This window comes from Aggregatibacter sp. oral taxon 458 str. W10330 (assembly GCF_000466335.1).
In the GTDB taxonomy this organism is placed as follows: domain Bacteria; phylum Pseudomonadota; class Gammaproteobacteria; order Enterobacterales; family Pasteurellaceae; genus Aggregatibacter.
Window position 1 is genome coordinate 1 of sequence record NZ_KE952603.1, and the last position, 187,105, is coordinate 187,105.

The 187,105-nt window shown below is 43.2% G+C and carries 181 protein-coding genes, 1 tRNA gene and 1 pseudogene; 101 read left to right on the forward strand and 82 right to left on the reverse strand.

What is annotated here, in order from left to right; genetic code table 11:
• Positions 1–201: 201 nt before the first annotated feature.
• Together HMPREF9065_RS07035 and fumC are read right to left on the reverse strand one after the other, a co-directional pair.
• Positions 202–801, reverse strand: a complete 600-nt coding sequence (locus tag HMPREF9065_RS07035) for a hypothetical protein (protein ID WP_021615608.1) — start codon at positions 799–801, stop codon at positions 202–204.
• 98 nt (positions 802–899) lie between these two features.
• Positions 900–2,294: a class II fumarate hydratase gene (fumC, locus tag HMPREF9065_RS07030; protein ID WP_021615609.1), complete on the reverse strand. Its 1,395-nt coding sequence runs from the start codon at positions 2,292–2,294 to the stop codon at positions 900–902.
• Between the two features lie 211 nt (positions 2,295–2,505).
• Here fumC and HMPREF9065_RS07025 point away from each other — a divergent pair, with 211 nt between their 5' ends.
• The 7 genes from HMPREF9065_RS07025 (at position 2,506) to HMPREF9065_RS07010 (ending at position 8,124) form a co-directional block, all read left to right on the forward strand.
• Entirely contained in the window at positions 2,506–2,952 is a 447-nt protein-coding gene (locus tag HMPREF9065_RS07025; RefSeq protein WP_021615610.1) for a DNA polymerase III subunit chi, read from the forward strand.
• Positions 2,953–2,985: 33 nt separating this feature from the next.
• Complete coding sequence (locus tag HMPREF9065_RS09770; RefSeq protein WP_021615611.1) at positions 2,986–3,546, forward strand: hypothetical protein; 561 nt, start codon at positions 2,986–2,988, stop codon at positions 3,544–3,546.
• Positions 3,547–3,644: 98 nt separating this feature from the next.
• A complete protein-coding gene (gene yqfB, locus HMPREF9065_RS07020; RefSeq protein ID WP_021615612.1) occupies positions 3,645–3,956 on the forward strand; it encodes a N(4)-acetylcytidine aminohydrolase in 312 nt (103 codons plus the stop codon).
• A gap of 16 nt (positions 3,957–3,972) precedes the next feature.
• Positions 3,973–4,143, forward strand: coding sequence for a hypothetical protein (locus HMPREF9065_RS10195; protein WP_021615613.1), 171 nt, complete (start codon positions 3,973–3,975; stop codon positions 4,141–4,143).
• The gene (locus HMPREF9065_RS07015; protein ID WP_021615614.1) at positions 4,133–4,726 is read left to right on the forward strand and encodes a zeta toxin family protein; all 594 of its coding nucleotides are present in this window, start codon (positions 4,133–4,135) and stop codon (positions 4,724–4,726) included. Before HMPREF9065_RS10195 ends, HMPREF9065_RS07015 begins: the two co-directional genes overlap by 11 nt.
• A gap of 40 nt (positions 4,727–4,766) precedes the next feature.
• A complete protein-coding gene (locus HMPREF9065_RS09775) occupies positions 4,767–5,237 on the forward strand; it encodes a hypothetical protein (protein WP_021615615.1) in 471 nt (156 codons plus the stop codon).
• 22 nt (positions 5,238–5,259) lie between these two features.
• Positions 5,260–8,124, forward strand: a complete 2,865-nt coding sequence (locus HMPREF9065_RS07010) for a valine--tRNA ligase (protein WP_021615616.1) — start codon at positions 5,260–5,262, stop codon at positions 8,122–8,124.
• Between the two features lie 142 nt (positions 8,125–8,266).
• On the opposite strand, the gene HMPREF9065_RS07005 is transcribed toward HMPREF9065_RS07010, so the two are convergent.
• Genes HMPREF9065_RS07005 through HMPREF9065_RS06995 form a run of 3 tightly spaced genes read right to left on the reverse strand, consistent with a single transcriptional unit; the run spans position 8,267 to position 10,454 of the window.
• Positions 8,267–8,947 (reverse strand): M15 family metallopeptidase, encoded by a 681-nt coding sequence (locus HMPREF9065_RS07005; RefSeq protein WP_021615617.1) that lies wholly within the window; start codon positions 8,945–8,947, stop codon positions 8,267–8,269.
• Between the two features lies 1 nt (position 8,948).
• Positions 8,949–10,082, reverse strand: a complete 1,134-nt coding sequence (dapE, locus tag HMPREF9065_RS07000; RefSeq protein WP_021615618.1) for a succinyl-diaminopimelate desuccinylase — start codon at positions 10,080–10,082, stop codon at positions 8,949–8,951.
• A gap of 27 nt (positions 10,083–10,109) precedes the next feature.
• Positions 10,110–10,454: an ArsC family reductase gene (locus HMPREF9065_RS06995; protein WP_021615619.1), complete on the reverse strand. Its 345-nt coding sequence runs from the start codon at positions 10,452–10,454 to the stop codon at positions 10,110–10,112.
• A gap of 134 nt (positions 10,455–10,588) precedes the next feature.
• On the opposite strand from HMPREF9065_RS06995, the gene HMPREF9065_RS10200 reads away from it, so the two are divergent.
• Together HMPREF9065_RS10200 and HMPREF9065_RS06990 are read left to right on the forward strand one after the other, a co-directional pair.
• On the forward strand, positions 10,589–10,756 hold the full coding sequence (locus HMPREF9065_RS10200) for a hypothetical protein (RefSeq protein ID WP_021615620.1): 168 nt from the start codon (positions 10,589–10,591) through the stop codon (positions 10,754–10,756).
• 8 nt (positions 10,757–10,764) lie between these two features.
• Entirely contained in the window at positions 10,765–11,121 is a 357-nt protein-coding gene (locus tag HMPREF9065_RS06990) for a hypothetical protein (RefSeq protein WP_021615621.1), read from the forward strand.
• A 34-nt stretch (positions 11,122–11,155) separates the two neighbouring features.
• On the opposite strand, the gene htpG is transcribed toward HMPREF9065_RS06990, so the two are convergent.
• The 6 genes from htpG to thrA form a co-directional block, all read right to left on the reverse strand.
• Complete coding sequence (htpG, locus tag HMPREF9065_RS06985; protein WP_021615622.1) at positions 11,156–13,039, reverse strand: molecular chaperone HtpG; 1,884 nt, start codon at positions 13,037–13,039, stop codon at positions 11,156–11,158.
• A gap of 146 nt (positions 13,040–13,185) precedes the next feature.
• Complete coding sequence (gene dprA, locus HMPREF9065_RS06980) at positions 13,186–14,310, reverse strand: DNA-processing protein DprA (protein ID WP_021615623.1); 1,125 nt, start codon at positions 14,308–14,310, stop codon at positions 13,186–13,188.
• Positions 14,311–14,366: 56 nt separating this feature from the next.
• A complete protein-coding gene (locus HMPREF9065_RS06975; RefSeq protein WP_021615624.1) occupies positions 14,367–15,134 on the reverse strand; it encodes a 4'-phosphopantetheinyl transferase family protein in 768 nt (255 codons plus the stop codon).
• 58 nt (positions 15,135–15,192) lie between these two features.
• Positions 15,193–16,467 carry a threonine synthase gene (gene thrC / locus HMPREF9065_RS06970; protein ID WP_021615625.1) on the reverse strand — a complete coding sequence of 425 codons (1,275 nt, stop codon included), beginning with the start codon at positions 16,465–16,467 and terminating at the stop codon, positions 15,193–15,195.
• A 62-nt stretch (positions 16,468–16,529) separates the two neighbouring features.
• Positions 16,530–17,474, reverse strand: coding sequence for a homoserine kinase (thrB, locus tag HMPREF9065_RS06965; RefSeq protein WP_021615626.1), 945 nt, complete (start codon positions 17,472–17,474; stop codon positions 16,530–16,532).
• Between the two features lie 12 nt (positions 17,475–17,486).
• Entirely contained in the window at positions 17,487–19,934 is a 2,448-nt protein-coding gene (thrA, locus tag HMPREF9065_RS06960; protein WP_021615627.1) for a bifunctional aspartate kinase/homoserine dehydrogenase I, read from the reverse strand.
• A 311-nt stretch (positions 19,935–20,245) separates the two neighbouring features.
• On the opposite strand from thrA, the gene HMPREF9065_RS06955 reads away from it, so the two are divergent.
• A complete protein-coding gene (locus tag HMPREF9065_RS06955; RefSeq protein ID WP_021615628.1) occupies positions 20,246–20,938 on the forward strand; it encodes a YggS family pyridoxal phosphate-dependent enzyme in 693 nt (230 codons plus the stop codon).
• A gap of 205 nt (positions 20,939–21,143) precedes the next feature.
• Here HMPREF9065_RS06955 and gap read toward each other — a convergent pair whose 3' ends face one another.
• Positions 21,144–22,148: a type I glyceraldehyde-3-phosphate dehydrogenase gene (gap, locus tag HMPREF9065_RS06950; RefSeq protein ID WP_021615630.1), complete on the reverse strand. Its 1,005-nt coding sequence runs from the start codon at positions 22,146–22,148 to the stop codon at positions 21,144–21,146.
• Positions 22,149–22,382: 234 nt separating this feature from the next.
• Between gap and gmk the strand changes: the two genes are divergently transcribed.
• From gmk to murI, 5 genes are all read left to right on the forward strand, one after another.
• Entirely contained in the window at positions 22,383–23,009 is a 627-nt protein-coding gene (gene gmk, locus HMPREF9065_RS06945) for a guanylate kinase (protein WP_021615631.1), read from the forward strand.
• Between the two features lie 62 nt (positions 23,010–23,071).
• The gene (gene rpoZ, locus HMPREF9065_RS06940) at positions 23,072–23,338 is read left to right on the forward strand and encodes a DNA-directed RNA polymerase subunit omega (RefSeq protein WP_021615632.1); all 267 of its coding nucleotides are present in this window, start codon (positions 23,072–23,074) and stop codon (positions 23,336–23,338) included.
• A 44-nt stretch (positions 23,339–23,382) separates the two neighbouring features.
• Positions 23,383–25,506, forward strand: a complete 2,124-nt coding sequence (gene spoT / locus HMPREF9065_RS06935) for a bifunctional GTP diphosphokinase/guanosine-3',5'-bis pyrophosphate 3'-pyrophosphohydrolase (protein WP_021615633.1) — start codon at positions 23,383–23,385, stop codon at positions 25,504–25,506.
• On the forward strand, positions 25,506–27,587 hold the full coding sequence (recG, locus tag HMPREF9065_RS06930; protein ID WP_021615634.1) for an ATP-dependent DNA helicase RecG: 2,082 nt from the start codon (positions 25,506–25,508) through the stop codon (positions 27,585–27,587). The genes spoT and recG overlap by 1 nt, the downstream gene beginning before the upstream one ends.
• 67 nt (positions 27,588–27,654) lie before the next feature.
• On the forward strand, positions 27,655–28,464 hold the full coding sequence (gene murI, locus HMPREF9065_RS06925) for a glutamate racemase (RefSeq protein WP_021615635.1): 810 nt from the start codon (positions 27,655–27,657) through the stop codon (positions 28,462–28,464).
• Positions 28,465–28,502: 38 nt separating this feature from the next.
• Here murI and pheA read toward each other — a convergent pair whose 3' ends face one another.
• From pheA to HMPREF9065_RS06860, 14 genes are all read right to left on the reverse strand, one after another.
• The gene (pheA, locus tag HMPREF9065_RS06920) at positions 28,503–29,675 is read right to left on the reverse strand and encodes a prephenate dehydratase (RefSeq protein WP_021615636.1); all 1,173 of its coding nucleotides are present in this window, start codon (positions 29,673–29,675) and stop codon (positions 28,503–28,505) included.
• Between the two features lie 217 nt (positions 29,676–29,892).
• Positions 29,893–30,513 (reverse strand): tight adherence pilus pseudopilin TadF, encoded by a 621-nt coding sequence (tadF, locus tag HMPREF9065_RS06915; RefSeq protein WP_033002440.1) that lies wholly within the window; start codon positions 30,511–30,513, stop codon positions 29,893–29,895.
• Positions 30,514–30,564: 51 nt separating this feature from the next.
• A complete protein-coding gene (locus tag HMPREF9065_RS06910; RefSeq protein WP_021615638.1) occupies positions 30,565–31,134 on the reverse strand; it encodes a TadE family protein in 570 nt (189 codons plus the stop codon).
• A 17-nt stretch (positions 31,135–31,151) separates the two neighbouring features.
• Positions 31,152–31,934, reverse strand: coding sequence for a tetratricopeptide repeat protein (locus tag HMPREF9065_RS06905; protein ID WP_033002441.1), 783 nt, complete (start codon positions 31,932–31,934; stop codon positions 31,152–31,154).
• Positions 31,924–32,784: a type II secretion system F family protein gene (locus HMPREF9065_RS06900; protein ID WP_021615640.1), complete on the reverse strand. Its 861-nt coding sequence runs from the start codon at positions 32,782–32,784 to the stop codon at positions 31,924–31,926. The genes HMPREF9065_RS06905 and HMPREF9065_RS06900 overlap by 11 nt, the downstream gene beginning before the upstream one ends.
• Positions 32,781–33,665 carry a type II secretion system F family protein gene (locus tag HMPREF9065_RS06895; RefSeq protein WP_021615641.1) on the reverse strand — a complete coding sequence of 295 codons (885 nt, stop codon included), beginning with the start codon at positions 33,663–33,665 and terminating at the stop codon, positions 32,781–32,783. The genes HMPREF9065_RS06900 and HMPREF9065_RS06895 overlap by 4 nt, the downstream gene beginning before the upstream one ends.
• Positions 33,665–34,945: a CpaF family protein gene (locus tag HMPREF9065_RS06890; RefSeq protein WP_021615642.1), complete on the reverse strand. Its 1,281-nt coding sequence runs from the start codon at positions 34,943–34,945 to the stop codon at positions 33,665–33,667. Before HMPREF9065_RS06890 ends, HMPREF9065_RS06895 begins: the two co-directional genes overlap by 1 nt.
• An 11-nt stretch (positions 34,946–34,956) precedes the next feature.
• Positions 34,957–36,087: a hypothetical protein gene (locus HMPREF9065_RS06885; RefSeq protein ID WP_021615643.1), complete on the reverse strand. Its 1,131-nt coding sequence runs from the start codon at positions 36,085–36,087 to the stop codon at positions 34,957–34,959.
• A gap of 13 nt (positions 36,088–36,100) precedes the next feature.
• Entirely contained in the window at positions 36,101–36,604 is a 504-nt protein-coding gene (locus HMPREF9065_RS06880) for a hypothetical protein (RefSeq protein ID WP_021615644.1), read from the reverse strand.
• Positions 36,601–38,004, reverse strand: coding sequence for a type II and III secretion system protein family protein (locus tag HMPREF9065_RS06875; protein WP_021615645.1), 1,404 nt, complete (start codon positions 38,002–38,004; stop codon positions 36,601–36,603). Before HMPREF9065_RS06875 ends, HMPREF9065_RS06880 begins: the two co-directional genes overlap by 4 nt.
• A gap of 1 nt (position 38,005) precedes the next feature.
• Positions 38,006–38,809 (reverse strand): hypothetical protein, encoded by an 804-nt coding sequence (locus tag HMPREF9065_RS06870; RefSeq protein WP_021615646.1) that lies wholly within the window; start codon positions 38,807–38,809, stop codon positions 38,006–38,008.
• Positions 38,810–38,843: 34 nt separating this feature from the next.
• Entirely contained in the window at positions 38,844–39,284 is a 441-nt protein-coding gene (locus HMPREF9065_RS06865; protein WP_021615647.1) for an A24 family peptidase, read from the reverse strand.
• Between the two features lie 61 nt (positions 39,285–39,345).
• Positions 39,346–39,570: a Flp family type IVb pilin gene (locus HMPREF9065_RS09890; RefSeq protein ID WP_021615648.1), complete on the reverse strand. Its 225-nt coding sequence runs from the start codon at positions 39,568–39,570 to the stop codon at positions 39,346–39,348.
• Between the two features lie 70 nt (positions 39,571–39,640).
• Positions 39,641–39,865 carry a Flp family type IVb pilin gene (locus HMPREF9065_RS06860; RefSeq protein ID WP_021615649.1) on the reverse strand — a complete coding sequence of 75 codons (225 nt, stop codon included), beginning with the start codon at positions 39,863–39,865 and terminating at the stop codon, positions 39,641–39,643.
• Positions 39,866–40,337: 472 nt separating this feature from the next.
• Between HMPREF9065_RS06860 and ybeY the strand changes: the two genes are divergently transcribed.
• Genes ybeY through HMPREF9065_RS06845 form a run of 3 tightly spaced genes read left to right on the forward strand, consistent with a single transcriptional unit; the run spans position 40,338 to position 42,968 of the window.
• A complete protein-coding gene (ybeY, locus tag HMPREF9065_RS06855) occupies positions 40,338–40,802 on the forward strand; it encodes an rRNA maturation RNase YbeY (RefSeq protein ID WP_021615650.1) in 465 nt (154 codons plus the stop codon).
• On the forward strand, positions 40,799–42,733 hold the full coding sequence (locus tag HMPREF9065_RS06850; protein ID WP_021615651.1) for a tRNA(Met) cytidine acetyltransferase TmcA: 1,935 nt from the start codon (positions 40,799–40,801) through the stop codon (positions 42,731–42,733). Before ybeY ends, HMPREF9065_RS06850 begins: the two co-directional genes overlap by 4 nt.
• Positions 42,734–42,782: 49 nt before the next feature.
• Complete coding sequence (locus HMPREF9065_RS06845) at positions 42,783–42,968, forward strand: DUF5363 domain-containing protein (protein WP_021615652.1); 186 nt, start codon at positions 42,783–42,785, stop codon at positions 42,966–42,968.
• A gap of 35 nt (positions 42,969–43,003) precedes the next feature.
• Here HMPREF9065_RS06845 and HMPREF9065_RS06840 read toward each other — a convergent pair whose 3' ends face one another.
• On the reverse strand, positions 43,004–43,420 hold the full coding sequence (locus HMPREF9065_RS06840) for an EamA family transporter (protein ID WP_021615653.1): 417 nt from the start codon (positions 43,418–43,420) through the stop codon (positions 43,004–43,006).
• A gap of 172 nt (positions 43,421–43,592) precedes the next feature.
• On the opposite strand from HMPREF9065_RS06840, the gene HMPREF9065_RS06835 reads away from it, so the two are divergent.
• The 5 genes from HMPREF9065_RS06835 to lipA all read left to right on the forward strand — a co-directional run bounded on the left by HMPREF9065_RS06835 (position 43,593) and on the right by lipA (position 48,426).
• Entirely contained in the window at positions 43,593–43,895 is a 303-nt protein-coding gene (locus HMPREF9065_RS06835; RefSeq protein WP_021615654.1) for an RnfH family protein, read from the forward strand.
• Between the two features lie 221 nt (positions 43,896–44,116).
• Positions 44,117–45,304 carry a ribosomal protein uL16 3-hydroxylase gene (locus tag HMPREF9065_RS06830; protein ID WP_021615655.1) on the forward strand — a complete coding sequence of 396 codons (1,188 nt, stop codon included), beginning with the start codon at positions 44,117–44,119 and terminating at the stop codon, positions 45,302–45,304.
• A gap of 6 nt (positions 45,305–45,310) precedes the next feature.
• Positions 45,311–46,648: an exodeoxyribonuclease VII large subunit gene (gene xseA / locus HMPREF9065_RS06825; RefSeq protein ID WP_021615656.1), complete on the forward strand. Its 1,338-nt coding sequence runs from the start codon at positions 45,311–45,313 to the stop codon at positions 46,646–46,648.
• Positions 46,649–46,758: 110 nt separating this feature from the next.
• Positions 46,759–47,397, forward strand: a complete 639-nt coding sequence (gene lipB, locus HMPREF9065_RS06820) for a lipoyl(octanoyl) transferase LipB (protein WP_021615657.1) — start codon at positions 46,759–46,761, stop codon at positions 47,395–47,397.
• A gap of 66 nt (positions 47,398–47,463) precedes the next feature.
• Positions 47,464–48,426 carry a lipoyl synthase gene (gene lipA / locus HMPREF9065_RS06815; protein WP_021615658.1) on the forward strand — a complete coding sequence of 321 codons (963 nt, stop codon included), beginning with the start codon at positions 47,464–47,466 and terminating at the stop codon, positions 48,424–48,426.
• 478 nt (positions 48,427–48,904) lie between these two features.
• On the opposite strand, the gene HMPREF9065_RS06810 is transcribed toward lipA, so the two are convergent.
• The 5 genes from HMPREF9065_RS06810 to HMPREF9065_RS06790 all read right to left on the reverse strand — a co-directional run bounded on the left by HMPREF9065_RS06810 (position 48,905) and on the right by HMPREF9065_RS06790 (position 52,475).
• A tRNA-Leu gene (locus tag HMPREF9065_RS06810) sits at positions 48,905–48,990 on the reverse strand.
• 18 nt (positions 48,991–49,008) lie between these two features.
• On the reverse strand, positions 49,009–49,356 hold the full coding sequence (gene secG / locus HMPREF9065_RS06805) for a preprotein translocase subunit SecG (RefSeq protein ID WP_021615660.1): 348 nt from the start codon (positions 49,354–49,356) through the stop codon (positions 49,009–49,011).
• Between the two features lie 156 nt (positions 49,357–49,512).
• Positions 49,513–51,438 carry a DNA topoisomerase III gene (locus tag HMPREF9065_RS06800; protein ID WP_021615661.1) on the reverse strand — a complete coding sequence of 642 codons (1,926 nt, stop codon included), beginning with the start codon at positions 51,436–51,438 and terminating at the stop codon, positions 49,513–49,515.
• A gap of 29 nt (positions 51,439–51,467) precedes the next feature.
• Positions 51,468–52,070 carry a recombination mediator RecR gene (gene recR / locus HMPREF9065_RS06795; RefSeq protein ID WP_021615662.1) on the reverse strand — a complete coding sequence of 201 codons (603 nt, stop codon included), beginning with the start codon at positions 52,068–52,070 and terminating at the stop codon, positions 51,468–51,470.
• A 75-nt stretch (positions 52,071–52,145) separates the two neighbouring features.
• Positions 52,146–52,475 carry a YbaB/EbfC family nucleoid-associated protein gene (locus tag HMPREF9065_RS06790; RefSeq protein WP_021615663.1) on the reverse strand — a complete coding sequence of 110 codons (330 nt, stop codon included), beginning with the start codon at positions 52,473–52,475 and terminating at the stop codon, positions 52,146–52,148.
• A 180-nt stretch (positions 52,476–52,655) separates the two neighbouring features.
• Between HMPREF9065_RS06790 and HMPREF9065_RS06785 the strand changes: the two genes are divergently transcribed.
• The 9 genes from HMPREF9065_RS06785 to HMPREF9065_RS06745 all read left to right on the forward strand — a co-directional run bounded on the left by HMPREF9065_RS06785 (position 52,656) and on the right by HMPREF9065_RS06745 (position 61,270).
• Positions 52,656–53,726: a metallophosphoesterase gene (locus tag HMPREF9065_RS06785; RefSeq protein ID WP_021615664.1), complete on the forward strand. Its 1,071-nt coding sequence runs from the start codon at positions 52,656–52,658 to the stop codon at positions 53,724–53,726.
• Positions 53,727–53,809: 83 nt separating this feature from the next.
• Entirely contained in the window at positions 53,810–54,703 is an 894-nt protein-coding gene (locus HMPREF9065_RS06780) for a Fe(3+) dicitrate ABC transporter substrate-binding protein FecB (protein WP_033002442.1), read from the forward strand.
• Positions 54,703–55,692, forward strand: coding sequence for an iron-dicitrate ABC transporter permease FecC (gene fecC / locus HMPREF9065_RS06775; protein ID WP_021615666.1), 990 nt, complete (start codon positions 54,703–54,705; stop codon positions 55,690–55,692). Before HMPREF9065_RS06780 ends, fecC begins: the two co-directional genes overlap by 1 nt.
• Positions 55,692–56,675, forward strand: a complete 984-nt coding sequence (gene fecD / locus HMPREF9065_RS06770; protein WP_021615667.1) for a Fe(3+) dicitrate ABC transporter permease subunit FecD — start codon at positions 55,692–55,694, stop codon at positions 56,673–56,675. Before fecC ends, fecD begins: the two co-directional genes overlap by 1 nt.
• Entirely contained in the window at positions 56,675–57,442 is a 768-nt protein-coding gene (gene fecE / locus HMPREF9065_RS06765) for a Fe(3+) dicitrate ABC transporter ATP-binding protein FecE (RefSeq protein ID WP_021615668.1), read from the forward strand. Before fecD ends, fecE begins: the two co-directional genes overlap by 1 nt.
• 185 nt (positions 57,443–57,627) lie before the next feature.
• Entirely contained in the window at positions 57,628–58,527 is a 900-nt protein-coding gene (locus HMPREF9065_RS06760; protein ID WP_033002443.1) for a siderophore ABC transporter substrate-binding protein, read from the forward strand.
• Between the two features lie 76 nt (positions 58,528–58,603).
• Positions 58,604–59,569, forward strand: a complete 966-nt coding sequence (locus HMPREF9065_RS06755) for an ABC transporter permease (RefSeq protein ID WP_021615670.1) — start codon at positions 58,604–58,606, stop codon at positions 59,567–59,569.
• Entirely contained in the window at positions 59,559–60,500 is a 942-nt protein-coding gene (locus HMPREF9065_RS06750; protein WP_021615671.1) for an iron chelate uptake ABC transporter family permease subunit, read from the forward strand. Before HMPREF9065_RS06755 ends, HMPREF9065_RS06750 begins: the two co-directional genes overlap by 11 nt.
• Before the next feature lie 11 nt (positions 60,501–60,511).
• Positions 60,512–61,270 (forward strand): iron ABC transporter ATP-binding protein, encoded by a 759-nt coding sequence (locus HMPREF9065_RS06745; protein WP_021615672.1) that lies wholly within the window; start codon positions 60,512–60,514, stop codon positions 61,268–61,270.
• Between the two features lie 81 nt (positions 61,271–61,351).
• Here the strand turns inward: HMPREF9065_RS06745 and HMPREF9065_RS06740 are convergent, their stop codons facing one another.
• Together HMPREF9065_RS06740 and HMPREF9065_RS06735 are read right to left on the reverse strand one after the other, a co-directional pair.
• Positions 61,352–61,759 (reverse strand): YhcB family protein, encoded by a 408-nt coding sequence (locus HMPREF9065_RS06740; protein WP_021615673.1) that lies wholly within the window; start codon positions 61,757–61,759, stop codon positions 61,352–61,354.
• A 94-nt stretch (positions 61,760–61,853) separates the two neighbouring features.
• A complete protein-coding gene (locus HMPREF9065_RS06735; RefSeq protein WP_033002444.1) occupies positions 61,854–63,713 on the reverse strand; it encodes an ATP-binding protein in 1,860 nt (619 codons plus the stop codon).
• A 208-nt stretch (positions 63,714–63,921) separates the two neighbouring features.
• Here HMPREF9065_RS06735 and xseB point away from each other — a divergent pair, with 208 nt between their 5' ends.
• The 3 genes from xseB (at position 63,922) to dxs (ending at position 67,008) form a co-directional block, all read left to right on the forward strand.
• Positions 63,922–64,167 carry an exodeoxyribonuclease VII small subunit gene (gene xseB, locus HMPREF9065_RS06730; protein ID WP_021615675.1) on the forward strand — a complete coding sequence of 82 codons (246 nt, stop codon included), beginning with the start codon at positions 63,922–63,924 and terminating at the stop codon, positions 64,165–64,167.
• Positions 64,168–64,177: 10 nt separating this feature from the next.
• The gene (gene ispA / locus HMPREF9065_RS06725) at positions 64,178–65,068 is read left to right on the forward strand and encodes a (2E,6E)-farnesyl diphosphate synthase (protein WP_021615676.1); all 891 of its coding nucleotides are present in this window, start codon (positions 64,178–64,180) and stop codon (positions 65,066–65,068) included.
• An 83-nt stretch (positions 65,069–65,151) separates the two neighbouring features.
• Positions 65,152–67,008, forward strand: a complete 1,857-nt coding sequence (dxs, locus tag HMPREF9065_RS06720) for a 1-deoxy-D-xylulose-5-phosphate synthase (protein ID WP_021615677.1) — start codon at positions 65,152–65,154, stop codon at positions 67,006–67,008.
• Positions 67,009–67,615: 607 nt separating this feature from the next.
• Here dxs and ytfE read toward each other — a convergent pair.
• A complete protein-coding gene (ytfE, locus tag HMPREF9065_RS06715) occupies positions 67,616–68,293 on the reverse strand; it encodes an iron-sulfur cluster repair protein YtfE (protein ID WP_033002445.1) in 678 nt (225 codons plus the stop codon).
• Positions 68,294–68,483: 190 nt separating this feature from the next.
• Between ytfE and HMPREF9065_RS06710 the strand changes: the two genes are divergently transcribed.
• On the forward strand, positions 68,484–69,665 hold the full coding sequence (locus HMPREF9065_RS06710) for a cytochrome-c peroxidase (protein ID WP_033002446.1): 1,182 nt from the start codon (positions 68,484–68,486) through the stop codon (positions 69,663–69,665).
• Positions 69,666–69,769: 104 nt separating this feature from the next.
• Here HMPREF9065_RS06710 and rlmB read toward each other — a convergent pair whose 3' ends face one another.
• Positions 69,770–70,510, reverse strand: a complete 741-nt coding sequence (rlmB, locus tag HMPREF9065_RS06705; RefSeq protein WP_021615682.1) for a 23S rRNA (guanosine(2251)-2'-O)-methyltransferase RlmB — start codon at positions 70,508–70,510, stop codon at positions 69,770–69,772.
• A complete protein-coding gene (gene rnr, locus HMPREF9065_RS06700; protein ID WP_021615683.1) occupies positions 70,503–72,881 on the reverse strand; it encodes a ribonuclease R in 2,379 nt (792 codons plus the stop codon). The genes rlmB and rnr overlap by 8 nt, the downstream gene beginning before the upstream one ends.
• Positions 72,882–73,042: 161 nt before the next feature.
• On the opposite strand from rnr, the gene HMPREF9065_RS06695 reads away from it, so the two are divergent.
• The 19 genes from HMPREF9065_RS06695 to rfaD all read left to right on the forward strand — a co-directional run bounded on the left by HMPREF9065_RS06695 (position 73,043) and on the right by rfaD (position 93,173).
• Positions 73,043–74,701, forward strand: a complete 1,659-nt coding sequence (locus tag HMPREF9065_RS06695; RefSeq protein ID WP_021615684.1) for a putative transporter — start codon at positions 73,043–73,045, stop codon at positions 74,699–74,701.
• Positions 74,702–74,859: 158 nt separating this feature from the next.
• Positions 74,860–75,582, forward strand: coding sequence for a UMP kinase (pyrH, locus tag HMPREF9065_RS06690; RefSeq protein WP_021615685.1), 723 nt, complete (start codon positions 74,860–74,862; stop codon positions 75,580–75,582).
• Between the two features lie 38 nt (positions 75,583–75,620).
• Positions 75,621–76,178 (forward strand): ribosome recycling factor, encoded by a 558-nt coding sequence (frr, locus tag HMPREF9065_RS06685; protein ID WP_006716863.1) that lies wholly within the window; start codon positions 75,621–75,623, stop codon positions 76,176–76,178.
• Between the two features lie 110 nt (positions 76,179–76,288).
• Positions 76,289–77,494 (forward strand): 1-deoxy-D-xylulose-5-phosphate reductoisomerase, encoded by a 1,206-nt coding sequence (ispC, locus tag HMPREF9065_RS06680; RefSeq protein WP_021615687.1) that lies wholly within the window; start codon positions 76,289–76,291, stop codon positions 77,492–77,494.
• A 22-nt stretch (positions 77,495–77,516) separates the two neighbouring features.
• Positions 77,517–78,236: a polyprenyl diphosphate synthase gene (gene uppS / locus HMPREF9065_RS06675; RefSeq protein WP_021615688.1), complete on the forward strand. Its 720-nt coding sequence runs from the start codon at positions 77,517–77,519 to the stop codon at positions 78,234–78,236.
• A gap of 14 nt (positions 78,237–78,250) precedes the next feature.
• A complete protein-coding gene (locus HMPREF9065_RS06670) occupies positions 78,251–79,120 on the forward strand; it encodes a phosphatidate cytidylyltransferase (RefSeq protein ID WP_021615689.1) in 870 nt (289 codons plus the stop codon).
• 10 nt (positions 79,121–79,130) lie between these two features.
• Positions 79,131–80,462, forward strand: coding sequence for a sigma E protease regulator RseP (gene rseP / locus HMPREF9065_RS06665; RefSeq protein ID WP_021615690.1), 1,332 nt, complete (start codon positions 79,131–79,133; stop codon positions 80,460–80,462).
• Between the two features lie 34 nt (positions 80,463–80,496).
• Positions 80,497–82,902 (forward strand): outer membrane protein assembly factor BamA, encoded by a 2,406-nt coding sequence (gene bamA / locus HMPREF9065_RS06660; RefSeq protein WP_021615691.1) that lies wholly within the window; start codon positions 80,497–80,499, stop codon positions 82,900–82,902.
• A 103-nt stretch (positions 82,903–83,005) separates the two neighbouring features.
• Complete coding sequence (locus HMPREF9065_RS06655; protein ID WP_033002447.1) at positions 83,006–83,593, forward strand: OmpH family outer membrane protein; 588 nt, start codon at positions 83,006–83,008, stop codon at positions 83,591–83,593.
• Positions 83,593–84,624 (forward strand): UDP-3-O-(3-hydroxymyristoyl)glucosamine N-acyltransferase, encoded by a 1,032-nt coding sequence (lpxD, locus tag HMPREF9065_RS06650; protein WP_021615693.1) that lies wholly within the window; start codon positions 83,593–83,595, stop codon positions 84,622–84,624. Before HMPREF9065_RS06655 ends, lpxD begins: the two co-directional genes overlap by 1 nt.
• A gap of 130 nt (positions 84,625–84,754) precedes the next feature.
• Positions 84,755–85,165 (forward strand): 3-hydroxyacyl-ACP dehydratase FabZ, encoded by a 411-nt coding sequence (gene fabZ / locus HMPREF9065_RS06645; RefSeq protein ID WP_021615694.1) that lies wholly within the window; start codon positions 84,755–84,757, stop codon positions 85,163–85,165.
• Between the two features lie 19 nt (positions 85,166–85,184).
• Positions 85,185–85,973, forward strand: a complete 789-nt coding sequence (gene lpxA, locus HMPREF9065_RS06640) for an acyl-ACP--UDP-N-acetylglucosamine O-acyltransferase (protein ID WP_006716881.1) — start codon at positions 85,185–85,187, stop codon at positions 85,971–85,973.
• Positions 85,974–86,052: 79 nt separating this feature from the next.
• Positions 86,053–87,237, forward strand: a complete 1,185-nt coding sequence (gene lpxB / locus HMPREF9065_RS06635; protein ID WP_033002449.1) for a lipid-A-disaccharide synthase — start codon at positions 86,053–86,055, stop codon at positions 87,235–87,237.
• Positions 87,230–87,829: a ribonuclease HII gene (rnhB, locus tag HMPREF9065_RS06630; RefSeq protein ID WP_021615696.1), complete on the forward strand. Its 600-nt coding sequence runs from the start codon at positions 87,230–87,232 to the stop codon at positions 87,827–87,829. The genes lpxB and rnhB overlap by 8 nt, the downstream gene beginning before the upstream one ends.
• A 39-nt stretch (positions 87,830–87,868) precedes the next feature.
• A complete protein-coding gene (locus HMPREF9065_RS06625) occupies positions 87,869–89,731 on the forward strand; it encodes an SLC13 family permease (protein WP_021615697.1) in 1,863 nt (620 codons plus the stop codon).
• Between the two features lie 17 nt (positions 89,732–89,748).
• Positions 89,749–90,357, forward strand: coding sequence for a CDP-alcohol phosphatidyltransferase family protein (locus HMPREF9065_RS06620; protein ID WP_021615698.1), 609 nt, complete (start codon positions 89,749–89,751; stop codon positions 90,355–90,357).
• A 10-nt stretch (positions 90,358–90,367) separates the two neighbouring features.
• A complete protein-coding gene (locus tag HMPREF9065_RS06615; RefSeq protein ID WP_033002450.1) occupies positions 90,368–91,000 on the forward strand; it encodes a lysophospholipid acyltransferase family protein in 633 nt (210 codons plus the stop codon).
• Positions 91,000–91,929 carry a phosphatidate cytidylyltransferase gene (locus HMPREF9065_RS06610; RefSeq protein ID WP_021615700.1) on the forward strand — a complete coding sequence of 310 codons (930 nt, stop codon included), beginning with the start codon at positions 91,000–91,002 and terminating at the stop codon, positions 91,927–91,929. The genes HMPREF9065_RS06615 and HMPREF9065_RS06610 overlap by 1 nt, the downstream gene beginning before the upstream one ends.
• 317 nt (positions 91,930–92,246) lie before the next feature.
• Positions 92,247–93,173, forward strand: a complete 927-nt coding sequence (gene rfaD / locus HMPREF9065_RS06605; RefSeq protein WP_021615701.1) for an ADP-glyceromanno-heptose 6-epimerase — start codon at positions 92,247–92,249, stop codon at positions 93,171–93,173.
• Positions 93,174–93,287: 114 nt separating this feature from the next.
• On the opposite strand, the gene HMPREF9065_RS06600 is transcribed toward rfaD, so the two are convergent.
• Entirely contained in the window at positions 93,288–93,734 is a 447-nt protein-coding gene (locus tag HMPREF9065_RS06600; protein ID WP_033002467.1) for a GNAT family N-acetyltransferase, read from the reverse strand.
• A gap of 174 nt (positions 93,735–93,908) precedes the next feature.
• Here HMPREF9065_RS06600 and tpiA point away from each other — a divergent pair, with 174 nt between their 5' ends.
• The 3 genes from tpiA (at position 93,909) to glpE (ending at position 95,798) form a co-directional block, all read left to right on the forward strand.
• Positions 93,909–94,700, forward strand: a complete 792-nt coding sequence (gene tpiA, locus HMPREF9065_RS06595; protein WP_021615703.1) for a triose-phosphate isomerase — start codon at positions 93,909–93,911, stop codon at positions 94,698–94,700.
• A 162-nt stretch (positions 94,701–94,862) separates the two neighbouring features.
• Positions 94,863–95,423, forward strand: coding sequence for a TIGR00645 family protein (locus tag HMPREF9065_RS06590; RefSeq protein ID WP_021615704.1), 561 nt, complete (start codon positions 94,863–94,865; stop codon positions 95,421–95,423).
• Between the two features lie 24 nt (positions 95,424–95,447).
• Positions 95,448–95,798 carry a thiosulfate sulfurtransferase GlpE gene (gene glpE / locus HMPREF9065_RS06585; protein WP_033002451.1) on the forward strand — a complete coding sequence of 117 codons (351 nt, stop codon included), beginning with the start codon at positions 95,448–95,450 and terminating at the stop codon, positions 95,796–95,798.
• Here glpE and HMPREF9065_RS0109435 read toward each other — a convergent pair.
• Positions 95,768–96,085 (reverse strand): DUF5389 domain-containing protein, encoded by a 318-nt coding sequence (locus HMPREF9065_RS0109435; protein WP_033002452.1) that lies wholly within the window; start codon positions 96,083–96,085, stop codon positions 95,768–95,770. The genes glpE and HMPREF9065_RS0109435 overlap by 31 nt on opposite strands.
• 41 nt (positions 96,086–96,126) lie before the next feature.
• Between HMPREF9065_RS0109435 and HMPREF9065_RS06580 the strand changes: the two genes are divergently transcribed.
• Positions 96,127–96,996: a rhomboid family intramembrane serine protease gene (locus HMPREF9065_RS06580; RefSeq protein WP_021615707.1), complete on the forward strand. Its 870-nt coding sequence runs from the start codon at positions 96,127–96,129 to the stop codon at positions 96,994–96,996.
• Between the two features lie 61 nt (positions 96,997–97,057).
• Positions 97,058–97,813 carry a DeoR/GlpR family transcriptional regulator gene (locus tag HMPREF9065_RS06575; protein WP_021615708.1) on the forward strand — a complete coding sequence of 252 codons (756 nt, stop codon included), beginning with the start codon at positions 97,058–97,060 and terminating at the stop codon, positions 97,811–97,813.
• 110 nt (positions 97,814–97,923) lie between these two features.
• On the opposite strand, the gene ftsX is transcribed toward HMPREF9065_RS06575, so the two are convergent.
• The 3 genes from ftsX to ftsY are packed head-to-tail and all read right to left on the reverse strand — an operon-like array spanning position 97,924 to position 101,042.
• Entirely contained in the window at positions 97,924–98,859 is a 936-nt protein-coding gene (gene ftsX / locus HMPREF9065_RS06570) for a permease-like cell division protein FtsX (RefSeq protein WP_021615709.1), read from the reverse strand.
• An 8-nt stretch (positions 98,860–98,867) separates the two neighbouring features.
• Positions 98,868–99,518 (reverse strand): cell division ATP-binding protein FtsE, encoded by a 651-nt coding sequence (gene ftsE / locus HMPREF9065_RS06565; protein ID WP_021615710.1) that lies wholly within the window; start codon positions 99,516–99,518, stop codon positions 98,868–98,870.
• Between the two features lie 39 nt (positions 99,519–99,557).
• A complete protein-coding gene (gene ftsY / locus HMPREF9065_RS06560) occupies positions 99,558–101,042 on the reverse strand; it encodes a signal recognition particle-docking protein FtsY (RefSeq protein ID WP_033002468.1) in 1,485 nt (494 codons plus the stop codon).
• A 79-nt stretch (positions 101,043–101,121) separates the two neighbouring features.
• Here ftsY and rsmD point away from each other — a divergent pair, with 79 nt between their 5' ends.
• Positions 101,122–101,718, forward strand: a complete 597-nt coding sequence (rsmD, locus tag HMPREF9065_RS06555) for a 16S rRNA (guanine(966)-N(2))-methyltransferase RsmD (RefSeq protein WP_033002469.1) — start codon at positions 101,122–101,124, stop codon at positions 101,716–101,718.
• 98 nt (positions 101,719–101,816) lie between these two features.
• Here the strand turns inward: rsmD and znuA are convergent, their stop codons facing one another.
• From znuA to HMPREF9065_RS06525, 6 genes are all read right to left on the reverse strand, one after another.
• Positions 101,817–102,854 carry a zinc ABC transporter substrate-binding protein ZnuA gene (gene znuA, locus HMPREF9065_RS06550; RefSeq protein WP_021615713.1) on the reverse strand — a complete coding sequence of 346 codons (1,038 nt, stop codon included), beginning with the start codon at positions 102,852–102,854 and terminating at the stop codon, positions 101,817–101,819.
• A gap of 100 nt (positions 102,855–102,954) precedes the next feature.
• Positions 102,955–103,725 (reverse strand): tRNA cyclic N6-threonylcarbamoyladenosine(37) synthase TcdA, encoded by a 771-nt coding sequence (gene tcdA, locus HMPREF9065_RS06545; protein WP_021615714.1) that lies wholly within the window; start codon positions 103,723–103,725, stop codon positions 102,955–102,957.
• Positions 103,725–104,843 carry a murein transglycosylase A gene (mltA, locus tag HMPREF9065_RS06540; RefSeq protein ID WP_021615715.1) on the reverse strand — a complete coding sequence of 373 codons (1,119 nt, stop codon included), beginning with the start codon at positions 104,841–104,843 and terminating at the stop codon, positions 103,725–103,727. The genes tcdA and mltA overlap by 1 nt, the downstream gene beginning before the upstream one ends.
• Before the next feature lie 146 nt (positions 104,844–104,989).
• Positions 104,990–106,381, reverse strand: a complete 1,392-nt coding sequence (locus HMPREF9065_RS06535) for a DASS family sodium-coupled anion symporter (RefSeq protein WP_021615716.1) — start codon at positions 106,379–106,381, stop codon at positions 104,990–104,992.
• Between the two features lie 189 nt (positions 106,382–106,570).
• Complete coding sequence (rraA, locus tag HMPREF9065_RS06530; RefSeq protein ID WP_021615717.1) at positions 106,571–107,071, reverse strand: ribonuclease E activity regulator RraA; 501 nt, start codon at positions 107,069–107,071, stop codon at positions 106,571–106,573.
• Between the two features lie 48 nt (positions 107,072–107,119).
• The gene (locus HMPREF9065_RS06525; protein WP_021615718.1) at positions 107,120–108,025 is read right to left on the reverse strand and encodes a 1,4-dihydroxy-2-naphthoate polyprenyltransferase; all 906 of its coding nucleotides are present in this window, start codon (positions 108,023–108,025) and stop codon (positions 107,120–107,122) included.
• 110 nt (positions 108,026–108,135) lie between these two features.
• Between HMPREF9065_RS06525 and tsaA the strand changes: the two genes are divergently transcribed.
• The 3 genes from tsaA to HMPREF9065_RS06510 all read left to right on the forward strand — a co-directional run bounded on the left by tsaA (position 108,136) and on the right by HMPREF9065_RS06510 (position 109,439).
• Complete coding sequence (gene tsaA / locus HMPREF9065_RS06520) at positions 108,136–108,852, forward strand: tRNA (N6-threonylcarbamoyladenosine(37)-N6)-methyltransferase TrmO (RefSeq protein WP_021615719.1); 717 nt, start codon at positions 108,136–108,138, stop codon at positions 108,850–108,852.
• 70 nt (positions 108,853–108,922) lie between these two features.
• Positions 108,923–109,165, forward strand: a complete 243-nt coding sequence (locus tag HMPREF9065_RS06515) for a type II toxin-antitoxin system RelB/DinJ family antitoxin (RefSeq protein WP_021615720.1) — start codon at positions 108,923–108,925, stop codon at positions 109,163–109,165.
• A complete protein-coding gene (locus tag HMPREF9065_RS06510; protein WP_021615721.1) occupies positions 109,155–109,439 on the forward strand; it encodes a type II toxin-antitoxin system RelE family toxin in 285 nt (94 codons plus the stop codon). Before HMPREF9065_RS06515 ends, HMPREF9065_RS06510 begins: the two co-directional genes overlap by 11 nt.
• A 76-nt stretch (positions 109,440–109,515) precedes the next feature.
• Here the strand turns inward: HMPREF9065_RS06510 and HMPREF9065_RS06505 are convergent, their stop codons facing one another.
• The gene (locus tag HMPREF9065_RS06505) at positions 109,516–109,902 is read right to left on the reverse strand and encodes a MerR family transcriptional regulator (RefSeq protein ID WP_021615722.1); all 387 of its coding nucleotides are present in this window, start codon (positions 109,900–109,902) and stop codon (positions 109,516–109,518) included.
• A 90-nt stretch (positions 109,903–109,992) separates the two neighbouring features.
• On the opposite strand from HMPREF9065_RS06505, the gene HMPREF9065_RS06500 reads away from it, so the two are divergent.
• From HMPREF9065_RS06500 to ndk, 4 genes are all read left to right on the forward strand, one after another.
• Entirely contained in the window at positions 109,993–110,205 is a 213-nt protein-coding gene (locus HMPREF9065_RS06500; protein WP_021615723.1) for a heavy-metal-associated domain-containing protein, read from the forward strand.
• Positions 110,206–110,429: 224 nt separating this feature from the next.
• Positions 110,430–112,589 (forward strand): heavy metal translocating P-type ATPase, encoded by a 2,160-nt coding sequence (locus HMPREF9065_RS06495; RefSeq protein WP_021615725.1) that lies wholly within the window; start codon positions 110,430–110,432, stop codon positions 112,587–112,589.
• 90 nt (positions 112,590–112,679) lie between these two features.
• The gene (gene pepB, locus HMPREF9065_RS06490) at positions 112,680–113,987 is read left to right on the forward strand and encodes an aminopeptidase PepB (RefSeq protein ID WP_033002453.1); all 1,308 of its coding nucleotides are present in this window, start codon (positions 112,680–112,682) and stop codon (positions 113,985–113,987) included.
• A gap of 11 nt (positions 113,988–113,998) precedes the next feature.
• Positions 113,999–114,418 carry a nucleoside-diphosphate kinase gene (gene ndk / locus HMPREF9065_RS06485; RefSeq protein WP_021615727.1) on the forward strand — a complete coding sequence of 140 codons (420 nt, stop codon included), beginning with the start codon at positions 113,999–114,001 and terminating at the stop codon, positions 114,416–114,418.
• 81 nt (positions 114,419–114,499) lie between these two features.
• Here the strand turns inward: ndk and HMPREF9065_RS06480 are convergent, their stop codons facing one another.
• A complete protein-coding gene (locus HMPREF9065_RS06480) occupies positions 114,500–114,760 on the reverse strand; it encodes a GrxA family glutaredoxin (RefSeq protein WP_021615728.1) in 261 nt (86 codons plus the stop codon).
• A gap of 200 nt (positions 114,761–114,960) precedes the next feature.
• Between HMPREF9065_RS06480 and HMPREF9065_RS06475 the strand changes: the two genes are divergently transcribed.
• Together HMPREF9065_RS06475 and ycfP are read left to right on the forward strand one after the other, a co-directional pair.
• Positions 114,961–115,878: an ATP-grasp domain-containing protein gene (locus tag HMPREF9065_RS06475; protein WP_021615729.1), complete on the forward strand. Its 918-nt coding sequence runs from the start codon at positions 114,961–114,963 to the stop codon at positions 115,876–115,878.
• On the forward strand, positions 115,875–116,414 hold the full coding sequence (gene ycfP / locus HMPREF9065_RS06470; RefSeq protein ID WP_021615730.1) for an alpha/beta hydrolase YcfP: 540 nt from the start codon (positions 115,875–115,877) through the stop codon (positions 116,412–116,414). Before HMPREF9065_RS06475 ends, ycfP begins: the two co-directional genes overlap by 4 nt.
• A 95-nt stretch (positions 116,415–116,509) precedes the next feature.
• Here ycfP and mreD read toward each other — a convergent pair whose 3' ends face one another.
• The 3 genes from mreD to HMPREF9065_RS06455 all read right to left on the reverse strand — a co-directional run bounded on the left by mreD (position 116,510) and on the right by HMPREF9065_RS06455 (position 119,285).
• Complete coding sequence (gene mreD, locus HMPREF9065_RS06465) at positions 116,510–116,998, reverse strand: rod shape-determining protein MreD (RefSeq protein ID WP_021615731.1); 489 nt, start codon at positions 116,996–116,998, stop codon at positions 116,510–116,512.
• Positions 116,998–118,053 carry a rod shape-determining protein MreC gene (mreC, locus tag HMPREF9065_RS06460; RefSeq protein WP_021615732.1) on the reverse strand — a complete coding sequence of 352 codons (1,056 nt, stop codon included), beginning with the start codon at positions 118,051–118,053 and terminating at the stop codon, positions 116,998–117,000. The genes mreD and mreC overlap by 1 nt, the downstream gene beginning before the upstream one ends.
• 176 nt (positions 118,054–118,229) lie before the next feature.
• A complete protein-coding gene (locus HMPREF9065_RS06455; RefSeq protein WP_021615733.1) occupies positions 118,230–119,285 on the reverse strand; it encodes a rod shape-determining protein in 1,056 nt (351 codons plus the stop codon).
• A gap of 225 nt (positions 119,286–119,510) precedes the next feature.
• Between HMPREF9065_RS06455 and HMPREF9065_RS06450 the strand changes: the two genes are divergently transcribed.
• The 5 genes from HMPREF9065_RS06450 to leuD all read left to right on the forward strand — a co-directional run bounded on the left by HMPREF9065_RS06450 (position 119,511) and on the right by leuD (position 126,725).
• A complete protein-coding gene (locus HMPREF9065_RS06450) occupies positions 119,511–121,295 on the forward strand; it encodes an ABC transporter ATP-binding protein/permease (RefSeq protein WP_021615734.1) in 1,785 nt (594 codons plus the stop codon).
• 515 nt (positions 121,296–121,810) lie between these two features.
• Complete coding sequence (gene leuA, locus HMPREF9065_RS06445; protein WP_021615736.1) at positions 121,811–123,358, forward strand: 2-isopropylmalate synthase; 1,548 nt, start codon at positions 121,811–121,813, stop codon at positions 123,356–123,358.
• 179 nt (positions 123,359–123,537) lie between these two features.
• Positions 123,538–124,614, forward strand: a complete 1,077-nt coding sequence (leuB, locus tag HMPREF9065_RS06440; RefSeq protein ID WP_021615738.1) for a 3-isopropylmalate dehydrogenase — start codon at positions 123,538–123,540, stop codon at positions 124,612–124,614.
• 88 nt (positions 124,615–124,702) lie between these two features.
• Positions 124,703–126,112 (forward strand): 3-isopropylmalate dehydratase large subunit, encoded by a 1,410-nt coding sequence (gene leuC / locus HMPREF9065_RS06435; protein WP_021615739.1) that lies wholly within the window; start codon positions 124,703–124,705, stop codon positions 126,110–126,112.
• A 10-nt stretch (positions 126,113–126,122) separates the two neighbouring features.
• Positions 126,123–126,725 (forward strand): 3-isopropylmalate dehydratase small subunit, encoded by a 603-nt coding sequence (leuD, locus tag HMPREF9065_RS06430; RefSeq protein WP_021615740.1) that lies wholly within the window; start codon positions 126,123–126,125, stop codon positions 126,723–126,725.
• A 96-nt stretch (positions 126,726–126,821) separates the two neighbouring features.
• Here the strand turns inward: leuD and HMPREF9065_RS06425 are convergent, their stop codons facing one another.
• Positions 126,822–127,574, reverse strand: coding sequence for a class I SAM-dependent methyltransferase (locus HMPREF9065_RS06425; RefSeq protein WP_021615741.1), 753 nt, complete (start codon positions 127,572–127,574; stop codon positions 126,822–126,824).
• 1 nt (position 127,575) lies between these two features.
• The gene (gene mtr, locus HMPREF9065_RS06420) at positions 127,576–128,820 is read right to left on the reverse strand and encodes a tryptophan permease (protein ID WP_021615742.1); all 1,245 of its coding nucleotides are present in this window, start codon (positions 128,818–128,820) and stop codon (positions 127,576–127,578) included.
• Positions 128,821–128,974: 154 nt separating this feature from the next.
• Between mtr and ppa the strand changes: the two genes are divergently transcribed.
• The 6 genes from ppa (at position 128,975) to mog (ending at position 133,328) form a co-directional block, all read left to right on the forward strand.
• Positions 128,975–129,502 carry an inorganic diphosphatase gene (gene ppa, locus HMPREF9065_RS06415; protein ID WP_006716839.1) on the forward strand — a complete coding sequence of 176 codons (528 nt, stop codon included), beginning with the start codon at positions 128,975–128,977 and terminating at the stop codon, positions 129,500–129,502.
• A 69-nt stretch (positions 129,503–129,571) separates the two neighbouring features.
• The gene (locus HMPREF9065_RS06410; protein ID WP_021615743.1) at positions 129,572–130,342 is read left to right on the forward strand and encodes a M48 family metallopeptidase; all 771 of its coding nucleotides are present in this window, start codon (positions 129,572–129,574) and stop codon (positions 130,340–130,342) included.
• A gap of 16 nt (positions 130,343–130,358) precedes the next feature.
• Complete coding sequence (locus HMPREF9065_RS06405; RefSeq protein WP_021615744.1) at positions 130,359–131,210, forward strand: thymidylate synthase; 852 nt, start codon at positions 130,359–130,361, stop codon at positions 131,208–131,210.
• 63 nt (positions 131,211–131,273) lie between these two features.
• A complete protein-coding gene (gene tadA / locus HMPREF9065_RS06400; RefSeq protein ID WP_021615745.1) occupies positions 131,274–131,810 on the forward strand; it encodes a tRNA adenosine(34) deaminase TadA in 537 nt (178 codons plus the stop codon).
• A gap of 193 nt (positions 131,811–132,003) precedes the next feature.
• Positions 132,004–132,669 (forward strand): hypothetical protein, encoded by a 666-nt coding sequence (locus tag HMPREF9065_RS0109440; protein WP_051264475.1) that lies wholly within the window; start codon positions 132,004–132,006, stop codon positions 132,667–132,669.
• A gap of 77 nt (positions 132,670–132,746) precedes the next feature.
• Positions 132,747–133,328 carry a molybdopterin adenylyltransferase gene (gene mog / locus HMPREF9065_RS06395; RefSeq protein WP_021615747.1) on the forward strand — a complete coding sequence of 194 codons (582 nt, stop codon included), beginning with the start codon at positions 132,747–132,749 and terminating at the stop codon, positions 133,326–133,328.
• Between the two features lie 176 nt (positions 133,329–133,504).
• On the opposite strand, the gene hemB is transcribed toward mog, so the two are convergent.
• The 8 genes from hemB to yedE form a co-directional block, all read right to left on the reverse strand.
• Positions 133,505–134,527: a porphobilinogen synthase gene (gene hemB / locus HMPREF9065_RS06390; protein WP_033002454.1), complete on the reverse strand. Its 1,023-nt coding sequence runs from the start codon at positions 134,525–134,527 to the stop codon at positions 133,505–133,507.
• A gap of 18 nt (positions 134,528–134,545) precedes the next feature.
• Positions 134,546–135,313 carry a Sec-independent protein translocase subunit TatC gene (gene tatC, locus HMPREF9065_RS06385; protein ID WP_021615749.1) on the reverse strand — a complete coding sequence of 256 codons (768 nt, stop codon included), beginning with the start codon at positions 135,311–135,313 and terminating at the stop codon, positions 134,546–134,548.
• Positions 135,314–135,339: 26 nt separating this feature from the next.
• Complete coding sequence (gene tatB, locus HMPREF9065_RS06380) at positions 135,340–135,993, reverse strand: Sec-independent protein translocase protein TatB (RefSeq protein WP_021615750.1); 654 nt, start codon at positions 135,991–135,993, stop codon at positions 135,340–135,342.
• A 3-nt stretch (positions 135,994–135,996) separates the two neighbouring features.
• The gene (tatA, locus tag HMPREF9065_RS06375) at positions 135,997–136,227 is read right to left on the reverse strand and encodes a Sec-independent protein translocase subunit TatA (RefSeq protein ID WP_021615751.1); all 231 of its coding nucleotides are present in this window, start codon (positions 136,225–136,227) and stop codon (positions 135,997–135,999) included.
• A 289-nt stretch (positions 136,228–136,516) separates the two neighbouring features.
• A complete protein-coding gene (deoD, locus tag HMPREF9065_RS06370; RefSeq protein ID WP_021615752.1) occupies positions 136,517–137,236 on the reverse strand; it encodes a purine-nucleoside phosphorylase in 720 nt (239 codons plus the stop codon).
• Between the two features lie 126 nt (positions 137,237–137,362).
• The gene (locus HMPREF9065_RS06365; RefSeq protein ID WP_033002455.1) at positions 137,363–138,613 is read right to left on the reverse strand and encodes a NupC/NupG family nucleoside CNT transporter; all 1,251 of its coding nucleotides are present in this window, start codon (positions 138,611–138,613) and stop codon (positions 137,363–137,365) included.
• A gap of 413 nt (positions 138,614–139,026) precedes the next feature.
• Entirely contained in the window at positions 139,027–139,296 is a 270-nt protein-coding gene (yedF, locus tag HMPREF9065_RS06360; RefSeq protein ID WP_021615754.1) for a sulfurtransferase-like selenium metabolism protein YedF, read from the reverse strand.
• 51 nt (positions 139,297–139,347) lie between these two features.
• A complete protein-coding gene (gene yedE / locus HMPREF9065_RS06355) occupies positions 139,348–140,559 on the reverse strand; it encodes a selenium metabolism membrane protein YedE/FdhT (protein WP_021615755.1) in 1,212 nt (403 codons plus the stop codon).
• A 303-nt stretch (positions 140,560–140,862) separates the two neighbouring features.
• On the opposite strand from yedE, the pseudogene HMPREF9065_RS06350 reads away from it, so the two are divergent.
• Positions 140,863–141,270 (forward strand): annotated as a pseudogene (locus HMPREF9065_RS06350) (metallophosphoesterase); the annotation flags it as partial.
• Between the two features lie 141 nt (positions 141,271–141,411).
• On the opposite strand, the gene purB reads toward HMPREF9065_RS06350, so the two are convergent.
• Both purB and hflD read right to left on the reverse strand, forming a co-directional pair.
• Positions 141,412–142,779, reverse strand: a complete 1,368-nt coding sequence (purB, locus tag HMPREF9065_RS06345; RefSeq protein WP_033002456.1) for an adenylosuccinate lyase — start codon at positions 142,777–142,779, stop codon at positions 141,412–141,414.
• 27 nt (positions 142,780–142,806) lie between these two features.
• Entirely contained in the window at positions 142,807–143,418 is a 612-nt protein-coding gene (hflD, locus tag HMPREF9065_RS06340; RefSeq protein WP_021615758.1) for a high frequency lysogenization protein HflD, read from the reverse strand.
• A gap of 127 nt (positions 143,419–143,545) precedes the next feature.
• On the opposite strand from hflD, the gene HMPREF9065_RS06335 reads away from it, so the two are divergent.
• The gene (locus HMPREF9065_RS06335; RefSeq protein ID WP_033002457.1) at positions 143,546–143,956 is read left to right on the forward strand and encodes a copper chaperone PCu(A)C; all 411 of its coding nucleotides are present in this window, start codon (positions 143,546–143,548) and stop codon (positions 143,954–143,956) included.
• A 99-nt stretch (positions 143,957–144,055) separates the two neighbouring features.
• Here HMPREF9065_RS06335 and HMPREF9065_RS06330 read toward each other — a convergent pair whose 3' ends face one another.
• Positions 144,056–145,483, reverse strand: a complete 1,428-nt coding sequence (locus tag HMPREF9065_RS06330) for a YdgA family protein (RefSeq protein ID WP_021615761.1) — start codon at positions 145,481–145,483, stop codon at positions 144,056–144,058.
• Positions 145,484–145,818: 335 nt separating this feature from the next.
• Between HMPREF9065_RS06330 and dnaK the strand changes: the two genes are divergently transcribed.
• From dnaK to HMPREF9065_RS06290, 8 genes are all read left to right on the forward strand, one after another.
• Positions 145,819–147,720 carry a molecular chaperone DnaK gene (gene dnaK / locus HMPREF9065_RS06325; RefSeq protein ID WP_021615763.1) on the forward strand — a complete coding sequence of 634 codons (1,902 nt, stop codon included), beginning with the start codon at positions 145,819–145,821 and terminating at the stop codon, positions 147,718–147,720.
• 120 nt (positions 147,721–147,840) lie between these two features.
• Positions 147,841–148,239, forward strand: coding sequence for a GyrI-like domain-containing protein (locus HMPREF9065_RS06320; RefSeq protein WP_021615764.1), 399 nt, complete (start codon positions 147,841–147,843; stop codon positions 148,237–148,239).
• 77 nt (positions 148,240–148,316) lie between these two features.
• Entirely contained in the window at positions 148,317–149,585 is a 1,269-nt protein-coding gene (locus HMPREF9065_RS06315; RefSeq protein ID WP_021615765.1) for an O-acetylhomoserine aminocarboxypropyltransferase/cysteine synthase family protein, read from the forward strand.
• Positions 149,586–149,855: 270 nt separating this feature from the next.
• Positions 149,856–150,980, forward strand: a complete 1,125-nt coding sequence (gene dnaJ, locus HMPREF9065_RS06310; protein ID WP_021615766.1) for a molecular chaperone DnaJ — start codon at positions 149,856–149,858, stop codon at positions 150,978–150,980.
• 295 nt (positions 150,981–151,275) lie between these two features.
• Positions 151,276–153,546: a class 1a ribonucleoside-diphosphate reductase subunit alpha gene (gene nrdA / locus HMPREF9065_RS06305; protein ID WP_021615767.1), complete on the forward strand. Its 2,271-nt coding sequence runs from the start codon at positions 151,276–151,278 to the stop codon at positions 153,544–153,546.
• 15 nt (positions 153,547–153,561) lie between these two features.
• Positions 153,562–154,473: an AbiTii domain-containing protein gene (locus HMPREF9065_RS06300; protein WP_021615768.1), complete on the forward strand. Its 912-nt coding sequence runs from the start codon at positions 153,562–153,564 to the stop codon at positions 154,471–154,473.
• Positions 154,473–155,603 (forward strand): class Ia ribonucleoside-diphosphate reductase subunit beta, encoded by a 1,131-nt coding sequence (gene nrdB / locus HMPREF9065_RS06295; protein ID WP_005700384.1) that lies wholly within the window; start codon positions 154,473–154,475, stop codon positions 155,601–155,603. Before HMPREF9065_RS06300 ends, nrdB begins: the two co-directional genes overlap by 1 nt.
• A 182-nt stretch (positions 155,604–155,785) precedes the next feature.
• On the forward strand, positions 155,786–157,171 hold the full coding sequence (locus HMPREF9065_RS06290) for a Do family serine endopeptidase (RefSeq protein WP_021615770.1): 1,386 nt from the start codon (positions 155,786–155,788) through the stop codon (positions 157,169–157,171).
• Between the two features lie 105 nt (positions 157,172–157,276).
• Here HMPREF9065_RS06290 and ycaO read toward each other — a convergent pair whose 3' ends face one another.
• Positions 157,277–159,040, reverse strand: a complete 1,764-nt coding sequence (ycaO, locus tag HMPREF9065_RS06285) for a 30S ribosomal protein S12 methylthiotransferase accessory factor YcaO (protein ID WP_021615771.1) — start codon at positions 159,038–159,040, stop codon at positions 157,277–157,279.
• Between the two features lie 73 nt (positions 159,041–159,113).
• Complete coding sequence (gene manA, locus HMPREF9065_RS06280; RefSeq protein ID WP_033002471.1) at positions 159,114–160,316, reverse strand: mannose-6-phosphate isomerase, class I; 1,203 nt, start codon at positions 160,314–160,316, stop codon at positions 159,114–159,116.
• A gap of 196 nt (positions 160,317–160,512) precedes the next feature.
• On the opposite strand from manA, the gene HMPREF9065_RS06275 reads away from it, so the two are divergent.
• Positions 160,513–160,845 (forward strand): YegP family protein, encoded by a 333-nt coding sequence (locus HMPREF9065_RS06275; RefSeq protein WP_021615773.1) that lies wholly within the window; start codon positions 160,513–160,515, stop codon positions 160,843–160,845.
• 172 nt (positions 160,846–161,017) lie between these two features.
• Here HMPREF9065_RS06275 and tsf read toward each other — a convergent pair whose 3' ends face one another.
• From tsf to ompA, 7 genes are all read right to left on the reverse strand, one after another.
• Positions 161,018–161,866 carry a translation elongation factor Ts gene (tsf, locus tag HMPREF9065_RS06270; protein WP_021615774.1) on the reverse strand — a complete coding sequence of 283 codons (849 nt, stop codon included), beginning with the start codon at positions 161,864–161,866 and terminating at the stop codon, positions 161,018–161,020.
• Positions 161,867–162,008: 142 nt separating this feature from the next.
• Positions 162,009–162,731 (reverse strand): 30S ribosomal protein S2, encoded by a 723-nt coding sequence (gene rpsB, locus HMPREF9065_RS06265; protein WP_021615775.1) that lies wholly within the window; start codon positions 162,729–162,731, stop codon positions 162,009–162,011.
• A 283-nt stretch (positions 162,732–163,014) separates the two neighbouring features.
• A complete protein-coding gene (gene grxD, locus HMPREF9065_RS06260) occupies positions 163,015–163,344 on the reverse strand; it encodes a Grx4 family monothiol glutaredoxin (RefSeq protein WP_033002458.1) in 330 nt (109 codons plus the stop codon).
• Between the two features lie 81 nt (positions 163,345–163,425).
• Positions 163,426–164,229, reverse strand: a complete 804-nt coding sequence (locus HMPREF9065_RS06255) for a TPM domain-containing protein (protein ID WP_021615777.1) — start codon at positions 164,227–164,229, stop codon at positions 163,426–163,428.
• A complete protein-coding gene (locus tag HMPREF9065_RS06250) occupies positions 164,222–164,671 on the reverse strand; it encodes a TPM domain-containing protein (RefSeq protein WP_021615778.1) in 450 nt (149 codons plus the stop codon). The genes HMPREF9065_RS06255 and HMPREF9065_RS06250 overlap by 8 nt, the downstream gene beginning before the upstream one ends.
• A 21-nt stretch (positions 164,672–164,692) precedes the next feature.
• Positions 164,693–165,274 (reverse strand): LemA family protein, encoded by a 582-nt coding sequence (locus HMPREF9065_RS06245; RefSeq protein WP_021615779.1) that lies wholly within the window; start codon positions 165,272–165,274, stop codon positions 164,693–164,695.
• Between the two features lie 102 nt (positions 165,275–165,376).
• The gene (gene ompA / locus HMPREF9065_RS06240; protein WP_033002459.1) at positions 165,377–166,435 is read right to left on the reverse strand and encodes a porin OmpA; all 1,059 of its coding nucleotides are present in this window, start codon (positions 166,433–166,435) and stop codon (positions 165,377–165,379) included.
• A 421-nt stretch (positions 166,436–166,856) separates the two neighbouring features.
• On the opposite strand from ompA, the gene HMPREF9065_RS06235 reads away from it, so the two are divergent.
• The 3 genes from HMPREF9065_RS06235 to hemH are packed head-to-tail and all read left to right on the forward strand — an operon-like array spanning position 166,857 to position 171,430.
• Positions 166,857–169,946, forward strand: coding sequence for a D-2-hydroxyglutarate dehydrogenase YdiJ (locus HMPREF9065_RS06235; RefSeq protein WP_021615781.1), 3,090 nt, complete (start codon positions 166,857–166,859; stop codon positions 169,944–169,946).
• A 7-nt stretch (positions 169,947–169,953) separates the two neighbouring features.
• A complete protein-coding gene (locus HMPREF9065_RS06230; RefSeq protein ID WP_021615782.1) occupies positions 169,954–170,376 on the forward strand; it encodes a hotdog fold thioesterase in 423 nt (140 codons plus the stop codon).
• Positions 170,369–171,430 (forward strand): ferrochelatase, encoded by a 1,062-nt coding sequence (gene hemH / locus HMPREF9065_RS06225; RefSeq protein WP_021615783.1) that lies wholly within the window; start codon positions 170,369–170,371, stop codon positions 171,428–171,430. The genes HMPREF9065_RS06230 and hemH overlap by 8 nt, the downstream gene beginning before the upstream one ends.
• A 653-nt stretch (positions 171,431–172,083) precedes the next feature.
• Here hemH and nagA read toward each other — a convergent pair.
• From nagA to HMPREF9065_RS06195, 6 genes are all read right to left on the reverse strand, one after another.
• A complete protein-coding gene (nagA, locus tag HMPREF9065_RS06220; RefSeq protein WP_021615787.1) occupies positions 172,084–173,229 on the reverse strand; it encodes an N-acetylglucosamine-6-phosphate deacetylase in 1,146 nt (381 codons plus the stop codon).
• A 50-nt stretch (positions 173,230–173,279) separates the two neighbouring features.
• Positions 173,280–174,083 (reverse strand): glucosamine-6-phosphate deaminase, encoded by an 804-nt coding sequence (gene nagB / locus HMPREF9065_RS06215; RefSeq protein ID WP_021615788.1) that lies wholly within the window; start codon positions 174,081–174,083, stop codon positions 173,280–173,282.
• A gap of 151 nt (positions 174,084–174,234) precedes the next feature.
• Positions 174,235–175,113, reverse strand: coding sequence for an N-acetylneuraminate lyase (gene nanA, locus HMPREF9065_RS06210; protein ID WP_021615789.1), 879 nt, complete (start codon positions 175,111–175,113; stop codon positions 174,235–174,237).
• Positions 175,114–175,126: 13 nt separating this feature from the next.
• Positions 175,127–175,999, reverse strand: coding sequence for a MurR/RpiR family transcriptional regulator (locus HMPREF9065_RS06205; protein ID WP_021615790.1), 873 nt, complete (start codon positions 175,997–175,999; stop codon positions 175,127–175,129).
• A 21-nt stretch (positions 176,000–176,020) separates the two neighbouring features.
• On the reverse strand, positions 176,021–176,899 hold the full coding sequence (locus tag HMPREF9065_RS06200; protein ID WP_033002460.1) for an N-acetylmannosamine kinase: 879 nt from the start codon (positions 176,897–176,899) through the stop codon (positions 176,021–176,023).
• Positions 176,900–176,916: 17 nt separating this feature from the next.
• A complete protein-coding gene (locus HMPREF9065_RS06195) occupies positions 176,917–177,618 on the reverse strand; it encodes an N-acetylmannosamine-6-phosphate 2-epimerase (RefSeq protein WP_033002461.1) in 702 nt (233 codons plus the stop codon).
• A 249-nt stretch (positions 177,619–177,867) separates the two neighbouring features.
• Between HMPREF9065_RS06195 and HMPREF9065_RS06190 the strand changes: the two genes are divergently transcribed.
• The 4 genes from HMPREF9065_RS06190 (at position 177,868) to nagE (ending at position 183,687) form a co-directional block, all read left to right on the forward strand.
• A complete protein-coding gene (locus HMPREF9065_RS06190) occupies positions 177,868–178,854 on the forward strand; it encodes a sialic acid TRAP transporter substrate-binding protein SiaP (RefSeq protein ID WP_021615793.1) in 987 nt (328 codons plus the stop codon).
• Between the two features lie 68 nt (positions 178,855–178,922).
• Positions 178,923–180,773: a TRAP transporter large permease subunit gene (locus HMPREF9065_RS06185; RefSeq protein WP_021615794.1), complete on the forward strand. Its 1,851-nt coding sequence runs from the start codon at positions 178,923–178,925 to the stop codon at positions 180,771–180,773.
• A 118-nt stretch (positions 180,774–180,891) separates the two neighbouring features.
• Complete coding sequence (locus tag HMPREF9065_RS06180) at positions 180,892–182,025, forward strand: N-acetylneuraminate epimerase (protein WP_021615795.1); 1,134 nt, start codon at positions 180,892–180,894, stop codon at positions 182,023–182,025.
• Between the two features lie 195 nt (positions 182,026–182,220).
• Complete coding sequence (gene nagE / locus HMPREF9065_RS06175) at positions 182,221–183,687, forward strand: N-acetylglucosamine-specific PTS transporter subunit IIBC (RefSeq protein WP_033002462.1); 1,467 nt, start codon at positions 182,221–182,223, stop codon at positions 183,685–183,687.
• A gap of 155 nt (positions 183,688–183,842) precedes the next feature.
• Here the strand turns inward: nagE and HMPREF9065_RS06170 are convergent, their stop codons facing one another.
• Positions 183,843–184,184, reverse strand: a complete 342-nt coding sequence (locus HMPREF9065_RS06170) for a carboxymuconolactone decarboxylase family protein (protein ID WP_033002463.1) — start codon at positions 184,182–184,184, stop codon at positions 183,843–183,845.
• A 113-nt stretch (positions 184,185–184,297) separates the two neighbouring features.
• Here HMPREF9065_RS06170 and HMPREF9065_RS06165 point away from each other — a divergent pair, with 113 nt between their 5' ends.
• Together HMPREF9065_RS06165 and HMPREF9065_RS06160 are read left to right on the forward strand one after the other, a co-directional pair.
• Positions 184,298–185,206, forward strand: a complete 909-nt coding sequence (locus HMPREF9065_RS06165) for an AraC family transcriptional regulator (protein WP_021615798.1) — start codon at positions 184,298–184,300, stop codon at positions 185,204–185,206.
• Positions 185,207–185,285: 79 nt separating this feature from the next.
• On the forward strand, positions 185,286–187,105 hold a 1,820-nt coding region (locus HMPREF9065_RS06160), incomplete at its 3' end, for an ABC transporter ATP-binding protein (RefSeq protein WP_021615799.1).

Genomic DNA, 187,105 nt, shown 5'->3' on the forward strand with positions numbered 1-187,105 from the left:
AATTTGGTCGTGCATCAAGATGCACGCTACGAACTGTTGGTGATCGATGTGGAAACCGAAGATTCCGCACCATTGCTCGATAAATTACGCCATATTGACGGCACAATTCGCACGCGGATATTGTTCTAACGCATAATAAAAGCCTTTCATCTGAAAGGCTTTTATATTAAGAAAAATGAATAAAGTCGGTTGGTTTATAGATCATTCCGACTCTATCGCATTCAGCGGAAAGTTTGGTGGCAGTTGTGGACTGGCCTCATCCTCCCCCATGGGATCGATTTCCGGCTGGGTTTTAAATTCTTCCGATGAGACTTTTCCCTTCTCTTTACCCAATAATTGGGGCTGCAATTTGACGAAATTACTCTGTGGTGACAACCAAATATTAATCAGCATTTGGCTGAATTCCGGTTCAAACTCATGATCTAAAACGGAGTCATTTAAAATGAAATAGCCTTTATTCGGTAATGCGATATAACGCAATATTGCATTGGGTGAGAAATCCGGAAAAATAGCCTGCATATCTTTTAACCACAAATCCGTTTTGGTTTTATCTGCTTTTAGATATTCCATTTCTTTAATTAAGCTAATGGCAAAATTTTTGCCTTCAACCGGTTTTTCATATTTAAAAGAAAGCATCACCGGCAACTGGTTTTCTTTGTATTCGCCATTTTCTGTTGCCAAATCAATGGAATAAACCAAGAACGGCCCCCAATTATAGTCGGCAGTGCCCACATTGACCCAATGGGCAGAAAGTGCGGTAGGAAATAAGCTCAAAATAAACAGCAGCGATTTTAATTTCATAAACAATCCGTCATAAAAATTTATGTGGGCGATTATAGCAAAAAAGACGGGAAATTGATCCCGTCTTCTTTACTCATAACTTAATTTAACGCATCACGTTATTTTAAGCTACCGACCATATCTTCCGGACGCACCCATTTATCGAAGTCTTCCGCAGAAACTAAGCCAAGATTAATGGCTTCTTCGCGTAAGGTTGTGCCGTTTTTGTGTGCGGTTTTCGCAATTTTCGCCGCATTTTCATAACCGATATGGGTATTAAGCGCGGTGACCAACATCAATGAATTTTCAAGTTGCTGTTTAATGCGTGGGTAGTTCGGTTCAATACCGGTTGCGCAGTGTTCGTCGAAAGAAACACAGGCATCTGCCAATAATTGGGCAGATTGTAAGAAGTTCGCAATCATTACCGGATTGAATACGTTCAATTGGAAGTGACCTTGAGAGCCGACGAACGCGATAGTGGTGTCGTTACCAAACACTTGTGCACACACCATAGTCATGGCTTCACATTGGGTTGGGTTAACTTTACCCGGCATAATGGAAGAACCCGGTTCATTTTCCGGAATTAAGATTTCGCCGATACCGGAACGCGGACCGGATGCCAATAAACGAATGTCGTTGGCAATTTTGAATAAGCTCATAGCAAGTTGACGCAATGCACCGTGTGTTTCCACGATAGCATCATGCGCTGCCAAGGCTTCAAATTTGTTTTCTGCGGTGATGAACGGAAGACCGGTGAATTTAGCAATGTATTCAGCCACTTTCACATCATAGCCTTTTGGCGTGTTCAAACCGGTACCCACAGCCGTGCCACCAAGAGCTAATTGGCGTAAGTGCGGTAGGGTATTTTTCAATGCAAGTAAACCAAAGTGTAATTGCGCCGCATAGGCAGAGAATTCTTGACCTAATGTTAATGGGGTTGCATCCATTAAGTGCGTACGACCGATTTTCACCACATCTTTAAAGGCTTCAGATTTTGCTGCAAAGGTTTTTTGTAAACGTTCTACGGCAGGAATGGTGGTTTCAACAACTTTTTTGTATGCGGCAATGTGCATTGCGGTTGGGAAGGTATCGTTGGAAGATTGGGATTTGTTCACATCATCATTCGGGTGAATAATGGATTTTTCGCCCAATTTGCCACCGTGTAAAACGTGAGCACGGTTTGCCACCACTTCGTTCACGTTCATGTTGGATTGCGTACCGGAACCGGTTTGCCAAATCACCAACGGGAATTGATCGTCTAATTTATTTGCTAAAATTTCATCGCAAGCTTGTGCGATTAAATCACGTTTTTCCGCAGGCAACACGCCTAAATCATGGTTGGCGAATGCAGCCGCTTTTTTCAAATAACCAAAGGCTTCGATGACTTCATGTGGCATAGATGCCGCAGGACCGATTTTGAAATTGTTGCGGGAACGTTCGGTTTGCGCAGCCCAGTATTTGTCTACCGGCACTTGAACTTCGCCCATGGTGTCTTTTTCAATACGAAATTCCATTTTGATTACCTCATAATGATTATTAACAGGAACAAGAGGATTCTAACATTGACAATCTCTTCAATGAACTGAAATTACAAACAGAAAATCGGTTTTGTGACCTAGATCATAAAGTGCGGTGAGTTTGTAAAACGTTTTGAAAATTAACATTTTCTATTTAAGCTGATTTCCGCTAAAATCTCAGCTTGCATCTCTCTTGAGGTATGTTTTTATGGCGCAATCAGCACAATTTTATTTACTCCATGATATGGCGTCCCCAAATGGGCTGTCTGCTCAAGAACAGTTGGCGTGCAATCTTGCCGCGGCGGCATGGCGTTTGGGGAAACGGGTGCTCATTAGCTGTGAAACACAGGAACAGGCATTGCTATTAGATGAAGCCTTATGGCAGCGAGATCCTGATGAATTTGTCCCGCATAATCTCTTTGGTGAAATAACAACCTACGTAACACCCATTGAAATTAGCTGGTCATCAAAGCGTAACGCTCAACGAAGAGATTTACTGATTAATTTGCAACAAGTACTGCCTGAATTTTTTGGCACCTTTAATCAAATTATTGATTTTGTGCCCGCAGAAGAACAAGCCAAAAAACTTGCTCGGGAGCGTTATAAATTCTTGCGAACCCAAGGTTGGCAGCTTTCGACAGAAAACGCTGCCTAATCTTGACTCATTATTTTATATGGAGCCTAAAACATGAAAAAATCAATTCTCGCTTTATTTATTGCCTGCTCAACGTTCTTATTCACCGCCTGTGATGATCCTAAGCCACAGGTCGTACAGGAAGAAACCAAAGCCTCAGAACCTGCCGAACCAACAAAAGAAATGCCGGCACAAAGCCCTGAGGCAACATCTCCTACCGCAATAGAAACCGCACCTGCCACTGCCACAGCAATGCCGGCACAGCCTAATACAAATATGGCTGAACCTGCACCACAAGAAAATGCAACAGCAACAGCCCCTGCGACAACAGAAGAGCCTGCGCCAGCGAATACGGCAGCACAAGCTACCCAACCGGCACAACCTAAAAATGCGACTGCCGCACCGGTAAGCGTTAAACCAACGAACAAACAAGCCGCACACAAACAAGAATTAGCACGCGTATTAAGTATGTTAGAAAAACAATACACGCAAGTTCGCTGTGTAAACGACATTAAAGATGACAGCGGAAAGATTAAAATGGATTCCTATTGCCGCCAAGAAGAAGAACGTCTGATTCGAGAAATGCAACGCGTAAAACGCGAATTGGCAAAATAAAAGATTGCCGGCATTAATCTATAGCACAAACCTCATCTTAAAAGATGGGGTTTTGTTGCAAAAATACCTAAAAATCCGACCGCACTTTCAGAAATAAAATGCAACCGAACGACATCACTTTTTACCAGCGCTTCGAAGCCGATATTCTCTCCGGGTGGAAAACCATCACTATTCGGGATAAATCCGAAAGCCATTTTAAAGCGGGCGATATTTTGCGCGTTGGGCGCTTTGAAGATAACCAATATTTCTGCACCATTGAAGTGTTAAGCGTGTCGCCGATTACTCTTGATGAACTGACGGAACAACATGCGAAGCAGGAAAATATGGGATTGGCGGAGTTGAAAGAGGTGATTCGGGGGGTTTATCCCAGTGAATATCTATTTTGGATAATTGAGTTTACCTTAGCTTAGCGTAAGGAGATAATTAATGACCGAACGTGAAAAGATTATTCAACAGCAAAAACAACTTAAAGTACTATTTTCAGCTTGGATGAAAGAAAAAATGAACCACGAAGTCATTACGTTTCAAAAACGTGATGGACGTATTGTCGAACATTATCCAGATGGTACGGAAAAAATTGTGGCTTATGCAAAATAAAGCGATTTTTTATTGTGGAACAAATGGCGCAGGTAAAAGTACATTACGTTCTTTTAATCAAGATCCTGTACAAATTGTGATTGATTCTGATCATATTGCAATGCAAATTAATCCGCAGAATCCTCGATTAGCAGATATTGAAGCAGGTAGAAAAGCAATCGAATTATTCCGTTTTGCTATTCAGCATAAAATTGATTTTTCAATGGAATCTACCTTATCAGGTCATTCTATTTTACAAAGAATGAAAAAAGCCAAAGAGAATGGTTTCTATGTACATCTGAATTATATTGGAGTGAATAGCGTTAAGATAAATCTTGCTCGGGTTAAAGCAAGAGTGAAAGCTGGCGGGCATTTTATTGCTGAAGATATTGTAAAAAATCGTTATCAAATGAGTTTTGATAATTTATTCCTTGTATTGCCATATTGTGATGAAGTTTTTATTTATGATAATTCAAGCATTGCACCTGAATTGATCTTTCAACTAAAGGATAACAATATTGTTCAATTCTGTAGTTTTTTACCCAATTGGTGTAGGAATATTTTAGATAGGTTATTAACTTTGGGATTTATCCAAGGGAAATAGGATTTTATTTAATTGAATTTAAATTATTGAAGGAAATGTTATGAATAAGCCATCATGGTTGTCTAGGATTAATTTTTTTATTCTATCATTTTTGCTTTGCGCTTATTTAGGTTTTATAGATCCTAAAAATTTAGTTGATAATATACGTAGCAAATTAGGAATAGAGGTTATTACCCCAATTCAAGCATTAGAAAAAAAAGTTACAGAACTCCAAAAAACAGTTGAGACTAGTAATGTTTTTTGGGGAAACGAATATCATAACTTAATTACTAAAGAAGAGTTCAATAAGTACCAACATCTGTCAAAAAGTAATGTCGATTGGATTGTAACCTCAATAAAAAACTTACAGGGAATAGAGAATTTAAGTAATCAAGTTAATTATTGGAAAAATGAGATTAGTAATATAAAAGCTAGACATTGTTACGATCAAGAATGTGAACATAAAAAAGATTTTGAATTGCAGGCGGCTAGAGAAAGCCTTTTAAAAGTACAACTACAATTATCTAAATAATCATTAATTAGAGAAAATATAAATGACACAAAAATTCGAAATGGCAGACCGTTTTAATCCGTCTGCGGTAGAACAAGCCCTTTATCAACATTGGGAAGAGAGCGGTTATTTTAAACCGTCTGAAAATGAAAATGCACCGAGCTATTGCATTGCGATTCCGCCGCCGAACGTCACAGGTTCCCTACACATGGGGCACGCTTTCCAACAAACCTTAATGGATACCTTAATCCGTTTTAACCGTATGGAAGGGCATAACACCTTATGGCAAGCGGGGACAGACCACGCCGGTATCGCCACCCAAATGGTGGTGGAGCGTAAAATTGCTGCAGAAGAAGGCAAAACCCGCCACGATTATGGTCGTGAAGCGTTTATCAACAAAATTTGGGATTGGAAAGCCTATTCAGGCGGCACAATCAGCCAACAAATGCGCCGTTTAGGCAACTCTATCGACTGGGAGCGTGAGCGTTTCACCATGGATGAGGGGTTATCCAATGCGGTAAAAGAAGTGTTTGTTCGCTTGCACGAAGAAGGGTTGATTTACCGTGGCAAACGCTTGGTGAACTGGGATCCAAAACTTCACACTGCGATTTCTGATTTAGAAGTAGAAAACAAAGAGAGCAAAGGTTCCCTTTGGCATTTCCGCTATCCGTTAGCCAACGGTGCGAAAACGGCGGATGGCAAAGATTATTTAGTGGTGGCAACCACGCGTCCGGAAACCATGTTGGGCGATACGGCGGTGGCGGTGCATCCGGAAGATGAACGTTATCAATCTTTAATTGGTAAAACGGTCGTTCTGCCATTGGCTAACCGTGAAATTCCGATTATTGCCGATGAATATGTGGATCGTGAATTCGGTACCGGCGTAGTGAAAATCACCCCTGCGCACGACTTTAACGACTACGAAGTGGGCAAACGCCACAGCTTGCCGATGGTCAACATGTTAACCTTAAATGCAGATATTCGCGATGAAGCGGAAATTATCGGTACTGATGGTAAACCGCTTGCCGGCTATGAAGCGATGATTCCTGAAGATTACCGTGGTTTAGAGCGTTTTGCGGCACGTAAGAAAATCGTGGCAGATTTTGAAGCGTTGGGTTTATTAGATGAAATCAAACCGCATGATTTGAAAGTGCCTTATGGCGACCGTGGCGGTGTGCCGATTGAGCCGATGTTAACCGACCAATGGTATGTGAGCGTGAAACCGCTTGCTGATGTGGCAATTAAAGCGGTGGAAGACGGCGAAATCCAATTCGTGCCGAAACAATACGAAAACCTTTATTTTTCTTGGATGCGCGATATTCAAGATTGGTGTATTTCTCGCCAACTTTGGTGGGGGCACCGCATTCCGGCGTGGTATGACGCGGAAGGCAACGTTTATGTCGCGCGCAACGAAGCCGAAGTGCGGTCAAAATATGGCTTAGATTCTGCGCTTGAGTTAAAACAAGATGAAGATGTGTTGGATACTTGGTTCTCTTCCGGTTTGTGGACGTTCTCCACCCTCGGTTGGCCGGAGCAAACCAAAGAACTCAAAATGTTCCACCCAACGGATGTGTTAATCACAGGCTTTGATATTATCTTCTTCTGGGTTGCGCGTATGATTATGTTTACGATGCACTTTGTGAAAGATGAAAACGGCAAACCGCAAGTGCCATTCAAAACCGTGTACGTGACGGGCTTAATCCGTGATGAGCAAGGTCAAAAAATGTCGAAATCAAAAGGTAATGTGCTTGATCCAATCGATATGATTGACGGCATCAGCCTTGAAGATTTACTTGAAAAACGCACCGGCAACATGATGCAACCGCAATTAGCAGAGAAAATTGCCAAAGCAACTCGCAAAGAATTTGTGGACGGCATTGCCGCTCACGGTACAGATGCATTGCGTTTCACATTAGCCGCATTGGCTTCAAACGGTCGTGATATCAACTGGGATATGAAACGTTTAGAAGGCTACCGTAACTTCTGTAATAAATTATGGAATGCAAGCCGTTTCGTATTAACGAATGAAAAATTGGATTTAAGCGAAGGCGAGATCGAATTCTCATTAGCCGATCGTTGGATTCAATCTGAATTCAATCGCACAGTAGAAACTTTTCGCAGCGCATTAAGCCAATACCGTTTCGACCTTTGCGCGAATGCGATTTATGAATTCACTTGGAACCAATTCTGCGACTGGTATTTGGAACTCACCAAACCGGTATTTGCCAACGGCAGCGCCGCGCAAATTCGTGCAGCAAGCCAAACTTTGGTTCATGTGTTGGAAAAATTGTTGCGTTTAGCACACCCGCTCATGCCATTTATTACTGAAGAAATTTGGCAAAAAGTGAAAGGTTTCATGGGCATCACCGCAGATAGCATCATGTTGCAACCTTTCCCACGTGTGGAAGAAAACGCGTTTGATGCCGAGGCGGAAACAGAGATTAATTGGCTCAAAGAAGTGATTGTTGCCGTGCGTAACATCCGTGCAGAGAGCAACATTGCACCAAGCAAAGGACTCGATCTGTTATTCCGTAATATTCCGGCTGATGAGCAAAAAATACTGGAAAAACAGACCGCACTTTTACAAGCCATGGCGAAGTTAGACAACGTCAGCGTGCTTAAAGAGGACGAACAAGCGCCGTTAGCCGTAGCGAAGTTAGTCGGTAACACCGAAATCCTCGTGCCGATGGCAGGTTTCATCAACAAAGAAGCCGAGCTTGCCCGTTTAACCAAAGAGATTAAAAAATATCAAAACGAAGTTAAACGTATTGAAAGCAAACTCAGCAACGAAGCCTTCGTCGCCAAAGCCCCGGAAGCGGTTATCGCCAAAGAGCGCGAAAAACAAGCCGAATACCAATCCGGATTAGAAAAAATTCGTGAACAGTATAAGGCGATTGAGGCGTTGTAATTAAATATAAAAAGTAGGCACTATGCCTACTTTTTTTCAATAAAAACAAAAAGAGAAGAATGGACTGTTACCACTTAGCTACATTGTTTTCATTTTCTCAAGCTTAATGAGGTATCAAAATAATGAATACCGGCTTTTATTGCTAAATAAAAAATTGTGCAAAAATCTCTGGTAAATGTGCTGTTAACGCATTTTTCCCCGCAATCTCTTCCTTTTCCCATGCCTGCAACAATACCTCAGCGGAAAAAAGTTGTTTTGCTTTCTCTGCCAAGGGCATGTAACTAATATGCCAAGGCTCACGCCCGATTTTTTTCTCTGCCGGCATTTGCATAAAAGGCAAACTAAAATCAAAGTGCGGTAGGTTTTCGGTGAGAAATTCACTCAGTTTAAAGAAATAACCGCCTTTTTCATATTCCCAAGGCTCAAGCTGTAAGGATTGGCCTTGAGGCAAAAGATCAGGATCGAAAATGTCAACTTCCGTGCCCCAATGGTGACGGCTTGCCCCCGGTAGCGCTGACCAGCGTAAAATCGCTTGCGATTTTTGCCAATCATCCAATCGGCTCAAATCTAGCGCATTGCCTGCATCATCATGCACTTTACGTTCACCGTTAAATTTGCCGTTCCAAATAAGTTGTTGGCGCGCAAAATCACGAAAACTGCTGGCGGGTTGTAAATTAAAGCCATTTTTGACCGCACTTTGTTGCAAGCCTTGAAAGGCTTTTGCCGCTTCCGCCTGCAAAAAATGGTTCGGCGAATGCGGTGTTGGCAAATTCACCAAATGTTCCCGCGATTTGCCGATCAACATGTCAGGGGTTAATTTCATTTTATTTATCCAATAAATTGACTAACATTTGGTGATAAATCTGACCGCACTTGGCCAGATCCTCTACGCTCACACACTCATTGACTTTATGAATAGTCGTATTAAGCGGCCCAAATTCCACCACTTCAGCTCCCATTAGCGCAATAAAACGACCGTCAGAGGTGCCACCACCGGTTTCCGCTTGTGGCGTAATGCCTGTGGTTCGTTCGATAGCAGCAGTTAGCGCATCTAATAATTTACCCGGTTTGGTTAAAAACGGTTTGCCGGAAAGATTCCACTCAATGCGGTATTTCAATCCATGCTTTTCCAGCATTTCAGCGACTTTTTGCTTGATGATTTCATCAGTCACTTCCGTGCAATAACGCAAATTAAATTGCACGTAAAGCTCGCCCGGAATCACATTATTGCTGCCCGTACCGGCATGAATATTGGCGATTTGCAAACTGGTCGGTGGGAAAAATTCATTGCCGTTATCCCATTGATAGGTTGTCAGTTCTTGTAGGAAGGGAGCCGCTTTGTGAATCGGATTTTCTGCTAAATGTGGATATGCCACATGGCCTTGAACGCCTTGAATATAGAGGTTGCCTGTAATCGAACCGCGACGACCATTTTTGACCACATCGCCCAAGGTTTTCGAACTGGACGGCTCGCCCACCATGCAATACGTGATTTTCTCACCGCGCGCCATTAAGGTTTCTACCACACGTACCGTGCCATCTTTTGCTGCAGCTTCCTCATCGGAGGTAATCAATAAGGCAATCGTACCGTCGTGATTTGGGTTGGCTTTCACATATTCTTCCGCCGCCACGATCATCGCAGCTAATGAGCCTTTCATATCGGCAGCGCCACGTCCATAAAGCATGCCATCGACAATCTCGGCAGAAAACGGCGGATAAGTCCATTGGCTTTCGTCGCCCGTCGGCACCACATCCGTATGCCCGGCAAAGGCAATTACAGGCTCACCAACACCATGCTTTGCCCATAAATTTAAAGTGTCGTTAAAAGGCATCCATTCAATTTGAAAGCCTAATTTTTCTAAACGTTCGGCAATGAGTTGCTGACAGCCTTCGTCGTTCGGGCTAATGGATGGGCGGCGGATTAAATCTTGCGCCAGAGAAACCACTTTTTCTTGCATAAAAACTCCTGAAAAAATCACCGCACTTTAGGCAAAAACAGCTTGGTATTCTTTTTCGTCAAAACCAATCAACGCCTTATCATCTTGCAAAATAATCGGGCGTTTAATCAACGTTGGATTCTCGGCAAACACGGAAAGTGCGGTGGCTTTTGACAACGTTTTTTTCACGCTCTCGTCAAGATTGCGCCAAGTTGTGCTACGTTTATTGACCAAATTTTCCCAACCGAATTTCGCTTCGGCTTGCTGTAAAAAAGCCGTATCTAAACCGTCCACTCGATAATCATGGAGTTTATGTTCGATGTTGTGATCCATAAGCCATTTCAATGCTTTTTTCACGGTGTCGCAGTTTTTAATGCCGTAAACGGTGATCATGTTTTTCTCTCCTTATTCTCTATGGATGGGGTATTATTATACCGAAAAAATGACCATAATTTGAGAAAATAACAGGTGAAAAAAACAGCATAATCAGGCATAATGCAGAAGGTATTTATAAAAAGGAGCATAAAGTGAAACTCACCTTTGAACAAATTTCAAATTTACTCAATTCACAAAAAAACGAAAAAGAAGAATATGCTTTTAGTTTAGAAGAACGACAATTAGCCGCCAAAGCAAGTTCGGATACTTGGCAAGCGATTTTGAATAATGAAATAAAATCGTTTGATTTTAAAAAATAAGGTAAACAATGTTTTCTACTTTCGATGTTTATATTGCGGAAGCGTCGGATGAAAATCTTGAAAGAGATCTGCTCAAGCGGTTTATCGTGACTTATCTAACTCAAGATGATCTTGATAAACTAAAAATGATTTTAACGAATATCCCGCAACTTAGACCATTCTGGGGAAAGACAGGCTATAAATACATTACAATAAATAATATCTATTTTTTATATGAAGTGGCCGAAGACGAAAGAAAAGTCATTATTTTAGGGGCTAAATTTAATAATAAACAAAAAACATTTAATTTTGCGAATACACTCAAGCAACAAAAAACAATGAAAAAATGGATTGAAAATTATCCTAAATACTACCCAAATAAATAAAGCCCGAAATATTCGGGCTTTATTGCATTTTATTTTATCCTAACAACTTATTAACGCGCTTAATGAACGCCGCCGGATTTTCTAATGAACCGCGCTCTGCAAGCATGGCTTGCTCTAGCAACAATTCCACCCAATCGGCAAATTCCGCTTCATCGGCAATGTCAGCCACTTTTTTCACCAAGTGATGTTCCGGGTTAAGTTCAAACGTGTATTTCACTTCCGGCACAGGCTGACCTGCGGCGGCAAAAAGTTTTGCCATTTGCGTGGTCATTTGGTCATTACCGGTAGAAACTACTGCCGGTGTATCCGTTAAACGGTGAGTTAAACGCACTTCTTTCACGCGTTCGCCCAGCAAGGTTTTTACGCGTTCAATAAAGCTATCAAAGGCTTTATCTTGTTCTTTTTGCGCTTCGGTTTCTTCTTTGTCCGCCAAATCACCTAAATCCAAATCCGCTTTTGTGATGGTTTGAAGCGGTTTGCCGTCAAACTCGGTTAAGTAACTTAACATCCATTCGTCAATACGATCGGAAAGCAATAAGACTTCAATGCCTTTTTTATTGAACAATTCCAAGTGCGGGCTATTTTTCGCCGCCACATAGCTGTCTGCCGTAATGTAATAGATGGCTTTTTGCCCTTCTTTCATGCGGGCAACATAGTCTTCTAATGACACGGTTTGTTCACTGCTGTCGTTGTAGGTAGAAGCAAAGCGCAATAATTTTGCAATGGCTTCTTTATTGCCAAAATCTTCTGCCGGCCCTTCTTTCAAGACTAAACCAAACTCTTTCCAGAATTGTTGGTATTTTTCTGCATCCTCTTTTGCCAATTTTTCTAGCATTTGCAACGAACGTTTGGTTAAGGCCTTACGTAACGCCGCCGTGGTTTTGTTGTCCTGCAGAATTTCACGGGATACATTTAACGGCAAGTCATTGCTGTCGATTAAACCACGCATGAACCGCAGATAATTCGGCATGAACTGCTCCGCATCATCCATGATAAACACGCGTTGCACATAGAGTTTCAAGCCGTGTTTGTGTTCACGATTAAATAAATCCCAAGGCGCTTTAGACGGCACATAAAGTAAACTGGTGTACTCTTGGTTACCTTCCACTTTGTTGTGCGCCCACAATAACGGATCCGCAAAATCATGGCTTAAATGCTTATAAAACTCTTTGTATTCCTCATCGGAAATGTCGTTTTTAGAACGTGTCCAAAGGGCATCAGATTTATTGATTTTTTCCCATTTTTCACCAGTTTCTTTGCCTTCGTCATCATATTCTTTGGTGAGCATTTCCACCGGTAAACCGATATGATCGGAATATTTACCAATAATTTCACGCAAACGCCATTCGTTTAAGAATTCTTTTTCGTCCTCACGCAAATGTAAAATCACGTCAGTGCCACGGGATTTTTTCTCAATATCCGCCACGGAATACTCTCCTTCCCCGGCTGATTCCCAAAGCACGCCTTTATCCGTTGCCTCACCTGCCGCACGGGTTTTCACCGTCACTTTATCGGCAACGATAAACGCCGAATAGAAACCCACACCGAATTGACCGATAAGCTGACTGTCTTTCGCTTGATCTTGCCCAAGTGCGGTCAAAAATTCTTTTGTTCCGGATTTGGCAATCGTACCTAAATGATCGATCACTTGTTCACGGGTCATCCCAATCCCGTTATCGCTGATGGTGAGCGTGCCTTTATCCGCATCAAAACTAACGCGCACACACAATTCGCCGTCACCTTCATATAAAGCTGGATTGGAAAGCGCTTTAAAACGTAACTTATCCGCCGCATCGGAGGCATTTGAAATCAGCTCACGCAAGAAAATTTCTTTATTGGAATATAAAGAATGAATCATTAATTGGAGAAGTTGTTTGACTTCCGATTGGAAGCCACGGGTTTCTTGATTTGTACTCATATTCTTCCTACTTATGTTGAATAAATTGAAAACGTTATGGATATAAGTGCGGAAGGTGAAATTTCAAGAGTAAGAAAGAAGAAAAGTGCGGTGGAAAATGATGCTATTTTTAACGAACATCTTAATCCGAACCGTGATCTTCTCTTTTAATTGCGCTGATATAACCCGTTGTTTTGAGAAATTAAATCCTGTAATTCCAGTTCCATCAGCTGAATCAACACCTGCTCTATCGGCATCTTTAAGTTTGTGGCGAGATCATCGGCGCTCATCGGTGTATGCCCAATCGCTTGGTACAACGCAGGGTGTGCAGGAGGTTCCGCTGGAGGCGCGTATGTGTCAAACGGCGCTTTTGGTTTGTCTATCTCGTGAGTAAATAGCGCTGCCTGTTGGTAAGGTGTCGGAGAATGCAAAGGCAAATTGTCTAAAATATCATGAATATTTTCTACCAGCATGGCGCCTTGTTTGATGAGCTTGTGGCAACCGTGGCTAAATTCATTTTGAATATTGCCGGGGAGCGCAAAAATCTCTCTATTTTGTTCCAACGCATAACGGGCTGTAATTAAGGAACCGCTTTTTTCCGTGGCTTCAATAATTAATGTGGCAATCGATAATCCACTAATAATGCGGTTTCTTCGTGGAAAATTTTCCGCAATCGGCGGTTGTGATGGCAGAAATTCGGAAACTAATGCGCCCTGATATTCCAAAATTTGTTGCGCCAGTGTTCGATGTCGGGTCGGGTAAATTTTATCTAATCCGCTGCCTAATACGGCAATGGTCGGGCGTTTTAAGGTTACTGCCGCTTGATGGCAGATGCCGTCAATCCCAAGTGCTAAACCACTGGTGATGGTTAAACCGTTGAGGGTTAGTTCCGTTGCAAAATAGTTAGCCCAATACTCGCCATAGTGCGAACATTGGCGACTACCGACCATGGCGATTTGCGGTTGTGAAAGGCTATCGACATTGCCTTTAACAAATAATATCGGTGGTGCGCTTTCGATTTGTTTTAGGAGATAAGGATAATCCGGTTCGAGGCAGTTTAACAGTCTGTTGCCCTCAGCTTCCGCCCATTGTAATGCCGGTTCAATATAGCGTTGTTGCGGTTGAAACCAAGCGCGAATTTGTGCAGGCGACCAGCCAATTTGTGTGAAAGCGACTTCATCGTAATCCAGTAAATCCGTTATATCGATTTGACTAATGATTTTATTCACCGCTGACGGGCCGAATTTGGGGATCTGTAATAAACGTAATAATAATGCCGAAGGTGTTGTCATTTTTTTATCCTGTGACAGAAAATGACATCGTTAAAGAAAGGCAAGGTCGTTGCTATTTATACCTTTGAAATATGCGATCTTGATCGAATTTTTTCTATTTTGTTTGATGAATTTACCTCGTAGCAAACGCCATCCGGCATCTGTTGAGAAACAAGCGCATGATCAGACCACACAAAACATTGAGGCAATGTCAAGCTTTCTTGGTTAACAAAAAAGGCAAGATAAAAAGGCAGTTCATCCGTAAAAAACAATTGGCCACGGGGGCAATGGGCAGAGAAAATGTGTAAGGTTTCGGGATGATGTGTCACTTCTGATAATTTTGCGATGCCCACGCCTTGGGATTTCAACACAGCTTCGCGTAAACACCAAATACGATAAAAAGCGGATTGGGATTCAGTTTGTTGTTGAAACCAGTCGATTTCTTCTGCGCTTGCAAAGTGTTCCAATAGGGCTAAATAAGGACGTTCTTTGCAGGGAAATTCAATATCAATTCCTACCGCACTTTTTTCGCCTGGCGGACTGATATGTAAAATCACTGCCACCCAATCACCGGAATGGCTGATATTAAAATCAAGCTCAGAAGGGGGAAATTGCGGACGGTCAGTTTCTGTACGTGAAATTTGAGCTAAAAGTGCGGTCGGTTTTTCCGCTGTTTTGAGTAATTGCCATAGCAGGAAATGCGCTAAACGGCGACATTGCCAACGTTGTTTTACACGCGGGTTATCGTGGTTTAATGTCAGCAAGTTTGCCGGAACAAGTTCTGCTGGAATGTCGTGAAAAGGGAAGGGCGTATGAACGTTTCCCCAGGCAATGAGTGTTGTCATGGTGAATGAGAAAAGTGCGGTCAAAATTCATCGAATTTTAGCACCGCACTTTTTCTTATTATTTCAATAAATAAGCTCTTAACTGTGCGAAATCGTTTTCCATTTCATCGGATAATAACGGCAGTTTATTGTGTTTATCCAAGGCTTCCGGTAACGGCAACGTTAAATTCAGAATGCGTTCAACGGATTCTTTAAATTTTGCCGGATGTGCAGTGCACAGGAATAAGCCGGTTTCGCCTGGTTGTAAATCCTGTTTTAACACTTCATAAGCCACCGCACCGTGTGGTTCGCATAAATAACCCAGTTGGTTCATGGCGCGTAAGGTATCTTCTGTTTGTGCATCGGAAATTGCAGCCGAATGTAACTCGGTCAATGCCCAACCGTTGCGTTTGAACAATTCTTCCACGCGTGGCCAGTTGTTCGGGCGGGAAACGTCCATCGCGTTAGAAAGCGTAGCAACAGTCGCATTCGGTGACCAGTTTCCGCTGTGTAAATAACGCGGCACAGTATCGTTGGCGTTGGTGGCAGCGATAAAACGTTTAATTGGTAAACCGAGGGTTTTGGCGATTAATCCGGCAGTAAGGTTGCCGAAGTTACCGCTTGGCACAGAAACCACCAAGTTTTCACGTTGTTCTTTTGGTAATTGTGCTGCCGCTTCAAAGTAATAGCACACTTGCGCCAATAAACGGCTGATATTGATGGAGTTTGCCGAGTTTAAGCCGATGGCTTGGCGTAGTTCTGCATCATCAAAGGCTTGTTTGACTAAGGCTTGGCAGGCATCGAAATCGGCATTGATTGCGATGGTGCGAATATTGCCGCCGAGGGTACAGAATAATTTTTCTTGTAACGGGCTGATTTTACCTTTCGGGTATAAAATCACCACATCGATATTTTCTAAGCCATAGAATGCATGGGCGACCGCCGCACCGGTGTCACCGGAAGTTGCTGTTAAAATCGTGATTTTGCCGTCACCGCGTACGGTGGCTAAGGCTTGCGCCATGAAGCGCCCGCCGAAGTCTTTAAAGGCAAGGGTCGGACCATGGAACAATTCTAATGCATAAATATTGTCTTCTACTTTGACAACCGGTGCCGGGAAAGTGAAGGCGTTGCGCACCATTTGTTCAAGCTGCGCTTGAGGGATTTCCTCACCGATTAAGGCACCAAGAATTTTTTGGCTGCGTTCAACCAGTGGCAATGCCAACAGTTCATCGATATTGCTTAAGTGCGGTATGTTTTCAGGGAAAAATAAGCCCTGATCTTTGCCTAATCCTTGGCGTACGGCTTGGGCAAAATTGACCTGTTCTTCGGGGTGTTTGATGTTGTATAAATTCATGTGAAACCTGTTTTTTCGTTTGGCACCTTTAAGACAAAAGTGCGGTGATTTTTTCCGGTGTTTTAATCAAGCTCTCTTGCGCCGGCATTATCGACTTTGCAAATGTGCACAAAGCCTTCGTTGTTTTGTAAATAATGATTTTCAAGGTAAGTGGCAAGTTTGCCGGCAATATGCAAGTCCGGTGCGATGGAAAAGATCGTCGGGCCGGAGCCTGAAATCCCGGTAGCTAACGCACCTAAATCGCGTGTCGCTTGTTTGACTTCGGCAAAGTTAGGCAACAAGGCCTCGCGATAAGGTTCGGCAATGACATCTTTCATCATCATGGCGGCTAAATTTTCCTGCTGCGTGTGGCAAGCGTGCACGAAACCACCCAGATGGCGACCATGTGCAATCACATCTTGACGTGTATAACTTTTCGGTAAAATCGCACGGGCTTCCGCGGTGGATACTTCAATCCCCGGATACGCCAAGACCCAATACCAATGGTCAAAAAACGGTAAGGTTTGGCAAATGTTGCCGAGTGATTGCACCATAAATTGCACGCCACCCAAGTAGCAAGGCGCCACATTATCGTAGTGAATAGAGCCGGAAATGCGGCCTTCCAACTCGCCCATCATTTCTAACAATTCCATTTTAGAAAATGGTTCGTCATGGTATTTATTCAGCGCAACCAAGGCGGCAACGATAGAGCAGGCACTAGAGCCCAAGCCTGAACCGATAGGCATATTTTTTTCTAAGGTTAAGCGCAAGGGTTTGACTTTTGCGTTACGAAGTTTGAGCTGCTCGCTAAATAACACATAGGCTTGATAAACGATGTTTTTTTGCGGCTCTTTTGGTAATTTACGCACAAAATAACCCGTACTTTCTAACTCGAAGCCGGCGGCGATAGGTTCGATTTGCACCACATCACCTAATAATGAACCGTTAATCGGGGAAATTGCCGCACCTAAGGTATCAAAACCGACGCTGATATTGGCACTGGAGGCCGGCGCATAGACTCTTAGCATAACATTCTCCGTTTAGTGCTTTAAGGTTCTTAAAATATCGGCAAAAATGCCGGCAGCAGTGACAGCATTGCCTGCACCGTAACCGCGTAATAATAGCGGAATCGGTTGGTAATAACGGGTGTAAAACGCCAGGGCATTCTCACCGTTTTTGACCTTGTATAGCGGATCATCTTTGCCCACGGCAACAATAGAGACTTTGCATTTGCCATTTTCAATTTGCCCAACGTAACGTAAGACTTTTTCTTCCGCTTTGGCATTTTCAACCCGAGCTGCAAAGTCATTATCAAGTTGTGGCAACATCGCCATGAATTCTTCGGTAGATTTGCCATCGGCAAAACCTTTCGGCAACACGCCTTCCACTTCCACATCAGACAATTCCAGCTCTAAACCACTTTCACGAGCAAGAATTAACAATTTGCGGGCAACATCTTGACCGGATAAGTCATCACGTGGATCCGGTTCGGTGAAGCCTTTTTCGCGGGCAAGTGCGGTCGCTTGGGAAAGCGTTAAATCTTCTTCCAATTTGCCGAAAATAAAAGAAAGGGAACCGGATAAAATCCCGTCAAAACGCTCCACTTCATCACCGGCGGCTAATAAGTTTTGTAAGTTCTCAATAACCGGTAAACCTGCACCTACGTTGGTTTCGTATAAAAACTTACGCTGGTTTTTATGGGCTAAATCGCGCAGTTTGTGATAATAATCCAAGGCGCGAGTATTCGCTTTTTTGTTTGGCGTAACCACATGGAAACCTTCCGCCAAGGCACGTTCATATAAACTCGCCAAGGATTCTGCCGATGTGCAATCCACAAAGACCGGATTCACAACATGATGTAATTTAATGAAAGACAACAACACGTCAAAATCAGACGGTTGGGTGGCATTTTCCAAATCTTTTTGCCAATTGTCTAGGTTTAAGCCATTTTCGTTTAATAACATTTTATTGGAATTGGCTAAGGCGCAGACACGAATTTCAATGTCTTTTTTGGCTAAATACTCTTTCTGATGTTTGATTTGCTCGATTAATTCACCACCAACACCGCCAACGCCCACGAGAAAGACTTCCACGATTTTTTTGTTATTAAATAAAGCTTGATGCGTTGCTTTTACCGCTTCAATCGCTTTATTTTGAGCAACCACAGCAGAAATAGAACGCTCGGAAGAGCCTTGTGCAATGGCATTAATACTGATATTGGCTTGGGCTAAGGCAGAGAAGAAACGTGCGGCAATGCCTTTGGCTTTTCGCATACCGTCCCCAACCACAGAAATAATGGAAAGATCTTTAATCACATCAATTTTATCTAATTGGTGTGCCGCTAATTCTTGTGCAAATTCATTTTCTAATACTTTCAATGCTACATCCACCGATTTAATCGGCACACAGAAACTGATGCTGTATTCGGAAGAAGATTGAGTGATTAAAATAACCGATACATTGGCATTAGACATGGCAGAGAATACGCGTGATGCCATGCCAACCATGCCTTGCATCCCCGGACCGGAAACGTTGAACATGGCAACGTTATCTAAGTTCGTAATGCCTTTGACCTGTAAGCCTTCGGATTTAATATCACCGGCAATAACAGAACCGGGGGCGCTTGGATTGCCGGTATTTTTAATTAAACATGGAATATTCGGACGTACCAACGGACCGATAGTGCGTGGATGAATCACTTTTGCACCAAAGTAGGAAAGCTCCATGGCTTCGCGATAAGACAGGCTTGGCAACAAACGCGCATCCAATACTAAACGAGGGTCGCAAGTATAAACGCCGTCAACATCTGTCCAAATTTCACAGACGCTGGCGCCTAAACAGGCTGCTAAACAGGCCGCGGAGTAGTCGGAACCATTACGGCCTAACAAGACTAATTCACCTTTATCATTGCCGGCAGTAAAGCCTGCCATTAACACAACTTTCTCTTTGGCGATGGCGCCTGCATTCACGCGTTTGGTGGACGCTTCAATATCCACAGAAGATTCCAAATAACTGCCTTGAGCCAATAATTGTTTAACTGGGTCAACAACGTGTACGCTATATCCATTGGCTTCAAACCAAGCTTTCATCATTGCAATAGAGAGTTTTTCGCCGCGGCAATCAATGGTCGCTTTCACCGCATCATCTACTTTACCGGCTTGACGAATTTGTGCTAATAAAGAGGCGATTTGTTGGAATTCTTGATCAATAATTTGTTTGGTACCGGCAAGGTCAAAGTTATTATTTTTGGCATGTAGGCCATTGATGATGGTATAGAAAATATCTAATGCTTCGTTGAAATGGGAATCGGTAGGTTGATTTAAGCTGGCTTTTTCGGAAAGGGCAACAAGATGATTGGTGATTTTGGCCGGTGCCGATAGCACGCCTGCCGCTTGCTCCTCTAAATGGGCTTTCTCGATAAGCTCGGCAGCCTGCAAAAACCGTTCCGGATTGGCGAGTGATGTGCCGCCAAATTTTAATACGCGCATGATATTCTCCTGAGTATGATATATAAAAATGTTTGCATAAAAAAACCCGCTTTATAGAAGAAGCGGGTTGATGAATCTTATTCTTAACGCACTAGCCCGCCCCATTAATCATCGTAATGGTAATCATGGTGGTTGACATAATAATAGTGCGGTTAAGTTGACACATAATTTATTTTGCATGGTGAAAAATTGGATATAGAAATACCGAAATTTCATATCCTTGTCAAACGGAATTCAGAAAATTTTGCATTATTTTCTAACTTTTTTAGTTGGTGTAAAATAAATCACCATTTTTATTATAAGGATACCTTATGATTGCGCAAAATCTTGCTCATATTCGGGAGCAAATACAACAATGCGAATGCCAGTTCAAAACGCAAAGTGCGGTCAAATTACTTGCCGTTTCTAAAACGAAACCGATTGAGGCTATTTTAGCCGCATACGAAGCAGGACAAACGGTCTTTGGAGAAAACTATGTGCAAGAGGGCGTTGAAAAGATTCAATTTTGCCAACAACATCAAATTGAATTGGAATGGCATTTTATCGGGCCCTTACAATCGAACAAAACCCGCTTGGTGGCGGAATATTTTGATTGGATGCAAACCCTTGAACGCGCCAAAATTGCCGATCGTTTAAATGAACAACGCTCGCCGCACAAGGCACCATTAAATGTGTTAATTCAAGTGAATATCAGCAATGAAGCCAGTAAATCCGGTGTACAACCCGATGATATTTTGCCTTTAGCAAAACACGTGGAAAATCTACCGCACTTACGTTTGCGCGGTTTAATGGCGATTCCTGAACCTACCGATGATGTGGTGCAACAGGAACAAACGTTTCGTCAAATGCGAACCTTGTTTGAAAGCTTGCAACAGGCTTTGCCTCATGCCCAAATTGATACTTTATCCATAGGTATGACCGATGATATGCAAACCGCCATTAAATGCGGTTCTACGATGGTACGCGTCGGCACAGCGATTTTTGGCAAGCGAGTTTACAAATAAGATTATCGGCAGCGCAGTCGTAAATCAGATTCTCAGATTCATTGTTGCAACCACGCTTAACGACGACGGTTCATTAAGCGTTGGAGTGGTTTTCTCTCGCGTATTTGGTTTTGCAAAAAACACATAGAAAAACGACCGCACTTTTAGCATGATTCATAAAAAAATAGCTCCCATTGGGAGCTATTTTTATGTTGAGGATAAAGAATTAGCCTTTGTAGTTGTGAACGTGCGCAACTAAGTCTAATACTTTGTGAGAATAACCGGTTTCGTTGTCATACCAAGAAACAAGTTTCACGAAGGTGTCGGTTAATGCGATACCTGCAGCGGCGTCAAACACAGAAGTGAGTGAACAACCATTGAAGTCAGTAGAAACTACGGCATCTTCAGTATAGCCTAAAACGCCTTTCATTTCGTTCTCTGAAGCACGTTTTAATTCCGCACAGATTTCTGCGTAAGTTGCCGGTTTTTCAAGGTTAACGGTTAAGTCAACAACAGATACGTTTGGTGTAGGAACACGGAACGCCATACCGGTTAATTTGCCGTTTAATGCAGGGATAACTTTACCTACGGCTTTTGCTGCACCGGTAGAAGATGGGATGATATTTTGGGAAGCACCACGACCACCGCGCCAGTCTTTTGCAGATGGACCATCAACGGTTTTTTGTGTTGCTGTGGTTGCGTGAACAGTGGTCATTAAACCATCTTTGATACCGAATTTATCGTTGATCACTTTGGCTAATGGCGCTAAACAGTTCGTTGTACAAGACGCGTTAGAAACGATGTCTTGACCTTTATACGCATCAAAGTTTACACCACGTACAAACATTGGTGTGCTGTCTTTAGATGGACCGGTTAAAACTACTTTTTTCGCACCGGCAGTGATGTGTTTACGAGCAGTCTCATCGGTTAAGAATAAACCGGTGGCTTCAACAGCAACATCAACACCGATAGCGCCCCAATTAAGATTTGCTGGATCACGTTCAGATGTCACACGGATAGTTTTGCCGTTGACCACGAGGTTGCCGTCTTTTACTTCAACAGTGCCATCAAAGCGACCGTGAGTTGAATCATATTTTAACATGTAAGCCATGTATTCAACGTCGATTAAGTCGTTGATACCCACCACTTCAATGTCATCACGATGTTGTGCTGCACGGAACACGATGCGGCCGATACGACCGAAACCATTGATACCAATTTTAATAGCCATAAGTTTTCACCTTATATTTTTAAGTTAAACAAAAAGGTTAAATAGGCATGGAGGTTTGTTTTCTCTCTACCAATTTTGAGGGGGATTATAACATACTTTCTTGAATTTGAGAATGTACCTCTCAAAAACACACAAGACTGCCGTCTCAAAAATTTTGTTAAAAACGACCGCACTTTTGCTGATTTTTTATTGGGTTAGAGGCATAATAAGCTAAATTATCGATGAGAGAATAATATGTTACAAGGCAATTTATACATTATTTCTGCACCGAGTGGTGCCGGCAAATCTTCATTAATTAGCGCATTATTGAAACGTGTCAACAGCCATAAAATGATGGTTTCCGTATCACATACTACTCGACTCCCCCGCCCGGGTGAGCAAGAAGGCGTGCATTATTATTTTGTTTCACATAATGAGTTCGAAAATTTAATCGAACAAAACGCATTCTTAGAATATGCCAAAGTGTTTGGGGGCAATTATTACGGCACCTCTTTGTTTGCCATTGAAGAAAATTTAGCGAAAGGCATTGATGTGTTTCTCGATATTGATTGGCAAGGGGCACAACAAATCCGTGAAAAAGTTCCTCACGTAAAAAGCATTTTTATTTTACCGCCCTCATTAAGCGAACTCGAAAAACGCTTAATCGGACGTGGACAAGACTCTGCCGAAGTCATTGCCGGCCGCATGGAAAAAGCCATGAGCGAAATCTCTCATTATGACGAATATGACTATATCATTGTAAACGATGATTTCGAACAAGCACTTGTTGATTTACAAGCTATTTTGCGCGCAGAGCGTTTAACAACACGTCATCAACAACAAGAAAACAAAGCCTTAATTGAACAATTACTGGCAAACTAAAGGCAGTTTTAGTATCATATTGCCCCTTTAGATTCATTAGATTTAGCAAACTGGAGTAATTTATGGCTCGTGTCACCGTGCAAGATGCAGTAGAAAAAATTGGTAACCGTTTTGATTTGATTTTAACTGCGGCTCGTCGTGCAAGACAATTGCAGTTACATACCCGCGAACCCTTGGTGCCGGAAGATAACGATAAGCCGACAGTTATCGCCTTGCGTGAAATTGAAAAAGGTCTCATTAACAATGAAATTTTAGACGCGCAGGAACGCCAAGATCATTTGGCACATGAACGTGTTGAAGTGAGCGCTGTGTCTTTGTTATCTGAATAAAGTGCGGTTAATATTTACAACGTTTTTCATCGGTTGGGTGTGTTTTGTATCTATTCGAAGGGTTAAATCATATTATTCAGGAATACTTACCGCCTGAACAAATTGAATTAGTTAAACGTGCATTTGTGATTGCTCGCGATGCGCACGAAGGACAGTCTCGCTCAAGCGGCGAACCTTATATCACCCACCCTGTTGCTGTCGCCTCTATTATTGCCGAAATGCGTTTGGATCATGAGGCGGTTATGGCAGCTTTATTACACGATGTCATTGAAGATACGCCTTATACCGAAGAACAGTTAAAAGAGGAATTCGGCGCCAGTGTCGCGGAAATCGTGGAAGGCGTCTCTAAGTTAGACAAACTCAAATTCAGAACACGTCAAGAAGCGGAAGTGGCGAACTTCCGTAAAATGATCTTGGCAATGACCAAGGACATTCGCGTTGTTCTTATTAAACTCGCCGACCGTACCCATAATATGCGCACACTTAGCGCATTACGTCCTGATAAACGTCGTCGTATCGCCAAAGAAACCCTTGAAATTTACGCTCCGCTTGCTCATCGTTTAGGCATCGAACATATCAAAAATGAACTGGAAGATCTTGGCTTTGAAGCCATGCATCCGCAACGTTATGCCGTGCTGCAAAAGGTTGTGCAAATCGCACGCGGCAATCGTAAAGATATGATTGAGCGTATTTCTGCCGAAATTAAAGGTCGATTAGACGATGTGGGCATTCAAGCGCGCGTATTTGGACGTGAGAAACATCTCTATGCCATCTACCAAAAAATGCGCTTAAAAGATCAGCAGTTTCATTCCATTATGGATATTTATGCATTCCGCACCGTTGTAGAGAACGTGGATACCTGCTATCGCGTATTGGGGCAGATGCATAGTCTTTATAAACCGCGTCCTGGTCGGGTAAAAGACTACATTGCCGTGCCAAAAGCCAATGGCTATCAGTCTTTACATACATCGATGATCGGTCCACATGGTGTGCCTGTTGAAGTGCAGATTCGCACAGAAGAAATGGATCAAATGGCAGAAATGGGCGTGGCAGCACATTGGGCGTATAAACAAGGCGGAAGAAATGACAGTACGCCAGCGCAAATTCGCGCACAACGTTGGCTGCAAAGTTTGGTGGAACTGCAACAAAGTGCGGGGAACTCGTTTGAATTTATTGAAAGTGTAAAATCCGAATTCTTCCCGAAAGAAATTTATGTTTTTACACCGAAAGGGCGGATTGTTGAATTGCCGAAAGGAGCAACACCGGTCGATTTTGCCTACGCAGTACACACGGATATAGGTAAAAATTGTGTAGCTGCAAACGTGGATCGCAAGCCGTATCCATTATCCCAACCTTTAGAGTCCGGACAGACCATTGATATTTTAACCTCACCAAATGCACGTCCAAATGTGGCTTGGTTAAATTTTGTCGTTACCGCTAAAGCCCGTTCCAGTATCCGCCATGCCTTAAAAGATTTACGCCGTGATGAAGCAATTGAGTCGGGCAAGCGTCAATTAGCACACGCCTTAAGTCCGTTAAAACTGGAAGAACTTAATCCAGAATTTATTCAACAGGTATTAGCGGATCTCAAACTCACCAGCCTGAATGATGTCTTTATGGAAATCGGTTTGGGCAATCAAATGAGTACGGTGATTGCCCATCGTTTGTTGGGAGAATCGATCGAAATTGATACGGATGGTAATCCGGATAATAATGCGACGCCATTAGAAATTACTGCCAATGGTGGTTTATTGACTACTTTTGCGCAGTGTTGTCATCCGGTCCCGGGTGATCCGATTATTGCTTATGCGAGTCCGGGGAAGGGCTTGGTGATTCATCATGAAGCTTGCTCAAATCTCAAAGATCGTAAAGACAATCCTAAACATTATATGCCTGTGGATTGGGAGAAAAGTGATACTCAAATTGAATTTGAGACGGAACTACGTATTGAGATGATCAATCAGCAAGGCACTTTACCGCATTTGATGTCCACGATTTCCTCCATGGACAGCAATATCCAAAGCATTTGGACAGAAGAGCAAGAAGGGCGTTTATATCAAATCATCGTCTTATTAACGGTAAAAGATAATAAACATTTGGCAAATATTATCCGTAAAATCAAGCAAATGCCTGAACTGATTCACATTGAACGTAATATCAACCAATAATGCACGCCCAATTATTAGATGCCATTCCACTCACCGCCATCTCCGGTGTCGGCGCTGCAATTGCAGAAAAATTAGGTAAGTTGGGCATTTTCAATCTGCAAGATCTTCTCTTTCATCTCCCTCTACGTTATGAAGATCGTACCCGAATTACGCCTATTGTTGATCTTCGTCCCGAGCAATATGCTACCATCGAGGGCGTAGTCCAAAGCGCAGAAGTGCAATTTGGGCGTCGCCCCATGCTGATAGTTTACCTCTCCGATGGTACATCCAAGTTAGCATTACGTTTTTTCAATTTTAATGCCGGCATGAAAAATAGCTTACAGCCAGGTGCTCGCGTGAAAGCCTTTGGCGAAATACGCCGTGGGCGTTTTATGGCGGAGATTCATCATCCGGAATATCAAATTATTCATGACAATAAACCCCTCATTTTGGCGGAAACGCTGACGCCCATTTATCCGGCTACAGAAGGATTAAAACAAACGTCGTTGCGTAAATTAATTACGCAAGCTTTGTTGGTCTTAGAGAAAACGCCTTTGGCTGAGTTGTTGCCTGCTGAGTTTAATCCGCATCCTTTTGGTTTGAAGTCAGCAATTCAATTTTTGCACAATCCGCCGCCGGATGTTTCGTTAGCCACCTTAGAAGAAGGCAAACACCCTGCACAACAGCGCCTGATTTTTGAAGAATTATTGGCATACAATCTCGCGATGCAAAAAGTGCGGTCAGGAATTCAGGAGAATTTTGCGGAACCCTTGTGTGCACAATCAGATTTAAAACAACGCTTTTTAGCACAATTACCTTTCACACCGACCCATGCGCAATTACGTGTTACCCAAGAGATTGAACAGGATTTACAACAAAATTATCCGATGATGCGCTTGGTGCAAGGTGATGTGGGCTCCGGTAAAACCTTGGTGGCAGCACTGGCAGCGTTGACGGCCATTGATAATGGCAAACAAGTGGCGTTAATGGCACCAACGGAGATTTTGGCGGAACAGCATGCCACAAATTTCCGCCGTTGGTTTGAGCCGCTTGGTATTCAAGTCGGTTGGTTGGCAGGAAAAGTCAAAGGGAAGCAGCGTATTGCCGAGCTGGAAAAAATAAAAAACGGTGAAGTTCAAATGGTGGTCGGGACACACGCCCTATTCCAAGATGAAGTTGCATTTCATCATCTGAGTTTGGTGATTGTGGATGAGCAACATCGTTTTGGCGTACACCAACGTTTAATGTTGCGTGAAAAAGGCAACCAAGCAGGCGTTTATCCTCATCAACTTATTATGACTGCCACACCGATTCCTCGCACATTAGCCATGACCGTATATGCCGACTTAGATACCTCAATTATTGACGAACTGCCGCCAGGGCGTACACCGATTACGACTATTGCTATCTCTGAAGAGCGTCGTGCAGAAATTATCGAGCGGGTCAATGTGGCCTGCACTCAGGAAAAGCGGCAGGCTTATTGGGTTTGTACCCTGATTGATGAATCGGAAGTGCTGGAAGCTCAGGCTGCGGAGGCAGTAGCAGAAGATCTTCATAAAATCTTACCGCACTTGCGTATTGGCTTAGTACATGGGCGAATGAAACCCAGTGAAAAACAAGCCGTCATGGCACAATTCAAGCTTGCCGAGCTAGATTTGTTAGTTGCCACCACAGTAATTGAAGTGGGCGTGGATGTGCCAAATGCCAGTTTAATGATCATTGAAAATGCGGAGCGTTTAGGACTCTCCCAGCTTCATCAGCTTCGCGGACGTGTGGGGCGAGGAAGCACTGCCTCTTTTTGTGTCTTGATGTATAAACCGCCACTGGGTAAAATTTCGCAGAAACGCCTGCAAGTCATGCGGGATACGCAAGATGGCTTTGTGATTTCGGAAAAAGATCTCGAAATTCGCGGTCCGGGTGAAATGCTTGGTACGAAACAAACCGGCATAACCGAATTCAAAGTGGCAAACCTCATGCGTGATCGTAAAATGCTCCCAACCGTCCAATTTTACGCTAAGCAGCTCAGCCAAAAATATCCGCAGCAGGCAGACTTGCTCATTCGCCGCTGGCTGAATAATCGAGAGATTTACGGTAATGTTTAATGCTGAGATGATGGACATATTTTGAAACAACGTATTAAGAGACAAAAGCTGATTTGACAGGTGAATTATGACAGCGTTATCCAAACCTAGAATCCTCTTTTTTGATTCCGGCGTCGGAGGGTTAAGTGTTTACCAAGAAGTCCAAAAACGACTCCCAGATTGTCATTATCTCTATTGTTTTGATAATGCATTTTTCCCCTATTCTGAAAAATCGGAAGCTCTCATTATTGAGCGTGTGAATAAAATTTGCACGCACCTTGATCGCTTATATGCCTTAGATCTCATTGTTATTGCTTGTAATACGGCCAGTACCATCGTATTACCCTCATTACGCCAACATTTCTCTATTCCCATTGTTGGCACGGTTCCCGCCATTAAGCCAGCAGCAGAATACTCTTCGACAAAGCATATCGGTTTATTAGCCACAAAAGGAACTATTAAACGAGAATATATCGATCATTTAATTGAAAAATATGCACAATCTTGTCGAGTTGAAAAAATCGGCAGCACCAAACTTGTCGAACTGGCAGAACGTAAATTACGTGGTTATCCTGTTGATTTAAATGAAATAAGAACGGAGTTAAGCGAATGGATAATGATGCCCGATTTAGACGCGATTGTGCTGGGTTGTACACATTTTCCGCTCATAAAATCGGAAATTCAGCAATGCTTACCACAAGTGAGCCATTTCATTGATTCAGGGGAAGCAATCGCTAAACGAATAGCCTTTTTACTAAATGAAGTCAAAGTGCGGTCAAAAAATCATATGATTTCTCAAGTGTTTTATACAAAGCCATTTATCATTGAGGACGACTTATCAGAATGCCTTCATGCGCTTGGCTTTGAACAATTCAGCTTAATTCATATAAACAGCTAAAATTTCGACCGCACTTTTGATTGTGTTATGCCATCACATTATTGGGAGTCAGGTAAAATTTTAGTGGGTGTGACAATTTCACTTGGATAACATCCTAAAATTTTCAACTGGTGGCTAACTTGTTTTAATTCTTCCAATGCAGCCTGCGTGTCAGGATGATGAATATTCGCCTCAATTTCCAAATAAAACATTTCCTGCCATGGTTTCCCATAAATCGGACGGGAAGCTAATTTTGTCATGTTGATATTGTGTTTTTTAAACACCCACAACGCCTCCACCAAAGCACCGGCCTGTTGCCCCGTACTCATTAACAAGAGTGTTTTTGTATGAATTTGTGGCGAAACATTATGCGATTCTTTCGCGATAACAATAAAGCGAGTGATATTGTTTTCTTGGTTGGCAATATTGCGTTTCAGCACAGTCAAACCGTATAACTTTCCCCCTTCTTCGCTGCCCAAGGCGGCAATATTGGGTTTGTTCAATCCGGCAACCAACTGCATAGCATGAGAACTGCTTTCACAATATTCAATATGCACGCGATCTAAACCATGGATAAATTGACTACATTGCTGAATCACCTGAGGATGGCTATATAGGGTATCAATTTGACTTAACTCATGCTGCCCATTGACTAAAACGCAGTGCTGAATAGGATAAGCCAATTCCCCCACCAAAGACAAATCAGTGTGTTGCAACAGATCATAAACTTCGTTAATCGTGCCGGATGTGGTATTTTCCAATGGGAGAACACCATAATCTGCTTCACCGTTTTGCACTTTAGCAAAAACCTGATCAAAACTGGCACAACTTATTTCCACCAATTCTTCTTGGTATCGAGCGGCATAATTTCGTGCTGCCAAATGAGAATAAGATCCTCGCTTGCCGAGAAAGGCAATGTGGATGTTCTCCTCGCGTTGTGAATTTAACTTTTTCTGTAAATAAACTTGTTGCGTCAGCACCGAATCTTCAATAATTTTTTGGAAAATTGCAGTAATATATTGTGACTCAAGTTGATAATTTTCATTTTCAGAAAATTGCACTAACTCTTGTAACAGCTGTTCTTCACGCACCACATCACGTAATGGCTTCTGTGTCATTTCTTTACTACGCGCCACATCAAACGCAAGACGATGACGCTCGGAAAGTAACTTTAATAAACTGCGGTCAATTTGGGTAATCTGCTGTCGAATTTCACTTAAATCCAATGACATAATTTTTCCTTTATTTGAATACTATTGCGTTTTTCAGCTCAAATTTTTTGGTATCGACGAGGAATTATCAGAAATTTCCTTAACGAATCAGCAACAATAAAACATTTGCCGGTGCTAAGTTACCATAAAGAAACTGCACCATACTAGGACAATATGCCTAATCTTGGTGCAGTATATAAGACAAGTGGTTTATCAAGCCGGGATTATACTCTAACAACTATTTCGCCCGAGCCGGTGCAAATGTTGAAGAACGTAGAAAACCGTTAGAAACCGTTCCCTTCTGCGCAATCATGCTCTGAAAAAAGCTATTCACTTCTACGCACAATGTAACTTGGTAAAGAGGGATCTTCCGTAAATTATTCGTTTCTGAACGAGGAGAAAGATGCTCCAATGTATTCAATGGTTTATATGGCTCACAAGCGGACGAATTACTCACTTTATCATATTGCTTTGAATCGGGAGAGAAACGTTCCAAAGTTACTTTTACTTTATTCGCATTTCGATCACCAAACAACATCAAGTTCGCTAACTGAATATATTGGTTCAAATCACCATCACTGCTACCAACAACGCTAAAACCGCCGGCAGCACCTTTTGTACCATCCGTTAATACTGCGTTACCGTTGTCACTATACAATTGAACCCTTTCACGTAATATACTCACTAAAGACAGAGAAGTATTATCTAACTTTGCTTGGGTCGAACGCTGAACGACTAAATCGGCTAGGAACGCAAAAACAATAACTAAAATCATCAGCGTAAGCGCAAATTCAATCGTCACTGAGCCTTTTTTACTTTGTCTAAAAGAACTCACTCGATTTAAAAAATTATTATTCATACCGTCTACCATAATTTTGTCGCAAACAAACCTACCCAACTCTCTGGATGATTAAGGCGTAACAGGAAATTGAGAACGTTGCCATTCCTGCACCATAACAAATTCTCTGGTTAAAACATGTTGAACTAAAGAATTCGGAACAAAGGGCACCGGAACCAAAAACTTATACTTATACACGACCGTATAATAAGCTAATGTCGAACCTTTCCCATCTGTATCATATTGTGTTGCTCCACTCGATGATGGAATTTTTTTGAAGTCTTTATTTAGCAACGCATTGATACAAGATTTCCCTTGAGAACAATTAACATATTTGACATCAACATCATAACCGTTATTTTTATCTAACTGAAGGAAATTTCCTAATGTTGACTTCTCTTGTGCGTTAAGTTGCTTCTGAAGATTATTTTTAAAGACATTCAGATAACTGCCTTTACCATCATATTCATTCTTTGAAATTCTAACACTTTCAGTCACTGCTAAATCCCAATAGCTTGTTGTAATAGCAATCCGACAGAACTCTAGAATCAAACATACGGCAAGGAAATAAAAAGCAATTGTTAACACGAACTCAACAGGGGCTGCACCTCTATTACCTAATATAAACTTCTTTAGTTTCATATCAATGTTCCTGAAAATTATTTTGCAATATAATCTGAAATGCGTTCTGTTTTTCTAAGTGCATCAATTAACGAATCTGGTGAGGTATTCAAATTTTCTTTCAGGATAATATCTTTCGCATAATCAAGTTCATTATTCTTCACTAAAGCAAAAACTAAATTATGAACCAAACGTTGCTCTCTAATACCATTCAAATATTGCGGCAATAATAAAGAAATTGCATTACGATAATCACCATTAATAATGCTTAACATTGCTAGGTTATTAATTGCAATAACATCATTCAGAAAATACTCGCGAGCTTTATCAAAATTCTCTCTTGCGCTATTTAAATCATTTAAATGCGCATAAGTCACACCGCGTAAATTATAAACTTCACCATTCGTTGGAGAGGATGATAACACCGCATTTTCAACATCCAATGCTTCTCTATATCGTTTTAGCATATTGAGATTCTTAGCCTGCAAAATCTTTGCCTTTTCAGCCAAAGAACCGCCGGAACTTAAGATAGGCTGCAAATACAATAAAGATGAACTACTATCTCCTTTCTTGTAGTAAGCTTCAGATAATTTATAACGTGTTAATAAATCATCTTCATTTTTTAGAATACTACGATACATTGAAATCAACGCATCATAATTTCGCGTATTTTGATACAAGGTTTCTTTAGTTGTAATGCTTTCATCATCTGCATAAACTCCAGCATCATCGGTGGAACCACCCTCAAACATAGATGAACAAGCACTAATAGACAATAAAACGCTACAAAATAAAGTTTTTTTGATAAGTTTAAAAGACATTTGGAAATACCCTCAATACGCCAGGAGCTAAAATTAATATAATAATCGGGAACATGATAAAAAGAATCAACGGAACGCTCATTTTAGCAGAAAGAGTCCCTAGTTTTTCTTCTATCGTTAATAACTGTAACTCTCGAATATCACTAGAAAGCTGGATGAGCTGATCATAGATAGACGAACCAAAATTTAAACTTTGTTGCATTACTGTACAAAACATTCTGATTTCAGTAGACGGTAATGAAATTGCCAAATCTTGTAGTGCCTGCGACATACCTGTCAGCTCAGATTTTCGAATGACTCTCAACATAACATAAGATAAATCCGGATTTAGCTTTTTAAAATCTGTTGCAACCTGTTTTAATGCCGCTTCAATACTCACCCCTGTTTGCACATTAACTGCAACAAGATCAATAAAACTGGTTAAATCATTCATTATTTTTTTAGTTTTGGATTTTAAGACAAAACCGGTAAGAAATCCAGGAACAATGATAATGCCAATAAAAATCAATAAACAACTAATAATTAGGGAAAAACCCTCAGCATCTCGACCCAAAAACAAGTAATATACAAAGAATACTAAAGTCATAATCGCTAATTTTAGCTTAATATTCTTATCAATAATTCCCAAAGCCTTTAATAAAGGATTATTATTAATTAATAACAATTCAAGTTCAATTTGCTGTTTTGTCTTATTTTTATTCGCTGCATCAGACTCATTAACCTCAGAGAATCTACCGGCCAGAATATCTTCATTACGACGAAGGTTCTTACCACCCGAAATTGATATAAATAGTAGAACAAGAGAAAACGCAATAACTAATAGGTAAATTAGAAGTAATTTTACTGTCATGTTGACTTCCTCATTAATCCCCAAATAATCAACATACCAAACGCAACACTACCAAACACATAATATAATACATATCGCCCTGTAGGATCAGTGGTAATAAACTCAAAATTCTCCGGCATTGTAAACTTCATGAAAATAAAGAACCCAATAGGAAAACAAGCCACAATCATTGCTGACATTCTTGCTTCCGATGTCATTGCTTTTTTCTTTTTTTCCATCTTAGTACTATCTGCAATAACGCGCCCTAGTCTTGATATAACTTCTTTTATCTGTCCACCTTTACTCAGATTAGTGCGAACAATCGTAATAAAAAAGTAGAATTCTTTATATGGATAACGTGTATAGCTCTCATCAAAAACGGCTATTGGATCTTCACCGATAGCTAAACGCCTATGAATATTTCTAAACTCAGCCCCCAACTGCCCAGTTAATTCTTGCCCACAACGCTCCAATCCTTGTAATAACCCGGCGCCAGAAGAAGAGGCTGCTATTAAGATCTGAATTACCTCAGGGAATACATTATTAAATATTTTTCTATTACGTCTCTGCCCTAACTTCCATATCAACATGACAAAAACAAAAACAAAAATAATACTGAAGGTTAGTCTATCAATATGAATATAACTCACATTAATTGCAAAAAAAGCTAAGAATGATAAGATGCTAATTACACTATTCTGCAGAATATTCTTTCGTTGCCCACCTGAAAAATAGAATACCCATAGCGACAACTTAGACTTAATACCTTGAGCAAAGGTTTCTAATTTGTTCTCTGTACTATTATATTCATTAATTTTTTTCTTAGTCACAAACCAACTGGTCAATACATAAATGACTAACAATCCACCGAAGGCTAAAAGAATATAATAAAGTAAAGACATTAATTCACATCTCCAAAAATACTTTGCAATTCATTGCTAAGATTAAACACCTGTGCATTTTGGAAAACAACAGAGCGACTTAATAATCCATGATTAATAAACTCACCCATAATTTTCCCATTCGCATCACGGTATCTACTTGCCTTATAACTAAAAATATCCTGTAGAACAACCTGTCCATTTTCCATTCCCATCACTTCTGTGATGTTCATAATTTTTCTTGAACCATCATTGAGTCGGGAAGCTTGCACAATAACATTTACCGCAGATGAAATATTTCTCCGAATAGCCTCTAAAGGTAATGCCGCACTCGACATCATTACCATACTTTCTAGACGTGATATTGCGTCTCTCGGGCTATTCGCATGCAGAGTAGACATTGAGCCATCATGACCGGTATTCATTGCTTGCAACATTTGGAACGCTTCTCCACCACGACATTCCCCTACAATGATACGTTCAGGCCGCATACGCAAAGCATTAATCACCAAATCCTGCATACTCACCTCACCGGTATGCTCCACCCCGGCTAAACGTGTTTCTAGACGTACAACATGAGGTTGCTCTAAACGTAACTCCGCTGTATCCTCAAGGGTAATAACGCGCTCCGTATGCGAAATATAGTTAGATAACGCATTTAATAACGTTGTTTTACCTGAACCTGTCCCCCCCGATACAATGATATTGACACGAGATCTTGCTGCTATAATTAAAAAGTTCGCCATATCACGCGTCATGGAACCAAAGCTTACCAACTCCTGTAAACTCTTTTTATTCTTACTGAATTTACGAATAGAAATAGATGTACCATCTAATGCAATAGGTGCAATAACGACATTTAAACGGCTACCGTCCGGTAAGCGAGAGTCTACCAGAGGGCTACTATCATCAATACGACGACCTACTCGCGCAACCAAACGTTTTGCAATATCTGTCAACTGCTCATTATTGATAAATGTTTTATCTGTTTTTTCAAGAATACCTGCACGTTCCACCCAGATATCATTAGGACCGTTAACTAAAATATCATTTACCGTATCATCTGACATTAATTCTCGTAGTGGACCATAGCCACCGATTTCATCCGCCACCATTTCTGCCATGGCAAGTGCATCAGCAGACGAAATATACACGGAACTTTTATTAGCAACCCGGTTAACAATTTGAATTAACTCATTTACTAATAAGTTTCTGTCAGTTTGAAGCTGATCAATCTTTTCAATATCAAGATTACTTAAAACTTCACTTCTAAAAAATATCTGTTGCTCTTTAGTTAACATTTTTGACTATTCTACTTGTTAATGAGTTTTTCAAGGATTTGAGAAAATAGACTTTTCTTTTCTTTCTCACCTAATTTACTATTACGTGAAACGGCACCTATAATTTTCATGGCTAAAGAGTTCATTTCTTTTTTCCCCTCTTTACCAAGATTAATATTTAATACTGTTTTTGTATTGGTATTTTTAATAAACGGTATTACACCATCAATTTGCGTTCCTAATAACACTTGAATATCACTTTTCGCCATTAACTTAGAGGTTTCAAGGCGGCTATCTGATATACAGACAAATGTTCTAATAGGTTTTCCTTGTGAACTACGGATACGCTCGCACTCATCTAAAAACTGTTTGGCTACTCTCAAAGAACTAATTTTTCGTTCTACAACTAATACAACATTGCTGTACTCATTTAAAAAATGAGAAAAATCATCCTTATGCACGTTATAAAGTGCCTGATCGTAAATAATAAAGTTATATTTATCTAACACCGCTTTAGAGAGTTGCTCTAGATTACCATCAAATAAATCAAGATGAGGGACACCCTCAGTAATACTATTAGACAAACGTTTATCAAATAAAAGGTCAAGATCGTGAGATCCATTTAGCCCTTGAGCTAACAAGGTTGGAACCGCTTTATTTCGTGCGATTTCACTTGCAATATGCGCACTAACTAAGCTTGTACCGATTCCGCCTTTACAACCTAAAATAGCAATTTTTACAGTATCTCTTACTCTCGGAATATTGACGCCAGAGACAATTTTATCAGCCATCTGGATTAATTGCGTGTGAGAGTTAAAGTATAAGACACCTTCTCCTAATAATTTTTGAGACAGCGAAATAGAATCACTATCACCAATAACACAACACCAAACATTTTGGGGAACAATACTAAAAACGTGATTAATAATTGTTTTATTATTTGATTCATTCCCAGTATCAATAATAACACCTACATAATTTTCTGCAGAAAAAGACAAGCCTTCAGAAGAAACAAAAACATCCCGTTTAACAATTTCAATATTTTCCAAGCCTCTTGTACGTAGTACTTGAGCAACTTCACTTAAAATATTTTCACGCTGAGAAACGACAGCAATAATTCTTGCGTTATCAAACGAAACTGTTTCTTGATCCAGTAATAACATATAAATACCTACTTTAATACTTTAATTGAATACGTTCATTGCTTTTTAATGCACAAGACGTTTCATTCGGATTCCAAAATACAGACTCTCCATAGCGAGCGCGACAAGTTGCTTTCTTCGCAGCATACTGGCTCACTTCAACATAAAGAGGATAAGTTGTATTTTTATACTTTCCACCCACAATCTGAATAGCATTCTTAGAAATACCGGCTTTAACTAAATCAGTATGTAGTGCTTCCGCTTTCGTTTTAGCAGGGGAAGTGTGCCAAATAATTTTTACCTTCTTCTTTTTATTACTACCAATATCACGAATAATGGTATCTAAGAGAATCGTATAATCACGCTCGGTAATCGTTGCTAAAGGATATCGATTAATCAACTCAACCCGATTAAACTCACTATTTTGCGTTGCTTGTGCAACGGAAGCATCTTGAACTAATTCGCTTGATGCAAAAGTATGTAGCGATACAGAAACACCAATCAATGCTAAAAATGTATTAAAAGCTAACTTACTCATTGGATAAACCCACTATTCTTTAAGAAATTGGTTGTTAACGTATTATGGTAGCCATCTTTTAATGGCGTTGTATGGAAATAGCGCTCCATTGTGCCGGTTTGTTCGAATGTCGGATATACGACATCTTTTCCATCAACCGGTCTTACTGAATTCACTGTCGCCACAATAATCAATTCTTTCTTATCTCGACTTGTTGTTGCACTGCGGAAGAACGAACCCAGAATTGGAATATCACCTAATACAGGTATTTTATTAATCCCCTCAATGTCTGTAGCGCTAAACAGTCCTCCAATGATGAAACTTTCTCCATCAGCTACCTCAAACAAAGATTTTGACCTTCTCGTATTGAAGTAAGGAATACTACCATCGTTACCAAAATTGTAATTGCCGGCAATAGCGCTTACGCTTTGATTGAGGACCAACCGAATTCGATTATTTTTCTGTACCTTAGCCGCCACTAATAATTTAACGCCAAATTCTTTGTATATGACTGTTGCATTGCCGTTATTATCACGCTGTACAAATGGCACTTCACCACCAATCAAAATATCCGCAGTCTCACCTGAAAGCATAGAAATATTTGGCTCAGCCAAAATTTTACCGTTTGATTGGTCATCTAAGGCGTTAATGAAAGCCGCAAGCCCTGGTGCAGTAATAGTCAATCCGCCTTGCGCGCCATTATATCCACCGCCAAAACCGAAACTTCCGCCAAAAACCGCACTTCCGTTACCACTTAGAGGCCCACGTCCTTGAGCATGGCTCCAATTGATCCCCAATGCTTCAGATATTTTTTTATTTACTTCAACAACCGTGAGTTTCACATTAATTTGTGTTGCATCACCAACATTAGAATTATCAACCACATTGTCATAGCTGTATTTATCTAAAAATGGGAACGTTTCATTACCTAACGTAGTCTCGGTGACTTTTCTTTTTCCTCCCATCGCCTCACCAACAATGCGGTGAACCTCATCACTTTCTTCCTGTGTTTTTGCTTTACCTTCAATCACATAGGCCTTACCAACCTTCTTAACAGAAAGATTAGAGTTCGGGAAACGGGCCTTAAGTTGGTTATTTGTATCAGTGATACTACTTACAACCGAATCCACATTCACAGTGTCTGATGTCAAAGGACGACCATCTTCACCAAAAGACGTCACTTCAGCGCGTCCTTCATCTTTGGCATAAATAATAAAGGTGTTATCGTCTAAAATTTCATAATCTGCCACATTAGGAGAAGAAACAAAAATGGTGTCTATTTTTTCTTTAGTTTGAACAAGATGCGTTGCACCTTTTTCCATAGGAAACGTTTGCGCAGAAACTTGAAAAGAAGCAAAAGCACAAAAGATCAACCCTGAAATGATGTGTTTTTTTCTAAAAATAGAATTCAAAGTCGGCATTTTATAGACCTCTTAATTTTCTGATGAATGTGCCACGGGAATCAATATACTGAGACGTATTCTCAGCAGGTAAGACGACGAGTTTAGAGTCTTTGTCTAGAGAATAAAAATTCTTTGCTTGTGCACCTGTAACTTTTAGCGCAATAAATCCAACATACTCCTGATTGGAAGAAAAACCATCATCTGGATTTCTCACATTTCCTTCATCGTCTTTTGGTAATGGGAATGTTTTTGACTGTAACACTAAAACTCTTGGAGCCACCTTAATAAGATTTTTTCGTTCGTTTGAATTTCGAGAATCACTTGCAATCTGCTGGTTAAATACAGACACATAATCCCCACCACTTACCGTGGTAAGAATATAAGCATCTTCAGGTCGAATATAAACGCGATAGGCCACTTCCTGATTCGGATTTAAAGTTGCCGTATAAAAACCGGGATCATTTGGTGAAAGAAGGGTCTTCGGCGATAGGAAAGAGCCGGAAACCAAGTTCTCAGCAACTAAAAATCCTTGCAGACTATTATTAATCGCTAAATCACGCACATCATTACTGACTAATGGGCTATCAACAGTAACTGTCATTTCGTTGAGTGCATAATCATCTGCTTGTAACAAGCGACCTTTGTTCACATCGCTTTTCAACTGAGCAACTAAAATTAGCTTTTCTTCAACTTTCTTTTCTGGCTCTACTTGCTCTGCAACTTGCTGAGCCGGTGTTTCATCGCCACTAGGCAAAAACATAATACCTGCTATACCCACAAACAGTATGAGCAATGAAATAATTAAGAGAGTTCTATAGTTCATTTTTTTACCCTTTTTGTTTTAATAAAAAGCATTATCAAGCACTAGGCACGCTCGATAATGCCAAATTCGTTAGAAATCCCAGACTAATCGCCACCCCATAAGGCAATCCACGCGCTTTTATTGATTTACGGTAAAAAAGCCAGCCGATAATAATAAGAAGTAATCCGGCAATGGCTGTAAAGAAGAAGAAGAAAATTATCTGCTCATAAGGAATCATAAGCATCAGTACAGATATGAGTTTTATATCACCAGCACCAATAATATGCAATATAAAAAGGACAAAACCAATAAAAAGAGTGCAAAGTGCAGGAATGAAAAAGATGGATTGGTATCTTAATAAACTGAGAGGAACAACAACAAAAAGCAACGCCATAACAACACGATTACTAATAATACGATTATAAACATCTGTATAACATAATCTGAGAAGAAGAAAAAGTAGAACAATGTGTAAACTATCAATAAAATAATTCATTATTATATGACTCTAAAACACTTATGGATATTTATCTCAAAACTCTGAGAGATACTCAAAGCTACTGTAATACAATACTCTTTACTATTGTTGCTACAAGTATTAACTCATTTCTTATTGTAGAAACTACATTTGGAAAAGTATAAAAAACTGTTACTATCATCGCAGCGACGGCAACCGCAATAAGACCATACTCAGTCGAAGTTACCCCTGTTTCTGAGGACTTAAATTCGCGAAATGTATTTTTTAATTTTAGAAAAAAAAGGTTCACGTTAAAATATCCCATCACTAAGTCAAGTTAATAAAAAGGCCTCTATTTAGGAGGCCTATTAGATACAAATATTAACTTAAGTTAATTAGTTAACAGAAGTACCTGTAATTTTAGTTGTCAATTCAGCAAATTTAGATTTTAATCCATCAATGAAACCACCTTGGTTGTAAAATACAACCACGATCATTGCTGCTACAGCTACTGCGATTAAACCATATTCGATTGCAGTTACACCATTTTGGTTTTCTTTGAAAGAACGGATTGCTTCGGTAACTTTAACGAATGCTTTAGTAGTTAATGCGTTTAACATTTTTAATACTCCTAATGTGAGATTTTAGATTTAAAATGAACAAGTCTGTTTGAATTATTAATCAATTCCAGTTCACTTAACCAGCCTACCTAATTAACTGAACGAGGCCTATTATAGTGACTCAAAAATAAAATGCAAACGTTATCGTTAAACCGTAAAATCACTAAAATGCATAACAAAATCAAATGGTTAAATGAAATTTAACACACATCAAAACATAACATTTGCCATTTTTTACATAAAATTTACAATTCTAATATTTCATTACGTTTATAGATAAAAAATGATGTTTTTGTGCATAAAAAATCAGCAACTTAAACATAAAAACTCACTGAGTTTTGTTCGCATTCATGCTATATTGGCGCAGCTTTAGGTGGCACGCTGCGCTTGAATCAAGCTGAACAATCCATATTGCGCCAAAATGCAGAAAGAAAAGAGCGGTCAGAAATCACAATGAATTTAGGAGAGTAGAATGGGTAAGATGATCATTGATTTACAAATGGCTTGCGAACAAGAAAGCGGCTTGCCAACCGCAGAACAAATCGAACAATGGGCAACAGCCGCGGTGCAACCGCAGAGTGATGAAGTGGAAATGACCGTGCGCATTGTGGATGAAGCGGAAAGCCATGCCTTGAATTTGAATTATCGCGGCAAAGATCGCCCGACCAATGTGTTGTCTTTCCCTTTTGAATGCCCTGATGAAGTGGAGCTGCCGTTACTCGGCGATTTGGTGATTTGCCGCCAAGTGGTAGAGCGTGAAGCGCAGGAACAAGACAAACCCGTCATGGCGCATTGGGCGCACATGGTGGTGCACGGCAGCTTGCATTTGCTTGGTTATGATCACATTGAAGATGACGAAGCGGAAGAAATGGAAAGCCTAGAAACCCAAATCATGACAGGGCTGGGCTTTGCAGATCCGTATTTGAGCGAGAAATGAGCCGAGAACTCCTCATTTTAGTGGGCGAGGATGACTTCCTTGCCCACCAATTAAATCACAACCTTTCACTTAAAAGTGCGGTCTGGATTGGCGATGTTTCGCCGCACTTTGCCACCCAATCCTCTTTTCCTTTTAGCAAAACGAAAAATCTGCTCGGCAGTGAATTTCCTGCCATCATTTATGATGCAAGACAAGGCATTCACTTGGATGCCCTCGCCATTGCGGCAGGTACGTTGCAGGACGGTGGTCAGCTGTTATTGTTGTTGAATCATTGGGCAGATTTGGCCAACCGGCCGGACTGCGACAGTCTGCGTTGGTCGGGCGAAAAATACGCCATAAACACACCGCACTTTATCGCCTTTTTACAGGAAAAAATCGCGAAATACGGTTTTCCTGTTTATCAAAGTACGCCCTTAACGCTTGCCTCGCCGATGCCTCAAAAAGACCGTTCAATCCATTGTCAGCCAACCTTAGAACAAGCCCGTTTATTGCAACAAATGGCAGAGGCCGAGGACGCGATTTTGATCGTCACGGCAAAACGTGGGCGTGGAAAATCGGCGTTGGCGGGACTCTTTGCCAAACAGCAACTGGCACAAAACCAACCAGTGATTCTCACTGCGCCGAATAAAAGTGCGGTCAATATTTTTAATGAATTTGCCGGGGTGGACATCACCTTTATGTCGCCTGATGAACTTAGCCAAAACCTCAGCGACGCGCCACAACAATTTGCCAACCATTGGTTGTTTGTGGACGAAGCGGCGATGATTCCGCTAGACATCTTATTTCGTCTAACTAAGGCCTTTAAACGGGTTGTGTTGACGACCACCATTCACAGCTATGAAGGTACGGGCAGAGGCTTCTTATTAAAATTCATGGCGAAAACCGACCGCACTTTGCGTCATTTTGAACTGTTTACGCCGTTACGTTGGCAGGCAGATGACAAACTGGAAGCGTTTATTGACGACCTGTTGCTGTGCGATTGCGAAGATCGTCTGCCACAGCCGCCTTATGATGGGGCGCTTACTGAGCAGATCCAAATTTCTCATTGTGAACGGATTCCTCGTGATCAAATTGAATCTGTTTACGGCTTGCTGACCTTGGCGCATTATCGAACTTCACCTTTGGATTTACGCCGTTTATTGGATGCGCCACAGCAGCAATTTTACCTTGCTCACGCGCAGGATGCCTTGCTTGGTTGCGTATGGGCGGTGCCGGAAGGCGGGTTGGCGGATAAAACGTTAATTCGCCAAATTCGACGTGGCGAGCGTCGCCCGCGTGGCAATTTAGTGGCGCAAATGCTGTGTTTCCAAGCCGGGTTGGAAGAGGCGTGTGAATTGCGCTCTCTGCGCATTTCCCGTATCGCCGTGCAACCCAACTGGCAACAACAGGGGCTTGGGCAACGTTTAATTGCCCAGATGAAACAACAGATAAAACAACAGAATGTGGTGGATTTTCTTTCCGTCAGTTTTGGTTACACACCAGAACTGTTGGCATTCTGGCAAAAGTGCGGTTTTATTCTGGTACATTTTAGCGAAAGCAAAGAAGCCAGCAGCGGCTGTTATTCGGTGGTGGCGTTGTGTCCTTTGAGTGAGGAAGGGCGGGTATTCGTGCAACGGGCAGAAAAACAATTTCAACGTAATTTGCCCCTTTCTTTCCATCCGCTGGCGACACAGTTTACTCGAACAGAAATAGCTTGGACGCTGGATAGCTCAGATTGGCAATCGTTAACCGATTTTGCCAATTTTTTCCTGCCGTTATCTTCTGCCTTGCCGTCCATTCGGCGTTTAATCACATCGGCAGGTGAAGCGCCTTTCCCCTTGTTGGCAGATTATTGCAAACAGCCGGAAAAAAGACCGAATAAGAAAATATGGTTAGAAAATTGTCGTTTGGAAGTGAAGAAATGGTTGCAAAAAAATGCTGTCCTTTTATGATAACAATCCCTTAACAATTTAAAAAAAATAAAAAACGAAGGAGACAAAAATGAGCGAAGAAGGCAAAAAAAGTTGGGTGAAACGCGCATGGGAAGCCTATTCTGATTTCTGTAAAGAAGCCGGTATCGATCAAGGCACTTGCCGTGGCTGTGTGCCTGTGGTGAAGTTTGATGAAGATCCCGAGAAACCAGAAAAGAAGCCGGAAAAGAAACCGCATGATATTCAACATTCGTAATGGGTAGGTTGCGCAAAACGCAGCCTATGGCAATATTATAGGGCTAAAACAAGGACTCCCGATAAAATTAACCCTGCGCCTAGAATTAATTTCATACTGATAGGTTCGCCTAAAACAACCACTCCAAGAATAATCGCAATCACCACACTGAGCTTATCAATCGGCGCCACCCAAGAAGCAGGTGCTAATTGTAAGGCGCGGTAGTAACATAACCATGAAAGCCCTGTTGCCACACCGGACAGAACCAAAAAAACGACCGGTTTGGCGGCAATATGCTGCGGCAGTTGCCATTCATTTCGCATTGTAATAATCGCTATCACAACAAATAAAATGACGATAGTGCGGATAAATGTTGCAAGATTACTGTTTAACCCTTCTACGCCTAACTTGCCTAAAATTGCCGTTAAACCGGCAAAAAATGCGGAACCGATCGCAAACCCTACCCAATTCATGTTTTTCCTCTAAAGTTTCTGCCTATTTTCCAGTATAATGTGCCCGCCTTTTTAACCAGGCTTTTAACCTATAGCCTAGGCATTTTATCACACAATGTTGTACGGCATTGATCCTTTCTTGTGATGTAAACAGGAATTGATCACGCCGTATTCACCACGGATAAACGGATTCATGAATCACAAAATTAAAATTCAAATTGCTTATGCCCTGCCAAATCATTATTATTTAAAAGCCTTTACGGTAGATGACGGCACAATGGTTCAAACAGCAATTTTGCAATCGGGAATCCTAACACAATTCACCGACATTGATTTACGCAACAATAAGGTGGGTATTTTTAGTCGCCCCGTGAAATTGACGGATTTGCTCAAAGAAGGCGATCGTATTGAGATTTATCGCCCACTCCTTGCCGATCCGAAAGAAATTCGGCGTAAACGCGCTGAAGAACAAGGAAAGAAAAATAAATCATCCTGATTGGGAAAGATCGCAAATCTCCCCCAATTTTAAGCGAGTTATTTGGGTGCCATCCTATAAGGTTCAAGTCGCAAGCCCAACCCATAATTATTCGGGCAAACGATTTGACCGCAACCTTGATTCAATTCTTGCTTATCCACGCTTGTCAACGATTCGCCGATGATTAGCCGATGAGCCAGTGAATCAAACCTGTTATTTCACAGCTTAATAAGGGATTCAAAATGAACAAGAACTGCCTTCCATTCGATATTACGCCAGAAATCTTTTTACGTGATTACTGGCAAAAAAAACCGCTCTTAATTCGTAACGGACTACCGGAAATTATCGGTCAACTTCTGCCCGATGATATTTTGGAACTTGCCCAAACAGATGAAGTTGTTGCGCGTTTAGTAAAACAACACGCTGAAGATCACTGGGAACTGCATAAAGCCCCATTATCCGCACAAGATTTTGAAAATTTGCCTGAGAAATGGTCTGTTTTAGTGCAAAATTTAGAACAATGGTCGCCAACTTTAGGTGGTCTTTGGAATAAATTTAGCTTTATTCCACAATGGCAACGTGATGATATTATGGTGTCTTTCGCGCCACAAGGCGGTTCTGTTGGAAAACACTATGACGAATATGATGTTTTCCTCGTTCAGGCCTATGGTCACCGACGCTGGCAGTTAGGTAAATGGTGTGACCCAACTACCGAATTCAAAGCCGATCAACCGATCCGTATTTTCGATGATATGGGCGATATCATTTTTGATGAAGTTTTAGCACCGGGTGATGTGCTTTATGTGCCTTCTCGCTTATCTCATTATGGCGTTGCACAAGATGACTGCTTAACCGTTTCTTTTGGTTTACGCTATCCGAATAGTGCCGATTTATTTGACAACCTTGAACAAAGCCTTTGCCATACAGATTTGGATGTCAGCGAATTAGCCATTCCGTTCCGACTTGCGCCACCTGTGCAAAACACCGGCGAATTAACCGCTGATTCCGTAAAAGAATTAAAACAGCAATTCTTGCAACAACTTGCACAGTCAACACAATTCGATCACTTATTCCAACACGCCTTGGCGACCACCGTCAGCCGCAGACGTTATGAATTGCTTGCCACGGAAGACATTGCCGATCTTGATGATGTTCGAGAAACCTTTGAGCAAGGCGGAAAATTGCTGCAAGACAATAACTGTAAGTTAGTTTATACCACAAGCCCTCTTCGTCTTTATGCCAATGGCGAATGGTTAGATGAATTAAGCCCTGCCGAAGCGGCAATTTTAAAACATCTCGCCGATGGTAAAGCCGTTGATTATGCTTTCTTGTGTCAATTAACCGACGCCGATAATGCTGTGTCGCTTGACGTATTATTTGACAGCATCTGCAACTGGTTGGATGACGGCTGGGCGTTGTTATACGAATAATCACTTATGGCCGATAACATTTATTCTGTCAGCCAACTCAATCAATCTGTGCGATTGATGTTGGAAAATCAGCTGGGTACCGTTTGGCTTACCGGTGAAATTTCTAACTTTAGCCAACCGGTTTCCGGTCACTGGTATTTAAGTTTGAAAGACGAAAACGCTCAGGTGCGTTGCGCGATGTTCCGCATGAAAAATCTGCGTGTAAGCTTTCGTCCGACCAATGGAATGCAAGTGTTGGTGCGTGCTAATGTGAGTTTGTATGAGCCTCGTGGCGATTATCAACTCATTATTGAAAGCATGCATTTAGCCGGTGAAGGGTTATTAATGCAGCAATTTGAAGCATTAAAACTGAAGTTAGCGGCAGAAGGGTTATTTGCCCAACATCTCAAAAAAAACCTACCGCACTTTAGCAAGGCGGTAGGGATTATCACGTCAAAAACCGGCGCGGCATTGCAGGATATATTACACATTTTGCAACGCCGCGATCCCAGCTTAAAAATCATCATTTATCCGACCGCCGTTCAAGGCAAAGATGCCGCCACTGACATTGCACAAATGATTGAACTGGCGAATCGACGGCAAGAAGTGGATGTCCTAATTGTCGGCCGTGGTGGCGGTTCCTTAGAAGATTTATGGTGTTTTAACGAAGAAATTGTGGCGCGTGCCATTTTTCATTCTCATCTTCCGGTGATTAGTGCGGTAGGGCATGAAACCGATGTCACTATTGCGGATTTTGTCGCTGATGTCCGCGCACCAACGCCTTCTGCCGCCGCAGAATTGGTCAGTCGAAATCAAACGGAATTATTACAACAACTTCAATATCGCCGGCAGCGTCTTGAAATTGCCCTAGATCGCCTCTTTGCAGAAAAGCAACAAAAGCTAAAACATCTGTCTTTGCGATTACATAATCAACATCCTCAGACGCAACTGCGTATTCAACAACAGCTCATCACGCAGTTAAGCCATCGATTACAACAAAGCTTACATCATCGTTGGCAAAAAAAGGCGGAAAATTTGACCGCACTTTCGATACGATTATATAAAAATCCGCTTCCATTACGCCTACAACAATACGAACAGCAACTTGCGCAGCTAAAAGTGCGGTTAAATTCTCACATGAATTTAACACTCAGTCTTCAGCAAAAACAGTTAGCACATTTGTGTGGCAAGCTGGATAGTTTAAGTCCGTTAAAAGTGTTGGCACGCGGCTACTCTATTACACAAAATCAACAAAATTTAACGATTCGTTCGCTAAAAGACGTGAATGTCGGCGAACACATAAAAACCCGATTAACCGATGGAAACATCATCAGCCAAGTCATCCGACGAGAAGAAAAAGAATGATATTTTTACTTGTCAGCTTGCCAACACCGTCAAAGAGAGGCATAAAGCACGTTTCAAAATGAATAAATCGGATTTTTATTTACCTTCATTCCTCACGCAAAGGAAAAATTATGCAACCTACTTTAATTGTAAGAAATCTCGGTATCCAAGATTATCAACATGTATGGCATAACATGCAGACGTTTACCGATAATCGCACGGCAGATACGCCTGACGAAATTTGGTTAGTGCAACATCCCTCAGTCTTTACTCAAGGTCAAGCCGGCAAACCGGAGCATTTATTGCAACGTACGGAAATTCCGGTGGTACAATCAGATCGTGGAGGACAAATCACTTATCATGGCTTAGGGCAACAAATTATGTATGTGCTGATTGATATTAAGCGCCATGAGAATTTAAATGTGCGTCAATTAGTGACCGCACTTGAACAATCGGTGGTGAAAACATTGGCAGATTATGGCATTGAAGGCTATCCGAAACCAGATGCACCCGGTGTGTATATTGATGGTAAGAAAATTTGTTCTCTCGGTTTGCGCATTCGCCATGGTTGTTCTTTTCACGGCTTAGCGTTTAATATCAATATGGATTTAACGCCTTTCCATCAAATTAATCCTTGTGGCTATGCAGGACTAGAAATGTGTCAACTGGCGGATTTCATTGGCAGTGAGCGGGCGGATTGCCACCAAGTTTCCCTCCAATTAGTTAAGCATTTTTCCACGCTGTTAGGGTATAATGTAACAAATCATTAACAGTCTTAGTGAATTACCGTTTAATCTCGTTACCCTTGCCATTTACTCGCAATATAAGGAATTTCAATGGGAACACCTTTTAAGATGGAGCGCGGCGTTAAATATCGTGATGCCGCCAAAACCTCTATTATTCCGGTAAAAAATATCGATCCTAATCAGGAATTACTGAAAAAACCGGAATGGATGAAAATCAAAATTCCCGCCAATGGCGCGCGAATTCAAAGTATTAAATCCGGTATGCGCCGCCACGGATTGCATTCTGTCTGTGAAGAGGCCTCTTGCCCGAACCTGCATGAATGTTTTAATCACGGTACAGCAACCTTTATGATTCTTGGGGCGATTTGTACCCGCCGTTGTCCGTTCTGTGACGTCGCACACGGCAAACCGCTTGCACCGGTTCCCGATGAGCCGCGTCAATTAGCGGAAACCATTCAAGATATGAAATTGCGTTATGTGGTGATCACTTCCGTTGACCGTGACGACTTACCTGATCGCGGTGCCGGTCACTTTGCCGATTGCGTACGCGAGATTCGTGCTTTAAATCCGAACATTAAAATTGAGATTTTGGTGCCGGATTTCCGTGGGCGCATTGAATTGGCATTGGAAAAATTAAAAGACAATCCGCCGGATGTGTTTAACCACAATTTGGAAAATGTACCACGTTTATATCGTGAAATTCGTCCGGGTGCGGATTATCAATGGTCGTTGCGCCTACTGAAAGAATTTAAAGCCATGTTCCCACATATTCCAACCAAGTCTGGATTAATGGTGGGTTTAGGCGAAACCAACGAAGAAATTTTAGAAGTTATGCAGGATTTACGTGATCATGGCGTGACCATGCTCACGATCGGTCAATATTTACAACCAAGCCGACACCATTTACCGGTTGCCCGTTATGTGCCTCCAGCAGAATTTGATATGTTCCGCGAAAAAGCACAAGCCATGGGCTTTGAACATGCGGCTTGTGGCCCGTTCGTCCGATCTTCCTACCATGCCGACTTGCAAGCCAGTGGCGGATTGGTGAAGTAACGTCCCCATTTAAGAAATAAAATAAATCTGCGCATTAATTCACTCGTCTTAATGCGCAGATTTTTTTATCTATTCTCTATGCGTAACAATATAACTCACTGTGTTGGCAAAAAATTCTTCCGTCCGGAAATGTCTATTTTCATATTTTTATTTTAGGTTTGGTCGTGCATCAAGATGCACGCTACGTACGAAATCGTGAATGTCTGAAAGGGGTAAATAACGTTCTGTGCATGGTCTGGTCGTGCATCAAGATGCACGCTACACATGAAATCGTGAATATCCGAAAGAGTTAAATAACGTTCCGTGGGCGGTTTGGTCGTGCATCAAGATGCACGCTACGTACTAAATTGTGAATGTCTGAAAGGGGTAAATAACTTTCCGTGCATGGTCTGGTCGCGCATCAAGATACACGCTACGTACGAAATCGTTACGGATCGAAGTTAATAAAAAAGACCGCAAAATTGCGGTCTTTCTAAGTTGGTGCTCTGGGCGAGACTTGAACTCGCACGACCTACGGTCACTACCCCCTCAAGATAGCGTGTCTACCAATTCCACCACCAGAGCTTAATTTGATAAGTTTTATTATTGAGGAATATCGCTATTTTTTGTATCTAACACAGCCGGTGCTTTTTTCTGTTGTTGCTGAATTTGTTCAGCTGTGCCGGATAAATCATCAAATGCACCTTGCTTCACATTATTTTTGTGTGAGTTGATGTTACCAATAACAATACTAATAATAAAGAAAATCGTTGCTAAAACTGCCGTTGTTCTAGAAAGGAAGTTACCTGCACCGGCTGCACCGAACACGGTACCGGATGCGCCACCACCAAAAGATGCACCGGCATCCGCACCTTTACCTTGTTGTAACAGGATAAAAGCGATAAGGGCAATGGAAACAACCAAATAAAGGATTAACAACGCTGAATACATTTTATCTTCTCTGATTTAGCAAATTCTAATGAAAAATAACGGCGCAGATATTAGCGAATATCTTAGTACTTCGCAAGTTATTTTATGTATTTTTACGCTATTTGGTGCAAATTCACTCAGTAAAAACATTTTGAAAAACGACCGCACTTTTAACCCTCATTCACTTTTCTTTGTTCTCGGCGCAGCCTTTTTCACGCTTTGATTATGCCGGCTTAACTCGCGTAAAGCGGAAAAATTAATGTAGTGCAATAATTCAGGCAAAAGCAGGGTGAGGTTTTGCATAAATTGCTGATAACTCGCCTGTTTACGGCTAATGCCATCAAGCTGTGACTCCCAATGTGCCGTCATGTCAGGCTGTGTTGCCACATCCGGCAAAGCGTTAATTAAGATTCGCCCCGCCTCGGTGCTGTGAATATTACGCCCTTTTTTATAGAGAAAACCACGTTTAAACAACAATTCAATAATGCCCGCACGCGTCGCTTCCGTGCCTAACCCATCAGTTTCACGCAAAATTTTTTTCAATTCTTTGTCTTGCACGAAACGAGCAATGCCTGTCATCGCAGAAAGCAAGGTCGCATCTGTAAAAGGTTTCGGCGGTTGCGTTTTTTTACTGACGATTTCACCTTTTTCGCAATGCAACATTTGCCCTTTTTTGACGACTGGCAGCAACGCATCTTGATGTTCATCGTCGTTGTCTTCTTTCCCCCAAAGCTGTTTCCAACCGGCAATTTGCAAATTACGCGCCTGCGCAATAAAAGTCCCGCCGGCAATATTCAAGGTGATTTTACATTTACGATATTCCGCGTCAGGACAGAACTGCATGAGGTATTGGCGGGCAATCAGAAAATAAATATGTTGTTCCGCCGGATTCAAACTCACCGGGCGGTTCTTTGCTGTCGGGATAATAGCATGGTGTGCTTCGACTTTTTTATCATTCCAACAACGATTTTTTTGTTCAGGATCGATAATTTCAGGCAAGGGCTGAAATGGAGTTAAATGGGTAGAAATGGCGTTCATCACCGCCATGCGATCCGCAAAATGTTCTTTTGGCAAATAACGGCAATCGGAACGCGGGTAAGTAATCAATTTATGGGTTTCATACAAACGTTGACAGGTATCCAGCACTTCCTGCGCGGACATCCCAAACCGCTTGGCTGCATCAATTTGCAACGCTGACAAAGAATAGGGCAACGGTGCCGTTTCTTTTTCCCGTTTATCCGAATAATCGGTCACTTCCGCCGGTTGGTCGGTAATGCGCTTCACCACATTTTCCGCCAACGCATGAGATAATACGCGCCCATCCTCGTCTTGATAATCTTCACAGGCTTTGCTCGGCTGCCACAACGCAGAAAAAAGTGCGGTAGCTTTCTTCGGTGTTTCTTCCTCTTTTGGGTCACGCACCCAAGCCAACACTTCAAAGAAATCCTTCGGTTGGAAATGCTCGATTTCTAAGTCACGGCGTACGATAAGGCCAAGTACGGGCGTTTGTACTCGCCCAACAGAAAGCACACCATTATAACCTGCCTGTCTGCCTCGAATGGTATAAGCCCGTGTCATGTTAATGCCATAGAGCCAATCGGCGCGCGCACGTGCCAACGCGGAGGTGGCAAGGGGCACAAAATCACGATTCGGTTGTAATTTTTTAATGGCTTTTTCTACCGCACTTGGGTTCAAGTCGCTGATTAAACAACGCTGAATGGCATTGCGTTTTTCAGGCGGTAAATTGAGATAACTGAACACTTCGTCCACCAGTAATTGCCCTTCACGATCTGGGTCACCAGCGTTGACGAGGATGTCCGCTTGCTGCACCAACTTTTCAACGGTCTTTAGCTGCTTATAGGTTTCTTTTTTCGGAATTAACTGCCACTTTTGCGGCACAATCGGCAAATCTTCTAAGCGCCATTGTTTGAAACGCGCATCATAGGCATCGGGTTCTGCTTGTTCCAGCAAATGCCCCACGCACCATGTCACACAATCGTTATCACCACATTTGATAAAGCCGTCACCGCGTTGATGCGGTTTCGGCAAAACATCCGCAATCGCGCGTCCAAGGCTCGGTTTTTCTGCTATAAAAAGTCGCATAAACAAGAAAACGCAGAGGAGAAAAAAGATTAGCCGATTTCGCGGCGGCCTAAGAAAGAATGGGTCAGCGTGGTGCCATCCACCATTTCCAATTCACCGCCCACCGGAATACCGTGGGCAATGCGACTGACTTTGACGTTTTGTTGCAAACACAATTCTGCAATGTAATTCGCCGTAGCATCGCCTTCGACAGTGGGATTTGTCGCCAAAATCACTTCCTTGAAGGATTCTGTTTGTAAGCGTTTCTGCAATAAATCCAAGCCGATCTCTCGTGGGCCAATGCCGTCCAATGGCGACAAATGCCCCATAAGCACAAAATAACGCCCGGAAAATTGCCCGGTTTGCTCAATGGCAAGAATATCTGCCGGCATTTCCACTACACAAAGCAACCCCGAATTTTGACGGCGAGGATTATTGCAAATATGACAAACCTCCTCTTCCGTGAAAGTACGGCAATGCTCACAATGCCCAATTTTTGACATAGCTTCCGTCAGCCCTTGTGCCAAACGCATACCGCCACTACGGTTACGTTGCAATAAATGATACGCCATACGTTGTGCAGATTTCGGGCCAACGCCCGGTAATACACGTAAGCTTTCGATCAAATTTTCTAACAAGGGACTGGTTTGCATAAGGTTCTCGGTGAATTGACTGAAAAAATAAACCGCACTTTAATCATAAAGTGCGGTAAGTTTTACGGACGTTTTTTAGAATGGCATTTTAAAGCCCGGCGGCAATGGCATACCGGCGGTAACAGACGCCATTTTTTCTTTTTGTAATTCTTCAGCACGGCGTACTGCATCATTAAATGCCGCAGCGATTAAGTCTTCCAGCATTTCTTTGTCGTCTTCCATTAAAGAAGGATCAATGTCAATACGACGGCAGTTATGCGCACCGTTAATCGTGATTTTCACCAGCCCTGCGCCTGACTCGCCAGTCACTTCTAATTGTGCAATTTCTTCTTGCATTTTTTGCATTTTTTCTTGCATTTGTTGAGCTTGTTTCATTAAACCGCCCAAACCGCCTTTTCCGAACATAGATTTTCTTCCCTTATTTACACAAAAAAGTGGTCGCATTTTAACGAAAAATTTCTGACTTGAAAACGATCAATTTCGGATTAAATTGCGCCCCACGGTGATTCATATTATTATCCGTTGCCTTAAAAATACACAGAAAAATAACCGCACTTTCCACTCTCAAGGAACATAAGGAAAATTATGGAAATCCGACACTACATCACCACGGCTGTCGCCATACTGGTCTTACAATTCATGCTGTTCGGTTTTAGCCGTACCCTCGGCTGGCTGTTTAATCTCAACCCAAAAACACGCACCAAGCTGACTATCATCCTCTTTTTGCTCTTTAATGCTCTGATTGCAACCGCCCCCTTGCGTCTGTATGCCGAAAGTTTTCGCGTCAGTGCCTTGCTTCTCACTTTATTGCTCTTTTCCACGTTTAGCAGTGCCATCGTAGGCATACTGCATCGCTTTTTTAAACCGTGGGATAACGCGCTAAAATTACTCTATCCGATACTCTTTTTAGGATTTATTGGACTGGGTTTATATAACGCTTACACACCAGTGATACGTCATTATCAAGTCAAGCTGGATAAACCCATGCAACCTTTACGCATTGGTATGGCAAGCGATTTGCATTTAGGGCATTTGTTTGGTTCAACACAGTTAGATACGTTGGCTGGCATCATGCGGCAGGAAAAAGTAGATATTATTTTGCTCCCCGGCGACATTATGGATGATAACGTCAACGCCTATTTAGCAGAAAAAATGCAACCGCATTTTGCCAAACTGCAAGCTCCGCTTGGCGTGCATGCTACATTGGGAAACCATGATTTCTTTGGCGATCAACAACGCATTGAAGCAGAAATGCGCAAAGCAGGGATCATTCCCGTGATGGATGAAAGTGTCGTGATTGATGGACGTTTTACCCTCATTGGGCGCAATGACGACCTTGTAAAAAACCGACCAACGACGGCGCAATTACTGAAAGGCGTCAACACGGCATTACCGGTGATTCTAATGGATCATCGTCCAACAGAGATTGAACAACACGCCAATTTACCGATTGATATTCAGCTTTCCGGCCACGCTCATAATGGACAAATTTTCCCGGCAAATTTTATTGTTAAACTGATTTATCGCTTAAGTTACGGCTATGAAAAAATCAATCAAGGGCACTTTTTTGTCACGTCAGGTTATGGCTTTTGGGGCGTACCGATGCGATTAGGGTCGCAATCAGAAGTGATGATTATCGACCTGGTCGGACATTAAAAAAAGAACTATTCTCAATACCGAGCCCTGTGTATAATTTACCCCATTACACTTATGTTTTTATAATGACAGAGGACTCGGAAATGAAAAAATTCGTCAAAGCAACCCTTACTTCTCTTTTTCTTATGGCTTCTGTGACGGCAAATGCAGTGACCGTCACCGATGCTAAAGGTGAATTCACTATAGATAAAACCCCAAGTCGCATTGTCGCGTTAGAATATTCTTTCGTTGATGCCCTTGCTCAAGTTGGTGTTAGCCCGGTCGGCGTTGCCGATGACAACGATAAAACCCGCATTTTGCAGGAAGTGCGCGATAAGATTCAACCTTGGCAATCTGTCGGTACCCGTTCACAACCAAGTCTTGAAGCCATTGCCGCATTAAAACCCGATTTAATTATCGCTGATCCTTCCCGTCATACAGCAGTTTATGAAGAATTAAAAAAAATTGCCCCGACCATGATGTTTGACTCCCGCCATGAAAGCTATCAGGAGAATCTTGATACGGCACAAAAAATCGGTGATATTGTCGGTAAAGGCAGTGAAATGAAATTGCAAATTGATAAACACAATAAAATTGTCGAAAGCATTGCGCAAAATATCAATGTGAAAGGCAAAAAAGCAATTTTCGGCACCTCCCGCGAAGACAAATTCAATTTACAAAATGACAGTGGTTATGTCGCTAGCTTCCTTGGTGTTCTAGGTTTTAACTCACCAAAATTACCAAACGCCACTCAAGCCTTTGCTGAAATCAATCTTGAGCAATTAGTGATGGAAAAACCGGACTATATGTTTATCGCCCACTATCGCCAAGAAAGTATCGCCCGCAAATGGGAAGCTGAACCTTTATGGCAAGCCATTCCTGCCGTAAAAGCCAAACATGTATTTAGCGTCAATGCCGATATGTGGGCGCGCGGACGCGGCATTACAGCCAGTGAGATCATGGCAAAACAAGTTGAACAATTCGTTAATCAAAAATAATGTTTGGTACGGCTTTTCGTTGGGGCTTTCCCCTGCTAGGACTGGCTTTCCTGTTATGGGGAAGCCTGTTTTTATACTACCCTATTGAAATTTCACCATTAGATGCGCTAAACGCCTTTTTCCCCAATGGCGATGAATTGGCCAAGATCACCGTGGTCGATTTACGTTTCCCGCGGGCGTTAGTGGCAATCGCATTAGGCGCCAATTTGGCGGTAGCCGGGGCATTATTACAAACCATCACCCGCAACCCACTGGCCTCACCAACGCTACTAAGCGTCAACTCCGGCGCAAGTTTGGCCATGGTAACGGCGAGTGCCATTAGCCCGGCCTTATTATCAGGCTACAGCATTGCCTTGGTGGCAAGTATCGGCGGTGGAATCAGTTGGTTGGTTGTAATGTTGATCAGCAATGCGTGGAAAGACAGTAGTGGCGATCGCAGTCGCGTGATTTTGGCGGGGATTGCCGTGTCGTTATTGTGTACTGCTCTCACCAAATTAGTCTTAATTATGTCGGAAGATCATGCCTTTGGCGTAATGAGTTGGCTTGCCGGCGGCATTTCTCACGCCCGTTGGAACGAATGGCACGCTATTTGGCCGTTTCTGCTATCGAGCGCTCTCTTTTGCCTCTTCTTTGCCAGCCGCTTAAATTTACTCAATTTAAGCGACGAATCCGCTCAATCCTTGGGAATTAACCTGTTCCGTCTGCGTTGGTATGCCAATATCATGGCATTATTAATTGTGGGTTCAGCCGTTAGCGTAGCCGGCCCGGTCGCCTTTATCGGTTTGTTAATTCCACACTTAGCACGTTATTGGATCGGCTATGATCTACGAAAATCATTACCCATGTCCATGTTATTAGGCGCCATTTTAATGTTGGCGGCTGATACCGTTGCCCGTGCTGTTGATTTCCCAAGTGAGGTGCCTGCCGGCGCCATTTTGGCCTTAATCGGTGCACCAATCTTTGTCTTATTTGCCAGAGGAAAACACTAATGCGCTGTTCTCATTCAGGATTCCGTGCAATCGGCTTTTACTTATCGGCACTCTGTACGGTCGTGCTATTATTTGTATTAAGCATTCGTTACGGCACTTACACGCTATCCTTTGATGAAATTAGCCAGGCTTTTCACCCTGACGATAAAAACTATTTCACTTTAATGGAATACCGTCTGCCACGCGCGCTACTCGCCATTATTATCGGCGGCGCATTGGCCATTTCCGGGGGATTGGTGCAAAGTGTCGTGCGTAATCCGTTGGCCTCTCCTGATATTTTAGGAATCAATAACGCTGCCGGTTTGGTCGCCGTTACCGTATTAATCTTCCTACCGAATTTAGCCTTTTACTGGCTACCGATTTTCGCCTTTATCGGCGGTGTCCTGTCTTTCATTTTGTTATGGATGATATGTGGTTTTAACTTCCGCCCGATCAAAATGGCCATTATCGGCGTAGCACTTTCTGCCCTATGGGCGGCAATCAGCCATTATTTAATGCTAACTAATCCGGTAGAAATCAACACGGCTATGCTTTGGCTAACCGGAAGTTTGTGGGGCAGAAGTTGGGCTTATGTCAATGTCGTTTTGCCTTGGTTGTTGGTGTTATTGCCGTTACCATTTATTTTCTGTCGAGATTTGGACACCTTAGGTTTAGGTGAAAACAAAGCGGCCACCTTGGGAGTAAGCGTAAATAAAACGCAAATCTTGGTATTAGTGCTGGCTGTTGCGCTTTCCACCACAGCCGTCGCCATTTGCGGCCCCATCGCATTTCTCGGCTTAGTTGCACCGCACTTAGCACGCAAATTGGTCGGTGGACGCCACCGCACATTATTGCCGGCGTCCATGCTAATCGGCACGTTGTTGTTACAAATTTCCGATATTTTAGCGCGGGTTATCGATCCGCCAACAGAACTGCCCGCCGGTATTCTCACCGCCATTATCGGCGCCCCTTACTTCTTCTATTTATTGATGAGAACGAAATAATGAGCATTGAGATCAATAAGTTACAATTAGGCTATCAAGATAAAACTATCGTACGGGATTTATCTCTCAGATTTCCGAGCAACCAAATCATTGCCTTAATTGGCCCGAACGGGTGCGGCAAATCCACAACACTAAAAGCGGTGGCCCGTTTACTCAAGCCACGTCTAGGCACAATTACTCACAAAGGCAAAGATATTTGGCAAAGCACACCGAAAGAATATGCCAAACAATTAGCGTTCTTGCCACAACAACATTTGGTGCCGGAAGGCATTAAAGTACGTGAATTAATTGCTTACGGCCGTTCGCCTTATTTGAATTTATGGGGCAAATTGAGTGATAAAGATGAGCAATTAGTGGCTTGGGCTATGGAGCAAACCCACACTACAGAATTGGCGGAACATTTGGTATCGGATTTATCCGGCGGGCAACAACAACGGGTTTTCTTAGCCATGACATTAGCGCAAGATGCAGAGCTTGTTCTGTTGGATGAACCCACCACTTATTTGGATCTCAACCGCCAGGCAGAACTCATGGGCATGATGCGTCAAATGCAACAAAACGGCAAAACCGTCATTACGGTACTCCACGATTTAAATCAGGCTTGTCGTTATTGTGATTATTTAATCGTTCTCAAAGACGGCAACCTTATGGCCCAAGGGACGCCTGACGAAGTGATGACAGAGGGGCTGTTAAAAGAGGTGTTTGATTTAGAAGTAGTGATTCACCGCGATCCAATTAGCCAAACACCCATGTTTATTTTGAAGTAAACAAAAGTGCGGTCATAATCTGGGGGCAAGTATGATAAGTTGCCCCTATTCGCACTTTCTAAAATCATATTCTGTAATCACATTCTATTATGTCATTTCGCTATAAAACCCCATTCATTTTTTGTCTCACTTCCGTTAAAATAGTTGAGAATTGTTTTCAATCACATATACCAAGGAGGCTTATGATGTTAAAAAAAGCATTGTTAACACTCACCTGTATTGCGATGGCAACGTCCGCATTGGCAAAAGAGGTTACGATTCCCACGGCACGCGGTGATGTCACGTTAAGTGCGCCGCCCGCCAAAATAGCAGTGTTTGATACCGGCAGTTTGGATACATTGCAAGCCTTAGGTGTGAAAGTGGATGGCGCAGCAGATGTGGCAAAACTCCTTCCGTATCTGAAACCAACCTTAGATTCGGCAAAAAATGTCGGTACTATTTTTGAGCCCAATTTAGAGGCTTTAAATGAATTAAAACCAGACTTAATTATTGTCGGCACCCGCACGGCGAAAAAATTTGATGATGTCAGCGCTATTGCAAAAACGATCGATTTAACCGATAACGGCGATAAATTAGTGGAAAGCGGCATTCAACGCATTGACAGTTTCGGTCGTTTATTTGATAAACAAGCGGCAGCAGACAAGTTAAAAGGTGAATTGGAAACCTTATTAAAAGACACTAAAGCCGCCGTGAAAGACAAAGGCAACGGTTTAATTATTTTAGTCAACGGTGGCAAAATTTCCGCATTCGGTAGCGGTTATCGTTTAAGTTTTATTCATGATGAACTTGGCGTACCAATGGCGGATCCGAGCATTAAAGGTACCGGTCATGGCCAACCGGCGAGCTTTGAGTTTATTGAAAAAACCAATCCTGACTGGTTGTTTGTGTTAGATCGCATTTCTGCTATTGGCGAAGAAGGTAAAACCGCCAAAGAAGTATTGGATAATGAATTGGTTCGTCGCACTAAAGCCTGGAAAAACGGTAATGTCATTTATCTCAGTAGCGCTTCCTACTTAGCGCCGGGCGGTGCGGAACAATTAAAAACGGACTTAAACGCGATTAAAACCGCTTTCGAGAAAAAATAATCATGCTTATCGTTCTCTTCATTGTGTCAAACTAAGACAATAATGAAGAGAACTTTTTATTGCCTAAAAAAACGCTATGTCGAATATTTTTACCCTAAATCGGATAAATTTTTTCATTCTTGTATTACTCGCCGCATTAAGCATTACCGTGGGCGTAGCCGATTTCCATTGGTCTCAATTTTTTTCTCAGCCGGAACAAATGCAAGTCCTGTTAGTCAGTCGATTGCCTCGTACCTTCGCCGTGATTTTAGTGGGAGCGACTCTTGGCGTGGCAGGCATGGTATTACAAATTGTCTTAAAAAATCGCTTTATTGAGCCGGGCATGATCGGCGCCAGTCAAAGCGCAGCATTGGGGATTTTATTAACCAGCCTGTTATTTCCAAGCGCCGCCTTGCTTATCAAAATGTCCTTCGCCACCGTCTCCGCACTCATTGGCATGGGCATTTTCACCTTATTGTTACAGCAATTGCCGCCACATCAACGTCTCATGGTGCCGTTGGTGGGGATTGTGTTCGGCAATATTATTGAGGCGATGACCACCTTTCTTGCCTACGAAACAGACAGCTTACAAACCTTGTCCATTTGGTTTTCCGGCGATTTTTCCGGCATCTTGGCAGGACGTTATGAATTATTATGGCTTACCGCCGCCCTTGCTGTGGTGGTTTATATTATGGCCGATCGTCTGAGCATTACCGGACTGGGGAAAAATATCAGTACCGGCTTAGGGATTAATTATCGTCAAATGACGTGGTTTGCGTTAATTGTGGTGGCGATGATTACTGCGGTAGTCGTAGTCACCGTTGGGCAAATTCCCTTTATCGGCCTGGTTGTACCGAATATTATTTCCCGCTTAGCCGGTGACCGATTACGCCAAAATCTGCCTTCGGTTGTATTGCTCGGCGCCAATTTGGTCTTGATTTGCGACATTATAGGTCGAGTCATTAACGCACCTTATGAAGTACCAATTTCGACCATTTTCGGCATTGTCGGCACATTGATTTTCCTCTATTTGTTATTTAAGGGGAAACCCAATGCAAAATAATCGTGTCATGTTATTACTCGGTGCCTTACTCACGCTTGCCTGCGCCTTTTTTATGACCTATCACGCCAATGGTAACTGGGATTTCATTTTGCCGTTTCGTGGAAAGAAACTGTTGTTATTGCTGATAATGGCTTACACCATTGGCATATCTACATTACTGTTCCAAACCCTAACCAATAACCCGATTCTAACCCCCAGCATTTTAGGCTTTGATTCCTTATATTTATTGGTACAAAGCATTTTAGTGTTTCTCTTCGGCGGGATTGGATTTACACAACTCAATGTGGCCGGCAAATTTGCTTTTGAAACTTTGCTTATGTTGCTTGGCGCACTCCTGTTATTCCGTACACTCAGCAAAAACAATAGCGATCTCGCCCGCATGATTTTGGTGGGGATTATTTTCGGGGTGCTTTTCCGCAGTGTAAATAACCTGCTACAGCGCATGATCGATCCTAATGAATTCGCCGTTGCACAAGGATCTTCCTTTGCCAGTTTTAACACGGTGAACCCAACCTTATTATGGATTGGTACTGTCATTACATTGGTCAGCGCCCTGTGGATTTGGCAACAACGTTTTAAATTAGATGTACTCCTACTGGGGCGTGAACGCGCTATCGGATTAGGCTTGGAATATCATCAATTCAGCCGCCAATTACTCATTTGCTGCGCATTTTTAGTGTCAATTTCCACCGCACTTGTGGGACCGATTCTGTTTTTAGGCTTATTGGTTTGCGCCATCGTCAATGCCATCAGCCCGACCATGCACCACAGCATTCGCATCCCAATGACGTTTATGGTGTCGACCATCACGCTAGTGAGCGGTCAAGCCGTATTTGAACAGGTAATGAAGATGCAGGGTGTGCTTAGCGTAGTTATCGAATTTGTCGGTGGATTGGTGTTTATTTATTTGATGTTAAGACGGGCAAAATAAAGGAATGTCTTGTGATAAAAATTGAAAATATAACCTATAAAATTAATCAAGCGACGATTTTAAATAACATTAATCTCACCATCCCAAACGGTGGCATTACCGCATTGATCGGCGCTAATGGTGCCGGTAAATCCACGCTACTCTCTTTGGTTGCGCGCTTAAATCCGATTCAACAAGGGCAAATTTGGCTAAATGATATGGATATTGGCACCACGCCATCACGCACAATTGCGCAAAACCTGGCAATTCTGACCCAAGATAACGTGATTCATAGTCGCATTACGGTAAAAGATCTGTTGATTTTCGGCCGTTACCCACACCATCAAGGGCGTCCAACGGAAGAAGACAATGCCATCATCCGCGATGCCTTACAACGTTTTGAATTAGCCCCCTTAGCTAATCGTTTTCTTAGCGAACTTTCCGGCGGTCAACGTCAACGCGCCTTAATTGCCATGACGTTCTGTCAAAAAACCGATCATGTGCTACTTGATGAGCCGTTAAATAATCTGGATATGTTCCACGCCCGCGAGCTGATGCGCTTGCTACGCCAACTGACCGATGAACTGGCACTGACTACCGTTATGGTGGTGCATGACATCAATATGGCAGCCGCCTATGCCGACACCATTGTTGCCATGAAAAACGGTGAAATTGCCATGATTGGTACACCGGAAGAAATCATTACCCAAGAAAATTTAAAAACGGTTTTTAATTTGGAAGCGGAAGTGTTAAGCCATCAGAGCAAAAGACTGGTCGTACATCATATGTAGTAGATTAGTTGAAAAGTGCGGTAGATTTTCATCCTGTTTTAAAACAGCCCAAAAATTCACCGCACTTTAAGGGAGAAGTCTTTATCTTTCTGCCTTTAATAATCCGGAAGAACCTTCCGAATAATCTTTCGGCTGATCATCCGATACGGCTGTCGAAGTCTCATCTGCGCCACCCACATTCTGCGCTTGGAACAACGCCTTCTCATCTAATTCAGGCAATAATTGAACAGAAGCGCCGGCAAAATGCTGATATAAATGTTGATAATCCTGCGCTAACGTTTTTAAGAGATTTGCGCTTTCTGCAAAATGTTTTTCAAGTTGCTGCTTTTGATTCTCTAATTGTGCTTTTAATTGGCGTAATTCCGTTTCGGTTTTCACCTGTTTTTTCACAGAACCTTTGGTAAAACGCAATAAAAAATACCCTATCGCGAATCCCACAACCAAACCAAGTAACGCGGCTCGCCACATCTCCGGTGTCCAAGATTGCATACATCACTCCTTTATCATTGAATAGAAAAAAATCGCTATTATCATAGCTTGAACGTTTTTATATTTCTATGGGCAAGATCACATAACGATAATATTATGCATACTGTTTTAGCCACGCTCTCAGTTTTTCCACATCCTCTTGCCATTCTTCGCTCAGTTGTTGGCACCAAAGGGCAATATTCTCCTCCCATTGTGCCGTCTCGGCATTTTGTGAGAGTGATGCAATTTCCTGCAAGCGTTTTAAACCAACAGAAGCCAACGCACCTTTAATTTTATGCGCCGAGGAAAGCACATTGACTTTCAATGCCGGATCCTGCAAATAGGCTTGATAGGCCTGCTGTAATTCAATGGCGTATCCTGCCATGGTTTGTTCAAATAAGGTGAGATTATCTTGCACAAATTTCACCCCCAGCATTTCCACCAATTCGCCCAACATTTTCGTATCAAAATCGGCAGAGGCTTGGGGTTGCTTGGTGTCGGTGAGTTCAAATTGCGTGATTTCTTCGCCGAAATAATCGAACAGACACTGATTCAACTCATCCAACGACAGCGGTTTGTGAATGACATCATCCATGCCTTGCGCGACATATTCTTCTTTTTTCTGCACCACATTTGCCGTCAAGGCAATGAGCGGTGGCAGGAAATCATAAGTGCCATTTTCATAGTTTTGACGTAAGTGATGGGCAATATCAAAGCCTGACATATCCGGCAACTGAATATCCAAAAACACCAAATCATAATAATTTTGCTCAAATTTTTCGATCGCCTGCGCACCGGTCATCGCAACATCAATTTGGTAACCCAATTTTTCCAGCAAGGATTTCGCGACCACCACATTCACTTCAATATCTTCCACCAACAAGATATTAAGCTTTAATGGCAACTTGCTGTCGTTTTCTGACGGACGAAAAGCCTCTTCTGCCTTAAACGTTAACAAAAAGGTGGAACCCTGCCCCATTTTGCTGGTAACGGTTAAATCACCTCCCATTAATTTAGCTATAGCTTTGGACACCGATAACCCAATGCCGCTCCCCAAGGATTTATTACGGTTAGAACTCACTTGATAATATAGCTCAAAGATTTTTTCTAAATCGGCTTCACCAATGCCAATGCCCGTATCCGTCACGCGAATCGCAAATTCATTATTAGCGATTTGCTCAACCGATAAGGTTACACTGCCTTGTTGGGTAAATTTCACTGCATTGGTAATCAAGTTCCATAAAATTTGATTTAACCGCACGCCATCCAACATCAGCCAGTTTGGCAAGGTTGGCGGGCAATCTAAGTGAAATTCAAGACGTTTTTCTTCCGCCATTAATACAGCGAAATTGCTAATGTCATTGAGCAAGGCATAAAAATCCGTTTCTTTGCAATGCAATTCAATACGGCGGGCATCAATTTTTTCTAAATCAATAATATCGCTGAAAATATGCGACAAAGAAATCGCACTGCTATTGATGGTTTTTAAATAATTGCGTTGGCGTTCGGTGGGGTGCTCTTCCAACAAAATGCGGCTTAATCCGATAATGCCGTTTAACGGGGTGCGCAACTCGTGGCTGATCGTTGTCATTAAGGTGGTTTTGTCTCGGCTAATTTTCTCCACTTTGTCTAACGCTGCCGACAAACGACTTTCGACTAAAAGTCGCTCTTTTACTTCGCTTTTCAGTTCTGAAACAGAATGGGAAAGTGCCTGGCGAGAATATTCCAGCTTTTCCACCAATAACGTAAAAAAATAAATCACAAAAGGTGCCGAAATCATCCCAAATACAATAGAGCGAAGTAAATCTTGCCAGTAAATTTTTCCGACAAAAATCAGGCTGAGCACCATTTGGGTACACAACGCCAAAATCGCCAAAATCATCACGCCTAACAACGAGAAACGGATTTTCCCTAAACGAACGACCCATTCCACATAGCGATGGGCAAAACTGCCAAAATGTTTGATTTTTTTCATAAGAATCCATAACAAAAAATAATGTGCATTGTACCTGAATTGCGCCATTTACGCGGAAAAGTTTTCTTACTGCACGAAAGTGCGGTCAACAAACACCTGAAATATTGACCGCACTTTTGCGCCCACTTCACGCAATTCTTCCTAACAATAGCGATAAAAATCAAGTACAATACGGCAATTCTATTTTGCTGCAAAAAAGGATAAGACCATGGCGCGCAAACCGGCTGAAAAAAACGAACCGGATTTTGAAAATACCTTAAAACAACTGGAAGAAATCGTCTCCCGTTTGGAAAATAACGACCTTTCTCTTGAAGAGGCATTAAAAGATTTTGAACAAGGCATCAAGCTGGCTCAGTTAGGTCAAGAACGCTTACAGCAAGCGGAACAGCACATCCAAATTTTGTTACAAAAAAACGAAAGTGCCAAACTCAGCGATTATCAAGCGGAAGAATAACGGGGCGGCAATGTATCAGTTCTCAGAAGATTTACAGCAAGTTCAGCAGCGAATTAATCACTTTTTAGCAGAGCAATTTGCCCACCTCGATAGCGCGCCCGCGCCTTTAGCTGACGCCATGAAATATGGCTTATTGTTGGGCGGAAAACGCATTCGCCCCTTTTTAGTTTATGCCACCGGCAGAATGCTCGGTGCCGATTTAGCGCAGCTTGATTATGCAGCAGCCGCCATTGAAGCCATTCATGCTTATTCATTGATTCATGATGATTTGCCTGCCATGGACGACGACGAATTACGTCGTGGCCACAAAACTTGTCACATTGCGTTTGACGAAGCCACCGCGATTTTAGCCGGTGATGCGTTGCAAGCCTTTGCCTTTGAAATCTTAACGGAGATTCCAGCGCTATCGGCGGAACAAAAGCTGGCGCTCATTAAAACCTTAAGTGCCGCCTCCGGTGTCAAAGGCATGTGCTTAGGGCAAAGTCTGGATTTAATATCAGAACACAAAATCATCAGCCTGCAAGAATTAGAACACATCCATTTAAATAAAACTGGTGCCTTGCTCACTGCAGCCCTCACTATGGGCTTTATTTGCTCGCCTCATTTTGCAGACAAGGCTTTAGCACAACCGCTGGAACGCTACACCACGGCAATTGGGCTCGCCTTCCAAGTACAAGATGATATTTTAGACATTGAAGGCGATAGCGAAACCATTGGCAAAACGGTCGGCTCCGACTTGACGGCAGATAAAAGCACTTATCCGAAATTATTGGGGCTGGAAGGTGCCAAACAAAAAGCACAAGAACTTTACGAAATGGCATTAGCCGAACTGAGAGATTTACCTTTTGATACCACCGCACTTTATGCGTTGGCGGAATTTATCATTAAACGAAAAAGCTAATCCGCCCTCAAAAGTGCGGTGGAAATTAACGCTGTTTTTAGCGTGCTGAGATAGAAATTTAACGTTGGAATTGATTACCCTTTATGCAAAATTACCCCCTTTTATCCTTAATTAATTCACCTGATGATTTGCGCTTGTTAAACAAAGAACAACTCCCTCAAGTGTGTCGAGAGCTACGCGAATATTTGTTGGAATCGGTGAGTCAAAGTAGCGGACATTTAGCGTCCGGTTTAGGCACGGTGGAACTGACCGTTGCGCTGCATTATGTCTTTAAAACGCCTTTCGATCAGTTAATTTGGGATGTGGGCCATCAAGCCTATCCTCATAAAATCTTAACCGGTCGTCGTGACCAAATGTCGACGATTCGACAAAAAGGCGGGTTACATCCCTTCCCTTGGCGTGGTGAAAGCGAATTTGACGTGTTAAGCGTAGGACACTCTTCCACCTCGATCAGTGCAGGATTAGGTATTGCCATTGCTGCAGAACGAGAAAATGCCGGAAGACAAACGGTTTGTGTCATCGGTGACGGCGCCATTACGGCAGGTATGGCATTTGAGGCATTAAATCACGCCGGCGCGTTGCACACCAATATGTTGGTGATTTTAAATGATAACGAAATGTCTATTTCGGAAAATGTCGGTGCATTAAACAACCATCTTGCCCGAATTTTCTCCGGTTCGTTCTACTCTACCGTGCGCGACGGTAGCAAAAAAATTCTCGACAAAGTGCCAACGGTGAAAAACTTTATGAAAAAAACCGAAGAACATATGAAAGGCGTGATGTTCTCACCGGAAAGTACCTTATTTGAAGAATTGGGTTTCAACTATATCGGCCCTATCGACGGACACAATATTGATGAATTAATCGCGACATTGAGCAATATGCGCGATCTAAAAGGCCCTCAATTACTCCACATAAAAACCAAGAAAGGCAAAGGCTATACCCCGGCAGAAAACGACCCTATCGGTTTCCATGGCGTGCCAAAATTCGACCATTTAAGCGGTCAGTTACCAAAATCCAATGCCACCCCAACCTATTCCAAAATTTTCGGCGATTGGTTGTGTGAAATGGCAGAACGAGATCCAAAACTTATCGGGATCACCCCGGCAATGCGCGAAGGTTCCGGCATGGTGGAGTTTTCTCAACGTTTCCCACAACAGTATTTTGATGTGGCGATTGCTGAACAACACGCAGTGACCTTTGCAGCCGGTTTGGCGATTGGTGGATACAAGCCTGTGGTCGCGATTTATTCAACTTTCTTGCAACGCGCTTATGACCAACTGATTCATGATGTCGCCATTCAAGATCTGCCGGTTCTCTTTGCTATTGACCGTGCAGGCATTGTCGGTGCCGATGGTCAAACTCACCAAGGTGCATTTGATATCAGTTTCATGCGCTGTATTCCAAATCTTATCATCATGACACCAAGCGATGAAAATGAATGCCGCCAAATGCTTTATACCGGTTACCATTACGGTAAGCCTGCCGCCGTGCGTTATCCACGCGGAAATGCCGTAGGCGTTACCCTAGAACCGTTACACCCCTTGGAATTGGGGAAATCAAAGCCTGTTCGTGAAGGTAAAAAAATCGCCATTTTAAATTTTGGTACGCTTTTACCAAATGCCTTGGTTGCCGCGGAAAAACTGGATGCCACCGTGATTGATATGCGGTTTGTCAAACCGTTGGATATCGCCCGTATTAACGAGATTGCCAACAGCCATGAACTCATGGTGACATTAGAAGAAAATGCGATTCAAGGCGGTGCCGGAAGTGCGGTGGCGGAAGTATTAAATCAGCAGCAACACCAAGTGAAATTATTGCAATTAGGCTTACCAGATTTCTTTATTCCGCAAGGATCGCAAGCAGAAACGCTCACTGATTTAAAATTGGATGCTGCTGGCATTGAACAGCAAATCGTAGATTTTCTGGCTGGGAAATAACTCTTCCAATCAAAAACGACAGAGAATTCAATCTCTGTCGTTTTTCTTTTGGGTCGCTATTGAAAAAAACAAAGAAATTTTCGCTTTTCGTTGAACTATTTTTCAGATGTTCAGTCTTAACAAATGCTAGTGCGCTGCAAATGCAGTCGTCTTTTAACGTTTTCTTATATTTAAGACCTCCCCGCTATTCAGAAATTGGATAGCGGTTTTTTCTTTTTTGGGAAAAAGGAAACGAGGAAAAGGAAAAAGTGCAGTCGATCTCTGACAGATTTTAAGTCAAGGAACAATAACAATCCGCACGTAAAACGTGCGTTTTTTAGGCTCCCCTATAAGGATCTATACTTCACAAGCCTCTCAAGGGGCTTGTGAAAACTGACAACCGTGTTTATTTTCATATCACTATTTTAGTGAATCGTAGCGTGCAACTTGTTGCACGAAATCATGAATGCCCGAAAGAGTTAAATAACGTTCCGTGCGTAATTTGGTCGTGCATCAAGATGCACGCTACGCATGAAATCGTGAATTACACATCGAGGTTAATCTTTTAATAAAAAAGCCATTAATACTGTATTAATGGCTTATTAATGTTGAATTTTGGAGTTTGCGCTTATCGGCTGCCTTCTTCAATCACACGTGGAAACAGAATATTATTTTCCGTATGAATGTGCATCATTAAATCATCCATAAATTCTTTAATGCCGCTATAGAGTGCACGCCAAGTATTGCAAGCATCTGCCGGTGGCGTTAAGTTATTGGTCAAGGCTTTTAGCACCTCTAAATGTTCGCCATGTTCGGCGTGTTCATGTTCCATCACCTGAATCGGCATTCTTGCCATGGCGTAATTGCCCATCTTGATCATTGGAAATAAAATTTGCTCTTCTTTCATCATATGGCTGCTTAAATCAGCATAAACATTGTGTAATTCAGCTGCCACACCGACCGGGCAATCATCACGATCACCATGTACAGATTCTACGCGTTCAGCCAACACAATAAGTTCTTGTAGCTGAGCACGATGACGCTCATGATAACGATGAATAATATGATCGATGATTTCGGCATAAGGTGCAGTCAACCAACGTTGCTCATCGTCTTGCTGTTTACTCTCTTGTAGTTCGGTTAAACGCGCTTCGATTTCCGCTAAATTTAAATTTCTCTCTGCTACTGCAGCACCTAATGTATCGGCACCACCACAACAAAAATCTAAATCATACTCACGTAAAAGTGCGGTAGATCCTGGAATTGAAATCGCAATTTCACTTAATTTCTTATCGGCAAAAGACATTCTAATTTCCCCCATAATGTGTTAATAACAAAAACCTAGCAAAATAGTAAACTATTCTCTAAAAAGATAAAGGGCTTTTTTAAAAAAATTTGTTTTATATGATTCAGGTCAAAGGTCATACCTTAAAATGGGAAGACGGAAAAAGTCGAAAAGCGGTATCCTAAATAGCACCACTTTACAAGGACACACCATGAACCGTTTATTGACCACGCTATTTGCCGTATGGCTACCTCTTTCAACCCTTGCCTTAGAAAAAGAAGCCCGTGAAATGCCGAAAGGCGGAATTGATAAAGCTCTATTGGGACAAATTTTATTTTTTGACAATAACCTTTCTTTTCATGGCAATCAAAGCTGCTCCAGTTGTCACAGCCCGGATACCGCCTTTGTTGACTTACGGGAAAACAGTGCAGACAAAATGGTCTCGCAAGGCGATGATCCAAAACTGTTCGGCACACGCAATGCACCAACCATGCTTTATGCCAGCTACGCACCTGAATTTCATTATGATGAAAAAATTCAAGATTATGTAGGCGGTCAATTCTGGGACGGGCGAGCCAAGAACTTAGCTGAACAAGCGGGCGGGCCACCAATCAATCCGGTGGAAATGGGGATGCCAGACAAACTTTCTGTCGCTAAACGGATCTACAATACGCCGATGTATTTCATGCTCTTAACCCAACATTATGGCGAAGCCACATGGGACAGCGTAGATAGCGTTTATGCCGCGATGGAAAATGCCCTTGCCGTATTCCAAAAAGAAAAACGCTTATTACATCCTTTTGATAGCAAATACGACAAATCGTTGCAGGGTAAATATGCGATGACTGCGCAAGAAAAGCGCGGCCGGCAGTTATTCTTTGATAACACCAAAACCAACTGCAGCAACTGCCACCAAGCGCAACATGCCGAACATAAAGAAGAAACCTTCACGAATTATCGCTATTACAACATGGGTGTGCCGAAAAATCAGCGTTTAATCGCGCATAATCAGCTCAGCCAGGATTTTATCGATAACGGTTTGTTGGATAACCCAATGGTCAACGGCGATCAACGCCAAAAGGGCAAATTCAAAGTGCCAACTCTGCGCAACATTGCCGTCACCGCACCTTATATGCATAACGGTGTGTTTAAACATTTACGTACTGCGTTGGAATATTTCGATCATTTCAACAACCCGGCACGTAAACTCAACCCCGAAACCCAACAACCTTGGGACGCACCGGAATATGCTACGACAATAAATCAGGACGATCTTAAGGCGCCAGCGTTAAGCGATGAACAACTGGACGACCTTGAAGCCTTTTTGAAAACCTTAACAGATGAACGCTACGAAACGTTGCTGAGACAATCTGAAAAACGCCCGTCAAAATGACCGCACTTTTCGCGCTTTACCTTGACAGGCACTTAGTCGGCATGAAACGCCTCGATACTGGGAAAACTAACCCAAAATCGAGGCAATTAATCTCTTCCGCTTGTTCACACTGCTAACCGTTGGCGGACGATTTCAAACAAACAAACACCGGTTGCCACGGAGACATTGAGGGAAGAAACCGAACCTGCCATTGGAATGCTGATGAGTTGATCACAATGCTCTCGAGTTAAGCGGCGCATGCCTTCGCCTTCTGCTCCCATGACCAATGCCAGGGCACCGGTGAGCTTGGTTTGATAGAGAGTTTCGGTGGCTTCACCGGCGGTGCCAACAATCCATACATTGTGTCGCTCTTGTAGATCACGCAGGGTGCGGGCAAGGTTAGTCACTCGAATAAGCGGGACATTTTCTGCTGCGCCACACGCCACTTTTCGCGTGGTCGAATTGAGTTGGGCAGATTTATCTTTTGGCACAATCACTGCAGTTACGCCTGCTGCATCTGCCGTTCGCAAACAAGCACCAAGGTTATGTGGATCGGTGACGCCATCTAAAACCAATAATAAAGGCGCGTTGCGTATTTCGAGTAAACGATCCAAATCATGCTCATTTAATTCCGGTAACGGGTGCACTCGCGCAATAATGCCTTGGTGCACTTCGCCTTCCGCTTTTTTATCCAAGGTTTGGCGATTTAAAAATTGAACGGAAATGCCAAGTCGTTGAATTTCATTAATCAAAGGCTGTAAACGTTGGTCGTCTCGGCCTTTTAACGCTAACACTTCAATTAAACGTTCCGGGTGATTAGAGACAAACGCTTTTACTGCGTGGATACCATAAATTGTTTCACTCATGTTTTTTCTTTACCTTCTTCGTTTTGGCGGCTTTGGGTTTCATTTTAGAAACGTGACTTTTTTTGACCGCACTTTTGTTTATTTTTGCCTTTTGGTTTGTTGTTTTCTTAGGCGCTTTGACTTCCGCTTTCTTGGCTTTCGTTCGTGCCGTTTTACCACTACGTTTCGGCTTGCGTTCACTTGAAATTAAGGAAAAATCAATTTGTTTTTGCTCTAAACTCACGGCTTCTACACGCACTTTCACCGCATCACCGAGACGGAAAATCATGCCGCTGTTTTCACCGATCAGACGTTGTTTCGGCATATCGAATAAGTAGTAGTCATTCGCCAAACCGGAAATGTGCACTAAGCCATCGATAAACAGATCATTCAAACGAACAAAGAAGCCGAAACCGGTCACGGAAGAAATGACGCCATCAAATTCTTCGCCCACATGATCTTGCATGTATTCGCATTTTAGCCAATCAGCAACTTCACGGGTGGCATCATCGGCACGACGTTCTGTGGAGGAACAATGCGCGCCAAAGAGATCCATTTCATCAAGTTGATAATGATATCCGCCGGTGTCGGTCGTTTTACGTTTAGAACCCTTTTGTTTCGCCAATAAGTATTTGATGCCACGATGTAACGTCAAATCCGGATAACGACGAATCGGCGAGGTGAAATGGGCATATTCTTCTAATGCCAAACCGAAGTGACCGATGTTGTCGGCGCTATAAACCGCTTGGCTCATAGAACGTAGCAACATGGTTTGGATCAATTCGTGATCCGGGCGTGGTTTAATCTGTTCAAGTAGCTGTGCATAATCCGTCGGTGTCGGTTTATTCCCACCGGATAGACTCAAGCCACATTCCGCCAAGAAACTGCGAAATGCCGTAAGTTTTTCTTCACCGGGCACGGCATGAATACGGTAAAGCGCCGGTTCTTGATGTTTCGCCATTAAGTTGGCAGACGCAATATTTGCCAAAATCATACATTCTTCAATGATTTTATGGGCATCGTTACGCACGACCGGCTCAATACGTTCAATACGTCCCAACGCATTGAAAATAAATTTACTTTCAATAGTTTCAAATTCGATGGCGCCGCGTTGTTGGCGAGCTTTTACCAATGCCCGATACATTTCATGCAGGTCTTGTAAGTGAGGGACTAAGGATGCATAACGTTCACAAAGTGCGGTGTCTTTTTCCAGTATTTTTGCCACTTTGTTATAAGTTAAACGGGCATGGGAATTCATCACCGCTTCGTAAAATCGATAATCCGTCATTTTGCCTTTGGCAGAGATCGTCATTTCACACACCATACACAGGCGATCCACTTGTGGATTTAACGAACATAAGCCGTTGGAGAGTTTCTCCGGCAACATCGGCACGACGCGATTTGGGAAATAGACAGAATTGCCTCGATTATAGGCTTCCGTGTCCAATGCGCTTTTCGGTCGAACGTAATAGCTCACATCAGCAATGGCGACCCAAAGTTTCCAGCCTTTGCCTTGTTTTTGGCAAAATACCGCATCGTCAAAATCGAGTGCATCTTCGCCGTCAATGGTCACTAACGGCAAGTCACGCAAATCTACACGGCCACGTTTAGCCTCTTCAGGCACGTCTTCAGCCCATTTTTTAAGTTGTTTTTCCACCGCACTTGGGAAACTGTGGGGAATATCATGTTTACGAATGGCAATTTCCACTTCCATGCCCTTCGCCATATTGTCACCCAGTACTTCGGTAATTTTGCCGATAGGTTGGAAAAAGGGCGCTGTGCGCGGATGGAGTTCTACCACAACGACTTGCCCCATGCGGGCACCAAGACGGGCGTTATCAGGAATTAAAATATCGCGTGTAATACGGCTGTCGTCGGGCACCACATAACCGATGCCTTGTTCAAGGAAAAAACGACCGACAATTTGTTTTTTGTTCGCTTCCAACACCCGCACAATGCGCACTTCTGGACGACCTTTGCGGTCAAATCCGTTAGGTTGCGCCAACACATAATCGCCGTGCATGACTTTCTGCATTTGCACGTTGGGAATAAAAAAGTCGTCTTTTTTGCCTTCCACTTGTAAAAAACCGAAGCCTTCTCGATGTCCAATCACCATGCCTTTAATCAAATCCAGTTTTTCCGGTAAGGCATAGCATTTGCGTTTGGTGAATATCAACTGACCGTCATTTTCCATGGCGCGTAAACGACGGCGCATGGCTTCTTGTCGTGTTTCATCCGTGATGCCCAACGCGACAAAAATTTCTTCTTTCGTCATGGGCGCATTATGCGTACGGATAATCTGCAAAATAAATTCCCGACTGGGAATGGGGTTGTCGTATTTGGCTAATTCTTTTGCATAATTCGGATCTTGAGGAGGGGATTTTTTGGCCATGGTATTTAAATTTATCGAAATGAAAGTGCGGTTCATTTTAAAAAGATTTTCTTATTAGGCAAGGAAAAATGTGATTGAGGCGACATTTTTTCGCTTTTTCTCAGCAACCCGAAAACTGACTTGCTATAATCCTTTTTAGTTAATATTACATTGAGGTCGTTATGAGCGATATTGCGATTACCATTAGCCTACTCGCCTTGGTTGCCGTGATCGGTTTATGGATAGGCCATTGGAAGATCAGAGGCGTCGGTTTCGGGGTCGGCGGCGTGTTATTCGGCGGCATTATTGTGGCGCATTTTACCCAACAATACGGCTTAGCGTTGGATACGCACACATTGCATTTCGTGCAAGAATTCGGCTTGATCCTGTTTGTTTACACCATCGGGATTCAAGTCGGCCCCGGATTTTTTTCCTCGTTGCGCCGTTCAGGGTTAAAACTGAACGGTTTTGCATTTTTGATTGTCTTGCTGGGTGGGCTGACCGTAATTGGCATCCACAAATTCGCCAATGTGCCGTTAGACATTATTTTAGGGATTTATTCCGGTGCGGTAACTAACACGCCTTCTCTGGGTGCAGGGCAGCAAATTTTGTCAGAACTTGGAGGCAACAGCACCACGGCAAGCATGGGGATGGCATACGCCATGGCGTACCCTTTCGGAATTTGTGGCATTTTGCTGACCATGTGGTTAGTGCGTTTGTGTTTCCATGTGAAAATTGATGAAGAAGAACAACATTTTCAGCGTGAAAGCGGACAAGACAAAGAAACCTTGACCACCATGGACATTAAAGTCACAAATAAAAATTTGGATGGCTTGCGTTTAATTGCCGTACCGGGGTTCGGTGCCGGCGATGTGGTGTGTTCCCGTTTAAAACGTGGCGATAATCTCTGTGTTCCGAAAGCGGATACGGAAATTCATTTAGATGATGTATTGCATTTGGTGGGGGAAAACGAAGCCTTACAAAAAATGCGCTTAATTATTGGCGATGAGCTTTCCGTGAAAATGACGACCGCCGGTGGCGATATTCGTTCTGAACGGGTGGTGGTAACTAGCGAAAAAGTCTTAGGGAAAAAAATCAAATCGCTGGGCATTCATCAAAAATACGGCGTCGTGATTTCTCGTTTAAACCGCGCCGGCGTGGAATTGGTGCCGACCGCCAATACGACGTTGCAGTTCGGTGATGTATTACATATGGTGGGACGCACCGATGTGATGAACAATGCCATTTCGGTGATCGGCAATGCAGCACAAAAATTACAACAAGTGCAAATGTTACCGGTATTTATCGGTATTGGCTTGGGTGTGCTTTTCGGCTCGATTCCTTTTTATCTTCCCGGTTTTCCGGTGGCGTTAAAGTTGGGCTTAGCCGGCGGGCCGTTAGTCATTGCATTGATTTTGGCGCGTATCGGGACGATTGGTAAGCTATATTGGTTCATGCCGCCAAGTGCTAACTTGGCGTTACGCGAGTTGGGTATTGTCTTGTTCTTGGCGGTTGTAGGGTTAAAATCCGGCGGCAGTTTTGTGGATACCTTATTAAATGGAAGTGGTCTGGAATGGATGGGCTACGGCATCATTATTACGTCAGTGCCTTTACTCATTACCGCCGTTATTGCCCGTTTATACAGCAAATTGAACTACCTTTCTTTGTGTGGCGTGCTTGCCGGCGCCATGACCGATCCGCCGGCATTAGCGTTTGCGAATGCGATTAAAGAAGACAGTGGTGCTGCGGCGTTATCCTATGCCACCGTGTATCCGCTGGCGATGTTCTTGCGGATCATTTCGCCACAGTTATTGGCCTTGTTACTGTGGAGTTTCACATAACGAGAAACGCGCATTTTTATGACCGCACTTTGTTTCACAAGATTTTATCGGAGCAAAAGTGCGGTTGTTTTTTTAGGTGATTTTGGGTCGTTCACTTCACAGAACAGGTAAGATCCAGTAAAATAAGCCGATTTTTTGCTAATACAAAAGGAAAAAAGATGAGCCTACCTATTTATAAAAGAATTTTGTTAAAACTCAGCGGAGAAGCCTTACAAGGCGATGAGGGTTTCGGCATTGATGCGTCTATTCTTGATAGAGTTGCGTTAGAAATCAAAGAACTGGTTGAAATGGGTGTTGAAGTGGGTGTCGTCTTAGGCGGGGGCAACTTATTCCGCGGTGCTAAATTGGCCAAAGCAGGGATGAACCGTGTGGTCGGCGACCATATGGGGATGCTTGCTACCGTTATGAACGGTTTGGCAATGCGTGATTCGCTTTTCCGTGCGGATGTGAATGCAAAATTAATGTCGGCATTTCAATTAAACGGCATTTGCGATACTTACAACTGGTCTGAAGCCATCAAAATGTTGCGTGAAAAACGCGTTGTCATTTTCTCCGGCGGTACAGGCAGTCCGTTTTTTACCACGGATTCAGCTGCGTGCTTACGCGGTATCGAAATTGAAGCGGACGTTGTGTTAAAAGCAACGAAAGTGGATGGTGTATATGATTGCGATCCGGCAAAAAATCCAAATGCCATGCTTTATCCGCACCTTACTTATGCCGAAGTGATTGATAAAGAATTACAAGTCATGGACTTAGCAGCCTTTACCCTAGCTCGCGATCACGGTATGCCGATTCGCGTGTTCAATATGGGTAAACCGGGGGCGCTACGTCGCGTGATTACCGGCGAGCAAGAAGGCACACTCATTTGTGCAAAAGACTAGTTTAACGGTTTGATTTATTTAATAGAGAAGGAATTATCGTGATTAACGACATTAAAAAAGATGCGCAAGACCGCATGGAAAAAAGCCTTGAAGCGTTAAAAGGCCATATTGCAAAAATTCGTACCGGCCGTGCGCAACCAAGTTTGTTGGATGCCATTCAAGTGGATTATTACGGCTCTGCCACACCATTACGTCAATTAGCCAACGTGGTGGCAGAAGATGCTCGTACTTTAGCGGTAACTGTGTTTGATCGTTCATTGATTCAAGCGGTAGAAAAAGCCATTTTAACCTCCGACTTAGGCTTGAATCCATCTTCTGCCGGTACAACGATTCGTGTGCCACTTCCACCGTTAACAGAAGAACGTCGCCGTGATTTGATTAAAATTGTGAAATCAGAAGGCGAGCAAGGTAAGGTAGCAATTCGTAACGTACGCCGTGACGCGAACGATAAAATCAAAGCTTTGCTAAAAGACAAAGAAATCAGTGAAAACGATCAGCACAAAGCTGAAACCGAAATTCAACAAATTACCGATAAATTCATCAAAAAAGTCGATGAAGTGTTAGCGGAAAAAGAAAAAGAATTACTCGATTTCTAATCATAAAAACAGGTTAACATCAGACGCAGTGCCTTACTGCGTCTTTTCTTATATGGGCGGATGAGGTTTTCATACAGCCCGAAAAATTGACAAAGTGCGGTTGAAATTTTATGCAAAACAAACAAAAGGTCGTGATTCTTGGCGCGACAGGTTCCATCGGTAATAGCACCCTTTCGGTGATTGAACACAATCCGGAAAAGTATGAGGCGTTTGCTTTAGTCGGGGGTTCCAATGTGGATGCGATGTTTAAAAAATGCGTGAAATTTCGACCGCACTTTATTGCTTTGGCAGATGAACATTCTGCAAAAATACTGCGTGAAAAATTGGCAGCACATCAGCTTCCAACCCAAGTATTTGCCGGTCAACAAGCCATTTGTGAATTAAGTGCACATCCCGAAGCAGATATGGTCATGGCAGCGATTGTTGGTGCGGCAGGATTGTTGCCAACGTTGTCGGCAGTGAAAGCCGGCAAAAAAGTTCTGCTGGCAAATAAAGAAGCATTGGTCACTTGCGGCCAGATTTTTATTGATGCGGTAAAACGCTATGACGCGCAATTATTGCCGGTGGACAGTGAACATAACGCCATTTTCCAATCGTTGCCTCCGCAGGCTCAACAACACATTGGATTTTGCCCGTTGGCAGATTTGGGCATCAGTAAAATCGTGCTGACCGGTTCGGGTGGGCCTTTCCGTTATACGGATTTAAGAGAATTTGACGGTATTACACCGGAACAGGCGGTGGCGCATCCTAACTGGTCTATGGGCAAGAAGATCTCTGTGGATTCCGCAACGATGATGAACAAGGGATTGGAGTATATTGAGGCCCGTTGGTTGTTTAATGCGACAACCGATGAAATGGAAGTCATTATTCACCCGCAGTCCATTATTCACTCCATGGTACGCTACATTGATGGCAGCGTTATTGCGCAAATGGGGAACCCTGATATGCGCACACCGATTGCGGAAACCATGGCGTATCCGCACCGCACTTTTTCCGGTGTCGCTCCGTTAGATTTTTACCAATTAAATGGGCTGACTTTTTTAGCGCCGGATTATCAACGTTATCCTTGTTTGAAATTGGCGATAGAGGCTTTTGCAGCAGGACAGTATGCAACTACTGCCATGAATGCGGCGAATGAAGTGGCCGTACAAGCCTTTTTAGATCGCCAAATTAAATTTACGGATATTGCCAAACTGAATCAGGCTGTCGTGGAACAAATGCCGTCGCAACAAATCAAACAGATTGATGATGTGCTGGAGGTGGATCGTGCTGCTCGTGAATATGCACGACAACAATTGGCACATTGGTCACACTGATATTTTGCATTGAGAAGGGATAATGACAGAATTAGATCGGAATAATATTCCGCAACACGTTGCGATTATCATGGATGGCAACGGGCGTTGGGCGAAGCAACAAGGAAAAATGCGCGTTTTTGGACATAAAAACGGCGTGGCGGCAGTACGTGAAGCCGTGTCTTATGCCCGCAAAATTGGGGTGAAATATTTAACCTTATATGCGTTTAGCAGTGAAAACTGGAACCGCCCCGAGCAGGAAGTGAGTGCATTGATGAATTTATTTATGCAAGCGCTTGATTTTGAGGTGAAAAAACTGCATAAAAATGACATTCGTTTGAAAATTTTAGGCGACATTTCCCGTTTTAGTGCAGGCTTGCAGGAAAAAATCAAAAAAGCGGAAAAATTAACGGAAAATAACACCGCACTTACGTTAAATATTGCCGCAAATTATGGCGGGCGCTGGGATATCGTTCAGGCGGCACAGCAGTTGGCGGAACAGGTTCAAATGCAACAAATCACTGTTGCAGATATTAACGAAGCTTTATTGCAACAACATTTGGTGACGAAAGATGAGCCTGAAGTGGATTTATTGATTCGTACCAGCGGTGAACAACGCATTAGCAATTTCTTATTGTGGCAAACAGCCTACGCGGAACTATATTTTTCTGATGTACTGTGGCCGGATTTTAACGAGGCCGAGTTTCATCAGGCGATTTTATCTTATCAACAACGTCATCGCCGTTTTGGCGGGACCGAATAATTGAGGAATATATTGTGCTTAAACAACGAGTTATTTCGGCAATTGTGTTAATTGCCCTTGTCTTTACGGCGTTATTTTTATTCTCACCTTATTATTTTGCTCTCGCCTTGGGCGTTGTTGTGGTATTAGGTGTTTGGGAATGGACCCAGTTCTTTAATTTCAAACAACCAACCTTTTGGCGCTATGCCATCACCGGCTTAAGTGCTGCCTTTTTATTCCTCTGGATCTATGGGGAAGGCAATTATTTAGATGCCGGCCGTGTATTTGAACTGTATGCACAGCCGATTTTATTGGGCGCAGTTATTTGGTGGCTGGTGGCATTATTTTTTGTGGTGACTTACCCGAAAAGTAGTGCCGTTTGGGGCAAACATTCCGTCTTACAATTCTTTTTCTGTTTCTTTACCCTTATCCCATTTTTAATCGGCGTATTATTGTTACGTTTAGATCATTATGTGGCAGCGCCTTATCACGGCATTATGCTGTTGTTGTATGTATTTGTTTTGGTTTGGGTAGCGGATTCCGGTGCTTATTTTGTCGGTCGTAAATTTGGTAAACACAAATTGGCACCGAAAGTTTCTCCTGGAAAATCTTGGCAGGGGGCGATTGGCGGTTTGGTGATGGCAGGCATTGTTGCAGCCATTTTTGTGAATATAGCACAACAACGTTTGACTGCGAATGTCTCGTCCGAAGCCTTTATTGCTTTGTCAGTGGCAACCGTTGCCATTTCTATTTTAGGCGATTTAACGGAAAGTATGTTTAAACGCCAAAGCGGTATCAAAGATAGCAGTCATTTAATTCCGGGGCATGGCGGCATTTTGGATCGCATTGACAGCTTAACCGCTGCCGTTCCATTCTTTGCCTACTTCTATTTCTTTGTCTTATAGGATTGGCGATATGTCATTTTTGTGGTCAACCGTTTCATTTTTGATTGTGATTGCCGTTTTAGTGACGGTGCATGAATATGGCCATTTCTGGGCGGCACGAAAGTGCGGTGTGAAAGTTCATCGTTTTTCTATTGGTTTTGGCAAAGTCATTTGGTCGCGTACTGATAAACAAGGAACAGAATTTGCGGTGTCAGCCATTCCGCTTGGGGGCTATGTCAAAATGCTGGACGGACGCAATGAAGAGGTGCCTGAGACCTTAAAATCACAGGCCTTTGATCATAAAACGGTCGCTCAACGTGCTTTTATCATTGCCGCCGGTCCGTTAGCCAATTTCTTGTTTGCCATTTTTGCTTATTTTCTCGTTTATTCCATTGGCATTCCGAGTATTAAGCCGGTAATCGATGAAGTTCGTCCCCAATCGATTGCTGCAATGGCACAAATACAGCCGAACACCCAAATTACGGAAATTGATGGCGTTTCAACCCCTGATTGGGAAACCATTAATATGTTATTAGCCACCAAATTAGGGGAAAGCAAAGTTGATCTGACGTTAGTGGAATTTGGTTCCAACATTGAACAGCATAGAACGTTAGATTTATCCAACTGGACGTTTGATCCTGAGAAACAAAGTGCGTTCGGATCCCTCGGTATTGTACCGGTGAGAAGTAAAGTGGGTATGATACTCTCTAAGATTACTGAAAATTCACCGGCAGAAAAAGAAGGATTGCGAAAAGGCGATAAACTCTACTGGTCGGATAACAGTAAAATTGAGTGGCATACGTTTCTAGAAAAGGTTCAAGAAGGCAAGCCATTAACCCTAAAAGTAGAACGTGATGGTGTGCGGTTTGATAAAACACTTACACCAGAACTGAATGAAAAAAAACGCTGGTTTGTGGGAATTTCCCCGACTTTTTATCCCTTGGCTAATGAATATCGTACTGAATTAAAGTATGATATGCTTGAAGCCTTACAAAAAGGGGTAGAAAAGACCTTTCAACTCTCTTGGTTAACGATTAAAGTCATCGGGAAATTAATCACCGGCAATTTGTCTTTGAATAACTTAGGCGGTCCAATTTCCATTGCCAAAGGGGCAGGTGCCTCTTCTGAAATTGGTCTGATTTATTACCTGAGTTTTATGGCATTAATTAGTGTTAATTTGGGCATTATGAATTTATTTCCATTGCCAGTACTGGATGGGGGACATCTTGTCTTTTTGGTGATGGAAGCGTTGAAAGGAAAACCGGTTTCCGAGCATGTGCAGAATGTGAGTTATCGAATTGGTACTGTCTTGTTATTGATGTTAATGGGACTTGGACTAATTAATGATTTTTTACGTTTATAACTAATTACGTATTTTATACAGGATAAAATTTACGATGAAAAAACTCTTAATTGCAAGCCTCTTATTTGGTTCGACGAGTGTTTTAGCCGGCACCTTTGTCGTACAAGATATTCGTGTTGATGGCGTTCAATCCACTACTGAAAACAGTATTATCGCCAGTTTACCGGTACAAGTTGGGCAAAAAATCAACGACGCCAACATTGCCGATGTCGTACGTACGCTTTTCTTAAGTGGTCAATATGATGATGTTCGCGCTTCTCAACAAGGTAATACGCTTGTCATTTCAGTTACACCGAAATCCATTATTTCCGATGTAATTTTAGAAGGAAATAAAACCATTCCGGATGAAGCACTAAAACAAAATTTAGATGCTAACGGCTTCCAAAAAGGGGAGCTATTAAATCGTGAAAAATTAGAAACATTTCGTGCAACATTAGAAGATCACTATCACAGTGTTGGTCGTTATAATGCGCAAGTGAATACGATTGTCAATCCGCTACCGAATCATCGTTCCGAAATTAAATTGCAAATTAAAGAAAACGATGTGGCGTTGCTTAAAGAGCTCAATTTTGTCGGCAATCACGTTTTTAGTAAAAGCAAACTGCAAGATCAAATGGAATTACAACCGGATGCGTGGTGGAAGCTTTTCGGTAATAAATTTGATCCAAGCCAATTCAACAAAGATCTCGAAGCCATTCAAAACTATTATTTTGACCATGGCTATGCCAAAGCGAAAGTAACCGGCACCGACGTGCAATTAAATGATAAGAAAACAGAAGCCCGTGTCACCATTAATATTTCTGAAGGTGATAAATACACGGTGAAAAACGCACGTATTCTCGGTGATTTAGGCGGTATGAAAGATCAGTTGGCACCAACATTAAATCAAATTCACCTTGATCAATATTTCCGAGGCAGTGATGTACACGCTGTTGAAAACAGTATTAAATCTATTTTAGGTGAAAAAGGCTATGGTAGTGCTCAAGTGAGTGTACAGCCGGATTTTGACGATCAAGATAAAAGCGTTAATTTAAGTTTTGTTGTTGATGCCGGCAAACGTTATTCTGTGCGCCAAATCCGTTTTGAAGGAAATACTGTCACTGCCGATAGCACATTACGCCAAGAAATGCGTCAACAAGAAGGCAGTTGGTTATCCACCGACTTAATCGAACTCGGTAAAGTGCGGTTAGATCGTACCGGATTTTTTGAAACCGTAGAAAGCCGTACCGAACCGGTTGAAGGCAGCAGTGATGAAGTGGATGTGGTGTACAAAGTTAAAGAGCGTAACACCGGTAGCATTAACTTCGGGGTTGGTTATGGTACGGAAAGCGGTTTAAGCTATCAAGCCAGCATTAAACAAGAGAACTTCCTTGGTATGGGATCATCCTTAAGTCTTGCCGGTTCCCGCAATGACTACGGAACCAGTGTTAACTTAGGTTATACCGAACCGTATTTCACGAAAGACGGCGTGAGCTTGGGTGGAAATGTCTTCTTTGAAAACTATGACAACTCAAAAAATAGCAATTCCGCCGCTTATACAAGAACAACTTACGGTGGCAATGTCACCTTAGGTTTCCCAGTGAATGAAAATAACTCCTATTATGTGGGTTTAGGCTATGTTTATAATAAATTGAAAAACATTACGCCGGAATATAGCCGCGCGCTCTACCTAGCCTCAATGAATTATGATAACTGGGCATTCCGCTCCCATGACTATGATTTTTCTTTCGGTTGGAACTACAACAGCTTAAATCGTGGTTTCTTGCCGACCGAAGGGGTCAAAGCCACCTTTGGCGGAAGAGTAACCATTCCTGGTGCTGACAATAAATACTATAAACTCAATGCAGACGTTCAAGGATTCTATCCGCTAAATCGCGATCAAACTTGGGTATTATCCGGTCGTTTAGGGGCGTCCTATGCTAATGGCTTAAGCGGTAAACGTTTACCGTTCTATCAAACCTATACGGCAGGTGGTATCGGTAGTTTACGTGGTTTTGCTTACGGTGCAGTAGGTCCACAAGCGATTTATATCAATCCGCGCGCTTGTAACCCGGCTAGCGTCACCACCAAATCCGAGTGTTATAGCCTACTTAACGGCGATATTGTTGGAGGTAATGCAATGACATCTGCCAGTGTAGAATTGATCATGCCAACACCTTTTGTTTCGGAAAAAAGCCAAAACTCCGTGCGCACATCATTATTTATTGATGCCGCAAGTGTATGGGATACGCATTGGAAAGCTGAGAAAAATCAATTTGCTCACTTAAGCACCAAACTACCTGATTATGGCGATCCGTCACGCATTCGTTCTTCTGCCGGTATTGCCTTCCAATGGCAATCACCAATCGGTCCGCTAATCTTCTCTTATGCTAAACCGATTAAGAAATACGAAAATGATGACATTGAACAATTCCAATTTAATGTCGGTGGTTCATTCTAATTTAATGAACTTAAGTTAATTAATAAACTCTAATCACTTGTTTGTGCCAATGTTGCATTGGCACAAATTAATTTTTTTAATCTATAAAAAGGAAATTTTACTCATGAAAAAAGTCATCAAACTTGTTCTTATTTCAGCCATCTTAATTTTCACTTCTCGTTTAGCCATGACAGAAGAAAATATTGCATTTGTGAGTGCAGATTATCTCTTCCAAAATCACCCTGAACGTAAAGCAATCGCAGCAAAATTAGAAACAGAATTCAAAGAGACTGTGGAAAAATTGACAGAAAACAAGAAAAAGGTCGATGCAAGAATTGCGGATGTACAGAAAAAAGTAGAAGCAAAAGTCGCTGCATTACAAAAAGATGCACCGAAATTGCGCGCTGCCGACATCAAAAAACGTGAAGATGAAATTAATAAATTCGCCAGCACCGAACAAGCGACAATCAATAAGTTAGTGGCAGAACACGATCAACAAGTTCGTATCTATCAAGATAACTATGCAAAACGCGAAAACCAAGAAACCTCTAAATTGGTTGAAAGCATTCAAGCCGCAACTAACGCCGTGGCAAAAGAAAAACACTACACTATCGTGTTAGATGATCGTTCCGTTGTCTTTGCGGCAGACGGTAAAAATATCAGTGATGATGTTCTAAAAGCGATTTCCGCAGCAGCTGCGAAGGCTAAATAATGAGATCCTATTCTCTTTCAGAATTAGCACAACAAATCGGCGCTACCATTCGTGGTAACGCCGATGTTGTTGTAAGTAATATCGCGCCCTTAGATAAAGCGAATGAACATCAGCTAACATTTATTTCTAATGCCAAATTCCGTGAGAAACTGGCACATTCAAAAGCGGGTATTTTGGTCGTATCCGAAGCAGATGTGGCATTTTGTTCACCAGAAAGTAATTTGCTTATCGTGAAAGATCCTTATGTTGCCTATGCAAAATTAGCACAATATATGGATACCACACCCAAAGCAGCAAGTGGAATTGCGAAAAGTGCGGTCATTTCTGACGACGTTTTGTTAGGTGAAAATGTCTCTATCGGTGCAAATAGTGTTATTGAATCCGGCGTTGTGCTGGGTGATAACGTGGTGATTGGCGCAAATTGCTTTATTGGTAAAAATACCAAAATTGGCGCGCACACCCAACTTTGGGCGAATGTATCCGTATATCATGAGGTTGAAATTGGTGAACACTGCCTAATTCAATCCAGCGCAGTCATTGGTAGTGATGGCTTTGGTTATGCCAATGAACGCGGTAAATGGATTAAAATCCCGCAAGTCGGACAAGTGATTATCGGCAATCACGTGGAAATTGGTGCTTGTACCTGTATTGACCGTGGCGCATTAGATGCAACCGTGATTGAAGATAACGTGATTATCGACAACCTTTGTCAGATTGCCCATAACGTGCATATCGGCACGGGTACCGCGGTCGCCGGCGGGGTGATTATGGCAGGCAGTTTAACCGTGGGACGTTATTGTTTAATTGGCGGTGCGAGCGTGATTAACGGGCATATGGAAATCTGTGATCAAGTGACAGTCACCGGTATGGGGATGGTCATGCGTCCGATTACCGAACCGGGTGTGTATTCTTCCGGTATTCCGTTACAAACCAATAAAGAATGGCGCAAAACAGCGGCATTGACGCTTGGCATTGATGGTTTAAATAAACGCATTAAGGCCCTTGAGAAAAAGCTTAAATCAGATGAGTGATGTTTCGTTCATTTTGTGTTGATGCGTTAAATAACGTATAATTTAACGCGTATTTTTTGTCTCTTATTTAATATTGAAAGGTAATCCCGTGACTGAACAAACCTCAAGAATTATCGAATCTCATGAAATCATGCAATTATTGCCACACCGCTATCCTTTTTTGTTAGTGGATCGAGTGCTTAATTTTGAAGAAGGCAAATGGTTGACTGCGATTAAAAATATCAGTGTGAATGAGCCTTGTTTTACCGGTCATTTCCCGGGAAATCCCATTTTACCGGGCGTGTTAATTCTTGAAGCCATGGCGCAGGCTATGGGCATCTTAGCGTTTAAAACCCATGAGTTGGCCGGTGGTGAAATTTTCTATTTCGCCGGTGTTGATGAAGCCCGCTTTAAGCGTCCGATTGTTCCTGGCGATCAAATGGTATTACACGTTGAAGTGATTAAAGAACGCCGTGGTATTACTGCCTTTACCGCTACAGCAACCGTTGATGGTGAAGTGGCCTGTGAAGCGAAACTAATGTGTGCTCGTCGCGTAGCATAATTCAGACAAGGGGATAAATATGATTCACCCAACAGCCAAGGTTCATCCGCAGGCCATTGTTGAAGAAGGTGCAAAAATTGGTGAGAACGTGGTTATCGGCCCGTTTACCATCATCGGCAAAGATGTTGAGATCGGCAAAGGCACCGTCGTCCACTCCCATGTTGTGATTAATGGGCATACACGAATCGGTGAAGATAATGAAATTTATCAATTTGCCAGCATCGGTGAGGTGAACCAAGATCTTAAATATCAGGGCGAGCCGACACGTGTTGTGATCGGTAACCGTAACCGTATTCGTGAAAGTGTCACCATTCATCGTGGTACCGTACAAGGTGGCGGTGTGACGAAAATCGGTGATGACAACTTATTCATGATTAACGTCCATATTGCACATGACTGCGTAATTAAAAACCGCTGTATTTTAGCCAATAACGCTACCCTTGCCGGACACGTGGAATTGGACGATTTCGTCATTGTCGGCGGAATGTCTGCAATTCACCAATTCGTTGTCGTAGGCGCTCATGTGATGTTGGGCGGCGGTTCCATGGTCAGCCAAGATGTGCCGCCCTATGTCATGGCGCAAGGCAACCATGCTCAACCGTTTGGTGTCAACATCGAAGGGTTAAAACGTCGCGGTTTTGATAAACCGACAATGCATGCGATTCGTAACGTTTACAAAATGATTTATCGTAGCGGTAAAACATTAGATGAAGTGATGCCGGAAATTGAACAAATTGCCGCAACGGAATCGGCGATCAGTTTCTTCTTAGATTTCTTTAAACGTTCCACTCGCGGCATTATCCGTTAACCCTTTTAATCAATTCATCTATTGCCGACCGCTCTTTTTCATGACCAAAAGAGCGGTCGTTTTTTTCAGAGTTTTGACTATGCTAAATTCACACTCTTTCAAGGATTCCCCAACGATTGCGATCATTGCCGGTGAGGTATCCGGTGATATTCTCGGCGCAGGTTTAATTCATGCCCTTAAAGCGCGTTATCCGCAGGCCAAATTTATCGGTATTGGCGGTGAACGCATGATTGCCGAAGGGTTTGAAACCCTGTTTGATATGGAAGAATTATCCGTGATGGGCTTAGTGGAGGTGTTGAAACACCTGCCGCGCTTACTTAAAATCCGCCGTAGCATCATCGAGCAATTATCGGCATTAAAACCGGATGTTTTCATTGGCATTGATGCGCCGGATTTTAATTTAGACGTAGAATTGAAGCTCAAACAACGAGGCATTAAAACCATTCATTATGTGAGTCCGTCCGTGTGGGCATGGCGTCAAAAACGCGTGTATAAAATCGCTGCGGCAACCAATTTGGTGCTTGCCTTTTTGCCTTTTGAAAAAGCCTTTTATGATCGTTTCAATGTGCCTTGTCGTTTTATTGGTCACACTATGGCAGATGCCATTCCATTGAAACCGAATCGCGAGGAAGCCTGCCAATTACTCAATTTAGACTCAACACAACGTTATGTCGCGATGTTAGTAGGAAGCCGTGGTGCTGAAGTGGAATTTCTTAGCGAACCTTTCTTGCAAACCGCGCAACTGCTACATCAGCGTTATCCGGACGTTAAATTTCTTGTGCCGTTAATTAATCAAAAACGTCGTCAGCAATTTGAACAAATCAAACAACGCGTTGCGCCGGAATTGGACATGATTTTATTGGATGGCAATGCGCGTGCCGCCATGATCGCTGCCGAGGCAACCTTGCTCGCTTCGGGCACGGCCGCGTTAGAAGCCATGTTATGTAAATCCCCGATGGTAGTGGGGTATCGCATGAAGCCTTTCACCTATTTCTTAGCAAAACGGCTGGTGAAAACCCAATATATTTCTTTACCTAATTTGCTGGCAGGTGAAATGTTAGTGCCGGAATTAATTCAAGAAGACTGTAATCCGACGAATTTGGCAGAAAAATTGTCCTACTATTTAAGTGAGGACAAAAGTGCGGTGCAAAATCGCCATGTTTTATTACAACGTTTTGCCGAATTGCACCAAATGATCCAATGCAATGCCGATCAACAAGCCGCCCAAGCAGTGATTGATTTATTGGAGCCATCCCATGGATAAGTTTGTGTACCCACAGGGCTATGCACTGATTGCCGGCGTGGATGAAGTGGGGCGCGGGCCTTTAGTCGGTGCGGTGGTGACAGCAGCAGTGATTTTAGATCCGAACAATCCTATTGAGGGACTTGCCGATTCTAAGAAACTGTCAGAAAAAAAACGTACATTGCTGGCGCAAGAAATTAAGCAAAAAGCACTGGCGTGGGCGCTCGGTCGGGCTGAATCACATGAGATCGACGAGTTGAATATTTTGCATGCTTCCATGCTTGCCATGGAACGGGCGGTAAAACACTTGAAAATTCAACCGCACTTCGTGTTGGTGGACGGCAATCGGATTCCGCCGAATTTGTTGATACCTGCTCAAGCCGTTATTAAAGGGGATGCTTTGGTGGCGGAAATTAGCGCAGCATCTATTTTGGCAAAAGTCGCACGGGATCAGGAAATGTTGGAATTGGATCAACAATATCCACAATATGCCTTTGCGCAACACAAAGGCTACCCAACGAAATTGCATTTGGAAAAAATCGCCGAATTTGGCCTTTTACCACAGTATCGCCGTAGCTTTGCGCCTGTTAAAAAATTATTAGAATCGCTATAATTTAACCTACATTTGCCCATTTTTAGCACGGAGGACGCCATGAACCAATTTGCCCGCTTAATGGATTCTTTCCGTCCGGAACCTTGGGTATGGGTGCTTTTGTTGCTTATTGCTTCCGTGATTCTCTTCATTCGTAACCGCATTCGCATGGACGTCATCGCCATTTTGGTGATGTTGGCGTTCAGCCTCAGTGGCATTTTAACCGTACAAGAAGTGTTTGCCGGTTTTAGTGACCCTAATATTATTCTGATTGCCTTATTGTTCATTGTTGGGGAGGGCTTGGTACGCACCGGTGTGGCGTATCAAGTGAGTGAATGGCTGTTAAAAGCCTCTCATAACAGTGAAGCACGTGTATTGGTTTTCATGATGTTAGCGGTGGCAGGGCTAGGGGCTTTCATGAGTTCCACGGGTGTCGTGGCCATTTTCATCCCTGTGGTGCTGATGATTTGTCGCCAAATGAATATCTCTCCGAAACGTTTGATGATGCCACTGAGTGTCGCCGGGCTTATCAGTGGTATGCTGACGTTGATTGCGACAGCACCGAACCTTGTGGTGAATGCCGAGTTGGTACGTGAAACCGATATGCGTTTGAAGTTCTTTGATTTTACGCCTATTGGCTTGGTGATTTTGTTTATGGGGATCGGCTATATGCTGGTTGCCCGTCGTTGGTTAAAGTCCGATAAAGAAAATGAAACTAATAGCATGGATAAACGTTCCATGAGTGATTTGATTCATGAGTATGGTTTGCAACAACGCACGCAGCGTTTTGTGGTGAAAAAAGGCTCTCCGCTGATTGGTAAAAATCTGGATGAATTACATTTACGTTCTAAATTTGGTTTGAATGTGTTAGCAATTGAGCGTTGGAAGCGTTTTCGCCCGATATTTATTGCGGCGCTTGGTTCCTCAGACGTCCGTGAGAAAGACATTTTATTGATGGATAGCAGCGATCCTGAATTTAATTTAAAAGCCTTTTGTCAGGAATATCATTTAGAGCGGGCGGAAATTCGTGCGCAGTTTTTTTCGGAACAAGCCAGTTCGATTGGCATGGCGGAATTGATTTTAGTGCCGGATTCCGACTGTATCGGAAAATCGACTGAAGAGCTGGCTTTCCGTTCCAAATACGGTTTGAATGTGGTGGGCATTAAGCGTGACGGCGAAGTGCTTGGTGGGCATTTTGTTGAAACGCCCTATAAAGCCGGGGATTTATTGCTGGTGATTGGCGATTGGAAACTCATCCAGCAAATGCGTAGCCACAGCAAAGATTTCTTTGTGTTGAATTATCCAAGTGAAATTACCCGTGCGGTGCCGGCGCAAAGCCAAGCCCCTTATGCCTTATTGAGCATTTTGGTGATGGTGGTGCTGATGGTAACCCGTGTCGTGCCAAATGTGGTGACTGCTCTCATTGCTTGCTTAATGCTAGGCTACTTCCGTTGCGTGGATAGCAAAAGCGCCTATGATTCAATTCACTGGTCAAGCCTTGTGCTGATTGTCGGGATGATGCCATTTTCGCTAGCTTTACAGAAAACCGGCGGGGTGTCGGTGATTGTCGAGTTAATGCTGAATTTAGTTGGCGGCATGGGTAAACATTGGATTTTAATTAGCCTGTTTATTCTCACTGCCGTTGTCGGTTTATTCATTTCTAACACAGCGACTGCAATTTTGATTGTGCCAATCGCTATTACAATGGCACATCAACTCAATTTATCCCCGATGCCATTTGCGATGGTGGTGGCCATCGCTGCTTCAGCTGCGTTTATGACACCGGTGTCATCGCCGGTAAATACCATGGTTTTCGGCCCCGGTGGTTATAAATTTGCTGATTTTGTTAAAGTCGGTGTGCCGTTCACTCTTTTAGTGATGTTAGTGAGTGTGTTTCTTATTCCTTTACTCTTTCCTTTTTAAGGTTTAAGGAGAATGTGATGAGTATTTATGATCTGAAACCCAAATTCCAAAATCTATTACGTCCTCTCGTGATAAAGCTGGAACAACGTGGTGTGACCGCCAATCAAGTCACCTTAACCGCGTGTGCCATTTCTGTCATTTTAGGGCTAATTTTGACCGCACTTTCCGGTTATCATTGGCTTTTTATTTTGATTCCTATTTGGTTGTTCGTGCGCATGGCACTTAATGCCATTGATGGTATGTTAGCGCGTGAATTTAACCAAAAATCCCGTTTGGGCGGATACCTGAATGAAATCACTGATGTCGTGTCTGACGCCGCGTTATATCTGCCTTTTGCTTTTGTCCATCCTTTTGATGCGTTACAAATCGGCTTGATCATTTGGTTGTCGGCATTGACGGAATTTTGTGGTGTGCTCGGGCAAGTGCAAGGAAAAACACGTCGTTATGATGGTCCGTTAGGTAAAAGCGACCGGGCGTTTTTGTTTGGCGTGTTAGGCTTGGTTTATGTTTTTGTCCCTACTTTACCGGATTTTCTCTATTGGTTGCTTTGGGTTGTCATCATTCTATTAATTGCCACCTGTGTAAAACGCGTGAAGTCCGGTTTAGCCGAAGTGGGTAATGAATAGGAGCGTGATTATGTTAGCCAAATTGATTGATTTTCTCTTATGTCGTTTCACCTCCTTTATCACCGGTGTGCGCCCGCAAAAAAATGTGGAACAGCAATCCGCGGATAAACATCGTTTGTATTTTGCCAACCATAACAGCCACGGTGATTTTATTTTGTTGTGGGTCTCTTTGCCTTATCAAGTGCGCAAAAACACTCGCCCGGTTGCCGGCGCGGATTATTGGACAAAAGGGCCGATTCGTCGTTTCTTGGCGTATAATGTGTTCAATATGTTGCTGATTGAGCGGGGAGGCGACAATCCACAAGCCATTACCCAACAAATTAGCGATGCCCTGCAACATCATTCTCTGATTATTTTCCCTGAAGGCACCCGTAAAATGGACGACGATGTGGCGCTACAACCTTTCAAAAGTGGTTTGTATTACATCGCAAAGCAAAACCCGCAATTAGAACTTGTGCCGGTATGGATTAGTAATATGCATAATGTTTTGCCGAAGGGTTTTGTGGTACCAATTCCGCTGTTGTGCGATTTATACATGGGAGAGCCGTTCTTCTACCGTGAAGCGGAAGACAAAACCGATTTCTTGAACCGAGCCGAACAGGCACTATTAAGTCTAAATTTAACCGAAAAAGGGAAAGCATAATGGAAATATGGCAACTGTTTGGTGGGTTAATCATCACTTTAATTATTGCGTCATCAATCGGTTATGGATTGAAATTCAAAGTCGGCTTTTCCACCCCTCATGCGGTAATTGATAATCTTAACGCACGAATTAATGCCTGGTGGGTCATGATTCTGATCATCTTTGCCGCCGCGGCATTGGGTTTTTATGGCGTGATCGGGTTATTTTTTGTGATTTCCTTCATGGCATTGCGTGAATTTTTATCCTTGCTTTATATTCGTCGTGGCGATCATCTCGCACTTGCCGCTTGTTTCTACGTCATTCTGCCTCTTCAATATTTTTTAGTGGCAATTGACTGGTTCAGTATGTTCACTATCTTCATTCCAGTGTATGGCTTTCTATTTTTGCCAATCCTCTCCGCGTTGTTGGGTGATACGGCACATTTCTTAGATCGTTCCACCAAAGTGCAATGGGCATTGATGATCAGCGTCTTCTGCATTTCCCATATCCCGGCAATCCTGACATTAGACATTAAAGGTTTTGAAGATAAAAAACTGCTATTGATGATTTTCTTGATTTTAGTGGTGCAATCCAGTGATGTGTTGCAATACGTATGGGGTAAGTTATTCGGCAAACACAAAATTGCGCCAAAACTCTCGCCATCCAAAACCGTAGAAGGTTTTGTGGGCGGTGTCATCAGCGCCAGTGTGCTGGGTGGCTTGCTCTATTGGCTTACCCCGTTTAACCCGATACAAGCGGTGTTAATGAGCTTATTAATCTGCCTCATGGGCTTTTTAGGTGGGTTGGTGATGTCTGCCATGAAACGCAGTATGGGCGTAAAAGACTGGGGGAATATGATTAGTGGCCACGGTGGTATGTTGGATCGCATGGATTCCCTTTGCTTCGCTGCGCCGATTTTCTTCCATGTGGTGAGATATTATTGGGCTTAGTACGTTAAACCTCATGCTTTAGCCTTTGTTGCGTATACTGAGGGGCGGGCTATCGGTGACTTTTGTCGGCACATTGAGCGCCTTTCTCTTTTTCGTTACAATAGGTTACCGTTTTATGTACATCAGCGTATGAGGCATGAACACGCGAAGACACAGTGAGCAGCGTATTGCCATTGATATCGCAAGTCGGCTAAATTGCTTCTATATTTAATTTAAAAGTGCGGTTAAAAAACACGGTAAATTTTTACCGCACTTTCATTTCGGTGGGCGGAATGATTCCCTTTCGTTCCATGTTTATCTCGTAAAAGGACACAACTATGATTATCGTAACCGGCGGTGCAGGCTTTATCGGCAGCAATATCGTCAAAGCATTAAACGACATGGGTCGTAAAGACATTTTAGTGGTAGATAACTTAAAAGACGGCACAAAATTCATTAATTTAGTGGATTTAGACATCGCCGATTATTGCGACAAAGAAGACTTTATCGCCTCCATTATCGCCGGCGATGATTTAGGTAACATCGATGCCGTTTTCCATGAGGGTGCGTGTTCCGCCACCACCGAATGGGATGGCAAATACATCATGCATAACAACTACGAATATTCCAAAGAGTTGTTGCATTACTGCTTAGATCGCCAAATTCCGTTCCTCTACGCGTCCAGTGCCGCCACTTACGGCGACAAAACCGAATTCCGCGAAGAACGCGAATTTGAAGGCCCGTTGAACGTGTACGGCTATTCCAAATTCTTATTCGACCAATATGTGCGCGCCATTTTACCTGAAGCGCAATCACCGGTGTGCGGTTTCCGTTATTTCAACGTGTACGGCCCACGTGAAGGCCACAAAGGCTCTATGGCAAGTGTCGCGTTCCACTTAAATAATCAAATTCTCAAAGGTGAAAACCCGAAACTCTTCGCCGGTAGCGAACACTTCCGCCGTGATTTCGTGTATGTGGGCGATGTCGCCGCAGTGAACATTTGGTGCTGGCAAAACGGCATTTCCGGTATTTTCAATTGTGGTACCGGCAATGCGGAATCTTTTGCTGAAGTAGCAAAAGCAGTGATAAAATTCCATGGCAAAGGCGAAGTGGAAACCATCCCATTCCCGGAACATTTAAAATCCCGCTATCAAGAATACACGCAAGCGGATTTAACCAAACTCCGCGCTACCGGCTACGACAAACCGTTTAAAACCGTGGCTGAAGGTGTGGCAGAATATATGGCGTGGCTAAATCGTCGATAATGGATAAAAAAATCGTGCTACGTCTGCGAAACGTAGCACGAAAATTATTTCCGTAAAATTGCACAACGTGCATCATCTCAATAGGCGCGATGGCATTAAATAGCAATGAATGCTTTATGCTAACGCAACTTCTAACTCAAACACCATTTTATGTGGAATCGCCCTAAACCCTTCATCTTCCAGCAAATGATGTTGTTGAATATCCTGTTCTACGGTGAGCCTTGTGGACTGCGTATAACTGACGAATTCTTTGGCTTTGGCGATAAGTGCGGTATAAATTTCATTCGTTTTCTCACTCTGACGAACAAAAATATCCGTTAACTGCCAATAACGTTGTAATTGCAAAGAAGATAGGCGGGGGTATAACTGGATAAAACCGACCGCATGCTCATTTTGATCTAAAGCCAAGAAAAAGATGCTTTCACTAAAACGAATGCGATTGGTTAAGAAAGCCAATGTGCGCTCAGGGTTTTCTGCCATGCCATGAGCCAGACGATATTCTTCAAATAACGGCAGCAGAATTTCTAGGTTCCATTGTTCAGCTTTAAAAATTTTAATCATGAGAAAATCGGTCATTTTTTGTTAAATTTATACAGTAGATTGTATCTTTTTAGTGCAAAAGAATCATCTGTTACCAAGAAAATTTTTTAGAACGACGCTCTTTTTTACCGAAAAAGAGGGATTTTTTGCTATAGTAACCACAGTTTTTATTCAATCAGATTAAGGAGAAACAAAATGGCTCGTCGTCCTCTCGTTATGGGTAACTGGAAATTAAACGGTAGCAAAGCCTTCACTCGTGAATTGATCACCGGCTTAAAAGAAGCATTACACGGTGTAACCGGCTGTGATGTGGCAATTGCCCCACCGGTCATGTATTTAGCGGAAGCAGAAAAATTATTATCAGGCTGTGGTTGTAGCTGTGGCGGTCAAAATATCATTCAATTAGGCGCACAAAACGTGGATGTGAATGTGAAAGGTGCTTTCACCGGTGATATTTCCACTGAAATGTTGAAAGATTTTGGCGCGAAATACATCATTATTGGTCACTCCGAGCGCCGTACTTATCACAAAGAAAGCGATGAATTCGTGGCGAAAAAATTCGGTGTGTTAAAAGAAGCAGGCTTAGTGCCGGTATTATGTATCGGGGAATCCGAAGCGGAAAATGAAGCGGGCAAAACCGAAGAAGTTTGCGCGCGTCAAATTGATGCCGTTATCAATCTCTTGGGCGTAGAAGCCTTCAACGGTGCGGTGATTGCTTATGAACCAATTTGGGCAATCGGTACCGGTAAATCTGCGACTCCAGCACAAGCGCAGGCCGTGCACGCATTTATCCGTGGTCATATTGCGAAAAAATCCCAAGCCGTTGCTGATCAAGTGATCATTCAATACGGTGGATCTGTAAACGATGCGAATGCGGCAGAATTGTTTACCCAACCGGATATTGACGGCGCATTAGTGGGTGGCGCATCCTTAAAAGCCCCTGCCTTTGCCGCAATCGTAAAAGCTGCAGCAAACGCGAAGAATTAATTTATTCTCGTTAACTAAAAGAAAATCGCGAAAGAACCGCACGTTAATTGAATTTAAAGTGCGGTTCTTTTTTATTTTAAAACGCAAAAAATATTGAAAACTTAGCAAAAAACGGTTAATTTTGCGCCCTTTTGAATTTATTTCTATTTTAGGGGAAAAATTATGCAACAAACCACGATAAAACAAACAGATACACAACAAACCAAATCGCATTATGAGCCAACCGCAATCAGCAAAATTATTTTTGCCAGCCGTTGGTTACAATTACCAATTTACCTCGGCTTAATTATTGTGCAGGGGATTTATGCGTATAAATTCATGAAATCGTTATGGGAGTTGATTGTCAACCTGAACGAAATGGATTCCAATACCATTATGCTGGCGGTGTTAAACCTGATTGATGTGGTGATGATTGCGAATTTATTAGTCATGGTGATTATCGGCGGTTATGAAATCTTTGTCTCCAAGCTCCGCACACGCGGACACCCGGATCAGCCGGAATGGTTGAGCCATGTCAACGCCTCCGTGTTGAAAGTTAAATTAGCCATGTCGATCATTAGTATTTCATCTATTCATATGTTACAAACCTTCGTTAACGCAACGAATATGCCGGAAAAAACGATGATGTGGCAGTTATTGTTGCATTTAGGTTTTTTGGCGTCAGCGATTGCCATGGCATATACGGATAAAATTCTTTATAGTACAAGCCACAAATCACATTAATAAATCAAAAAAATGGTAAGACGAATGACGGAATGTCTTGAAATTACGCCGCAACAAGCTTGGGAAATGCTTCAACATGACGATGCGGCTGTATTAGCCGATGTGCGTGATGCGCAAACCTTTAGCTATGCCCATCCCAAAGGCGCGTTTAATTTAACGGAAGCCACTTGGCCACACTTTGAGGCGTTGTATGATTACGATCAGCCGATCATTCTCAGTTGCTATCATGGTATTAGTAGCCGTAACGTGGCAGCCTTTTTGCTGCGTAACGGCTATGAAAAGGTGTATAGTCTGCAGGGCGGTTTCGCCGCGTGGGAAAAGGCGAACCTACCGTTAGAGACTGGTTATGCGTTAAACCCAACAGAGGCGATGTAATAGAAAATGCCGTAAAAAATGACCGCACTTAACGCCAAACCTCTGCGGGCAAAAGCCGGGTGGCGTTGATGGAGTTTATAGAAAACACGCGCCACGATGCCAAGGAGAAAAGGATAGACCCAAAGAAAAACGGACATGGCAGTGATTTGGTTGTCGCTGAGATGCGTATTATTCAATAAGTGCGGTGAAATTAGCATCGCTAACGGCCACAAGAATATCGGGAAACAAAAGGCCGCAATTGCCCACGTAAAGGGGCTGAACCCTGATGGCAAATTTTGATTTCTCATTTTTTCTCCATACGTAAAATTTTGGAACAGGAATATAGCAAATGCAGCATTTGTTTGGTAGTGAAATCCCGTCGTTAGCACAGCATTTCCGTGATGAAATTGCAAAAAAATATCACGTTGAACTCGTTATTCAAGAAACTCAAGATGCACAAGGCAATGTGGTTTATGATGTATTTCTCCCACAAAATTCACCGCACTTTGACGCCATCATTGCGGAAAGCGAAAACTTCTTACAGGCATGGTTGGCGCAACAAAACGCCCGTGCGTGGCAACAAAGCAGCGACAACACTCACGTTCATGCGACATCCCTCCCCTCCTCTCACTTAAATAAGGCTTCTATTTTTTCTTATCTTCAACAACAAAAAATCACTGTGATCATCACCGCACTTTGTGTCGTCATTTATCTTTTTATGCTTTTCGGTTTTGCCGAACCCATTTTATTGGCAACGCATTTCCCTGAAGAGGCGACACAAGAAAGTGAAATTTGGCGTTATTTTACGCATACCTTAGTGCATTTATCCAATATGCACATTTTGTTTAATCTTACTTGGTGGTGGATTTTTGGTGGTGCGATTGAGCGTCAATTAGGTTCTTTAAAACTGCTGCAAATTTACTTCTTTGCCGGCGTGATAAGCGGCATAGCGCAAAATCTTGTCAGCGGTCCGGAATTTTTCGGCTTATCGGGTGTTGTCTATGCGGTGTTAGGCTATGTGTTTGTGTTGGATAAAATCCATAAACAAACCGTTTTTGCATTGCCGGACGGCTTTTTCAATATGTTACTCATCGGGATTTTACTGGGCTTTGCCGGCCCGTTGATCGACATTCAAATCGGCAATACGGCACATATTTCAGGATTGTTGGTGGGCATGGGACTCGCTTGGATGGATCGAAAAATTCGCATTAAGTCGTGATTTCCCCCATTAAATACGCTACATTGGCACGCAAAATCTTGCGAAAGAAGGAAAAGTGATTATGAAACAATCTCTTCGTCATCAGAAAATTGTTGAGCTGGTCAAACAAAAAGGCTATTTAAGCACAGAGGAATTGGTGGCTTTATTTGGCGTGAGTCCGCAAACCATTCGGCGAGATTTAAACGAACTAGCGGAAACCAACTTTATCCGCCGTCATCACGGTGGCGCAGCCTCGCCTTCTACGGCGGAAAATAGCGATTATCACGATCGCAAACACTTTTTTTCTCAAGAAAAAAACCGTATTGCAAGACAGGTCGTACAGCTCATCCCAAACGGTGCATCGTTATTCATTGACATCGGCACTACCTCCGAAGCCGTTTCCTTTGCATTATTAGGACATCAACGATTACGCATTGTGACCAACAATCTTAATGCTGCGCACATTCTGATGCAAAATGATTCCTTCGATATTACCATCGCCAGTGGTTCCCTACGCCAAGACGGGGGCATTATCGGCGAATCCACCGTAGAATTTTTATCACAATTTCGCTTAGATTTTGGTGTGTTAGGCATTAGCGCCATTGATTTAGACGGTACCTTATTGGACTATGATTATCACGAAGTGCAAGTGAAACGTGCCATTATTGATAATTCACGCAACACCTTATTAGTCACCGATCACTCTAAATTTAGTCGCCGCGCGATGGTGAAACTGGGTTCGATTACGGATGTGGAATATGTTTTCACCGACTCGGATGTGCCGGCAGGGATTGATGAATTATTAAAAAATAAAAACGTCAATCTTGTGATTTGTTAATGCGACATCCTCCCCTAGAAATTCGGCGAGACACGCAGAGAAAATAACCATAAAAAAGACCACACTTTACAGCCTTAAAGTGCGGTCTTTTTCTTTTGTGTTTTTATCGTCTAACCTTTCTTATCTAACAAGCGAATATAACGTGTTGCCGATAACCATGCGCCGATATAGCCCATCATCATGCAAACAATTAGCAAGAAAAGAAATTCGGCAAAACTGAGGCCGTTTAAATGAAAACTCACGGCGAAAATATCAGTCACATATTTCACCGCACCGGTGAAATAGCCAATCACCAAGCTACTGAAAATCGCCGCCAAAATGCCACCTAACACCGCATAAATCATGCCGGTATAAAGAAATGGGCGGAGGATAAATTGATCGGTCGCACCGAGCAATTTCATCACTTCAATGTTCGCTTGATTGCTGTAAACGTCAGCACGAATACTGTTGCCGATCACCAAGAAAACCGCAACTGCCATCAGCAGCGTACAGAAAATCGCCACATGCGCCACTAACCACGTCAGTGCGGTCAATTTTTCCAACCAATCGTTATCTAAACGCACTTCTTGAACGCCTTTGATTTTATCCAAGTTTTCCCGCAATTCATTGCGTTTTTGCGATTCGTTAAAGGCTTTGGTTGGTTTAATCATCACTACCGCCGGCAATGGATTGTCATCTAACACATCCAGTTCTTCGTTAAAACCCGACCATTGACGAAATTCGCTTAAGCTTTCCTTGCGAGAAATGTAATTGAGCGACTCTACGCCCTCTTGCTGACGGATTTTTTCCACCACCAAATTGGCATCGTCTTCTGACAAGTTTTTATGTAAATACACGGTCAGTTCACTTTCCGGATAAAACTGCGTGGTGGCGTCATGAATATTTTTCCAAAGCAGGTAGCTTACAGTTGGAATCGTTAAGGACACAGCGATCACTAACACGGTGATGAGCGTGGCAAATTTACGTTGATATAAATCGGCAAACACGGCACGCAGGGAATACAGGGCTTGGGCGCCAAAAGGCAAACTAAAACGACGAGAATTCATGTTACCTCCTAACGCAAATAACCTTGCTCAAGCACAAGGCAAGGTTTAGGTTTTTGTTGAACAATGCTAATGTCGTGCGTGGCAATTAAGACGGTCATGCCAAGACGATTAAACTCTTCAAATAAATTGAAAATCTCAAAAGACAGTGCGCTGTCTAAATTGCCGGTGGGTTCATCGGCTAACAATAATTGCGGTTTATGCACGATAGCGCGGGCAATATCCACCCGTTGTTGCTCGCCGCCCGACAAATGCGCCGTGGAATGATGCGCGCGATCACGCAATCCCACACGATCCAATGCTGCCAACGCACGACTATTGGCATCTTTCGGGTGTTGTCCGGCAATAATCAACGGCAGCGCCACGTTATCCAACACGGAACGATCGGACAATAAACGATAATCTTGATGCACCATGCCGATTTGACGGCGTAAAAACGGTACTTCATGGCGGGATAAACGGGTAATATCGTGTCCGTTAAACCAAATTTGCCCACCATTGGCACGCTCCATGCCCATAATTAATTTCAGCAGGGTACTTTTCCCCGCACCGGAATGCCCCACCAAGTAGGTCATACTGCCCACCGGTAAATGAAAGCTTAACCCTTGCAGCGCCGGTTTTCCGCCCAAATAAGCTTTACTCACATTTGCAAATCGAATCATTTTTCTTCTCTAAAAAACACGTCATTTTTGAACCACACTTTATTCCTCTTCATGAGCAAATAAAGCGTCAATAAATTCTTCTGCGTTAAATTCGCGTAAATCTTCAATTTTTTCGCCTACGCCGATATAGCGGATCGGCAAATTGAACTGGTCGGCGATGGCAAAAATTACGCCGCCTTTCGCAGTACCATCCAATTTGGTTAGGCTGATGCCGGTAAGCCCAACGGCTTCGTTAAATAACTTAGCTTGGCTAATGGCGTTTTGACCGGTACCCGCATCCAACGTCAGCATAATTTCATGCGGTGCACTTTCATCGTATTTTTTCATCACGCGCACGATTTTTTTCAACTCGTCCATCAAGTTATTTTTATTTTGTAAACGACCGGCAGTATCGGCAATAAGCACATCAATATTGCGCGCCGCCGCTGATTGCATCGCATCAAAAATTACCGATGCCGAATCGGAACCGGTACTTTGCGCCACCACCGGAATGTGATTACGCTCGCCCCACACTTGCAACTGCTCTACTGCGGCGGCTCGGAAAGTATCGCCCGCCGCCAACATGACGGATTTGCCTTCCATTTGGAATTTACGCGCCAGTTTGCCGATAGTGGTGGTTTTACCTACACCATTCACACCCACCATTAAAATCACATAAGGCTTTTTGCTGCCATCAATGCGTAATGGTTGTGCCACCGGTTTTAGGATCTCGCCCATTTCCAGTTTAAGTTGTTGGTACAAGGTATCGGCGTTTTGTAACTGCTGACGGGTCGCATGTTGCGTTAAGTTGTTGATAATTTTTGTGGTTGTCGGCACGCCGATGTCGGCAATGAGAAGTTGTTCTTCCAATTCTTCAAACAATTCATCATCGATTTTTTTACCAAGAAAGAAACTGCGGAAGCCTGCCCCAATATTTTGTTTGGTTTTCACCAAACCTTTGAGTAATCGACTAAAAAAGCCACCTTCACTTGGTTTTTCCTGTGTTTCTGCCATGTCGGCAACGGCGCTTTCTTCTTCGTGTTCTTCCGTTTCAGCGATAAATTCATCTTTAATATCTACCGCACTTTCGACTTGTACTTCTGCTTCGCTCGCAGAAAGTGCGGTTGGATTTTCCAGCGTTTCTTCAATAGATTGAGTTGACTCATCTGATGGCGCAAGCGTCCACGCTTGTGCCGCCGGGTTTTCCTCTTGAAAGGTCTCTACCTCAACCGATGGCGCACGCTTCACAGCGTGTGCCCCATCTTCTTCCGATTGCGTTATTTCAGATTGCGCTTCATGAACTTCAGGCACAAGCGTGGACGCTTGCGCCATCAATGTCTCTTCTGTTGATGGATTTTCGCGTGCGGTTTCATCTAAAAGTGCGGTTGTTTTTTCCGCCGTTTCTTGCGCTACATCTTGCGTTTCGGGTTCATGAGAAAGCGGTTTTTGTGATTCCGGTGCTTTCGGTTCTGTTGATGTTTCCTGTTTATTTTTGCCTAATCCGAACCAAGACCAAAATCCGCCTTTTTTCTTTTCATCTGACATAAATTGCCCACTCTTGTTTAAACTTGATAAAATGCCGCTCATTCTAGCAAAAAAACACATCATTTTCCTGCCGATTTATATGAAAAAAGCAACAACACAACACAGCACGAAAGGCGAAGTGCGCATTATCGCCGGGTTATGGCGCGGGCGAAAATTGCCTGTGCTGCCCTCCCAAGGCTTGCGCCCTACCGGCGATCGGGTAAAAGAAACGCTATTTAACTGGCTAATGCCCTACATTGTTGACAGTGAATGCTTAGACTGTTTTGCCGGTAGCGGCTCTCTTGGTTTTGAAGCGCTTTCTCGCCAAGCGGCAAAAGTGACCTTTTTGGAATTGGAAAAAGCGGTGGCGCAACAATTAAACAAGAACATTCAAACCTTGAAATGTGCCGATCGCGCACAAGTCGTCAATCAAAATAGCCTGCACTTTTTAAATCATGCGCAAAATCAACCGTACTTTGATGTGGTCTTTCTCGATCCGCCGTTTCATTTTAATTTAGCCGAGCAAGCTATTGCTTTATTAGCGCAAAACAACTGGCTTCGCCCACAAGCCTTGGTTTATGTGGAAACGGAAAAAGGCAAGGAACCAAACGTACCGGAAAACTGGATGGTGTTAAAACAAAAAGACAGCGGGCAAGTGAGTTATCGACTCTATCAAGTTGAAAATGCGGTAGCCTGACTAAACGCCGTTATTCAGAACGTGCCTAAACAAAAATGCCACCCTCAATCTGGTTTGTTATGTGAGGGCGGCATCCGTTTAGTTAAGAAAAGTGCGCATTATTTTGCTAAGCATTGTGCATAGCTATCTGCGGTAAATTGAAGGAAAGCGGCATAAGAATTAACGCCCAGTTTAACGGCATCGCCCATCGGGTCAAGACGACCGACATTCACTTGTGTCCCTTTGCTTAAACTTTCAATCACTTTTGGCGTGAACTGTGGTTCAGCAAATAAGCAGTTGACTTTGTGTTCGGCAATTTCTTCTTTAATTTTTGCTAAGGTTTTTGCACCCGGTGCGACCAACGGATTAATGGTGAAATAACCGGTTTGGTTCAATCCATAGGCTTGGTTGAAATAGCCGTAAGCATCGTGGAATACATAGAAACCTTTATCTTTTACGCTTTCCAATTGTGTTTTGATTTTCGCGCTTTGCTCATCTAAAGTGCGGTTAAATTCCGCCACATTTTTTTCAATCTGTTCTTTTTTCTCCGGATATTGTTTAATCAGTTTTGCCGCAATGCGTTGCGCAACGGATTTACTGATGTCCGGAGAGTACCAAACGTGCCAATTTACGCCTAAGTCTTCATGGTCGTGATCATGATGATGTTCATGCCCGGCGTGTTCATGTTTGTGATCCTGTTCTTCGTGTTTATGCTCATGTTTCTCGTGATCGTGGTGATGTCCTTCGTGGGCATGATCATGATCCTCATGCGCTTCACCTTCGCCATGATGATGGTGATGGTGTTCACCTTTTAATAAGAACGGTTCAATGGCGGCAATGTCTTTGATGGTTAAGACTTTTTTATAGTCCAGATCATCAATGGATTTATCTAAAAAGCCATCCACATCCTCGCCGATCCAAACGACCATTTCAGCGGACTTGAGCTTTTGCACATCGGAGGGTTTTAAGCTGTAATCATGTGGTGACGCACCGGCCGGGACTAACACTTCCGTGTCGGTGATACCATCAGCAATAGAGGAGGCGATAAAACCTAATGGTTTAACAGAAGTTACGATGGTTGCAGAAGCCACCGCGGAGAAAGAAAGAATCGCTGTGGCAATCGCCGTTTTTTTCAAACCTTGTACGAATTGAGTCATTGTATTTCCTTTTATAATGGGACAGATAAGTTGAATAAAACGCGATTAGGTTACTCTTTTTTTATTTGGATGACTATCTTTTTTTATGAAAAAAAATAAGTCAGTCTTTTTTCTGTAATAACTTATCAATGACACGAGAAACCGCAAAAAATCCAAAGGTCGCCGTAATCATCGTTGCCGCGCCAAACCCATTGGCGCAATTCATGGTGGCTGACGTAGAGCAGTTTTCTCCCATTTGAGGAAAAATCAGTGGTTGGGTAGAAAAGACTGCCTCGATGGAAAATTTACGTTTTGGATTTTGCGTGAAATGATAATCCTTGCGTAAAACCGACCGCACTTTTGCCAACAGTGGATCTTGAATGGTGCGGCTTAAATCGGCAATTTGAATTTGGCTTGGATCCGTTTGCCCGCCGGCGCCACCCACGGTGATAATGTTGATTTTATGGCGTTTACAGTAGGCAATTAACGCTGCTTTTGTTTTCACATTATCAATGGCATCAATGACATAATCATACTCAGCACGAAGGTATTGGGATAAATTATCCGCAGAAATAAAATCATCAATGACATTGACATCGCATTCGGGGTTAATCAATTTCACCCGTTGTTGCATGACCTCTGTTTTGAGCTGACCGATATTGCCTGTCAAGGCATGAATTTGGCGATTGATATTCGTGACACAAATATCATCCATATCAATCATCGTGATTTTTCCCACGCCTGAGCGAGCAAGCGCTTCCACCGCCCAAGAACCCACACCGCCAATGCCAATAACACAAATATGCGCTTGGCGTAAACGGGTTAAAGCCTCGGTGCCATATAAACGACCGATACCGCCGAAACGTTGTTCGTAATTATCCACACGCGCCATTAACGTAATACCCAAACGCGACCATAATGTTTTGACAAGCCGGCAATATGCCCTGCCTGATCGCCGATACCACGATATAAATCGAAATGGTGTCCGTTCACCGCACCGCCTACATCTAATGCCACCATCAAATGCAGTTTGTGTTCACCCGTCCAATTACCCTCATTATCAATTTGTGGCACTTCGACTAACAAGACGCTCCCCAACGGAATCACACCACGGTCAGAAGCCACCGAAGCCATTGGCACTAACGGAACGCCTGCCGCGCCTTTCACTTTGCCATTCGGATCATTCTTAAAGAAGACATAAGACGGATTACGTTCAAGCAAACCTTGAACCCGTGACGGGTTTGCATTCGCCCAATCACGAATCGCCTGAATAGACATTTTTTCTTTCGGAATCTCGCCGTCTTCCACCAACAAACGTCCCACGGCAGCGTACGGGTAACCATTTTGGCCGGCATACGCAAAATAATTCAAATTGCCATCACCAAAATCAACGTAACCACTGCCCTGTACGCCAAGCAGGAAGTTATCAATCATGGAATCACTATACGCCAGTTCTAATCCTTTGCCTTTCAATGCACCGGCATAAATTTCAGCACGAGAAAAACGCTTTTGTGACGGAAGCGCATAAATCGGTTGGTTATATTTGCCTTGCGGTGTGCGGCGAGCATGAATCACCGGGGAATAATAGCCCGTCATTAACACGTTTTGATAGCCGTCAAAGCCTTTCATCACTTGTGGATTAATGCCGAAATCAGTAAGTTTGCTCACATTGGCACCGGCTAATACCCATGCGGTGATTTTTTCATAGGTCGGCGCAAAATTGCGGCTCAGTTTGCCGGAGTACGTATTCACATTGGAAAGTTGGGTTAAAAAATCGCCTTGATTTATGACCGCACTTTGGTTTTCCACACGGGATACTGGGCTGAAAATAGCTTGTTGATAGGTCCGTCCTTTGTATATCGCGCCGAATTTTTGCGGATCAATATCCGTACTCGTTGATTGAGCGCTGCGTTTTGAAGTATTTTGATGTTCCGTTGGTGAACACCCGGCTAATATCACCGCCACGGAAAGCGCTAGAAGTTTATAAAGAGAAGATTGATTCAATCGCATACACAACATCCTAGGATAAACGAAAAATAAAGGCCGAATTCTACCCTAATTTCGCTTGGATGAACACGGGGAACATCCAAGCATATAAAGTGCGGTCGTTTTTTCCGACAAAATAGGCGCGTGTATGCGATAAAGTGTCCTTTTGACTATTGCAACCAGAAGAGGTAACCGAAGGTCGCGATAACAAAGATACACACGATATTTAAAAGAATACCGGCTCTTACCATTTCACTTTGTTTCACTTCACCGGTACCGAACACAATGGCATTCGGCGGTGTTGCCACCGGCAACATGAAGGCACAAGACGCACCTAAACCGATGATTAAGGCTAAGCCAATTTCCGGCATACCAAGAGATTGTGCGATAGAAATGAAAATCGGCACTAACAAGGCTGCACTGGCGGTGTTGGAGGTGAATTCCGTTAAGAAAATAATGAATGCAGCAACCAATAAACCGATGAGATAGAAGTGACCACCTTCAATCAGGAATACGATACCGTCAGCCAAGATTTTGCTTGCACCGGAATTTTTTAATACCGCACTTAAGGTTAAGCCGCCACCGAAGAGCATTAATACGCCCCAATCGGTATTGTCTTGAATTTGCTTCCAGTTTGTTACGCCGGCAACACAAAGGATAACCGCGGCAGATAAAGCAATCACGCTATCGAAGCTGGCAATTTTCCCCTCTAATCCTAATGCGCCTGCAAGAATCGGGTTGATTTGGCTACTGAAAACCCAGCTCAATGCAATAAAGACGAAAATCGCTAAGGTAATCCAACGTTGTTTATTCATTGGAATCGCTTCAAATTGTTGGTCAAAACGAATATTGAGTTTTGGTTTGAAGACAATATACAGCGTTCCGATCATGATTGGCATTAAGATAATCATGATAGGCAAGCCATACCACAACCAATCAGCGAAGGTGAGGTGCAATTGCGTTGCAACGATGTTGTTTGGTGGGCTTCCTACTAAGGTTCCCATACCACCGATACTGGCGCTATACGCAATCCCTAAAAGCACAAACACATAGGTGTTATGTTCTGAATTACGATCCAACCGGCTAAGCACGCCCATGGCAAGGGGTAACATCATAGCTGCAGTCGCGGTGTTACTGACCCACATGGACAAAAACGCAGTCACCGAGAATAAATACATCACCGCGACAAATAAATTGCCTTTTGCCAAAGCCATAATTTTGTTGGCGATCATTTTATCTAACTGTTGAATATGAAGCGCTGTCGCTAAAGCAAAGCCCCCGAAGAATAAGAAGATATTCGGATCGGCAAAGGTGGCTAGTGCCGTACTGGTTTTGACTAATCCTAAGAAAATGGCAAGTAGCGGAACAATTAACGCCGTGATCGTGACGTGTAAGGCTTCCGTTAACCACAAAATGGCAACCAAAGCCAATAATGCCAACCCACCATTGGCATTTTTATCAAAAGGCAGTGTATTGAGTAAGACAAAAAAGAGAATAACTGCAGAAATCAAGATAATCACACGCTTGTTGATCCCATTTTTATTTAGTGTTGTGTTGCTCATGGTTTCATCCTTTTAAATAAAATAGAAGATCGACATATTGCCTAACAATGTAAACAATATGTTAGAAAACTATCATTGTATAAATAAAAAGCAACGCCTTTTTTGTGGATTTGTGAAGTAGCGCAAAAAAAAAGTGCGGTTGAAATAATAAAAATTTCAACCGCACTGAGGAGAATTTAATGCTTCTGCCTATTCTTGTTCCGGATCGTCTAAATCTAACGGCTCTTGCGACAGAATAATGCCGGTTAAATCAGCATAAATATAATCTTCTGGGAAGAAGGTCACGCCACCAAAATTAACCGGAACATCGGTTTCGCCATGATTGCTTTCATCCGCGCCCACCGGAATTGGCGCTAAGGCATGAATGCCGATGTCGATATTTTCCAACTGCTGGATTTGACGAACTGCACCATAAACAATGATGCCTTCCCAGTGATTGTCTGCGGCTAATTGTGCGAGTTCCGCATCAATTAATGCACGACGCACGGCACCGCCGCCATCAACGACTAATACGCGTCCTTCACCGTTTTCTTCTAAAATTTCAGCGATTAACCCGTTATTTTCAAAGCATTTTACGGTGGTGACTTTGCCATAAAAAGAACTTAACCCGCCGAAACTTGAGAAAACAGGTTCGACAACATCGACTTGATCGAGATAAATATCACAAAGTTCAGAAGTATCAATGTACATAAAAGACCCTATTTTTAAGATAAATACTGCGAGCTAGTATAGTCCGTTTCAGCCTAGAAGCAAGCCAAAACTAAATAGCCCATTGATAAGTAACGCAATCAGCGACATTTGCGCTAACATCGGGCGCAATGCCACCGGTTCTTTATGAGAGAAAACAAAATGCGCATGTTTGAACAAGAGCGGATAAGTGAGCAAAAAGACGAAACTCAACGGATTACGCAAATTCATGAGGGCAAACAAAAGATAAAACAAGGCAGCGATAGAAAGTAGCAAGCAATGATAAATCCGCCCATGATGCGGACCTAAGCGCACGGCAAGGGTGTTTTTACCTGCTTTGCGATCTTGTTCAATATCACGCAAGTTATTGATATTTAATACAGCTGTCGCAAGTAATCCGCTGGCAATGGCAGGCAGTAAAATAACAGCAGAGAAGTCATGCACTTGCAGATAATAGGTGCCGCCGATGCCCAATAGCCCAAAGAAAATTAACACGGAAATATCGCCTAAACCCAAATAGCCGTAAGGCTTGCTGCCCACGGTGTAGGTGATGGCGGCAACAATAGCCAATACACCGAGAAGGGAAAAGGCGATTAAATCGCTCACATTTTGGTAAGCCATGCCGATTAAGAGCGCGCCACAAAGGAAACTCAAGGCGATCATGACATAAAGCCCTTTTTTCAGTTGTGCTGCAGAAATGGCGCCTTGCTGAATGCCGCGTAATGGCCCAATACGTTCTGCTGTGTCGGAGCCTTTTTGGTGATCACCGTAATCATTGGCGAAGTTGGAAAGAATTTGCAGAAATAACGTGGTGAGTAAACATAACACCGTGATTCCCCAATGGAAACTGCCCGCCCAATAGGCAAGTGCCGAACCGGTTAAAATGGTTGCCAAGGCCAACGGCAGGGTTTTTGGACGCGCTGTTTCAATCCACATTTTTATTGTCTTTTTTGTCATAATGGCTACTCGAATAACGAAAAATAAGGCGATTTTTTACCGCACTTTTAGCTAAAATAGGCGCCATTCTACAAGGTTATTTTGCAGATTTTAACTGTTTTAAGGAAAATATGTCTGATTCTCTCACATTGCAGCCCGTTGCGGTGATTCATACCCCTTACAAAGAAAAATTTTCTGTGCCGCGTCAACCCAATTTAGTGCAGGACGGCACCGGCATTGTCGAATTGTTTCCCCCTTACAATCAAGCGGAAGCTGTACGCGGTTTAGCGCAATTCAGCCACCTTTGGCTGATTTTTCAATTTGATCACATTCCGCAAGGTAAGTGGCATCCTACCGTGCGCCCACCCCGTTTAGGTGGCAATCAGCGGGTTGGCGTGTTTGCCTCGCGCTCGACACATCGCCCGAATCCCATTGGGTTATCCAAAGTGGAATTGCGCCACATAGAATGTAAAAACGGCAAGGTGTTGTTACATCTCGGTGCCGTCGATTTAGTGGACGGCACACCGATTCTCGACATCAAACCTTATCTTGCCTATGCGGACAGTGAACCGAACGCGATTTCCGGTTTCGCCCAAAGCGAACCGAAACCGTTGCTAAATGTGGAATTTACTGCAGAAGCGGAAAGTGCTGTCAAAAAACACAGCAAAAATCGACCGCACTTACAACGTTTTATTACCGAAGTGATCCAACAAGATCCCCGCCCAGCGTATCAACAAGGCAAAGCCACCGATCGTCTTTACGGCATTTCGTTGTATGACTTGAATGTGAAATGGCGGATTAAAGCGGATACGGTGGATGTGGCGGAAATCGTCAGTGTGTCGGTTTAATTTATTTACTTCCTAAGGAAATCTTTTTATCCTATGTCATACATTCTGCATTACATCGAGGAGGATTTTGATGGCAACATTAAATGTTCGTTTAGATAGCACGTTAAAGCAGCAAGCTTATGCGGTATTAGAGCAGCTAAATATTTCACCAAGCGAGGCAATTCGCCTTTATTTTCAATATATTACAGATAATCATAGCTTACCGATTAAATCCGTCGTAGTCACTGACAAAGAACAAGATTTATTGGAAAAAGTGCGTTATCGCTTGGCAAATCCGCAAAAGGGCATCAAGGTTAACTTAGATGAACTATGAACTGGAATTTGATCCTCGGGCGCTAAAAGAATGGCGTAAGTTAGATGAGACGGTTCGTCATCAATTCAAGAAGAAACTTGCAGAAGTGCTTGTTAATCCCGAAATTCCGGCAAATCGACTCAGTGATTTGCCGAATTGTTACAAGATTAAGTTGAGAAAATTAGGCTATCGTCTCGTTTATCAAGTCCAACAGATGCGAATTACGGTTTTTGTGATTGCTATTGGCAAACGCGAACGCACGGAAGCTTATGCCAGAGCAAAAGAACGAATTTAACGTTAAAAGGAAATCTGTTTCACTTATTTTGTCGTTTTAAAATATCCTAAATATTCACCGCACTTTTCACGCTTTCTTATTCACTCAACCCTGCCAAAATCGAACATTCCGGGCAGTCGTTACCTTGGCAGTTGTCGTGCCAGCGTTGGAGTTCAGCCACCATATTTTGTAATGCCTGAATTTGCGCGTTGAGGGTTTCGATATGTTGTGCCGTAAGTTGTTTCACTTCACGGCTGTTGCGATGTGGGTTGTCTTGTAATTGGAGTAATTGGGCGATTTGTTGCAGGGAAAAACCCACGTCTCGCGAGTGGCGGATAAAACGCAAACGGGCGAGATCGTTTTCTTCATAATAGCGGTAACCTGAAAGTGTACGTGTGCCGGCTTTGAGTAAGCCCCGTTTTTCGTAATCGCGGATTTGTTTGGCTGATAAGCCGGTGAGTTTGGCTGCTTGACTGATATTCATAAAAAGTGTTTGACCTTAACCTAACGTTAAGGTTTATAGTAACCTCACCGACCAAGGTCGGCAAGGTTTAACTAAACAAAGGAGCAAATAATGCAAAATGTAACTTTAAAAATTGATGGCATGACCTGTGGTGGCTGTGTGAAAAGCGTGACCCGCGTATTGAGCGAATTGGACGGTGTGGCGCAAGCAGATGTTAGCTTGGAAAAAGCGCAAGCGGTCGTGAGTTTTGATGAAAATAAAGTGCAACCGGCAGCGTTGGTAGAAACCGTGGAAGATGCCGGGTTTGATGCGGCAGTGGTATGAGTTTTGTTTATTGCTTATTCATTGATGGCGGCGTCTCCTGATACAGCCTTTTGATTGTTGCTTTGTTGTAAGCAGGCGTCGGGAGACGCGCGCTATGATTATGAATAAGCACAAGCGTGGACGCTTGCGCTAGCTGTTGTGCTAGCTGTCGTTTAATATCGATGATAAAAAACATTTCCAAAACCCACCGCACTTTTCCGTGAAGAAAGTAAAAAGAGGATGTTATGCAAAAAGTCTCCATTCAAATTGGCGGTATGACGTGCCAGTCGTGCGCCAGTCGGATTGAAAAAGTGTTGAATAAAAAGGATTTTGTGCAGCAGGCGGGCGTGAATTTCGCCAGTGAAGAAGCGCAGATTACTTTTGATGAAAAGCAAACTTCCGTTGAACAGCTGATCCAAATTATTCAAAAAACCGGTTTCGCCGCCCAATTAAAGCAAGAACAGGCAGAGTTGCCGCAAGAACGAAACATTTCGTGGCGGTTGATTTTATTATGGCTGATTAACGTGCCGTTTTTAATTGGTATGCTCGGCATGATGCTGGGACGGCATGATTGGATGTTGCCGCCGATGTGGCAAATGGTGTTAGCCACGATTGTGCAATTCGGCCTAGCGATTCCCTTCTATAAAAGTGCTTGGGGCAGTATTAAAGGTGGCTTGGCAAATATGGATGTGTTGGTCAGTCTTGGCACGCTCACCATTTATTTTTATTCCGTCTTTATGCTGTTTTATATGCCATACATGTCTCATGAACAGGGTTCGGCGAATATTTATTTTGAAGCGTCCGTCATGGTATTGGGTTTTGTGAGTTTGGGAAAATTCTTAGAAGATCGCACCAAAAAGCACAGCCTAAATAGCCTTGGTTTATTGTTACAGCTGACGCCAAAACAGGTGCGCGTGCAACGTAACGGCGAATGGCAAACTGTGCCGTTAAATCAAATCCAAGTGGGTGAACTGTTACGCGCCAACCAAGGTGAGCGCATTGCGGCGGATGGCGTGGTGGAATCTGGTTCGGGTTGGTGTGATGAAAGCCATTTAACCGGCGAATCGCTGCCTGAAATGAAAAAATCGGGCAGCCGCGTGTTGGCTGGCGCAATGGTAACGGATGGCAGCTTGGTTTATCGTTCGCAACAGCTTGGCAGCCAAACGTTGCTTGGCGATATGATGAATGCCCTTTCTGAAGCGCAAGGCAGCAAAGCGCCCATTGCCCGTTTTGCCGACAAAGTGGCGGCAGTGTTTGTGCCAACGGTAATCGGCATTGCCTTGCTAACGTTTTTACTTACTTGGTGGCTTCAACAAGATGTGGTGACGGCGTTGATTCATGGGGTTGCGGTGTTGGTGATTGCCTGCCCTTGTGCGTTGGGCTTGGCGACGCCTGCGGCGATCATGGTGGGCATGGGCAAAGCAGTGAAGCAGGGTATTTGGTTTAAAGATGCCGCCGCTATGGAAGAAGCCGCCCATGTGAACGCAGTGGTATTGGATAAAACCGGCACGCTTACAGAAGGTAAACCGCAAGTGGTCGCTTTTTGGCAGGCGCAAAGTGCGGTCTATTCTGAAGACGAAATTTATGCCTTAACCGCCGCCATTGAACAAAGCGCAACGCATCCGTTGGCAAAAGCCCTTGTACAAGCGGCAGAGATGAGAGGCGTAATATTGCCTGCGGTGCAACATATTCAGGCAGAGGTGGGGCAAGGTATTCAAGGCGAGATTGAACATATCGGCACGGTGAAAGTGGGGAAACCTGCCTATTGCGGTTTGACGTTACCGACCGATCTTGATCCGGTGTGGCAGATCGCCAGCATTGTGGCGGTTGCTGTAAACGATGAGCCCGTTGCCGCGTTTGCCTTGGCGGACGCCTTAAAACCGGACAGTCAAAAGGCGATTCAGCGTTTGCAAGCGAACAATATCGATGTGTATATCATGAGCGGCGATAATCTGAACGTGGTGCAATACATTGCCGATCAGCTTGGGATTCAACATGCGCAGGGCAATATGTCGCCGCGAGATAAAGCAAGTACGGTCAAACTTCTCCAAGAAAATGGCAACGTGGTTGCTATGGTAGGGGATGGGGTGAATGACGCGCCGGCACTCACAGCCGCCAATGTAAGTTTTGCCATGCACGATGGTGCGGATGTGGCGCAACACAGTGCGTCGGCAACCCTGATGCAGCATTCGGTCAATCAGTTGGTGGATGCTTTATTGATTTCCCGCGCGACCTTGAAAAACATTAAACAAAACTTGTTTTTTGCCTTTATTTATAACGTGTTAGGCATTCCGTTAGCCGCATTTGGCCTGCTCAGTCCGGTGATTGCCGGCGCGGCGATGGCGATGAGTTCGATTTCCGTGTTAAGCAATGCGTTACGCTTGAAAAAGGCGAAAATGACATAACCATAATGGCTTAGCATAAAAACATAACGAATCTCGCTAAAAACTGCTATATTACAAGCCGTTATATTCTCAATATTGAAAGGAGAAAGTATGTCTATGCAGGTTTTGCTTTCAAACCAACCGGCTTCGGCGGTTTGGGGTGAAAAGGCACTCATCAGTTTTAATGAAGATAAAGCGACCCTTCATTTAACTGATTTTTCCGACCGCACTTCTATACAAAAAGCGGCACGCAAGTTACAAAATCAAGGCATTTCTGATGTTTCATTAAGCGGGGAAGGCTGGCAATTGGAAAGTTGTTGGGCGTTTTATCAAGGTTTTTACAATGCGAAAAAGCAGTTTAAACTTCAGTTTCCAACGCTATCTGACGAGCAACAACGAGAACTGAATCACCGTATTCAATGTGGCGATTTCGTGCGTGAAATCATTAATCTGCCGGCAGCCATTTTAACGCCGGAAGAGCTTGCCCAACGTGCCGCGAAGTTTATCGGGCAAATGGCAGAACAAGCTGCTAAACAAAGTGCGGTCAGTTTTTCCATCGTTTCTCGAGAAGCATTGCTAGAACGTGGTTACCACGGTTTGTGGCAAGTGGGTAAAGGTTCGCAAAATCTGCCTGCCATGTTGCAGTTGGATTTCAATCCGACCGGCAATCCGGACGCACCGGTGTTGGCCTGTTTAGTGGGTAAAGGTATCACGTTTGACAGTGGCGGTTACAGTATTAAACCGAGCGATGGCATGAGCACCATGCGTACGGATATGGGCGGCGCCGCATTATTGACGGGGGCGTTAGGCTTGGCGATTTTGCGTGGTTTAAATCAACGGGTGAAATTATTCCTTTGCTGTGCAGAAAACTTGGTGAGTAGCCGCGCCTTTAAATTGGGCGATATCATTCAATATCGTAATGGCGTGAGTGTCGAAATTCTCAATACAGATGCCGAAGGGCGCTTGGTATTGGCAGATGGTTTAATTGATGCAGATGCCGAACAGCCTCAATTTATCGTGGATTGTGCGACCTTAACCGGTGCGGCAAAAGTGGCGGTAGGTAATGATTATCACAGCGTGCTATCCATGGATGAACAGTTGGTCGCCGATTTATTCCGTTCTGCCGAGCAAGAACAAGAGCCATTTTGGCGCTTGCCTTTCGCGGAATTACATCGCGGACAAATTAAAACGGCGTTCGCTGACATTGCGAATATCGGCACAGTTCCGGTGGGCGCAGGTGCCAGCACCGCAACAGCGTTTTTATCTTATTTCGTGAAGAACTATCAACAAAATTGGTTACACATTGATTGTTCCGCCACTTATCGAAAAACCCCAAGCGACTTATGGGCGACCGGTGCGACCGGTATCGGTGTGCAGACCCTTGCCAATTTATTATTAGCTAAAGCAAAACAACAGTAAGAGGATGTGAAATGAGCTTACAACGAACCTTATCTATTATTAAACCGGATGCCGTAAAGCGTCATTTAATCGGTGCAATTTTGGCACGCTTTGAACAGCAAGGGTTCAATATTGCCGCTGCGAAAATGGTGCAGTTGAGCAGAGAACAGGCAGAAGGCTTTTACGCCGAACACCAAGGCAAGCCTTTTTTTGAGCCATTAGTGGAATACATGATTTCGGCGCCGGTATTCGTGAGTGTGTTAGAAAAAGAAAATGCCGTGCAAGATTACCGCACTTTAATCGGTACGACGAATCCTGAAACGGCGGCAGAAGGCACGATTCGTCGTGATTTTGCATTAAGTCAACGGGAAAACTCCGTACATGGTTCCGATAGCCCGGAAAGCGCGGCACGGGAAATTGCTTATTTCTTTGCTGCGGAAGAAATTTTTTAATCTTGCATGGCAGTCAACCCAAAGAAAAACGGATTAGCTTATTGGGCTAATCCGTTTTTTTATCAGTGTGGATAAAATCACTTATTCCACGCCAAATCGTTCACGCACGAAAGCTTGAAAGTCCGTGCAGCCTCCGATTGGTTTTTCATCCACTAAAATTTGTGGCACCGTTTGTACCGGCTTACCGATAATTTTCGCAATATCCTCTTTGCTCATGCCTTGTTCAATAATATCAATATAACGATAATCAAAATCTGCTAATGAATTTTTCAACTTTTCGGCTAATGCTTTGGCACGTACGCAATATGGGCAGCTTAGGCGACCATAAATAGTTACAAACATAATGTTTCCTTTTGTCTTGTCAATAAATGCGCCGATTTTATAGCGGATGAATAAAAGAATAAAGAGTTCGCCAAGTGTTTGAGGTAGAATGCTGTTAATTTTAGCAATAGGTAAATGAATCTAATTTGCTATGTGATTGAGGCTTTTATCCTCATCGGAGAAAAAGCCGGTGAGAATTAAATACAGTAAAAACAAGACTTATGAAACTATTAATGTTGTGCCGTGAGCCACGTTTGTATAGCTGTCGGCGTTTAAAGCAGGCGGCGGAAGCAAACGGCCATCACATGGATATTCTCGATCCGAATCGTTGTTTAATAAAACTCCAACAAAATCCACCGCACTTTGCGCTTTATTATCAGCCGGATGTGGAAAGCGTGCCTTATCTGTTACCCCAATATGACGCAGTGTTACCCCGCTTTGGCACCGGCAGTATGCAAATGGGCTGTGCCGTATTGCATTATTTTCAGGCATTGAATGTACCTTGTCTGAATCATGCCGATGCTTTTGTAAAAGCGCGTGATAAATGGTTGAGCTTGCAGTTATTACTGGCGAATGGCATTGCAGTGCCAACCTCGTTGCTTGGTGGGCTGGAAACCAAGGCGAATGATGCGGTACGGCATATTGGCACCCCGATTATTTTGAAAACCTTGAGTGGTTCGCAAGGGATTGGCGTGGTGCTCGCAGAACGACCACAAAGTGCGGTCAGTATGTTGGAAACATTGAAGCAGGCAAATGTGCCGACGTTAGCACAGGAATTTATTGCAGAAGCGCAAGGCGCCGATTTACGTTGTTTTGTGGTAGGAGAACGCATTGTCGCGGCAATGCAACGCATTGGGCAAGGTGGCGAATTTCGCGCAAATTGCCATCGTGGTGCCAACGCAGAAAAAGTCATCTTAACCGAACAGGAAAAACACATTGCCTTAAACGCAACGAAAGTGCTAGGCTTAGATGTGGCAGGCGTGGATTTAATCCGTTCAGCCAACGGCCCATTGGTGTTGGAAGTCAATGCCAGCCCGGGGCTTGAGATGATCGAGAAAACCAGTGGCATTGATATTGCCTTGCAAATGATCTTACATTTAGAACAAAAGCATCGTCATCAGGTTGGAGTAATGAAATGATTATTTATTTACACGGTTTTGATTCCAGTAGTCCGGGCAATTATGAAAAAGTTTTACAGCTAAAATTCATCGACGATGATGTTCGCTTTATTAACTACAGCACATTGCATCCGCGCCATGATATGCAATTTCTTTTAAATGAAGTGCATAAATTGGTCTCCGAATCGAAAGACAGAAATCCCTTAATTTGTGGTGTCGGGCTTGGCGGGTATTGGGCGGAACGCATTGGTTTTTTATGTGGCATTAAGCAGGCGATTTTCAACCCGAATTTATTTCCACAGGAAAATATGGGAGGCAAGATCGATCGCCCGGAAGAATATGAAGACATTGCCACCAAGTGCGTGGAAGATTTTCGTTTGAAAAATAAAGGTCGCTGTTTGGTGTTCTTGTCGGTGGAAGACGGTGTTTTAGATTCCCAACGTAGCGCAGAGGTATTATCGCCTTATTATGAGGTGATTTGGGATGCCGTAGAAACGCACAAATTCAAGCAGATTTCGCATCATTTGCAAAAAATAAATGCGTTTAAAGAAAGTTGATTTATAAATCACAAAAAAGGGAGCGATTAAGCTCCCTTTTCGTTATGACGTTTATCATGATGGATGTGCATTGCCTTGTTAAGCGTTAAGGTAGGTTAACTTAATCCTAGACGACGGCGGAGGCTTCTAAGGAGTAAAAATAACCACGGCCATAAAAGACCGCTAATCATGGCACCAAAAATCTCTCGCCAATCGAAGGTGGCGCGATGAACTAAAAATTCAATTAAGAAGATGCTAAAACGGATCGCAAAGACAAAGAAAATCACCAGCAAGCTTTGCATCCAAAGTGAAAGATTACGAAAGACAAGGTGATTTTTGGTAATTAAGTAGGCAAAGATAGACAACACCAGTGCGTGCGCGCCCAAGATCGTGCCTAATACCACATCCCACAGAATACCAATCATAAATGCCCAACCAATACTTACACGGTTGGGAATCGACAATCCCCAATACATGAAAATCAACACGACCCACGCCGGTTTAACACTTTGAAAACCATTAGGCCACGGCATGATTTCCATCACCAAGGCAAGTAGAAATATTGCGGTTAACGCAATGTATTTAAAAATAACACGACTTTGCATTAATCCTCCTCCCTTGGCGATTTATCCTCTACTGGCACGGCTTCTACAGGATTTTCATGGGGTGCCTCTGTCGGCAAATCCGATGTCGCTTCTGAAGGTGTCTGTTCTGCCGGTGGAACATCAGGAACAAGGGCTTTTTTCACTTTTTGTGCTTCATTGCCTTGTGTCGCTAATCGTTGCTCAACCGCTTTACGCACATCTGCCGGTGTGATTGGGCTTGCTTTTCGTGTATCTTCATTTGTCGGCCACAGCAATAAGACGTAGCGTAATTTATCAATAAAGGCTAATGGTTTTGCCGTAACGGTGGCAAAATAATTTTGTCCGTCACGCGATACCGATTCGACAATCGCAACCGGATAGCCCTCTAAAAAACGCCCTCCCAGCCCGGAGGTTACCAGTAAATCGCCTTTTTCAATATCCACTGATCGTGGAACGTTATCTAAAACCAATTCGTCATTATGCCCGGTACCACTGGCAATCATGCGCACGTCATTGCGCAACACTTGAACTGGAATCGAATGGGCGATATCCGTAATTAATAACACTCGGCTGGTATGCTCGCCCACTGAAATAATTTGCCCGACCACGCCTTTTTCATCAATTACCGGCTGACCAATATAAGCGCCATCTTTTTCACCTTGATTAATCACCACTTGTTGGCGATAAATATCGGTTTCCGCCGTCAGAACTTCGGCAATTTTCTTATATTCATCAATCCGTAGTGGCGAATTTAGGAGCAGTCGCAAACGTTGGTTTTCGACTTTTAATTGATCCAGCAATAAAAGATCCGCGTTTTTTTCTCGTAATTGATCTTTTAATGCTTTATTTTCGATTTGCAATTTATTGGTATCGACCAAATTATCGGAAACCCCATCCAACACCGTGCGTGGCGTATTGGCTAAATAATACAATCCGCCAACAGCCGTTTCTAACAATGAACGGGCTTGAATCATCGTTGTCGTTTGTCTATCTGAGGCAATTAATCCTAATGAGGCAATGACAGCGAGAAAAAGCTTGAGTCCTAAAGGCGGGGTTTTTCCAAAAATAGGCTTCATGATAAGAGCATTCCTCAAAACAAAAGTGCGGTCAATATCAACGGCAATGCCGGTCAGTTAAGCAACAGGCCGGCATTAAGAGATAATTATGTTTTATCGTATGAAACGATTTACCCGGTGATTAACATTGTCTGGGTAAAAACATCAAAATGATTCACCGCACTTTTTAAACATGATTAGATTTCTTCACTAAAAATGTCGCCACCGTGCATATCAATCATATCCAATGCCTCGCCGCCACCGCGTGCAACACATGTAAGTGGCTCATCAGCAACAATGGTCGGCACACCGGATTCTTTGGAAAGTAACACATCAATATTACGCAATAACGCACCACCACCGGTTAGGACCATGCCACGTTCAAAAATGTCTGCAGCGTGTTCCGGTTGACATTCTTCCAAGGCTGTTCGTACTGCCGCCACAATGCCACTTAACGGTTGTTGAATAGCTTCTAAAACATCTTTTGACGTTAACGTAAAGGAGCGTGGTGCACCTTCCGCAATATTGGAGCCGTGCACTTCCATTTCTTTAATTTCGTCACCGTCTTGAATGTAGGCGGTACCGATTTCCTGTTTAATGCGTTCTGCGGTCGGTTCGCCGATAATCGAACCAAAATTTTTGCGCACATAGGTCACAATCGCTTCATCAAAGCGGTCACCCCCAATACGCACGGAAGAAGAATACACGATGCCGTTCAAGGAAATCACCGCAACTTCGGTCGTACCGCCGCCGATATCAATCACCATCGAACCGATAGCGGTGGAAACCGGTAACTTCGCCCCGATCGCTGCCGCCATCGGTTCTTCGATTAAATAGACCTCACGTGCACCTGCACCAATGGCTGATTCTCTGATCGCACGACGTTCTACTTGCGTTGCGCCTGCCGGCACGCAAATCAATACACGTGGACTTGGGCGCATGAAATTGCCGCTATGTACCTGTTTAATGAAATATTGCAACATTTTCTCCGTAACGAAGAAATCGGCGATCACACCGTCTTTCATCGGACGAATCGCTTCAATGCTTTTTGGAGTACGACCTAACATTTGTTTCGCTTCGCGACCCACTGCCGCAATACTTTTCAGCGAGCCACTGCGATCTCGGCGAATAGCCACCACAGAGGGCTCATCCAACACGATGCCTTGCCCTTTGACGTAAATCAACGTATTTGCTGTACCGAGGTCAATAGAAAGATCATTAGAAAATAAACCGCGAATTTTTTTAAATAACATATGTGTTCCACTAATTTGTATTAATCATGGCTCTTTTGAGCGTTAAAAAAATTGGGCTAAATTTACCAAAAAATGGGCGTTGATAACAGAAAATTTTAGCCTAATCACATAAAAATCTTCGCATTGAAAGAATACGCTTGCAGTGTTGTTCATATCTTCATCATCTTCTTGATTTGATCAAAACACCGTGTAAACTTACCGCACTTTTGTCTATGGGAATACGTTATGGATTATACTCAAGAGATCATTACCTCTTCACTTTGGATCGCCCGCACACTGGCGCTCACGGTTATTTTCTTCAGTCTCGGCATTTTTCTATTAGTTCGCCTGACCCATTGGGGCAAACAATTTTGGATGTTTGCCGGCGGTTATCTTTCGCCAAAACGCAGCATTAAACCATTATTATTCTTCGTCTTGATTGTGACCCTCACTCTCTTTAGTGTGCGTCTGAGTTTGGTGCATTCCACGTGGTATAATAATATGTACACCGCATTGCAGGAATTTAACCAAACCGTCTTTTGGGAGCAGATGATTTTGTTCTGTTTTATTGCCGGCTTTTCTGTGGCAGCCGCACTTATCAGCTATTATTTAAACCAGCGCTTTTCCATTAACTGGATTGAATGGCTGAATACAGAACTCTTAGAAAAATGGATGGATAAGCGGGCTTATTATAAAAGCCAATACATGGGCAACAATCTCGATAACCCGGATCAACGGATTCAACAAGACATACAGTCTTATGTAAAAACCACGCTTTCCCTCAGCACTGGTGTGATTGATGCCGTGACCTCCATGATTTCTTACACGATTTTATTGTGGGGCTTAGCCGGGCCAATGACCTTGCTGGGTATAGAAATTCCGCGCGCTATGGTCTATTTAGTATTCGCTTATGTGATTTTCACCACGCTGATTGCTTTCTGGCTTGGTAAACCGTTAATTCGCCTTAACTTCGCGAACGAAAAATTAAACGCGAATTACCGTTATTCCTTAATCCGTGTTAAAGAATATGCGGAAAGCATTGCATTCTACGCCGGTGAAAAAGTAGAAAAAAGTCGGTTATACAAACAATTCCGCGCCGTTATCGATAACATGTGGGATATCGTCTTCCGAGCCCTAAAATTCTCCGGATTCAACTTGGTGGTCAGTCAGATTTCCGTGGTCTTCCCATTACTTATTCAAGTGGGTCGCTATTTTGAAAAACAAATTAAATTGGGCGATCTGATGCAAACCTTGCAAGTCTTTGGCAAGTTGCATTCCAATCTTTCTTTCTTCCGTAACACCTACGACAGTTTTGCCGAATACAAAGCCACGTTAGACCGTTTAACCGGCTTTCACTACAGCGTCGAAGCCGCGCAAAAACAAAGTAAAACCGACATTACTGATCACCCTACGGATGTGATTTTCCAACACCTTAGCGTGAAATCGCCTATGGGCAAAATCTTAATTAAAGATTTAAATCTCACCTTAACACAAGGGAATTCGTTATTAATTCAAGGTCAATCCGGTGTCGGGAAAACCACCTTATTACGCACCATTGCCGGTTTATGGTCTTATGCAGAAGGCAAAATATTCTGCCCACAACACAATACTTTGTTCTTGTCGCAACGCCCTTATTTGCCACAAGGCAATTTGCTCACCGCGCTCTATTATCCAGATACCACTGAAAACGTGGATTTGGCTAAGATCACGCGGATATTGGAACGGGTTCAATTAGCTCATTTACAGGATCGTTTAGAACAGGAACAAGACTGGAGCCGCATTCTCTCTCTTGGTGAACAACAACGTTTAGCGTTTGCCCGTTTGTTACTACACAAACCGAAAGTTGCTTTCCTTGATGAAGCCAGCGCCAGCTTAGACGAAGGCATGGAACACGCCATGTATCGCTTAATTCGTGAAGAATTGCCAAATACCACCATTATCAGCGTGGGGCATCGTTCTACCCTCGTGCCACTACATCAGCAGCAATTAGAATTGCACACGGATGGAAGTTGGGTAGTTAATCCCCATTAGTGGCTACAAGGTTCGCCTCTAAAGTGCGGTGATTTTTCGATGTCTTTAAAAACATTGAAAAAACACACCGCACTTTTTTTTTTAGATTTAAACTAAAAAAGTCGATTTTTTCAGTAAATAAATTTCTATCAGAATAAAAACTGGCCTCAAACAGCAAAGTTAGAATATTTCTCTAAGATTTATGCTTAATACAAAGTTTATCTCTCACTAAATTTCATAAAATCAGCAAAAACAGAGAGAATATGCTGATTTATCATTTGACAGGCTAGCTTAAATCCGTAATATGTGACGCACGTTTACAGATTTTTATACACTAGGATTTTTCATGTTTCACACTGTTTCTTTCTCCCTCAACCTGCTGCTCTCACATGCTTTGTGCGGCTAAGTTGTGGATGAAAAACAGTCAAATGTAAAACCCTCAAAATTTAAACCCGCACTCTACTTTGCGGGTTTTTTCGTTTTAACAATACCGTAAAAATGACCGCACTTTGAGTGATTGAAAGAAGGAAAATGTTATGACAGATCGCGTTATTATTTTTGATACGACCTTGCGTGATGGGGAACAAGCGTTAAAAGCAAGCTTAACCGTTAAAGAGAAATTACAGATTGCTTTAGCACTTGAACGTTTAGGCGTGGATGTGATGGAAGTGGGCTTTCCGGTTTCCTCACAAGGAGATTTTGAATCTGTGCAAACCATTGCGCGCCATATCAAAAATAGTCGTGTCGCAGCACTTTCCCGTGCGGTAGAAAAAGACATCGATGCGGCGTATGAAGCCTTAAAAGTGGCGGAAGCTTTCCGTATTCACACATTTATCGCCAGCTCGGCTTTGCACGTGGAAGCCAAATTAAAACGTACCTTTGACGATGTGGTTGAAATGGCGGTGGCGGCAGTGAAACGCGCACGTAACTACACGGATGATGTTGAGTTCTCTTGCGAAGATGCCGGCCGTACAGGTATTGATAATATCTGTCGTATTGTTGAAGCCGCAATTAATGCGGGTGCAACCACTGTAAACATTCCAGATACCGTTGGTTTCTGCTTACCAAATGAATACGGCAATATCATTGCTCAAGTGCGTAACCGCGTACCAAACATCGATAAAGCCGTGATTTCCGTGCACTGCCACAACGATTTAGGTATGGCGACCGCCAACTCTTTAACCGCCGTACAAAACGGTGCACGCCAAATTGAATGTACCATCAACGGCATCGGCGAGCGCGCAGGTAACACCGCCTTGGAAGAAGTGGTGATGGCAATGAAAGTTCGTCAAGAATTTATGGGCGTGGATACACGTATCAACACGCAAGAAATTCATCGCGTCAGTCAAATGGTGAGCCAACTTTGTAATATGCCGATTCAGCCTAATAAAGCGATTGTGGGTTCCAATGCTTTTGCACACTCTTCCGGTATCCACCAAGACGGTATGTTAAAAAACAAAAATACCTACGAAATCATGTCTCCGGAAACTATCGGTTTGAAGAAAGAGAAATTGAACTTAACCGCGCGTTCCGGCCGTGCGGCGGTGAAAGGTCATATGACCGACATGGGCTACACCGAACAAGATTACGATTTGGATAAATTGTATGATGCCTTCTTAAAATTGGCGGACAAAAAAGGCCAAGTGTTCGATTATGACTTGGAAGCCTTGGCGTTCATTGATATGCAACAAGGGGATGAAGATCGTTTAGTGTTAGATAAACTTTCCGCTCACTCCACCAAAGAATATCCGGCAACCGCTTTTGTTCAAGTGGAATTAGATGGCAAGAAATTAAGCACTTCGTCAATCGGCGGTAACGGCCCGGTCGATGCGGTTTATAACGCCATCTTAAATTTGACCGGTTTAGAGATCAAAATGTCTCACTATAACTTAACCGCCAAAGGCGAAGGCGCAGAAGCCTTAGGTCAGGTGGATATTGTGGTGGAACACGAAGGCCGTAAATTCCATGGCGTTGGTTTAGCGACAGACATCGTTGAATCTTCCGCACTTGCCTTAGTGCACGCCATCAATGCAATTTATCGCGCGCATAAGGTGGCAGATATTAAGAATCATAAACATCATTAATCTATCGAGTTCCCCTCTTTAGCAAAGAGGGGTTAGGAGAGATTTAGCAGAAGTAACATCAACCTCAGTGGTGAATTTTATATCGTTAAAATCTCCCCCCAGCTCCTCTTTACAAAAGAGGGGAGAAAATATGAAGAAAATTAACCGCACTTTTGTGTGAAAAAAATAGGAAAAACAATATGCAATCATATAACATCGCCGTTCTACCGGGAGACGGTATCGGTCCGGAAGTCATGGCGGAAGCCATTAAAGTATTAAACAAAGTCCAAGAAAAATTCGGTTTTAAACTTAATTTCAACGAGTTTTATGTGGGTGGTGCTGCAATCGATAATTGCGGTTGCCCATTACCGGCAGATACCCTAAAAGGCTGTGAAGAGGCCGATGCGATTTTATTCGGTTCTGTAGGTGGGCCAAAATGGACAAACTTACCACCGGATCAACAACCGGAACGCGGTGCATTGTTGCCATTGCGTAAACATTTCAAATTATTCTGTAACCTTCGCCCGGCAACTCTTTATAAAGGATTGGAGAAATTCTGTCCGTTACGAGCAGACATCGCAGCGAAAGGGTTTGATATGGTGGTTGTGCGAGAATTAACGGGCGGGATTTATTTCGGTCAGCCTAAAGGTCGCGAAGGCGAAGGCGCACAAACCAAAGCATTCGATACCGAAGTTTATTACAAATATGAAATCGAGCGCATTGCACGTGCTGCTTTTGATGCGGCAATGAAACGTCGTAAACACGTGACTTCTGTGGATAAAGCGAATGTATTACAAGCCTCTATCTTATGGCGTGAAACGGTGACTGAAGTGGCTAAAGACTACCCTGAAGTCACCTTAGATCACATTTATATCGACAACGCGACCATGCAGCTCATCAAAGCACCAGAGTCTTTTGATGTGCTCCTCTGCTCTAACATTTTCGGCGATATTATTTCTGATGAAGCAGCGATGATTACGGGTTCTATGGGTATGTTACCGTCAGCCAGTTTAAACGAAGAAGGCTTCGGCTTATATGAGCCTGCTGGCGGTTCTGCCCCGGATATCGCAGGCAAAGGCATTGCTAACCCAATCGCACAAATTCTTTCTGCGACGATGATGTTGCGTTACAGCTTCAACTTAAACGAAGCGGCGGATGCTGTTGAAAATGCGGTGCAAAAAGTTTTGGCAAGTGGTCACCGTACCGGTGATTTAGCCGATGACTCTGCCCCTATTTCAACGGCAGAAATGGGTACGTTAATCGCTAACGCAATCTAATAAAAAACAATGAAAGTGCGGTTCAAAAACACCTCGGATTTTAACCGCACTTACTCTAACAAAAGCCTCTAACGAATTGAGAAAAATTATGGCAAAAACACTCTACGAAAAATTATTCGATGCCCATGTGGTGTACGAAGCCGAAGGCGAAACGCCGATTTTGTATATTAACCGTCATTTAATCCATGAAGTAACCAGTCCGCAAGCCTTTGACGGTTTACGTGTGGCAGGCCGTCAAGTACGCCAAGTGAGCAAAACCTTCGGCACCATGGATCACAGTATTTCTACCCAAGTACGCGATATTAATAAGCTTGAAGGTCAAGCGAAAATTCAGGTGTTAGAGCTTGATAAAAATACCAAAGCAACGGGGATCAAATTGTTCGATATGACCACAAGAGAACAAGGTATCGTGCATGTCATGGGGCCTGAACAAGGCTTAACTTTGCCGGGCATGACTATCGTTTGTGGTGACTCCCATACCGCCACCCACGGTGCATTCGGTGCTTTGGCATTTGGTATCGGCACCTCCGAAGTAGAACACGTATTAGCCACCCAAACCTTAAAGCAAGCCCGTGCAAAAAGCATGAAAATTGAAGTGCGTGGCAAAGTGGCGCCGGGCATTACCGCAAAAGATATTATTCTGGCCATTATCGGTAAAACAACCATGGCGGGCGGCACAGGTCATGTGGTGGAATTTTGTGGCGAGGCCATTCGTGACCTTTCCATGGAAGGCCGTATGACCGTATGTAATATGGCGATTGAAATGGGCGCAAAAGCAGGCTTAATCGCACCGGATGAAACCACTTTCGACTATTTAAAAGGCCGTCCACATGCACCGAAAGGTAAGGATTGGGATGATGCAGTCGCTTATTGGAAAACCTTAAAATCCGATGATGATGCGCAATTTGACACGGTGATCACATTAGACGCCAAAGATATCGCACCACAAGTCACTTGGGGAACAAACCCTGGTCAAGTGATCGGTATCGATCAATTAGTGCCAAATCCAGCAGAAATGATGGATTCTGTGACTCGTGCTTCAGCAGAAAAAGCCTTGAATTATATCGGTTTAGAACCGAATACCGATTTAAAAGAAATCCCTGTGGATCAAGTGTTTATCGGCTCTTGTACTAATGCCCGTATCGAAGATTTACGCGCCGCAGCGGCGGTGATGAAAGGCCGCAAGAAAGCCGATAACGTAAAACGGATTTTAGTGGTGCCGGGTTCCGGTTTAGTCAAAGAACAAGCGGAAAAAGAAGGCTTGGATAAAATTTTTATCGAAGCGGGCGCAGAATGGCGCAATCCGGGCTGTTCCATGTGTTTAGGCATGAACGATGACCGTTTAGGTGAATGGGAACGTTGTGCTTCGACTTCAAACCGTAACTTTGAAGGTCGCCAAGGCCGTAATGGTCGCACTCACTTGGTGAGCCCAGCCATGGCTGCCGCAGCGGGAATGTTCGGTAAATTCGTTGATATTCGTGACGTGACATTAAATTAAGGAGCAGAAAATGGCAGGATTCAAACAACTTTCAGGCTTAGTAGTGCCATTGGATGCCGCGAATGTGGACACAGATGCGATTATTCCAAAACAATTTTTACAAGCCATTACCCGCGTAGGTTTCGGCAAACACTTATTCCACGAATGGCGTTATTTGGATGTAGAAGGCACCAAGCCAAATCCGGAATTTGTGCTGAATTACCCACAATATCAGGGGGCGACTATTTTATTAGCACGCAAAAACCTCGGCTGTGGTTCTTCTCGTGAACACGCCCCTTGGGCGCTTGCCGATTACGGTTTCAAAGTGATGATCGCACCTAGTTTTGCGGATATTTTCTATAACAACAGCTTGAATAACCACATGTTACCGATTCGCTTAAGCGAAGAGGAAGTGGAAGAAATCTTCCAATGGGTGTGGGCAAATGAAGGCAAACAAATCCATGTGGATTTGGAAGCAATGACCGTTACTGTGGGCGACAAAGTTTATACCTTTGAACTTGATGAATTCCGCCGTCATTGTTTGTTAAACGGCTTGGATAATATCGGTTTAACCCTTCAACACGAAGACAAAATCGCAGAATACGAAAGCAAAATTCCGGCATTCTTGCGCTAACTTTTTATCACTCGGAAAGCAGATATTTTCTGCGCTAAAAGGCGGACAAATTGTCCGCCTTCTTTTCTCAAAAACACGTCAAAAATCGACCGCACTTTATGTGTTTTTTCTCGCCTTAACAAACAACAACACCGGGCGATGTTGTAAATCTTTAAATTCATCCTGCCATTGCGGTTGGTCTGCAAGCATGGGCTCCGCCATTTGCTCAATGTGAAAACCGGCAGAAATCAAATTGTTGATGATGGTCGCCGTGGTGCGGTGATAGGTAGTGAAAGGTTGTTTAAACCAGTTGCGTTGGCGTTCGCCTTCATCCCGATAGAAATTCAGACGATACGCGAGTTGACGTTTTTGTTCGTCTTTTTCCCAACGCTCACCGCCTTGATAACAGGTCACGATAGGATGCTCTTGAGAGAAAACCAATTGTCCGTTTGGTTTCAGTTTGGCATGAATTTTTGCTAATAAGGCAGGAAAATCCTGCACATAATGAAAAGCAAAGGAACTGGTGATTAAATCAAAATCGCCCTCATTTAACCGTTCTAAACGTTCCATGGGGGCTTGCTCCAGTAAAAAGTGCGGTCGAAATTCTGCGAGATTTTTTGCTGCCTGCTGCAACATAGCTTGGGACAAATCCATGCCGACAACAAATGCGGCGCCCCGTTCTAAATAAAGCTTGAGGTGTTCTCCGCAACCACAGCCTAAATCTAAAATACGCTTGCCTGACACATCGCTGACTAAGCCCAACATGGTGGGCTTTTCAACGATTTCATTTAAGCTGTTCGGGTTACTGCGCAGTTTCTGGTACAGGTCGAAAAAACCGTCCTTGTCGTACACGCTTTGCTTGTCTTGCATATTATCCTTTGAAGTCGGCAATCCAACCGAACTGCAATGCCACTTGTGCGAAGATATTCAATAATCCGAACAAAATCACAAAATACACCATGAAGTTGCCGCCGTGTACACGATAGGTGGCATTCGGGAATTTTTTGCGGCTGGCTTTTGCCAATAATGCCGGCACGATGGCCGCCCAAATCGTGGCGGCTAGCCCTGCATAACCGATGGCAATAACGAAACCGAACGGGAATTGTAAGCTCAATAATAACGGCGGCAGGAAAGTCACTAACGTCGTTTTCGTGCGTCCCAAACGGCTGTCATCAAATTTACACAAGTCAGCGATGTAATCGAATAAGCCTAAGGTGACACCAAGGAAAGAACTGGCGATGGCCATGTAGGCAAAGAAATTCAAAACAATGCCGATATAATCGGTTTGGATATATTTATTCAAGGCTTCTAATAAGGCCGCCACATCCCCGCCTTTGGCGATGACCGGCGCAAATTCGGCGCGCGGTAAGTTACCTTGAACGGCAAGCTGCCACAAAATATAAATAATCAACGCCAAACCGGTGCCAAGGAAAATAGATTTCATCACGCGCTTGCCATCACGATCATAGTATTTCACCAAACTCGGGACATTACCGTGGAAACCGAAAGACACCAAACACACCGGAAGTGCGGTCAAAATATAAGGTAAATATTGTTGTTCGCCCTGTGCCACCGTGTTAAGCAACACATCGGCTTTCACCGAACTCAACAAACCGGAGGTAGAAAGGAAGAAAGAAATGATCATCCCGGCGATTAACACCGTACTAAAACGGTCAACCGCTTTGGTAGAGAACCACACAAACGCCGCCAACACAAAACAGAAAATCAAGGAGCCTGCAGTGCGTCCCACTTCCACATTTTCGCCTAATTGATTCAGGAAACTTTCCGTAATACTGCCACCGGAGGTGATGTAAGCATAAGTAAGTATGTAAAGCACAAAGGCGACAGACAAACCATTAATCACATTCCAGCCTTTGCCTAATAAATCCGTTACGATCGTATCGAAACTGGCGCCGGTCGGATAATGTAAATTGGCTTCTAAAATCATTAAGCCCGACGTGGTCATACAAAACCAGGTGTAAATCAGAATCGCAATTGAACCGAAAAACCAAACACCGGCAGTAGAAGTTGGGTTAGCAAGCATACCGGCGCCGATTGCCGTACCTGCGATAATCATCGCGCCACCGAGTAATGAAGGGCATTTTTGCATTGTCATTGTAATATCCTTTAGTAAAAAATTTGGACTATTATAATAGTACAACTACAAAAGACAACCGCATTTTATCACGCAACGTCCCCTCAACTCGACAAATGAAGCCGATTACGGCTATAATTGCCACGTTTATTTAACTCACAAGAAGGAATAACAAATGGGCTTAGAAAGCGTACCGGCAGGTAAAGAATTACCAGATGACATCTATGTTGTTATTGAAATCCCTGCAAACTCTGATCCAATTAAATACGAAGTGGACAAAGAAACCGGCACATTATTTGTAGACCGTTTCATGGCAACCGCAATGTTCTATCCGGCAAACTACGGTTATGTGAACAACACCTTATCTTCTGACGGCGACCCGGTTGACGTATTAGTGCCAACACCGTATCCGTTACAACCAGGCTCTGTGATTCGTTGCCGTCCGGTAGGCGTGTTGAAAATGACCGATGAAGCCGGTGGCGATGCGAAAGTGGTTGCGGTACCGCACACGAAATTAAGCAAAGAATATGACCACATCAAAGACGTGGGCGATTTACCGGAATTATTAAAAGCACAAATCAAACACTTCTTCGAAAGCTACAAAGCGTTAGAAGCAGGTAAATGGGTGAAAGTTGAAGGATGGGAAGGCGTTGACGCAGCGCGTAAAGAAATCCTTGATTCATTTGAACGTGCAAAAAAATAATAAAATTCCAAACAGACCGCGCTTTTAAGGTGCGGTCTTTTTTACACACAAATCTATGAGGGAAAATTTATGTTCAAATTTGCTAAAACATTAACACTCGTCTCTATCGTCGGTATTTTAACAGCTTGTGCAGATTCTGCCTCAATTAACCAACAAGCGGCTATGGGCTATCGTGATATGATTAACGAAGCCAAATCCCAAAATCAAATTGACAGCAACTCCAAAACAGCGAAACGCGTACACAAAATTTTCAACAAAATGGTGCCGTATGCAAATCGCGAAAACCAAACCGGACAAGCCTTTGACTGGCAAATCGAAGTGATTAAATCGAAAGAACTTAATGCTTGGGCGATGCCGGGTGGCAAAATGGCGTTTTATACCGGCTTAGTGGAAACTTTAAACCTCACAGATGATGAAATCGCAACAGTAATGGGGCATGAAATGGCGCACGCCTTAAAAGAACATGGTAAAAAGAAAACTAACCTTAGCCAATTTACCAATGTGATTGCCAACGTTGCCCAAACGGCATTGGCGACACAAATCGGTTCTGACAGTAGCTCCATTGTTGTAGGCTTAGCAAAAGACTGGGGCTTGGATAAACCTTATTCTCGCAGTGCAGAAACCGAAGCTGACGAAGTAGGGCTATTCTTAATGGCGAAATCCGGCTATAACCCAGAAGCCGCACCGGGCTTATGGGATAAAATGCAAAAAGCCTCAACAGGCTCACAAGGCATTTTAGATAAATTAAGTTCGACGCACCCAAGTGATAAAGATCGCCAAGCAAACTTATTACGCCTAATGCCGCAAGCCTTAGCACTGTATAAACAAAATAGAGGGTAATCGACATAGTGTTGTTATGAAAGCTTATTTAGATTTGTGCCAACGCATTGTTAACGAAGGCGTTTGGGTTGAAAACGAACGTACCGGCAAACGCTGTTTAACCGTAATTAACGCCGGTTTGACTTACGATGTGGCAAACAATCAATTCCCGTTGATTACCACCCGTAAAAGTTATTGGAAAGCCGCTATTGCAGAATTTCTAGGTTATATTCGCGGTTATGACAATGCTGCCGACTTCCGCAAGCTGGGTACCAAAACCTGGGATGCCAATGCCAATGAAAATCAGGCTTGGCTCAATAATCCGCACCGCAAAGGCACGGATGACATGGGGCGCGTGTATGGTGTGCAGGGCAGAAGCTGGCGCAAGCCGAATGGGGAACATCTCGATCAGTTGCGCAAAATCGTCAATAACCTCAGCAAGGGCATTGATGATCGCGGCGAAATTTTGACGTTCTATAATCCGGGTGAATTTGATTTGGGCTGTTTGCGCCCTTGCATGCACACACATACGTTTTCTTTGCTTGGCGACACGTTATATCTCACCAGTTACCAACGCTCTTGCGATGTGCCGCTTGGTTTGAATTTCAACCAAATCCAAGTGTTTACCTTCTTGGCGTTAATGGCGCAAATTACCGGTAAGAAATCCGGGCAAGCGTTTCATCACATTGTGAATGCACATATTTATGAAGACCAGTTGGCACTCATGCGTGATGTGCAATTAAAACGTGAACCGTTCCCGTCACCACAGTTGGAAATTAATCCGGACATTAAATCTTTAGAAGACCTGGAAACCTGGGTCACCATGGATGATTTCAAAGTCACGGGTTATCAATGCCACGAACCGATTAAATATCCGTTTTCCGTCTAACAAAGTGCGGTCGGTTTTAAAAACGTTTTTAAAATCCACCGCACTTTTCATCTGAAGAACCTCATGACTGAATTGCAACATCAATTAGATGAACAATTTATGCGCCACGCCTTAACGCTGGCGGACAAAGCAGAAGCCTTGGGTGAAATTCCTGTGGGTGCGGTGTTAGTGAGCGAGGAGGGGGAAATTCTTGGCGAGGGATGGAATTTATCGATCATTGATTCTGATCCCACGGCGCATGCCGAAATTGTGGCTTTACGCCAAGGCGGTCAACGCTTACAAAATTACCGCCTGTTGAACGCGACCTTATACGTCACCCTTGAGCCTTGTACTATGTGCGCTGGGGCAATTTTACACAGCCGTATTAAGCGCCTTGTGTTCGGTGCGGCGGACTATAAAACCGGTGCGGTAGGTTCCCGTTTTCATTTTTTTGATGATTACAAAATGAACCATGCCATCGAAATCACCGCTGGCGTGTTGCAACAGGAATGCAGTGAAAAACTCAGTGCGTTTTTTCAAAAACGCCGTGCGCAACAGAAAGAAGCGAAATTAGCAGGCATCCCGAATAAATCCAATGTCGAAACAATGAATAGAGATTAATGTGCGGAAGAATCGTTCTTATTTTTGTACGAGAGATAAGAGCATAAAACCACAAGATTACTTTTTATCGTAGAAAATTACGGCATTTTTCCTTTTATTTTGATACACTGGGCAAGTTATCGCCTTCATTATTTTGTTGGCATGATTTCCGTCTTAGTCAATATCTATTTATATGCGTTCTAAAGGAAACATTATGAGTATTAATAACCTCAAATATAAATTCCAACATTTTTTATACCCGATTGCCGCACAGTGTGATCGTTTGGGCATTAAAGCCAGCTATATTACGGTATTCTCTAGCATCCTCTCTATTGTCATTGGCATCACGGTGCTTTTAGGCGGGCAATCGCTCTTTTGGTTAATTCCAATTGGGCTATTTATTAACCTTGTCTTACTGAATAATCTTGCCGATATTCTTATCTATGATTTTGAGCATACGTCTCGTTGCAGTCGATATTTAACCAAAATCATCTATGTTGTTGCCATGACAGCGGCATATATTCCTTTTATGTTTGTTGCGCCTTTTGATCCGCTACAAATCGGTTTAGTCATTCTACTTTCAGCGTTACTGGATTTAAATCTGCTCCCTAAACAAAAAGAAGAAAACGATGAACCCTATGGCGGACCGTTAGATAAAGTCGATCGTGCAATCTTACTTGGCGAAGTGGCGATATTATACGCCCTCTTTGCACCGTTCAATGAAGCACTTTATTGGGCACCGTGGGTGTTAGTCGCCAGTTTAGTCCTCACGCTAATCATTAGAATTAAACTCAACCGCACGAATACGCCAATTCCAGAGGAAGTCCAAGAAGAAATTCATCAAGAGCTTTTAGAAGAACTAAAAGAAAAAATGAAATAATCCAATACAAATCCCTTATGCCGTGTCATTGCCTTTAAACGATGATACGGCATTATTTTTTATAACAAGGAGTAATTATGGACACGCGGTTAAAAATTGGTTTAGTCTCCGTTTCAGATAGAGCCTCTCAAGGCGTTTATACCGATCAAGGCATTCCCGAATTAAAACATTGGTTGGAGCAAGCTTTAGTAGATCCTTTTACCGTTGTTGAACAATTGATTCCAGATGAACAAGCTGAAATCGAACGTGTATTATGTGAATTGGTGGATGAACAACATTGCCACCTTGTGTTAACCACTGGCGGAACCGGTCCGGCAAAACGGGATGTCACACCGGATGCGACATTAGCCATTGCCGATCGAGAAATGCCCGGCTTTGGCGAACAAATGCGCCAAGTCAGTTTGCATTTTGTTCCAACCGCCATTTTATCCCGTCAAGTGGGTGTGATTCGTAAAGACAGCCTTATTCTTAATTTACCGGGGCAGCCGAAAGCCATCAAAGAAACCTTAGAAGGTGTTAAAGACAGCGAGGGTAAGGTCATTGTGCAAGGGATTTTTAGTGCGGTGCCTTATTGCCTGCAATTAATCAATGGCATCTACATCGACACCAACCCTGCGATTATCACCAGTTTTAGACCAAAATCAGCACGCCGTGAATAATACTACGGAGGCGATATTGCGCTAAAATACAGACTTCGTTATTAAAAAAGCCCTCTGGAAATGCACGAAAAAACGACCGCACTTTTCAGATGGCTTTTTGTTAATCAGAAATTACCATGCGCATATCCGAACCGCATGGCAATAATAGATAGGAGATGAAAACGCAAAGTAATGCGTTATTTATTTTTCCCTTCTAAATACAACCACTCTGCCACTTGTTTAGCGAAGTAGGTCAGAATACCGTCCGCGCCGGCGCGTTTGAAACAAAGCAAAGATTCCATGATGCATTCTTTTTCTTTCAACCAGCCGTTTTGAATCGCCGCCATGTGCATGGCATATTCACCGGACACTTGGTAGGCAAAGGTTGGTACGCCGAATTGTTGTTTTACGCGATAGACTAAATCTAAATATGGCATACCCGGTTTCACCATCACCATATCAGCGCCTTCTTCCAAGTCTAATGCCACTTCTTGTAAACCTTCATCGCTGTTAGCCGGGTCTAATTGATAGGTCTTTTTATCGCCGCCTTTTAAGTTGCCGGAAGATCCCACTGCGTCACGGAACGGGCCGTAATAGTTGGAGGCATATTTAGCGGAGTAAGCCATGATGAGGGTGTTAATAAAGCCTTTTTCTTCCAAGGCGTTGCGGATTCTGCCGATGCGACCGTCCATCATGTCGCTTGGTGCGACCACGTCTGCACCGGCTTCTGCGTGGGACAGCGCTTGTTTGATTAATATATCGGTAGTGATGTCGTTCAGTACGTAGCCTTCTTCATCGATAATACCGTCTTGTCCGTGTAGGGTGTAAGGGTCAAGCGCCACATCGGTTAATACGCCAAGGTCAGGATAGGCGGCTTTGAGTGCCTTCACTGCGCGTTGCACCAAGCCGTTCGGATTATAAGCTTCTTCCGCCATTAAGGATTTTTTCGCCTGTTCCACCACAGGAAATAACGCAATCACCGGTACGCCGTATTTCACCAATAAACCCGCTTCAATTAACAGTTGGTCGATGGTTAAACGTTCTACGTTTGGCATGGAAGGCACCGCTTCACGATGATTTTCGCCTTCAATAATAAATACAGGATAAATCAGATCATCAACAGTCAGTTTATGTTCCGCCATTAAGCGGCGACTAAAATCCTGTTTACGCATGCGGCGTAAACGGCGGGTTGGAAAACCAGTAAAAATTTGTTGTGTCATATTATCTCCCGAATTGAATTAGTGATTAGCTGTGTTATTTTCATCTTGAGTGGCATCGTCTTCTTCACGCGGACGATAAAATCGCGCAAAGAATACACCCACTTCAAATAACAAACACATTGGAATAGCAAGCAAGGTTTGTGAGAATACATCCGGCGGAGTTAAAAGCATGCCGATAAAGAACGCACCGACAATAATATAAGGGCGCTTGGCTTTTAAATCTTCCGGTGTGGTAACACCAGTCCAGCATAACAGAATAATCGCCACCGGCACTTCAAAGCAAACACCGAAAGCTAAGAATAACGTCAGTACAAAATCTAAGTAGCTACTGATGTCGGTCGCGATCGCCACCCCTTCCGGTGCCGTTTTAGTTAAAAAGCTGAACACTAACGGGAATACCACATAGTAAGCAAAAGCTACGCCTAGATAAAACAACAGCGTGCTGGAAAATAATAGTGGATAAATCAGGCGTTTTTCATGTTGATATAACGCCGGTGCCACAAACGCCCAAATTTGGTAAAGCAAAAATGGCACGGAAATAAAAATGGCAACAACACCGGTCAGTTTAATTGGGGTGAAAAACGGCGTGGCGATGTTGGTGGCAATCATGCTGGAACCGTTTGGCAAGTTTGCTGTTAACGGTGCTGCCACAAAGTTATAAATTTCGTTGGAAAAATAAACTAACGCCACAAATACCACAGCAACGAAAATAATGCTGCGTAATAAACGGTTGCGCAGTTCTACCAGATGAGTGATGAGGGGTTGAGTATCGTCAACGCTGGTCATAAATTATCCTAATTGAGGGTTGCGCCCTAGCTTTTATTTGAGGATTGTTCGGTTTTCTCCGAATGGGCATTTTCTGAATTGGCCGGCAAAGGATTATCCGGATCATATTGATTGATGTAATAAGCCAGTTTGTCATCTAGCTCAATTTCTTCTTGCTCCGCCTGTTCTGCCGGAGAAAGTGCGGTCGTATTTCGCGACATTTCTGCAACGGCTAAGGCTTCTGTATTTTGTTCGGAAAAATCTTCAACATCAAGAATGTCATAGTTAGCCATTGGGTTGCGATCATTTGAACCGGGGTGAATATTGTCATTTTCATCCGAATTTTCTACCGCACTTTTCATTTCCTTGATTTGATCTTGCAACGTAGTATTACTTTGTGCTGCTTTTTGTTCCAAATCGGCACGCAACTTATCCGCAGAGGCTTTTAATTCCTCAACGGTTTTGCCCAATTCGGGAGACAACGCCTTAAGATTCAAGCTTTCCGCTTTCTTAATGCTGTCTTGCAACTCTTGCAATTTTAATTCTTGTTTTAGTTCATTTTGTACATTCGCCGCCAAGCCACGAACAGTTCGCACCCAAGACATGACCGTGCGAATGGCTACCGGTAAACGTTGTGGGCCTAGTACCACTAAGCCCACAATACAAACTAAGACAACCTCAGAAAAACCAATATCAAACACGGATTATGCCTGTTCTTTTTCTTTGCTTTTTTCTTGTTCCGGTTGTGCCTTTTGCTTTTGTTCCACTTTATCGAAACTTGCATCAGCCGGTTTGGCTTCTTCATTCATGGCTTTTTTAAAGCCTTTTACAGACTCGCCCAAATCCGTACCTAACGTACGCAATTTCTTCGTACCGAATAACAATACAATGATTAAAACCAAAATAGCCAATTGCCAAATGCTAATGCCACCCATAAAAACCTCATTGATATGCGTTAAGAGATGAAATTTATCTGTTAAAAACGTGCAGAACTATACTCGTTTTACCCGTGTTGAACAATAGCCAAGCCGGATTATTTTCGTATTTATTGACGTTGCTTACCTTGCTTCTTTGCATTTTAACTTAGCATCGTATAGCAACTTGCTTCCTTCTAAGCCTTAAATCATTCCCTTGAAGTCAAACTGTCGATCTCATTTTATACCGCGATAGCACACAAAAGAATGCTGCCGAATGACGCAAATTAGGCAGCATTCAAGGAGTTGACTAGTTAGCCTTATCGTCAATTAACACGGTTTCTAACGCCACTTTGATCATTTCATTAAACGTCAACTGACGCTCTTCCGCACTGGTTTGTTCATGAGTACGAATATGGTCGGATACAGTACAGATAGTCAATGCGCGCGCACCGTATTCTGCTGCCACGCCATAAATACCGGCGGCTTCCATTTCTACGCCTAGAATGCCGTATTTTTCCATCACGTCAAACATGTCGACATCCGGGGTATAGAATAAATCCGCAGAAAATAAATTACCGACACGAACCTTAACATCCAATTCCTTCGCTGCCTGTACCGCCGCTTGCGTTAAACCGAAATCGGCAATCGCTGCAAAATCGTTGTCTTTAAAACGAATACGATTGACTTTGGAATCAGTACACGCACCAAGACCGATAACCACATCACGCACTTTGACATCCATACGGACGGCACCACAAGAGCCGACACGAATCAGTTTTTTCACACCGTATTCCGTAATAAGTTCTTTCGCGTAAATGGAACAGGAAGGGATCCCCATACCATGAGCCATCACAGAAATGCGGCGACCTTTATAGGTGCCGGTAAAGCCCAACATATTGCGAACGTTGGTCACTTCTTGCACGTTTTCTAAGAAAGTTTCTGCGATATACTTGGCACGTAGCGGATCGCCCGGCATTAATACGGCATCGGCAAATGCACCGGCTGGCGCGTTAATATGTGGAGTCATAGTCTTTTCCTCTTTATTGACATGGTGAACTAAAATTAGCGCAAACGTTTTCGTTGCCTATAAACGACAACACCACGAACGGGTCGTGGTGTCATCATAAAAAACGTGGTGAAATCATACCGCACTTTATAGCACAGCACCACTCAAACCGATAAATAATCCGGCAATCGTTGCACTCATTAAGTTAGATAATGAACCGGCAAGCACCGCTTTTAAACCTAAACGCGCAACATCACCGCGACGATTTGGTGCCATACCGCCTAAACCGCCGATTAAGATTGCAATGGAGCTGAAGTTAGCGAAACCACAAAGTGCGAAGGTAATAATTGCTTTGGTTTTATCACTTAGCACAACAGCAGAATCCGGTTGTAAATATTTAGCAAATTCTAAATAACCCACAAATTCGTTCACCGCTAATTTTAAACCAATCATTTGGCCGGCAATGGCAGATTCTTCCCAAGAAATCCCGATTAAGTATGCCAATGGTTTGAAAATCCAACCTAAAATCACTTGTAAAGTTAAGTTTGGTTCACCAACAATGCCACCCAAGCTACTTAAAATCCAGTTGATTAAGGCAATCACAGACACAAACGCAATTAACATCGCACCTACATTCAGTGCCAAGTGCATACCGTCACGCGCACCGTTTGCTAAGGCTTCAATCGCGTTGGACGGTTTTTCCACATCCGCATCCTCTTTTAACATATCATCGTTTTTTTCCGTTTGTGGAAACATGATTTTAGCGAATAATAAACCACCCGGTGCAGCCATAAAAGAAGCGGCGATTAAGTAAGTTAACGGCACGCCCATTCCGGCATAACCTGCCATCACAGAACCGGCGATAGAAGCCACGCCACCCACCATCACAGCGAATAATTCAGATTGGGTCATACGACCGATAAATGGCTTAACAATTAACGGCGCTTCCGTTTGCCCCACGAAAATGTTTGCAGCAGCTGACATGGATTCCGCTTTTGAGGTACCTAATAATTTTTGTAACCCACCACCGATAAGTTTGATGACCCATTGCATCACACCGATGTAATAAAGTAAGGAAATGAGTGCAGAGAAGAAGATAATCACCGGTAATACTTTAATAGCGAAGATAAAACCGAAACTTTGGCTTGGGTCAGTCAATCCACCAAAAACAAAGCTAATCCCTTCATTACCAAAACCGATAACTTTGCCGATAAAATCGGATGCCGCTTGTAATGCATGACGTCCGGCCGGCACATAAAGCACGAAAGCACCGATAGCGATTTGAATGGCCAGTGCGCCAAACACAGTACGTAAATTGATCGCTTTGCGATTGTTAGAGAATAAAACGGCAATCCCCAACAGCACAAAAATACCGATAATGCTGATTAAAATGTCCATAGATACCTCAAAGGATGTAAATAAAAATTTGGCGTATTCTACTTGTTTTTGTGGCGAAGAGGGAGTGATTTTTTCAAGAATAAAAAAATCCCGAGGATTTCGGGATTTTTTAATGCTTAGCATTGTAACGTGCAACGTGTTGCACGAAATTGTGAATGTCCGAAAGGGGTAAATAACGCTCCGTGCGTGGTTTGCGCGTGCATCAAGAACACGGTACGCACGATATTGTGAATTACGCATCGGGGTTCATCATTCGTGCAACAAGTTGCACGCTACGCACGAAATCATGAATTACGCATCGAGGTAAATCATTCGTGCAACAAGTTGCACGCTACGAGGGGGTAAATAATCCTTCAATATGTTGAATTTCGGTTGTCAGCCTTGTTCGTTATATAGCGAGGATTTTTTAATGATTAACGCTGAATCAAATAACGTAATTTTGTGCCATCTTGTTCTATGCTTAATAACGTATAACCGTGGTTTTTGGTATCCACCGGAATGTTGTTGATGGATTGTGCGCAGTCGCTGAGTAATTCCAGAATTTCGCCTTCCTTTAATTCCGGCATGGTTTCTAACATAACAATAGCCGGATACGGACAAGGTTCGCCCACGGTGTCGATGGTGTAATCCGGAACGATGTCTTTTGGATCTTTATCTAGTTTGTGTACAACGGTAAATGCCATAATATGTTTTCCTTCTGTGAAATAAAAATAATGTCAAATCAAACCGCACTTTTACGCCTGTGCGAGAGCGGCGATTTTGGCTTTTGCTTTGGCAAGAAAGCGTTTTTCCCACCAGACGACAGCGATTAAGCAGAGAATCAATAAACCGTAGTTCACTAATAATCCGCCGACCGGACCAAATTCTTTCAGTAAGTTCAGTTTTTCGTAGTCAAGTGCTAGAGCCGGTGCCAAATCATCCCAAGCGTAGGCGAGATAGGTAGAACCGATCACGTTGCCGATACCCACCCACATAAAATGTACTTGGCCTTCCATCGCGCGGTACATCCAACCGGTTTCACAACCGCCGGCTAATACAATGCCGAAACCAAACAATAAACCGCCAATAATCGCATTCGGACCTGCCCACATGATTTTTGCCGGAACGCCTAATTGAATGTAGCTGAAGACACCAATAGTGCCGGCAAGAATACCGAAAATAATGGCTTTTGCCATGTAAGCGCGACCGGTTACCCAAAGATCACGAAAAGCCGACGTGAAGCAGATTTGCGCACGTTCGATAAGTAAACCGAAAGCTAAACCGCACAACATGGCAAAACCGAGTTTGATGGATTGGGTCATTACATAAAGAGAGGCAATAAAGTAAGCGAAGAATACGACCATGCCGATCCAAAAACGGCGTTGTGCTCTTTTCGGATCGCTTTCTTGTAATTTCGCGGCGCCTTTTTTCAATTCCAATTTCACGCGGAACATCGGTAATAAGGTGACTTTTACGCCGGCGTAAGTTCCAAGTGCTGTAGCAATGGTGAAAAACCAAGCGTGCACGGAAAATTGTGGAATACCGGTAAATAACGAGGCAAGGTTACAGCCCATCGCCAAACGTGCGCCGAAACCGGCAATGGCACCGCCGATTAAGGCTTGTACAATACGACGCTTATGTGGCTGGTTACGCCATTTCACGTTGTTTGCCCACAAGGCTGCGGAGATACAACCGGCAAACATGCCTAAGATCATCACGCCATCAACGCGGGTGAGAATTGTGCCTTGCATACCGATGATTTTGTAGTAGCTCCAATCGGACACATCAACGCCCAAGGCTTCTAATGCATGGCCACCCCAACGGGTAAACTCTCCGGTAACCGCCCAGTAGGTGCCGGTAACGCCGAAATAATAGGCCGAGATTAAACCGGCAGCGATAACGGCGATGACGGGATTCCAATATTTAATTAAATATTGTTGTTTGAACTGTTGTAAAACTTCGTTCATTTTTAATCCTATTAAAGTGAATGAAAGTATTACAAGGAAGGTATAACAATGAGAAAAGGCTCAAAAGAAAGGCTTTGTCATTTCCTATACACAAACTTGCGATATAAATGAAATTACAAATTAGATTTGCGGGCGTTAGTTTAATGAATAAAATCATGAAAGGCAATCGTTTGCCTGTTTTTTAAACATTTTTAGGTATGTCACCTTACTTTTAATCTTCTCAATGATTCAGCTGAATCCTTATTGCTTGTGCCATGTAAATAGATATAATTCGTCGCGTATTTATTACCAAAAGGAAATTCTATGAAAAAAGTCATTTGTTCATTATTTGCACTTTTAGCATTGAGTACTGCGGTGGCACAAGAAGTCAATATCAAAATTCTTGGAACCTCTGATGTACACGGTCGTATTGTGCCTTGGAGTTATGGCGCAGATGTCGCTGATAAATCCGGTTCTTATGCACAAATTGCCACTTATGTGAACGACGTTCGTAAACAACACAAAAATGTGGTGTTAGTCGATGTTGGGGATGCCATTCAAGACAACCAAATTGATGTTTTCGCTAAAACGAAAAAATACTATAAAGACCATCCTGTACCTAAAGTGTTAAACGCCATGAAATATGACGTTTTTGTGTTGGGAAATCATGAGTTTAATTTTGGTATGAAAGCGCTTGATGAAATTTTAAAAGACATTAAGGCAAAATTGATGGACTTTCACATCAACGTTGGGAAATCATTGGATTAGAATAAGATTCTCAGCATTTGCGTAAAAAGCGTTCCCATGAAATTGAATTTCATCATTTATCTTGGGAACGCTTATTTTTTGCGTATTTGAAACGTTATTGATCGATTACAGTTTTTCCACCAACTGTACTGCCGCGCCGATATAACTTGCCGGTGTAAGTTGTTGCAAGCGTGCTTTTTCTTCTGCCGGAATGTCTAATTTCTCAATAAAATCAAACATCGCTTTGGCATCTACGTGTTTGCCGCGGGTGAGTTCTTTCAGTTTTTCGTACGGTTTTTCAATGCCGTAACGACGCATCACGGTTTGAATCGGTTCGGCGAGCACTTCCCAGTTTTGATCCAATTCTTCACGCAAATGGGCTTCATTCACTTCTAATTTGCTGATGCCTTTTTGGGTCGCCGCATAGGCGATTAAGCAGTAGCCTAAACCCACGCCAAGGTTACGCAACACGGTGGAATCCGTTAAATCGCGTTGCCAACGGGAAATCGGTAATTTGCTGCCTAAGTGTGCCATCACGGCGTTTGCCAAACCAAGGTTGCCTTCGGAGTTCTCGAAGTCGATTGGGTTGACTTTGTGTGGCATGGTGGAAGAACCGATCTCTCCGGCGATAGTACGTTGTTTGAAATGATTTAATGCGATGTAACCCCACAGGTCTCGGTCGAAGTCAATCACAATCGTGTTAAAACGCGCTACGCAATCGAACAATTCGGCGATGTAATCATGTGGTTCGATTTGGGTGGTGTACGGGTTCCATGTAATGCCCAAAGACGTCACGAACTCTTCGCTGAAAGTATGCCAATCAATATTCGGGTAAGCGGATAAATGGGCGTTATAGTTGCCCACAGCACCGTTGATTTTTCCTAGAATATCAATGTGTTGTAATTGTTTGTATTGGCGTCTTAAACGATATACCACGTTGGCCATTTCTTTGCCCACGGTGGTTGGCGATGCCGGTTGACCGTGCGTGCGGGAAAGCAATGGAATGGTTTTATATTGCTCGGCAAGTGCGGTGATTTTTTCGATTAAATTTTGCCATTCCGGTAATAACACTTCTTCACGCGCGGTGTTTAGCATTAAGGCGTGGGAAAGGTTGTTGATGTCTTCAGAGGTGCAAGCAAAGTGAATAAATTCACTGATTGCCGCCAATTCAGGCAATGCTGCGCTTTTTTCTTTAAGGAAATATTCCACCGCTTTCACATCATGGTTGGTCGTTCTTTCAATTTCTTTAATGCGCTCGGCATCTTCAATAGCAAAATTAGCGACAATTTGGTTGAGGTAATCGTTTGCTTCTTTTGACAAAGAAGGCACTTCGGTGATTTGTGCGGTCGCTGCCAATTTTTGTAACCAACGAACTTCCACTGTAACACGGAATTTTAATAATCCGAATTCGCTGAAAATATGACGTAAACGGGCGGTTTTGTCTTGATAACGACCATCAATCGGGGAAAGTGCGGTTAGCGCGCTAAGTTGCATAGATGAAAGCTCCATTATTTAGAGAAGTTAAAGAGAAGAGAGAATGTGTTGTGCCGTGGAGGCAATTTTGCCACGGAAAAACAGCAATTGCCATTTGGTGCCGCCCACTTGTTGCCACAAAATAGCGGAACGGATGCCGGCTAATAACGCGGCGCGAATGCGATTTTGTGTGCCTAAATGCTGTAAATATTGAGTAACGCCGGTGACTTGAATTCGGCGACCCAATGGGCTTATCACATCCACATAGATGCCGGCAAAATTAGACAGCATCTGTTCGTCGAGTAAGTGGTAATGTTCCAGCTGTGTGGGTAAATATTGAATGCGGCGTGCCAATTCTTGTTTGGCTTCCGGGGTTTTGTTGAGTTTTGCCGCCAATGCCAACAGACTGAGCCAATAACGACCCAGTTCCGGCTCGCTACCATTAAGCTGTTCGCAAAGTGTGGTTAACCCCAATTTCAGGTTATTTAGCTCGCCACCAAACACATCGAGCGTGGTATTTGGCGCGGTTTTTAATAAACTGTTCAGACTGGTTTCTAATGCGGCTGCATCCGCTTCACCATTTAATGCCAGTTGTTGCACGAGTTTCGCTACTTGGCAGACGCCGGCAAGGGCGAGTGTAATGTCGTAATAATTAGCCATTGAGGTTTAATGAGAATTGAATAAAAAGAGTACGAAAAAGTGAGCGGTAATATAGCATTTTTCTGCTATAGTGGAAAGGCAATCGGCAAGGTCGATAAACTCAAAAAAGATGAAAAAGGAGAAAACCATGCAGCGCATTTACAAAACAGTATTTTTTATGACCGCACTTTTGCCTCTTAGCGCATTGGCAAAAGTTACCGTGACAAACCCAATCATTTTTGCCACCCAACAAGCCGGTGAACCCACCGCGATTTTTATGGAACTGCATAATGATGGCAACGAAACGGTGAATCTGGCGATGGTACAAAGCAGTGAATCGGCAAATTTGGTCTTGCACGGTACACAAAATGGCAAAATGGTTACCACCGATGGCATTGCAATTCCCGCTAATGGCAACGTGCAATTAAAACCGGGTGGTTTGCATATTATGGTGTTTGATTCTGCCAAGGCGTTGCGCGCTGGAGAACGTTTTCCATTGACCTTGATGTTTGATAATGGTGAAAAAGTGGCTACAGATGCCGCCATTATTCACCATTAGTCATCGTTTTCCTGATCCTCTGGCGCAATAGCGTGCGGCTTGTTACAGAAAATAAGAAAGCCGCACAGGCGCTAAGATCTTGATGAATCAAAATGTCGATTAATATCCCATCGACATTGCGGCTAAAAATAAAATAGACGCCACTTGTTCTTCCGGAATGACTTTTCCGTTAAGTTTGAGTTCGCCATTTTCTAGCACAAGATCCAATTTTACTTGTTTGCCATCATCCACTAAAATGCCTTGTTGAATAGGGTTTTTTAGACCGTCATTGACTTTCATCTCAGCAGTGCGATCCGCTTGTGCTTTTTCTACTTTCGAAGAGATTTGTTCCGCTGCACTTGCCACCTCAACTAAGGCAGCCTTATCGGCATTCACTTTAAAAATAAAGTGCTGGAATAAGTTAAAGATTTTTCCTCGGGATAATGTAGCAAGATCCGATGTCGCCACCGCCACATCAATATCCGCAGCCAGTTTTCCCGCTTGCGTTGTTAGCATCGGATGAAAAGCGAATTGTGGTTGTTTATCAAAGAATTTTCGAAGGAGTGCAATCTCTGCATCAGTTAATGGTGCATCTTCAGTTTGAGCGAATTTTGCATGTAACACTTGGTTTAATGTCTCGCCATCAAGATGATTGAATGCCATATTCAAATTCAGATCACCAAAATGAATTTGATTTAACTGTGTCCCCTCCAGTTTCAGATTCATTGCAAAATCAAGAAACGCCTCTTTTCTGACCGTATTCAAATCGATTTTCCAGTTTTTCACCGTGAGCAGATTGGTTTTACCTTGCTCATCGGTTTCTTCGATATTTGTCTCACCGGCAGCGATCCATTGTTGTCCGGTAGAGAGAAGATCCCACTCTTTGATTGGTTGATATTCAGCCATGGCTTTAATATTGTTAAACTGTACTTGCGTTTTCGTCTCTGCTTCTTGATAAACCAGCTTGTCAGCCGTCATATCGGCTTGACGAATGCCCTGTGGCGTAAAATCAAGCGTTAAATTCGTTTTACCCAGGTGCCATGTGTCTTTTTCATCTGAAATATCCACAGGCGCAAAATGCATTTTGGCTGCACCTTGGCGTTGGTAATTCATTGTTGTATTAATGGATAAAGGATTTTCCCCTTTGGCTGCCTTAAACCATGAGGTTGTGTTGTCGTTTTGAACAAGATTATCAACGGAGGTAAACATCGTTGGTACAAGATTCAACTGAGATAATTGATTCAGCGGTAACGGACCGTGATATAAGGTGCCTTCAAACGGCAAAGTAAAGACAGATTCAGGCTTATTCGGGTCTTTCACCACAATGTCATATCGGGTTTTTGAGCTCAATAAACCACGCTCAATGGCAACATGGCTAACTTCAACGGACAATCCTTTCACAGAAAACGATTGCTGTATGTTTTGGTTGAGCAACTCAAATTGATGGACATACTCTTCTTCGGCGACTTTTCCTGTATACCATGCGCCACCCAACCAAACTGCACCTAATGCCACAATCACGCTGGCCGCTAACGTTGATTTTTTCATATCCTCTATCCTTAAAATTAATCAAAGTAAAATAATTCGGCTAATCTAGCATAAATTTAGTTTTTTAGAAAAAAGACCACGAAATTTTTATTCTCCTCTTGAATCTCTTATTTTTATCCTCATTTTACAAAACGAATCAGGATTGAGCTGCCAAGGTGCTTTCATCGCAATACGTTTTGGTAACGCTAGTGAAGAAAATCCATCTAATTTTTGAACCGCACTTTGCAAGCATTGAAAAAATTTTTAAATAAATGCCTTGAAATGCAAAATTCAATCCACATTTTATAATCCGTAAATCGTTACACCGAATTTAAAATTTCATTAGGAGAAAACAAATGGGAAAAATTATTGGTATTGACTTAGGTACAACAAACTCTTGTGTGGCTGTGATGGATGGCGATAAACCTCGCGTAATTGAAAACGCAGAAGGCGATCGCACCACCCCGTCAATTATTGCTTACACAAATGATAACGAAACATTAGTCGGTCAACCGGCAAAACGCCAAGCGGTAACTAACCCGAAAAATACATTATTCGCGATCAAACGTTTAATCGGTCGTCGTTTTGAAGATGCTGAAGTAAAACGTGATATCGACATCATGCCATTTACTATTACAAAAGCCGATAATGGCGATGCATGGGTTGAAGTGAAAGGCGAGAAATTAGCACCTCCGCAAATTTCTGCCGAAGTGTTGAAAAAAATGAAAAAAACCGCCGAAGATTTCTTAGGCGAACCGGTTACTGAAGCGGTTATTACCGTGCCGGCATACTTTAACGATGCGCAACGTCAAGCAACCAAAGATGCAGGTCGTATCGCTGGTTTAGAAGTTAAACGTATTATCAACGAACCTACTGCAGCCGCACTAGCTTACGGCTTGGATAAAGGTCAAGGTAACAAAACAATCGCTGTTTACGACTTAGGTGGTGGTACATTCGACTTATCCATCATCGAAATTGATGAAGTGGGTGGCGAAAAAACCTTTGAAGTATTGGCAACCAACGGTGATACTCACTTAGGTGGTGAAGACTTCGATAACCGCGTGATCAACTATTTGGTCGATGAATTCCAAAAAGAACAAGGCATTGACTTACGTAAAGATCCGCTTGCAATGCAACGTTTAAAAGAAGCTGGTGAAAAAGCGAAAATTGAGCTTTCTTCCGCACAACAAACGGATGTGAACTTACCTTACATCACAGCGGATGCAACCGGTCCTAAACACTTAAACATCAAGTTGACTCGTGCGAAATTAGAATCCTTAGTGGAAGATTTAGTGGCGAAATCTCTTGAGCCGGTAAAAGTTGCATTAAATGATGCCGGATTAACAGCGTCTCAAATTGATGACGTTATTCTCGTGGGCGGTCAAACCCGTATGCCACTTGTTCAACAAAAAGTGGAAGAATTCTTTGGCAAAGCACCACGTAAAGATGTGAACCCAGATGAAGCTGTTGCGATTGGTGCAGCGGTACAAGGCGGTGTGTTAGCCGGTGATGTGAAAGACGTATTGTTGTTAGACGTTACCCCATTATCATTGGGTATCGAAACCATGGGTGGTGTGATGACCACTTTAATTGAGAAAAACACGACGATTCCAACCAAAAAATCGCAAGTGTTCTCAACGGCGGAAGATAACCAAAGTGCAGTAACCATTCACGTGTTACAAGGTGAACGTAAACAGGCTTCTGCCAATAAATCTTTAGGTCAATTTAACCTTGAAGGCATCAACCCGGCACCACGTGGTATGCCACAAATTGAAGTGACCTTCGATATCGATGCAGACGGTATCATCCATGTTTCTGCGAAAGACAAAGGCACAGGTAAAGAACAACAAATCACCATTAAAGCCTCTTCCGGTTTAAGTGATGAAGAAATTCAACAAATGGTACGCGATGCCGAAGCGAACGCAGAGTCTGACCGTAAATTTGAAGAATTAGTACAAGCTCGCAACCAAGCAGATCACCTTGTACACAGCACCCGCAAACAATTAAGTGAAGCCGGTGACAATGTACCTGCCGCAGATCGTGCCGCTATCGAAAGCGCATTAAGCGACTTAGAATCGGCTGCGAAAGGTGAAGACAAAGCAGTGATTGAAGCCAAACTTCAAGCCCTTGCCGAAGTTGCACAAAAACTTGCACAAACAGCACAACCGCAAGGTGAGCCACAACAAGCGCAAAGCAACGGCAAACCAAATGATGATGTTGTGGATGCTGAGTTTGAAGAAGTGAAAGATAATAAGTAGTTTCACTCTCACTAAAATAAAAGGGCGTAGCAATACGCCCTTTTGGTGTATTCATCAACCACAATTTTTTCTGACTTTATTTAAAAAAGTGAAGTCAGAAAAAATAAATCAGGAGAACAAATGGCGCTAAAACTCTACCCAATCGTACAACAACGATTAAATAACAACATAGCAAATAAGATCATCCCAACCCTTTGGCAAAACAATTTCGATAAACTACCACAAGGTCACTATTGTTATGGCGTTTATTTTAACTATGCAGCGAATTACCAAGCAGACTATGATTTTGCGATTGCAAGTGAAGCAGTATTAGAGACTGATATCCCGGTGATTGAAATTGAAGATTTGAGTTTCTACGAAGTTTTTCGTTGTAAAGTCGATGAAATTTATCAAACATGGCAACTGATCTGGAAAAAAGAACAACAAGGTTTACTTAAACGGGCTTATTCGGTGGATTTTGAAAAATACCATCCTGATGGTTTGGTAGAAATTTATATCGCCATTGCACCACATTGCTAAGCCCAAAGTGCGTAAAATTTTATAAAAAATGACCGCACTTTACTTCCCAAAACCAAACATAACCCAAGGAAAAAATAATGGAATTTGCAACAAAATGCCTCCATGCCGGCTATAGCCCTAAAAATGGAGAGCCACGTGTTCAACCCATCGTACAAAGCACGACTTACACTTACGACTCTGCGGAAGAAATCGGTAAATTATTTGATTTGCAAGCGGCAGGCTATTTCTATACTCGCCTGGCAAATCCAACCACGAATGCCGCAGAAGAAAAAATTACCGCACTTGAAGGCGGTGTGGCGACAATGTGCACCGCCTCAGGTCAATCTGCGGTGTTTTATGCCATGTTGAATATTTTAGAAGCCGGCGATCACTTTATTTCTTCCTCTTGTGTCTATGGTGGCACCTACAATTTATTTGCACATACGTTCAAAAAAATGGGGGTTGAAGTCAGTTTTGTGGATCAAGATTTGCCGCTCGAAGAACTCAAAAAAGCCATTCGTCCAAACACCAAAGCTGTTTTTGCCGAAACCATTGCAAACCCGGCGTTACGTGTGTTGGATATTGAAAAATTTGCTGCCTTAGCCCAAGCTGCACAGGTACCGTTACTAATCGACAACACCTTTGCCACGCCTTATTTTTGCCGCCCAATCGAATTTGGCGCAAACGTGGTCATTCACAGCACCTCTAAATATTTAGACGGTCATGCCATTGCACTTGGCGGATCTATTACAGATGGTGGCAACTTTAATTGGAATAACGGCAAATATCCGCAATTAAGTACACCGGACCAAACGTATCACGGGTTGGTTTATACAGAAACCTTTGGTCCTGCCGCTTATATTGTTAAAGCGCGCGTGCAATTAATGCGTGATTTAGGCGCAACACCGGCACCGCAAAACAGTTTCTTGTTGAATGTTGGCATGGAAACCCTTGCGTTGCGTATGCAGCGTCATTATGAGAATGCACAGGCTGTCGCTGAGTTTTTAGAAAAACACCCACAAGTGGTAAAAGTAAGCTATCCGGGATTAATCAGTTCCACGGATTACGCGCTCAAACAAAAATACTTACCAAACGGTTTGTGTGGTGTTATTTCTTTTGAAATCAAGGGAGGCAAAGACGCTGCGGCAAAATGGCTAAATGCCTTACAAATGACATCTCGTGAAGTGCATGTGGCGGATATTCGTACTTGTGCGTTACATCCTGCGACCTCAACGCATCGCCAATTAAGTGAAGTCGAATTAGAAAAAGCAGGGATTTCCGCAGGATTAATTCGTCTTTCTTGTGGTATTGAAAGTGTTCAAGATATTTTGGCGGATTTAGAACAAGCCTTCAATGCGGCAAAATAATGGTATTCAAGGCAGGCAATCGGCCTGCCTCTTTGAACAGAGACAAAATCATATCGTAACAGAAATATAGATGGCTCATTTTGGTTTGTTGACTTTATTTTGACTGTAAACAAACGAAAATAAGCCGAGCCATGCCTTAATAAATTCATGTGTTGGCTCTTGATATTTCTGCCTTTGACATCATTTTGGTGTTTAGAACTATTGTTCATATAATACAATACATAATCATAGAAGTAGCATTTGATATTTTAAACGGAAAATTGAAACATTATGGCAAAACAAGACTACTACGAACTCCTCGGCGTTTCTAAATCCGCCGATGAAAAAGAAATTAAGCGCGCCTATAAAAAGCTCGCGATGCAATATCACCCGGACAGAACCAAAGGGGATAAAGCGAAAGAAGAAAAATTTAAAGAAATTCAAGAAGCTTATGAAGTATTAAGCGATAAGCAAAAACGGGCCAACTATGATCAATACGGCCATGCAGCCTTTGAACAAGGTTTCGGTGCCGGCGGGGGCTTTAGCGGTGCGGATTTCGGTGATATTTTTGGCGATATGTTCGGTGACATTTTTGGCGGCGGTGGACGTGGTCGCCAACGTGTTGTGCGTGGTGATGACTTACGTTATGACCTTGAGATTACCCTTGAAGAAGCCGTCAAAGGCACGACTAAAGACATTAAAATTCATACGCTTGCCCCTTGCGAAACTTGCCATGGCTCAGGGGCTGAAGCCGGTTCAAAAGTGGAAACCTGTCCGCATTGTCACGGTTCCGGCCGCTTACGCCGTCAACAAGGTTTCTTTGTGACCGAAACCGTTTGTCCAACCTGTCATGGCACCGGTAAGAAAATTGAGAAACCGTGTAAAACTTGCCACGGTGACGGCAGAGTGAATAAACCGAAAAACCTTTCCGTAAAAATTCCGGCTGGTGTAGACACAGGCAATCAATTACGTTTATCCGGCGAAGGCGCAGCAGGTGAAAATGGTGCACCGGCAGGTGATTTATATGTTGTAATCCATGTGAAAGAACATCATATTTTTGAGCGTGATGGCAACAACCTTTATTGTGAAGTGCCGATTAGTTTCACCATGGCGGCTCTTGGTGGCGAAATTGAAGTGCCAACATTGGATGGACGCGTTAAGTTAAAAATCCCGGAAGAGACCCAAACAGGTAAATTATTCCGTATGCGTGGCAAAGGTGTTACCTCCTCCCGTAGCGGTTATGCCGGCGATTTAATCTGCCGAATTGTGGTAGAAACGCCGGTAAAACTCAACGAAGAACAAAAAGCATTGCTACGCAAGCTTGAAGAAAGCTTAGAAGGACAAACCAAACAGCGCCCGAAATCCTCTAGTTTTTTAGACGGGGTAAAACGCTTCTTTGATGATTTAACGAAGTAACGCCAACAAACTTCCTTGCAAAGTGCGGTGAAAATTTAAGGTATTTTTTCACCGCACTTTTTTGATCTTTTCCCTCTCTCATGCAATTTTGGCGCCAATTTATACATTTTAATCAAGCAAATTTTCTGTACATACGAAATTTCCTTTAATTAATAATCAGTTATTTAATGTCAACTAAGTGATAAAAAAATATATCGCTTGAATTTTTTATCTTAACACATTATCTTGTGTCAAAATTTTTGGCTTATAACTATATATTGTGTTTTAGGTCTATATCTAAGGAGTAGCGTCTTTCATGAATAAAGCATTAATGGTCACCAAACGTGACGGCACACTGGAGCCGATTAACCTCGATAAAATCCACCGCGTAATTACATGGGCGGCAGAAGGACTGGACAATGTGTCCGTCTCACAAGTGGAATTGCGTTCTCACATTCAGTTTTACGAAGGCATTCGTACCTCTGATATTCACGAAACCATTATCAAAGCAGCTGCAGACTTAATCAGCAAAGATTCTCCGGATTATCAATACCTTGCTGCGCGCCTTGCGGTGTTCCATTTGCGTAAAAAGGCTTACGGCCATTTCGATCCGCCGCGTTTATACGATCATGTAAAAAAACTCGTGCGCATGGGTAAATACGATCATGCTTTGTTGGATGATTACACCCGTGAAGAATGGGACGAAATGGACGGTTTTATCGACCATTGGCGCGACATGACGTTCTCTTATGCGGCAGTGAAACAATTAGAAGGCAAATATTTAGTCCAAAACCGCGTGACCGGTGAGATCTACGAATCCGCACAATTCCTCTATTTATTAGTGGCGGCAAGTCTGTTCTCCAAATACCCGCAAGAAACCCGCTTGGATTATGTCCGTCGTTTCTATGACGCGACTTCTACCTTCAAAATTTCCTTGCCAACCCCAATCATGGCAGGCGTGCGTACCCCAACCCGTCAATTCAGCTCTTGCGTGTTGATTGAATGTGGCGACAGCTTGGATTCCATTAATGCCACCGCCTCTGCCATCGTGAAATACGTTTCTCAACGTGCCGGTATCGGTGTGAATGCCGGTGCGATTCGTGCGCTAGGTAGCCCAATTCGTGGCGGCGAAGCGTTCCATACCGGTTGTATTCCGTTCTATAAATATTTCCAAACTGCCGTGAAATCTTGCTCCCAAGGCGGCGTGCGTGGCGGTGCGGCAACCGTGTATTACCCAATTTGGCACTTAGAAGTCGAAAGCCTGTTGGTGTTGAAAAACAACCGTGGCGTGGAAGACAACCGCGTGCGTCACATGGACTACGGCGTACAGCTCAATAAATTAATGTATCAACGCTTAATCAAAGGCGGCGATATTACCCTGTTCAGCCCGTCCGACGTGCCGGGACTTTACGAAGCGTTCTTTGCGGATCAAGACAAGTTTGAAGAACTTTACGTCCAATACGAACAGGATCCGTCCATTCGTAAACGTACCGTAAAAGCCGTGGAATTGTTCTCTTTATTAATGCAAGAACGTGCGTCCACCGGTCGTATTTACATTCACAACGTGGATCACTGCAACACCCACTCGCCATTCGATCCGAAAGTGGCACCGGTGCGTCAATCCAACCTGTGCTTGGAAATCGCCTTACCGACCAAACCGTTAAGCCACATTAACGATGAACAAGGCGAAATCGCCCTTTGTACCCTTTCCGCCTTTAACTTAGGCAAATTGGACAACTTAGACGAGCTCGACAATTTGGCAGATCTTGCGGTGCGTGCTTTAGATGCCTTATTGGATTATCAAGATTATCCGGTGATGGCGGCAAAACGCAGTTCCCTTGCCCGCCGTTCTTTAGGTATCGGCGTTATCAACTATGCGTACTACTTGGCGAAACACGGCGTGCGTTATTCTGATGGCAGTGCCAACGATTTAACCCACCGCACTTTCGAAGCCATTCAATATTACCTATTGAAAGCCTCCATGAACTTGGCGAAAGAACAAGGCGCATGTGAATATTTCCACGAAACCACTTACGCACAAGGCATTTTGCCGATCGATACGTACAAAAAAGACATCGACAGCTTAACCTCCGAGCCGTTGCATTACGACTGGGAAAGCCTACGCCGCGACATTCAAGAATTCGGCTTGCGCAACTCTACCCTCACCGCCCTCATGCCATCGGAAACCTCTTCTCAGATTTCCAACGCCACCAACGGTATCGAACCGCCACGCGGCCATGTGAGCGTCAAAGCCTCGAAAGACGGTATTTTGAAACAAGTGGTGCCGGATTATGAAAACTTGGGCGAAAACTACGAATTGCTTTGGGACATCCCGGGCAACGACGGCTACTTGCACTTGGTCGGCATCATGCAAAAATTCGTGGACCAAGCCATCTCCGCTAACACCAACTACGATCCGAAACGTTTTGAAGACGGCAAAGTACCGATGAAAGTGTTGTTAAAAGATCTTTTAACCGCTTACAAATACGGCTTAAAAACTCTCTACTACCAAAACACCCGTGACGGTGCCGAAGACAGCCAAGAAGATTTAGATGATGGTTGCGCGGGTGGGGCGTGTAAGATTTAGTTTTCAGGAGTGTGCATGTCACTTCTACGAGATATACAAGACTTAGCATCAAGTTCAAGTAAAGATATTGAATTATCGACGCTTCTGAGAAAATGTAAAATATTAGCTACTCGATTAAACCATCCAGGGTTTAAATCATGGGTTGAAAATGAGCTAAATGGTTATAATGATGTTAGTTCTTTACCTTCTTATAGGGTTTTAAAGGTAATATCAAAAGGACATTTTTCGACATGGGGAAATTCCATTTTAACTAATATTCAAATTCATACACATGTTATGAAGGAGAAACACGAGAAATATGTAAAAAAAGCCCATATTATGCAGGGAATTGGTTCTTTAGAAAATTTACTATCTAAAGAGGGTAGCATATTTCAATCACCTTGGGATTCCAAACTATTAGCTATATATGCTAGTGATTTCTATAACGATATGATTTGCATTAAAGCATGGCAAGTTATTTCAAGCTCTGACATAGCTGGTATTATCGATACTGTCAAAACAAAAATTTTAGACTTTGCTCTTGAAATAGAAGCTGAAAATCCTAATGCTGGAGATATTGAAATGAATAGTAATCCAATAGATCAAAATAAAATTACGCAAATTTTTAATACTACTATTAATGGCAATGTTCAAAATGTTGCAACAGGAAGTTCTGATGTTAATCAAAATTCTCAAATAAATAACACGGCAAAAGAGGAATTGTTTTCAAATTTATTAGATATAATAAGTAATCAAAAAGTATCTTTAGAAGAAGAACAGTATCAAAATATACTAAAAGTTATTAATGAAATGAGAAGTACACAAGGTACATCAGATTTTTCATCAAAATATATAAAATTTATTGAGTTAATTAATTCTCATGCAGGTATTTTTAGTGCCATAGCACCATATATACCTGTATTAACAAAATTATCAGGAGTTGCATAATGGCATACACCACTTTCTCACAAAACAAAAACGACCAGTTAAAAGAACCGATGTTCTTTGGTCAAAACGTTAACGTTGCCCGTTACGATCAACAAAAATATGAGACTTTTGAAAAGCTCATTGAAAAACAACTTTCTTTCTTTTGGCGTCCGGAAGAAGTGGATGTGTCACAAGACCGTATCGACTATGCCGCGTTGCCTGAGCATGAAAAACACATTTTCATCAGCAACTTAAAATATCAAACCTTGTTGGACTCCATTCAAGGTCGCAGCCCGAACGTGGCGTTGTTGCCGTTGGTGTCGATTCCTGAATTAGAAACCTGGATCGAAACGTGGACGTTCTCCGAAACAATCCACTCCCGTTCTTACACGCACATCATTCGTAACATTGTGAACGATCCGTCTATCGTGTTCGATGACATCGTGACGAACGAAGAAATTATCAAACGTGCACGCGATATTTCTTCTTACTACGACGATTTAATCCGTGACAGCCAACTTTACAGCCTATACGGCGAAGGCACTTACACCGTGGATGGCAAAGAATGTGTCGTCACATTGCGTAATTTGAAAAAACAACTTTACCTTTGCTTAATGAGCGTCAATGCGCTTGAAGCCATTCGTTTCTATGTGTCTTTCGCGTGCTCTTTTGCCTTTGCTGAACGTCAACTAATGGAAGGCAACGCGAAAATCATTAAATTCATCGCCCGTGATGAAGCGCTACACTTAACCGGTACGCAGCACATTTTAAACATCATGGCGGCAGGACAAGACGATCCGGAAATGGCTGAAATTGCGGAAGAATGTAAGCAAGAAGCCTACGATTTATTCTTAGCGGCAGCAGAACAAGAAAAAGACTGGGCAGATTATTTGTTCAAAGACGGTTCCATGATCGGCTTGAACCGAGACATTTTGGTGCAATACGTGGAATACATCACCAATATCCGTATGCAGGCAGTTGGCTTGCCATTGCCGTTCCAAGCGCGCTCCAACCCGATTCCTTGGATCAACGCCTGGTTGGTTTCCGACAACGTACAAGTGGCGCCGCAAGAAGTGGAAGTGAGTTCTTATCTTGTGGGTCAAATTGACTCCAAAGTGGACACCAAAGATTTCGACGATTTCGATCTGTAATCGTTGATGTCGCTAAAAGTGCGGTGGATTTTTCGGATGTTTTTAAATTCCGATAAAATCTACCGCACTTTTTTATTTATTCACGCCCAAAATTGCAGAACATTCAAGCCATTTATTTGTCATAAGCATTACCGAAACTCACAGAGATTTCGTGTTATTTGTTTTTAATTGGAGAAAATTGAATGAAAAAACGCAATTTTGTTTTAACTAGTATTGCACTCGGATTAAGCGTATTAACTGCCCCGATGATGAGCGTGGCAGAAACCCCAACAGAGGTGGCCGCCGGTCAAGTCATGCCAAGTTTGGCGCCTATGTTAGAAAAAGTGTTGCCTTCGGTGGTGTCCATTTCTGTGGAAGGCAAACAAAAAAGCAATGCCGCTCAAATGGATGACGACATTCCGGAAGAATTTAAATTCTTTTTTGGTCCGGATATGTTCGATCGTGATCGCGCACCACGCAACTTTAAGGGCCTTGGCTCAGGCGCAATTATTAACGCTGAAAAAGGTTATGTGTTAACCAATAATCACGTGATTAAAGATGCGGATAAAATTACCGTTCAGCTCCATGACGGTCGTGAATTTAAAGCGAAAGTCATCGGTGCCGATGAAATGTCTGATGTGGCACTCATTCAAGTGGAAAAACCGAAAAATCTGACCGCACTTAAACTCGCGGATTCCGACAAATTACGTGTAGGCGATTTCACCGTGGCTATTGGCAACCCGTTCGGTTTAGGTCAAACCGTGACATCGGGCATTGTATCCGCATTGGGTCGTTCCATGGGATCCGATAGTGGCACCTATGAAAACTACATTCAAACCGACGCAGCGGTTAACCGTGGTAACTCCGGCGGCCCGCTAATTAACTTAAACGGTGAATTAATCGGCATCAACACCGCCATTCTTTCCCCAAGCGGTGGCAATGCCGGCATTGCCTTTGCGATTCCAAGCAATATGGCCAATAATTTAGTGCAACAAATTCTTGAATTCGGTGAAGTGCGTCGTGGTATGCTCGGTATTAAAGGTGGCGAATTAAATGCAGATTTAGCACAAGCGTTTGATATTGAAGCGAAGAAAGGCGCTTTTATTAGTGAAGTGATGCCGGGTTCTGCTGCCGATAAAGCCGGCCTCAAAGCCGGTGATGTGATTACCGCAATAAACGGTCAAGCCATTTCCAGCTTTGCTGAAATGCGTGCCAAAATCGCGACCTCCGGTGCAGGCAAAGAAATTGATTTAACTTATTTGCGTGACGGTAAATCAAATAACGCCAAAGTGACGCTTCAATCAGATGACCAAACGCAAACACGTGCCAATGGATTATTACCGGCGTTAGACGGTGCGGAATTAAACAACTATGACGAAAAAGGTATGAAAGGTGTTGCTATCACCAAAATCAAACCAAATTCCCTTGCGGAACAACGCGGATTGAAATCCGGTGATGTGATCATTGGGATTAACCGTCAGAAAGTTGAAAACTTAGGCCAGTTACGCAAAATTTTAGAGAGTAAGCCATCGGCCATCGCCTTAAATATTATTCGCGGTGACAGTAACTTCTATTTACTGGTTCAGTAATCTCATTCCCATAAATAAAGGGCGAATCTCTTCGCCCTTTAAAATCGCATTAAAAAACCTTAGCAAAGCCAACGTTCAAAATCCACGGGATTTTCCCACCGCACTTTACTGCCAATTTTCACGTTTTGCCTTTTGTAATTTCGCATAAGCCGCCAATAATTTTTGATGTTCGCTAAAGTTTGCAAGGGTTTCATCACTGGCAGGCAGGTTATAGAACGGATTGCCACCTTGAATCGCGCTCCACGCAAATGCCATGGCGTCTTTGCCATACATTTTTTCGAATACCATGCGATATTGCTGCGGATCACGTTGGCTATCCATAAACAATTCAAGGCTATTGATTAAGCAGCGATAATAGTTGGCACGTTCTGCCGTGAACACAGAGCTGTTCATGTTATAGGTCCAATTTGCCCAATCTAGAGCCATTTCCAGGTCGCCCAAGGCAAGATAAAGCATGGATTTTAATTCACCGATGCGCAAGGTTGTCCAGCCGCTGGCTTTCGGTGCCACGATGCCGATAAATTCACGCACACGGGTGGCGTCGTCAATGTCTTGTACGTCCAGTTCGTCCAAGAGTTCTTGGTAGGTTTCTTGATCGTGGTGGAAGTGCGGTAAATCTAACAAGATTTCGCGCCAGTCCATGCCCATGTTGCTGTTGGCGTAAATTAAGTCGTCTGCCGGATAAATATCGGACATACCCGGCACGATAATGCGACAGGCATAAACACCTAAGTGATTGTAGTCCATGATGTAAACGTCTTTCTTTTCTGCACGGAAAATCGCCATCAGATTGTCGTATTCTTCATGCGTATCTTTGCCCGAGAAATTCCAATCGGCGAACTCATAATCCGGCGTATCTTTGAATAAATCCCAAGAAATCAAACCGCTGGAATCAATAAAGTGGGTTTCCAAATTGGCGTGTTCGGCAACATCGTCATTGTTGAAGGATGGCGGAGAAAAAACATCCAAATCTTTTAAGCTACGACCTTGCAGCAGTTCAGTCACGGTGCGTTCTAACGCCACTTGGAATTTCGGGTGCGCGCCGAAAGAGGCAAAGCAAGTGCCGTTAGTTGGGTTAAGCAAAATGACGCAAATCACTGGGTATTTGCCGCCAAGAGAGGCGTCATACGCCAAAATCGGGAAGCCTTCCTGCTCCAGCTTGTCAATCGCGGCTTGAATCGATGGATAACGTGCCATCACCTCTTGCGGAATTAATGGCAAACTAATGGCTTCTGCGATGATTTTATTTTTCACATAGCGCTCAAACACTTCCGATAATCCCTGTACGCGCGCTTCAAATTGGCTGTTGCCGGCGGACATCCCATTGGAGACGTAGAGATTAGAAATGATGCTTTGTGGAATATAAACCGTTTGTTGGTCTGATTGACGCACATAAGGCAAAGCAACAATGCCACGCTCATAGTTGCCTGATTGCAAATCTACCAAAAGTTCCGGTGTCAGCTCCTGATTTGGATCGAAATGTTCGAATAAACGATCGTCTAAAATGCCTTGTGGCAACAACGCCTCGTCTTCAATCGGAAACCATTTTTCGTTCGGATAGTGCACAAAATCGCCATTGGTAATGTCTTGTCCTAAATAGAAATCCGTCCAGAAATAGTTAGTGGAAAGACGTTCAAAATATTCGCCGAGTGCTGACGCTAACGCGGCTTTTTTACTGGCGCCTTTGCCGTTAGAGAAACACTGTGGGCAGTCTTTATCACGGATGTGTACCGACCACACGTTCGGCACCGGGTTTAACCACGAGGCTTCTTCAATATTAAAGCCAAGTGCGGTCAGTTTTTGCTGGAATTTTTCAATACTTTCCTCAAGGGCGGCATCTTTGCCGGGAATAAACGTTTGTTGAGTCATTGTAGTTCCTATTTTGTGATGTAATCAGAGGTCATAAAAATCGTTGTTAAGTATTTCTTTCATGAAAACGATGTTAAATCGGTAATCCGGCCAGCACGGCATAGCCTTCTTGCATGCCATGCACGCGATAGTCTGTGTCAGCTTCAATAAACGCCGCTTGTCCTTGTTTTAAAGTGAGTTTTTGTTGTGTGGCTTCCAATGTCATTTCGCCTGCCATGACTAAGAGAATCGTGCCGTTTAAAGTGCGGTCGGAAATTTCGGTGTTTTTAGCATAAGGCATATTGCTCAAAGCAAAATCGGCAATGGGCGTCGGGTAGATGTAAACCTGATTTTGAGGTGCCGGCGCGATGATTTGAGGGACGATTTCGCTACAATCAATGATTTTCAGCAATTGTTCGATATCAACGTGTTTCGGCGTTAAACCGCCACGGATCACGTTGTCGGAACAGGCCATTAGTTCAATATTTTGTCCGCGTAAATAAGCGTGCGGTACGCCGGCGGCTTGGAAAATCCCTTCGCCAACCTGCAAATTCACAATATTGAACAGGTAGAAACTCATTAAGCCGGCATCTAACCGGTCTCGGGAAATCTTCATGGCGTGTAATGTGTAAAGCACCCAGTAATCCGGATTTTGCATGGCAAGCTGGTTTTGCTCGTAAGCCTTTTGTTGCGCGTCAATGATCGGCAAGAGCCATTGTGCTAATTGAGCTTGTGTTGCCAACATAATATCCGCATAAAAATCCGCTAAATTCTGTGAGGCCAATTTTATTGCCAGCTCCGCAAGTGATGGGCGTTGGCGTAGCGTATCAAGAATGTCGGCTCTGCATTTAAAACCATGTAAAAGCCAAAAATCGGACAAAGCAATCATCATTTCCGGCTTATGGTTATCGTCTTTATAAGTGCGTTTGGGATCGTTCAACGCAATGCCTGCTGCATTTTCTTGCGCAAAGCCAATTTCAGCTTGTTCTTTGGTTGGGTGCAACTGGATGGAAAGAGGATTGGCAACGTCTAAAATTTTCAGTAAATAAGGCAAATTGTTACCCAATAATTGACGGCTTTGGCGGCCAAGTGCGGTGGGATTTTGTTGTAAAAAATCCAGTAACGACAGTTCGCCATCGGCGGTGATTAACTGTGATGGCGCAGAAGGGTGTGCGCCGAGCCAATATTCGGCATAATGCGCTTGGTTTTTTGTAATATGCAAGAAGTCCGGAAGATACTGGTTACCACCCCACGCGTAATATTGAAGACTCCCGTTCAGGGGATAAATGCCTGCCATCATGTGTTCTCGTTTAGCGTTACGTTGCCTAAAATAAAGGCGACATTTTAGCATATTCTTCCGCTTAACTGTTGCGATATACAGGCTTTTTTTATACATTTAGCCCTATCTAAAATTTCTTTTTAATCGCGATTATCGCGTTTATTTTATGAAATTTTAGATAACGAAACACATTAACTTAACAAGAGGTGTAAACATGGCACAAGGACATTATGAATTAAAAACGGCCAAAGACGGTCAATTTATGTTCAACTTAATCGCTACTAACGGACAAGTGATCTTAACCAGTGAGCTTTACAAAACGAAAGCCGCTGCACAAAACGGTATTGCTTCCGTCCAAAAAAATGGCGTAGATGAGAAAAATTTTGAGTTTCGCATGACAAAAAGTGATCAACCGTATTTTGTGTTGAAAGCGGCGAATCACCAAGAAATCGGTCGTAGTCAATATTATTCCTCACAGGCTGCCGCGCAAAAAGGCATGGAATCGGTGATGAATAATGCATCTACTGAAGTGATCAAAGAAATTTAATCTGCTTTTTCTTACTCTCCGCTTATCGGCATTTTCGGTGCCGATCTTTAGGCTTTGTAAGAGGCAGAAAGAATTAGAGCATTTTCATAAAAATCTGCGCCTAAATTTGTCGGTATTTTATCCCACGTTTAGGCGCAGATGAGTTATTGCGATTTTTGACTTAAATTATCTATTACGCTTTAGACATGGCAGCAACTTCTGCTGCGAAGTCGGTTTCTACTTTCTCGATACCTTCGCCCACTTCTAAGCGGATGAAGTTAGAGATTTCAGCACCTTTTTCTTTTAACAAATCACCAACGGATTTAGATGGATCCATCACGAATGGTTGACCGGTTAAAGAGACTTCGCCAGTGAATTTCTTCATGCGGCCTTCAACCATTTTTTCTGCGATTTCACGTGGTTTACCGGATTGCATTGCGATATCCACTTGGATGTTACGCTCATGTTCAACCACATCAGCCGGAACATCGCTTGGGTTAACGTAGTCTGGACGGCTTGCTGCAACGTGCATTGCAATGTGTTTTAACAATTCATCATCTGCGCCTTTACCTGCCACTAATACACCGATTTTCGCGCCGTGTAAGTAAGAGCCTACAACATCGCCCTCGATGTAAGCAACACGACGGATGGTCATGTTTTCACCAATTTTTGCCACTAATGCAGCACGTTTTTCTTCAAATTGCGCTTGAAGTTGTTCGATGGTTGCGCCTTTGTGTGCTGCTGCGTAGTCTGCCACTTCGTTGGCTAAACCTAAGAAACCGGCATCTTTTGCGACGAAGTCGGTTTCGCAGTTTAATTCAACCACTACACCGAAACCGTTTTGTACACGCGCGATGATGACACCTTCAGCTGCAACACGGCCGGCTTTTTTCGCCGCTTTTGCTTGACCGGATTTACGCATGTTATCGATAGCTAATTCGATGTCGCCGTTTGCTTCAACTAATGCTTTTTTACATTCCATCATGCCTGCGCCGGTACGTTCACGCAGTTCTTTTACTAATGATGCTGTGATTTCAGCCATTTTAAAATCCTCTGTCAGTTTAAAATGCGGTGGAAAAAGACCGCACTTTTAGCTCTAAAAAATACAGGGAGCTATCTAGCCCCCTGTTCATTAATTAATCGTCTGATTAATAAGGGCTTACGCCTTATCGCAATCGCCTGAATTATTCTGCGGCTTGCGCTAATTCTTCAGCAACCGCAGCTTCGTTACCACGACCTTCTTTGATCGCAGCAGCAGCAGAAGAAAGATAAAGTTGAATTGCACGTGCTGCGTCATCGTTACCTGGGATAACGAAATCTACGCCGTCCGGGCTAGAGTTAGTATCAACGATAGCAAATACCGGAATACCCAAGTTGTTTGCTTCTTTCACTGAGATATGTTCGTGGTCTGCACCGATAACAAATAATGCATCCGGAAGACCGCCCATCTCTTTGATACCGCCAAGGCTTAATTCAAGTTTTTCCATCTCACGGGTACGCATTAACGCTTCTTTTTTGGTTAATTTGTCGAAAGTACCGTCTTGAGATTGCGTTTCTAAATCCTTTAAACGTTTGATGGATTGACGAACTGTTTTCCAGTTGGTCAACATACCGCCTAACCAACGGTGGTTTACATAGTATTGTTGACAGTCTAATGCGGCAGCTTGCACGGCATCGGTCGCTGCGCGTTTAGTACCAACGAATAATACTTTACCGTTGTTGCTCGCAATGCGGGTTAACTCAGCTAATGCTGCGTTGAACATTGGAACGGTTTTTTCAAGGTTGATGATATGAACGCCGTTGCGTGGCCCGAAAATGAATGGTTTCATTTTTGGGTTCCAGTAACGAGTTTGGTGACCGAAGTGAACGCCTGCTTGAAGCATATCGCGCATAGAAACTTGTGCCATAATAATTTTCCTTTTGTTTGGGGTTTAGCCTCCACATATCCAGCCAATCGACCGTTTGGCACCCCGATTTAGCCTTTCTGATATGTGTGTGTTTTAGTAAATTGATTAAAAAATAAACGTTACTTTTAAACAGCAAAATAACGCCGTGCTTTATATCATAAAGTGCGGCTGCTTTCCAGTAAATTTCGATTTTTCATCGTTTTATTAAGACAATTTACAAGGAATTAACTCACAAAAAAACCGCACTTGGGGAAACCAAAGTGCGGTTTTTTTAGAAAACATTTTACGCTTGTGGATGTCTTGCAGCGACTTCTTCTAATAAGGTTTTGAGTTCACCTTGTTGATACATTTCCAATACGATATCACAACCGCCAACAAGTTCGCCTTCTACCCATAATTGTGGGAATGTCGGCCAATTGGCGTAAGCCGGTAACTCTGCACGAATATCCGGATGTTGTAAAATATCCACATAACCGAAGGGTACGCCACAGTTAATTAAGGCTTCCACCGCACGCGCAGAAAAACCGCAAGAAGGGAATTTTGGCGAGCCTTTCATGTAAATCAGAATTGGGTTTTCGCTAATCTGTTTTTTGATTTTATCTAACGTTTCCATAATGTTCCTTATATGCATTGAAGAGAAAACGCGCGCATTGTATCACAAACAATGTGCCCGACCAATAAATCCAAAAGGGTATTACCAGCTACCACCAGCCCCACCGCCGTCAAAACCGCCTCCGCCGAAACCTCCACCGGAGCCACCGCCAAAACCGCCTCCACCAAAGCCACCGAAACCGCCACCGCCTCTGCCATGACGGCGACGATCTGACATTGATTGGCGCAATATTTCATTCAAGACATGATTATTCGTTGGGCTGACGTAAGCGCGACGACTGTTAACCTCCGCTATCACCACAATCAAAATAAACAGCGCGAGCATGATAAAGGGCACAACATCCCCGAAATCCTTTTCCTCTTCCGCTTGTGCCGCAAATTCGCCTTTGGTGGCAGCAATAATGTAATCCAAGCCGTTATCAATGCCTTGGGCATACTGCTCGTTACGGAAATAAGGGCGAATTTGGTTGCGAATAATTTGTGAAGCCAGCGCATCGGTCAACACGCCTTGCAACCCTTGTCCCACCGCAATAAACAATTTGCGATCGTCTTTAGAGATAAGTAACAACACGCCATTATTCAGATTTTTTCGCCCGATACCCCATTTATCGCCCAATTCAAAGGCATATTGAGAAACCTCATATTCACCGGTCGTTGGCACAATCACCACCGCAATTTGCGAACTGGTTTCTTTGCCATAGGCTACCAACTTCGCTTCTAATGCGTCCAACTCTTTTGCTGATAACGTTTTCGTGTAGTCATTTACATAACGGAAAGGTTTCGGGGAATCAGGAAAGGTGACGGCAGAAACTGTCGCTGCCATAAAAACACCGAGAAAAATGACCGCACTTTTTAAGCTCAATAAACCCAATACGCGCTTAATCATGAATGATCACCTCGTTATCCAGTTCATTTTGATCGCCCGGTTGAACCGGAAAATGCCGAATCAACTGCTCACCGATTTGCTCCATTGAAACCAAAATGCCTTCCGTATAGTGCTTTTGTTTAAAATGCACAGTCATGCGGGCACATTCTGTTTGCCAAAAGTCATCGCCCACATACTGATGAATACCAATGTCCCCGATAATCGCACATTGACGATCATCATAGGCAATATAAATCAATACCCCATTACGCGCTACTGTTTGGTGCATTTCCAGTTGTGAAAAAACAACCAATGCACGCTCATAAGCAGAAAGTGCGGTCGGTTTTGACGGTATTTTTCGTTCGATAAAAATCCGAAATTCAGCGGAAGTCTGTTGCTCAAGGCGGGCAATTGCCGCCTCGAGCTGTTTTTTATCTACCGGAATTTTTGCAAATAATGGCATGGTCGCCACCTTGTTGTCCGTTTAGTTAAAATTCACTGTCGGCGCATTTTCAGCACCAGCAACAGATTTGAAGTAAGGTTTCTCTTTGAAACCAAAAATCATCGCCACCACTTTGGTTGGGAAAGTACGAATTTTTTGGTTGTATTCACGCGCTGCTTCATTGAATTTATTACGCGCCACATTAATGCGATTTTCGGTGCCTTCTAATTGCGCTTGTAAGTTCATAAAGCCTTCGTTTGCACGCAATTCAGGATAATTCTCTACACTGACCAACAAGCGGGACAACGCTGAACCCACCGCATTTTGATTTTGTTGGAATTGGGTTAATTGCTCTTCCGTTAAATTAGACGGATCAATTTTGGTTTGCGTTGCTTTGGCACGCGCTTCAACTACACCGGTCAAGGTTTCTTTTTCAAAGTTTGCCTGACCTTTCACAGTATTCACTAAATTTGGAATCAAATCAGAACGACGTTGATAAGTCGATTCCACATTTGCCCACACCGAATTAATTTGCTCTTCCGCGGCAACCAAGCCGTTATAACTTGGAATTAAGGTCATGGCCGCAACAACGGCAACAATAATCAGAACAAGCCATTTTTTCATGTTTTTCCCTTACAATCATTAAACTTAGCTAAAAAACAAAAGACCTAAACATAGGTTTAGGTCTTTTTTATCTTTATCTAAAAATAATTAACAAAAAGTCAATTAGTGGGAACCGCTAACTGCGATTTCTACACGACGGTCATCAGCTAAACAAGCGATAAGCGCTTTACGGCCTTTAACTGCGTCACATTTGTTACCAGTAACTGGGTTTGCTTTACCATAACCGGTTGCAGAAATAGCGTTTTGAGAAACACCTTTAGACACTAAGTAGTTAGCAACGCTTTCAGCACGTTTTTGAGATAATTTTTGGTTGTAAGCGTCAGAACCGATACGGTCTGTGTAACCTGCAACTTTAACGTTCGCATGGCTAACTTGTGCGATTTCGCCGTAGATACCATCTAATACGTTACGAGCTTGAGGTTTTAAGTCAGCTTTGCCGAATGCGAAAGTCACATCAGAGTTCAAGTTGAAAGTTTTGTTTACTACTTTCGCTTCAGGTGCCGGCATAGGTGCTTGACCTTGACCGAAACGGTAAGATAAACCTAAAGCAACAGTACCCATGTTCGGAGAGAACTCTGTAGTACGTTCACGTGGTGCCGGACCATTTTTCACTTGAGCTTTACCTAAGTTGCCTACACGAGCAGTCCATTGATATTCTAAACGTGCTGCTAATTCTGGAAGAATTGCGTATTCAATACCCGCTGCTAAAACCGGAGATACTTTGAAGTTGTGAGCTTTCTCTTTACCGCCACCTGCAAGAGTTGCTTTATAATCGCTGCGGATTAATGCCGCACCAACACGACCATAAACATCTAAATCTGCTAATACTGGGTAGCTTCCTTTAAGTGCTAAAGTCGTACCGTGCGCAGTGTGTTTAGTTTCAGTTTTGTCTTGGCGATCTTTTAGTTTAGAACCACCGAAATATTCATAACCGATTTCTGCAGCGAAGTTGTCAGTGATTTGGTAACCACCGAACACACCGTAGTTTACAGAGTGACGGTTTACATCATAACCCGCATTACGAAATTGGGTAAAACCATTGTGGGAAGAAGTCCAACCGGCTTTTGCGCCAGTATAGAAAGTGTTAGCTTGTGGTGCAGCTTGTGCTACAGTTGCTGCTGCTAAACCAGCGATAGCTAATGCGATTGCAGTTTTTTTCATTTTGATGATCCTCTTAAATGTAGTCATCTATTTAAATTAAAACAAGTATCAGCTGATGTAGCTGAAAACCAACACAAAGGAATTGTGTTACCTGCTATCTTAACCTGTTCGATCTAAAAAGTCATCTCAAGGCAAAGATATTACATCAATAGAGCAAATTTGCTCTACTCTGTCTTTTGGCAAATTCATATCCTATGTGGAGGACTGTCCAAAAGTGCGCGTATTATCCTACCTAAAAAATGGAAAATCAAATCACCGGCCACTCTTTTGCTTATTTTTTGAACAAAAAAGCGTTTTTTGCTGACAATTTTTAATCACTTTTCTAATTTTATCTGATAAATATCGTGCCGAGTCTCCTCGCTTATATGTTACACTCTCACAACTTTTTACGTCTTTAACCTTAACTGAAGAGTGGTGCAACATGCTACCCCGCTTAACGAATATCCCTCAACTTTCTCCATTAGTCAGTGATTATTTAGATGCGCTACGATTGCAACATTTTGAAGGAGACATTGCCTCAAGTTATGCCGATCGTCTCAGCCTCGCCACCGACAACAGCGTTTACCAACAACTTCCGCAAGCCATTTTATTTCCGAAAAGCGTTGCCGATGTAGTACGCCTAACCAAACTCGCACAACAGGAAAAATACCTTTCCCTCACGTTTACGCCACGTGGTGGCGGCACCGGTACGAACGGGCAATCTATCAATAACAACATTATTGTTGATCTATCCCGCCACATGACGAAAATTTTAGAACTCAACGTAAAAGAACGTTGGGTGCGCGTGCAAGCCGGCGTAGTGAAAGATCAGCTTAATCAATTTCTAAAGCCGCACGGTTTATTTTTCTCGCCAGAACTCTCCACCAGTAACCGCGCCACCTTAGGGGGGATGATCAATACGGATGCGTCAGGACAAGGATCTTTACAATACGGGAAAACCTCCGACCACGTGCTGGGTTTACGCGCCGTACTCATCAATGGCGAAATTTTAGAGACAGGTGCGGTCAAATCTGACGACGTTTTTCGCTATACAGAAGAAAGCTCTCTCTCTGCCAACGTGAAAAAAATCTATCAAGAGATTTTTCAACGTTGCAAAGATAACCGCTCACAAATCCTGAATGATTTACCCCAATTGAACCGTTTTCTGACCGGTTACGATTTAAAAAATGTGTTTAACGATGATTTAAGCGAATTCAATTTAACCCGCATTTTGACAGGTTCAGAGGGCTCACTTGCTTTTATTTGCGAGGCCACGTTGGATTTAATGCCGCTGCCACAACATCGCACATTAATTAACATTAAATACAATTCTTTTGATGCGGCATTGCGCAACGCGCCTTTTATGGTTAAAGCCAATGCACTTTCCGTAGAAACCGTGGATTCCAAAGTGCTGAATTTGGCTAAACAAGACATTATTTGGCACTCTGTCAAAGAACTGTTAACAGAAGACGCTCAACATCCGATTCTTGGCTTAAATATAGTGGAATATGCCGGCAATAATCAGGCATTAATTGAAAAACAAGTGGCGCAGTTATGTGCACAATTAGATCAAAAAATTGCTGAAGGCAAAGATCATATTATCGGTTATCAAGTTTGCGATCATTTGCCATCCATTGAACGTATTTACGCCATGCGGAAAAAAGCCGTAGGGCTACTTGGCAATGCAAAAGGCGCGGCAAAACCGATTCCTTTTGTGGAAGACACTTGTGTGCCGCCGGAAAATTTGGCGGATTACATTACCGAGTTTCGCGCTTTATTAGATAGCCATAATCTGCAATACGGTATGTTCGGCCATGTGGATGCAGGCGTGTTACACGTTCGTCCTGCATTAGATTTATGCGATTTAGAGCAAGTTAAATTATTCAAACAGATTTCCGACGAGGTGGCAGAACTCACCCGTAAATACGGCGGATTAATTTGGGGTGAACATGGCAAAGGAATGCGCTCGCAATACGGCGAAAAATTCTTTACACCCGAATTATGGCGTGAATTACGTTACATCAAATTCTTATTTGATCCGCAAAATCGTCTCAACCCAGGGAAAATCTGTACGCCATTAAATAACAAACAAGAACTTTATTCCATTTTATCGCCAATGCGAGCCGACCTCGATCGCCAAATTCCCGTTCAAATGAAAGAAGAATTTATCGGTGCCATGAATTGTAACGGTAACGGGCTATGCTTTAACTTTGATGTCCACAGCACTATGTGTCCGTCAATGAAAGTGAGTAAAAATCGCGTCTTTTCACCGAAAGGCCGCGCCGCCATGGTGCGTGAATGGTTGCGTTTATTAGCGAATGAGCAAGTTACCCCGGCGCAATTGGATTTCAAGCAATCCACGGTAAAACTCACGGATATTGTGCATAAAATCCAAAACAGCTATCAAAAACACCGTGGCGAATACGATTTTTCCCATGAAGTGAAAGCGGCAATGGATACTTGCCTGGCGTGTAAAGCCTGTGCCAGCCAATGTCCGATTAAAATCGACGTACCGAGTTTCCGCGCGAAGTTCTTCCATTTTTACCACCAACGTTATCTGCGCCCAATCAAAGATTATGTAGTGTCCAACGTGGAATACGTTGCGCCGCTAATGGCAAAACAAGCGAAGCTCTTTAATTATTTTACAGCGACTAAATTTAGCCAAAAGGTGGCAGAAAAATGTTTAGGCATGACGGATTTACCCTTGCTCTCAACACCCAATCTGCAACAACAACTCATTCAACTTGGTCATCAAAACGCTTCATTAGAGCAATTAGAAAGTTTAAGTGCGGTGGAAAAACAACGTGTTTTGCTTATCGTGCAAGATCCATTCACCTCTTATTATGATGCCAAAGTGGTCGCCGATTTTGTGGCGTTAACCCAAAAACTGGGCTTTAAGCCTGTGGTATTGCCGTTTAAACCCAACGGCAAAGCACAACACATTAAGGGCTTTTTAACCCGTTTTGCCAAAACAGCAAAAAATCAGGCAGATTTTTTAAACCGCATGGCGAAATTAGGATTGCCTTTAGTGGGCGTGGATCCGGCTATTGTGTTGTCGTATCGTGACGAATACAAAGAAATTCTGGGTGCCGAACGCGGTGATTTCCACGTACTCACAGCACACGAATGGCTGAAACAACAGCTGGATAACGACACCTTATTATTCGCGCAAAACACCGAAAAAACCGACCGCACTTTTGAGTCGCATCAGTGGTATTTATTCCCACACTGCACAGAAACGACTGCGATGCCAAACAGTGGCAAAGAATGGCAACACATTTTTGCCGCTTTCGACCAGCAGTTGCAGGTTGAAAGTGTCGGCTGTTGCGGCATGGCTGGTACTTTCGGGCACGAAACCCAGCATATTGAAATGTCGAAAGCCATTTATGAAGCCTCATGGGAGAAAAAGCTGCAAAGTAAAGATCCGAACTTCTGCTTAGCAACCGGTTATTCCTGTCGTAGCCAAGTGAAGCGTTTCGCCCATTATCAGCCGAAACACCCTGTACAAGCCTTATTAACTTTATTGAAATAACAACACCATGAGCATTTGGAAGAAACACCTCACGCTACAACAACTAAATGACTTCTGCCAACACTGTGCCGTAGCACATTTAGGCATTGAATTTACCGCACAGGGCGATGATTGGCTGGAAGCCCGTATGCCGGTAGATCACCGCACCACCCAACCTATGGGATTTTTACACGGAGGCATTTCCGCCGCACTCGCTGAAACCGTTGCTTCCACTGCCGGTTTTTGCTGTGTAGAAGCCAATCAATCTGTGGTTGGTTTAGAAATTAACGCAAGCCATTTACGTCCTGTAAAACAAGGCTATGTTTGCGCTAAATCAAGCCCGATTCGTTTAGGTAAAAATGTACAGGTTTGGCAAATTGACATTCGAGATGCACAAGATAAACTGTGCTGCGTTTCACGTTTAACTCTTTCTATTATCACAGATGACTAATTTAAAAATCGGCGTCATTCTTGCCAATTTAGGTACGCCAGACTCACCAAGTCCTAAGGATATTTCCCGTTATTTATGGCAATTTTTAACGGATCCCCGCGTGGTCGATTTGCCGCGTTGTAAATGGTATCCGTTACTTAAAGCCATTATTTTGCCGTTACGTTCTAAACGCGTCGCCAAAAATTACCGTTCCATTTGGACCGAACAAGGTTCTCCGTTAATGGTGTTCACCGAACAACAAAAACAAGGCTTAATCGACTTTTTCCGACAACAGCAACTGGATGTGGAAATCGAAATCGGTATGACTTATGGCAATCCGTCCATGCCAAGTGCGGTGCAAAAATTAATGGATAAAAAAGTGGAGCACATCATCGTACTCCCGCTCTATCCACAATACAGCAGTAGTACAACGGGCGCCGTGTTCGACTCTTTTGCTGAAGCATTGAAACAACAACGTGGCATTGTGCCCTTTGATTTTATTCATTCCTATCCGCTCAACCAAAACTATATTTCCGCGCTGATTGATTCTTGTAAAGCAAGATTAAAGGCGGATGAGTTTTTATTGTTTTCCTTTCATGGCATTCCGTTACGTTATGAAAACACCGGCGATTACTACCGCACACATTGCCAACAAACGGCGGCCGCGGTGGCACAAGGGTTAGGCTTAAATGAAAAACAATGGGGTTTAACCTTCCAATCCCGTTTTGGTAAAGAAGAATGGTTACAGCCTTATACCGATGAGTTTTTGTCGAATGCTGCAGCACAGGGCATTAAGAAAGTGGCGGTGATTTGCCCCGGCTTTGCCGTGGATTGTTTAGAAACCCTGGAAGAAATTGCTGAGGAAAATAAAGACTATTTCATCTCTAACGGCGGTGAAAGTTATCAATACATTCCGGCACTGAACGCCTCCTCTGCACATATCGAAACTTTAGGCAGATTAGTGATCAATCAAATGGCGAAAATGAAATGCAACAACTGCACTTCACCAAACATTGCCATTATTCCAACCATTACGGTGCCAACGTCAAACAATCTTAGTAGCCGTTGTCATTAAAAAAATAAAAAAGTGCGGTGGATTTTTGAGGTGTTAAAAACACTTGGAAAATCCACCGCACTTTTGTTTTATAGGCACAAATAAACTCGCCAATAGCTCGCATTTGATGGCGCACACTTCACAGCGTGTGCCGATAACCTGTTGATATTTCGTGCGTAGCGTGCATCTTGATGCACGACCAAACCACGCAAGGAACGTTATTTACCCTTTCGGCATTCACGATTTCGTGCGTAGCGTGCAACTTGTTGCACGACCAGACCACACAAGGAACGTTATTTAACCCTTTCGGGCATTCATGATTTCGTGCGTAGCGTGCATCTTGATGCACGACCAAACCACATAAGGAACGTTATTCAACCCTTTTCGGCATTCACGATTTCGTGCGTAGCGTGCAACTTGTTGCACGACCAAACCACACAAGGAACGTTATTTAACCCTTTCAGGCATTCACGATTTCGTGCGTAGCGTGCATCTTGATGCACGACCAAACCACGTAAGGAACGTTATTCAACCCTTTTCGGCATTCATGATTTCGTGCAACAAGTTGCACGCTACGATTCTTTTATTTTCAGGATATTTGATGGCGCACTCTTCACAGCGTGTGACAATAACCCTCTAATATTAAAAGGTGCGTTTACACGCCCCCTACCTTATCAATTTACTTTCCACTCGCCGTTCACAACGGTACCAACGACGTGGTAATCGTTCGTGAAGACTGCAAGGTTAGCGACTTTGCCGGCTTCAACGGAACCCAAACGGTCATCGACACCGATAGCGCGTGCCGGATAAAGGTTACTCATGCGAATCGCTTCGGCAAGTGGAATTTCGACATATTCCACCGCATTTTTAATGGATTCCATCATGGTGATGGAAGCACCTGCGATCGTACCGTTACCGTCATAGCAACGTCCTTCTTTCACATAAATGGTTTTACCCACGAAGGTGAACGTTTCTAATTCTGGGCCTGCGCCGGCAGCCGCTAAGGAGTCGGTGACGATACAAAGTTTGTCGCCTTTGATTTTTTTATCCAAACGCACATTGCCGAAATTCACGTGCACGCCGTCCACGATAATGCCGGTGTAAACGTCAGAATCCAATACTGCACCCACCACGCCCATGGCACGACCGGAACTGATCGGCGACATGGCATTGTGTAAGTGCGTTGCGAAAGTTGCGCCTTTACGGAAAGCCGCTTTTGCCACGTCATAGGTGGCGTTAGAGTGACCGACTGACACCACGATGCCACTTTTCACAAAATCAGGCGTGTAATTGATGGTTGGGTTTTCTGCGGCAATGGTGAGTTTGGTGATCACATCGGCGTTTTCACACAAGAAATCTTTCATTTCAGGTGAAATTTCACGGATATATTCCGGACGGTGTACGCCTTTTTTCTCTACGCTCAAATACGGCCCTTCAATATGCAAACCCAGTGCTTGGTTTTTATGTTTATTCAAATATTCACGCATAACTTTCACCGCACTTTTGATGCCCTCATCCGGTGCCGTAATAAAGGTTGGCAAGAAGCTGGTGCAGCCGGATTTCAGGTTGGTCGCTTGCATGATTTCTAAGGTTTCTACACTGGTTTGGTCGTTGAACATCACACCACCACAACCGTTTAATTGCAAGTCAATAAAACCGGCAGTGAGGTTATGCCCCTCTAAATCAAGGGTCTTAATGCCGCTTTCCAATTCGCTTTGTGGAATCACTGCTTCAATGTGTTCGCCATTCACGACCACCGCATAATCCCGAAGGATTTCATGTTTGGTGTAAATGACGGAATTAATTAATGCATATTTCATAATCGTACCTTTAAATAATCTAAAAATTCACCGCACTTTTGAGCTAAACATTACAACACGCTATGAATAGCGTGACTTTCCAAGTCGGTGAAATATTTCACGGTTTTTACTTTCAACTCTTGCAACGCCGGCTCATCACACACCAACACAAAATGGCGATGTAATTGCAACGCACTCACTGTCCACATGTGATTTACTGCGCCTTCAACAGCGGCTTGCACCGCTAACGCTTTCCCATGGCCGGTGGCTAAAATCATGACTTCTTCTGCGTCTAATAACGTGCCGACACCAATGGTTAAAGCATATTTCGGCACTTTATTGACATCATTATCAAAAAAGCGGGAATTGGCGATGATCGTATCCGGTGTAAGGGTTTTAATACGGGTGCGGGAGCTCAACGAAGAAGCCGGTTCATTGAAGGCAATATGACCATCTACGCCAACGCCGCCCATAAATAAATGAATTTTGCCGTAAGATTTGATTTTTTCTTCGTAACGGCGACATTCTTCATCATGATCGTCCGTATTGCCGTCTAAAATATTGATGTTTTGCGGCTGAATATCAATGTGGTTGAAAAAATTGTTGTGCATGAAGCTGTGATAGCTTTCCGGATGTTCTTTCGGAAGCCCCACATATTCATCCATGTTGAATGTGACCACATGTTTAAAACTCACTTCACCGGCTTGGTTCAAGCGGATCAGTTCTTGGTAAGTTTTAAGCGGTGTTCCGCCGGTAGGTAAACCCAATACAAACGGGCGTTCTTCGGTGGGATTAAAACGATTGATTCTGTCAACGATATGACGTGCTGCCCAACGGCTAACTTGTTGTTCGTTATGTAGAGGGATGAGGCGCATAATAAACTTCCTTTATCGTGACCGCACTTTACAATCATTTTGTAGGAATAGGCGTTATGCCTGTCCCATTTATGTCATAAAGAGAATTTAGGACAGGCACAAAGCCTGCCCTGCCCTACACCAGAAAAGTGCGGTCTCTTTTTCCATTAAATTAGAGATATTTCGCTTTTAATTCTTTTGCTTTGGCTAATTGTGCTTCGGTCGCTTTTGCCGTCATTGGTTCACGACAATAGCCGGCATCCACACCTTCCAATTTCAACAATTCTTTGATGGTTAAATACAAACCATTCGCTAAGATACCTTCGATTAAATCATTAGTCACATGTTGAATTTCACGTGCTTCAGCCAGTTTGCCTTGTTTGGTCAAGTCAAAGATTTGTCTTGCACGAACACCGTTCACGTTGAATGTACTACCGATAGCACCATCCACACCTAAAGCCACCGCCGGCAACATCATTTCATCGAAGCCCGCCCAAATTAAGTGGTTTGGATACGCTTTTTGTAAACGTTCTAATAAATAGAAATCACCTGCGGTGAATTTCACGCCAAGCACTTTCGGGTTTTTGTAAAGTTCGCCGAATTGCTCTACGCCCATGTTTACGCCGGTTAAGAACGGAATGGAGTAAACAATCATGTTGTTACCGGTTTCCGCAATAATGGTGTCATAGTAGTGTTTGATTTCAGGGAAGCTGAATTTGTAGTAGAACGGTGTTACCGCAGAAAGACAGTCATAGCCCAATTCTGTGGCATATTTACCTAATTCCACCGCTTCGTGTAAATTCACGCTACCCACTTGTGCGATTAACGCCACTTGGTCTTTTGCTTCATCTTTTGCAATACGGAAGATTTGTTTTTTCTCTTCGGTAGAAAGCATGAAGTTTTCACCGGTAGAACCGCCCACATACAAACCATTGACTTTCATTTTGTCGATGTTGTGGCGAATAATTTGGCGTAAGCCTTTTTCATTAATAGAGCCATCTTCATTAAATGACACTAATAACGCACTGAAAATACCTTTTAAATCACGCATTGTTTTCTCCTGTTTAGTATTTAATACGTTGTTCTAAAATAACATTAAGGGTTTTCTCTTTTGTCTTAATCGCTTTTTCATGCTCCGCTTGAACCAGCAAAGCATAAATTAAATCTAAAACGAATAATTGTGCCGTTTTGGTACCAATGGAATCCCCTTGCAGTTTCCCTTGTTTATTACCATTGACCAACACAAAATCCGCATATTCGGTTAACGGGGAACGCATACTATGGGTCAATGCTACCGTTGTTGCGCCGTTTTCCTTGGCAATTTTTAATGCATGCGCCGTTTCTTGCGAATAGCCGGAGTGGCTGATGCCAATCGCCACATCATTGCGTTGTAATAACGCCACCTGCATATACATAAAATGGTTGTTACCGCTCGCATCCACTTGAATGCCAATCCGCATGAATTTGTTCTTGGCTTCTTCTGCCGTTACGCCGGAGGATCCGACCCCAAAGAGAAAAACTCTGTTCGCGCCTCGAATGGCTTTTACAACCACTTCTAACTGATGAAAATCCAACAAATTAATCGTTTCGTTCATCACTGAATTAATGGCAGACTGCAATTTATGTGCAATCGTTTGTGAATCATCGTTAGGTAAGATCTCCGTTTCTAGCACCGTATCATCCCGACCTTCCCGTGTTTTCGCCAGCTCAATCGAAAACGCCAACTTAAAATCACTAAATCCTTTAAACCCCAGTGTACGGCAGAAACGCACAAGTGTCGCCTCTCCGACATCTAAACGTTCAGCAAGCTGTGCCAAGGAATACTGCATAATACAATCAGGCGATTGGGTAATGACATCCGCAATTTTTTTCTCCGTCTTCGTCAGGCTTTGATAAAGCGAACTGAGGGAGTTAAGTACATTTCCGTTTCCCACCATAAACAACCCTAATCATGTAATTTAGCCATGTAATTGAGTAAGCGCCCATGCAGCCGCGCCGATAAGTCCGGCATCTTGCCCTAATTGAGCCGCATCCAGCGGACAACGATAAATTTCCGGCATTTGCGCCAAATGCTGTTTCACCAAAGGCAAATAGCCTTCCGCCAACCCAACGCTACCGCCAATCACCACCTGTTGCACGTCCATACCAATCACTAAATCCGCCACTAAATTGGCAATCGCTTTTGCTGAACGAGACACAAGTGCGGTGGCTTTTTCATCCATTTTTCTAAAACGGGCAAAGACTTCTTTGGGATCGCAAGGATCGTCCCATTGTTTAGAAACCGCTTCAATGGCACGTCCCGCTGCGATGGCTTCCACACAACCGACTCGACCACAACCGCATACTGGCCCATTGGGATCCGCAAGGGTATGTCCAATATGGCCGGCAATGCCGTTCGGTTCGGTGAGTAATTGGTGGTTTAAAATTAACCCGCCACCTACGCCCGTAGAGACGGTAATAAAAGCAAAGTTTTGAAGATTATTTTTATCTTGCAGTTGATATTCCGCATAAGTCGCTGCCTGCGCATCATTCAATAAATACACGGGCTTTGACGTATGCTGAGAAATGCTTTGTTTTAATGGGAAATAAGCCAGTCCGCCTAAATTTTTCGGGTTAAGTGCGGTCAATATTCCTTTATTGATGATGCCTGTGGAGGCAACCGCAACATAATCAAATTGCCCCGCATAATCCGAAAGTAATTGTGCGAGCGTTTGATGCATTGCCTCCACCACGTTTTCTTGCGGTGTGTGGATTTGTTGACGTTGTGTCACTTGGTTCCCTGACACAATAGCTGAGGCGATTTTAGTTCCGCCGATATCTAAGGCTAAGCAACGCATCATGTTTCCCCTCTTAATTATTTATTTGCAGAATTAACCGCACTTGAGAACCAGCTGACGATATGTTCTAAACGGGTTAACGCAGAACCTACGGTCACGAAATCCGCACCGATTTCAATGGCGGTTTTGGCAAGTTCCGGTGTGTTGTAACGTCCTTCTGCCATCACTTTGCAACCGGCAGCTTTCAAATCTTTCACTAATTGATAGTCCGGTTCATCCGGTACAGCACCACCTGTGTAGCCCGACATGGTGCTACCCACAATATCAAAGCCTAATTTTTGGCAGTACAACCCTTCTTCTAAATTGGAGCAATCCGCCATGGCAAGACAGCCCATTTCATGAATTTTTTTGACCGCACTTTCAATATCAACAGGACGCGGACGATGGGTGCCATCCACTGCAATGATATCCGCACCGGCATGCGCTAAATCTTCAATGTCTTGTAAAAACGGCGTGATACGCACCGGGCTGTCCGGCAAATCGCGTTTTACAATACCGATAATCGGCACATTGACGGTTGGACGCGTTGCTTTCAAGTTGTCCACGCCTTCAATACGTAGTCCAGCCGCACCACCGATAACGGAAGCCTGTGCCATCGCGGCAACAATTTCCGGCTTATCCATCGGGCCATCATCGACCGGTTGGCAGGACGCAATCAATCCATTTTGAATTTTGGCAAAAACCTCTTGGTGGGATAATTTGTGCTGAGTGAATGACATAAAAACTCCTCTTAATTTGCGGCTGCATTTGGCAGTCATTCTTGTCATCGTGCATTATATGATAACAATACTTCATTTTGAAATATATTTTTGAAGTGTTTTTCCAATGATGTGATCTACCTCTCATTTCTGAAATAAAACTTCATAATCTATTTGAAAATGATTTTTTTACTTTAGAATGGATATCGAGTTGTAATCTAACTATGTTTCAAAACATCAATTAACTTACTATCATTACAGGAGTAGCTTATGAAACTAGCAAAACTTTTCCTTGCCACTGCAATCGCATTAGGTGTGACTTCCGCTGCTAACGCTGCAGAGTATGATTTAAAATTCGGTATGAACGCAGGTACGTCTTCTAACGAATACAAAGCCGCTGAAATGTTTGCCAAAGAAGTGAAAGAAAAATCCAACGGCAAAATCGATATCTCTCTTTATCCGAGTTCTCAATTAGGTGACGACCGCGCCATGTTAAAACAATTAAAAGACGGTGCGTTAGACTTCACTTTTGCTGAATCTGCACGTTTCCAATTGTTCTACCCTGAAGCGGCTGTGTTTGCGTTACCTTATGTCATCAGTGACTACAGCGTGGCACAAAAAGCGTTATTTGACACGGCATTCGGTAAAGACTTAATCCAAAAAATGAACAAAGATTTAGGCTTAACCTTATTATCCCAAGCCTATAATGGTACACGCCAAACCACCTCTAACCGTGCAATCAACAGCATTGCCGACATGAAGGGCTTAAAATTACGCGTACCAAACGCGGCAACTAACTTGGCGTACGCAAAATATGTGGGTGCATCCCCAACACCAATGGCCTTCTCCGAAGTGTATTTAGCATTACAAACGAACTCCGTTGACGGTCAAGAAAACCCATTGGCAACCGTTCAAGCACAAAAATTCTATGAAGTGCAAAAATACTTGGCAATGACCAACCACATTTTGAACGACCAACTTTATCTTGTAAGTAACGAAACCTTTGCTGACTTACCGGCTGATTTACAAAAAGTTGTGAGAGATGCAGCACAAAAAGCCGCAGAATACCACACTAAATTATTCGTTGACGGTGAAAAAGAATTAGTGACTTTCTTTGAAAAACAAGGTGTAACCGTAACATATCCGGATCTCGCCCCATTCAAAGAAGCCATGAAACCTTTCTATGCTGACTTTGTAAAACAAACCGGTGCGAAAGGCGAAGAAGCACTTAAACAAATTCAAGCTATAAGCAAATAATTCTCTTATCGTGTGCCTGTTTCGGCAGGCACGCTTTTTCTCTCCTTTATTATTCAACGGAGTTGAATATGAAAATCTTTAATAAACTCGAAGAATGGATCGGTGGGGCACTATTCCTCGTGATATTCTGCATTCTTGTTTTGCAAATTCTATTCAGACAAGCTTTCCACTCGCCATTAATTTGGAGTGAAGAACTTGCCAAATTGCTGTTCGTTTATGTCGGTATGCTCGGCATTAGCGTTGCCGTCAGAAAACAAGAGCACGTTTATATCGACTTCTTGACTAACTTAATGCCACCGGCAGTCAAAAAAATCACCAATACATTCGTACAAATCGTGATTTTCCTTGGTGTGATTTTCTTTATCCACTTTGGTATCAAAACCTATTTAGGTGCCAATTTCCCAATTGATGCGTTAGGCGGTATTTCTGAAAAATGGATCTATGCCTCCTTACCAATCATTGCCGTATTGATGCTCGTTCGCTTCTTCCAAGCGCAAGCAGACAACTTCAAACAAAACAAAAGCTATTTAACGGCAACCTTCTTTATCGTAAGTGCGGTCGTTTTATTAGGCATTTTATTCCTGGCCCCTGACTGGTACAAAGTCCTACGCGTAACCGAATATGTTAAATTTGGTTCTAATGCCGTGTATGTGGCATTGCTCTTCTGGTTAGTCATCATGTTCTTGGGCGTACCGGTGGGCTGGTCATTATTTATCACGACCCTACTTTACTTCTCCATGACTCGTTGGAATGTGGTCAATGCAGCTTCTGACAAACTCACCATGAGTTTAAATAGCTTCCCGCTCCTTGCCGTGCCGTTCTATATTCTCACCGGCATTCTAATGAACACCGGCGGTATCACCGAACGTATCTTTAACTTCGCCAAAGCCTTACTTGGCCACTACACCGGCGGTATGGGACACGTTAACATCGGTGCAAGCTTGTTATTCTCCGGGATGTCAGGTTCTGCACTTGCCGATGCAGGTGGTTTAGGTCAATTAGAAATCAAAGCCATGCGTGATGCAGGTTATGATGATGACATCTGCGGCGGTATCACTGCAGCCTCTTGTATCATCGGTCCATTAGTTCCACCAAGTATTGCCATGATCATTTACGGTGTTATCGCGAACGAATCCATTGCAAAACTCTTTATTGCCGGCTTCGTACCGGGGATATTAGTCACCATCGCTCTCATGGCAATGAACTACTACGTCTCCAAAAAACGTGGCTATCCAAGAACACCAAAAGCGACCCGTGAAGAACTTTGCACGTCATTCAAAAGAGCATTCTGGGCAATTTTAACCCCATTATTGATTATCGGCGGGATCTTCTCCGGCTTATTCAGCCCAACTGAATCTGCGGTGGTTGCAGCTGCCTACTCCGTCATTATCGGTAAATTCGTGTATAAAGAATTAACCTTGAAAATGCTCTTCAACAGCTGCGTAGAAGCCATGTCCATTACCGGTGTTGTTGCATTGATGATTATGACCGTCACCTTCTTCGGCGACATGATCGCCCGCGAACAAGTGGCAATGCGTATTGCCGATGTGTTCGTTGCGGTAGCAGATTCGCCGTTAATGGTGTTAGTCATGATCAATGCCTTGTTATTGTTCCTCGGTATGTTTATTGATGCCTTGGCATTACAGTTCTTGGTATTACCAATGCTGATTCCAATCGCCATGCAATTTGGGATCGACCTTGTGTTCTTCGGCGTTATGACAACCTTGAACATGATGATCGGCATCTTAACCCCACCAATGGGGATGGCGTTATTCGTGGTCGCACGCGTGGGTAACATGTCCGTGTCCACCGTAACGAAAGGTGTGTTGCCGTTCTTAATCCCGATTTTCGTGACCTTGGTGTTAATCACCATCTTCCCAAGTATCATCACATTCATTCCGAATTTGTTAATACCTTAGGACACTAAAAGTGCGGTTGCAAAACGTAGTAAATTTGAACCGCACTTTCTTACCCTACACATAAAAGACCTATTCTGCCGTTGACGAATAGCCCAAATCACTCCAAACGAGGTTTATTATGAAATTTCAAAAAACAACATTCGCCACCCTCTTCTTAGCGGCAACCACTTTTGCGGTAACCGCGCACGCTGCCGCTTACCCTGATTTACCGGTGGGCATTAAAAGCGGTGCCGGTGCGTTAATTGGCGATACCGTTTATGTAGGCTTAGGTACAGGCGGTGACAAATTCTATGCGTTAGATTTAAAAACCCCGAACGCCCAATGGAAAGAAATCGCCACATTCCCGGGCGGTGACCGTAACCAACCGGTGGCAGCGGCTGTTGACGGTAAATTGTATGTCTTCGGCGGATTACAAAAGAATGAAAAAGGCGAATTGCAATTCGTCAACGATGCCTACAGCTATAACCCAGCTGATAACACTTGGAGCAAATTGCCCACCCGCTCACCACGTGGTTTAGTCGGCTCGACCGGCGCATCACACGGTGATAAAGTGTATATCGTGGGCGGTTCTAACTTGTCTATTTTCAACGGTTTCTTCCAAGACACTGTTGCGGCTGGGGAAGACAAAGCAAAAAAAGACGAAATTGCCAAAGCGTATTTTGAACAACGTCCTGAAGACTATTTCTTCACCACCGAATTGTTAAGCTATGAGCCATCTACGAATAAATGGCGCAACGAAGGTCGCGTACCCTTCTCTGGACGTGCCGGTGCGGCATTTACCATTCAAGGTGATGATTTAGTTGTCGTGAACGGTGAAATCAAACCGGGCTTGCGTACGGCAGAAACGCATGCCGGTACATTCACCAACAAAGGCGTGCAATGGAAAAATCTGCCTGATTTACCGGCACCAAAAGGTCAAAGCCAAGATGGTTTGGCGGGAGCAATGGCAGGTTATAGCCACGGTCATTACTTAGTCACCGGTGGTGCAAACTTCCCGGGTTCCGTCAAACAATTTAAAGAAGGAAAACTTCACGCTCATCAAGGCTTAAGCAAAGCATGGCATAAAGATATTTATACGTTAAACAACGGCAAATGGAACATCATTGGCGAATTGCCGGCAGGCATTGGTTACGGTGTTGCCGTGTCTTATGACAACAAAGTATTGCTCATTGGTGGGGAAACCGATGGTGGCAAAGCCTTAACCTCTGTTCAAAGCATGAGCTATGACGGCAAACAATTAAAAGTAGAATAATCTTCTTTTGGTTTCAAATTAACGGATTAAGCGTGCTTGATCCGTTAATTTGTTTTTAAGTTAAGCATCTTGCCAACAGATTCGTGATAGCTCTCACAAATACGAAAGTTTTCATTTGAAAAGCGAAATCCTCTCGCGCTATGCTACGCAGACCTCAAAAATTATTTTATGAATCAAAAAATTAAAGGAGTTCTTATGAGTATTCTCAGTTATGCCCAAAAAATCGGGCAAGCCTTAATGGTGCCGGTGGCGGTATTACCGGCAGCCGCCGTACTAATGGGGATCGGCTATTGGCTAGACCCGGACGGTTGGGGGTCGAATAGCCAACTTGCCGCCTTGCTCATCAAATCCGGTGCTGCCATCATCGACAACATGGGCTTATTATTTGCTGTGGGCGTGGCTTTCGGGTTATCTAAAGACAAACACGGTTCAGCCGCCCTTTCCGGTTTGGTGGGTTACTATGTTGTAACCACCCTACTTGCACCGGGTGGTGTAGCCCAATTACAACATATCGATCCAAGCCAAGTGCCTGCCGCTTTCGGTAAAATCAATAACCAATTTATCGGGATCTTAATCGGTGTACTTTCTGCCGAACTTTACAACCGTTTCTATCAAGTAGAGTTGCCAAAAGCGCTGTCCTTCTTCAGCGGAAAACGTTTAGTCCCAATCGTGGTCTCTTTCGCCATGATTGCCCTTTCTTTCATTCTGCTTTATGTATGGCCTTACATCTTCAATGCCTTAGTGTCTTTCGGTGAATCCATCAAAGATTTAGGCGCTGTGGGTGCGGGTATTTACGGTTTCTTCAACCGTCTATTAATTCCGGTTGGCTTACACCACGCGTTAAACTCAGTATTCTGGTTTGACGTTGCCGGTATTAACGACATTCCTAACTTCTTAGGTGGTGCAAAATCTATCGCTGAAGGCACTGCTACGGTAGGTGTCACCGGTATGTATCAAGCCGGTTTCTTCCCGGTCATGATGTTCGGTTTACCGGGTGCGGCATTGGCGATTTACCAATGTGCAAAACCAAGCCAAAAAGTGAAAGTGGCTTCCATTATGTTAGCGGGTGCATTTGCTTCCTTCTTCACCGGTATCACCGAACCACTTGAATTCTCTTTCATGTTCGTGGCACCGATTCTTTATGTATTACACGCGTTATTAACCGGTATTTCCGTGTTTATCGCAGCAAGTATGCACTGGATTGCAGGCTTCGGCTTCAGCGCAGGTTTAGTGGATATGGTGTTATCTTCACGCAACCCATTAGCCGTTGACTGGTATATGTTATTGGTACAAGGCTTAGTCTTCTTCACCATTTACTACGTCGTTTTCCGCTTTGCTATCCAAGCCTTCAACTTAAAAACTATCGGTCGCACCGAAGAAGCTGAAGAGCCAAAAGAAGAACAAAGCGAACACAATCACTCTCGTGAAGAAAGAGCGGTTAAATTTATCGACGCTTTAGGCGGTGCGGATAACTTTAAAACGATTGACGCTTGTATTACTCGTTTACGTTTAACTTTAGTGGATCGCGATAAGATCAACGAAGAACAATTAAAATCGCTCGGCTCTAAAGGCAACGTAAAACTGGGTAATGATGGTTTACAAGTCATTCTGGGAACAGAAGCGGAATTGGTTGCAGAAGCCATTAAGGCGAAAGTGAAATAGTGCAAAATCATATTAAACAACGAATGTGTTTAAATTAACGAACGTGTTTAAATTGATGTTGCAACACAATTTATCAGACGATCAACGTCTGTCTCTCTAAAAAAAACGGCACCCTTAACGAAGGGTGCCAATCATATAAAGTTCCTAATAAATGCTTAGTCTTTTTGCGTATTATAAGCTTCTAATGCGCGTAAAGAATAGGTGTAAGCTGCACCTGCATTTAATGCGATAGACATCGCTAATGCGGCAGCCACTTCTTCTTCAGTTGCACCGGCTTTTACCGCTTCGGCAGCGTGTACGCCGATGCAGCTTTCGCAACGGGTGGTAACAGCCACGGCAAGGGCGATTAATTCACGGGTTTTCACATCTAAAACATTGCCTTCTGCTGCGGCTGCGCCTAGTGCACCGTAGGCTTGTAACATTTTCGGATGTTTTTTACCTAATTCACCGAATGATTTTTTTACGTGGGCAACATCATTTTTCCAATCTGCAAACATAATTTTTCTCCTTAATTTAGGTTGGAATCCATTTAAATTTCGCAACAAATTATAGGCAAATTCGTCTATCATACTTGCTCATTCGTCTTAACTTTTATGCGTAAAATCTCATTATGGACTGTTTAGATAAACTCATTCAGCTAGCACAGGTGAGCGGTGAAGTGAATATTCGCTGCCTGTTTCAAGGACAGTGGCAAATTCAACCGAATATCACCGAAAATCAATATGTGGGCGCATTTCACTTGATTGAGCAGGGCGAATGCTGGCTCACGCTAGATAAAAAACAAATTCATTTGCAAGCGGGCGATATCTTTTTTCTACCGCAAAATCGACCGCACTTAATTGCCGGACAGGCACAGAATTTGTCGGAAAATAATGTGCCCCATGCCCAAGATAACCGCTCTACGTTGTTTAAAGTGTATAGCATTGGGCAGAATTCGGCAGATTTGAAAATGTTCTGCGGTTTGTTTTATTACAGCAAACCCTCCCTGCTTATTGATTCGTTACCGGAATATTTGCATTTATCGCTTAATGACACCCCGGTGCAACCGCTGATTCGCTTAATGCAACAGGAGGCGGATAATCATCAAAGCGGTGCAAAATCGCTGATGGATGCCTTAGTTACTGTGTTGTTTATTTATATTTTGCGCCACGGACTACAAGCCAATCTGCTTCATTGCGGATTATTTGCCGGGTTACAAGACAAGCGCTTAGGCAAGGTATTAGAGCAGTTATTTAATGCGCCGCAACAGGCGTGGAATATGGATGCCTTGGCAGCGTTAGCTGCGATGTCACGGGCGAATTTCATGCGGGTATTTCAGCAAAAAATCGGTATAGCGCCGGGCAAATTCTTAACGCAACTGCGTTTGCAAGAAGCGGCGTTATTGTTAAATAAAACACAAAAAAATATTTTATCGGTGGCATTGGAGGTAGGCTATCAATCGGAAGCACACTTTAGTAAAGCCTTTAAAGCACTGTATGGCATGACCCCAAGTCAATATCGAAAGGCCGAACAGGTTTAGGCGATATTGGCGTTTTACGCTATAATGTATTCCATTGAGGCAACAGCGTGGTTGCCTTTTATTTTTAAGGAAAGAGGACATGTTAAATAAAATTTTTAGTTGGTTTGAGCATCGCTTGAATCCCTATCCCGATCAAGCGCCGAAAACACCGGATAAAGGGTTGTTCCGCTTTATTTGGTCGAGCATCGAAGGCATGAAAGGTTGGATTTTGCTGTTAGCCGTACTGACGATCGGCAACGGTGTGATGGAAGCCATGTTGTTCCAATTTATGGGCTTGTTGGTGGATTGGTTAGGGACTTATACCCCAGCAACCTTATGGCAGGAAAAAGGCCATTGGCTCATGGGGATGGGCGGCTTGTTGGTCTTTAGCATTATGTGGCTGTTTTTAGCCTCTGCAGTGCGTTTACAAACCTTACAAGGCGTGTTTCCGATGCGCCTGCGTTGGAATTTCCATCGTCTGATGTTGGGGCAAAGCTTGAGCTTCTACCAAGACGAATTTGCCGGCAGGGTGTCCGCCAAAGTCATGCAGACAGCTTTAGCAGTGCGTGATACAGTGCTGACCATCGCCGATATGTTAGTTTATGTGGTGGTGTATTTTGTCACCTCTGGCTTGGTGTTAGCCTCATTAGATAGTTGGTTCCTTGTGCCTTTCTTCATTTGGATTGTGCTGTTTATCACCATTTTGCGTTTGTTAATTCCCCGTCTTTCCAAAACGGCTCAACGTCAGGCAGATGCCCGTTCGTTGATGACGGGGCGAATCACCGATGCCTATTCCAATATTGCTACGGTGAAACTCTTTTCCCATGGTGATAGAGAAGCAAGTTATGCCAAACGTTCCATGGAAGAATTTATGGTCACGGTGCACGCCCAAATGCGTTTGGCGACGTCGTTAGACAGCTTAACCTACATCAATAATGTCGTGCTGATTTTAAGTACGGCAATCATTGGCGTTCTGCTATGGCAACAAAACCTCGTTGGCGTGGGTGCTATTGCCACTTCTACCGCCATGGCATTGCGCGTTCATGGCTTGTCCCGTTGGATTATGTGGGAATCAGCACGCTTGTTTGAAAATATCGGTACGGTCAATGATGGTATGAATACGCTAACTAAACCGCAGACTATTTTGGATAAGCCGAATTGCCTGCCATTAAAAGTGACGCAGGGTGAGATTAAATTCAATGACCTGAGCTTTGCCTACGATCCGGCAAAACCTTTGTTGAGTCATTTTAATTTAACCATTAAACCGGGTGAAAAAGTGGGCTTAATCGGACGTTCCGGCGCGGGTAAATCCACCATTGTGAATTTATTATTGCGTTTCTATGAAGCCCAGCATGGCTCCATTACCATTGATGGACAAAACGTGTTAGATGTCAGCCAAGAAAGCCTGCGTAGTCAAATTGGCTTGGTAACGCAAGATACGTCGTTATTGCATCGTTCCGTACGTGATAACATCGTGTACGGCAGACCGAGTGCGACTGAGCAGGAAATGTTGGATGCCGCCACACGTGCCGAAGCGGCGGATTTTATTCCGTTTTTAAGCGATGCACAGGGACGCAAGGGATATGATGCGCACGTTGGTGAACGTGGCGTGAAACTCTCCGGTGGGCAACGTCAGCGTATTGCCATCGCCCGCGTGATGTTAAAAGATGCGCCGATTTTGTTATTGGACGAAGCCACCAGCGCGTTAGATTCCGAAGTGGAAGCAGCGATCCAAGAAAGCCTAGATAAAATGATGGAAAACAAAACCGTTATCGCCATCGCGCACCGTTTATCTACCATTGCCGCGATGGATCGTCTGATTGTGTTGGATCACGGACAAATCGTGGAGCAAGGCACTCACGCTGAATTACTCGCTCAAAACGGTCTCTACGCCAAATTATGGCAACACCAAAGCGGTGG

Excerpts from the sequence above, each read along its gene's own strand:
- gap (WP_021615630.1), bottom strand. The coding sequence starts at position 22,148 with ATGGCTATTAAAATTGGTATCAATGGTTTCGGTCGTATCGGCCGCATC.
- HMPREF9065_RS10195 (WP_021615613.1), top strand. The coding sequence starts at position 3,973 with ATGACCGAACGTGAAAAGATTATTCAACAGCAAAAACAACTTAAAGTA.
- glpE (WP_033002451.1), top strand. The coding sequence starts at position 95,448 with ATGACGGAATGTCTTGAAATTACGCCGCAACAAGCTTGGGAAATGCTT.
- HMPREF9065_RS06195 (WP_033002461.1), bottom strand. The coding sequence starts at position 177,618 with ATGTCATTCACTCAGCACAAATTATCCCACCAAGAGGTTTTTGCCAAA.
- hemH (WP_021615783.1), top strand. The coding sequence starts at position 170,369 with ATGACTAATTTAAAAATCGGCGTCATTCTTGCCAATTTAGGTACGCCA.
- HMPREF9065_RS06505 (WP_021615722.1), bottom strand. The coding sequence starts at position 109,902 with ATGAATATCAGTCAAGCAGCCAAACTCACCGGCTTATCAGCCAAACAA.
- HMPREF9065_RS06990 (WP_021615621.1), top strand. The coding sequence starts at position 10,765 with ATGTTTTCTACTTTCGATGTTTATATTGCGGAAGCGTCGGATGAAAAT.
- HMPREF9065_RS06830 (WP_021615655.1), top strand. The coding sequence starts at position 44,117 with ATGAACAAGAACTGCCTTCCATTCGATATTACGCCAGAAATCTTTTTA.
- leuD (WP_021615740.1), top strand. The coding sequence starts at position 126,123 with ATGGCAGGATTCAAACAACTTTCAGGCTTAGTAGTGCCATTGGATGCC.
- tatC (WP_021615749.1), bottom strand. The coding sequence starts at position 135,313 with ATGACCAGCGTTGACGATACTCAACCCCTCATCACTCATCTGGTAGAA.
- secG (WP_021615660.1), bottom strand. The coding sequence starts at position 49,356 with ATGTATTCAGCGTTGTTAATCCTTTATTTGGTTGTTTCCATTGCCCTT.
- ispC (WP_021615687.1), top strand. The coding sequence starts at position 76,289 with ATGCAAAACAAACAAAAGGTCGTGATTCTTGGCGCGACAGGTTCCATC.
- HMPREF9065_RS06495 (WP_021615725.1), top strand. The coding sequence starts at position 110,430 with ATGCAAAAAGTCTCCATTCAAATTGGCGGTATGACGTGCCAGTCGTGC.
- HMPREF9065_RS06850 (WP_021615651.1), top strand. The coding sequence starts at position 40,799 with ATGAGCCGAGAACTCCTCATTTTAGTGGGCGAGGATGACTTCCTTGCC.
- HMPREF9065_RS06900 (WP_021615640.1), bottom strand. The coding sequence starts at position 32,784 with ATGACAGTAAAATTACTTCTAATTTACCTATTAGTTATTGCGTTTTCT.
- HMPREF9065_RS06575 (WP_021615708.1), top strand. The coding sequence starts at position 97,058 with ATGAAACAATCTCTTCGTCATCAGAAAATTGTTGAGCTGGTCAAACAA.
- HMPREF9065_RS06300 (WP_021615768.1), top strand. The coding sequence starts at position 153,562 with ATGTCACTTCTACGAGATATACAAGACTTAGCATCAAGTTCAAGTAAA.
- mltA (WP_021615715.1), bottom strand. The coding sequence starts at position 104,843 with ATGCGATTGAATCAATCTTCTCTTTATAAACTTCTAGCGCTTTCCGTG.
- HMPREF9065_RS06320 (WP_021615764.1), top strand. The coding sequence starts at position 147,841 with ATGGCGCTAAAACTCTACCCAATCGTACAACAACGATTAAATAACAAC.
- HMPREF9065_RS06205 (WP_021615790.1), bottom strand. The coding sequence starts at position 175,999 with ATGGTGGGAAACGGAAATGTACTTAACTCCCTCAGTTCGCTTTATCAA.
- hflD (WP_021615758.1), bottom strand. The coding sequence starts at position 143,418 with ATGGCTAATTATTACGACATTACACTCGCCCTTGCCGGCGTCTGCCAA.
- HMPREF9065_RS06590 (WP_021615704.1), top strand. The coding sequence starts at position 94,863 with ATGCAACAAACCACGATAAAACAAACAGATACACAACAAACCAAATCG.
- HMPREF9065_RS06785 (WP_021615664.1), top strand. The coding sequence starts at position 52,656 with ATGGAAATCCGACACTACATCACCACGGCTGTCGCCATACTGGTCTTA.
- HMPREF9065_RS06480 (WP_021615728.1), bottom strand. The coding sequence starts at position 114,760 with ATGTTTGTAACTATTTATGGTCGCCTAAGCTGCCCATATTGCGTACGT.
- tadF (WP_033002440.1), bottom strand. The coding sequence starts at position 30,513 with ATGAATAATAATTTTTTAAATCGAGTGAGTTCTTTTAGACAAAGTAAA.
- ftsE (WP_021615710.1), bottom strand. The coding sequence starts at position 99,518 with ATGATTCGATTTGCAAATGTGAGTAAAGCTTATTTGGGCGGAAAACCG.
- recR (WP_021615662.1), bottom strand. The coding sequence starts at position 52,070 with ATGCAAACCAGTCCCTTGTTAGAAAATTTGATCGAAAGCTTACGTGTA.
- HMPREF9065_RS06500 (WP_021615723.1), top strand. The coding sequence starts at position 109,993 with ATGCAAAATGTAACTTTAAAAATTGATGGCATGACCTGTGGTGGCTGT.
- HMPREF9065_RS09890 (WP_021615648.1), bottom strand. The coding sequence starts at position 39,570 with ATGGGATATTTTAACGTGAACCTTTTTTTTCTAAAATTAAAAAATACA.
- HMPREF9065_RS06750 (WP_021615671.1), top strand. The coding sequence starts at position 59,559 with ATGCAAAATAATCGTGTCATGTTATTACTCGGTGCCTTACTCACGCTT.
- ycaO (WP_021615771.1), bottom strand. The coding sequence starts at position 159,040 with ATGACTCAACAAACGTTTATTCCCGGCAAAGATGCCGCCCTTGAGGAA.
- HMPREF9065_RS06845 (WP_021615652.1), top strand. The coding sequence starts at position 42,783 with ATGAGCGAAGAAGGCAAAAAAAGTTGGGTGAAACGCGCATGGGAAGCC.
- HMPREF9065_RS07005 (WP_021615617.1), bottom strand. The coding sequence starts at position 8,947 with ATGAAATTAACCCCTGACATGTTGATCGGCAAATCGCGGGAACATTTG.
- nrdA (WP_021615767.1), top strand. The coding sequence starts at position 151,276 with ATGAATAAAGCATTAATGGTCACCAAACGTGACGGCACACTGGAGCCG.
- HMPREF9065_RS06895 (WP_021615641.1), bottom strand. The coding sequence starts at position 33,665 with ATGTCTTTACTTTATTATATTCTTTTAGCCTTCGGTGGATTGTTAGTC.
- HMPREF9065_RS06875 (WP_021615645.1), bottom strand. The coding sequence starts at position 38,004 with ATGCCGACTTTGAATTCTATTTTTAGAAAAAAACACATCATTTCAGGG.
- fumC (WP_021615609.1), bottom strand. The coding sequence starts at position 2,294 with ATGGAATTTCGTATTGAAAAAGACACCATGGGCGAAGTTCAAGTGCCG.
- yqfB (WP_021615612.1), top strand. The coding sequence starts at position 3,645 with ATGCAACCGAACGACATCACTTTTTACCAGCGCTTCGAAGCCGATATT.
- pheA (WP_021615636.1), bottom strand. The coding sequence starts at position 29,675 with ATGTCATTGGATTTAAGTGAAATTCGACAGCAGATTACCCAAATTGAC.
- nrdB (WP_005700384.1), top strand. The coding sequence starts at position 154,473 with ATGGCATACACCACTTTCTCACAAAACAAAAACGACCAGTTAAAAGAA.
- HMPREF9065_RS06425 (WP_021615741.1), bottom strand. The coding sequence starts at position 127,574 with ATGCAAGACAAGCAAAGCGTGTACGACAAGGACGGTTTTTTCGACCTG.
- xseB (WP_021615675.1), top strand. The coding sequence starts at position 63,922 with ATGGCGCGCAAACCGGCTGAAAAAAACGAACCGGATTTTGAAAATACC.
- HMPREF9065_RS0109435 (WP_033002452.1), bottom strand. The coding sequence starts at position 96,085 with ATGAGAAATCAAAATTTGCCATCAGGGTTCAGCCCCTTTACGTGGGCA.
- nanA (WP_021615789.1), bottom strand. The coding sequence starts at position 175,113 with ATGCGTGATTTAAAAGGTATTTTCAGTGCGTTATTAGTGTCATTTAAT.
- HMPREF9065_RS06975 (WP_021615624.1), bottom strand. The coding sequence starts at position 15,134 with ATGACAACACTCATTGCCTGGGGAAACGTTCATACGCCCTTCCCTTTT.
- tsaA (WP_021615719.1), top strand. The coding sequence starts at position 108,136 with ATGTCTGATTCTCTCACATTGCAGCCCGTTGCGGTGATTCATACCCCT.
- HMPREF9065_RS06290 (WP_021615770.1), top strand. The coding sequence starts at position 155,786 with ATGAAAAAACGCAATTTTGTTTTAACTAGTATTGCACTCGGATTAAGC.
- HMPREF9065_RS06800 (WP_021615661.1), bottom strand. The coding sequence starts at position 51,438 with ATGCGACTTTTTATAGCAGAAAAACCGAGCCTTGGACGCGCGATTGCG.
- HMPREF9065_RS06615 (WP_033002450.1), top strand. The coding sequence starts at position 90,368 with ATGTTAGCCAAATTGATTGATTTTCTCTTATGTCGTTTCACCTCCTTT.
- HMPREF9065_RS06450 (WP_021615734.1), top strand. The coding sequence starts at position 119,511 with ATGGATTATACTCAAGAGATCATTACCTCTTCACTTTGGATCGCCCGC.
- HMPREF9065_RS06885 (WP_021615643.1), bottom strand. The coding sequence starts at position 36,087 with ATGTTATTACTGGATCAAGAAACAGTTTCGTTTGATAACGCAAGAATT.
- leuB (WP_021615738.1), top strand. The coding sequence starts at position 123,538 with ATGCAATCATATAACATCGCCGTTCTACCGGGAGACGGTATCGGTCCG.
- nagB (WP_021615788.1), bottom strand. The coding sequence starts at position 174,083 with ATGCGCCTCATCCCTCTACATAACGAACAACAAGTTAGCCGTTGGGCA.
- HMPREF9065_RS06600 (WP_033002467.1), bottom strand. The coding sequence starts at position 93,734 with ATGATTAAAATTTTTAAAGCTGAACAATGGAACCTAGAAATTCTGCTG.
- HMPREF9065_RS06535 (WP_021615716.1), bottom strand. The coding sequence starts at position 106,381 with ATGAGCAACACAACACTAAATAAAAATGGGATCAACAAGCGTGTGATT.
- lipA (WP_021615658.1), top strand. The coding sequence starts at position 47,464 with ATGGGAACACCTTTTAAGATGGAGCGCGGCGTTAAATATCGTGATGCC.
- HMPREF9065_RS06235 (WP_021615781.1), top strand. The coding sequence starts at position 166,857 with ATGCTACCCCGCTTAACGAATATCCCTCAACTTTCTCCATTAGTCAGT.
- rraA (WP_021615717.1), bottom strand. The coding sequence starts at position 107,071 with ATGTACATTGATACTTCTGAACTTTGTGATATTTATCTCGATCAAGTC.
- HMPREF9065_RS06840 (WP_021615653.1), bottom strand. The coding sequence starts at position 43,420 with ATGAATTGGGTAGGGTTTGCGATCGGTTCCGCATTTTTTGCCGGTTTA.
- lipB (WP_021615657.1), top strand. The coding sequence starts at position 46,759 with ATGCAACCTACTTTAATTGTAAGAAATCTCGGTATCCAAGATTATCAA.
- nagE (WP_033002462.1), top strand. The coding sequence starts at position 182,221 with ATGAGTATTCTCAGTTATGCCCAAAAAATCGGGCAAGCCTTAATGGTG.
- dxs (WP_021615677.1), top strand. The coding sequence starts at position 65,152 with ATGCAAAATTACCCCCTTTTATCCTTAATTAATTCACCTGATGATTTG.
- tsf (WP_021615774.1), bottom strand. The coding sequence starts at position 161,866 with ATGGCTGAAATCACAGCATCATTAGTAAAAGAACTGCGTGAACGTACC.
- pepB (WP_033002453.1), top strand. The coding sequence starts at position 112,680 with ATGTCTATGCAGGTTTTGCTTTCAAACCAACCGGCTTCGGCGGTTTGG.
- bamA (WP_021615691.1), top strand. The coding sequence starts at position 80,497 with ATGAAAAAACTCTTAATTGCAAGCCTCTTATTTGGTTCGACGAGTGTT.
- HMPREF9065_RS06905 (WP_033002441.1), bottom strand. The coding sequence starts at position 31,934 with ATGTCTTTTAAACTTATCAAAAAAACTTTATTTTGTAGCGTTTTATTG.
- fecE (WP_021615668.1), top strand. The coding sequence starts at position 56,675 with ATGAGCATTGAGATCAATAAGTTACAATTAGGCTATCAAGATAAAACT.
- HMPREF9065_RS06365 (WP_033002455.1), bottom strand. The coding sequence starts at position 138,613 with ATGGACATTTTAATCAGCATTATCGGTATTTTTGTGCTGTTGGGGATT.
- rpsB (WP_021615775.1), bottom strand. The coding sequence starts at position 162,731 with ATGGCACAAGTTTCTATGCGCGATATGCTTCAAGCAGGCGTTCACTTC.
- HMPREF9065_RS06735 (WP_033002444.1), bottom strand. The coding sequence starts at position 63,713 with ATGAAAAAAATCAAACATTTTGGCAGTTTTGCCCATCGCTATGTGGAA.
- thrB (WP_021615626.1), bottom strand. The coding sequence starts at position 17,474 with ATGCTAAGAGTCTATGCGCCGGCCTCCAGTGCCAATATCAGCGTCGGT.
- pyrH (WP_021615685.1), top strand. The coding sequence starts at position 74,860 with ATGAGCCTACCTATTTATAAAAGAATTTTGTTAAAACTCAGCGGAGAA.
- HMPREF9065_RS06995 (WP_021615619.1), bottom strand. The coding sequence starts at position 10,454 with ATGATCACCGTTTACGGCATTAAAAACTGCGACACCGTGAAAAAAGCA.
- rseP (WP_021615690.1), top strand. The coding sequence starts at position 79,131 with ATGTCATTTTTGTGGTCAACCGTTTCATTTTTGATTGTGATTGCCGTT.
- hemB (WP_033002454.1), bottom strand. The coding sequence starts at position 134,527 with ATGACACAACAAATTTTTACTGGTTTTCCAACCCGCCGTTTACGCCGC.
- HMPREF9065_RS07025 (WP_021615610.1), top strand. The coding sequence starts at position 2,506 with ATGGCGCAATCAGCACAATTTTATTTACTCCATGATATGGCGTCCCCA.
- rnr (WP_021615683.1), bottom strand. The coding sequence starts at position 72,881 with ATGGCCAAAAAATCCCCTCCTCAAGATCCGAATTATGCAAAAGAATTA.
- rpoZ (WP_021615632.1), top strand. The coding sequence starts at position 23,072 with ATGGCTCGTGTCACCGTGCAAGATGCAGTAGAAAAAATTGGTAACCGT.
- dnaJ (WP_021615766.1), top strand. The coding sequence starts at position 149,856 with ATGGCAAAACAAGACTACTACGAACTCCTCGGCGTTTCTAAATCCGCC.
- HMPREF9065_RS06275 (WP_021615773.1), top strand. The coding sequence starts at position 160,513 with ATGGCACAAGGACATTATGAATTAAAAACGGCCAAAGACGGTCAATTT.
- HMPREF9065_RS07015 (WP_021615614.1), top strand. The coding sequence starts at position 4,133 with ATGCAAAATAAAGCGATTTTTTATTGTGGAACAAATGGCGCAGGTAAA.
- tadA (WP_021615745.1), top strand. The coding sequence starts at position 131,274 with ATGACTGAATTGCAACATCAATTAGATGAACAATTTATGCGCCACGCC.
- HMPREF9065_RS06740 (WP_021615673.1), bottom strand. The coding sequence starts at position 61,759 with ATGCAATCTTGGACACCGGAGATGTGGCGAGCCGCGTTACTTGGTTTG.
- HMPREF9065_RS06610 (WP_021615700.1), top strand. The coding sequence starts at position 91,000 with ATGGAAATATGGCAACTGTTTGGTGGGTTAATCATCACTTTAATTATT.
- ytfE (WP_033002445.1), bottom strand. The coding sequence starts at position 68,293 with ATGTCTTTTGCCGATAAGAAATTAAGTGAAATTGCGATTTCAATTCCA.
- mreC (WP_021615732.1), bottom strand. The coding sequence starts at position 118,053 with ATGAAGCCTATTTTTGGAAAAACCCCGCCTTTAGGACTCAAGCTTTTT.
- HMPREF9065_RS06695 (WP_021615684.1), top strand. The coding sequence starts at position 73,043 with ATGAGCGATATTGCGATTACCATTAGCCTACTCGCCTTGGTTGCCGTG.
- HMPREF9065_RS07035 (WP_021615608.1), bottom strand. The coding sequence starts at position 801 with ATGAAATTAAAATCGCTGCTGTTTATTTTGAGCTTATTTCCTACCGCA.
- ispA (WP_021615676.1), top strand. The coding sequence starts at position 64,178 with ATGTATCAGTTCTCAGAAGATTTACAGCAAGTTCAGCAGCGAATTAAT.
- HMPREF9065_RS06200 (WP_033002460.1), bottom strand. The coding sequence starts at position 176,899 with ATGCGTTGCTTAGCCTTAGATATCGGCGGAACTAAAATCGCCTCAGCT.
- HMPREF9065_RS06860 (WP_021615649.1), bottom strand. The coding sequence starts at position 39,865 with ATGTTAAACGCATTAACTACTAAAGCATTCGTTAAAGTTACCGAAGCA.
- dapE (WP_021615618.1), bottom strand. The coding sequence starts at position 10,082 with ATGCAAGAAAAAGTGGTTTCTCTGGCGCAAGATTTAATCCGCCGCCCA.
- HMPREF9065_RS06625 (WP_021615697.1), top strand. The coding sequence starts at position 87,869 with ATGAACCAATTTGCCCGCTTAATGGATTCTTTCCGTCCGGAACCTTGG.
- HMPREF9065_RS06780 (WP_033002442.1), top strand. The coding sequence starts at position 53,810 with ATGAAAAAATTCGTCAAAGCAACCCTTACTTCTCTTTTTCTTATGGCT.
- murI (WP_021615635.1), top strand. The coding sequence starts at position 27,655 with ATGACAGCGTTATCCAAACCTAGAATCCTCTTTTTTGATTCCGGCGTC.
- rsmD (WP_033002469.1), top strand. The coding sequence starts at position 101,122 with ATGAAAAAAGCAACAACACAACACAGCACGAAAGGCGAAGTGCGCATT.
- ppa (WP_006716839.1), top strand. The coding sequence starts at position 128,975 with ATGGGCTTAGAAAGCGTACCGGCAGGTAAAGAATTACCAGATGACATC.
- mtr (WP_021615742.1), bottom strand. The coding sequence starts at position 128,820 with ATGACAATGCAAAAATGCCCTTCATTACTCGGTGGCGCGATGATTATC.
- uppS (WP_021615688.1), top strand. The coding sequence starts at position 77,517 with ATGACAGAATTAGATCGGAATAATATTCCGCAACACGTTGCGATTATC.
- HMPREF9065_RS06455 (WP_021615733.1), bottom strand. The coding sequence starts at position 119,285 with ATGTTATTTAAAAAAATTCGCGGTTTATTTTCTAATGATCTTTCTATT.
- dprA (WP_021615623.1), bottom strand. The coding sequence starts at position 14,310 with ATGACAACACCTTCGGCATTATTATTACGTTTATTACAGATCCCCAAA.
- grxD (WP_033002458.1), bottom strand. The coding sequence starts at position 163,344 with ATGGAAACGTTAGATAAAATCAAAAAACAGATTAGCGAAAACCCAATT.
- HMPREF9065_RS06335 (WP_033002457.1), top strand. The coding sequence starts at position 143,546 with ATGCAGCGCATTTACAAAACAGTATTTTTTATGACCGCACTTTTGCCT.
- HMPREF9065_RS06890 (WP_021615642.1), bottom strand. The coding sequence starts at position 34,945 with ATGTTAACTAAAGAGCAACAGATATTTTTTAGAAGTGAAGTTTTAAGT.
- rnhB (WP_021615696.1), top strand. The coding sequence starts at position 87,230 with ATGGATAAGTTTGTGTACCCACAGGGCTATGCACTGATTGCCGGCGTG.
- HMPREF9065_RS06315 (WP_021615765.1), top strand. The coding sequence starts at position 148,317 with ATGGAATTTGCAACAAAATGCCTCCATGCCGGCTATAGCCCTAAAAAT.
- purB (WP_033002456.1), bottom strand. The coding sequence starts at position 142,779 with ATGCAACTTAGCGCGCTAACCGCACTTTCCCCGATTGATGGTCGTTAT.
- HMPREF9065_RS06405 (WP_021615744.1), top strand. The coding sequence starts at position 130,359 with ATGAAAGCTTATTTAGATTTGTGCCAACGCATTGTTAACGAAGGCGTT.
- ycfP (WP_021615730.1), top strand. The coding sequence starts at position 115,875 with ATGATTATTTATTTACACGGTTTTGATTCCAGTAGTCCGGGCAATTAT.
- fabZ (WP_021615694.1), top strand. The coding sequence starts at position 84,755 with ATGCAATTATTGCCACACCGCTATCCTTTTTTGTTAGTGGATCGAGTG.
- rlmB (WP_021615682.1), bottom strand. The coding sequence starts at position 70,510 with ATGAGTGAAACAATTTATGGTATCCACGCAGTAAAAGCGTTTGTCTCT.
- tcdA (WP_021615714.1), bottom strand. The coding sequence starts at position 103,725 with ATGGCGCGTGTGGATAATTACGAACAACGTTTCGGCGGTATCGGTCGT.
- HMPREF9065_RS06865 (WP_021615647.1), bottom strand. The coding sequence starts at position 39,284 with ATGAATTATTTTATTGATAGTTTACACATTGTTCTACTTTTTCTTCTT.
- thrC (WP_021615625.1), bottom strand. The coding sequence starts at position 16,467 with ATGAATTTATACAACATCAAACACCCCGAAGAACAGGTCAATTTTGCC.
- HMPREF9065_RS06760 (WP_033002443.1), top strand. The coding sequence starts at position 57,628 with ATGTTAAAAAAAGCATTGTTAACACTCACCTGTATTGCGATGGCAACG.
- manA (WP_033002471.1), bottom strand. The coding sequence starts at position 160,316 with ATGGCAGGCATTTATCCCCTGAACGGGAGTCTTCAATATTACGCGTGG.
- HMPREF9065_RS06835 (WP_021615654.1), top strand. The coding sequence starts at position 43,593 with ATGAATCACAAAATTAAAATTCAAATTGCTTATGCCCTGCCAAATCAT.
- HMPREF9065_RS06250 (WP_021615778.1), bottom strand. The coding sequence starts at position 164,671 with ATGCCATTATTTGCAAAAATTCCGGTAGATAAAAAACAGCTCGAGGCG.
- HMPREF9065_RS06245 (WP_021615779.1), bottom strand. The coding sequence starts at position 165,274 with ATGAAAAAATGGCTTGTTCTGATTATTGTTGCCGTTGTTGCGGCCATG.
- znuA (WP_021615713.1), bottom strand. The coding sequence starts at position 102,854 with ATGACTCAATTCGTACAAGGTTTGAAAAAAACGGCGATTGCCACAGCG.
- HMPREF9065_RS06165 (WP_021615798.1), top strand. The coding sequence starts at position 184,298 with ATGGACTGTTTAGATAAACTCATTCAGCTAGCACAGGTGAGCGGTGAA.
- HMPREF9065_RS06185 (WP_021615794.1), top strand. The coding sequence starts at position 178,923 with ATGAAAATCTTTAATAAACTCGAAGAATGGATCGGTGGGGCACTATTC.
- HMPREF9065_RS06755 (WP_021615670.1), top strand. The coding sequence starts at position 58,604 with ATGTCGAATATTTTTACCCTAAATCGGATAAATTTTTTCATTCTTGTA.
- HMPREF9065_RS06710 (WP_033002446.1), top strand. The coding sequence starts at position 68,484 with ATGAACCGTTTATTGACCACGCTATTTGCCGTATGGCTACCTCTTTCA.
- HMPREF9065_RS06525 (WP_021615718.1), bottom strand. The coding sequence starts at position 108,025 with ATGACAAAAAAGACAATAAAAATGTGGATTGAAACAGCGCGTCCAAAA.
- yedE (WP_021615755.1), bottom strand. The coding sequence starts at position 140,559 with ATGAACGAAGTTTTACAACAGTTCAAACAACAATATTTAATTAAATAT.
- ndk (WP_021615727.1), top strand. The coding sequence starts at position 113,999 with ATGAGCTTACAACGAACCTTATCTATTATTAAACCGGATGCCGTAAAG.
- HMPREF9065_RS06230 (WP_021615782.1), top strand. The coding sequence starts at position 169,954 with ATGAGCATTTGGAAGAAACACCTCACGCTACAACAACTAAATGACTTC.
- HMPREF9065_RS06255 (WP_021615777.1), bottom strand. The coding sequence starts at position 164,229 with ATGATTAAGCGCGTATTGGGTTTATTGAGCTTAAAAAGTGCGGTCATT.
- ftsX (WP_021615709.1), bottom strand. The coding sequence starts at position 98,859 with ATGAATTCTCGTCGTTTTAGTTTGCCTTTTGGCGCCCAAGCCCTGTAT.
- HMPREF9065_RS06180 (WP_021615795.1), top strand. The coding sequence starts at position 180,892 with ATGAAATTTCAAAAAACAACATTCGCCACCCTCTTCTTAGCGGCAACC.
- HMPREF9065_RS06655 (WP_033002447.1), top strand. The coding sequence starts at position 83,006 with ATGAAAAAAGTCATCAAACTTGTTCTTATTTCAGCCATCTTAATTTTC.
- HMPREF9065_RS06790 (WP_021615663.1), bottom strand. The coding sequence starts at position 52,475 with ATGTTCGGAAAAGGCGGTTTGGGCGGTTTAATGAAACAAGCTCAACAA.
- HMPREF9065_RS09775 (WP_021615615.1), top strand. The coding sequence starts at position 4,767 with ATGAATAAGCCATCATGGTTGTCTAGGATTAATTTTTTTATTCTATCA.
- lpxB (WP_033002449.1), top strand. The coding sequence starts at position 86,053 with ATGCTAAATTCACACTCTTTCAAGGATTCCCCAACGATTGCGATCATT.
- tpiA (WP_021615703.1), top strand. The coding sequence starts at position 93,909 with ATGGCTCGTCGTCCTCTCGTTATGGGTAACTGGAAATTAAACGGTAGC.
- HMPREF9065_RS09770 (WP_021615611.1), top strand. The coding sequence starts at position 2,986 with ATGAAAAAATCAATTCTCGCTTTATTTATTGCCTGCTCAACGTTCTTA.
- ftsY (WP_033002468.1), bottom strand. The coding sequence starts at position 101,042 with ATGTCAGATGAAAAGAAAAAAGGCGGATTTTGGTCTTGGTTCGGATTA.
- HMPREF9065_RS06330 (WP_021615761.1), bottom strand. The coding sequence starts at position 145,483 with ATGAAAAAATCAACGTTAGCGGCCAGCGTGATTGTGGCATTAGGTGCA.
- HMPREF9065_RS06620 (WP_021615698.1), top strand. The coding sequence starts at position 89,749 with ATGAGTATTTATGATCTGAAACCCAAATTCCAAAATCTATTACGTCCT.
- HMPREF9065_RS06515 (WP_021615720.1), top strand. The coding sequence starts at position 108,923 with ATGGCAACATTAAATGTTCGTTTAGATAGCACGTTAAAGCAGCAAGCT.
- HMPREF9065_RS06880 (WP_021615644.1), bottom strand. The coding sequence starts at position 36,604 with ATGAGTAAGTTAGCTTTTAATACATTTTTAGCATTGATTGGTGTTTCT.
- recG (WP_021615634.1), top strand. The coding sequence starts at position 25,506 with ATGCACGCCCAATTATTAGATGCCATTCCACTCACCGCCATCTCCGGT.
- fecC (WP_021615666.1), top strand. The coding sequence starts at position 54,703 with ATGTTTGGTACGGCTTTTCGTTGGGGCTTTCCCCTGCTAGGACTGGCT.
- xseA (WP_021615656.1), top strand. The coding sequence starts at position 45,311 with ATGGCCGATAACATTTATTCTGTCAGCCAACTCAATCAATCTGTGCGA.
- rfaD (WP_021615701.1), top strand. The coding sequence starts at position 92,247 with ATGATTATCGTAACCGGCGGTGCAGGCTTTATCGGCAGCAATATCGTC.
- mog (WP_021615747.1), top strand. The coding sequence starts at position 132,747 with ATGGACACGCGGTTAAAAATTGGTTTAGTCTCCGTTTCAGATAGAGCC.
- mreD (WP_021615731.1), bottom strand. The coding sequence starts at position 116,998 with ATGCAAAGTCGTGTTATTTTTAAATACATTGCGTTAACCGCAATATTT.
- HMPREF9065_RS06410 (WP_021615743.1), top strand. The coding sequence starts at position 129,572 with ATGTTCAAATTTGCTAAAACATTAACACTCGTCTCTATCGTCGGTATT.
- leuA (WP_021615736.1), top strand. The coding sequence starts at position 121,811 with ATGACAGATCGCGTTATTATTTTTGATACGACCTTGCGTGATGGGGAA.
- deoD (WP_021615752.1), bottom strand. The coding sequence starts at position 137,236 with ATGACTCCACATATTAACGCGCCAGCCGGTGCATTTGCCGATGCCGTA.
- fecD (WP_021615667.1), top strand. The coding sequence starts at position 55,692 with ATGCGCTGTTCTCATTCAGGATTCCGTGCAATCGGCTTTTACTTATCG.
- tatA (WP_021615751.1), bottom strand. The coding sequence starts at position 136,227 with ATGGGTGGCATTAGCATTTGGCAATTGGCTATTTTGGTTTTAATCATT.
- HMPREF9065_RS06955 (WP_021615628.1), top strand. The coding sequence starts at position 20,246 with ATGATTGCGCAAAATCTTGCTCATATTCGGGAGCAAATACAACAATGC.
- lpxD (WP_021615693.1), top strand. The coding sequence starts at position 83,593 with ATGAGATCCTATTCTCTTTCAGAATTAGCACAACAAATCGGCGCTACC.
- HMPREF9065_RS06580 (WP_021615707.1), top strand. The coding sequence starts at position 96,127 with ATGCAGCATTTGTTTGGTAGTGAAATCCCGTCGTTAGCACAGCATTTC.
- htpG (WP_021615622.1), bottom strand. The coding sequence starts at position 13,039 with ATGAGTACAAATCAAGAAACCCGTGGCTTCCAATCGGAAGTCAAACAA.
- yedF (WP_021615754.1), bottom strand. The coding sequence starts at position 139,296 with ATGGCATTTACCGTTGTACACAAACTAGATAAAGATCCAAAAGACATC.
- nagA (WP_021615787.1), bottom strand. The coding sequence starts at position 173,229 with ATGAAATATGCATTAATTAATTCCGTCATTTACACCAAACATGAAATC.
- dnaK (WP_021615763.1), top strand. The coding sequence starts at position 145,819 with ATGGGAAAAATTATTGGTATTGACTTAGGTACAACAAACTCTTGTGTG.
- HMPREF9065_RS0109440 (WP_051264475.1), top strand. The coding sequence starts at position 132,004 with ATGAGTATTAATAACCTCAAATATAAATTCCAACATTTTTTATACCCG.
- HMPREF9065_RS06910 (WP_021615638.1), bottom strand. The coding sequence starts at position 31,134 with ATGAAACTAAAGAAGTTTATATTAGGTAATAGAGGTGCAGCCCCTGTT.
- HMPREF9065_RS06475 (WP_021615729.1), top strand. The coding sequence starts at position 114,961 with ATGAAACTATTAATGTTGTGCCGTGAGCCACGTTTGTATAGCTGTCGG.
- gmk (WP_021615631.1), top strand. The coding sequence starts at position 22,383 with ATGTTACAAGGCAATTTATACATTATTTCTGCACCGAGTGGTGCCGGC.
- ompA (WP_033002459.1), bottom strand. The coding sequence starts at position 166,435 with ATGAAAAAAACTGCAATCGCATTAGCTATCGCTGGTTTAGCAGCAGCA.
- HMPREF9065_RS06510 (WP_021615721.1), top strand. The coding sequence starts at position 109,155 with ATGAACTATGAACTGGAATTTGATCCTCGGGCGCTAAAAGAATGGCGT.
- ybeY (WP_021615650.1), top strand. The coding sequence starts at position 40,338 with ATGGGTAAGATGATCATTGATTTACAAATGGCTTGCGAACAAGAAAGC.
- HMPREF9065_RS06190 (WP_021615793.1), top strand. The coding sequence starts at position 177,868 with ATGAAACTAGCAAAACTTTTCCTTGCCACTGCAATCGCATTAGGTGTG.
- thrA (WP_021615627.1), bottom strand. The coding sequence starts at position 19,934 with ATGCGCGTATTAAAATTTGGCGGCACATCACTCGCCAATCCGGAACGG.
- lpxA (WP_006716881.1), top strand. The coding sequence starts at position 85,185 with ATGATTCACCCAACAGCCAAGGTTCATCCGCAGGCCATTGTTGAAGAA.
- HMPREF9065_RS07010 (WP_021615616.1), top strand. The coding sequence starts at position 5,260 with ATGACACAAAAATTCGAAATGGCAGACCGTTTTAATCCGTCTGCGGTA.
- HMPREF9065_RS06170 (WP_033002463.1), bottom strand. The coding sequence starts at position 184,184 with ATGTTTGCAGATTGGAAAAATGATGTTGCCCACGTAAAAAAATCATTC.
- leuC (WP_021615739.1), top strand. The coding sequence starts at position 124,703 with ATGGCAAAAACACTCTACGAAAAATTATTCGATGCCCATGTGGTGTAC.
- HMPREF9065_RS06870 (WP_021615646.1), bottom strand. The coding sequence starts at position 38,809 with ATGAACTATAGAACTCTCTTAATTATTTCATTGCTCATACTGTTTGTG.